Origin of the sequence: Enterobacter asburiae, assembly GCF_008080435.1 — a bacterium.
Classification (GTDB): Bacteria; Pseudomonadota; Gammaproteobacteria; order Enterobacterales; family Enterobacteriaceae; genus Enterobacter; species Enterobacter asburiae_C.
On record NZ_VRKN01000005.1, the window covers coordinates 171,592 to 402,277 of the forward strand.

At 56.0% G+C, this 230,686-nt stretch carries 218 protein-coding genes, 3 tRNA genes, 1 other RNA gene, 3 pseudogenes and 1 riboswitch (1 of these 226 cut by a window edge); of the genes and pseudogenes, 132 read left to right on the top strand and 93 right to left on the bottom strand.

The genetic code is table 11. From position 1 onward, the window contains the following. Positions 1 to 264: 264 nt before the first annotated feature. Positions 265 to 1,677, top strand: a complete 1,413-nt coding sequence (gene uxaC, locus FU672_RS11870) for a glucuronate isomerase (RefSeq protein WP_148243377.1) — start codon at positions 265 to 267, stop codon at positions 1,675 to 1,677. A 17-nt stretch (positions 1,678 to 1,694) separates the two neighbouring features. Further along, on the top strand, positions 1,695 to 3,182 hold the full coding sequence (locus FU672_RS11875) for a UxaA family hydrolase (protein ID WP_148243378.1): 1,488 nt from the start codon (positions 1,695 to 1,697) through the stop codon (positions 3,180 to 3,182). A 92-nt stretch (positions 3,183 to 3,274) separates the two neighbouring features. Here the strand turns inward: FU672_RS11875 and sstT are convergent, their stop codons facing one another. The 4 genes from sstT to FU672_RS11895 form a co-directional block, all read right to left on the bottom strand. Further along, positions 3,275 to 4,516: a serine/threonine transporter SstT gene (gene sstT, locus FU672_RS11880; RefSeq protein ID WP_148243379.1), complete on the bottom strand. Its 1,242-nt coding sequence runs from the start codon at positions 4,514 to 4,516 to the stop codon at positions 3,275 to 3,277. 237 nt (positions 4,517 to 4,753) lie between these two features. Beyond that, the gene (locus FU672_RS11885) at positions 4,754 to 5,722 is read right to left on the bottom strand and encodes a TerC family protein (RefSeq protein WP_148243380.1); all 969 of its coding nucleotides are present in this window, start codon (positions 5,720 to 5,722) and stop codon (positions 4,754 to 4,756) included. Positions 5,723 to 5,973: 251 nt separating this feature from the next. After that, entirely contained in the window at positions 5,974 to 6,972 is a 999-nt protein-coding gene (locus FU672_RS11890; RefSeq protein WP_148243381.1) for a Gfo/Idh/MocA family protein, read from the bottom strand. A gap of 70 nt (positions 6,973 to 7,042) precedes the next feature. Further along, positions 7,043 to 7,546, bottom strand: a complete 504-nt coding sequence (locus tag FU672_RS11895) for a YgjP-like metallopeptidase domain-containing protein (RefSeq protein ID WP_148243382.1) — start codon at positions 7,544 to 7,546, stop codon at positions 7,043 to 7,045. 83 nt (positions 7,547 to 7,629) lie between these two features. Here FU672_RS11895 and rlmG point away from each other — a divergent pair, with 83 nt between their 5' ends. Beyond that, complete coding sequence (gene rlmG / locus FU672_RS11900) at positions 7,630 to 8,766, top strand: 23S rRNA (guanine(1835)-N(2))-methyltransferase RlmG (protein ID WP_148243383.1); 1,137 nt, start codon at positions 7,630 to 7,632, stop codon at positions 8,764 to 8,766. A gap of 138 nt (positions 8,767 to 8,904) precedes the next feature. On the opposite strand, the gene FU672_RS11905 is transcribed toward rlmG, so the two are convergent. From FU672_RS11905 to lsrR, 3 genes are all read right to left on the bottom strand, one after another. Then, positions 8,905 to 10,926 (bottom strand): NADPH-dependent 2,4-dienoyl-CoA reductase, encoded by a 2,022-nt coding sequence (locus tag FU672_RS11905; protein ID WP_148243384.1) that lies wholly within the window; start codon positions 10,924 to 10,926, stop codon positions 8,905 to 8,907. 207 nt (positions 10,927 to 11,133) lie between these two features. Further along, positions 11,134 to 12,732, bottom strand: coding sequence for an autoinducer-2 kinase (lsrK, locus tag FU672_RS11910; protein ID WP_148243385.1), 1,599 nt, complete (start codon positions 12,730 to 12,732; stop codon positions 11,134 to 11,136). Between the two features lie 33 nt (positions 12,733 to 12,765). Then, positions 12,766 to 13,737 carry a transcriptional regulator LsrR gene (gene lsrR / locus FU672_RS11915; RefSeq protein WP_023295481.1) on the bottom strand — a complete coding sequence of 324 codons (972 nt, stop codon included), beginning with the start codon at positions 13,735 to 13,737 and terminating at the stop codon, positions 12,766 to 12,768. 215 nt (positions 13,738 to 13,952) lie between these two features. On the opposite strand from lsrR, the gene lsrA reads away from it, so the two are divergent. From lsrA to lsrG, 6 genes are read left to right on the top strand one after another with little or no spacing between them, the layout of a single operon-like run. Continuing rightward, positions 13,953 to 15,440: an autoinducer 2 ABC transporter ATP-binding protein LsrA gene (gene lsrA, locus FU672_RS11920; RefSeq protein ID WP_148243550.1), complete on the top strand. Its 1,488-nt coding sequence runs from the start codon at positions 13,953 to 13,955 to the stop codon at positions 15,438 to 15,440. After that, positions 15,437 to 16,468: an autoinducer 2 ABC transporter permease LsrC gene (gene lsrC, locus FU672_RS11925; protein WP_148243386.1), complete on the top strand. Its 1,032-nt coding sequence runs from the start codon at positions 15,437 to 15,439 to the stop codon at positions 16,466 to 16,468. Before lsrA ends, lsrC begins: the two co-directional genes overlap by 4 nt. Continuing rightward, on the top strand, positions 16,469 to 17,446 hold the full coding sequence (gene lsrD, locus FU672_RS11930; RefSeq protein ID WP_148243387.1) for an autoinducer 2 ABC transporter permease LsrD: 978 nt from the start codon (positions 16,469 to 16,471) through the stop codon (positions 17,444 to 17,446). A 1-nt stretch (position 17,447) separates the two neighbouring features. Further along, positions 17,448 to 18,449 (top strand): autoinducer 2 ABC transporter substrate-binding protein LsrB, encoded by a 1,002-nt coding sequence (gene lsrB, locus FU672_RS11935; protein ID WP_148243388.1) that lies wholly within the window; start codon positions 17,448 to 17,450, stop codon positions 18,447 to 18,449. 11 nt (positions 18,450 to 18,460) lie between these two features. Next, positions 18,461 to 19,348 carry a 3-hydroxy-5-phosphonooxypentane-2,4-dione thiolase gene (lsrF, locus tag FU672_RS11940; protein ID WP_148243389.1) on the top strand — a complete coding sequence of 296 codons (888 nt, stop codon included), beginning with the start codon at positions 18,461 to 18,463 and terminating at the stop codon, positions 19,346 to 19,348. After that, positions 19,345 to 19,638 carry a (4S)-4-hydroxy-5-phosphonooxypentane-2,3-dione isomerase gene (gene lsrG / locus FU672_RS11945; protein ID WP_148243390.1) on the top strand — a complete coding sequence of 98 codons (294 nt, stop codon included), beginning with the start codon at positions 19,345 to 19,347 and terminating at the stop codon, positions 19,636 to 19,638. The genes lsrF and lsrG overlap by 4 nt, the downstream gene beginning before the upstream one ends. Positions 19,639 to 19,733: 95 nt before the next feature. Here lsrG and FU672_RS11950 read toward each other — a convergent pair whose 3' ends face one another. Beyond that, the gene (locus FU672_RS11950) at positions 19,734 to 20,423 is read right to left on the bottom strand and encodes a B3/B4 domain-containing protein (protein ID WP_148243391.1); all 690 of its coding nucleotides are present in this window, start codon (positions 20,421 to 20,423) and stop codon (positions 19,734 to 19,736) included. A gap of 42 nt (positions 20,424 to 20,465) precedes the next feature. Here FU672_RS11950 and FU672_RS11955 point away from each other — a divergent pair, with 42 nt between their 5' ends. Further along, complete coding sequence (locus FU672_RS11955) at positions 20,466 to 21,068, top strand: helix-turn-helix domain-containing protein (protein ID WP_148243392.1); 603 nt, start codon at positions 20,466 to 20,468, stop codon at positions 21,066 to 21,068. Between the two features lie 94 nt (positions 21,069 to 21,162). On the opposite strand, the gene ygjG is transcribed toward FU672_RS11955, so the two are convergent. Beyond that, positions 21,163 to 22,542, bottom strand: a complete 1,380-nt coding sequence (gene ygjG / locus FU672_RS11960; RefSeq protein WP_187360802.1) for a putrescine aminotransferase — start codon at positions 22,540 to 22,542, stop codon at positions 21,163 to 21,165. Positions 22,543 to 22,977: 435 nt separating this feature from the next. On the opposite strand from ygjG, the gene FU672_RS11965 reads away from it, so the two are divergent. Both FU672_RS11965 and FU672_RS11970 read left to right on the top strand, forming a co-directional pair. Beyond that, entirely contained in the window at positions 22,978 to 24,498 is a 1,521-nt protein-coding gene (locus tag FU672_RS11965; protein WP_148243394.1) for a methyl-accepting chemotaxis protein, read from the top strand. Between the two features lie 337 nt (positions 24,499 to 24,835). After that, positions 24,836 to 26,395: a methyl-accepting chemotaxis protein gene (locus FU672_RS11970; protein WP_148243395.1), complete on the top strand. Its 1,560-nt coding sequence runs from the start codon at positions 24,836 to 24,838 to the stop codon at positions 26,393 to 26,395. On the opposite strand, the gene FU672_RS11975 is transcribed toward FU672_RS11970, so the two are convergent. Then, the gene (locus tag FU672_RS11975) at positions 26,392 to 26,886 is read right to left on the bottom strand and encodes a PadR family transcriptional regulator (protein WP_148243396.1); all 495 of its coding nucleotides are present in this window, start codon (positions 26,884 to 26,886) and stop codon (positions 26,392 to 26,394) included. The two genes, FU672_RS11970 and FU672_RS11975, sit on opposite strands and share 4 nt — an antisense overlap. Before the next feature lie 147 nt (positions 26,887 to 27,033). Between FU672_RS11975 and FU672_RS11980 the strand changes: the two genes are divergently transcribed. Further along, the gene (locus FU672_RS11980) at positions 27,034 to 27,798 is read left to right on the top strand and encodes a siderophore-interacting protein (RefSeq protein WP_148243397.1); all 765 of its coding nucleotides are present in this window, start codon (positions 27,034 to 27,036) and stop codon (positions 27,796 to 27,798) included. On the opposite strand, the gene FU672_RS11985 is transcribed toward FU672_RS11980, so the two are convergent. Together FU672_RS11985 and FU672_RS11990 are read right to left on the bottom strand one after the other, a co-directional pair. After that, complete coding sequence (locus FU672_RS11985; protein ID WP_148243398.1) at positions 27,799 to 28,968, bottom strand: coiled-coil domain-containing protein; 1,170 nt, start codon at positions 28,966 to 28,968, stop codon at positions 27,799 to 27,801. Between the two features lie 282 nt (positions 28,969 to 29,250). Continuing rightward, positions 29,251 to 29,826 (bottom strand): phage repressor protein CI, encoded by a 576-nt coding sequence (locus FU672_RS11990; RefSeq protein WP_148243399.1) that lies wholly within the window; start codon positions 29,824 to 29,826, stop codon positions 29,251 to 29,253. A gap of 227 nt (positions 29,827 to 30,053) precedes the next feature. Here FU672_RS11990 and FU672_RS11995 point away from each other — a divergent pair, with 227 nt between their 5' ends. The 25 genes from FU672_RS11995 (at position 30,054) to FU672_RS12115 (ending at position 47,097) form a co-directional block, all read left to right on the top strand. After that, positions 30,054 to 30,392, top strand: a complete 339-nt coding sequence (locus tag FU672_RS11995) for a DUF5347 domain-containing protein (RefSeq protein ID WP_148243400.1) — start codon at positions 30,054 to 30,056, stop codon at positions 30,390 to 30,392. 68 nt (positions 30,393 to 30,460) lie between these two features. After that, positions 30,461 to 30,688: a DUF2732 family protein gene (locus tag FU672_RS12000; protein ID WP_023309252.1), complete on the top strand. Its 228-nt coding sequence runs from the start codon at positions 30,461 to 30,463 to the stop codon at positions 30,686 to 30,688. Then, positions 30,688 to 30,909, top strand: a complete 222-nt coding sequence (locus FU672_RS12005) for a TraR/DksA family transcriptional regulator (RefSeq protein ID WP_148243401.1) — start codon at positions 30,688 to 30,690, stop codon at positions 30,907 to 30,909. Before FU672_RS12000 ends, FU672_RS12005 begins: the two co-directional genes overlap by 1 nt. Before the next feature lies 1 nt (position 30,910). After that, positions 30,911 to 33,100, top strand: coding sequence for a replication endonuclease (locus FU672_RS12010; protein WP_148243402.1), 2,190 nt, complete (start codon positions 30,911 to 30,913; stop codon positions 33,098 to 33,100). A gap of 109 nt (positions 33,101 to 33,209) precedes the next feature. After that, a complete protein-coding gene (locus tag FU672_RS12015) occupies positions 33,210 to 33,650 on the top strand; it encodes a DinI-like family protein (protein ID WP_063144865.1) in 441 nt (146 codons plus the stop codon). A 179-nt stretch (positions 33,651 to 33,829) separates the two neighbouring features. Next, positions 33,830 to 34,033 (top strand): tail protein X, encoded by a 204-nt coding sequence (locus FU672_RS12020; RefSeq protein ID WP_023309248.1) that lies wholly within the window; start codon positions 33,830 to 33,832, stop codon positions 34,031 to 34,033. Further along, positions 34,024 to 34,245, top strand: a complete 222-nt coding sequence (locus tag FU672_RS12025; protein ID WP_023309247.1) for a phage holin family protein — start codon at positions 34,024 to 34,026, stop codon at positions 34,243 to 34,245. Before FU672_RS12020 ends, FU672_RS12025 begins: the two co-directional genes overlap by 10 nt. After that, entirely contained in the window at positions 34,229 to 34,738 is a 510-nt protein-coding gene (locus FU672_RS12030) for a lysozyme (RefSeq protein WP_148243403.1), read from the top strand. Before FU672_RS12025 ends, FU672_RS12030 begins: the two co-directional genes overlap by 17 nt. Beyond that, positions 34,735 to 35,160 (top strand): Rz-like lysis system protein LysB, encoded by a 426-nt coding sequence (lysB, locus tag FU672_RS25110; RefSeq protein WP_148243404.1) that lies wholly within the window; start codon positions 34,735 to 34,737, stop codon positions 35,158 to 35,160. Before FU672_RS12030 ends, lysB begins: the two co-directional genes overlap by 4 nt. Beyond that, the gene (lysC, locus tag FU672_RS24985; protein ID WP_229226321.1) at positions 35,048 to 35,293 is read left to right on the top strand and encodes an Rz1-like lysis system protein LysC; all 246 of its coding nucleotides are present in this window, start codon (positions 35,048 to 35,050) and stop codon (positions 35,291 to 35,293) included. The genes lysB and lysC overlap by 113 nt, the downstream gene beginning before the upstream one ends. Continuing rightward, positions 35,256 to 35,723, top strand: a complete 468-nt coding sequence (locus FU672_RS12045) for a phage tail protein (protein WP_148243405.1) — start codon at positions 35,256 to 35,258, stop codon at positions 35,721 to 35,723. The genes lysC and FU672_RS12045 overlap by 38 nt, the downstream gene beginning before the upstream one ends. A 112-nt stretch (positions 35,724 to 35,835) precedes the next feature. Further along, positions 35,836 to 36,477 carry a phage baseplate assembly protein V gene (locus FU672_RS12050; protein ID WP_032645069.1) on the top strand — a complete coding sequence of 214 codons (642 nt, stop codon included), beginning with the start codon at positions 35,836 to 35,838 and terminating at the stop codon, positions 36,475 to 36,477. After that, positions 36,474 to 36,824: a GPW/gp25 family protein gene (locus FU672_RS12055; protein WP_148243406.1), complete on the top strand. Its 351-nt coding sequence runs from the start codon at positions 36,474 to 36,476 to the stop codon at positions 36,822 to 36,824. The genes FU672_RS12050 and FU672_RS12055 overlap by 4 nt, the downstream gene beginning before the upstream one ends. Positions 36,825 to 36,829: 5 nt before the next feature. Further along, positions 36,830 to 37,738 (top strand): baseplate assembly protein, encoded by a 909-nt coding sequence (locus FU672_RS12060; protein WP_148243407.1) that lies wholly within the window; start codon positions 36,830 to 36,832, stop codon positions 37,736 to 37,738. Further along, a complete protein-coding gene (locus FU672_RS12065; RefSeq protein WP_063144858.1) occupies positions 37,731 to 38,261 on the top strand; it encodes a phage tail protein I in 531 nt (176 codons plus the stop codon). The genes FU672_RS12060 and FU672_RS12065 overlap by 8 nt, the downstream gene beginning before the upstream one ends. An 11-nt stretch (positions 38,262 to 38,272) precedes the next feature. Further along, positions 38,273 to 40,054 carry a phage tail protein gene (locus FU672_RS12070; RefSeq protein WP_148243408.1) on the top strand — a complete coding sequence of 594 codons (1,782 nt, stop codon included), beginning with the start codon at positions 38,273 to 38,275 and terminating at the stop codon, positions 40,052 to 40,054. Further along, positions 40,051 to 40,572 (top strand): tail fiber assembly protein, encoded by a 522-nt coding sequence (locus FU672_RS12075; RefSeq protein ID WP_187360803.1) that lies wholly within the window; start codon positions 40,051 to 40,053, stop codon positions 40,570 to 40,572. The genes FU672_RS12070 and FU672_RS12075 overlap by 4 nt, the downstream gene beginning before the upstream one ends. 123 nt (positions 40,573 to 40,695) lie before the next feature. Beyond that, positions 40,696 to 41,883: a phage tail sheath protein gene (locus FU672_RS12080; RefSeq protein WP_148243410.1), complete on the top strand. Its 1,188-nt coding sequence runs from the start codon at positions 40,696 to 40,698 to the stop codon at positions 41,881 to 41,883. A gap of 11 nt (positions 41,884 to 41,894) precedes the next feature. Then, the gene (locus FU672_RS12085) at positions 41,895 to 42,413 is read left to right on the top strand and encodes a phage major tail tube protein (RefSeq protein WP_023309235.1); all 519 of its coding nucleotides are present in this window, start codon (positions 41,895 to 41,897) and stop codon (positions 42,411 to 42,413) included. Positions 42,414 to 42,469: 56 nt separating this feature from the next. Then, on the top strand, positions 42,470 to 42,778 hold the full coding sequence (locus FU672_RS12090; RefSeq protein ID WP_148243411.1) for a phage tail assembly protein: 309 nt from the start codon (positions 42,470 to 42,472) through the stop codon (positions 42,776 to 42,778). A gap of 32 nt (positions 42,779 to 42,810) precedes the next feature. Next, the gene (locus FU672_RS12095; RefSeq protein ID WP_023616176.1) at positions 42,811 to 42,930 is read left to right on the top strand and encodes a GpE family phage tail protein; all 120 of its coding nucleotides are present in this window, start codon (positions 42,811 to 42,813) and stop codon (positions 42,928 to 42,930) included. Beyond that, positions 42,923 to 45,202, top strand: coding sequence for a phage tail tape measure protein (locus tag FU672_RS12100; protein ID WP_148243412.1), 2,280 nt, complete (start codon positions 42,923 to 42,925; stop codon positions 45,200 to 45,202). The genes FU672_RS12095 and FU672_RS12100 overlap by 8 nt, the downstream gene beginning before the upstream one ends. Positions 45,203 to 45,213: 11 nt before the next feature. Continuing rightward, positions 45,214 to 45,678, top strand: a complete 465-nt coding sequence (locus tag FU672_RS12105) for a phage tail protein (protein ID WP_047344533.1) — start codon at positions 45,214 to 45,216, stop codon at positions 45,676 to 45,678. Then, positions 45,675 to 46,829, top strand: a complete 1,155-nt coding sequence (locus tag FU672_RS12110) for a phage late control D family protein (RefSeq protein WP_148243413.1) — start codon at positions 45,675 to 45,677, stop codon at positions 46,827 to 46,829. Before FU672_RS12105 ends, FU672_RS12110 begins: the two co-directional genes overlap by 4 nt. A gap of 67 nt (positions 46,830 to 46,896) precedes the next feature. Continuing rightward, entirely contained in the window at positions 46,897 to 47,097 is a 201-nt protein-coding gene (locus tag FU672_RS12115; RefSeq protein ID WP_029741756.1) for an ogr/Delta-like zinc finger family protein, read from the top strand. Between the two features lie 82 nt (positions 47,098 to 47,179). Here FU672_RS12115 and FU672_RS12120 read toward each other — a convergent pair. Further along, positions 47,180 to 47,255, bottom strand: a tRNA-Ile gene (locus tag FU672_RS12120). A 125-nt stretch (positions 47,256 to 47,380) separates the two neighbouring features. Here FU672_RS12120 and mug point away from each other — a divergent pair. Continuing rightward, positions 47,381 to 47,887 (top strand): G/U mismatch-specific DNA glycosylase, encoded by a 507-nt coding sequence (gene mug / locus FU672_RS12125; RefSeq protein ID WP_029741755.1) that lies wholly within the window; start codon positions 47,381 to 47,383, stop codon positions 47,885 to 47,887. 102 nt (positions 47,888 to 47,989) lie between these two features. On the opposite strand, the gene rpoD is transcribed toward mug, so the two are convergent. The 3 genes from rpoD to rpsU form a co-directional block, all read right to left on the bottom strand. After that, on the bottom strand, positions 47,990 to 49,837 hold the full coding sequence (gene rpoD, locus FU672_RS12130; protein WP_148243414.1) for an RNA polymerase sigma factor RpoD: 1,848 nt from the start codon (positions 49,835 to 49,837) through the stop codon (positions 47,990 to 47,992). 153 nt (positions 49,838 to 49,990) lie between these two features. Continuing rightward, positions 49,991 to 51,736, bottom strand: a complete 1,746-nt coding sequence (gene dnaG / locus FU672_RS12135; protein WP_023333458.1) for a DNA primase — start codon at positions 51,734 to 51,736, stop codon at positions 49,991 to 49,993. A gap of 115 nt (positions 51,737 to 51,851) precedes the next feature. Beyond that, positions 51,852 to 52,067, bottom strand: a complete 216-nt coding sequence (gene rpsU / locus FU672_RS12140) for a 30S ribosomal protein S21 (protein ID WP_001144069.1) — start codon at positions 52,065 to 52,067, stop codon at positions 51,852 to 51,854. A gap of 236 nt (positions 52,068 to 52,303) precedes the next feature. On the opposite strand from rpsU, the gene tsaD reads away from it, so the two are divergent. Then, positions 52,304 to 53,317 (top strand): tRNA (adenosine(37)-N6)-threonylcarbamoyltransferase complex transferase subunit TsaD, encoded by a 1,014-nt coding sequence (tsaD, locus tag FU672_RS12145; RefSeq protein ID WP_010435734.1) that lies wholly within the window; start codon positions 52,304 to 52,306, stop codon positions 53,315 to 53,317. Positions 53,318 to 53,404: 87 nt separating this feature from the next. Here the strand turns inward: tsaD and ureG are convergent, their stop codons facing one another. The 9 genes from ureG to plsY form a co-directional block, all read right to left on the bottom strand. Beyond that, entirely contained in the window at positions 53,405 to 54,022 is a 618-nt protein-coding gene (gene ureG / locus FU672_RS12150; RefSeq protein WP_148243415.1) for an urease accessory protein UreG, read from the bottom strand. Between the two features lie 9 nt (positions 54,023 to 54,031). After that, positions 54,032 to 54,706 carry an urease accessory protein UreF gene (locus FU672_RS12155; RefSeq protein ID WP_148243416.1) on the bottom strand — a complete coding sequence of 225 codons (675 nt, stop codon included), beginning with the start codon at positions 54,704 to 54,706 and terminating at the stop codon, positions 54,032 to 54,034. After that, entirely contained in the window at positions 54,706 to 55,245 is a 540-nt protein-coding gene (locus FU672_RS12160; protein WP_148243417.1) for a HupE/UreJ family protein, read from the bottom strand. Before FU672_RS12160 ends, FU672_RS12155 begins: the two co-directional genes overlap by 1 nt. Before the next feature lie 9 nt (positions 55,246 to 55,254). Continuing rightward, positions 55,255 to 55,719 (bottom strand): urease accessory protein UreE, encoded by a 465-nt coding sequence (gene ureE / locus FU672_RS12165; protein WP_148243551.1) that lies wholly within the window; start codon positions 55,717 to 55,719, stop codon positions 55,255 to 55,257. Between the two features lie 9 nt (positions 55,720 to 55,728). Next, positions 55,729 to 57,432, bottom strand: coding sequence for an urease subunit alpha (ureC, locus tag FU672_RS12170; RefSeq protein ID WP_148243418.1), 1,704 nt, complete (start codon positions 57,430 to 57,432; stop codon positions 55,729 to 55,731). Then, the gene (locus FU672_RS12175) at positions 57,425 to 57,739 is read right to left on the bottom strand and encodes an urease subunit beta (protein WP_148243419.1); all 315 of its coding nucleotides are present in this window, start codon (positions 57,737 to 57,739) and stop codon (positions 57,425 to 57,427) included. Before FU672_RS12175 ends, ureC begins: the two co-directional genes overlap by 8 nt. 10 nt (positions 57,740 to 57,749) lie before the next feature. After that, positions 57,750 to 58,052 carry an urease subunit gamma gene (locus tag FU672_RS12180; protein WP_003862556.1) on the bottom strand — a complete coding sequence of 101 codons (303 nt, stop codon included), beginning with the start codon at positions 58,050 to 58,052 and terminating at the stop codon, positions 57,750 to 57,752. Positions 58,053 to 58,062: 10 nt separating this feature from the next. Further along, a complete protein-coding gene (locus tag FU672_RS12185; RefSeq protein WP_148243420.1) occupies positions 58,063 to 58,890 on the bottom strand; it encodes an urease accessory protein UreD in 828 nt (275 codons plus the stop codon). Between the two features lie 152 nt (positions 58,891 to 59,042). Further along, on the bottom strand, positions 59,043 to 59,663 hold the full coding sequence (gene plsY, locus FU672_RS12190) for a glycerol-3-phosphate 1-O-acyltransferase PlsY (protein WP_148243421.1): 621 nt from the start codon (positions 59,661 to 59,663) through the stop codon (positions 59,043 to 59,045). Between the two features lie 107 nt (positions 59,664 to 59,770). Here plsY and folB point away from each other — a divergent pair, with 107 nt between their 5' ends. Together folB and bacA are read left to right on the top strand one after the other, a co-directional pair. Further along, a complete protein-coding gene (gene folB / locus FU672_RS12195; RefSeq protein WP_023333447.1) occupies positions 59,771 to 60,139 on the top strand; it encodes a bifunctional dihydroneopterin aldolase/7,8-dihydroneopterin epimerase in 369 nt (122 codons plus the stop codon). 105 nt (positions 60,140 to 60,244) lie between these two features. Beyond that, complete coding sequence (gene bacA, locus FU672_RS12200; RefSeq protein WP_148243422.1) at positions 60,245 to 61,066, top strand: undecaprenyl-diphosphate phosphatase; 822 nt, start codon at positions 60,245 to 60,247, stop codon at positions 61,064 to 61,066. A gap of 10 nt (positions 61,067 to 61,076) precedes the next feature. Here bacA and FU672_RS12205 read toward each other — a convergent pair whose 3' ends face one another. Together FU672_RS12205 and FU672_RS12210 are read right to left on the bottom strand one after the other, a co-directional pair. Beyond that, the gene (locus FU672_RS12205) at positions 61,077 to 62,318 is read right to left on the bottom strand and encodes a multifunctional CCA addition/repair protein (protein ID WP_148243423.1); all 1,242 of its coding nucleotides are present in this window, start codon (positions 62,316 to 62,318) and stop codon (positions 61,077 to 61,079) included. Between the two features lie 60 nt (positions 62,319 to 62,378). Continuing rightward, complete coding sequence (locus FU672_RS12210; protein WP_024906484.1) at positions 62,379 to 62,999, bottom strand: TIGR04211 family SH3 domain-containing protein; 621 nt, start codon at positions 62,997 to 62,999, stop codon at positions 62,379 to 62,381. 229 nt (positions 63,000 to 63,228) lie between these two features. Here FU672_RS12210 and FU672_RS12215 point away from each other — a divergent pair, with 229 nt between their 5' ends. Genes FU672_RS12215 through hldE form a run of 3 tightly spaced genes read left to right on the top strand, consistent with a single transcriptional unit; the run spans position 63,229 to position 68,878 of the window. Next, entirely contained in the window at positions 63,229 to 64,530 is a 1,302-nt protein-coding gene (locus FU672_RS12215; RefSeq protein ID WP_148243424.1) for a CYTH domain-containing protein, read from the top strand. Between the two features lie 21 nt (positions 64,531 to 64,551). After that, positions 64,552 to 67,407, top strand: coding sequence for a bifunctional [glutamate--ammonia ligase]-adenylyl-L-tyrosine phosphorylase/[glutamate--ammonia-ligase] adenylyltransferase (glnE, locus tag FU672_RS12220; RefSeq protein ID WP_148243425.1), 2,856 nt, complete (start codon positions 64,552 to 64,554; stop codon positions 67,405 to 67,407). A gap of 40 nt (positions 67,408 to 67,447) precedes the next feature. After that, complete coding sequence (hldE, locus tag FU672_RS12225; RefSeq protein ID WP_148243426.1) at positions 67,448 to 68,878, top strand: bifunctional D-glycero-beta-D-manno-heptose-7-phosphate kinase/D-glycero-beta-D-manno-heptose 1-phosphate adenylyltransferase HldE; 1,431 nt, start codon at positions 67,448 to 67,450, stop codon at positions 68,876 to 68,878. 77 nt (positions 68,879 to 68,955) lie between these two features. Here the strand turns inward: hldE and ubiK are convergent, their stop codons facing one another. Beyond that, complete coding sequence (gene ubiK, locus FU672_RS12230; RefSeq protein WP_020689465.1) at positions 68,956 to 69,252, bottom strand: ubiquinone biosynthesis accessory factor UbiK; 297 nt, start codon at positions 69,250 to 69,252, stop codon at positions 68,956 to 68,958. Positions 69,253 to 69,372: 120 nt separating this feature from the next. After that, a riboswitch (FMN riboswitch) is annotated at positions 69,373 to 69,523 on the top strand. Positions 69,524 to 69,629: 106 nt separating this feature from the next. On the opposite strand from ubiK, the gene ribB reads away from it, so the two are divergent. Beyond that, on the top strand, positions 69,630 to 70,283 hold the full coding sequence (gene ribB / locus FU672_RS12235; protein ID WP_023309208.1) for a 3,4-dihydroxy-2-butanone-4-phosphate synthase: 654 nt from the start codon (positions 69,630 to 69,632) through the stop codon (positions 70,281 to 70,283). 47 nt (positions 70,284 to 70,330) lie between these two features. Here ribB and FU672_RS12240 read toward each other — a convergent pair whose 3' ends face one another. From FU672_RS12240 to zupT, 5 genes and pseudogenes are all read right to left on the bottom strand, one after another. Beyond that, positions 70,331 to 71,374: a fimbrial protein gene (locus FU672_RS12240; protein WP_187360804.1), complete on the bottom strand. Its 1,044-nt coding sequence runs from the start codon at positions 71,372 to 71,374 to the stop codon at positions 70,331 to 70,333. Continuing rightward, positions 71,374 to 72,119: pseudogene (locus FU672_RS12245) on the bottom strand (fimbrial biogenesis chaperone). Before FU672_RS12245 ends, FU672_RS12240 begins: the two are co-directional and overlap by 1 nt. Positions 72,120 to 72,125: 6 nt before the next feature. Continuing rightward, positions 72,126 to 74,651 carry a fimbria/pilus outer membrane usher protein gene (locus FU672_RS12250; protein ID WP_148243428.1) on the bottom strand — a complete coding sequence of 842 codons (2,526 nt, stop codon included), beginning with the start codon at positions 74,649 to 74,651 and terminating at the stop codon, positions 72,126 to 72,128. Between the two features lie 82 nt (positions 74,652 to 74,733). Next, positions 74,734 to 75,288, bottom strand: a complete 555-nt coding sequence (locus FU672_RS12255; protein WP_148243429.1) for a fimbrial-like protein — start codon at positions 75,286 to 75,288, stop codon at positions 74,734 to 74,736. A gap of 475 nt (positions 75,289 to 75,763) precedes the next feature. Then, positions 75,764 to 76,537 carry a zinc transporter ZupT gene (gene zupT, locus FU672_RS12260; protein ID WP_148243430.1) on the bottom strand — a complete coding sequence of 258 codons (774 nt, stop codon included), beginning with the start codon at positions 76,535 to 76,537 and terminating at the stop codon, positions 75,764 to 75,766. A gap of 196 nt (positions 76,538 to 76,733) precedes the next feature. Between zupT and ygiD the strand changes: the two genes are divergently transcribed. After that, on the top strand, positions 76,734 to 77,522 hold the full coding sequence (gene ygiD / locus FU672_RS12265; RefSeq protein ID WP_148243431.1) for a 4,5-DOPA-extradiol-dioxygenase: 789 nt from the start codon (positions 76,734 to 76,736) through the stop codon (positions 77,520 to 77,522). Positions 77,523 to 77,604: 82 nt separating this feature from the next. On the opposite strand, the gene FU672_RS12270 is transcribed toward ygiD, so the two are convergent. The 3 genes from FU672_RS12270 to tolC all read right to left on the bottom strand — a co-directional run bounded on the left by FU672_RS12270 (position 77,605) and on the right by tolC (position 81,070). After that, complete coding sequence (locus tag FU672_RS12270) at positions 77,605 to 78,765, bottom strand: glutathionylspermidine synthase family protein (protein ID WP_148243432.1); 1,161 nt, start codon at positions 78,763 to 78,765, stop codon at positions 77,605 to 77,607. Between the two features lie 2 nt (positions 78,766 to 78,767). Further along, on the bottom strand, positions 78,768 to 79,436 hold the full coding sequence (locus tag FU672_RS12275) for a DUF1190 family protein (RefSeq protein ID WP_023309204.1): 669 nt from the start codon (positions 79,434 to 79,436) through the stop codon (positions 78,768 to 78,770). A 155-nt stretch (positions 79,437 to 79,591) separates the two neighbouring features. After that, positions 79,592 to 81,070, bottom strand: a complete 1,479-nt coding sequence (tolC, locus tag FU672_RS12280; protein WP_148243433.1) for an outer membrane channel protein TolC — start codon at positions 81,068 to 81,070, stop codon at positions 79,592 to 79,594. A 204-nt stretch (positions 81,071 to 81,274) separates the two neighbouring features. Between tolC and nudF the strand changes: the two genes are divergently transcribed. The 5 genes from nudF to parE are packed head-to-tail and all read left to right on the top strand — an operon-like array spanning position 81,275 to position 85,683. Further along, on the top strand, positions 81,275 to 81,907 hold the full coding sequence (nudF, locus tag FU672_RS12285) for an ADP-ribose diphosphatase (protein ID WP_148243434.1): 633 nt from the start codon (positions 81,275 to 81,277) through the stop codon (positions 81,905 to 81,907). Continuing rightward, complete coding sequence (locus tag FU672_RS12290; RefSeq protein ID WP_003862516.1) at positions 81,904 to 82,326, top strand: DUF1249 family protein; 423 nt, start codon at positions 81,904 to 81,906, stop codon at positions 82,324 to 82,326. Before nudF ends, FU672_RS12290 begins: the two co-directional genes overlap by 4 nt. 27 nt (positions 82,327 to 82,353) lie before the next feature. After that, the gene (gene cpdA, locus FU672_RS12295; protein ID WP_148243435.1) at positions 82,354 to 83,181 is read left to right on the top strand and encodes a 3',5'-cyclic-AMP phosphodiesterase; all 828 of its coding nucleotides are present in this window, start codon (positions 82,354 to 82,356) and stop codon (positions 83,179 to 83,181) included. After that, on the top strand, positions 83,181 to 83,762 hold the full coding sequence (gene yqiA, locus FU672_RS12300) for an esterase YqiA (RefSeq protein ID WP_148243436.1): 582 nt from the start codon (positions 83,181 to 83,183) through the stop codon (positions 83,760 to 83,762). Before cpdA ends, yqiA begins: the two co-directional genes overlap by 1 nt. A gap of 28 nt (positions 83,763 to 83,790) precedes the next feature. Continuing rightward, a complete protein-coding gene (gene parE / locus FU672_RS12305) occupies positions 83,791 to 85,683 on the top strand; it encodes a DNA topoisomerase IV subunit B (protein WP_148243437.1) in 1,893 nt (630 codons plus the stop codon). An 85-nt stretch (positions 85,684 to 85,768) separates the two neighbouring features. Here parE and FU672_RS12310 read toward each other — a convergent pair whose 3' ends face one another. Continuing rightward, entirely contained in the window at positions 85,769 to 87,910 is a 2,142-nt protein-coding gene (locus FU672_RS12310; protein ID WP_148243438.1) for a TonB-dependent siderophore receptor, read from the bottom strand. Positions 87,911 to 88,294: 384 nt separating this feature from the next. On the opposite strand from FU672_RS12310, the gene FU672_RS12315 reads away from it, so the two are divergent. From FU672_RS12315 to FU672_RS12335, 5 genes are read left to right on the top strand one after another with little or no spacing between them, the layout of a single operon-like run. After that, on the top strand, positions 88,295 to 89,107 hold the full coding sequence (locus FU672_RS12315) for an ABC transporter ATP-binding protein (RefSeq protein ID WP_148243439.1): 813 nt from the start codon (positions 88,295 to 88,297) through the stop codon (positions 89,105 to 89,107). After that, positions 89,104 to 90,087, top strand: a complete 984-nt coding sequence (locus tag FU672_RS12320; protein WP_148243440.1) for a FecCD family ABC transporter permease — start codon at positions 89,104 to 89,106, stop codon at positions 90,085 to 90,087. The genes FU672_RS12315 and FU672_RS12320 overlap by 4 nt, the downstream gene beginning before the upstream one ends. Continuing rightward, positions 90,084 to 91,124, top strand: coding sequence for a FecCD family ABC transporter permease (locus FU672_RS12325; protein ID WP_148243441.1), 1,041 nt, complete (start codon positions 90,084 to 90,086; stop codon positions 91,122 to 91,124). The genes FU672_RS12320 and FU672_RS12325 overlap by 4 nt, the downstream gene beginning before the upstream one ends. A 9-nt stretch (positions 91,125 to 91,133) precedes the next feature. After that, a complete protein-coding gene (locus FU672_RS12330) occupies positions 91,134 to 92,084 on the top strand; it encodes an iron-siderophore ABC transporter substrate-binding protein (RefSeq protein ID WP_148243552.1) in 951 nt (316 codons plus the stop codon). Further along, positions 92,081 to 92,968, top strand: coding sequence for a MurR/RpiR family transcriptional regulator (locus FU672_RS12335; protein ID WP_148243442.1), 888 nt, complete (start codon positions 92,081 to 92,083; stop codon positions 92,966 to 92,968). The genes FU672_RS12330 and FU672_RS12335 overlap by 4 nt, the downstream gene beginning before the upstream one ends. Positions 92,969 to 93,060: 92 nt before the next feature. Here FU672_RS12335 and FU672_RS12340 read toward each other — a convergent pair whose 3' ends face one another. The 4 genes from FU672_RS12340 to qseB all read right to left on the bottom strand — a co-directional run bounded on the left by FU672_RS12340 (position 93,061) and on the right by qseB (position 96,099). Further along, a complete protein-coding gene (locus tag FU672_RS12340) occupies positions 93,061 to 93,375 on the bottom strand; it encodes a putative quinol monooxygenase (RefSeq protein ID WP_032640570.1) in 315 nt (104 codons plus the stop codon). 31 nt (positions 93,376 to 93,406) lie between these two features. After that, a complete protein-coding gene (locus tag FU672_RS12345; RefSeq protein WP_148243443.1) occupies positions 93,407 to 93,988 on the bottom strand; it encodes an NAD(P)H-dependent oxidoreductase in 582 nt (193 codons plus the stop codon). Between the two features lie 105 nt (positions 93,989 to 94,093). Further along, positions 94,094 to 95,443, bottom strand: coding sequence for a quorum sensing histidine kinase QseC (qseC, locus tag FU672_RS12350; RefSeq protein ID WP_148243444.1), 1,350 nt, complete (start codon positions 95,441 to 95,443; stop codon positions 94,094 to 94,096). After that, on the bottom strand, positions 95,440 to 96,099 hold the full coding sequence (gene qseB / locus FU672_RS12355) for a quorum sensing response regulator transcription factor QseB (protein ID WP_148243445.1): 660 nt from the start codon (positions 96,097 to 96,099) through the stop codon (positions 95,440 to 95,442). Before qseB ends, qseC begins: the two co-directional genes overlap by 4 nt. Before the next feature lie 138 nt (positions 96,100 to 96,237). Here qseB and FU672_RS12360 point away from each other — a divergent pair, with 138 nt between their 5' ends. From FU672_RS12360 to ftsP, 4 genes are all read left to right on the top strand, one after another. Then, on the top strand, positions 96,238 to 96,645 hold the full coding sequence (locus FU672_RS12360) for a YgiW/YdeI family stress tolerance OB fold protein (protein WP_148243446.1): 408 nt from the start codon (positions 96,238 to 96,240) through the stop codon (positions 96,643 to 96,645). 118 nt (positions 96,646 to 96,763) lie between these two features. Then, positions 96,764 to 99,022 (top strand): DNA topoisomerase IV subunit A, encoded by a 2,259-nt coding sequence (gene parC / locus FU672_RS12365; protein ID WP_148243447.1) that lies wholly within the window; start codon positions 96,764 to 96,766, stop codon positions 99,020 to 99,022. Between the two features lie 163 nt (positions 99,023 to 99,185). After that, positions 99,186 to 99,923: a 1-acylglycerol-3-phosphate O-acyltransferase gene (plsC, locus tag FU672_RS12370; RefSeq protein ID WP_148243448.1), complete on the top strand. Its 738-nt coding sequence runs from the start codon at positions 99,186 to 99,188 to the stop codon at positions 99,921 to 99,923. A gap of 58 nt (positions 99,924 to 99,981) precedes the next feature. Further along, positions 99,982 to 101,394: a cell division protein FtsP gene (gene ftsP / locus FU672_RS12375; protein WP_032650246.1), complete on the top strand. Its 1,413-nt coding sequence runs from the start codon at positions 99,982 to 99,984 to the stop codon at positions 101,392 to 101,394. Positions 101,395 to 101,424: 30 nt separating this feature from the next. Here ftsP and FU672_RS12380 read toward each other — a convergent pair whose 3' ends face one another. Then, positions 101,425 to 102,900, bottom strand: a complete 1,476-nt coding sequence (locus tag FU672_RS12380; protein WP_148243449.1) for a TrkH family potassium uptake protein — start codon at positions 102,898 to 102,900, stop codon at positions 101,425 to 101,427. A gap of 201 nt (positions 102,901 to 103,101) precedes the next feature. Here FU672_RS12380 and FU672_RS12385 point away from each other — a divergent pair, with 201 nt between their 5' ends. Continuing rightward, on the top strand, positions 103,102 to 105,273 hold the full coding sequence (locus FU672_RS12385; protein ID WP_045356051.1) for a YgiQ family radical SAM protein: 2,172 nt from the start codon (positions 103,102 to 103,104) through the stop codon (positions 105,271 to 105,273). Between the two features lie 83 nt (positions 105,274 to 105,356). On the opposite strand, the gene dkgA is transcribed toward FU672_RS12385, so the two are convergent. Then, complete coding sequence (dkgA, locus tag FU672_RS12390) at positions 105,357 to 106,184, bottom strand: 2,5-didehydrogluconate reductase DkgA (RefSeq protein WP_148243450.1); 828 nt, start codon at positions 106,182 to 106,184, stop codon at positions 105,357 to 105,359. Between the two features lie 105 nt (positions 106,185 to 106,289). Then, the gene (gene yqhD / locus FU672_RS12395) at positions 106,290 to 107,453 is read right to left on the bottom strand and encodes an alcohol dehydrogenase (protein ID WP_148243451.1); all 1,164 of its coding nucleotides are present in this window, start codon (positions 107,451 to 107,453) and stop codon (positions 106,290 to 106,292) included. Between the two features lie 195 nt (positions 107,454 to 107,648). Here yqhD and FU672_RS12400 point away from each other — a divergent pair, with 195 nt between their 5' ends. Beyond that, positions 107,649 to 108,548 carry an AraC family transcriptional regulator gene (locus FU672_RS12400; protein ID WP_148243452.1) on the top strand — a complete coding sequence of 300 codons (900 nt, stop codon included), beginning with the start codon at positions 107,649 to 107,651 and terminating at the stop codon, positions 108,546 to 108,548. Positions 108,549 to 108,597: 49 nt separating this feature from the next. Here FU672_RS12400 and FU672_RS12405 read toward each other — a convergent pair whose 3' ends face one another. Together FU672_RS12405 and metC are read right to left on the bottom strand one after the other, a co-directional pair. Further along, complete coding sequence (locus tag FU672_RS12405) at positions 108,598 to 109,257, bottom strand: DedA family protein (protein WP_148243453.1); 660 nt, start codon at positions 109,255 to 109,257, stop codon at positions 108,598 to 108,600. A 143-nt stretch (positions 109,258 to 109,400) separates the two neighbouring features. Continuing rightward, positions 109,401 to 110,588: a cystathionine beta-lyase gene (gene metC / locus FU672_RS12410; protein ID WP_148243454.1), complete on the bottom strand. Its 1,188-nt coding sequence runs from the start codon at positions 110,586 to 110,588 to the stop codon at positions 109,401 to 109,403. A gap of 251 nt (positions 110,589 to 110,839) precedes the next feature. Here metC and exbB point away from each other — a divergent pair, with 251 nt between their 5' ends. Together exbB and exbD are read left to right on the top strand one after the other, a co-directional pair. Further along, the gene (gene exbB, locus FU672_RS12415) at positions 110,840 to 111,571 is read left to right on the top strand and encodes a tol-pal system-associated acyl-CoA thioesterase (protein ID WP_148243455.1); all 732 of its coding nucleotides are present in this window, start codon (positions 110,840 to 110,842) and stop codon (positions 111,569 to 111,571) included. A 4-nt stretch (positions 111,572 to 111,575) separates the two neighbouring features. After that, a complete protein-coding gene (gene exbD, locus FU672_RS12420; RefSeq protein ID WP_023309173.1) occupies positions 111,576 to 112,001 on the top strand; it encodes a TonB system transport protein ExbD in 426 nt (141 codons plus the stop codon). Positions 112,002 to 112,043: 42 nt separating this feature from the next. Here exbD and FU672_RS12425 read toward each other — a convergent pair whose 3' ends face one another. Both FU672_RS12425 and FU672_RS12430 read right to left on the bottom strand, forming a co-directional pair. Further along, positions 112,044 to 112,493 (bottom strand): hypothetical protein, encoded by a 450-nt coding sequence (locus tag FU672_RS12425; protein ID WP_032659963.1) that lies wholly within the window; start codon positions 112,491 to 112,493, stop codon positions 112,044 to 112,046. A 1-nt stretch (position 112,494) separates the two neighbouring features. After that, positions 112,495 to 112,899: a hypothetical protein gene (locus FU672_RS12430; protein ID WP_148243456.1), complete on the bottom strand. Its 405-nt coding sequence runs from the start codon at positions 112,897 to 112,899 to the stop codon at positions 112,495 to 112,497. A gap of 103 nt (positions 112,900 to 113,002) precedes the next feature. Here FU672_RS12430 and FU672_RS12435 point away from each other — a divergent pair, with 103 nt between their 5' ends. Both FU672_RS12435 and FU672_RS12440 read left to right on the top strand, forming a co-directional pair. Beyond that, on the top strand, positions 113,003 to 113,506 hold the full coding sequence (locus FU672_RS12435) for an ESA_00282 family adhesion-associated protein (RefSeq protein WP_023309170.1): 504 nt from the start codon (positions 113,003 to 113,005) through the stop codon (positions 113,504 to 113,506). Positions 113,507 to 113,587: 81 nt separating this feature from the next. Beyond that, positions 113,588 to 114,076: a TIGR00645 family protein gene (locus FU672_RS12440; RefSeq protein ID WP_148243457.1), complete on the top strand. Its 489-nt coding sequence runs from the start codon at positions 113,588 to 113,590 to the stop codon at positions 114,074 to 114,076. Between the two features lie 62 nt (positions 114,077 to 114,138). Here FU672_RS12440 and FU672_RS12445 read toward each other — a convergent pair whose 3' ends face one another. Further along, positions 114,139 to 115,179 carry an aldo/keto reductase gene (locus FU672_RS12445; RefSeq protein WP_148243458.1) on the bottom strand — a complete coding sequence of 347 codons (1,041 nt, stop codon included), beginning with the start codon at positions 115,177 to 115,179 and terminating at the stop codon, positions 114,139 to 114,141. A gap of 230 nt (positions 115,180 to 115,409) precedes the next feature. Between FU672_RS12445 and FU672_RS12450 the strand changes: the two genes are divergently transcribed. The 3 genes from FU672_RS12450 to FU672_RS12460 all read left to right on the top strand — a co-directional run bounded on the left by FU672_RS12450 (position 115,410) and on the right by FU672_RS12460 (position 117,994). Continuing rightward, on the top strand, positions 115,410 to 116,957 hold the full coding sequence (locus FU672_RS12450; RefSeq protein ID WP_148243459.1) for a methyl-accepting chemotaxis protein: 1,548 nt from the start codon (positions 115,410 to 115,412) through the stop codon (positions 116,955 to 116,957). 128 nt (positions 116,958 to 117,085) lie between these two features. After that, on the top strand, positions 117,086 to 117,340 hold the full coding sequence (locus FU672_RS12455; protein WP_148243460.1) for a hypothetical protein: 255 nt from the start codon (positions 117,086 to 117,088) through the stop codon (positions 117,338 to 117,340). A 375-nt stretch (positions 117,341 to 117,715) separates the two neighbouring features. Continuing rightward, positions 117,716 to 117,994: a hypothetical protein gene (locus FU672_RS12460; protein WP_133550511.1), complete on the top strand. Its 279-nt coding sequence runs from the start codon at positions 117,716 to 117,718 to the stop codon at positions 117,992 to 117,994. A 10-nt stretch (positions 117,995 to 118,004) separates the two neighbouring features. Here FU672_RS12460 and FU672_RS12465 read toward each other — a convergent pair whose 3' ends face one another. Continuing rightward, positions 118,005 to 118,595: a TetR/AcrR family transcriptional regulator gene (locus tag FU672_RS12465; RefSeq protein WP_148243461.1), complete on the bottom strand. Its 591-nt coding sequence runs from the start codon at positions 118,593 to 118,595 to the stop codon at positions 118,005 to 118,007. A gap of 141 nt (positions 118,596 to 118,736) precedes the next feature. On the opposite strand from FU672_RS12465, the gene FU672_RS12470 reads away from it, so the two are divergent. From FU672_RS12470 to FU672_RS12480, 3 genes are read left to right on the top strand one after another with little or no spacing between them, the layout of a single operon-like run. Continuing rightward, a complete protein-coding gene (locus tag FU672_RS12470) occupies positions 118,737 to 119,792 on the top strand; it encodes a sugar phosphate isomerase/epimerase family protein (protein ID WP_148243462.1) in 1,056 nt (351 codons plus the stop codon). 24 nt (positions 119,793 to 119,816) lie between these two features. After that, the gene (locus tag FU672_RS12475; RefSeq protein WP_148243463.1) at positions 119,817 to 120,713 is read left to right on the top strand and encodes an alpha/beta fold hydrolase; all 897 of its coding nucleotides are present in this window, start codon (positions 119,817 to 119,819) and stop codon (positions 120,711 to 120,713) included. After that, on the top strand, positions 120,703 to 121,605 hold the full coding sequence (locus tag FU672_RS12480; protein WP_148243464.1) for an alpha/beta hydrolase: 903 nt from the start codon (positions 120,703 to 120,705) through the stop codon (positions 121,603 to 121,605). The genes FU672_RS12475 and FU672_RS12480 overlap by 11 nt, the downstream gene beginning before the upstream one ends. A gap of 56 nt (positions 121,606 to 121,661) precedes the next feature. On the opposite strand, the gene FU672_RS12485 is transcribed toward FU672_RS12480, so the two are convergent. Continuing rightward, complete coding sequence (locus FU672_RS12485) at positions 121,662 to 121,994, bottom strand: glycine zipper domain-containing protein (protein WP_008499797.1); 333 nt, start codon at positions 121,992 to 121,994, stop codon at positions 121,662 to 121,664. Between the two features lie 160 nt (positions 121,995 to 122,154). Next, positions 122,155 to 123,021, bottom strand: coding sequence for a glutathione-dependent disulfide-bond oxidoreductase (yghU, locus tag FU672_RS12490; protein ID WP_148243465.1), 867 nt, complete (start codon positions 123,019 to 123,021; stop codon positions 122,155 to 122,157). A 182-nt stretch (positions 123,022 to 123,203) separates the two neighbouring features. Here yghU and gss point away from each other — a divergent pair, with 182 nt between their 5' ends. Beyond that, positions 123,204 to 125,069, top strand: a complete 1,866-nt coding sequence (gene gss / locus FU672_RS12495; protein ID WP_148243466.1) for a bifunctional glutathionylspermidine amidase/synthase — start codon at positions 123,204 to 123,206, stop codon at positions 125,067 to 125,069. 470 nt (positions 125,070 to 125,539) lie between these two features. Here gss and pgaD read toward each other — a convergent pair whose 3' ends face one another. Genes pgaD through pgaA form a run of 4 tightly spaced genes read right to left on the bottom strand, consistent with a single transcriptional unit; the run spans position 125,540 to position 131,679 of the window. Further along, a complete protein-coding gene (gene pgaD / locus FU672_RS12505) occupies positions 125,540 to 125,974 on the bottom strand; it encodes a poly-beta-1,6-N-acetyl-D-glucosamine biosynthesis protein PgaD (protein WP_148243467.1) in 435 nt (144 codons plus the stop codon). Next, positions 125,971 to 127,302, bottom strand: coding sequence for a poly-beta-1,6-N-acetyl-D-glucosamine synthase (pgaC, locus tag FU672_RS12510; RefSeq protein WP_148243468.1), 1,332 nt, complete (start codon positions 127,300 to 127,302; stop codon positions 125,971 to 125,973). The genes pgaD and pgaC overlap by 4 nt, the downstream gene beginning before the upstream one ends. Next, a complete protein-coding gene (gene pgaB / locus FU672_RS12515) occupies positions 127,295 to 129,232 on the bottom strand; it encodes a poly-beta-1,6-N-acetyl-D-glucosamine N-deacetylase PgaB (RefSeq protein WP_148243469.1) in 1,938 nt (645 codons plus the stop codon). The genes pgaC and pgaB overlap by 8 nt, the downstream gene beginning before the upstream one ends. 8 nt (positions 129,233 to 129,240) lie before the next feature. Further along, entirely contained in the window at positions 129,241 to 131,679 is a 2,439-nt protein-coding gene (gene pgaA / locus FU672_RS12520) for a poly-beta-1,6 N-acetyl-D-glucosamine export porin PgaA (protein ID WP_148243470.1), read from the bottom strand. A gap of 672 nt (positions 131,680 to 132,351) precedes the next feature. Here pgaA and FU672_RS12525 point away from each other — a divergent pair. Continuing rightward, positions 132,352 to 132,879, top strand: coding sequence for a helix-turn-helix domain-containing protein (locus FU672_RS12525; protein WP_148243553.1), 528 nt, complete (start codon positions 132,352 to 132,354; stop codon positions 132,877 to 132,879). A gap of 69 nt (positions 132,880 to 132,948) precedes the next feature. Here FU672_RS12525 and FU672_RS12530 read toward each other — a convergent pair whose 3' ends face one another. From FU672_RS12530 to tssF, 7 genes are read right to left on the bottom strand one after another with little or no spacing between them, the layout of a single operon-like run. Next, a complete protein-coding gene (locus FU672_RS12530) occupies positions 132,949 to 133,437 on the bottom strand; it encodes a DcrB-related protein (protein ID WP_148243471.1) in 489 nt (162 codons plus the stop codon). Positions 133,438 to 133,462: 25 nt separating this feature from the next. After that, positions 133,463 to 135,244: an OmpA family protein gene (locus FU672_RS12535; protein ID WP_148243472.1), complete on the bottom strand. Its 1,782-nt coding sequence runs from the start codon at positions 135,242 to 135,244 to the stop codon at positions 133,463 to 133,465. Continuing rightward, a complete protein-coding gene (locus tag FU672_RS12540; RefSeq protein WP_148243473.1) occupies positions 135,238 to 136,584 on the bottom strand; it encodes a GlcNAc-transferase family protein in 1,347 nt (448 codons plus the stop codon). The genes FU672_RS12535 and FU672_RS12540 overlap by 7 nt, the downstream gene beginning before the upstream one ends. 25 nt (positions 136,585 to 136,609) lie before the next feature. Continuing rightward, positions 136,610 to 137,596, bottom strand: a complete 987-nt coding sequence (locus tag FU672_RS12545) for a fimbrial protein (RefSeq protein WP_148243474.1) — start codon at positions 137,594 to 137,596, stop codon at positions 136,610 to 136,612. Between the two features lie 3 nt (positions 137,597 to 137,599). Next, positions 137,600 to 138,670, bottom strand: coding sequence for a type VI secretion system protein TssA (locus FU672_RS12550; protein WP_148243475.1), 1,071 nt, complete (start codon positions 138,668 to 138,670; stop codon positions 137,600 to 137,602). A 35-nt stretch (positions 138,671 to 138,705) separates the two neighbouring features. Beyond that, positions 138,706 to 139,698 carry a type VI secretion system baseplate subunit TssG gene (gene tssG, locus FU672_RS12555; protein ID WP_148243476.1) on the bottom strand — a complete coding sequence of 331 codons (993 nt, stop codon included), beginning with the start codon at positions 139,696 to 139,698 and terminating at the stop codon, positions 138,706 to 138,708. Beyond that, positions 139,695 to 141,575, bottom strand: coding sequence for a type VI secretion system baseplate subunit TssF (gene tssF, locus FU672_RS12560; RefSeq protein ID WP_148243477.1), 1,881 nt, complete (start codon positions 141,573 to 141,575; stop codon positions 139,695 to 139,697). Before tssF ends, tssG begins: the two co-directional genes overlap by 4 nt. A gap of 302 nt (positions 141,576 to 141,877) precedes the next feature. On the opposite strand from tssF, the gene tssH reads away from it, so the two are divergent. From tssH to FU672_RS12675, 22 genes are all read left to right on the top strand, one after another. Further along, positions 141,878 to 144,556, top strand: coding sequence for a type VI secretion system ATPase TssH (gene tssH, locus FU672_RS12565; RefSeq protein ID WP_187360805.1), 2,679 nt, complete (start codon positions 141,878 to 141,880; stop codon positions 144,554 to 144,556). A 96-nt stretch (positions 144,557 to 144,652) separates the two neighbouring features. Next, entirely contained in the window at positions 144,653 to 145,195 is a 543-nt protein-coding gene (locus FU672_RS12570) for a fimbrial protein (RefSeq protein WP_148243479.1), read from the top strand. A gap of 89 nt (positions 145,196 to 145,284) precedes the next feature. After that, positions 145,285 to 146,046, top strand: coding sequence for a fimbrial biogenesis chaperone (locus FU672_RS12575; RefSeq protein ID WP_148243480.1), 762 nt, complete (start codon positions 145,285 to 145,287; stop codon positions 146,044 to 146,046). A gap of 36 nt (positions 146,047 to 146,082) precedes the next feature. Then, complete coding sequence (locus FU672_RS12580) at positions 146,083 to 148,680, top strand: fimbria/pilus outer membrane usher protein (protein ID WP_148243481.1); 2,598 nt, start codon at positions 146,083 to 146,085, stop codon at positions 148,678 to 148,680. Continuing rightward, positions 148,671 to 149,219, top strand: coding sequence for a fimbrial protein (locus FU672_RS12585; RefSeq protein ID WP_148243482.1), 549 nt, complete (start codon positions 148,671 to 148,673; stop codon positions 149,217 to 149,219). The genes FU672_RS12580 and FU672_RS12585 overlap by 10 nt, the downstream gene beginning before the upstream one ends. Positions 149,220 to 149,309: 90 nt before the next feature. Next, positions 149,310 to 149,828, top strand: coding sequence for a type VI secretion system contractile sheath small subunit (tssB, locus tag FU672_RS12590; protein ID WP_121424641.1), 519 nt, complete (start codon positions 149,310 to 149,312; stop codon positions 149,826 to 149,828). A gap of 21 nt (positions 149,829 to 149,849) precedes the next feature. After that, a complete protein-coding gene (tssC, locus tag FU672_RS12595) occupies positions 149,850 to 151,349 on the top strand; it encodes a type VI secretion system contractile sheath large subunit (RefSeq protein ID WP_148243483.1) in 1,500 nt (499 codons plus the stop codon). 159 nt (positions 151,350 to 151,508) lie between these two features. Next, entirely contained in the window at positions 151,509 to 151,994 is a 486-nt protein-coding gene (locus FU672_RS12600; RefSeq protein WP_148243484.1) for an Hcp family type VI secretion system effector, read from the top strand. Positions 151,995 to 152,084: 90 nt separating this feature from the next. Beyond that, entirely contained in the window at positions 152,085 to 152,612 is a 528-nt protein-coding gene (gene tssJ, locus FU672_RS12605) for a type VI secretion system lipoprotein TssJ (protein WP_148243485.1), read from the top strand. 3 nt (positions 152,613 to 152,615) lie between these two features. Further along, on the top strand, positions 152,616 to 153,962 hold the full coding sequence (gene tssK / locus FU672_RS12610; protein WP_148243486.1) for a type VI secretion system baseplate subunit TssK: 1,347 nt from the start codon (positions 152,616 to 152,618) through the stop codon (positions 153,960 to 153,962). Continuing rightward, complete coding sequence (gene tssL / locus FU672_RS12615) at positions 153,962 to 155,317, top strand: type VI secretion system protein TssL, long form (RefSeq protein ID WP_148243487.1); 1,356 nt, start codon at positions 153,962 to 153,964, stop codon at positions 155,315 to 155,317. Before tssK ends, tssL begins: the two co-directional genes overlap by 1 nt. An 11-nt stretch (positions 155,318 to 155,328) precedes the next feature. Continuing rightward, positions 155,329 to 159,156, top strand: a complete 3,828-nt coding sequence (gene tssM, locus FU672_RS12620) for a type VI secretion system membrane subunit TssM (RefSeq protein WP_262349012.1) — start codon at positions 155,329 to 155,331, stop codon at positions 159,154 to 159,156. A gap of 14 nt (positions 159,157 to 159,170) precedes the next feature. Beyond that, positions 159,171 to 159,824: a T6SS protein Cts1T gene (locus FU672_RS12625; protein WP_148243488.1), complete on the top strand. Its 654-nt coding sequence runs from the start codon at positions 159,171 to 159,173 to the stop codon at positions 159,822 to 159,824. A gap of 37 nt (positions 159,825 to 159,861) precedes the next feature. Beyond that, the gene (locus FU672_RS12630; protein ID WP_262349017.1) at positions 159,862 to 162,180 is read left to right on the top strand and encodes a type VI secretion system Vgr family protein; all 2,319 of its coding nucleotides are present in this window, start codon (positions 159,862 to 159,864) and stop codon (positions 162,178 to 162,180) included. Positions 162,181 to 162,240: 60 nt separating this feature from the next. Further along, a complete protein-coding gene (locus FU672_RS12635; protein ID WP_121424632.1) occupies positions 162,241 to 162,504 on the top strand; it encodes a PAAR domain-containing protein in 264 nt (87 codons plus the stop codon). A gap of 43 nt (positions 162,505 to 162,547) precedes the next feature. Continuing rightward, a complete protein-coding gene (locus FU672_RS12640) occupies positions 162,548 to 163,351 on the top strand; it encodes a TagK domain-containing protein (RefSeq protein WP_262349013.1) in 804 nt (267 codons plus the stop codon). Between the two features lie 17 nt (positions 163,352 to 163,368). After that, complete coding sequence (locus FU672_RS12645; RefSeq protein ID WP_148243491.1) at positions 163,369 to 164,166, top strand: type VI secretion system accessory protein TagJ; 798 nt, start codon at positions 163,369 to 163,371, stop codon at positions 164,164 to 164,166. After that, a complete protein-coding gene (gene tssE / locus FU672_RS12650; protein WP_148243492.1) occupies positions 164,153 to 164,656 on the top strand; it encodes a type VI secretion system baseplate subunit TssE in 504 nt (167 codons plus the stop codon). The genes FU672_RS12645 and tssE overlap by 14 nt, the downstream gene beginning before the upstream one ends. 270 nt (positions 164,657 to 164,926) lie before the next feature. Beyond that, positions 164,927 to 165,544: a helix-turn-helix domain-containing protein gene (locus FU672_RS12655; protein WP_148243493.1), complete on the top strand. Its 618-nt coding sequence runs from the start codon at positions 164,927 to 164,929 to the stop codon at positions 165,542 to 165,544. Positions 165,545 to 165,568: 24 nt separating this feature from the next. Beyond that, positions 165,569 to 168,484 (top strand): autotransporter outer membrane beta-barrel domain-containing protein, encoded by a 2,916-nt coding sequence (locus FU672_RS12660; protein WP_148243494.1) that lies wholly within the window; start codon positions 165,569 to 165,571, stop codon positions 168,482 to 168,484. Between the two features lie 494 nt (positions 168,485 to 168,978). Further along, the gene (locus tag FU672_RS12670; RefSeq protein WP_148243496.1) at positions 168,979 to 169,833 is read left to right on the top strand and encodes a Fic family protein; all 855 of its coding nucleotides are present in this window, start codon (positions 168,979 to 168,981) and stop codon (positions 169,831 to 169,833) included. Positions 169,834 to 169,899: 66 nt separating this feature from the next. Next, positions 169,900 to 169,998, top strand: a complete 99-nt coding sequence (locus tag FU672_RS12675) for a helix-turn-helix domain-containing protein (RefSeq protein WP_148243555.1) — start codon at positions 169,900 to 169,902, stop codon at positions 169,996 to 169,998. A 94-nt stretch (positions 169,999 to 170,092) separates the two neighbouring features. Here the strand turns inward: FU672_RS12675 and FU672_RS12680 are convergent. Further along, positions 170,093 to 170,181 (bottom strand) — tRNA-Ser (locus tag FU672_RS12680). Next, positions 170,133 to 170,572 (bottom strand): annotated as a pseudogene (locus FU672_RS25565) (2-thiouracil desulfurase family protein); the annotation flags it as partial. The pseudogene FU672_RS25565 and the gene FU672_RS12680, both read right to left, overlap by 49 nt. Positions 170,573 to 170,799: 227 nt before the next feature. Between FU672_RS25565 and FU672_RS12690 the strand changes: the two are divergent. Continuing rightward, a complete protein-coding gene (locus FU672_RS12690; RefSeq protein ID WP_262349015.1) occupies positions 170,800 to 171,222 on the top strand; it encodes a DUF4349 domain-containing protein in 423 nt (140 codons plus the stop codon). A gap of 140 nt (positions 171,223 to 171,362) precedes the next feature. On the opposite strand, the gene FU672_RS12695 is transcribed toward FU672_RS12690, so the two are convergent. Continuing rightward, positions 171,363 to 171,438, bottom strand: a tRNA-Phe gene (locus FU672_RS12695). A 95-nt stretch (positions 171,439 to 171,533) separates the two neighbouring features. After that, positions 171,534 to 172,250, bottom strand: coding sequence for a DUF554 domain-containing protein (locus FU672_RS12700; RefSeq protein WP_094935400.1), 717 nt, complete (start codon positions 172,248 to 172,250; stop codon positions 171,534 to 171,536). Between the two features lie 181 nt (positions 172,251 to 172,431). On the opposite strand from FU672_RS12700, the gene FU672_RS12705 reads away from it, so the two are divergent. Beyond that, positions 172,432 to 174,567 (top strand): ornithine decarboxylase, encoded by a 2,136-nt coding sequence (locus FU672_RS12705; protein WP_148243497.1) that lies wholly within the window; start codon positions 172,432 to 172,434, stop codon positions 174,565 to 174,567. Between the two features lie 99 nt (positions 174,568 to 174,666). On the opposite strand, the gene FU672_RS12710 is transcribed toward FU672_RS12705, so the two are convergent. Together FU672_RS12710 and FU672_RS12715 are read right to left on the bottom strand one after the other, a co-directional pair. Next, positions 174,667 to 175,359: a response regulator gene (locus FU672_RS12710; RefSeq protein ID WP_148243498.1), complete on the bottom strand. Its 693-nt coding sequence runs from the start codon at positions 175,357 to 175,359 to the stop codon at positions 174,667 to 174,669. Further along, complete coding sequence (locus tag FU672_RS12715; RefSeq protein ID WP_187360806.1) at positions 175,349 to 176,974, bottom strand: ATP-binding protein; 1,626 nt, start codon at positions 176,972 to 176,974, stop codon at positions 175,349 to 175,351. The genes FU672_RS12710 and FU672_RS12715 overlap by 11 nt, the downstream gene beginning before the upstream one ends. 345 nt (positions 176,975 to 177,319) lie before the next feature. Here FU672_RS12715 and FU672_RS12720 point away from each other — a divergent pair, with 345 nt between their 5' ends. The 8 genes from FU672_RS12720 to citG are packed head-to-tail and all read left to right on the top strand — an operon-like array spanning position 177,320 to position 184,631. Next, positions 177,320 to 178,681, top strand: coding sequence for a 2-hydroxycarboxylate transporter family protein (locus tag FU672_RS12720; RefSeq protein WP_148243499.1), 1,362 nt, complete (start codon positions 177,320 to 177,322; stop codon positions 178,679 to 178,681). A gap of 17 nt (positions 178,682 to 178,698) precedes the next feature. After that, entirely contained in the window at positions 178,699 to 179,562 is an 864-nt protein-coding gene (locus FU672_RS12725) for a fumarylacetoacetate hydrolase family protein (protein WP_148243500.1), read from the top strand. A gap of 13 nt (positions 179,563 to 179,575) precedes the next feature. Continuing rightward, positions 179,576 to 180,598 carry a [citrate (pro-3S)-lyase] ligase gene (gene citC, locus FU672_RS12730; RefSeq protein ID WP_148243501.1) on the top strand — a complete coding sequence of 341 codons (1,023 nt, stop codon included), beginning with the start codon at positions 179,576 to 179,578 and terminating at the stop codon, positions 180,596 to 180,598. Between the two features lie 16 nt (positions 180,599 to 180,614). Next, entirely contained in the window at positions 180,615 to 180,908 is a 294-nt protein-coding gene (gene citD / locus FU672_RS12735; RefSeq protein ID WP_148243502.1) for a citrate lyase acyl carrier protein, read from the top strand. After that, positions 180,905 to 181,780: a citrate (pro-3S)-lyase subunit beta gene (gene citE / locus FU672_RS12740; RefSeq protein ID WP_148243503.1), complete on the top strand. Its 876-nt coding sequence runs from the start codon at positions 180,905 to 180,907 to the stop codon at positions 181,778 to 181,780. The genes citD and citE overlap by 4 nt, the downstream gene beginning before the upstream one ends. 10 nt (positions 181,781 to 181,790) lie before the next feature. Then, positions 181,791 to 183,308: a citrate lyase subunit alpha gene (gene citF / locus FU672_RS12745; protein WP_148243558.1), complete on the top strand. Its 1,518-nt coding sequence runs from the start codon at positions 181,791 to 181,793 to the stop codon at positions 183,306 to 183,308. A gap of 2 nt (positions 183,309 to 183,310) precedes the next feature. Then, complete coding sequence (gene citX / locus FU672_RS12750) at positions 183,311 to 183,850, top strand: citrate lyase holo-[acyl-carrier protein] synthase (protein ID WP_148243504.1); 540 nt, start codon at positions 183,311 to 183,313, stop codon at positions 183,848 to 183,850. Then, the gene (gene citG, locus FU672_RS12755; protein WP_148243505.1) at positions 183,828 to 184,631 is read left to right on the top strand and encodes a triphosphoribosyl-dephospho-CoA synthase CitG; all 804 of its coding nucleotides are present in this window, start codon (positions 183,828 to 183,830) and stop codon (positions 184,629 to 184,631) included. Before citX ends, citG begins: the two co-directional genes overlap by 23 nt. 78 nt (positions 184,632 to 184,709) lie before the next feature. Here citG and FU672_RS12760 read toward each other — a convergent pair whose 3' ends face one another. The 4 genes from FU672_RS12760 to mutY form a co-directional block, all read right to left on the bottom strand. Then, positions 184,710 to 185,966: a nucleoside permease gene (locus FU672_RS12760; protein WP_148243506.1), complete on the bottom strand. Its 1,257-nt coding sequence runs from the start codon at positions 185,964 to 185,966 to the stop codon at positions 184,710 to 184,712. A 271-nt stretch (positions 185,967 to 186,237) separates the two neighbouring features. Next, positions 186,238 to 187,314, bottom strand: a complete 1,077-nt coding sequence (gene mltC / locus FU672_RS12765) for a membrane-bound lytic murein transglycosylase MltC (protein WP_148243559.1) — start codon at positions 187,312 to 187,314, stop codon at positions 186,238 to 186,240. A 124-nt stretch (positions 187,315 to 187,438) separates the two neighbouring features. Further along, positions 187,439 to 187,711 (bottom strand): oxidative damage protection protein, encoded by a 273-nt coding sequence (locus tag FU672_RS12770; RefSeq protein ID WP_023309138.1) that lies wholly within the window; start codon positions 187,709 to 187,711, stop codon positions 187,439 to 187,441. A gap of 25 nt (positions 187,712 to 187,736) precedes the next feature. Beyond that, complete coding sequence (mutY, locus tag FU672_RS12775) at positions 187,737 to 188,795, bottom strand: A/G-specific adenine glycosylase (RefSeq protein WP_148243507.1); 1,059 nt, start codon at positions 188,793 to 188,795, stop codon at positions 187,737 to 187,739. Positions 188,796 to 188,933: 138 nt separating this feature from the next. On the opposite strand from mutY, the gene trmB reads away from it, so the two are divergent. The 3 genes from trmB to FU672_RS12790 are packed head-to-tail and all read left to right on the top strand — an operon-like array spanning position 188,934 to position 190,752. Continuing rightward, positions 188,934 to 189,653 (top strand): tRNA (guanosine(46)-N7)-methyltransferase TrmB, encoded by a 720-nt coding sequence (gene trmB / locus FU672_RS12780; protein WP_148243508.1) that lies wholly within the window; start codon positions 188,934 to 188,936, stop codon positions 189,651 to 189,653. Next, the gene (locus FU672_RS12785; protein WP_014885198.1) at positions 189,653 to 189,979 is read left to right on the top strand and encodes a YggL family protein; all 327 of its coding nucleotides are present in this window, start codon (positions 189,653 to 189,655) and stop codon (positions 189,977 to 189,979) included. Before trmB ends, FU672_RS12785 begins: the two co-directional genes overlap by 1 nt. 56 nt (positions 189,980 to 190,035) lie before the next feature. Next, positions 190,036 to 190,752: a YggN family protein gene (locus FU672_RS12790; protein WP_148243509.1), complete on the top strand. Its 717-nt coding sequence runs from the start codon at positions 190,036 to 190,038 to the stop codon at positions 190,750 to 190,752. Between the two features lie 67 nt (positions 190,753 to 190,819). Here FU672_RS12790 and FU672_RS12795 read toward each other — a convergent pair whose 3' ends face one another. The 6 genes from FU672_RS12795 to FU672_RS12820 form a co-directional block, all read right to left on the bottom strand. After that, complete coding sequence (locus FU672_RS12795) at positions 190,820 to 191,182, bottom strand: endonuclease domain-containing protein (RefSeq protein ID WP_148243510.1); 363 nt, start codon at positions 191,180 to 191,182, stop codon at positions 190,820 to 190,822. A 63-nt stretch (positions 191,183 to 191,245) separates the two neighbouring features. Beyond that, positions 191,246 to 192,388, bottom strand: coding sequence for a radical SAM family heme chaperone HemW (gene hemW, locus FU672_RS12800; protein WP_148243511.1), 1,143 nt, complete (start codon positions 192,386 to 192,388; stop codon positions 191,246 to 191,248). Then, the gene (locus FU672_RS12805) at positions 192,381 to 192,974 is read right to left on the bottom strand and encodes an XTP/dITP diphosphatase (RefSeq protein ID WP_148243512.1); all 594 of its coding nucleotides are present in this window, start codon (positions 192,972 to 192,974) and stop codon (positions 192,381 to 192,383) included. The genes hemW and FU672_RS12805 overlap by 8 nt, the downstream gene beginning before the upstream one ends. Before the next feature lie 3 nt (positions 192,975 to 192,977). Further along, a complete protein-coding gene (gene yggU / locus FU672_RS12810) occupies positions 192,978 to 193,274 on the bottom strand; it encodes a DUF167 family protein YggU (RefSeq protein ID WP_148243513.1) in 297 nt (98 codons plus the stop codon). Next, positions 193,271 to 193,837, bottom strand: a complete 567-nt coding sequence (locus FU672_RS12815) for a YggT family protein (RefSeq protein WP_148243514.1) — start codon at positions 193,835 to 193,837, stop codon at positions 193,271 to 193,273. Before FU672_RS12815 ends, yggU begins: the two co-directional genes overlap by 4 nt. Before the next feature lie 21 nt (positions 193,838 to 193,858). Next, entirely contained in the window at positions 193,859 to 194,560 is a 702-nt protein-coding gene (locus tag FU672_RS12820; protein WP_148243515.1) for a YggS family pyridoxal phosphate-dependent enzyme, read from the bottom strand. Between the two features lie 17 nt (positions 194,561 to 194,577). Between FU672_RS12820 and FU672_RS12825 the strand changes: the two genes are divergently transcribed. After that, on the top strand, positions 194,578 to 195,558 hold the full coding sequence (locus tag FU672_RS12825) for a type IV pilus twitching motility protein PilT (protein ID WP_148243516.1): 981 nt from the start codon (positions 194,578 to 194,580) through the stop codon (positions 195,556 to 195,558). A gap of 10 nt (positions 195,559 to 195,568) precedes the next feature. On the opposite strand, the gene ruvX is transcribed toward FU672_RS12825, so the two are convergent. The 8 genes and pseudogenes from ruvX to metK form a co-directional block, all read right to left on the bottom strand. Next, positions 195,569 to 195,985 carry a Holliday junction resolvase RuvX gene (gene ruvX, locus FU672_RS12830; protein ID WP_148243517.1) on the bottom strand — a complete coding sequence of 139 codons (417 nt, stop codon included), beginning with the start codon at positions 195,983 to 195,985 and terminating at the stop codon, positions 195,569 to 195,571. Continuing rightward, complete coding sequence (locus tag FU672_RS12835) at positions 195,985 to 196,545, bottom strand: YqgE/AlgH family protein (protein WP_008499752.1); 561 nt, start codon at positions 196,543 to 196,545, stop codon at positions 195,985 to 195,987. The genes ruvX and FU672_RS12835 overlap by 1 nt, the downstream gene beginning before the upstream one ends. Positions 196,546 to 196,632: 87 nt before the next feature. Then, positions 196,633 to 197,580, bottom strand: a complete 948-nt coding sequence (gene gshB, locus FU672_RS12840) for a glutathione synthase (protein WP_148243518.1) — start codon at positions 197,578 to 197,580, stop codon at positions 196,633 to 196,635. A 19-nt stretch (positions 197,581 to 197,599) separates the two neighbouring features. Beyond that, positions 197,600 to 198,331 (bottom strand): 16S rRNA (uracil(1498)-N(3))-methyltransferase, encoded by a 732-nt coding sequence (gene rsmE / locus FU672_RS12845; RefSeq protein ID WP_024906558.1) that lies wholly within the window; start codon positions 198,329 to 198,331, stop codon positions 197,600 to 197,602. Positions 198,332 to 198,382: 51 nt separating this feature from the next. Next, positions 198,383 to 199,090: a deoxyribonuclease I gene (gene endA, locus FU672_RS12850; RefSeq protein WP_023333343.1), complete on the bottom strand. Its 708-nt coding sequence runs from the start codon at positions 199,088 to 199,090 to the stop codon at positions 198,383 to 198,385. A gap of 94 nt (positions 199,091 to 199,184) precedes the next feature. Beyond that, positions 199,185 to 199,682: a SprT family zinc-dependent metalloprotease gene (locus FU672_RS12855; protein ID WP_148243519.1), complete on the bottom strand. Its 498-nt coding sequence runs from the start codon at positions 199,680 to 199,682 to the stop codon at positions 199,185 to 199,187. Between the two features lie 58 nt (positions 199,683 to 199,740). Beyond that, a pseudogene (gene galP / locus FU672_RS12860) lies at positions 199,741 to 201,137 on the bottom strand (galactose/proton symporter). Between the two features lie 349 nt (positions 201,138 to 201,486). Then, positions 201,487 to 202,641 carry a methionine adenosyltransferase gene (metK, locus tag FU672_RS12865; RefSeq protein ID WP_148243521.1) on the bottom strand — a complete coding sequence of 385 codons (1,155 nt, stop codon included), beginning with the start codon at positions 202,639 to 202,641 and terminating at the stop codon, positions 201,487 to 201,489. 138 nt (positions 202,642 to 202,779) lie between these two features. Here metK and FU672_RS24865 point away from each other — a divergent pair, with 138 nt between their 5' ends. The 5 genes from FU672_RS24865 (at position 202,780) to speB (ending at position 206,550) form a co-directional block, all read left to right on the top strand. Beyond that, the gene (locus tag FU672_RS24865; protein ID WP_187360807.1) at positions 202,780 to 202,950 is read left to right on the top strand and encodes a hypothetical protein; all 171 of its coding nucleotides are present in this window, start codon (positions 202,780 to 202,782) and stop codon (positions 202,948 to 202,950) included. Positions 202,951 to 203,066: 116 nt separating this feature from the next. Next, complete coding sequence (yqgG, locus tag FU672_RS25570; RefSeq protein ID WP_418250466.1) at positions 203,067 to 203,210, top strand: small protein YqgG; 144 nt, start codon at positions 203,067 to 203,069, stop codon at positions 203,208 to 203,210. Between the two features lie 94 nt (positions 203,211 to 203,304). Beyond that, complete coding sequence (gene yqgB, locus FU672_RS12870) at positions 203,305 to 203,436, top strand: acid stress response protein YqgB (protein WP_127312443.1); 132 nt, start codon at positions 203,305 to 203,307, stop codon at positions 203,434 to 203,436. A gap of 8 nt (positions 203,437 to 203,444) precedes the next feature. After that, a complete protein-coding gene (gene speA / locus FU672_RS12875) occupies positions 203,445 to 205,421 on the top strand; it encodes a biosynthetic arginine decarboxylase (protein ID WP_029739220.1) in 1,977 nt (658 codons plus the stop codon). 208 nt (positions 205,422 to 205,629) lie between these two features. Further along, complete coding sequence (gene speB / locus FU672_RS12880) at positions 205,630 to 206,550, top strand: agmatinase (RefSeq protein ID WP_008499737.1); 921 nt, start codon at positions 205,630 to 205,632, stop codon at positions 206,548 to 206,550. Positions 206,551 to 206,601: 51 nt separating this feature from the next. On the opposite strand, the gene FU672_RS12885 is transcribed toward speB, so the two are convergent. Both FU672_RS12885 and loiP read right to left on the bottom strand, forming a co-directional pair. Continuing rightward, the gene (locus FU672_RS12885) at positions 206,602 to 207,870 is read right to left on the bottom strand and encodes an OprD family outer membrane porin (RefSeq protein WP_148243522.1); all 1,269 of its coding nucleotides are present in this window, start codon (positions 207,868 to 207,870) and stop codon (positions 206,602 to 206,604) included. Positions 207,871 to 208,079: 209 nt separating this feature from the next. Continuing rightward, a complete protein-coding gene (gene loiP / locus FU672_RS12890) occupies positions 208,080 to 208,838 on the bottom strand; it encodes a metalloprotease LoiP (protein ID WP_021242066.1) in 759 nt (252 codons plus the stop codon). Between the two features lie 272 nt (positions 208,839 to 209,110). Here loiP and tkt point away from each other — a divergent pair, with 272 nt between their 5' ends. From tkt to FU672_RS12930, 7 genes are all read left to right on the top strand, one after another. Beyond that, a complete protein-coding gene (tkt, locus tag FU672_RS12900) occupies positions 209,111 to 211,102 on the top strand; it encodes a transketolase (RefSeq protein WP_148243523.1) in 1,992 nt (663 codons plus the stop codon). Between the two features lie 328 nt (positions 211,103 to 211,430). Continuing rightward, positions 211,431 to 212,450 (top strand): erythrose-4-phosphate dehydrogenase, encoded by a 1,020-nt coding sequence (epd, locus tag FU672_RS12905; protein WP_023333324.1) that lies wholly within the window; start codon positions 211,431 to 211,433, stop codon positions 212,448 to 212,450. Positions 212,451 to 212,499: 49 nt separating this feature from the next. Further along, positions 212,500 to 213,663 (top strand): phosphoglycerate kinase, encoded by a 1,164-nt coding sequence (pgk, locus tag FU672_RS12910; protein WP_148243524.1) that lies wholly within the window; start codon positions 212,500 to 212,502, stop codon positions 213,661 to 213,663. A 92-nt stretch (positions 213,664 to 213,755) separates the two neighbouring features. Continuing rightward, positions 213,756 to 214,835: a class II fructose-bisphosphate aldolase gene (fbaA, locus tag FU672_RS12915; protein WP_029739216.1), complete on the top strand. Its 1,080-nt coding sequence runs from the start codon at positions 213,756 to 213,758 to the stop codon at positions 214,833 to 214,835. Positions 214,836 to 215,021: 186 nt separating this feature from the next. After that, positions 215,022 to 215,876: a small-conductance mechanosensitive channel MscS gene (locus tag FU672_RS12920; RefSeq protein ID WP_148243525.1), complete on the top strand. Its 855-nt coding sequence runs from the start codon at positions 215,022 to 215,024 to the stop codon at positions 215,874 to 215,876. A 145-nt stretch (positions 215,877 to 216,021) separates the two neighbouring features. Beyond that, on the top strand, positions 216,022 to 216,657 hold the full coding sequence (gene argO, locus FU672_RS12925; protein WP_148243526.1) for an arginine exporter ArgO: 636 nt from the start codon (positions 216,022 to 216,024) through the stop codon (positions 216,655 to 216,657). A gap of 91 nt (positions 216,658 to 216,748) precedes the next feature. Then, positions 216,749 to 217,480 (top strand): oxidative stress defense protein, encoded by a 732-nt coding sequence (locus FU672_RS12930; RefSeq protein ID WP_023618222.1) that lies wholly within the window; start codon positions 216,749 to 216,751, stop codon positions 217,478 to 217,480. Between the two features lie 42 nt (positions 217,481 to 217,522). Here the strand turns inward: FU672_RS12930 and argP are convergent, their stop codons facing one another. Beyond that, entirely contained in the window at positions 217,523 to 218,416 is an 894-nt protein-coding gene (gene argP / locus FU672_RS12935) for a DNA-binding transcriptional regulator ArgP (RefSeq protein ID WP_008499727.1), read from the bottom strand. Between the two features lie 127 nt (positions 218,417 to 218,543). Here argP and rpiA point away from each other — a divergent pair, with 127 nt between their 5' ends. Beyond that, the gene (rpiA, locus tag FU672_RS12940) at positions 218,544 to 219,203 is read left to right on the top strand and encodes a ribose-5-phosphate isomerase RpiA (RefSeq protein ID WP_003860091.1); all 660 of its coding nucleotides are present in this window, start codon (positions 218,544 to 218,546) and stop codon (positions 219,201 to 219,203) included. A gap of 266 nt (positions 219,204 to 219,469) precedes the next feature. Beyond that, positions 219,470 to 220,702, top strand: coding sequence for a phosphoglycerate dehydrogenase (gene serA, locus FU672_RS12945; RefSeq protein WP_024906569.1), 1,233 nt, complete (start codon positions 219,470 to 219,472; stop codon positions 220,700 to 220,702). Between the two features lie 102 nt (positions 220,703 to 220,804). On the opposite strand, the gene FU672_RS12950 is transcribed toward serA, so the two are convergent. The 3 genes from FU672_RS12950 to zapA all read right to left on the bottom strand — a co-directional run bounded on the left by FU672_RS12950 (position 220,805) and on the right by zapA (position 221,980). Then, positions 220,805 to 221,401, bottom strand: a complete 597-nt coding sequence (locus tag FU672_RS12950; RefSeq protein WP_148243527.1) for a 5-formyltetrahydrofolate cyclo-ligase — start codon at positions 221,399 to 221,401, stop codon at positions 220,805 to 220,807. Positions 221,402 to 221,425: 24 nt separating this feature from the next. Then, a non-coding RNA gene (gene ssrS / locus FU672_RS12955) (6S RNA) lies at positions 221,426 to 221,609 on the bottom strand. A 41-nt stretch (positions 221,610 to 221,650) separates the two neighbouring features. After that, complete coding sequence (gene zapA, locus FU672_RS12960) at positions 221,651 to 221,980, bottom strand: cell division protein ZapA (RefSeq protein WP_006811891.1); 330 nt, start codon at positions 221,978 to 221,980, stop codon at positions 221,651 to 221,653. A 168-nt stretch (positions 221,981 to 222,148) separates the two neighbouring features. Between zapA and FU672_RS12965 the strand changes: the two genes are divergently transcribed. The 7 genes from FU672_RS12965 to gcvP all read left to right on the top strand — a co-directional run. Further along, positions 222,149 to 222,727 (top strand): YecA/YgfB family protein, encoded by a 579-nt coding sequence (locus tag FU672_RS12965; protein WP_029739212.1) that lies wholly within the window; start codon positions 222,149 to 222,151, stop codon positions 222,725 to 222,727. A 31-nt stretch (positions 222,728 to 222,758) separates the two neighbouring features. Beyond that, positions 222,759 to 224,072: a Xaa-Pro aminopeptidase gene (pepP, locus tag FU672_RS12970; protein ID WP_148243560.1), complete on the top strand. Its 1,314-nt coding sequence runs from the start codon at positions 222,759 to 222,761 to the stop codon at positions 224,070 to 224,072. Beyond that, positions 224,069 to 225,247, top strand: coding sequence for a 2-octaprenyl-6-methoxyphenyl hydroxylase (ubiH, locus tag FU672_RS12975; RefSeq protein WP_148243528.1), 1,179 nt, complete (start codon positions 224,069 to 224,071; stop codon positions 225,245 to 225,247). The genes pepP and ubiH overlap by 4 nt, the downstream gene beginning before the upstream one ends. 12 nt (positions 225,248 to 225,259) lie before the next feature. Next, on the top strand, positions 225,260 to 226,462 hold the full coding sequence (gene ubiI, locus FU672_RS12980) for an FAD-dependent 2-octaprenylphenol hydroxylase (protein ID WP_148243529.1): 1,203 nt from the start codon (positions 225,260 to 225,262) through the stop codon (positions 226,460 to 226,462). A gap of 397 nt (positions 226,463 to 226,859) precedes the next feature. Beyond that, positions 226,860 to 227,954 carry a glycine cleavage system aminomethyltransferase GcvT gene (gene gcvT / locus FU672_RS12985; protein WP_148243530.1) on the top strand — a complete coding sequence of 365 codons (1,095 nt, stop codon included), beginning with the start codon at positions 226,860 to 226,862 and terminating at the stop codon, positions 227,952 to 227,954. Positions 227,955 to 227,977: 23 nt separating this feature from the next. Continuing rightward, on the top strand, positions 227,978 to 228,367 hold the full coding sequence (gene gcvH / locus FU672_RS12990; RefSeq protein ID WP_008499718.1) for a glycine cleavage system protein GcvH: 390 nt from the start codon (positions 227,978 to 227,980) through the stop codon (positions 228,365 to 228,367). Positions 228,368 to 228,494: 127 nt separating this feature from the next. Beyond that, on the top strand, positions 228,495 to 230,686 hold the 5' portion of the coding sequence (gene gcvP, locus FU672_RS12995; protein WP_148243531.1) for an aminomethyl-transferring glycine dehydrogenase. Its footprint extends 682 nt past the window's final position; only the first 2,192 of its 2,874 coding nucleotides appear in the window; its start codon is at positions 228,495 to 228,497; its stop codon lies off the right edge, out of view.

Genomic DNA, 230,686 nt, shown 5'->3' on the forward strand with positions numbered 1-230,686 from the left:
CGGCGAAAAGATAACTTGTCATACAACTTTAAAAGGTGAGTGACATCACAAATGTATGATTCTTTGTGGGGGCATTAATCGTTGTGGGCAAAGCCAGTAATAGCGGGGATTGCAGAAGGGTTTACTCCATTGAGGGTAATTTATTTGTTGACGTTTATTGATCTTACTCACGAAAAAAGCTTCGGTTGGTGGAAATTGGTGTGATAACTTTGCAGCATATGAACATACGCTTTCTGACGCTCCCGTGTAATGAGGAAGACGATAATGACGCCGTTTATGACCGAAGATTTTCTGTTAGATACCGAATTTGCTCGCCGCCTGTACCACGACTACGCAAAAGACCAGCCGATTTTCGACTACCACTGCCATTTGCCGCCGCAGCAGGTTGCCGAAAATTACCGTTTCAAAAACCTGTATGACATCTGGCTGAAGGGTGACCACTACAAATGGCGTGCCATGCGCACCAATGGCGTCGCTGAGCGCCTGTGCACCGGCGATGCGACCGACCGCGAGAAGTTTGACGCGTGGGCGGCGACCGTTCCGCACACCATCGGCAACCCGCTGTACCACTGGACGCATCTTGAGCTCCGCCGTCCGTTTGGCATCACCGGCAAACTGCTCTCCCCAACGACCGCCGATGAAATCTGGGATCGTTGCAATGCACTGCTGGCGCAGGATAACTTCTCCGCGCGCGGCATCATGAAGCAGATGAACGTGAAGATGGTGGGCACTACCGACGATCCGATTGACTCCCTGGAACATCATGCCGTTGTCGCCAAAGACACCTCTTTTGATATCAAAGTGTTACCAAGCTGGCGCCCGGACAAAGCCTTCAACATTGAACAGGCCACCTTCGCCGACTACATGGCGAAGCTGGCGGAAGTGTCGGATACCGATATCCGTCGTTTCGCTGACCTGCAAACCGCGCTGACCAAACGTCTGGATCACTTCGCGGCGCACGGCTGTAAAGTGTCTGACCACGCGCTGGACGTGGTGCTGTTTGCGGAATCAAACGAAGCCGAGCTGGACAGCATACTGGCGCGTCGTCTCTCCGGCGAAGGCTTAAGCGAGCACGAAGTGGCGCAGTTCAAAACGGCGGTGCTGGTGTTCCTCGGTGCGGAATACGCGCGTCGCGGCTGGGTACAGCAGTACCATATTGGCGCGCTGCGCAATAACAACCAGCGGCAGTTCAAACTGATCGGTGCGGATGTGGGCTTCGACTCCATCAACGACCGTCCGCTGGCGGAAGAGCTGTCCAGACTGCTGAGCAAACAGAACGAACAGAACCTGCTGCCAAAAACCATCCTGTACTGTCTGAACCCGCGCGACAACGAAGTGCTGGGTACCATGGTCGGCAACTTCCAGGGTGAAGGGATGCCGGGCAAGATGCAGTTCGGTTCCGGCTGGTGGTTTAACGATCAGAAAGACGGCATGGAGCGTCAAATGACGCAGCTGGCGCAGCTTGGCCTGCTGAGCCGCTTTGTCGGCATGCTGACCGATAGCCGCAGCTTCCTGTCCTATACCCGGCATGAATATTTCCGCCGCATTTTGTGCCAGATGATTGGCCGTTGGGTACACGCAGGCGAAGCGCCAGCGGATATCCAGCTGCTGGGCGAAATGGTGAAAAACATCTGCTTTAACAATGCGCGTGATTACTTCGCCATTGAACTGAACTAAGGCCGTTTGAGGTTGATATGCAATACATCAAAATCCATTCGCTGGATAACGTGGCCGTCGCGCTGGCTGATTTGACCGAAGGGACGAAAGTCACTTTCGACGGCCAGTCGGTTACGTTGCGCCAGGCTATTGGGCGTGGACACAAATTTGCCCTGATCCCCATTGCGAAAGGGGAGAACGTGGTGAAGTACGGTTTGCCCATCGGCCATGCGCTGGCGGATATTGCGCCGGGTGAATACATTCACTCACACAATACCCGCACCAATCTGAGCGATCTGGACGAGTACAACTATCAACCTGATTTACCTGCGGAAGCGATGCAGGCGGCGGATCGTGAGGTGCAAATCTACCGTCGCGCCAACGGCGAGGTGGGGATCCGCAACGAGCTGTGGATCCTGCCGACCGTCGGCTGCGTCAACGGAATTGCGCGCCAGATCCAGACGCGCTTCCTGAAAGAGACCAACGATGCCGAAGGCACTGACGGGGTGCATCTGTTCAGCCACACCTACGGCTGTTCCCAACTGGGTGACGACCACATTAACACCCGCACCATGCTGCAAAACATGGTGCGTCACCCGAACGCGGGCGCGGTGCTGGTGATTGGCCTGGGCTGTGAGAATAATCAGGTGGACGCCTTCCGCGACACGCTGGGGGAGTTCGATCCTGAGCGCGTGCACTTCATGGTGTGCCAACATCAGGACGACGAAGTGGAAGCGGGCATTGAACAGCTTCATCAGTTGTACGAGGTGATGCGCCATGATCGGCGCGAGCCGGGCAAGCTGAGCGAGCTGAAGTTTGGTCTGGAGTGCGGCGGGTCTGATGGCCTTTCCGGCATTACCGCCAACCCGATGCTGGGCCGCTTCTCGGATTACGTGATTGCCAACGGCGGCACGACGGTGCTGACCGAAGTGCCGGAGATGTTCGGCGCAGAGCGTATTCTGATGAGCCACTGCCGCGACGAAGAGACGTTTGAAAAAACCGTCACCATGGTGAACGACTTCAAACAGTACTTCATTGCCCACAATCAGCCGATTTATGAGAACCCGTCGCCGGGTAACAAAGCGGGCGGGATCACCACGCTGGAAGAGAAATCCCTCGGCTGCACTCAGAAAGCGGGGGCGAGCCAGGTGGTTGACGTGCTGCGCTACGGCGAGCGGCTGAAAACGCACGGTCTGAATCTGCTGAGCGCTCCGGGTAATGATGCGGTCGCCACCAGCGCGCTGGCGGGTGCTGGCTGCCATATGGTGCTATTCAGTACCGGTCGCGGTACGCCGTACGGCGGTTTTGTGCCGACGGTGAAAATCGCCACCAACAGCGAGCTGGCGGCAAAGAAAAAGCACTGGATCGACTTTGATGCGGGCCAGCTGATTCACGGCAAAGCCATGCTGCAGCTGCTGACGGAGTTCGTGGACACTATCGTGGAATTTGCTAACGGTAAGCAGACCTGTAACGAGAAGAACGACTTCCGCGAGCTGGCGATCTTTAAGAGTGGTGTGACGCTTTAATCGGTGCGGCCTGATGCCCTCACCCTGGCCCTCTCCCACGGGGAGAGGGGACAAACACTAAAAACGGCAACCTCAGGGTTGCCGTTTTGCTGTTAACCTCGCAATGCGTTCTTCGCTAAACGCGCGTCTTCCGCCTGACAGGCCGCTGCGGTAAACAGCACGTCGGTAGAGGAGTTCAGTGCAGTTTCGCAAGAGTCCTGCAGCACGCCGATGATAAAGCCGACGGCCACAACCTGCATCGCAATCTCGTTCGGGATGCCGAACATATTACACGCCAGCGGGATCAGCAGCAGCGAACCGCCTGCCACGCCGGATGCGCCACAGGCACACAGCGACGCCACCACGCTCAACAGCAGCGCGGTTGGCAGATCCACCGGAATGCCCAGCGTATGCACCGCCGCCAGGGTCAGCACGGTGATGGTGATCGCTGCACCCGCCATGTTCACGGTTGCACCCAGCGGAATCGACACGGAATAGGTATCGCGATCCAGGTTCAGCTTCTCCGCCAGCGCCATGTTCACCGGAATGTTTGCCGCAGAGCTGCGGGTGAAGAAGGCGTACACGCCGCTCTCACGCAGGCAGGTCAGCACCAGCGGATACGGGTTGCGGCGGATCTGCCAGAACACCAGCAGCGGGTTGATCACCAGCGCCACCAGCAGCATACAGCCGACCAGGACGACCAGCAGCTGTGCGTAGCCCCACAGCGCGTCGAAACCGGTGGTTGCCAGCGTCGAAGAAACCAGACCAAAAATACCGATTGGCGCAAAGCGAATTACCAGTTTCACCATAAAGGTCACGGCGTTCGACACATCGTTGACCAGGTGTTTCGTGGTGTCGTTACTGTGACGCAGCGCGAAGCCCAGACCAATCGCCCAGACCAGGATGCCAATGTAGTTCGCGTTCATCAGCGCTGTGATGGGGTTAGAGACCATGCTCATCAGCAGGCCGCGAAGCACTTCGACAATGCCGGATGGCGGTGTGATGTCACCGGCCGCGCTGGTCAGATGCAGCGTGGACGGGAACAGGAAGCTAAACACTACAGCCGTTAAGGCAGCAGAGAAGGTTCCCAGCAGATAAAGGAACAGAATAGGGCGAATGTTGGTTTTTTGTCCGTGCTGATGGTTGGCAATCGATGCCATGACCAGCATCAGAACCAGTACCGGTGCGACGGCCTTCAGTGCGCCAACGAAAAGGGTACCGAGCAGCCCCGTGGCCTCCGCAGCAGGCTTTGACACCATCGCCAGCAGAATACCCAGTACCAACCCGACCAGAATTTGTTTAACGAGGCTGCCCTGCGCCAGGCGCGCGAACAGACCACTTGATTGTGTGCTCATACGTTTTTCCTGAGTGAAATTGCGTTCCATCCTGATGTGCTCTTAGTCACATTTATGTCCGGATGTAAGTATTTGTTTGCCTGGTTGAGTATCAGGGAAAGCAGCGAAAGGCGGAAGCGTAAAATGCTGGATTTTACGTGCCACATCATATTTTTTAACTGTTGCGTTACAAAAGTGTGTTCACCCTCTCCCTGTGGGAGAGGGCCGGGGTGAGGGCGTCAGCCCGCACTGAACGTTTTACTCCGCCTGCTGCTTCTTATCGTGCTGACGGTTAACCCAGGTGTTGATAAGCAGCGTGACGATCAGAATGCCAAACACCACGCCGAGCGAGATAGCGATTGGGATGTGGTAGAAATCGACGATCAGCATCTTGATACCGATAAACACCAGGATCACCGACAGACCGTACTTAAGCATCGAGAAGCGCTCTGCCGCGCCTGCCAGCAGGAAGTACATCGCACGCAGGCCGAGAATGGCGAACAGGTTTGAGGTCAGAACGATGAACGGGTCGGTGGTCACCGCGAAGATCGCCGGGATACTGTCTACCGCGAAAATCACGTCGCTTAGCTCAACCAGAATCAGCACCAGCAGCAGCGGTGTGGCAAACAGCAGGCCGTTCTTGCGCACGAAGAAGTGCTCGTTCTCAATCTTGTCCGTCATACGCAGATGCCCACGGATCCACTTCACCAGCGGGCGATCGCCAATCGCGGAGCCGTCCTCTTTCGCCAGCGCCATTTTGACCCCGGTGAATAGCAGGAACGCGCCGAAGACGTACAGCAGCCATTCGAACTGGGTAATCAGCCAACTGCCGGCGAAGATCATAATGGTACGCAGAACAATGGCACCCAGCACGCCGTACACCAGCACGCGGCGCTGCAGGGCAGCAGGCACGGCAAAGTAGCTGAACAGCATCAGCCAGACGAAGACGTTATCGACCGCCAGGGCTTTTTCAATCAGATAACCGGTGAGGAAGGCGAGCGCCTGAGGATCGGCCACCGCGCGGCCTTCGGTCGAGGCCAGATACCACCAGAAGGCGGCACAGAACAGCAGGGAGAGGGTGACCCACACCAGAGACCAGGCCGCAGCCTGTTTGATGCTCATACCGTGTGCGCCGCGACGCCCCTGCAAAAAGAGGTCGATCGCCAGCATGATGAGCACGACTACCGCGAATCCGCCCCACAACATTGGAGTGCCGACAGAATGCATACTATTTTCCTTACACATAAAAAACAAAAACGGCCATGGTCAGAAGACGATAGCCGTTAGCTTTTTATGCATAGACCTCGCCTTCCGGCAAGGTCTCACTTACAACCACGAGGGTTGCCCGGCGACCGGATGCGGTATTGCACGCATCGTAATGACGATCCACCGACGAAGAAGTTACTCCCCTTTGCAGGTAACAAAATATGTCAGACCATTGGTTTCGTCAATGGTCTGCGCCGTTTCATTACACAGCTTTACGCGATCGCTTCCGCGCCCACGCCGTCTGCCGGGAACACCACGCCGGTCTGGCGGCGGATCTCCGTTTGCAGCTTCGCCGTCGTGCGGCTCACTGCGAGGCCGGGGTGATTCACTTCGTTGTCTTCCACCAGACGGGCGAAGACCTCTGCCTCATAGAGCATAGTGTTAATATGCTGAGGCTGCGTCAGCTCCTGCGCTTTGCCGCCGCGCGGTACAAAGCTCACTTTCTGACACTCGGAGATCTTCTCAATAACCAGCGAGCCCGCTTCGCCCTGAATTTCGCTCGGTAGCACAGAATCGCTCACCTTGGAGTGCTGCAGTGTGACGCTGAAATCACCGTAATCCAGCACCGCTAAACCGTGTGCATCCACGCCGCTCTCCAGCAGGCTGGCTTGCGCACTGACGCTGTGCGGTTCGCCCCACAGGGCCACGGCAGAAGCCAGGCAATAGAAACCGATATCCATAATCGAGCCGTTCGAGAAGGCCGGGTTAAAGGTGTTTGGGTTCTCGCCGTCCAGATAGCGCTGATAGCGCGACGAGTACTGGCAGTAGTTGATAAAGGCTTTACGCACTTTGCCAATTTTCGGCAGGGACTGCTGCAGCAGCAGGAAATTCGGCAGACTGGCGGTTTTAAACGCTTCGAACAGCACCACCTGATTTTCGCGGGCAAGCGCAATGGCCGCTTCCACTTCCTGGATATTTGACGCCAGCGGCTTCTCGCAAATCACATGCTTTTTATGGCTGAGGAACAGCTTCGTTTGCGGGAAGTGCAGGGAGTTCGGGCTGGCGATATACACCGCGTCAATGGCGTCGCTTTGCGCCATGTCATCAAGCGAAGTGAAGAGATGCTCAACGAGGTAGTCGTTAGCAAAACTCTGCGCCTGCTCAAGGCTGCGGGAATAGACTGCGGTAAGTTTAAGTTTGCCGGTTTCGTGGGCGGCGTCGACGAACTGGCGCGTGATCCAGTTCGTACCAATGACTGCGAAACGTATCATAAACGTTTACGTACTCCGTAGCGGGGAACCTTTAGCCACTGTAGCACGTCATCATGACAATTCGCGTGCGCTACTGCGCATTACCATTTAACGATAAATGCGTAAGCCATAGCCGGGTGTCAAACTCCAGCTGGTGGTACTGCGGCTCCATGTGGCAGCACAGGGAGTAGAACGCTTTGTCGTGCTCTTTCTCTTTCAGGTGTGCCAGCTCGTGGACCACGATCATCCGCAGAAAGGCTTCCGGTGCGTTACGGAAAACCGTCGCGACGCGGATTTCGGCCTTCGCTTTCAGCTTGCCGCCCTGCACGCGGGAGATGGCGGTGTGCAGGCCGAGCGCGTTTTTCAGCACGTGGATCTTATTGTCGTACATCACCTTGTTGATCGGCGGTGCACTCTTCAGATACCGGCTTTTCAGATCCTGCGTATACTGCCAGAGGGCCTTATCGGTCGCGAAATCGTGCGTACCGGGATAGCGTTTTTCCAGCACTGCGCCGAGCTTCTGCTCGGCAATCAGGCTGCGAACCTGAGAAAGTAAATGCTCCGGGTAGCCCTGGAGATAAGTAAGTTGGTTCATCAACGCCCCAAATCGACAATAAAACGGGTATACTCACGCACCCTTTTCAGGGATACGCCAAATTTTACCATTCAGGAGGGCCGATGAGCCACTTAGACAACGGTTTCCGTTCACTCAACCTTAAACGTTTCCCGGAAACGGACGACGTTAACCCGCTCATGGCGTGGGAAGCGGCGGATGAATATCTGCTGCAGCAGTTGGATGAGACTGAAATCAGCGGCCCGGTTTTGATCCTGAATGACGCCTTTGGCGCGCTGGGCTGCGCCCTGGCTGAACACACGCCTTACAGCATCGGCGATTCCTACCTGAGCGAACTGGCGACGCGTGAAAACCTGCGCCACAACGACATCGAAGAGTCCAGCGTGAAATTCCTCGACAGCACCGCGGACTACCCGCAGGCGCCGGGCGTGGTGCTGATCAAAGTGCCAAAAACCATGGCGCTGCTGGAGCAACAGCTGCGCGCGCTGCGTAAGGTCGTGACGCCAGAAACCCGCATCATCGCGGGTGCCAAAGCGCGCGATATCCACACTTCGACGCTGGAGCTGTTCGAGAAAGTCCTCGGCCCGACCACCACGACGCTGGCCTGGAAAAAAGCGCGCCTGATCAACTGTACGTTTAGCGCACCGGAGCTGGCAGATGCGCCAGAGACCCTGAGCTGGAAGCTGGAAGGGACTGACTGGACCATCCACAACCATGCGAACGTTTTCTCCCGTACCGGTCTGGATATCGGGGCGCGTTTCTTTATTGAAAATCTGCCGGAAAACCTGGAAGGGGAAATCGTCGATCTGGGCTGCGGTAACGGCGTGATTGGCCTGACGCTGCTGGCGAAGAACCCGGACGCCAGCGTGGTGTTCAGCGACGAGTCACCAATGGCGGTGGCCTCCAGCCGTCTGAACGTGGAAACCAACATGCCGGAAGCGCTGGATCGCTGCGAGTTTATGATCAACAACGCGCTGTCGGGCGTAGAGCCTTTCCGCTTCAACGCCGTGTTCTGCAACCCGCCGTTCCACCAGAAGCACGCCCTGACGGATAACGTCGCGTGGGAAATGTTCCACCACGCGCGCCGCTGCCTGAAAATCAACGGCGAGCTGTACATCGTGGCGAACCGCCACCTGGACTACTTCCACAAGTTGAAGAAGATTTTCGGCAACTGCGTCACCATTGCGACGAACAACAAGTTTGTGGTGCTGAAGGCGGTGAAGCTGGGACGTCGTCGGTAAGATTGTTTTGCCTGGCGGCGCTTCGCTTGCACAGGCCTACGTAGTGTGCGGTCTGATGCCCGGTGGCGCTGCGCTTACCGGGCCTACAATGGCCTCGAACCCGTAGGCCGGGCAAGCGAAGCGCCGCCCGGCAATGCCCTAGATCGCCAGAGCTAACTTTGTCCCCTGTGCAATCGCCCGCCGAGCGTCCAGCTCCATCGCCACATCGCACCCGCCAATCAAATGCACCGTTTTACCGGCTTCGCGCAGTGGATCCGCCAGATCGCGCTTCGGCTCCTGCCCGGCACATAAAATGACATGATCCACGCGCAGCAGCTGCGGCTCGCCGCCGATCGTGACGTGCAAACCTTCGTCGTCGATCTTCTGGTAGCTGACTGCCGGGATCATCTTCACCCCACGCGCGAGCAGGGTGGCGCGGTGGATCCAGCCCGTGGTTTTCCCCAGTCCTTCGCCCGGCTTGCTGGCTTTACGCTGCAGCATCACGATCTGGCGCGAGCTTTTCGGCAGCTGCGGCCCTTCCGGACGTAGCCCGCCGGACTGATTCAGGCTGGTGTCGATACCCCATTCCACGCAAAACTCGGCAATGTTCTGGCTGGTGGCCTCGCCCGGTTGGCTCAAATACATGGCGGTATCAAAACCGATCCCGCCGCAGCCGATAATCGCCACCTTCTCGCCAACCGGTACTTTGTCGCGCAGCACGTCGAGATAGCTCAACACCTTCGGATGATCGATGCCCTCGATCGCAGGCGTGCGCGGGGCGATCCCGCTCGCCAGGATCACCTCATCGAAACCGATCAGATCCGCCGCGCTGACAAACTGGTTAAGCCGCAGCTCTACGCCTGTAAGCTCGATCATCCGTCGGTAGTAGCGCAGCGTTTCATAGAACTCCTCTTTGCCGGGGATCTGTTTGGCGATATTGAACTGCCCGCCAATCTCCGCCAGCGCATCAAACAGGGTTACGCTGTGCCCGCGCGAGGCGGCATTGACTGCAAACGACAGGCCCGCAGGCCCTGCACCGACAACCGCCAGGCGTTTTTTTGTTGTCGCCGGAATCACGGGCATTTTGGTTTCGTGGCAGGCGCGCGGGTTGACGAGGCAGGAGGTGACCTTGCCGACGAAGATCTGATCCAGACAGGCCTGGTTACAGCCGATGCAGGTGTTGATCTCGTCCGCACGGCCGCTTTGCGCTTTGGACAGCAGTTCGGCATCCGCCAGGAACGGACGCGCCATCGACACCATATCGGCGTCGCCGCGTGAAATCACATCGTCCGCTACCTGCGGATCGTTAATGCGGTTGGTGGTCACCAGCGGAACAGACACTTTGCCCTTCAGCTTGCGCGTTACCCAGCTGAACGCTGCGCGCGGCACCGGCGTGGCGATAGTCGGGATGCGCGCCTCGTGCCAGCCGATGCCGGTGTTGATAATGGTGGCACCTGCGGCTTCAATCGCCTGCGCCAGCTGCACGGTTTCGTCGAACGTCCCGCCGCCTTCTACCAAATCGAGCATCGACAGGCGGAAGACGATAATAAAGTCTGCGCCCGCACGTTCGCGCACCGCGCGCACCACCTCCACGGCAAAGCGCATCCGGCGGGCATAGTCGCCGCCCCATTCGTCGTCGCGCTGGTTAGTGCGCGCGGCAAGGAATTCGTTAATCAGATAGCCTTCGGAGCCCATTATCTCGACACCGTCATAGCCCGCCTCATGCGCTAGCGCGGCGCAGCGGGCGAAGTCGTCAATCAGCCCCAGGATCTCATCGTGGCTCAGGGCATGCGGCTTGAAGCGGTTAATCGGTGCCTGAAGGGCCGACGGCGCGACCAGGTTCGGCTGGTAGCTGTAGCGTCCGGTGTGCAGGATTTGCAGGGCGATTTTGCCGCCCTCGCGGTGGACCGCATCGGTCACAATGCGGTGGTGCGGCAGCTGTGACGCATCGTTCAGGACCGCGCCGCCCTCCATACCCACGCCGGAAGGGGCAGGGGCCACGCCGCCGGTGACTATAAGCGCCACCCCGTGGCGGGCGCGCTCGGCATAGAAGGCCGCCAGACGCTCGGCCCCGTCCGGATGCTCCTCCAGCCCGGTGTGCATCGAGCCCATCAACACGCGGTTTTTGAGTGTGGTGAACCCCAGATCGAGGGGGGCGAATAACGACGGGTAGCGGCTCATAGTCTCTTCCAGTGTAAAATTATTGTTATGTGGTCGGATGAGTTACTAATTTAGCCAGCGACAGCGGAAAGGTAAAAGCGGGATCGAATGATTGTGATAGATCTCAAAGAACTTCGCCCCTCACCCTAACCCTCTCCCCAAAGGGGAGAGGGGACTAGCTGGTGCGGCCTTAAAGAATTGGCTCGATATGGTTTTTTCCCTCTCCCCTTAGGGGAGAGGGGCAGGGTGAGGGGTGTGGGTTTTTACTAACCCCGGTGCCTGCCACATGGACGTCGTCAGCCCGCTGTCCACTAGCCCGAGCTGGTCGGCGTACACCGCCTGCCATTTCTGCATCATGCCGTCGTACAGTTCGCGGTGCTGCGGGTTCGGTGTGAACTCGCGGCTCCATTTCACCAGCCGCTCGCCCGTCGAGGCCATATCCGCAAACAGCCCCGCGCCAGCACCTGCCGCAATCGCGCAGCCGAGCGCCGTCGCCTCTTTCACCTCCGGCACGCGCACCGGCAGGCCGGTGACGTCGCTTAAGATCTGGCTCCACAGGGCACCTTTGGCACCGCCGCCCGCAAACACCAGGCTCTCAAACGTCACGCCGGAGAAGCGCGAAATCTGCGCCAGGTTGCAGGCCGAGACGATTGCCGCGTTCTCCTCCAGGGCGCGGAACAGCGTCGCTTTGTTGCATTTTTCCGGGTCGATGGAGAGGTTAATAAACGACGGTGCGGCGTGGTACCACTGTTTAAAATGCATCGCATCAGAGAAGATCGGCATCACCCCGTGGGAGCCCGCCGGCACGCGGCTCGCCATCTCTTCCAGCAGGGAATAGGTATCCATCCCCATCCGCTCGGCAATCAGTTTTTCCTCCGCGCAGAAGGCGTCACGGAACCAGCGCATGGTCAGCCCGGTAAAGAAGCTGATCGACTCCGCCTGCGCCATGCCGGGAATAACGTGCGGGTTCACGCGGATGTTCATGTCGGGGTCGGTGCGCACCTGCGGCAGGTTTACCACCTGCTGCCAGAAGGTGCCGCCCAGCACCGCCGTTTGTCCGGCGCGGACCACGCCCAGCCCCAGACAGCCCAGCTGCACGTCGCCGCCGCCCATCACCACCGGCGTGCCTTCGCGCAGCCCGCTCTGCTGTGCGGCCTCTTTGGTGATAGCGCCCAGCACGGTGCCGGTCTCTTTCACCGGGGAGAGGATATCGGCGCGCAGCCCGGCCATGTCGAGCAGCCCCGGACGCCAGTCGCGGGAGAAGAGATCCAGCATGCCGGTGGTGCCCGCGTTAGACGGGTCGACCGCCAGCTCGCCGGAGAGTTTCGCCGCCAGCCAGTCGCTGATCATGGTGATGGTCGCGGCCTTGCGGTAAATATCCGGGCGATGGTGTGCCAGCCACAAGAGGCGCGGCATGGCGCTCAGCGCCAGCGTCTGCCCGGAAACCTCATACACTTCCGATTCAAAACGGTTGTCGTGGATCTCTTTGAGTTCGGCCACCTCGCGGCTGGCGCGGGCGTCGACGTTGGCGCAGGCCCAGATGGCCTCGCCGTTGCGGTCATACAGCACGATCCCTTCACGCATGGAACAGCAGGCGACGGACTGTATGTCCGCCGGGCTCAGGTGCGCACGCTCCAGCGCCTGATGAATGCACCGGCAGGCCAGCTGCCAGTTGGTCTCGAGGTCGAACTCCATCGACCCCGGCACGTTCTCCACGCTCAGGTGCTTCCACTCGGCCTGGCCGACGGCAATCTGGTTGCCCTGTAAATCGAAAATGACGGCGCGAACGCTGCCTGTCCCTGCATCTAACGCTAAAAGGTAACTCATGAGTTTGCCTCGTTGTTAGCGCAGGGCAGGCTCTTATCCGGCCAGAGCCAGCACCGCGCGGGCTGTCGTTTCTTCCGTCACCAGGCCATTGATACGACGACCCTTCAGTGCGGCATAAATCGCATCGGCTTTCTCTTCCCCTCCGGCCACGCCAACGATGGTGGGCAGCTGCGCCAGTTCATCGAGCGTGACGCCTAGTAATTCTTTGTGGATCTCCAGCTCCTCGACGCACTCCCCTTCGGCATTAAGGAAATAGCCGAGAATGTCGCCGACCGCCCCTTTGCGGGCGTACATCAGCTGCTCGCCTTCGCTGATATAGCCAGAGCGGAGTATCGTCGCGTCACGGCGCTGGTTCACCGACCCAATGCCGACCACCGCCACGTCGGCAGCGGTGGCGGCGAGGATCACGTCCCGCACGCTGGTTTCGCGTTTTAAGATCCCGGCAACTTCTGCGGATGAAACGCGAAGCGGGGCGGGGATCATGCTCACGCTGCAGGCCGCATCCAGCTGGCCGATACCGGTCATATACGGCCCCACGCCGCCGGAGAGCGTCACCAGGCGGATCTGCTGCGAGCTGATAAAGCCGCTTAAGTGCTGCAGGCTGCTCATGGTGGTTTCACCAAACCCCACCGCCAGCAGCTGGCCGGGCTCCAGCACGCCCATCAGCGACTGCGCCGCACCAATGCCAAGCCGCACGTTCATCGGCGGCGTATTCAGGGCGGGCATTACGCGAACCAGCTTCAGGCCAAAGCGCTGCTGTAGCTCGGTTTCCAGCGCCAGGCAGCCCTCGTAGCGGGAGTTGATCTGCACGCGGATCACCCCGGACTGACGGCCCTTCTCCAGCAGGCGAGAAATCTTCAAACGCGGCAGCCCGAGCCGCTCGCCGATATCGTTTTGGGTCAGCCCGTCGTGGTAATAGCACCAGGCCACCCGGGCCACCAGCTCCTCTTCCGCCAGTGCCAGCCCGGCAAACCGTCCTTCTTCCGCAGTGCGTTTATCGCTCATAGTTGAACTCTTATAAAAATTTAGATCATATGTTCGTGATGGCGCGAAGGGAAAGTGTGAGCCACGCGACAAAACGGATCTTTTAGATCGTTTCTGGTTTATCTGAATCTCAATCGATAAAACTGTGATCCCTGCACGGTTGTAAATATAGTTCACCGTCTACGCTTTTGAACATTATTAAATCTAAAAATCATTTGTTCAATAGCGGAGCGATGATGATCTCACTTCTCGACGCGCGGAATATCAGCAAGCAGTTCTCAGGCGTGCCGGTCTTAAAAGGCATAGATTTCACGCTGCTTGCGGGCCAGGTGCACGCCCTGATGGGCGGAAACGGCGCGGGAAAATCGACGCTGATGAAGATCATCGCCGGGGTCGAAACGCCGGACAGCGGTGAACTTTCTGTCGAGGGGCAGTCATATGCGCGGCTCACGCCCGTGCAGGCACATAAGCTCGGCATTTACCTGGTGCCGCAGGAGCCGCTGCTGTTCCCCAACCTGACGGTGCGGGAAAACATCCTGTTCCGCCTGTCGCGCGAGCGCGATCGGGAAAAGCGGCTGGCGGAGAAGCTCCTGCAGCTGCAGTGCCAGCTTAACCTCGACGCCACCGCCAGCACCCTGGAGGTGGCGGATCAGCAGATGGTCGAGATCCTGCGCGGGCTGATGCGCAACGCCAGGATCCTGATCCTAGACGAACCTACGGCCTCCCTCACGCCCGGTGAAACCGAACGTCTGTTTCGTCAGATCCGCGCTCTGCAGGCGCTCGGCGTCGGGATTGTGTTTATCTCGCATAAGCTGCCCGAAATCCGAATGCTTTCGAGCCACGTCTCGGTGATGCGCGACGGCGCGGTGGTGCTGAGCGGCGAAACCGCGCAGTTTGACGATAACGCCCTGATCGCCGCCATGACGCCGGTGAGCCGGGAGAAATCCCTCAGCGATACGCAAAAGCTGTGGCTGGCGCTGCCGGGCAACCGCCGCACTCAGGCGCAGGATTTCCCGGTGCTGCGGGTGGACGATCTCACCGGGGAGGGGTTTATCGATCTGAGTCTTGAGATCTACGCCGGGGAGATCGTCGGCCTGGCCGGGCTGGTGGGATCCGGGCGCACCGAGTTTGCGGAAACGCTCTATGGCCTGCGCCCGGTACGCGGGGGTCGCGTCTGGCTGGAAAATCAGGAGATCACCGACGATCCGGTAAGTTCACGTCTGGAAAAAGGGCTGGTCTACCTGCCGGAAGACAGGCAGGTTTCCGGTTTGTTCCTCGACGCGCCGATCCGCTGGAACACCGTGGCGCTGAACGAGCCGTCTCTCTGGCAGCAGCGCAAGCGGGAGTCTGCGGTGGTGGAACGCTATCACCGGGCGCTGGGGATCAAGCTCAATCATGCGGATCAAACCGTGCGCACGCTCTCCGGCGGCAACCAGCAGAAGGTGCTGCTCGCACGCTGCCTGGAGGCCAACCCTTTATTGCTGATCGTCGATGAACCGACGCGCGGCGTAGATGTGTCGGCGCGCGCCGATATCTACCAGCTGATAAAAAGCGTGGCGGCGCAGAACGTGGCGGTGCTGATGATCTCAAGCGATCTCGATGAGTTCCCCGGCCTGGCAGACCGCGTGCTGGTTATGCATCAGGGCGTGCTCAGCGGCGAGCTGCCGCGCCACGCCGTCAGCCTCGACAAGATGATGGCGTTGGCGTTTGGAGGGCAATCATGAAGACCTTACTCAAAAATCGCGAGCTGAGCGCCTTTCTGGCGATCCTCGCGCTGTTCGCCGTGCTGGTGGCGCTGAATCCGTCCTACCTGAGTTTACAGACGCTGGGGATGATTTTCGCCAGCTCGCAGATCCTGATCCTGCTGGCCATCGGTGCCGCGCTGGTGATGCTGACCCGCAATATCGACGTGTCCGTCGGCTCCACGGTCGGGCTGTCCGCCATCGCCGTCGGCGTGGCGCTCAACAGCGGCTTCAGCCTGCCCGTTGCCATTCTCTTCGCGCTGTCGACAGGCGCGCTGGCGGGGGCATTCAACGGGTTTCTGGTGGTGGGGCTGCGCATCCCGGCGATTGTCGCCACCCTCGGCACGCTGGGGCTGTATCGCGGGGCGATGCTGCTCTGGACCGGCGGGAAGTGGATTGAAGGGCTGCCTCCGGGGCTGAAATCCCTTTCTGAGCCTGCCGCCGTCGGCATTTCGCCGCTCGGCATGCTGGTATTGATCGTCGCGGCCACAGGGGCGTGGACGCTGTCGCGCACCGCTTTCGGGCGTGATTTTTATGCCGTTGGCGATAACCTCGCCGCCGCGCGCCAGCTGGGCGTGGCGGTGAACCGCACCCGGATGATTGCCTTTACCCTGAATGGCATGCTGGCGGCCTGCGCCGGGATTGTCTTTGCCGCGCAGATTGGCTTTGTGCCCAACCAGACCGGCAGCGGGCTGGAGATGAAGGCCATCGCCGCCTGCGTGCTCGGGGGAATTTCGCTTTTGGGCGGCACGGGCACGCTGATCGGCGCGTTTCTCGGCGCCTTTTTCCTGACCCAAATCGACACCGTGCTGGTGCTGTTCAGGCTTCCGGCCTGGTGGAACGACTTTATCGCCGGGCTGGTGCTGCTGGGCGTGCTGGTGCTCGACGGGCGTCTGCGCCAGGCGCTGGCGCGCCATCAGCGGGCGCTGAAGTACGGGCGCTTCCAGCCGGGTAACAAAGGGGGAAAGCACGTCACCCCGTTTCCAAAACGCAAAAAAGAGGTGGCGTAAATGAGGCTTAACTGGGAAAGCGCGCTGCTGATTTTGCTGGTGCTGGAGATCCTGCTTTTTGGCGCCATCAACCCGCGCATGCTCGACATCAACATGCTGCTGTTCAGCACCAGCGATTTTATCTGCATCGGCATTGTGGCGCTGCCGCTGACGCTGGTGATCATCAGCGGCGGGATCGATATCTCCCTCGGTTCAACCATCGGCCTGTGCGCCATCGCGCTGGGCGTGATGATGCAGGCGGGGTGGCCGATGGCGGTCGCCGTTCCATTGACGCTGGTGCTCGGCCTGCTGTGCGGATTATTTAATGCCGCACTTATCCACTACACCGGCATCAGCCCTTTAGTGATCACCCTCGGTACGCTCTACCTCTACGGCGGCGGCGCGCTGCTGCTCTCCGGCATGGCAGGGGCGACGGGCTACGAGGGCATTGGCGGCTTCCCGGACAGCTTTACCGCCTTTGCTAACCTCACGGTTCTTGGCCTGCCGATCCCGCTGGTGCTGTTCGCAGTGATTACGTTTTTCTTCTGGCTGATTACCCACCGCGGGCGCTTTGGTCGTCATCTGTTTTTGATTGGGCAGAATCCGCGCGCGGCGCGCTATGCGGCGCTGTCGGTGAACGGCATGCCTTACGCGCTGTACGGTCTGGTGGGCGTGGCCTCGGCGATTGCCGCGCTGGTGATGGTCTCCTATTTCGGCTCCGCACGCTCGGATCTGGGGCGCGACTTACTGATGCCTGCGCTGACCGCGGCCGTACTCGGCGGGGCGAATATCTACGGCGGTTCAGGTTCGGTTATCGGTACGGCGCTGGCAGCGCTGCTGGTGGGGTATCTGCAACAAGGTTTACAGATGGTCGGCATCCCTAATCAGGTATCAAGCGCGCTGTCAGGGGCGCTGCTGGTTGTGGTGGTGATGGGACGTTCGCTGAGTTTGCACCGCGAATGGGTGCGCTCTCTCTTTAGAAAACTATCCGGAGCGTAAGATGAAAACAAAACTGATAGTCCTGGCGATGGCCCTCAGCTTCGCCTCGGCGCAGGCGGCAGACCGCATTGCCTTTATCCCGAAACTGGTGGGCGTAGGCTTCTTCACCAGCGGCGGCAACGGCGCGAAAGAGGCGGGGAAAGATCTTGGGGTGGACGTGACCTACGACGGCCCAACCGAGCCGAGCGTCTCCGGCCAGGTGCAGCTCATCAATAACTTCGTCAACCAGGGCTATAACGCCATCATCGTCTCCGCCGTGTCGCCGGACGGCCTCTGCCCGGCGCTCAAGCGCGCGATGCAGCGCGGCGTCAAAGTGCTGACCTGGGATTCCGACACCAAACCGGAGTGCCGCAGCATTTACATCAACCAGGGGACGCCAGAACAGCTTGGCGGCCTGCTGGTGGAGATGGCAGGCAAACAGGTCACCAAACCGAATGCCAAAGTGGCGTTCTTCTACTCCAGCCCTACCGTCACCGACCAGAACCAGTGGGTGAAAGAGGCGAAGGCCAAAATCGAGAAAGATCATCCTCAGTGGCAGGTCGTCACCACCCAGTTTGGCTATAACGACGCCACCAAATCCCTGCAAACCGCCGAAGGGATCTTAAAAGCGTATCCGGATCTGGATGCGATCATCGCCCCGGACGCCAACGCGCTGCCGGCGGCGGCGCAGGCGGCGGAAAACCTGAAGCGGGAAGGGGTGGCGATTGTCGGGTTCAGCACGCCGAACGTCATGCGCCCGTACGTTGAGCGCGGCACGGTGAAAGCCTTTGGCCTGTGGGACGTGGTGCAACAGGGCAAAATTGCGGTCAATGTCGCCGATCGTTTGCTTAAAAAAGGCGATCTTAACGTCGGCGACAGTGTGGACGTAAAAGACATCGGCGCGCTGAAGGTCGAGCCAAACAGCGTGCAGGGCTACCAGTATGAAGCGAAGGGCAACGGCATCGTGCTGCTGCCGGAGCGGGTGGTGTTCACCAAAGAGAACATCAACAAATACGATTTCTGACGGGGGAACCAATGGCTGATTTAGACGACATCAAAGACGGCAAGGATTTTGGCATCGGCACGCCGCAGCAGAATGTGCCTTACACCCTCAAGGGCTGCGGCTCGCTGGACTGGGGCATGCAGTCCCGGCTTTCGCGCATCTTCAACCCGCAGAGCAACCGCACGGTGATGCTGGCCTTTGACCACGGCTACTTTCAGGGGCCGACCACCGGCCTTGAACGTATCGATCTCTCCATCGCCCCGCTGTTTGGCGAAACCGACGTGCTGATGTGTACGCGCGGTATTTTGCGCAGCACTGTACCAGCAGCGACCAACAAACCGGTGGTGCTGCGCGCCTCCGGCGGTAACTCGATTCTGGGTGAGCTGTCCAACGAGTGCGTGGCGGTGGCGATGGAGGACGCCCTGCGCCTGAACGTCTGCGCGGTGGCGGCGCAGGTGTACATTGGCAGCGAGTTTGAGCACCAGTCGATCAACAACATTATCAAGCTGGTGGATGCGGGCGCGCGCTACGGCATGCCGACGCTGGCGGTGACGGGCGTGGGCAAAGAGATGGCGCGCGACGCACGCTATTTCTCGCTCGCCAGCCGCATCGCCGCCGAAATGGGGGCCCAGTTCGTCAAGACCTATTACGTGGACGAGGGCTTTGAAAAAGTGACCGCCAGCTGTCCGGTGCCGATTGTGATCGCTGGCGGCAAAAAGCTGCCGGAGCACGAGGCGCTGGAGATGTGCTGGCGGGCGATCGACCAGGGCGCATCCGGCGTGGACATGGGGCGCAATATCTTCCAGTCCAGCGCGCCGCTGGCGATGCTAAAAGCGGTGAAAAAAGTGGTTCACGAGAACTGGAACGCCCGTGATGCGTTCCAGTTCTGGCAGGAAGAGAAACAGGGAGAAGCAAAATGAACGTGACGCTGGTTGAAATCAACATTAAGCCCGAGCGGGTGGACGAGTTTCTGGAGGTGTTTCGCGCCAACCACGAGGGGGCAATCAAGGAGCCGGGAAACCTGCGTTTTGACGTATTGCAGGACCCGAGGGTGAAAACCCGCTTCTTTATCTACGAAGCCTATAAAGACGACGAGGCAGTGCTGGCGCATAAGCAAACCCCGCACTATCTGGCGTGCGTGGATAAGCTTGAGGAATTAATGTCAGAGCCGCGTAAGAAACGCAGTTTTGTGGGATTGTTGCCGGAATAGCGGATTTGCCCGGTGGCGCTGCGCTTACCGGGCCTACGGGTAGGGATGGTGCGGGTTTTGTAGGCCGGGCAAGCGCTAGCGCCACCCGGCGTTGTTCAGGCCAGCTCCAGCAGCTGCACACGAGCCGTTGCCCCCGGCATCAGCCGCTGCAGGTTGTTGACCAGCTCTTCTCCTGCCTCTTCCAGTGCCGCAAGCGGCATCGACGGCAGGCTTTCAAGAATAAACCACATAGATTGCGCCTGGCTGTCCAGACGGGTACGCACCCCCTGTCGCCAGTTCCAGCGGCGGCAGGTGACACCGAGGTCGTCGCGCCAGATAACCTCGCCAGCATCCGGGGATTCCACCACCGGCTGGCCCTCTTTCAGGGTATCGAAGGGTTCATCACCCACGGCTAATGTCAGGCGCGGCGCACCCGAATACGCCGCGAGATTTTCCCCACCCACCGGAATGGCGTAGCGAATGCTCACCGCGTTATAGATATCCACCACTGGATCCAGCGACGGCAGCGAACCGTCTTTCAGTACCCGCTTACGCAGGGCGGAGGCCGAGCAGGGCGTGCGTTTCGGTTTCGCGCCGAACGCTTTAAACACCTCATCCCAGTCTGAAAGGTGTGCATCAGCCCACGGCACATCATCATTCAACATCTGCTGGCAGGCCTGCGTCAGCGCGGCGGGCGCAACCTCCGGGTGGGTAATCGGCGCAGCTTCAATCAGAATGCTCAAGGCCCGAAAGTCGGGCGCGATCCCGGCAAGTCGCGAATCTATTGACGGCGTAACGAGAGACATAAATAATCCTGTATCGACTGTTTTATACCATGGTAGTGACTAATGACTGATAAAGTCAATATAATGACTGCGCAGGGTGCCGATGTTGCCCAGGTAAGCCTGGCCGTCGCGAACCGCATCCGCAACTGGCGGAAAGAGAAAAAGCTGTCGCTGGATGAGCTGTCCCGCCGTGCCAGCGTCAGCAAAGGCATGCTGGTGGAGATCGAAAAGGGCGCAGCCAACCCCAGCATTGCCATTCTTTGCAAACTGGCCGCTGCGCTCGGTATCTCAGTGGCGGATATCGTTAACGTCTCCAGCGAGCCGCTGGTGCATGTTATCGAAGAAGAGGCTATTCCGGTGCTGTGGCAGGGTGCACAGGGTGGACGCGCCAGACTGCTGGCAGGCACCGCGGGTCCGGATATGATTGAGTTATGGCAGTGGGAGATGCATCCGGGTGAATACTTTACTTCAACAGGGCATCCGCCGGGGACGTTTGAGCTGCTGCACGTGAACGAAGGCGTATTGACGCTGACGGTCGATGAGACGGTCACGCAGGTGAATGCTGGCGCGTCGGCGGTGGCCAAAACGGAAGCGGCGCACGGCTATGCGAACGAAGGCGATACCGTGCTTCACTTCACCATGACGGTGGCGGAGTTTCACCGGTAAAAAGCAGCCCGGTGGCGCTACGCTTACCGGGCCTACGGGGATGAGGTGGTATGGGTTTTGTAGGCCGGGTAAGCGTAGCGCCACCCGGCGTTGATTACGCTTCTTCCACACTCACCCGCAGCGCTGCCAGCGCCTTACGCGCCGCTTTCAGCACCTGCTCGCACTGCTCAATCGTCAGCGTCAGCGGTGGTTCAATGCGGATGGTTTTCGAGTTGTTGAGCGTTCCGGCCACCAGCACCCGCTGGCGGAACATCTCGCTCGCGAAGCTATAGCCGGTTTCGTTATCGACAAACTCAATCGCCATCAGCATTCCTTTGCCGCGCGCGTCCTGCACCAGGTCCGGATACTCTCGGCCTAACTGACGGAAGCCATCCAGCAGCATGTCGCCTTTCTGCTCAGCCTGCGCGGGCAGGTTTTGCTCCAGCAGAACGTTGATGGTCGCCAGCGCGGCCGCACAGGCCAGCGGGTTTCCGCCAAAGGTGGTGGTATGCAGGAACGGGTTGTCGAACAGCACCGAGAAGACCTCTTCGGTGGCCACCGTCGCGCCAATCGGCATCACGCCGCCGCCGAGCGCTTTCGCCAGACACAGAATGTCCGGCTGCACGTTCTCGTGCTCGCAGGCAAACATCTTGCCGGTGCGTCCCATCCCGGTCTGGACTTCGTCGAAGATCAGCAGCGCGCCAAACTCATCGCACAGCTGACGCACGGCAGGCAGATAGCCATGCGGAGGGAGGATCACGCCGCCTTCACCCTGAATCGGCTCCAGGATCACCGCTGCTACGTCATCACCGGTTTTACGGCATTCGCTTAACACGGTGCGCATGGCGTTGATGTCGCCAAACGGCACATGGCGGAAGCCCGGCAGCAGCGGCATAAACGGTTTGCGGAAGGTGGATTTGGCGGTAGCAGACAGTGCGCCCAGGGATTTCCCGTGGAACGCGCCGCTGGTGGCGATAAAGGTGAATTTCCCGCGCGGCGACTGGTACGCTTTGGCGAGTTTAATCGCCGCTTCGACCGATTCCGTGCCGCTGTTGCTAAAGAAGCTGTATTTCAGTTTGCCGGGCGTTAAGGCCGCCAGCGTTTTCGCGAGCATGGCGCGAAGCGGGTCGAGCAGTTCCTGGCTATGGAGAGGTTGTTTCGCAAGTTGATTCTGTACGGCGGAAACCACAACTGGATTACGGTGCCCCACGTTGAAAATTCCAAAACCTCCCAGGCAATCTATAAACTCCTGTCCCTGGGTGTCGACAAGCGTGTTCAGACTCCCCGCTTGCCACTCTACGGCTCCGTAATCCCCGCCAGCGGTAACAGATTTGCGATACTCCAGAAACCCTGGATTGACGTGCTCTTTAAAGTAATCGATGACCTCTCGGTTAAGTTGTTTCATCTCCTCATGATCAAGCGTTCGCTTCTCAATGAGATTCAGTGCGTGCGCGGTACAGGCAAGAGCCGAGGCGCTGGAAGGTAACCTGTTCAAAATGTGCTCCCGGGGATCGCGTATCACATGATACTGGATTAAGTATTGCAGGGATTACGCCACTTCAGATGACTTAACGAAAATCGGGATAAACGCCTGGTTAAAATTATGTTGCACAATATTTAATCATGCCGGAACAACCGAAACGGGATTTAGCGACACAGGACATAAAGGAGAAATGAGGGCGGAAAAGCGCAACTGCACTAAAGAAGTGCATTCACTGCAACTTAAGTGGGCATTAACTGGTCATGCTTTACAGGTAATTTCTTATCGAAAGTATTTGAAATCAATGAATTATAAAATCGTACAAAAAGTATGGTTTAAGTGAAATCTGCGATCTTCATCAAGTTTAACAACTAAAGATAAATTGTTTACCGCCGAAAAAACATTGAGCCACAAAATTAACATTCAAATAACCTGCAAGGGATGCCCACGATGTCCTCTCCAACCTATGTCACCCAGAAAGAATATCTTCTGGACGATGACACCACCTTAATGTCTACCACAGACGTCCACAGCTATATCACACACGCCAACGACACCTTTGTGCAGGTGAGCGGCTATCAGCTTGATGAGCTGACGGGCCAGCCGCACAATCTGGTACGCCACCCCGACATGCCAAAAGCCGCGTTTGCCGATATGTGGTACACGCTGCAGCAGGGCGAGCCGTGGAGCGGGATTGTCAAAAACCGGCGCAAAAACGGCGACCACTACTGGGTGCGTGCGAATGCGGTACCGATGGTGCGCCACGGGCAGGTCACGGGCTATATGTCCATTCGCACCAAAGCCACAGCGGAAGAGATTGCCACCGTGGAGCCGCTCTACCGGGCGCTGAACGACGGGAGCTGTAAGAAACGTGTGCACAAAGGGCTGGTGGTTGGAAAGGGCTGGCTGGGTAAACTGCCGGCAATGCCGCTGCGCTGGCGCGTGCGCAGCGTGATGGCAGTGCTTTTTGCCGTACTCGCCGCCACGCTGGTTGCGACATCCGCCGGGGGGACGCCGCTCGCCGCTGTCGCGCTAGTGATGCTGCTGGGGACACTGCTGTTTGAGCAACAGATTGTCCGCCCGGTAGAGAATGTGGCGCGACAGGCGCTGAAGGTCGCCACCGGTGAGCGCAACAGCGTGCAGCATCTGAACCGCAGCGACGAGCTGGGGCTGACGCTGCGCGCGGTAGGGCAACTGGGCCTGATGTGCCGCTGGTTAATCAATGACGTGTCGAGCCAGGTGGTGAGCGTCCGTGACGGCAGCGACAGGCTGGCGCAGGGAAATGAAGATCTGAACGATCGGACGCGTCAGACCGTGGCGAACGTGCAGCAGACCGTCGCAACAATGAACCAGATGGCTGCTTCCGTTCAGAGTAACTCTGAAACCGCCGCCGAGGTGGATAAACTCTCCGTGGCCGCGAGCAGCGCGGCGACGAAAGGGGGCAACGCAATGCAGACCGTCGTCAAAACCATGGATGATATAGCCGACAGCACACAGCGAATTGGCTCGATTACCTCCCTGATTAACGATATCGCTTTCCAGACCAATATTCTGGCGCTGAACGCGGCAGTTGAAGCGGCAAGAGCAGGCGAGCAGGGGAAAGGTTTTGCCGTGGTCGCCGGCGAAGTTCGTCATCTCGCCAGCCGCAGCGCCAGTGCCGCCAATGATATTCGTAAACTCATTGATGCCAGCGCCAGCAAGGTACAGTCCGGCTCTGAGCAGGTGCACGCCGCTGGCCGTACGATGGATGATATTGTCGAGCAGGTGAAAAACGTGACGCAGCTTATCGCCCAGATCAGCCACTCGACCTCCGAACAGGCAACCGGACTGTCAGAGTTGACCCGCGCGGTAGCCGAACTCGACAGCATCACGCAGAAAAACGCCGACCTGGTCGAGGAGAGCGCGCACATTTCTGCCATGGTGAAACACCGCGCCGGACGTCTTAAGGATGCGGTGACAGTGCTCCATTGAGCCAGTAATGTTCCGGAAAAACCGTTTATTCCGTAAGGCATAAGCGGTTTTTTTATTTTCTGGTTGTAACTATTAATGTATTTTATTGTTAAGTTAATATTAAATAACTAAAGAAAGCGCCTCGGTTATTTATCCCTGCCTAAGTCAGTTATCCAGAACGCTATTTTGAAAAATACCCCTCTTGTGGTCTGGTAACGATCAATGGGGCAATATTAATAGCCTCTACCTATCCATCATGATGGTTATGAAATAAAAAAACGATCTAACTCATAAAGTTAGCGAATTCGTTACCGATAACAGCGATCGTCTGAGAAATAATCACATCGATGGAGAAAATATGTTCTTACATGACGTAAAGATCGGCACGAAATTATTTCTGGCGTTTGGATTCTTTATTGTCCTGATGGCGATCAGCGCGAGCCTGTCTCTGCTGAGTCTGAACCGGGCGAATAACGGGATGCAATCCATTATTACCAGTGATTATCCGACCACGGTAAAAGCGAACCAGTTAATCGATAACTTCCAGGAATTTATTAGCACTCAACAGCTGATGCTGCTGGACGAGCAGGGCACCTACACGGGGCAATCTCAGCAGCGCCTGAAAGAGATCAGCGAGCACATCACGGTGATCCTGGGCGAGCTGAATAACGCGTTGCAGGATCAAAAGTCTCAGCAGGTGCTGGCGGATATCCGCAGCGTGCGCCAGCAGTATCTGGACTCGCGCTACCGCATTTTGCAGGCGGTGCAGAACAACAATCGTGCGGGTGCCATTCAGGAGATGATGACCACCACCCTCGCCGTGCAGCAGGCTTATAAAGCGAAGGTGAAGGAGCTGATTACCATTCAAAACAGCGAGATGCAGAGTGCAGGCGCGCTGGTGGAAGGGGATTTCAGGTCTAACCGCCTGCTGCTGATCCTGATCACGCTCTTTAGCGTCGCGGCAGGCAGCCTGATTGGCTGGTATATCGTGCGCGCTATCACTCGTCCGCTCGGTGAGGCGGTGCATTTTGCAAAAGCCATTTCAGAGGGTGATCTGACGGGCAGCATCACGCCGCACGGCAAAGACGAAACGGGTCTTCTGCTGCATGCGCTGATGGAGATGAAGACGCGACTGCTGGACATTGTGCAGCAGGTGCAAACCGGCTCGGAGAATATCTCCAGCGCAGCCGCGCAGATTGTCGCCGGGAACCAGGATCTGGCCGCGCGCACGGAAGAGCAGGCAAGTTCTGTAGAACAGACTGCCGCCTCGATGGAGCAGATCACCGCGACGGTGAAAAATACCGCCTCGCATACCGGGGAAGCAACCAACCTCTCGGCGGATGCTGCCACGGTGGTCAAAAACAACGGTGAGATGATGAAGCAGGTGACCAGCAAAATGCGCCTGATTAACGAAACATCGAACCGGATGTCCGACATTATCGACCTGATCGACGCCATTGCGTTTCAGACCAACATTCTGGCGCTGAACGCGGCGGTGGAAGCAGCGCGTGCCGGTGAGCACGGCCGTGGCTTCGCGGTGGTGGCCGGCGAGGTGCGCCAGCTTGCCCAGAAGAGCGCGTCGTCTGCCAGCGAAATCCGTGAGCTGATTGAGAGCTCCACCAGCCAGACCCAGGACGGGATGAACCTGGTCGAAAAAGCGAGTGGGCTGATCAACGGGATGGTCGGCAACGTAGAAGAGATGGACGTCATCCTGCGCGAAATTCGCCAGGCCAGCCACGAGCAGACGGAAGGTATCTCGCAGATTAACAGCGCGATTGGCCTGATTGACGCCACCACCCAGCAGAACTCCGCGCTGGTGGAGGAGTCTGTGGCTGCGGCGGCATCGCTTAACGAACAGGCGATGCACCTGAAAGAGCTGGTACGCGTCTTCCGCGTGAGCGAGCACGCTCCGGCTTAATCCAGTTGGGAGATCTCGAGCGCCGCGCGGTCAATGACGCCGATAATCTGCTTGAGCTGCGCGTCGCTGAGCTCTCCCTGATTCACCTTCAGGTCTAACACCGCTTTGAAGTTATCCAGCGCCCGCTTCATCTGCGGGTTTTTGCGCAGCTGAAAACCGACTGAACGTGCTTTGATACGCACCTGGATCTGTTCCAGCTGTTCCCTGTTTTCCTCCAGCCAGCATTGTCCTTCAGCGGTAATCGTAATCTTCTTACGACCGTTCTCTTCTTCCGTAATGGTGATAAAGGTCTGATCCTGAAGATAATCCAGGGTTGGGTAGATCACCCCTGGGCTCGGAGTGTAGTTCCCCTGCGTCAGATTCTCGATCTCTTTGATCAGCTCATAGCCGTGGCTCGCGTTGCGGGTCAGGATATCCAGAATCACCAGCCGCAGATCGCCGTGACCGAAAAAGCGCGGTCGGCGCCCGCCGCTGTCGTGTTCGTGTCGCATAACAGGCCCTTCAATTTGATATATCTAAACTATATCTAAGATATATTCAGATGCAATCTAAAAGATCTTGCATTTTTACTGACTAGTAATCATTATCATTTGAAAATTGATTTAGATATATCGTATTCACCAGAGAAGGGGCTACAAATGGCATCTACCCGTTACCCACAGCGTGTTCGTAATGACCTGCGCTTTCGCGAGCTGACCGTGCTCCGCGTTGAACGCACTAGCGCGGGTTTCCAGCGCATTGTTTTAGGCGGCGAGGCGCTGGAGGGCTTTAGCTCCCGCGGTTTCGACGACCATACAAAAGTCTTTTTCCCGGCCCCTGGGGCGGTGTTTGTGCCGCCGGTGGTCACCGATGAAGGCATCGACTGGGGCGATGGTGTACGTCCTCAGGCGCGCGACTATACGCCGCTGTATGACGAGGTAAATCATGAACTGGTACTCGATTTCTTCATTCATGACGGCGGCATTGCCAGCCGCTGGGCGGTCGAGGCGAAAGCGGGGGACAGGCTGACCATTGGCGGCCCGCGAGGTTCGCTGGTGGTGCCGGAGGATTACGCCTGGCAGCTGTACGTGTGTGATGAATCCGGCATGCCCGCGCTGCGCCGACGCTTAGAGGGCATTGCAAAACTGCCGGTTCGCCCGGAGGTTCATGCGGTAGTGACGGTTGGAGACGAATCTTATAAGGACTATCTGGCACACCTGAGCGGGTTCAACATCACCTGGGTTGTAGGCCACAACGCGCAGGCGGTGGCGGACCATCTGGCAACGTTGACCGTTCCGGCGGAGGATTACTTTATCTGGCTGACCGGGGAAGGGAAGGTGGTGAAAAGCCTGAGCCGCCAGTTTGAAACCGACGCGATTGATCAACAGCTGGTGCGTGCCAGCGCATACTGGCACGCTAAATAATCAGGCTGCGGAATCGAGCTGCGCTTCGTTCACCTGATGTTCGAGCGAGGCGCGGACCTCGTGCAGCGCTTTCTCCTGCTGAGCGAAGTAAGCTTCCATATTGTTCAGCGACGAGACCAGCAGCCAGGACTCCTCTTTCTCCAGTTCCGCCAGTTCGTTCACTAAAATGTCGATCTGCTCGCGGACCTGCGCCATTTTTTTGCGGATACGTTCCAGATCGTTCAGCCTGTCGCTTGCCATCAATGGCTCAAAGCCCTGCTGCAGGCGGGCCACCAGTGAGCGAATGGTTTTAACGTCACCACGCTGCTTCGCCTGGTTGAGCTGTACCATCATCGCGTTAGCTTCCTCTTTGAGATCGTCCGCCACCAGGTCCGGGTGGCAGAGCTTGCTCGCCTGCCGCCAGAGACGCTTGAGCTCGTTCTGATCCTCTTCCGAAAGATCCTTGCCCTTGCGTAGCCGTACTTCGGCATCGTGATGCTGCTCGCGATACTTCTCGTATTCTTCGTTGGCTTCGTCGCGTGCCTGACGCGCAGGCTCCTCTTCGCGTGTTAAGCCGCTCTCCAGCTCCAGCGCTTCGGCCAGCAGGTTGGCAATCAAATTGCTTTGCTGTTCCAGATGCTTACGTGCCTCAGCGGCCTGTACGGAGTCGGCAGGGAGATCGCGCCAGCGCTGGGTGAGCGTCGCCAGCACCTCTACCGCCTGCGCCATATAGCGCTGGCAGCGACGGTAATCTTCCTCGCGACGATGCGCCTCCGCCTGCTGACGACGCAGGTTGAGCTCTGCCAGCGTTTTACGCAGGCCGAGGATCTGCTGCATCAGCGGCCCGAGGCGTGAGAAATAGAGATCGTTGAACTCATCAAGCTGCTGCACCCGGGCGTTGCGGCGATCAATCAGATCGCGCAGACGCTCTTCCAGCGCCTTCAGCTCCAGCTTGCTGGCGGCCACCTGCGGATCGCGCCACGGGGTAACGGCGCGCTGGCCCTGCAGCCAGGCGGTGATGGCCCGGATGGCGGCGGTGTAGTTCTTCTCCTCAAGCGCCACGACGATTGCCTGTAGCTCATCGTCAAACGCTTCATTTTTCAGGCGTGTCAGCTGGCTCTGGATGATGTCGTCATCTTCCAGTTCAATGGCATTTTTAATGATTTCTAGCCGTTTGATCGGTGTGCTCATGATGCCTTTCGCTTTGGCGCTTAAGTATTTGAGTTAAGGTTAGTTGTTGTAAAAGCTACAGGAAATAATACACACGGATGATGATCGGCGCGATGGGGGATTTCTTTAGTGAGTTGATGTGTGGTGCTCTCATTATGGGGTAAACCCGATAGAGCGACATACCATACGTTCACTAGCCCTGTTAATGTGCGCCGATCCTCTTCTTCACCTGCCACAGGTTTTACCGTGGCCTATCTGAAAGCAAGTACCCCACCTTTGGTGGCGAATGTTTCCGACCAGCCCTCAGCTAACCTCGCTGTAAATCCCCACCACGCGACCCACCGTTTTTATCTCGTCGATACCGCATTCAAACGGAACTTTGCCGCCCGCCACATGGAGTTTTTTACCCGGCAGCAGCGTTAGGTCGCGGATGCTGGCGGTGCCTTCAATCTCAACCAGCCACAGGCCGTCGGTTAACGATGCGTCTTTTTCAATAAAGTGCAGCTTTCCCTCCGCCCGGACGGCGATGCCGCGCGCCAGCGGTTTGCTAAAGAAAGTAGCGTCAATACTCAAAATAGTATTTTCTTCCAGCCTTCCATCACTGAGTGTGAATGTGGAAACCGAAACGGGATCGCCCGGCGCGGGGTGACCTTCAAACTGCGCACCTTGTCCGGTCATCAGCCAGCGAAGGCTAGCGCCGGTGTCCAGCGCACACTGAACCGCAAAGTCGTAAGAGATGGTACCGCGCGCGTAGCGGTTCTGAAGCGAACTGGCGGCGATATTAAAGTGCCGGGCCAGCTGAATTTTCTGCGTGAAACCATATACCTGACAGATTCTATCGAGTAACTCTTCATTATTCACTTGAGAATCTAAAATCAAAATATATTCCTTTGGGTGTTTACTAATACCCAATTGGGCATTAGTATCATTACAAATTCGGGCAATCAGCGGCAGACGTTGGCAAACAGAGGCTAATGATTGCAGACCTTATCAAAATGGGAATCATGCAGCATGGCTTCTGAAATCGCAATCCTCAAACGGTGGAAAAAGCCGTGCTGTGCCCGTTTTCAGCACACTAGCGTGCGTGAATTTATGCGAGGGGAGATATGGCGATAGAAGCTGCCCGTGCAAGGGTTCCACTTAGCGTGGGAGCGCGTCTTAACGGGCTTAACCACGTCGCTGAACTGCGCGCCCGATACGGGAGCGATAGCGGAAAAGAGCTGACGCGGTTTATGGCTGAAATGCGCGACAAGCGCGATCCCTGTTTTGAGGAGAACAGCAGGGCGCTGGCCGCCATCTTTTTCCTGGCGAGATTGCCCGTCGCCCGTCATGAGTGCGATATCAGCGAGCTGACGACTGAAGAGAAAAGGGCGCTGATTAACGCCATGAACCATTTTCGTGCTGTCGTGAGTTTATTTCCTGAACGGCTGACCATGCCGATATAACCCAACCAAAAACCTAATGGCGTAAACCCGCCGGGCACCCTATTGCCTGAATTTATGGAGAATGCGTGATGCGAAACAGTGAAAACCGCCCTTATCCGATCGGAAGTGAAGAACTAAAACGTCTGCTGGCGGAAGCAAAAACAGAGGAACGATGCGCGCGAGCCCTCGCGGTCTCCCTGCGCCTGGAGGCGCTGGCGAGCCATATCTACAAAACCGGCATGAGCGGAGAAGACGTTGCCGAACTGTTGTGCCACGAGGCGGCCCGCTACGAGCGGGAATCACAGGAGCTGCACTGATGGCCGATTTTATCGATCTTGCGCAGGCACGCGAGCAGGAGGACAGAGAGCGGTACATTAATCGCGCCCGCAGACGATCCGCATCGCCTTCGTGTTTCCTCTGCGAGGACTGCGAGGCCCCGATACCGGAGGCGCGCCGAATGGCGGTGCCCGGCGTGGCCCTGTGCGTAACCTGCCAGGAGATCGCAGAGATGAAAAATAAACACGTCCGGGGAGGATAAGTTGGCGACGTCATTTGCTTATCCGTGGAATGCTCCCCGGTCGGCCATTGTCAGCCCTTATCTCACCCATGCCCAACAGCAGCGCCGCGAACGCCTTTTCGCGGCGCTGCAGCAGGCAAGAATTGCTCTCTCACAGCAGCCTGACTGTGTACGCTTCGAGGTCTGGCGCACGGTTGACGCCCTCGAACAGCATCGGGGCAGCCCGCAGGCCAACGCCTTTTTGATCCGATTCTGCAAAAGGATGTTACCCCGCCTGCGGCGGGTCTCTGAACGCTATGCCTGCACAGGCCTGCACGACGAGGTCTCCAGGGCTGTGTTTGACGGCCATTTCGACACTCAGCTTCTGCAATACCTCGCCTCGCGCATGGTCGGACTGGTTGCCCGCTATAACCGCCTTCCGGATATGTCACGCGCGGATATCGACCTGCTGGCCGCAGATATCGCCAGCTTTATTCGCGGCGAGCTGGCGAATATTAAGGATGCTGAGATGGGTGAATACCAGACGCTGTACGTCTGGTATCAACGCGCCGGGCTGATCGCCCGACAGTTCAACGTGTCACCTCCGCACTGGGAGCGGGTGTCGAAGACGTTTTTCGACAAAGATGACGTTGCTGCGGCGGTGATCCGCATGTTTTCCGAGGCGTGGTGGCGCGGGCGTCTGCGTCGGGTCGCGGCTACCTGGCGCGAGCATTTGCAGATTGCCCTCGGCAACGTCAGCAAACAGAGAACGGCGTATGCGAGCAAACGCTGTGTGACCGAGTGGCGCGAGCAAAAGCGCCGCACCCGCGAATTTCTCAAGGGCATGGAGCTGGAAGATGAAGAGGGCAACCGCATCAGCTTAATTGAAAAATTCGATAGTTCGGTGGCCAACCCGGCGATACGTCGCTGTGAACTGATGACCCGCATCCGCGGGTTTGAAAATATCTGTGAGGCGCTGGGCTATGTGGGCGAGTTCTATACCTTAACCGCGCCTGCGCAGCATCACGCGACGCTGAAATCAGGTTATCCCAACGCGAAGTGGAACGGGGCCAGTCCGGCGGATACGCAAGGCTACCTGACCCGGCTGTGGGCGCGTATCCGCGCAAAGCTCCACCGTAATGGGATTCGTATTTTCGGTATCCGCGTTGCGGAACCCCATCATGACGGTACACCCCACTGGCATATGCTGATGTTTATGCTGCCGGAAGATGTCGAATGCGTTCGCCAGATTATCGGGGACTACGCCCGGCAGGAGGATGCCGTTGAGCTGCAGAGCGAAAGCGCCAGACAGGCGCGCTTTCACGCGGACGCGATCGATCCGCAGAAAGGCAGTGCTACCGGCTATATTGCCAAATACATCTCAAAGAATATCGACGGCTATGCGCTCGATGGCGAGACCGATAACGAAAGCGGCGGGCTGCTGAAAGAGACGGCGTCCGTCGTGTCGGCCTGGGCAGGGCGCTGGCACATTCGCCAGTTTCAGTTTATCGGCGGCGCGCCGGTAACGGTCTACCGCGAGCTGCGACGTCTGGCGGATCCCGAAGCCGCGCGCGGTCTGAGCGTTGAGTTTGCCGCCGTCCATGAGGCTGCCGACGCCGGGGACTGGGCGGGTTACGTCACTGCGCAGGGCGGGCCGTTTGTGCGTCGCGATGATTTACAGGTGCGCACCCTGTATGAGCTGCGCGCCGGGTTTAACCAGTACGGCGAGGAAACGGTCCGCATCCGCGGCGTGTACGATTCTGCCGTTGGCGCGGGCAGCCCAATTTTAACCCGACTCACGCAGTGGAAAATTGTGCCGAAGCGGGCCGCGGATCTTCAGGACGCGCCTGTATCCTCTCGGAGTTCTGTCAATAACTGTACGCAGACCGATCTTTCTCAACCCCTCAGCCGACGTGCGAGACGGGCGTTAACCGAACGCATCAAATTCATCCGCCCTGGCGCGTCGTCGCCCATCGTCTTCGCGAGCGACCCGCAGAACGGGGTTCCGGAGAAGGTGATCGATGAGATACGGCTCGTCACCGGGATAGCCATCAGTCGGGGAGAAGCCCTGCATCTTATGGCGGGAGGCATCAGCCGTTTTAACGATAAATGGTGCAGAGGCGCAGCCGACGGATCGCTATTTCCGGCACCCTGCTCTTACCAGCAAAAGGCGCGGAAAATCCTTGAACGTATTGGGTATTTAACGGATCTCTTCGCTCAGAGAGCCCGCTAATCTCCATCCATATCATGTACATACCGTGAAGGGTTCTGATTTTTCGCTTCACTCTTTTTATGAATACGTGCTACTGTATGTTTATACAGTATCTCGTGGTGGAGGTTGTGTGGACAGAGAGTTGAACGAGCAGGTCATGATTGAACGAGTCGAGCTGATTGCGCGACTGACGACAGAAGGAACGTGTCAGGAAAGAGATCGTGAGATTGCCCTGAATTTGATAGCTGAGATTGCGCGGGGAAATTTAATCAAGAACAACGCATTTACCGTTGTTTTCTCAGCATCGCCTGTTCCGGAACGAATCAAAAAAGAGGGCAACGTTCGGGTGAACATTACGCTCGATAAAGATCAGCAGATTGGCCATGCCGTCGTTGAGGCCTTTCAGTGCGAACTGACCCGCAGAATACGATCCCTGTTTCCGTCATCGCGGGTGAACGTGAAAATAGGATCGGTGACGGGGGTCGAGCTCCAGGGGCTAGAAAAAGAGGCCGATCGCGAAATGCTGGACGCTATTCTCCGGGAAGTCTGGGAAGACGAGAGCTGGCGCTAGCCCCGGCGTCATCACCCGTACCAACACCCTCATTCAAATTTTGCGCTTCCGTTGAACCACGCTTCGCTGCTCGCGGACGATCTGTTGTGCCCGCGATTGTCCATCTGTCAGCGATAGCGAAAAGCCTGCTGGCCCGGGAAACTCTACGGTACCTGGAAACCGGATGTTGGGAGCGTCTGATGAAAATCTATGCAATGCAGGGGGACACGCTTGATGCCGTTTGCGCCCGCTTTTATGGGCGCACGGCTGGCGTCGTTGAAGCCGTTCTGAAGGCCAATCCTGGCCTCGCCGAGTTAGGCGTTATCTTGCCTCACGGCACGCCGGTAGAGATGCCGGAGGTGAATAGCGCCCCCACAAAAGAATCCGTAAACCTATGGGACTGAGCCTGGAGAAAATCACCACGGTTATCGCCTACTGGCTGGCCGTGGCGCTGGCCTGGTTCGGGGCGATGTCTCCTGAAAAAGTCGCGCTGTATGTGGGGAGTCTTTGCGCCATTTTTACCGCGCTGACGAATTATTGGTTTAAGCGAAAAACCTGGCGCTATCTCCAGTCTCTGGGCCTCGATAAGAAGAGCATTCGTGAACTCAATCATTAAGCGTTGCAGCGTCGTCGGCGTGCTGGCCCTGGCGGTGCTGATGCCTGACTTTCGATTACTGAAAACGTCCCCTGAGGGGTTGGCGTTGATTGCCGATCTCGAAGGATGTCGCCTCTCGCCCTACCGGTGTAGCGCTGGCGTATGGACCTCAGGCATTGGCCACACGGCAAACGTTGTGCCGACGCGGGACATTACCGAGCGTGAGTCTGCGGTAAACCTGGTCGCTGATGTGCTCAATGTTGAGCGGCGTCTGGCAGCGTGTGCGCCGGTGGAGATGCCTCCCCGGGTCTATGACGCGCTGGTGAGTTTTACGTTTAATGTCGGCACAGGCGCCGCCTGCCGTTCAACTCTGGTGTCCTTTATCAAACGTAAACAGTGGTCGCAGGCATGCGGGCAGCTTACCCGCTGGGTGTACGTCAACGGCGTCAAAAATGCCGGGCTGGAAAATCGTCGCGTCCGCGAGAAGGCCTGGTGCATGAAGGGGCTGCCATGAGAACCCTCATGCTGGCGCTGGCCGGACTGCTGGCCATCACGCTGTGGCTTCGCCATGACAACCTGAACCTGTCCCGTTCCTTAGCCACGGCCAACCGGGTCGCCAGCGAGCAAAAAACGGCCCTCGCCACGCTTAACCATCAGTTGTCTCTGTCGCAGCGGATGGCCAGAGCAAATGAAAACGCCCAGGTCAGGCTCCGTGAGGAACTTGTTACTGCGGGCGAGGAGAGGGCAAGACGGGAAGCGACTATCGGGAGATTACTCAATGAAAATGAAGCGTTACGCCGCTGGTATACCGCTCAGCTGCCTGATGCTGTCCGCAGGTTGCACACCCGCACCGCCTGCGCCTCCGCAGCCCATTGTTTACAACGCCTGCCCCAAGGTGAGCCGCTGTCCGATGCCGGGAAGCGAACCCGCCACTAACGGCGATCTCAGCGCGGATATTCGCAGGCTGGAATACGCCCTTATCGCCTGCGCGCTGCAGGTTGAAACCATCAAAGACTGTCAGGATAAACTCGATGCACAAACTCAAGAGCCTGCGTCAGGCATTAATTGACGCGATCCCCCAACTCAATGCCAACCCGGAGCGCCTGCAGATGTCGGTCGGAGGCGGCAATATTGACGCCCGACTGGCCTCCTCGCTCTCCTTTGAAAAGCGGTATGCGCTGAACGCGAAGGTCAGCGGTTTCACCGGCGACAGCGAGGGATTGTTCGTCCCGGTACTGGCCTGGCTTCGGGAAAACCAGCCGGATATTTTTACCCTCGATGAAGGACGCAAAAACGGTTACACCTTCGCGATCGTCTTAAACGATGACGATACGATGGATATCACCATCAGTGTGCAATTAACCGAGCGCATTCTTGTTTCCCAGGAGCAGGGCGCTCTGCACGCGACGTATTCCCCCGAGCCGCCGCTGCCGGAGCCCGTCACGCGTCCGAAAGCGCTGTACGTCAACGGCGAGCTGGTCAGCCAGTGGGAGGACTAAGTTCCCCGCGCTGAAGGCCGCCTGCCACCTGCTGTCTGGACCGCTTGTTGTATCATCCCGCAGAAAACCCCGTCTCGTTGCTGCCGTTCTTCCTGAACGGCATTCTCTTCTCATGAATACATTAACTTCCATGAACGGTATCGCTCGCGCGATCCGCAATCTGATTCGTATCGGTGTTGTGACCGATGTTGACCTCAACAGAGGGCTTTGTCGTGTCCAGACCGGCGGGATGAAAACCACCTGGCTGAACTGGCTAACCTGTCGTGCGGGACGTTCGCGCGTGTGGTGGGCCCCTTCCGAGGGAGAGCAGGTGCTGCTGCTGGCCATTGGCGGTGAGCTTGATACCGCCTTTGTGCTGCCCGGTATTTTCTCTGACGACCATCCGGCACCGTCCGGGTCACCTGATGCCTTCCACGTCTCGTTCCCTGACGGCGCGGTGATCGAGTACGAACCCGGGCGCGGGGCGCTGACGGTTGCTGGCATTAAAACGGCCGATATTACCGCCTCTGAATCGCTGACCGCCACCGTGCCGGAGGTGCGGGTGACGTCAACCTCCCGCATCACGCTGGATACGCCTGAAGTGGTGTGTACCAACAGGTTAATTACCGCCTCTCTTGAAGTGCAGAAGGGCGGCGTGATGGCCGGAAACATTGAGCACTCCGGCGGTAAATTCACCTCCAACGGGGTGCAGGTGGACAACCACGCGCACGGCAGTGTGCAAAGCGGCGGAAGCTGGACTAAGGGGACACAATGACGGTGCGTTACAGGGGGATGAACAGGCAGACCGGGCTTAGCATTTCAGAGGCTGAACACATCCGGCAAAGCGTGCGCGACATTCTGGTTACGCCGATCGGATCGCGGGTCATGCGGCGGGATTACGGCTCGCTGCTGGCGGCGATGATCGACAGGCCGCAGAGTCCGGCGCTGCGCCTGCAAATCATGGCCGCATGCTATTCCGCCATCCAGCAATGGGAGCCGCGGATAAGCCTGACGTCCATCACTTTCGAACGTTCGGAGAATGACGGGACGTTGTATGTCGATATCACCGGCACGCGCCCGACCTCCGGACAATCCTTTTCTATCACCATTTCACTGAGTTAAACGCTATGGCTATTGTTGATCTGAGCCAGCTCGCCGCGCCTGATGTCGTGGAGGAGGTGGATTATGAAACGCTGTTGGCAGAACGAAAGGCCACCTTTGTCTCCCTCTACCCGGAAGAGGAGCGAGAAGCGATTGCACGGACGCTGACGCTGGAATCTGAGCCGATTGTGAAGCTGCTGCAGGAGAACGCTTACCGGGAAGTTATCTGGCGCCAGCGGGTTAATGAGGCTGCGCGTGCGGTTATGTTGGCCTATGCAGCAGGCCGCGATCTGGACCAGATTGGGGCAAACGCTAACCTTCAGCGTCTGGTCATTACCCCTGCCGATGACACCACGTTCCCGCCCACGCCGGCTGTGATGGAGTCCGATACCGATTTTCGTCTGCGGATCCAGCAAGCGCCGGAAGGGCTGAGCGTGGCCGGTTCAACAGGGGCGTATCAGTTCCATGGCCGCAGCGCAGATGGTCGGGTCGCGGACATTTCTGTAATTAGCCCACAGCCGGCGAACGTCACGGTCTCCGTGCTCTCCCGGGAGACTAACGGTGTGGCGTCTGAGGAACTGCTCGCCGTTGTTCGCAATGCGCTGAACGATGAGGACGTCAGGCCCGTCGCCGACCGCGTCACCGTCCAGTCGGCCAAAATAGTTGACTACAGCATTGAAGCATCGCTTTTCCTTTTTCCCGGTCCCGAAAGTGAGCCGGTACTCAACGCGGCAAGGGCCCGGTTACAGGCCTATATCACGGCCCAGCATCGGCTTGGACGCGATATCCGCAAGTCTGCCATTTATGCCGCCCTTCACGTTGAAGGAGTGCAGCGAGTGGAGCTGACCGCACCCCCGGCTGATATCGTGCTTGATGAAACTCAGGCCTCATGGTGCAGCCACTACAGCGTAATCGTGGGGGGGAACGATGAGTAATACCCGTCTTCTACCGGTTGGCTCGTCGCCGCTTGAAGTGGCGGCGGCGCGCGCCTGTGCGGACATCGAAAATACGCCCGTTCCGCTGCGCCATCTCTGGAGTGCGGACACCTGCCCGGCGAATCTGCTGCCCTGGCTGGCGTGGGCGTTTTCGGTTGACCGCTGGGATGAAAACTGGCCGGAGGCCACCAAACGGGATGTGATCCGCGCGGCGTGGTTTATTCATGCCCACAAGGGAACGATTGGCGCCGTGCGTCGCGTGGTGGAGCCGCTCGGCTATCTGATTAACGTCACCGAGTGGTGGCAAACCAACGATCCGCCCGGCACCTTCCGCCTTGATATCGGCGTGTTGGACACGGGCATCACCGAGGAAATGTATTACGAAATGGAGAGGCTTATTGCTGATGCAAAGCCTGCCAGCCGCCACCTTATTGGCCTGAATATCATCCAGGACATTCCGGGTTATCTCTATACCGGCGCCCTGAGCTATGACGGCGACATCATCACGGTTTATCCCGGATAAGTGAGAGCACAATGACAGTGAAATATAAAACGGTTATCACCAAAGCCGGTGCCGAAAAACTGGCTGCAGCGACCGTCCCGAACGGGAAGAAAGTCAATTTTACGGCGATGGCGGTCGGCGACGGTGGCGGTGCGTTGCCGACGCCCGACGCCGGACAGACGAAGCTGGTTAATGAAGTCTGGCGCCACGCGCTGAATAAAATCAGCCAGGACAATAAAAAGCGTAACTATGTGATTGCCGAACTTCTCATTCCTTCAGAAACCGGTGGTTTCTGGATGCGAGAAATGGGTCTCTATGATGACACGGGGACACTGATCGCTGTCGGGAACATGGCGGAAAGTTATAAGCCGTTGTTGGATGAGGGATCTGGGCGCGCGCAGACTGTGAGAATGGTGATCATGGTCAGTGATATTGCCTCTGTCGAACTCTCGATAGATACGTCTACGGTAATGGCGACCCAGGAGTACGTTGATGAGAAGCTCGAAGAGCATGAGCAGTCTCGTCGCCATCCTGATGCCACGCTAACGGCTAAAGGGTTTACTCAGCTTAGTAGTGCGACTGACAGCTCCTCTGAAGCGCTGGCTGCGACGCCGAAAGCGGTTAAGGCCGCCTATGACCTTGCCAGTGGGAAGTATACGGCTCAGGATGCGACCACAGGACAAAAGGGGATTGTCCAGCTCAGTAGCGTAACTGATAGTCAATCCGAGTCTCTTGCGGCGACCCCCCGGGCTGTCAAAACAGTCGGCGATGACCTCATTAAACTCAGGAATAGCCTGGGTACCGCCGCGACGAAAAACGCACAGGAGGCGCCTGACGATATTACTCCTGGTCGGTTGCTGGTTAACGGCAGTGCAGTGGCTATCAGATCTGTATCTGCAAGAGCCGGTACGGGGCTTTCAAACGCCGATGCCCTGCCGCTCAACTCGGTGAGTTTTTGTTATTCGAATGCAACCAATTCGCCAGGTTATGAGGCGACGATTCTCGATGTTGGTGGGCTTGGCGGCTATCGTGTGCAATATGCAGCATCTTATAGCGATGGTGGTAAACAGCTTAAATTCCGAGCGCTTAATGGTGATAACAGTGTATGGGGCGGTTGGACAAAGGTCATCACGAATCATGGCGGAAGTGTTGCGTATTTGTCCGATGCTACTTACTACCAGACGAACCCCACTGGTTGGTACGGAGCAGGTGCTTTTGCCGATCAGTATCAAAACAACGCAGCACCTTTTTTGGTGCCAAAAGGATATCAGTCGCCTAACGGTAATTCTATTTATCTACCGATTATCAAAGGCTTTTCGGAAACGGCAGGCCATGGTTACGGAACAGCGATTAGTTTTGGGGTTTACCGCACGGGTACTAACGCGTTTGGATCTGCAATTATTAATTTAACTGGCGATGCCAGAAACAGTGTTAATTACCAATTTGATATTAGCGGTAATTTTAATGCTCCTGGACAGGTCGGTAGTGGAGGTAATATTGTTGCAGGGCAGGGCCTATATGAATCTGGCGGCCTGGTACGGGTTTACTCATCAAACAACCCGCCCCCTCAGCAGGATTTAAGCCCTTATGCACGACAGGACTGGACGCTGCAATACTTTGTCCGGGATGTTGCCATGGGTGCGGAGGGGGCATTTACGATTGTAAAAAATGCCTGGCAGCGTGTGCCTCCAGGATGTGTTATGACAGGCTATAACTTTGAAGGTGATAACCCCGGTGGCGATACGATTTTCTACCGCCCAATTCAGAAGTACATGTCTAATATCGGATGGATTACTGTAGGTCATACAGCATGATTACACTTAAAAATTTCGTTCAGTATGAACCAGAATATAAAGATTTCTTGTTTAATGCTATATTTATTCAGTCAGATGAGGGGCTTGACTGGTATTACCATATGTCACGCTTTCAGGCCGATACCCTGAAAATTTGCTACGACAAAAATAATATTATTCGCTCTTTCAGTAATCAGGTTGATCGCCTTTTTCCTCTGGGTATGTCAGTTTCAGAAATTGATTCAACAGACGTGCCTGAAGGGCTGAATATAAACGGCGAGTGGGTGTGGAATGGCACTAAAATTATTCCACGCCAGTTGACCCAGGAGGAATTAATTCAACAGGCGGAAACCAGAAGAAGTGAATTGCTTGCCGAAGCCTCGGATGTTATTGCCCCCCTCCAGGATGCCTCCGATCTCGGTATCGCAACAGACGAGGAAGCTGCCATGCTGTTACTCTGGAAGCGCTATCGGGTGATGCTAAACAGGCTAGATCTCAGCACGTCACCAGAGATTGAATGGCCCGAAAGTCCTGCCTGACCCCAAACCCTCCATCCGGAGGGTTTTCGTTTGTTGTGTAATCCTTTCCCCAACCCCAATGCGTCGCATCAATCACGTACTCCACAGACAATAGCCTCACCACTAAACGAAGGAGTTAACCGGATGGGCGACTATCACCACGGCGTGGAAGTTATCGAAATCAACGATGGCACCCGCACCATTTCCACCGTCTCGACGGCAATTATCGGCATGGTCTGTACGGCCAGCGATGCTGACGACAAGACATTTCCTTTAAACGAGCCAGTGCTCATTACCAACGTGCAAAACGCGGTTGCGAAAGCCGGTAAGGCGGGGACATTGTCCGCTTCTCTGCAGGCGATCGCCGACCAGTGCAAACCGGTTGTCGTGGTTGTTCGCGTGGCCGAAGGCACCGCTGAAACCCCGGAAGAGGCGCGCAAGCAGACCGTTTCCAACATCATCGGTACCACCGATGAAAACGGTAAATATACCGGCCTGAAGGCGCTTCTCACGGCGAAAACGGTGACCGGCGTTAAGCCGCGTATTCTCGGCGTTCCGGGGCTGGATTCTCAGGAAGTGGCGACCGCACTGGCCGCAATGTGCCAGAGCCTGCGCGCGTTCGGCTATGTCAGCGCGTGGGGATGTAAAACCATTTCTGAGGCGATTAACTATCGCAAAAACTTCAGCCAGCGCGAGCTGATGGTTATTCATCCTGATTTTCTGGCATGGGATACCACCACGAACGCAACGACGACAGCCTGGGCTACCGCCCGTGCGCTTGGCCTGCGCGCCAAAATCGATCAGACAATCGGCTGGCATAAAACCCTGTCAAACGTTGGCGTCAACGGCGTTACCGGCGTAAGCGCCTCTGTTTCCTGGGATCTGCAGGAACAGGCTACCGATGCGAACCTGCTCAACCAGGCTGGCGTCACCACGCTGATTCGCAACGACGGCTTCAAATTCTGGGGTAACCGTACCTGTTCAGACGATCCGTTATTCGTCTTTGAAAACTACACCCGTACCGCACAGGTGCTGGCCGATACCATGGCGGAAGCGCACGCGTGGGCGATGGATAAACCCATCACGCCAACGCTTATCCGCGACATCGTTTCCGGTATTAACGCTAAGTTCCGCGAGCTGAAAACCAACGGCTATATCGTCGACGGCTCCTGCTGGTATGACCCTGACTCGAACGATGCAACCACCCTGAAAGCGGGGAAACTGTATATCGATTACGACTACACCCCTGTCCCGCCGCTGGAAAATCTGACCCTGCGCCAGCGCATCACCGATACCTATCTGGCAGACCTGTCAGATTCGGTTAACAGCTAAGGAGCTGAAGCATGGCGTTACCACGCAAACTTAAATACCTGAATATGTTCAACGATGGCCTGAGCTATATGGGCGTTGTTGAGTCTGTGACTCTACCGAAGCTTACCCGCAAACTGGAGAAGTATCGCGGCGGCGGTATGCCGGGCTCGGTCTCTGTCGACCTCGGCCTGGACGATGATGCCCTGGCGCTGGAGTGGACCGTTGGCGGTCTGCCGGACGCCGCGCTGTGGGCGCAGTATGCCTCTCCGGGCGCGGACAGCGTGCCGCTGCGCTTTACCGGCTCTTATCAGCGCGATGATACCGGCGAAATCTCCGCCGTCGAAATCGTCATGCGCGGCCGTCATAAAGAGTTTGATGGCGGTGAAAACAAGCAGGGCGAGAGCGGCACCACCAAGATGTCTACCGAGTGCGCTTACTACCAGCTGACCATTGATGGCAAAGAGATCATCGAAATCGACATCATCAACATGGTGCTCAAAGTCGATGGCGTCGATCGCCTGGCAGAACACCGTAAGGCCATTGGCCTGTAACCTTATAACCGGCCGGGATTACCGGCCGGTGAGTTAACTTTCTGAAGAGTAACGAAATGGAAAATATTAACGAGACCGCCATGACCGAAAGTGAAAACCCACATATCGTCACGCTTGATAGCCCCGTTCAGCGCGGGGAGCAAAAAATTGAAAAGGTGACGGTTTCTAAACCCAATGCGGGGACCCTGCGTGGTGTATCGCTGGCGTCGCTGGCGCAATCTGACGTCGATGCGCTGATTAAGGTGCTGCCGCGAATGACCTCGCCAGCGCTGACCGAGCATGAGGTTGCGCGCCTGGATGCCTGCGATCTTCTCTCTTTTGCAGGTAAGGTGATCGGTTTTTTGTCACCGGCTTCGGCTCGCTGAAATTTCCCGAAAATCTGTCGGTCGACGATCTGATGGCGGATATCGCGGTGATCTTTCACTGGCCGCCGTCAGAACTGTACTCCCTTAGCGTGACCGAACTCCTCTTATGGCGCGAAAAAGCGCTGCAGCGAAGCGGAAACCACCATGAGTAATAATGTCAGTCTTCAGGAGCTGCTTAAGGCCGTCGACCGGGCAACCCGACCGCTTAATGCTCTCCATAACGCCAGCATCACTCTCGCGAGCGATATCCGCGATGCGCAGACGGCGCTGGGGGCACTCGATCAGCAGGCGGGGCGTATTGACGGCTTCAGGAAAGCAAATGCCCAGCTCGCCATGACGGAGCAGTCGCTTGTTCAGGCGAAACAGCAGGCAGCGGCGATGGCGGTGCAGTTTAAAAACACGCAAAACCCCACCCAGGCACAGGTTGATGCGCTGTCTGCAGCCCGAAAATCGGCAGCCGACCTTAAGCTTGAGTACAACAGCTTACGCTACTCGGTACAGCGTCAGCGTACTGAACTCGCTCAGGCGGGAGTCAACACGCGCACGCTTTCATCGGATGAGCGTCGTTTACGAACTCACATCAGCGAAAAAACGCAGCATCTTAACCGACAGCGGGATGCGCTGGCCCGCGTCAATCAGCAGCAGGAGCGGCTGAGTACCGTTCAGAATCGCTACGAGTCAGGCAAACGCGTTACCGCGCGGGTGAGTCAGCTTGCGAATGCGGGCGTGGGCATGGCAAAAGCGGGCTTTGACCAGACGTCCCGGTTTATGGCGCCTGGCATCAGCTTTGAAAAGCAGATGTCGGCCATTCAGGCAAACCTTGGCCTGGCGAAGGGGGATTCCCGGCTTGAGGCGATTCGCCAGCAGGCGCGGGAGGTCAGTGCCAGGACCGGAGTACCTGCAGATACGGTCCTCCGGGCACAAACCGAACTGACTCGTTCAGGCTATGACGCCGATGGGCTGCTTGCGGCCACCGCGCCAACGGTCAACCTCAGCCTGGCGGGGAATGTCGACGCGGCTAAAGCGGCCGATATTCTCAGCAGCACGCAGGCTGCGTATAACCTGGCCGATACGGATTCGGAACGCATCGCTGATGTGCTTACGCGCGGTTTTACCTCTTCGAATACCAGCCTCGCTGAGATGGTGGCGGCCGTCACCTCCGCTGCACCCGCTGCGGATGCATCTGGTATGGGGCTTGAAGAGACCACCGCGCTGCTGGGCGTTCTGGCGGAAAAAGGGATGAAAGGCGCCGCCGCCGGGGACGCGCTCAGCGCGATGTTGCGCCATGTTCAGACTCCGGATGCCATAAAAGCCTCGGGGGCGCTGGCTTCCGCTGCGGGTGATGGATCGCTTGATGAAAAACGCCAGCAGTTGCAGGGGGCAAAGGGCAGTACCGCGCTTGCGGCTTCCGTGCAGACCGATAATCTTGACGGCGATATCAACCGATTCCAGGCCGCGTGGAACGGGTTGAAGATTGATGTATTTGATAAAGCGGATGGCGCTCTGCGCAACCTGATAACAACCGCAACCGGCTGGCTTGGCACGGCCTCCCTATGGGTGAATGCCAATCCTGAGCTGACGCAGACCCTCGCCAGCATCGTTGTCGGCGCGCAGGCGTTTGCTGGCGTACTGGGTGGCGTAGGCACGGTTATCGGCCCGGTTCTGACGGGCGTCAATATGGTTATTACCGCGGCCGGGATGTTGGGAACGGTATTCAGCGTGGTGGGCGGCGCCATCATGACGGTGCTGGGTGCCCTTAGCTGGCCGGTGATTGCCCTTGGTGCAGCGATTGCTGCCGGTGCGTTACTGATTTTTAAATACTGGGAGCCCATCAGCGCCTTCTTTGGTGGGGTGATGGAAGGGCTTTCGACGGCTTTCGCACCGCTGGGTGCGCTGTTCTCACCGGTGATGGCGGTGTTTGACTCTATCTCGGAGAAGCTGGGCGATATCTGGCAATGGTTCACCGACTTGATTACGCCTATCAAGGCGACGCAGGAAACGCTCGATGGCTGTAAAAACGCTGGCGTGATTTTTGGTCAGGCGCTGGGCGATGCGTTAATGGCACCGCTTGATCTCTTTAACAGCCTGAGCGGCAAGGCCAGCTGGCTGCTGGAGAAGCTCGGTATTATCAAAAACGAGTCGGGCGATCTCGACGCCGCTGCGGCAAAAGCAGAAGCGGCATCCTCACCGGCGGGCAGCGCTTATATTCCGGGCGCGGGGATCTCTGGCGGCGGCCTGGGGTATCAGCCGACCATCGCTACTGGAGGACGCTCTTACGTCGATCAGAGTAAAAGCGAATATAACATCACGCTGCAGGGGGGCACGGCCTCCGGAACGGATCTGACGCGTCAAATCCGGGAGACGATAGATAATATTGAACAGGATAAAGCGAGACGGCAGCAATCCAGCTTTATGTATAGTTAAGGAGAGAGAAAATGTTAATGGTGCTGGGTCTGTTTGTCTTTGAACGACGAACCTTACCGTATCAGTCAATGATATTCACAAAAGACTACCGCTGGGCATCCAGCGCTCGCATCGGGAAACCCAAAGCCTGGCAGTACCTTGGCGAAGGTGAGACATCCTTTAGCCTCTCCGGCTTACTTTACCCGGAACTCACGGGAGGGCGGCTTTCCCTCAAGGCGGTTGAGCTGATGGCAAATGAGGGGCGGGCATGGCCGTTGATAGACGGTACCGGCATCATTCACGGCATGTTTATCATTGAGAAAGTCACGCACACGCATTCGGATTTTTACAGTGACGGTACCGCTCGAAAAATTAATTTTACTCTGGAGCTTAAACGCGTGGATGAATCGCTGATGACGACGTTTGGCGACCTGCGAACGCAGGCCTCAGAGCTGGTGGAAAGCGCACGGAATAGCATTGGAGGGCTGGTGGGATGATCACCGAAATGAATATCCGGGCGGGTGGAAAAATCGCCCCTGATTTTATGCTTAAGCTTGACGATCGTGATATCACGCAAAATTTCGGCCATCGTCTTATCAGCCTGACCATGACCGACAAACGGGGGCTGGAAGCCGATCAGCTGGATATTCAACTGGATGATTCCGACGGGCTGCTGGACTTGCCTGCCCGGGGGGCAAGGCTGTCCTTATGGCTGGGATGGGAGGGAACCCCGCTCGAGGAGAAAGGGGACTTTACGATTGATGCGATTCAATTCCAGGGCGCGCCGGACACGCTGATCATCCGGGGATTCAGCGCAGATTTTCGTGGAAAGCTAAACGTGCGGCGCGAACAGTCGTGGCATGACACGACGATTGGCGCGATAGTCGATACCATCGCTCAGCGTAACCAGTTGACCGCCAGCGTCGCGTCGGGGCTTGCATCCATCGCCATCTCTCATATTGACCAGTCTCAGGAGACAGACGCGGCGTTCCTCTCCCGCCTTGCTGAACGTAATGGAGCATTTGTTTCAATCAAAGCCGGGAAGATTATCTTTATGAAAGCGGGCCAGGCCGTGACGGCCAGCGGCACTCCGCTTTCCTTAATGATGATTGAACGTGGGGATGGAGATAAGCACCTTTTTTCCATAGCTGACCGTGAAAATTATTCCGGCGTAACGGCCAAATGGCTGCAAACGCGTGACCCCAAACAACAAAATCCTCAATTGAGTATTAATCGTCAGTCCGGAGGGCAGCAGACAGAAGCACTGCAGCACCCGGATGCCGCCGCACCGGTAGCGGGAGCAGCAGGCAAGGAGCAGAAACCGCAAGAGAGGCTGGTGGGATCGGCGGAGAACGTATTTGAGCTCACCACGGTTTATGCCTCTGAAGAGCAGGCGCTCAGGGCCGCAGAGGCGAAGTGGCGCGCGCTTCAGCGGGGAACCGTGAAGTTCTCCATCCAGCTTGCGCTGGGACGCGCCGATCTGTTCCCCGAAACGCCGGTGCTGGTAAACGGTTTTAAACGCGTCATCGACGAGCAGGCGTGGATCATCAGCGAGGTGGTGCATACCCTCAACGATAGCGGATTTACCACGCAGCTTAAGCTTGAGCTGAACGTCAGCAACGGAAAATTTACTGTTGATAGTGAGTAATGTAGTTGCTATTGGTTTTGTTTTGGGTATTATTGATTCACAAAATGTGAATCAAGTGGAGGGGTACATGTTTCATTGTCCTAAGTGCAAGCACTCTGCGCATGCGCGTACCAGTCGCTATCTAAGTGAAAATACCAAAGAGCGCTATCACCAGTGCACCAATGTGGACTGCAGCTGTACGTTCGTGACGATGGAGTCCGTGGAGCGCCTGATTGCGACCCCCGGAGCCTCTGAGCGTGTCCGAACGGCTTCGCTGAACCACGGTTAGCGGTTGCGTCACCGGCTCAAAAAAACCAATAAAAAAGCCACTCAATAGAGTGGCTTAATCATATGATTCTAAAACTAAAATTTGGTGGCCCCTGCTGGACTTGAACCAGCGACCAAGCGATTATGAGTCGCCTGCTCTAACCACTGAGCTAAGGGGCCGTGGCGGTGAATTATAAAGTAACTCCCCGCAGCAATCCAGCCATTCACACCTGCCTGCTGTTTTTATAAACAATGCATAATCAATCCTTTATACTTCCCTGACGATGTATCGAGCGGGAGTAAAGATGATCAACGATATTCTGGCCCCTGGCCTGCGGGTGGTGTTCTGCGGAATCAACCCGGGTAAGTCCTCGGCGCACACCGGTTTTCACTTTGCCCATCCGGGAAATCGCTTCTGGAAGGTGATCTACCAGGCCGGGTTTACCGACAGGTTACTCAAGCCCGAAGAGGAGCAGCATCTGCTGGACACGCGCTGCGGAATTACCATGCTGGTCGAGCGGCCTACGGTACAGGCGAGTGAGGTCAACCTGCATGAACTGCGCAGCGGCGGGCGGGAGCTGATCAAGAAGATAGAGGATTATCAGCCGGCCGCGCTGGCGATCCTCGGCAAGCAGGCCTACGAGCAGGCGTTTAGCCAGCGCGGAACGCAGTGGGGCAAGCAGAGCATCATGATTGGCGTGACGCAGGTGTGGGTGCTGCCGAACCCGAGCGGGCTCAACAGAGCAACGCTGGATAAGCTGGTAGAGGCGTATCGGGAGCTGGATGAGGCGCTGATGGTGCGGGGGCTTTAGGGGCCTCTGCGGGCTGAGCCCTCACCCTGGCTCTCTCCCACAGGGAGAGGGAATAAACAAAAAAAAAGCTCCCGATTGGGAGCTTTTTGCTGTTTACCTGGGTTAGTCGTCCAGGAAGCTACGCAGCACTTCAGAGCGGCTTGGATGACGCAGCTTACGCAGCGCCTTCGCTTCGATCTGACGGATACGTTCGCGGGTAACGTCGAACTGTTTACCCACTTCTTCCAGCGTGTGGTCGGTGTTCATATCAATACCGAAACGCATACGCAGTACTTTTGCTTCACGGGCGGTCAGGCCGGCCAGAACGTCGTGCGTCGCAGCACGCAGGCTCTCGGTGGTCGCAGAGTCCAGCGGCAGCTCGAGGGTGGTATCCTCGATGAAATCACCCAGATGCGAATCTTCATCATCACCGATTGGTGTTTCCATGGAGATTGGCTCTTTGGCGATCTTCAGCACTTTACGGATCTTGTCTTCCGGCATCAGCATGCGCTCGGCCAGCTCTTCCGGCGTCGGCTCGCGACCCATCTCCTGCAGCATCTGGCGGGAAATACGGTTGAGCTTATTGATAGTCTCAATCATATGCACCGGAATACGGATGGTGCGCGCCTGGTCTGCGATAGAGCGGGTGATAGCCTGACGGATCCACCAGGTTGCGTAGGTGGAGAACTTGTAACCACGACGGTATTCAAACTTATCTACCGCTTTCATCAGACCGATGTTGCCTTCCTGAATCAGATCCAGGAACTGCAGACCACGGTTGGTGTATTTCTTGGCGATAGAGATAACCAGACGTAAGTTCGCTTCAACCATCTCTTTCTTCGCACGGCGGGCTTTCGCTTCACCGATGGACATACGACGGTTGATGTCTTTAACCTGCTCGATGGTCAGGCCGGTCTCTTCTTCAATCTGATGCAGCTTCTGCAGACCACGATAGACATCGTCCTTCACGTCATGCAGTTTTTCAGACCACGGCTTGTTCATCGCGATAGCCGCGTTGAACCAGGCTTCACTGGTTTCGTTGCCGGTGAAGAGGGTGATGAAGTTCTTCTTCGGCATTTTGCACTGCTCAACGCACAGCTTCATGATGATGCGTTCCTGGGTGCGTACGCGATCCATCATCACGCGCATGCTGTTCACCAGGTAGTCGAACTGTTTTGGCACCAGGCGGAACTGTTTGAACACGTCAGACAGTTTCAGGATCTCTTCCTGTGCGGCGGCATGGCTGCGGCCTTTCGCTTTGATGGTGTCACGCGTCACTTCGTACTGGGTACGCAGCTCGGCAAACTTCTCACGCGCCAGCTCCGGGTCGATGCTGTTGTCATCGTCCGCGGTGTCGTCGTCGCTCTCTTCCTCATCTTCGTCTTCGTCATCATCCATCTCTTCCTGAGACAGTTCAGAACCGACGTGAGTGGCGGTAGGTGCCATATCTTCTTCAGCGTTCGGGTCGACAAAACCGGTGATCAGGTCAGACAGGCGCGCTTCTTCCGCTTCAACGCGATCGTACTGCTCCAGCAGATAGGTGATCGCTTCCGGGTACTCGGCCACAGAGCACTGAACCTGGTTGATCCCGTCTTCGATGCGTTTTGCGATGTCAATTTCGCCTTCGCGGGTCAACAGTTCAACAGTACCCATTTCGCGCATGTACATGCGGACCGGGTCAGTGGTACGCCCGATTTCAGATTCCACGCTGGACAGTACCTGTGCAGCAGCTTCTTCGGCATCTTCGTCAGTGTTGTTGGAGGTTTCAGCCAGCAACAGATCATCGGCATCCGGTGCTTCTTCCATCACCTGAATGCCCATGTCATTGATCATTTGGATGATATCTTCGATTTGATCTGAATCGACGATATCTTCCGGCAGATGGTCATTGACCTCGGCATAGGTCAGATAGCCTTGCTCCTTACCACGTTGGACAAGAAGTTTCAGCTGTGACTGCGGGTTTTGCTCCATAAGACGGTATCCACACTTAATTCGTTTGATTGGTGTCGGCGATGGGGCTGCCAACCTTTAAAGCGAGGGCGTACTTATATTTTTGCCGCTGCCTCTCAGTGCGGCTGCCGGGGGCTTCCCGATCGATATTCGGCACTTAAGCCGTTAAATTTTTTATTTCTTCGCCAGTTCCTGGTTAATCATCCAGAGCTCCCGGCGCTCTTCGCTGCTTAAACCGTGTGTGCGCTCGCGAGCAATCAACTCTTCCTGGCGCAGCTCAAGCATCGAATCAAACATATGGTTGAGTGAGTCGGTGAACGTTTTTTCTGCAATGTCCTTATCTGCTATATCGTCCCACATCGACAGTTTTTCAAGGGTAGCAGCCTCTTTTGTGCCGCGATAATGTTCTAAAAGTTGTCCGGTGGTCAGACCTGGCTGCGACAAACACGTGTTGACCAGTTCTGAAAATAAGCCAAGTCCGGGCAATTTTTCGTGGTTTAAACCCGCCAGCGACGGCACCTGCGGTGCGAGCTCGGGGTTTTGTACCAGTAACCCTATCAGTATACGCATGGTTGTGCGTTTTAGCTGAGGCGCAGGGCGAACCGCGCCGTTTTCAGCCTGTTTAGGCATTAAACGTTCAAGCTGGCTGTCATCCAGAATGCCGAGCTTGTTGCCTAATTCCTGACGCAAATAGATGCGCAGCGTTTCGCCGGGCACCTGGCTGATTAACGGCAGCGCCAGCGTACTGAGCTGCGCGCGCCCGTCAGGAGTACTCAAATCGACCTGCGGCATCAGGCTGTTAAACAAAAACGTGGAGAGCGGCTGTGCCTGCTCCATCCGCGCTTCAAACGCCGCTTTGCCCTCTTTACGCACCAGCGTATCCGGGTCTTCACCGTCGGGCAGAAACATAAAGCGTAGCTGACGCCCGTCGGTCATGTAGGGGAGCGCGGTTTCCAGCGCCCGCCAGGCAGCGTCGCGTCCTGCACGGTCACCGTCGTAACAACAAATCACGTTGTTGGTGACGCGGAACAGCAACTGAATATGATCCGCCGTGGTGGACGTTCCTAACGACGCAACCGCATAGTTGATGTCGTACTGTGCCAGCGCGACAACGTCCATATAGCCTTCGACGACCAGAAGGCGCGGAGGTTCCGCATTATTCTGCTGCGCCTCATAAAGACCGTACAGCTGACGGCCCTTATGGAAAATATCGGTTTCCGGGGAGTTGAGGTATTTCGGCAGGGCATCACCCAGCACGCGACCACCAAAACCAATGACCCGGCCACGCTTGTCGCGGATCGGGAACATCACCCGTTCGCGGAAGCGGTCGTAGCTTCGTCCCTGGTCGTTGGTGACCAGCATGCCTGCATCGATGAGAGACTTACGATCTTCGCTATTGCCGCCAAAACGCTTTAACACGTTGTCCCAGCCGGGCGGGGCGTAACCAATAGCGAAACGCGCAATGACATCGTCGCTCAGTCCGCGCTTGTTCAGATACTGACGCGCAGGCTCAGCCGCAGAGTGCTTAAGAGACTGTTGGTAAAACGAATTCAGGCCATCCATCAGTTGATACAGCGTTTGCCGTTGATGGCGCTCGATCTGACTTGGCCCACTGCCTGCTTCATACGGCACTTCAAGGTTATGCATCGCCGCCAGCTCTTCGACGGTTTCAACGAACTCGAGCTTGTCGTAGTTCATTAAAAAATCAACGGCATTACCGTGAGCACCACAGCCGAAGCAATGGTAAAACTGCTTTTCACCGTTTACGGTGAAGGAGGGGGTTTTTTCGTTATGGAACGGACAGCACGCATGGTAATTCTTGCCCTGCTTTTTCAGCTTTACCCGCGCGTCGATGAGATCGACGATGTCGGTTCTGGCAAGCAGGTCATTGATGAAAACGCGTGGGATTCTTCCGGCCATATGCCCCGTTATTTTTAGTGACTCATAAACGAAAACAAGCCGCGCATTCCTTCCGGAAGCACGGCCTTACGACTATTACTCTGTCTGTCAATTGAGGGCTGAGGCCCTCAACCAATTAGTACAGACGAGTACGGCGTGCGTTTTCGCGAGCCAGTTTCTTCGCGTGACGTTTCACAGCGGAAGCTTTAGCGCGCTTACGTTCGGTCGTTGGTTTTTCATAAAACTCACGACGACGAACTTCAGCCAGAACACCTGCTTTCTCGCATGAACGTTTGAAGCGACGCAGTGCCACGTCGAACGGCTCGTTTTCACGTACTTTAATTACCGGCATGTAACTCTCACCTTTGATAAATTCGGTTTGCCGCTGGCATCAACGCCAGCTTATTTCAAAATGGTGCGGAATTTTACTGCAAATGCTGCTGCTTTGTAAAGCACCGATGCGATTTTGAAAGGGACTTTAATAAGGGTGAGGAGTATACACGAGCCTTCTTCCTGGGGCGAACAAAGTTTTACATCAACCCGCCCAGGCTCTACACTGCGCGGTATTGAAACGAGGTAAAACAAGTCATGCGTGTACTGGGTATTGAAACATCCTGCGATGAAACCGGCATCGCCATTTACGACGACGAAAAAGGGCTTCTGGCCAACCAGCTGTATAGTCAGGTGAAATTGCACGCTGACTACGGCGGCGTCGTACCTGAACTGGCCTCTCGTGACCACGTGCGTAAAACGGTTCCCCTGATTCAGGCGGCGCTGAAAGAAGCCGGATTAACGGCAAAAGAGATTGATGCAGTGGCGTACACCGCAGGCCCGGGCCTGGTTGGCGCGCTGCTGGTTGGCGCGACGGTTGGCCGTTCGCTGGCGTTCGCGTGGGATGTACCAGCGATCCCGGTTCACCATATGGAAGGGCATCTTCTGGCGCCGATGCTGGAAGAGAATCCGCCTGAGTTCCCGTTTGTGGCGCTGCTGGTCTCCGGCGGTCATACGCAGCTGATTAGCGTAACGGGCATTGGCAAATATGAGCTGCTGGGCGAGTCGATCGACGACGCCGCCGGTGAAGCCTTCGACAAAACCGCCAAGCTGCTGGGGCTGGATTACCCCGGCGGCCCGATGCTCTCGAAAATGGCGTCGCAGGGAACGGAAGGGCGCTTTGTCTTCCCGCGCCCGATGACCGATCGTCCGGGGCTGGACTTCAGCTTCTCCGGGCTGAAAACCTTCGCGGCGAACACTATCCGCAATAACGACAACGACGAGCAGACCCGTGCCGATATCGCCCGCGCGTTCGAAGATGCGGTGGTGGATACGCTGATGATCAAGTGTAAGCGCGCGCTGGATCAGACCGGCTTTAAGCGTCTGGTGATGGCGGGCGGCGTCAGCGCTAACCGCACGCTACGCGCGAAGCTTGCCGAGATGATGCAAAAGCGTCGCGGGGAAGTGTTCTATGCGCGTCCGGAATTCTGTACCGATAACGGCGCGATGATCGCTTACGCGGGTATGGTGCGGCTGAATGCGGGTGCGACGTCCGACCTGAGCGTGTCCGTGCGTCCGCGCTGGCCGCTGGCGGAACTGCCGGAGGCGTGAGTTTTTTTGCCCGGTGGCGCTGCGCTTACCGGGCCTACAAAACCGTAGGCCGGGTCAGGCGAAGCCGTCACCCGGCAATAAACCGCACTACACCCGCAACATCCCTTTCTCTTCCAGAAACGCAATAATCGTCGCTAAACCGTCACCCGCCTTCAGGTTGGTAAATGTCCACGGACGATCGCCGCGCATGCGGTTAGTATCGCGTTCCATCACCTCCAGCGACGCACCAACGTACGGCGCGAGATCGGTTTTGTTGATCACCAGAAAATCGGATTTGGTGATCCCCGGTCCGCCTTTGCGCGGGATTTTTTCCCCTTCGGCCACGTCGATGACGTAAATGGTCAGATCCGCGAGTTCCGGGCTGAACGTCGCGCTCAGATTGTCACCGCCGCTTTCAACGAAGATCAGATCCAGATTGCCGAACTTCTCGCTTAACGCTTCCACCGCCGCCAGGTTCATTGAGGCGTCTTCGCGGATGGCGGTATGCGGGCAGCCGCCGGTCTCTACGCCCACGATGCGCTCCGGCTCCAGCGCGCCTGCCTCGGTCAGGATGCGCTGATCCTCTTTGGTGTAGATATCATTCGTCACCACCGCCAGGTGATACGCGTCGCGCATTGCTTTGCAGAGCGCTTCCAGCAGCGCGGTTTTGCCCGACCCTACCGGGCCGCCCACGCCCACGCGCAGGGGATGTTTGTAATCAGCCATGTTGACTCCTCAGGAACGGAATAGTCGTGAATATTGGGTTTCGTGGCGCGCGGAGGCGATGGCGGACAGCGGCGTTGCTGCCCCCAGCGCGTCGTCGCGACGTAAAAATGCCTGTTCAAAACCAGCGGCGTAGTGATCGCTCAGTTCGATAATCAGCTGCTGAGCTGCCTGCTGTCCGAAGGGTACCAGCTTGACGCCCGCCATCACCGCACTCTCCATCCAGCTGTAGCCGAGGCTCAGCGCCAGCTCGCGCGCGCCAATGCCCCAGCGCACGCCGAGCCACGCCATGCCGCAGAGCTGGCTTTGCATAAACAGCGGCAGCCATTCGGGCGGACAGTCAGGTTCCCAGCTCTTAATCAGTCGCGTAAAGGCCGCCCCACGGTTGCGCTCCTCTTCACGCAGCTCGCGTGTTTCCCGACAGGCGAGCAGCCAGGACGTCCAGCGTTTGGCCGTCGCCAGATCGCTCTGCGTACAGGCCTGATACAGACGAATAAACAGCGGCAGGTCGACGCAGAAAAAGCTCTGCTCCATCTGCTGGATTTGCCAGCGTTTGAACGCGTCGGCGTTGGTGACCCAGCCTGCTTCAACGGCCCACTCCAGCCCCTGCGACCAGGTAAACGACCCGACCGGCAGGCTGCTGCTGGAGAGCTGCATCAGGCGCAGCCACTGGCGGGAGTGCTCCATTAGCTCATCAGCGCCAGCAGGGCGGAGACAATCAGACCGCCGCCGAAGGTTTTACGCAGGCCATCGTGACGGCGCAGCAGCAGCCCCGCGGCGAAACTGGCGCACAGCACCGTGGCGCTGGCGAACATAAAGCCGCTGGTGAACAGCCAGAAGCTGTGGCCCGACATCTCCACGCCATGCGCCCAGCCGTGGAACATCGCCAGGGCAGGCACCGCCAGCAGCAGACGGTTTTCAGTTTTAAACATCATCACGCCACAGACCGCCAGCGAGGCGATAATCAGCATCTCCATGCCGCTGAAACCGCCGAGCAGGCTGCCCGCAATGGCACCGACAAGCATCATTCCGAGGGTGGCAAACGGCAGCAGGAGTTTGCGACCGCTCAGCGCCGAGAGCACGCCTGCGCCCGCCAGCATCAGCAGGTGATCGAGCCCGGTCAGCGGGTGGAAAAAACCGGCCTGAAAGCTGTCGGCGCCGTGGCCGGGATGCGCGAGCGCGGGAACGGAAAAAGCCAGCAGTACAAGGGGGAGTAACTTGCGCATGATGAATCCTTAATGTGAATGTGCGTGAGCGTGGCTATGGCTGTGGGCATCGCTGGTGTAAGCGCCCGCTTCCGGCTCAAACGGCAGGCTGGCGAACGTCACCTCAAGCCCGAACTGGCGCAGCATGTCGTCGAGAACGTGGTCGTGGTGATAGCGCAGTTCGCCTGGCATGATCTGCAGCGGCACGTGACGGTTGCCCAGGTGGTAGCAGGCGCGAGCGAGCAGGAACGGATCGGCGCAATGCACCACGGAAACCGACTCTGGGGCGGCGATGACCTCGATGACCTCGCTACCGTCGTCGGTGGTCAGCAGGTCGCCACCGCGCAGCAGCAGGCCGCGCGGCAGCATCAGCCCGGCTTCGCGGCCGTCGTTCAGCGCTACACGGGCGCGGCTTTTCACCCGCACGTCAATCGGCAGCGTGACGCTGGCGGTAATCGGATGCGCGTGGTCCAGGCGTTGGGTTAAATAGATCATCATCACTCCTCAAAACAGGAAATAGCGTTGCGCCATCGGCAGAACGTCAGCCGGTTCGCTGGTTATCAGTTCACCGTCGACGCGCACCTCGTAGGTTTGCGAATCAACGGTGATATTCGGCTGCAGGCCGTTGTGGATCATGTCCGCCTTTTTCACCGTCCGGCAGCCTTTCACCACCGCGGTAGCGCTTTGCAGGTTGAGCTGCTGCGGGATGCCGTTCGCACTGGCGGCCTGCGAGATAAACGTCAGGCGCGTCGCGTGGCGTGCGGCACCCAGCGCGCCAAACATCGGGCGGTAATGCACCGGCTGCGGCGTAGGGATAGAGGCGTTGATATCGCCCATTGGCGCACAGGCGATCATCCCGCCTTTGACGATGGTGGCGGGTTTGACGCCAAAGAACGCCGGGGACCAGACCACCAGATCCGCCAGCTTGCCCGCCTCAATTGAACCCACTTCATGGGCGATGCCGTGGGTGAGCGCCGGGTTAATGGTGTATTTGGCGACATAACGCTTCACGCGGAAGTTGTCGTTATCACCCGTCTCTTCCGCCAGCGCGCCGCGCTGGACCTTCATGCGGTGCGCCACCTGCCAGGTGCGGATAATCACTTCCCCGACGCGACCCATGGCCTGTGAGTCTGACGACGTGAGCGAGAACGCGCCGATGTCGTGCAGCACGTCTTCGGCGGCGATGGTTTCCCGCCGAATGCGTGATTCGGCAAACGCCACGTCCTCGGCGATATCCGGGTCGAGGTGGTGACAAACCATCAGCATGTCGAGATGCTCGTCGATGGTATTGACCGTGTAGGGCAGCGTCGGGTTGGTGGAGGAGGGCAGAATATTCGGGTGCGCGCAGGCGGTGATGATATCCGGCGCATGGCCGCCGCCCGCGCCTTCGGTGTGGAAGGTATGGATAGTGCGCCCTGCGATGGCCGCCAGCGTGTCTTCGACAAATCCGGATTCGTTCAGCGTGTCGCTGTGCAGCGCCACCTGAATATCCATCTCGTCAGCGACTTCCAGCGAGCAGTTAATCGCCGCAGGCGTCGCGCCCCAGTCTTCGTGAATTTTCAGCCCGATAGCACCCGCGGCAATCTGCTCGCGCAGGGCATCCGGGTTGGAGCCGTTACCTTTGCCGAGCAGGCCGATATTCACCGGCAGCGTATCGGCAGCCTGCAGCATGCGGGCGATATACCACGGCCCCGGTGTGCAGGTGGTGGCGTTGGTGCCCGCCGCCGGTCCCGTGCCGCCGCCGATCATGGTGGTGACGCCGGAGACCAGCGCCTCTTCCGCCTGCTGCGGGCAGATCCAGTGGATGTGGGTGTCGATCCCGCCAGCGGTGACGATCTTCCCCTCGGCGGCAATCACTTCCGTTGCCGCGCCAATGGGGATCGTCACACCGGGCTGAATGTCCGGGTTCCCGGCTTTGCCGACGGCAAAGATCCGTCCGTTCTTGACGCCGATATCGGCTTTCACGATCCCCCAGTGATCGACGATCAGCGCATTGGTGAGAACCAGATCCACGCAGCCGTCAGCGGTCATCTGCCCCTGACCCATGCCGTCGCGGATCACCTTCCCGCCGCCGAATTTGACCTCTTCGCCGTAGATCGTGAGATCGTCTTCCATTTCGATCCACAGCTCGCTGTCGGCCAGCCGTACTTTATCGCCGGTGGTGGGGCCGAACATATCGGCATACGCCCGGCGTGAAATGTCAGCCATGTTTCACCTCGCCCATTACCTCGCCGCGAAAACCGACAATGCGCTGCGCACCCGTGACCTGAACCAACGTCACTTCCCGCTTCTGGCCGGGCTCAAAGCGCACGGCGGTACCCGCCGGGATGTTCAGTCGGTAGCCTTTGGTGGCTTCCCGATCAAACTTCAGCGCCGGGTTGACCTCGTAAAAGTGGTAGTGCGATCCGACCTGGATCGGCCTGTCGCCGTGGTTTTCGACAACCACGCTTTGGGTTTCACGCCCGAGGTTGAGGGCAATGTTTCCGGGCTGGATCTGATATTCACCTGGGATCATCACGCGCTCCTTAGACGATCGGGTTGTGGACGGTGACGAGCTTGGAACCGTCCGGGAAGGTGGCTTCCACCTGAATATCCGGGATCATCTCCGGCACGCCTTCCATCACCTGGTCGCGCGTCAGGACGTGGCGACCCGCTTCCATCAATGAGGCAACGGTTTCGCCATCGCGCGCGCCTTCCATAATAAAGGCGCTGATCAGCGCGACCGATTCCGGATAATTGAGCTTTACCCCGCGCGCAAGGCGGCGTTCGGCAACCAGCGCGGCGGTGAACAGCAACAGCTTGTCTTTTTCTCTGGGGGTCAGTTCCATAACGTTTCTCTTATGTCTGCCAGATACGCGGCGAGCAGGCGGTTTTAAGGGTTAAAAGCGGGCGAAGCGTCTGCCAGATGTCGCGCATCGCCCGCTGGCAAATCAGGTTGTCGTGGGAGAGAAAACGTACCGACAGCAGATCGTCAGTGAGCGTTGCGCCCGCAAAGCGTTCCAGCGGTGCGAGCAGTTCGCGCACCGTGTCGAGATGTTCTTCCCGGGCCGGATAGAACAGCAGCGTGCCGAGCCACGGATATCCGGCAACGGGCGTGAGATCGCCGTCGCTAATATGCTGACGCTCAATCAGGCGCGGTTCGTCTTCAACCCAGATTTCAAGGCGGCTCTCCAGCGTGCCGTGGCTGAAGGTCTCACCGATCACCGGGCGCCCCAGGCAGTACAGCTCCCACGCCAGCAACGTGCTGGAGGCCTTCAGGTGGAAGACGGAACGCAGCGCGGCGTTCGCGCCGGGAAAAATGATGCTGTCCTGCGGCAGCCACTCCAGCGTGGAATTTTCATCGAGGTAAAAATGCTGGCTCAGACGAGCCTGCGGACCGCTGCTGCGATAGAACTTGCTGGCGCCGGGCATGGTGATAAGCGCGTGGCTTTTGGCGTCCAGCCGAACGGTAATGTCCAGCGTATCGCCGCCAACAATCCCGCCGGGCGGGTGCAGCAGGTAAAGGTGGCAGGTTTCCCCTTCGGGGTAAAACGGACGTTGAACGGTGAGCGGCCCGACGTGGTGGGCGGAGTGCAGGAGGGTTTTCTCAGGGGTGTGACAAAACTGCAGGGCAAGCGACGCCTGCCAGCCTTTATACGTATTATCAGTGACCTGAGCTGCTAACATGCTGCATCCATTTCCACACCATCGGGATACGTTTCAGTATGCCCTGGCGGAAATGAAGCCTGTCATATGAGTCGCTTATGGATAAAAAAACGGCTCATGTGAGCCGGTTTGTGAGACTAGCGAAAGTCCTTCGCATCTACATCAAGGTATAACTAACCCTTCGGCGCGTCTTTTTTCTTCCTCTTGAGCTTCGTCCAGATTTTGGTCTCCTGACGACGCCACAGGCGCTGGATATTGTCGTGATGACGCAGCAGGATAAGACAGGAGAGCATCGACACCGGGAAGGTGAACTGGGGCTTGAACCACCAGACGTAGAACGGGGCGATCAGCGCGCTGACGATGGCTCCCAGCGACGAATAGCCGCTCAGAAGAATAGTCAGTAGCCAGGTCCCGGCCATGACGCCGGTTAAGTCCCAGCCGATGGGCGCAATGGCACCAAAGGCGGTAGCCACACCTTTGCCGCCTTTAAAGCTGAAGAATACGGGCCAGATGTGGCCGACGCAGGCAGCAATAGCAATGAGCCCCAGCCAGAACGGCGTGACGCCCAGCGCATAGGCGCCCCAGACGGGTAGCATCCCTTTCAGAACATCAAAAATCAAAACCGCTACGGCTGCTCCCTTGCCACCAATTCGTAGTACGTTGGTCGCCCCCGGATTCCCGGAACCATTTTCACGCGGGTCAGGTAACCCGGCAATGCGGCAGACCAGAATGGCGCTGGAGATTGAGCCGCAAAGATAGGCGAGGAGGATCATTCCAGGCGCGATTGCACTCATAACGCTGTTCCGTTTTGAAAATGTATCTGTATTCTCAGCATCTGTGGATAATACGCATAATTCGCCGGAAGTGGTATCCGGTTTAGCCAAAAAGCAGGCAGGTCGTGATGGATATAGTATTTATAGAGCAACTTTCGGTAATCACCACAATTGGTGTTTACGACTGGGAACAGACCATCGAGCAGAAACTGGTGTTCGATATCGAAATGGGCTGGGATAACCGCAAATCGGCAAAAAGCGATGACGTGAACGACTGTCTGAGCTATGCCGACATCAGTGAAACGGTCATCGCCCACGTTGAAGGGCAGCGTTTTGCGTTGGTCGAACGGGTGGCTGAAGAAGTCGCAGAATTGCTGCTGAAAAAATTCAACTCACCATGGGTGCGCATCAAGCTGAGCAAACCGGGAGCGGTGGCGCGTGCCGCCAATGTTGGCGTCATTATCGAGCGTGGCACAAATCTGAAAGGCAAGAATTAACGTCATAATTGCTAAACCAATTTAGGTTATACCGGTCTCAAGACTGTATCTTATCGGTTGTCCGTATGGGACACCGTTTTTTTATATCTTTTTAGGGGTTTATAGATGAGCGATATGCACTCGCTGCTGGTGGCGGCAATACTGGGTGTGGTCGAAGGATTGACGGAGTTTTTGCCGGTTTCCAGTACTGGCCATATGATTATCGTTGGCCATCTGCTGGGCTTTGAAGGGGATACCGCAAAAACGTTTGAAGTAGTTATCCAACTGGGGTCTATTCTGGCGGTGGTCGTGATGTTCTGGCGTCGCCTGTTTGGCCTGATCGGCATCCATTTTGGCCGTCCGCCTCAGCACGAGGGGGCCGGTAAAGGTCGTCTGTCACTGATCCATATTCTGCTCGGGATGATCCCCGCGGTGGTGCTGGGCCTGGTTTTCCACGACGCCATCAAATCTCTGTTTAATCCGATTAACGTGATGTACGCGCTGGTGGTGGGCGGTTTCCTGCTGATCGCCGCGGAAGTGCTGAAGCCAAAAACGCCGCGCGCGGAAGGTGTGGACGATATGACGTATCGTCAGGCGTTTATCATTGGTTGCTTCCAGTGTCTGGCGCTGTGGCCGGGCTTCTCGCGTTCAGGCGCAACGATTTCTGGCGGGATGCTGATGGGCGTAAGCCGTTACGCCGCGTCAGAGTTCTCGTTCCTGCTGGCGGTGCCGATGATGATGGGTGCCACGGTACTCGACGTCTATAAGAGCTATCACTTCCTGACGGCTGGCGATATTCCGATGTTCGCCGTCGGCTTCATCACCGCCTTTATCGTGGCGCTGATTGCCATTAAAACCTTCCTGCAGTTGATTAAGCGTATCTCGTTTATTCCGTTCGCGATCTATCGCTTTATCGTGGCGGCTGCGGTGTACGTGGTCTTCTTCTGACCGATTGCCCTCAGTCTTTCGGCTGAGGGCAATGCTTTTCCTTCCAGTCCGACACCGCCTGAATCCGCCGTTTCGTGAGTTCTTCCCGAATCTCTGGTCCTTTGAATCCCGCTTCGACAACGTCCTTCGTGGGCACCGCTTTCGCGACGTCCCAGGCTTTACGCAGTAAACGCCCCTGCGGGTAATCGCATGCTTCAAACCCGGTACGACCGCGCACGTCAGCTTCGCTGGTGAGCGCGATTTGCTCCACGCGCTGAGGTTTGCGCCAGGCGTCGATGTTATCGAAAAGCTTAACGATGGTGGCCGGTTTCAGGATGGGGAAGGTGTGGATCAGATCGTGGAACTCGGCCACCAGTTTCGCCAGATCGCGGATCTCGTTCGGCACGCGCAGACGCTGGCACAGTTCCTCGACCAGCTTCACCCCTGCCGGGCCGTGCCCGTGGTGGCGAGGCCAGAATTCTTTTGGCGTTAAGCCTTTGCCGAGATCGTGGCACAGGGTGGAAAAGCGCACGTCCACGTCAGGGCTCAGCATGGCCGCCATGCTGAGCGTCATCAGCGTGTGTACGCCGGTATCAATTTCCGGGTGCCATTTTGCCGGGGCAGGTACACCAAACAGCGCGTCTATTTCCGGGAACAGCACTTTCAGCGCGCCGCAGTCGCGCAGGACCTGGAAAAAGACCTGCGGGTTGCGCGTGGTGAGGGCATTTTCCGTCTCTTTCCAGACGCGCTCTGGCGTCAGGTGTTCAAGCTCGCCCGCCTCGGTCATGGCGGTCATCAGCGCCATTGTCTCGTCGGCAATACGGAAACTGAGATGGGCGTAACGCGCGGCAAAGCGCGCCACGCGCAGCACACGAAGCGGATCTTCAGAAAACGCCGGGGAAACGTGACGTAAAAGACGGTTGCGCAGATCGTCCTGACCGCCATAAGCGTCAACGATCTGCCCGTGTTCGTCCTGCGCCAGCGCGTTGATGGTGAGATCGCGGCGCAGGAGATCTTGCTCCAGCGTGACGTCCGGCGCGGCATAGCAGGTGAAGCCCGTATAGCCCGAACCCGATTTCCGCTCGGTACGCGCCAGGGCATACTCTTCGCGGCTTTTCGGGTGCAGGAACACGGGAAAATCGCGGCCTACCTGCTGGTAGCCCGCGTTGAGCATCTCTTCAGGGGTGGCGCCAACCACCACCCAGTCTTTATCTTTGACCGGCAGACCTAACAACGCATCACGTACCGCACCACCGACCAGATAACTCTTCACGCCCAACTCTCCCGTTTTCTCTTTTCCAGAATGATACGTAAGTCTGGCAGAGAAGACGAATTAGTTCATCCAGCGGTCTTTACGCTTACGGCTTGGGATCAGATGTGGCAGAACCAGACCCAGTACCAGACCCACGCCCAGCACGCCGCCGCCATACATAAACCACTGCATGATAATGGTGCGCTGCTTGTCGTCGAGCTGCAGATTGGCGGCATTCACTTTCTTCTGCGCGACAATCAGCTCGTTTTTCAGTTTCTGGTTCTCTTCTTTCAGACCGTTAATCACACCGTCGCTTTGCGCCACTTTCTGCTGCATTTCAGCGGTGCGCTGGTTCCAGGTGCCGTCGATGTTGTTCAGCTTGTCGGTCAGGGTCTTCACCTGGTTTTCCAGATCCGGCACGCGCGTGCGCAGGCTAGGCACGGTGCTTAGCTCTTTCAGCGGGATCCAGGACGTACGACCGGTACTGTCGCGCACCTGGCCGTAGTTGGTATCCGCGTTAGTCTGTAACAGGGTGACTTCCTCGCCGGCATTCACCGTACCCACGAGGCGATAATTATCTCCGGGGCCACTGCGTACCCAGGTGTTCAGTTCGTCAGAAACGTAACGCTTCTCTTCAGCGTGCACTGCGGTTGCGGCGCTAAAAGCGAGTAAAGTAAGTCCAATCAGGCGTAATTTAAGCATTATTAGTCGTTATTTTCATAAATAGTGGAACGATAGTAGTGGCAACAGTGTCTCTACGCAAAGCATTCGTCAGCAATCAGAATCATCTGTGTCACGACTCTACAGATTTACGCCCGACAAATTGCTCATTGCATGGCAATTTGGCGCAAAATACTATGTACTGACAAACAAATGGCGAGGAAGTTCGCCCTCATTGACGCGTCTGTGACGCACGCAAAAGTACAAGGCTATGGCACAAGAAATCGAATTAAAGTTTATCGTCGAAAAAGACAGCGTTGACGCACTCCGCCAGCATCTGCATACGCTTTCCGGCGAACACCATGCACCGGTACAACTGCTTAATATCTATTACGAAACACCTGACAACTGGCTGCGCCGCCACGATATGGGGCTGCGCATCCGCGGTGCGAGCGGTTGCTATGAGATGACGATGAAAATTGCCGGCCGCGTGGTCGGCGGTTTACATCAGCGCCCGGAATACAATATCGACATCAGCAAGCCAGAACTTGAGCTGGAACGTTTCCCGGCGGAAGTCTGGCCGGAAGGCGAGCTGCCTTCCACGCTGGCAGAACAGGTACAGCCGCTGTTCAGCACCGATTTCTGGCGCGAGAAATGGCTGGTGACGGAAGGCAAAAGCCGCATCGAAATCGCCCTCGATTTGGGGGAAGTGAAGGCGGGTGAGTTCCAGGAACCGATTTGCGAACTGGAGCTTGAACTGCTGGAAGGAGACGCGAATGACGTGTTGAAGCTGGCACGCAGGCTGGTGAACCAGTCCGGATTACGTCAGGGAAGCCTGAGTAAAGCCGCACGGGGTTACCATCTGGCCGCCGGCAATGCGCCGCGCGTGCTGAAAGAGACGACCATCCTGCACGTTGCGCCGAAAGCCAGCATTGAACAGGGTCTGGAAGCCGCGCTGGAGCTGGCGCTTTCTCAGTGGCAGTACCACGAAGAGCTGTGGGTGCGAAATGTGAAAAACGCGAAATCCCACGTGCTGGCGGCCATTGCCCTGGTGCGCCATACCCTGGCGCTCTTCGGCGGTATTGTTCCTCGCAAAGCGAGCGCTCACTTACGTGACCTGCTGACGCAAACCGAAACGCTGATGCTCTCCGACGTATCGGCGCAAACGGCGATCTACAGCCCGCAAACCGCTGCGGCAAAACTGGCGCTGACCGAGTTTCTGGTGACGCGCGGCTGGCGCGCCTTCCTGGATGCGAAAGCAGAGACCAAAATCGCGGAGAACTTTAAGCGTTTCGCGGATATTCACCTTTCCCGTCATGCTGCTGAGCTGAAGACTACCTTTGCGTATCCCCTGGGTGACCAGTATGGCGATCAGCTTCCCCGTCTTTCGCGCAATATCGACAGCATGTTGCTGCTGTCTGGTGCCTATGATGGCGTCAAAGCGCAGGCCTGGCTGGAGAACTGGCAGGGGCTGAAGCATGCCATTGAAACCCGTCAGCATATTGAGATTGAGCATTTCCGTAACGAGGCCATTTCGCAGGAGCCGTTCTGGCTGCACAGCGGAAAACGTTAACTCTGGCAAGGAACCCCTATAATGCCGCTTTCTTCAGCCTTACAGCAGCAGTGGCAGACCGTTTGCGAACGTCTGCCTGAGTCATTACCGGCGTCATCGTTAAGCGAGCAGGCAAAGAGCGTGCTCGCCTTCAGTGATTTTGTGCAGGAAAGTATCACCGCCAACCCGGACTGGCTGGCGGAGCTTGAGAACGCACCGCCGCAGGCGGACGAGTGGCGACGCTATGCTGGCTGGCTGCAAACCGCACTCGAAGACGTTGCGGATGAAGCCACGCTGATGCGCGTCCTGCGCCAGTTCCGCCGTCGGGTGATGGTGCGTATTGCCTGGGCTCAGGCGCTGGAGCGGGTGAGCGAAGAGAGCACGCTGCAGCAGTTAAGCGAGCTGGCGCAGACGCTGATTGTCGCCGCGCGCGACTGGCTCTACGCCGCCTGCTGTAAAGAGTGGGGCACGCCGTGCAGTGAGGAAGGGGTTCCTCAGCCGCTATTGATTCTGGGGATGGGCAAGCTGGGCGGCTGCGAGCTGAACTTCTCCTCCGATATCGACCTGATTTTTGCCTGGCCCGAGAACGGATCCACGCGCGGCGGCCGTCGCGAGCTGGACAACGCCCAGTTCTTTACCCGGCTCGGTCAGCGTTTGATTAAGGCGCTGGATCAACCCACGCAAGACGGTTTTGTTTACCGTGTGGACATGCGCCTGCGTCCGTTTGGCGACAGCGGACCGCTGGTGCTGAGCTTTGCCGCACTGGAAGATTATTACCAGGAGCAGGGGCGCGACTGGGAGCGTTACGCGATGGTCAAAGCGCGGATCATGGGCGACAGCGACGACGCTTACGCCAACGAGCTGCGTGCCATGCTGCGCCCGTTCGTGTTCCGTCGCTATATCGACTTCAGCGTGATCCAGTCACTGCGTAATATGAAAGGGATGATTGCCCGCGAAGTCCGCCGTCGTGGTCTGAAGGACAACATCAAGCTCGGCGCGGGCGGTATTCGCGAAATCGAATTTATCGTTCAGGTCTTCCAGCTTATTCGCGGCGGCCGTGAGCCCTCGCTGCAGTCCCGCTCGCTGTTGCCGACGCTGAGCGCCATTGATCAGCTGCACCTGTTGCCGGATGGCGACGCGCAAACCCTGCGCGAGGCCTATCTGTTCCTGCGCCGTCTGGAAAACCTGCTGCAAAGCATCAACGACGAACAGACCCAGACCCTGCCGGGCGATGACCTTAACCGGGCGCGTCTGGCCTGGGGCATGCGCGTGGACGACTGGTCAACGTTGACCGAACGGCTGGATGCCCATATGGCAGGCGTTCGCCGCATCTTTAACGACCTGATTGGTGATGACGAAAGTGAATCGCAGGACGATGCGCTTTCCGAGCACTGGCGCGAGCTGTGGCAGGACGCGCTTCAGGAAGACGATACCACGCCGGTGCTGACGCACTTAACCGACGACGCGCGCCATCGCGTGGTGGCGCTGATCGCTGATTTCCGTCTTGAGCTGAACAAACGCGCCATCGGCCCGCGCGGTCGTCAGGTACTCGATCACCTGATGCCGCACCTGCTGAGCGAGGTCTGCTCGCGGGCGGATGCGCCGGTACCGCTGTCGCGGATGATGCCGCTGCTGAGCGGGATTATCACGCGTACCACCTACCTTGAACTCCTGAGCGAGTTCCCTGGCGCGCTGAAACACCTGATTACGCTCTGCGCCGCGTCGCCGATGGTGGCCAACAAGCTGGCGCGCTACCCGCTGCTGCTGGACGAGCTGCTCGACCCGAACACGCTGTATCAGCCGACGGCGACGGATGCCTACCGGGACGAGCTGCGTCAGTATTTGCTGCGCGTGCCGGAAGAAGATGAAGAGCAGCAGCTTGAAGCGCTGCGTCAGTTTAAGCAGGCGCAGATGCTGCGCGTGGCGGCGGCGGATATCGCCGGAACGCTGCCGGTGATGAAAGTGAGCGATCACTTAACCTGGCTGGCTGAAGCGATCATCGATGCGGTGGTGCATCAGGCGTGGGTGCAGATGGTGGCGCGCTACGGCCAGCCGAAACACCTGGCCGATCGTGAAGGACGCGGCTTCGCGGTCGTGGGGTACGGCAAGCTCGGTGGCTGGGAGCTGGGCTATAGCTCCGATCTGGATTTAATCTTCCTGCACGATTGCCCGGTTGACGTGATGACCGACGGCGAGCGTGAGATTGACGGGCGTCAGTTCTATCTGCGCCTGGCGCAGCGCATCATGCACCTGTTCAGTACCCGCACCTCGTCGGGCATTTTGTATGAAGTGGATGCGCGCCTGCGTCCGTCCGGCGCGGCGGGCATGCTGGTGACCTCAACGGACTCCTTCGCCGATTACCAGAAGAATGAAGCCTGGACGTGGGAGCATCAGGCGCTGGTGCGCGCTCGCGTGGTGTATGGCGATCCGCAGCTCAAAACGCAGTTTGACGTCATCCGGAAGGAGGTTATGACCACCGTGCGCGACGGCAGTACGCTGCAGACCGAAGTGCGTGAAATGCGTGAAAAGATGCGCGCACATCTGGGGAATAAACATCGCGATCGCTTTGATATTAAAGCCGACGAGGGCGGGATCACCGATATTGAGTTTATTACCCAGTATCTGGTGCTGCTCCACGCCCACGATAAGCCGAAGCTGACGCGCTGGTCCGATAACGTGCGCATTCTGGAACTGCTGGCGCAAAACGACATTATGGACGAGCAGGAGGCGCAGGCCTTAACCCGCGCCTATACCACGCTGCGCGATGCGCTTCATCATCTGGCGTTGCAGGAAGAGCCGGGCCACGTGGCGCTGGACTGTTTTGCCGCAGAGCGCGCGCAGGTGACGGCAAGCTGGCAGAAATGGCTGGTGGAACCGTGCGTAACAAAACAAGTGTGATATTATCGCGCGCAAATTGTGAATCTTTCTGGAGTCAGGAATGAAAGTAACACTGCCAGAGTTTGAACGTGCTGGAGTTATGGTTGTCGGTGATGTGATGCTGGATCGCTACTGGTATGGGCCGACCAGCCGCATCTCTCCGGAAGCGCCGGTACCGGTGGTTAAGGTCGACACCATTGAAGAGCGTCCTGGCGGCGCGGCAAACGTGGCGATGAACATTGCCTCTCTGGGCGCGCACTCGCGTCTGGTAGGCCTGACCGGCATCGACGACGCAGCGCGTGCGCTGAGCAAGTCGCTGGCGGACGTGAACGTGAAGTGCGATTTCGTTTCTGTTCCGACCCACCCAACGATTACGAAACTGCGCGTGCTGTCGCGCAACCAGCAGCTGATCCGCCTCGACTTTGAAGAAGGGTTCGAAGGCGTTGATCCTGAGCCGCTGCACGAGCGTATCAACCAGGCGCTGGGCAATATCGGCGCGCTGGTGCTGTCCGACTATGCGAAAGGCGCGCTGGCGAGCGTGCAAACGATGATTCAGCTGGCGCGTAAAGCCAACGTACCGGTGCTGATCGACCCGAAAGGCACCGACTTTGAGCGCTATCGCGGCGCGACGCTGCTGACGCCAAACCTTTCTGAGTTTGAAGCGGTGGCGGGCAAGTGCAAAACCGAGGAAGAACTGGTTGAGCGCGGTATGAAGATCATTGCTGACTTTGAGCTGTCCGCGCTGCTGGTGACCCGCTCCGAGCAGGGGATGACGCTGCTGCAGCCGGGAAAACCGCCGCTGCATATGCCAACCCAGGCGCAGGAAGTGTACGACGTGACCGGTGCCGGTGATACGGTGATCGGCGTGCTGGCGGCGACGCTGGCGGCGGGGAATTCCCTTGAAGAAGCGTGCTACTTCGCTAACGCCGCGGCGGGTGTGGTCGTCGGTAAGCTCGGTACGTCAACCGTTTCGCCAATCGAGCTGGAAAACGCGGTGCGCGGCCGTGCGGATACCGGTTTTGGCGTTATGACCGAAGACGAGCTTAAAGTGGCCGTCGCCGCCGCGCGCAAGCGTGGTGAAAAAGTGGTGATGACCAACGGTGTGTTTGACATCCTGCACGCGGGCCACGTTTCGTATCTGGCGAATGCACGCAAGCTGGGCGATCGCCTGATTGTGGCGGTAAACAGCGATGCGTCGACGAAGCGCCTGAAGGGTGAAACGCGTCCGGTTAACCCGCTGGAACAGCGCATGATTGTGCTTGGCGCGCTGGAAGCGGTGGACTGGGTGGTGTCGTTTGAAGAAGATACCCCGCAGCGCCTGATTGCCGGCATTCTGCCGGACCTGCTGGTAAAAGGCGGGGATTATAAACCGGAGCAAATCGCGGGTAGCGAAGAGGTCTGGGCCAACGGCGGCGAGGTGATGGTGCTCAATTTTGAGGACGGGTGCTCAACCACCAACATCATCAAGAAAATCCAGAAAGACAGTCAGTAAAAAACGGGCCAGTTGGCCCGTTCGTTTTTCACCCTCTCCCTGTGGGAGAGGGCTGGGGTGAGGGCATCAGGCCGCACTTACTCCTGGTCGTCCACCGGTGGAATAGCCGGTGCCGGCTTCACCTCTTCCGGCGTATTACGGTTTTCCAGCTCGGTCAGACGCTGTTCCAGCAGCGCCAGCTTCTCGCGGGTGCGCAGCAGAACCTGGGTCTGCACGTCAAACTCTTCGCGGCTGACTAAATCAAGGCGAACCAACTGCGCCTGCAGCGTCTGGCGGATTTTCTTTTCTACGTCATCACCAAATTCACGAATGCCTTTTGGCATGGATTCATGAACCTGACGCGCAATTTGCTCAATTTTCTTTGGGTCAATCATTGTCGTTTCCCTTGATGAAAAGGTGTTAGTGCCTATTGTAGCGCGTCATGCCGTGGGTTAAACAAAATTGTTTGAAGCTTATGCATTGCCCAGGATAATCAATAGCGTTATAGTTATCTCGCTTATTCTCAGGGCGGGGCGAAATTCCCCACCGGCGGTAAATCAGCGTCATGCTGAAAGCCCGCGAGCGCTTTGGGTGAAAACTCAAAGGTCAGCAGATCCGGTGTAATTCCGGGGCCGACGGTTAGAGTCCGGATGGGAGAGAGTAACGATCCAGTCGGGCTTGGGCCCGCTCACGTTATCTTTTTGCCGCTTATACGGCGCTCCTAAGACTGCCCTGATTCTGGTAACCATAATGTTAATGAGGTTTTTTTACCATGAATCAGACGCTACTTTCCTCTTTTGGCACTTCAACTCAACGTGTTGAACATGCACTGGATGCACTGCGCGAAGGCCGCGGTGTGATGGTGCTTGACGATGAAAACCGTGAAAACGAAGGCGACATGATTTTCGCCGCCGAGAACATGACCGTTGAACAGATGGCGCTGACCATCCGTCACGGCAGCGGCATCGTATGCCTGTGTATTAATGAAGACCGCCGTAAGCAGCTCGACCTGCCGATGATGGTCGAAAACAACACCAGCGCCTTTGGTACCGGCTTTACCGTGACTATTGAAGCGGCGCACGGTGTGACCACCGGTGTGTCTGCGGCTGACCGTCTGACCACCGTGCGTGCAGCCATTGCTGATGGTGCGAAGCCATCCGATCTGCATCGTCCTGGCCACGTCTTCCCACTGCGTGCGCAGGCGGGCGGCGTGTTGACCCGCGGCGGCCACACCGAAGCGACCATCGACCTGGTGACGCTGGCAGGCTTCAAACCTGCGGGCGTACTGTGTGAACTGACTAACGATGACGGCACCATGGCGCGCGCGCCGGAGTGCATCACCTTTGCCCGTCTGCACAATATGCCGGTGGTAACGATTGAAGATTTGGTGGAATATCGCCAGGCGCACGAGCGCAAAGCCAGCTGAAAACGCTGATGTGAAAAAGCCGGGGAAACCCGGCTTTTTATTTTTAATCACTGATAGTTTATCTTCAGCACCACATCTTTACTGAATGGGCCAACGTCAATTTCCCGGTTGGGATTTTTGGTTAGCCTGGCCATGTAATTATGGGTGACCGTCGAGGCTCCCCCGTTCGGGTAATACGTTGCAAAGGGGTAATAGGTGTTCATTAATAGATCTTCCCCTAACGTTTCGTCGCGGATCTGCATGAGTAAACCGTTTCCCATATCGACATGGCTGGTGTCATACAGATCGTCAGTGTTAAAACTCATGGTGACATCAAACTGCTGTGAGCATGCTGCCGTGGCATCGCGTATTGTCGACACGCTAAAGGGCGCTTTCTGTGTTCTTACGTCGATATTATTGACTTGGCCAAAATCAACCGTCTGGTTTTCCGGGAATATTTGTATGTCCACGCTGCAGTCCAGGAAATGAACGTGGTCGAGACCGTCGATATTGTAACGCAGGTTTTTTGCATTTTTTACAAGGTTGGCTCCACCCTCACCATCAAATTGCAGGACGTTGATGCTGCCGAAATCATAAACGGTGTCAGGATCGGTGGGGAAAGCTTTGAGTTTGACATATAAACGAAAACGGGAAGGGAACGTGATGTCTTTCTGTAATGTTGAACCATTACAGACCGGATCATGCCAGATGCCATCGTAGTATTGTTCGAATTTATCCAGACAGGCGCCGGTATCAATCCCTTCATCGATCATCTCATGGTCCGCGCCATTATAGGTTACGCCGAAGGTAAAATAGGGATTATTTAACACGTCAGCGTTATTCACGGCCGAGAGTTTTATCCAGGCAAAAATATCTTCTGTTTGATTAGTTTTGGTCCAGCCCGCCGCATTATCACAATAAACCGTAATGTTGACGTCAGAGCTTTCCCATATTTTACTTCCAATTACCGCATTTGACGGAACCGTAAAGCTGGGTAAGTTGGCGGTGTAAGATAATGCCCCACCTTTAGTATTTTGATAACAGTCTACCGCCCAGGAGGAAAATGAGCATAACAGCAACAATAAGCATGATAACGAAACAATATTTTTCATTATGACCCCTTCTTCACTGATTCGCTATGGCACACCGGCTGTACCGAGGTACAGCTGATTCTGAAGTTGTTTAAACCACCGTAATCGCCGATGTAGCCAATCTGGAACTTCTCCGGGAGGTTTTTTATCTCTGACTGGGTTTGAGAAAAGGGATCAACCATAAATCCTTTTGCGCCCTGCAATAACGTTTTTCCGTCAATGCCAATGTAACCAATGGTGATGTGATACGGGGTACCATTTTTTATCATCACGCCCGTCGCAGTGCGAGAAACCTCCACCTTATCCATTGGAATGGCCTGGCCCTCTTTTAGCACAATAGCTTTAGGACGCCAGAACACCTTGAGGCGGCTTTGCATGGCAATTTGCATGATATTTTTTTGCGTTGAGCGCGGCGGGATCTCCCGCATGTTGTAATAAAAAGTGATTCTCTGTCCGCCGGCAGCTGGGCAAGGCTTTGCTGGCCCATCAGGCGAATTTGGCTTTGTTCCTCTGCATCGAGACGGATTAAAGGGGGAAGTGGCGTCATATATTCGCGCGTTTTACGGCCCTCTTTATCTTCGATCCAGGACTGTGCCAGATAAGGCGTCGTTTTACTTTGGTTCGTCAATTTTATCGACACGCTCTTATCCGTTTCGTTAAAGATAATACGCGTCCTGTCCGGGGACACTGTTGCATGGGCTACCGAGCACGCGCCGAGAAGAGCGACAATCCCTTTTAATAACAATGTTGGTTTCATTTTATTCATCCTGAATTAATGTGCTGTTTCACATGGCAAAATAATGGATTTACCGTCGGCATTACTTTGGTTTGGCGGTGATATCTCACAGCTATTTTTGTCCCAGGTCAGACGTAGCTTGCTGTTTTCCTGAAGACCGCTGAGATAGACATACCCGTCTTCAGCCACTAAACCCACGTTTCTTCCGCTGGCGATATCAATGACATTGACGCCTAAAGGAGGAGAGCGGCCATCAGCCAGTCGGATAACGGCCAGGATCTGATACCCTTTCGTTGCATTAAGCCTGGCGTAACCAATGGCCCCTTCCGTAAGAGTGGTATTCACGACGGAATTATTAATGTCGACGCCATCGGGCAATTTATTACTTTCTACGCGCACCGTAGACGTTGTGTAGTCGCTCACCGAATTGGTGACGGCAATTCCCATGGCATTCGTTACCGTCCTGTTATCGCTAAGGGGAACGCCCGCGATGCCCTCGGCATCCACCATCATGCGTGAGTTATTACCGCTGCTGTAATCGTGCAGCGCCATACCGTAGCGTGTGGCCGTGAATGACCCGTTCCAGCCAGCAGTAACGGAGTTATAGGCATTAGGCTGAACGCTACCGTTAATGTTCAGGCGGCCATAAGGCGAGTAGTGCTGATAGTTCCCGCGTACTGCAGGCTCAGCCTTGCGGAAGTCGCTTTCATCACCCGATGCAGAAATATTCCAGGTGTTGTTTCGGTCAGAGGAGTCATAGTAAGACAACGTTTGTGACATGCTATCACTGCCGTTTTTCTGCATGCTGTAGGAGAGGTTGCGGCTTTGTTCCAGTGGAACGGTGAACGAGAGATAGTATTGCGTTTCGTCTTGATCATCCCACTGGGTTTTACCTACCGATAATGAGGCCGAAATGCCTCTGAAATTCCCAATATCAATGTTTCGACTCAGTGAAAAGGTGTAATTGGTGCTGGCACTGTCGTCCCAGTAGGTATTGCGTGTCAGGTTGATATACGCATTCAGCGACAGTGAATCAAGATACTGGTTGAAGGAGAGGACATAGCTCTCTTTCTCGTTACTGGTTGAGTCATCCCCGCTGCGGGCCGTCAGATATTCACTCATGGTGACGTATTCTTTATCTGAGAAACGATACCCCGCGAACGTTAACTGGCTCCCTGTTGATTCAAAACGCTTGGCATAGTTAACACGGTAGCTATAGCCGCTCTGCTTTTCATTTTTGTCTTCATTGTGCAGCGTTGCATCTGCGCGCGTCACGTCAAAGGAAAGCGAACCAAAACTGTTCATGTTAAAGCCCAGACCGGTCGTGGCCGCCTGATAATCATCGGCAGTGAGTAAGGCCCCGCCATACAGGGAGGTATTCCCCGTCCAGCCGAATGAGAACTCACCCGTCCAGAACAGGGGGTTGTTCACATCCGTGTGACCCACAGACGTGGGTTTCCCGGTGGATGTTTTGTAACGTAATTGCCCTTTACGCGTGAGAAAAGGAATCGATGAGGCGCCTACCTGAAAGGTACTTTTACGCCCGTCTTCTTCTTCCACCGTCACATCCAGTTGACCCTGGAAGGTGTCGCCAATATCCGTAATATTGAAAGGCCCTGGCGCGACGGTGGTTTGATAGACCATGCGTCCGTTTTGGGTGACGGTCACTTTTGCGTTGGTTTGCGCAATGCCGGTTATTTGCGGCGCATAACCCTGTAAATCCGGCGGCAACATATTGTCGTCACTTTCCAGAGACGCCCCGGTAAAGTGAAACGTATCAAAAATATCGGAATTCAGATCGTACTGCCCTACGATGAGTTTTGATGAGAGTGAGGGGATCGGCCTGAAAAGATAAGTGCGGTCCAGGCTGCTGTTGCTCCCCATAGACTTACCGTCTTCGTAAGCGTGATCGTACTGATAATCTGAACGTAAACGCCATGCGCCGAGGTTAAAACCCAGTGTGCCGTAAGAGCTGAGATCCTGGCTTTTTTCGCCGCTGTCAGGATCGTACTGGCTGGCGTAGACGTTGTAATCGAAAATGAAACCGGCGACCCCGTTGTCCCAGAATTCGGGAGGTGTCCAGTTTTTTGCCTGGTATTTCATCCACGCCTGCGGGGCGGTAATGGAGACCACCATCTCAGCTCTGTCGAGGTGAATCACCAGTTCAGGTTTGTCGGAGAGCGCAAGACACCCCTGCTTATTAATAGTATGCAGTTGCTGGATAAACTCGTCGGCGAAACCAAACGTCGTTAAGTCCTCTTTCGTCAGGCAAACTTCAGAGCCGCTTTCGTTATCCGCTTTGATCCATTCAAAAGACCAGCTGTCAGGTAATTTTTTTTTATTGATTTCGACGCGCGCGATATATTGTCCTACGGGAATGAAACCCTTCTTCTCAAACTGGGTGAGGTCGATATTGGTTTTATCTTCTGCATCGATCATATCGGTGTTAAATTGAACCGCATGGACCGGGGAGATGACCATCGCGGTGAGCAGAACCGGGTGCAGCGTTTTTTTAATGAAAAGGGATAATTTATTGAAATGAGATCTTTGAATGTTACGCATACAATCCCTTTTTTTAATAAAAATTCAAAAGCCGATGATTCCCTCATCGGCTTGAATCATTCAATTATCACTATCTAATTGATTACTCGTAGCTCAGTACGTAGTTAACATCCGTGGTGACGTTACCGGCGGTTGCTGTCATGGTTGGGGATTCCATGCGTGCTTTGAAATTCAGCACCTGATAAGAATTATCCGCCACCAGATCAACCGGTTGTTTAACACCCATGACCACGTTTTCGCGGCCTTCAGTCAGCAGACGGACACCCACGTTCGTGGCGCCGCCGTAGTTACCTTCCGCGGTGTTTTTCAGCAGGTTAGTGGTTGCATCTGCGTTGGCAGAAGTGAACGTCACGTTGGCTTTTGTGATGGTGTTCGTTCCATCTGTCAGGGTGCAATCCTGCAGGTGAATCTGCACATCAACCGGCAGTGAGTTTTTACCACCATTCAGTGCGGAGTCAGCCACTTCACCGAGATTGACGGTCTGGTTTTCATCGCCCGGTGCGATAGAGCATGGCGCGGTGATAACAATGCCTTCAAACGCAATTTTACCGTGGCCAGCGTCTGCAGCAGAGGCGTTGAACGCGGCGCCAGACATCAGAGCGGTAGTGACAACAGCTAACAGTGTTTTATTCAACATGGAATATAATCCTTTACGATATTAAAAATTTGCTTGCCAGAATCATCACGCAGACTGATAAGTCGCGCGATATGAGAAGATCACTCTTCGTCAATATGTATTGCGGAAAGAACGTTATCATGCAGAACAAACAAAGTTCCTTTTAGTTATACTAAACGGAGTGTTTATTAAAATTGTTGTTATTTATTCAGGTGATGAATTAGGGTGGGGTGATGAAATAATGAACGCGTGAAGTAAGTATTTTCTGAAAGTTGTTTGCTGGAATGTTTTTTCGCTGTTTGCCGTTTAAGGAAGGGTGTTATTATTTTTCTTCAGGAGCAAGTGACGGTAAATATAATTTTACTTATATGTAAGTATATTTTACGCAGTAACAATTAAAATAATCAGTGTTGCATATTATTCGCTTCTCAATAGGCATGATCCTTGACATAAAAACTTACACCTTTGAAGCATCGCCCCAAAGGTGTATATCCTGTCAGCCTATTCCCGCCGTCTGGAGTAACACCAGACTCAACCCCATTACCGACATCCCGCACAGCACGCCGTAGCTTGGGTTATTGTTCGGGTCGATCTCTTTCGCCAGGGGCATGAGTTCATCTACCGATAGCGCAACCATAATTCCGGCAACTGCAGCCATAATCGCGGCCATGACGACAGGGGAAACCAGGCTGCCGAGAATCAACCACGCCAGCACGCCACCGAGGATTTCAGCCATCCCTGAAATGCCTGCCCAGAATATGGCGGTACGTTTTGAGCCCGTTGCCGCGTACACGGGTCCGGCGACGGCCAGTCCTTCTGGAATATTGTGCAAAGCCACTGCCAGAGCGATACCCAACCCCATCTCAAGATTGCTGCTGGCCGTTACATAGGTCGCTACACCCTCAGGGAAGTTATGCAGGCTAATCCCGAGCGTCAGCAAAATCGCGGTACGTTTAATATTGCGCGGCATGGGAGCCACGTTTTTCTGCATCAGATCCTGCGGATGGGCGTGAGGCAGCAGGCGGTCAAGCGCAAAGTAGCCCAGCAGGCCGAAGATGAACATGCCATAACCCAGCATCGGCGACATGCCCTCGGTACCCAGTGCGGCGGGGAGCATCTCCATTAATGAGATGAGCAGCATAATCCCGGCGGCAAAGCCCAGTGAGAAGGCCAGCACGCGGTTAGACGGCTTTTGGCCAAGCACGCCGAGGATCGCACCGATAAAGGTCGCGGCGCCCGCCAGTATGGTCAGGATCAAGGGGACTGACATGCATTGCTCCTTATGATAATGATTCTCATTAATATAAATGATTCATTTCTGGCAAAGGGAGGGGGGAATCCCGGCTTTACACATTCCTTACATTCAAATTTCCTGATGATGATCTTCACGCTTATCTGCGTTCATCTTTGCCAGATTACGCGTAATGTAGCACCATTAAATTGACACCTTCTGTAAGGATATCACCATGACTTCTTCCCGTATGCCAGCCCTGTTTTTAGGCCACGGTAGCCCTATGAACGTTCTGGAAGACAACGTCTATACACGTTCCTGGCGTCATCTGGGTGAGACGTTGCCGCGTCCGAAAGCGATCGTGGTGGTGTCTGCGCACTGGTTTACCCGTGGGACGGGCGTGACCGCCATGGAAGCGCCAAAAACCATTCATGATTTTGGCGGCTTCCCGCAGGCGCTGTACGACATGCATTATCCGGCCCCCGGTTCGCCTGAACTGGCACAAAAGCTGGTAGATTTGCTGGCACCTGTACCGGTTGCGCTGGATAAAGAAGCCTGGGGTTTTGACCATGGCTCCTGGGGCGTGCTGATCAAAATGTATCCTGATGCGGATATCCCGATGGTGCAGTTGAGCATCGACAGCACCAAACCGGCCGCCTGGCATCTGGAGATGGGCCGTAAGCTGGCAACCCTGCGTGATGAAGGCATCATGCTGGTGGCGAGTGGCAACGTGGTGCACAACCTGCGTACGGCGCGCTGGCACGGTGAGAACACGCCATATCCGTGGGCGACCTCTTTTAACGACTATGTCAAAGCGAACCTGACCTGGCAAGGCCCGGTTGAGGAGCATCCATTAGTGAACTATCTGGATCACGAAGGCGGTTCGCTCTCTAATCCAACGCCGGAACACTTCCTGCCGCTGCTGTACGTTCTTGGCGCGTGGGATGGTCAGGAGCCGGTTACGATCCCGGTCGACGGTATTGAGATGGGTAGTCTGAGTATGCTGTCGGTGCAGATTGGGTAAAAACATGCCGGGTGGCGGCTTCGCCTTACCCGGCCTACATGTCGAGCGTAGGCCCGGTAAGCGTAGCGCCACCGGGCAAATCTTATTCGACAAAAATATGCGGATAGAACCGTGACAGATCCTGGGTGATCAGCGCGCGATCTTCGCGAATACCAATCCCGGCAGGCCGATCGTTGATGAGCCAGCTGCCAATCAGCGTATAGCTGTCGCCAAATTTCGGCAGTTGATAGAATTCCTGGACGATCATCCCTTCTTCGCCGTACGGCCCTTCAACCGCTTCCAGCGTCTTACCGTTTTCGATAATCGAGACGTTTGCGCCTTCGCGGGAGAAGATCGGCTTAACGACGTATTTCTCCATTTGCGGATGATCATCTTCCGCAAAATACGCGGGCAGCAGGTTCGGATGGTTCGGGAACATCTCCCAGAGCATCGGCAGTAGGGCTTTGTTAGAGATAATGCTCTTCCATGCCGGTTCCAGCCAGCGCACGCCAGCATCTTCCAGCTTGGTGGAGAACATCTCGCGCAGCATATATTCCCACGGGTAGAGCTTGAACAGGTTGCTGATCACCTGGTCCTGCATATCCGTAAACTGACCTTTTTCACCCAGACCGATATCCTCGATGTAGAGGAACTCGGTCGCCACTTCCGCTTCGGCGGCGCAGTCCTGCAGATACTGAACCGTGCCCCGGTCTTCTTCTGTGTCACGGCAGCAGGCGAGATGCAGCAGGTTGAAGCCATGCTGTTCGCGCAGCTCGGCAAAACGCTCAATCAGCTTTTCCTGCAGGCTGTTGAACTGGTCGCTGCCTTCCGGCAGGTTTCCGGCATTGACCTGGTCTTCCAGCCAAATCCACTGGAAGAACGCTGCTTCATACAGAGAGGTTGGTGTATCGGCGTTGTTTTCCAGAAGCTTCGGTTCACCTTTGCCATCCCATGCCAGATCCAGGCGAGAGTAAAGCGAGGGTTGATGCGTTTTCCACGACTGACGCACAAAGCCCCAGGTGTGCTTCGGAATGCGGAACCTGGCCATCAACTCGTCGCTGTCGATGACCTTTTCCACAACCTTAAGGCACATCTGGTGCAGCTCGGCCGTCACCTCTTCCAGTTTTTCAACCTCGGCCAGTGTGAGCGTGTAATAGGCGTCTTCACACCAGTACGGCTCGCCGTACATGGTGTGGAAGTTAAAACCATACTCGGTGGCTTTCTCGCGCCAGTCCGGGCGCTCGGTGATACTGACTCGTTCCATGATCAGCCGCCCATTGAGCGAGTAGAGGAGGTGCCTGTCGCACTGCGCTGCATGCTGGTCTGCTTCGCCACCGATTCACCAAACCCGCCGCGGGTGATGGTGCTGGTCGTTGCGGGCTTCGGCGCCATCGCCGTTTTCGGTACGGTCACGGTGCGGCCTGGGGTCGCTGCGCCGTAACCTTTGCCGCTGGCATCGGTATATTGACCGTAGGCCGGGCTGGCCGGGTTTTTCGAGCTAAACAGCGGTTGCTGCTGGTAGCCCGCACCGCCGCCCATCAGACGGCCCATCATATAGCCTGCCATTAATGGCATCCAAAAACTGCCGCTGGACTGCGCCTGCGCCTGATTTTCAGGTGCGGTGCCTGCCTGAGCCGGTGCCTGCTGGCACTGACCTTCACCAAACTCCGCCACGCAGTCTTCGCGTGAGGCATATTTCGGTGCAGTACGTTCCGCTTCTTTCAGCGCGCTCGTGTAGGCAGTCTTACATTCTGCCGCTTTGCCGGTTGCGGCAGAGCAGTCGTCCGCGTTTTGATACAGCGAAACCGTTTCGTCGTTTTTCTCACAGCCTGCCAGCATAAAGACAGCCGTGACCGCCAGTGCAACAGGGGTGAGGTGACGCGCGTTCCAGCTCTTGCGGAACGAAGCGTGATTTATAGATTTTGTCCGTTTCATCTTTGTCTTCCAGGACCCAGGGGGAATAACGCTCAGGATAGAGGATGAGTGGTTGAAAATGAAGCGAAGAGGGGCGGAATCAAGGGGATCTTTACGTTGGCTTACGTTTGAATGTGATAGGAGTTCCCTCTCCCGGAGGAGAGGGAAGGTAATACTTAATGGCGGAACGGATTGTTACCGGTGCTGGCAGGCGCGCTGGTACGTGCTGCCGCTGGCTGTGCAGCAGGGGTGTTGCTGTTAGCGTTGAAGTTATCAACCGCGGCAACCTGCTGTGGGTTCTCCGGCGCGACGTTGTCTGGAGACGTCGAAACGGGTTTGCCCAGCGTGCTGTTCAGCATCTGCAGATCCTGCTCGTTAAGCGTACCCAGAGCCTGCTTGATATTCAGCTGGTTAATCAGGTACTGGTAACGCGCGCTGGAAAGCTGCTGTTTCGCGTTGTACAGCGTGGTAGTCGCGTCCAGAACGTCAACGATGGTACGAGTACCGACGGAGTAGCCCGCTTCGTTCGCATCCAGAGAGCTCTGGGCAGAGACAACGGCCTGTTTATACGCGTTGATGCTGCTGATCGAGGCGTTCACGTTGTTGAAGGAGGAACGCACGGTCTGCACCACGTTGCGGTGGGCGCTTTCCAGCTGCTCGCTCGCGCCAACAAAGTTGTACTGCGCCTGTTTCACCTGGGAGTTAACCTGACCGCCCTGGTACAGCGGCAGGGAGAAGCTCAGACCCACTTTGTTCTGACCCAGGTTGCTGTCGTCATACTGAGACGTATTGGTTTTAGACCCACTGTAGGTGGTATCCGATACGCCAGTAGAAGCACTCAGGCTCAGGGTTGGCAGGTGGCCATCCTGCGCCTGGCGGATCTGCTCACGCGCCAGGTCCTGGCTCAGACGTGCCTGCAGCAATGCCAGGTTGCGGTTTTCTGCTTCTTTCAGCAGGGCGTTAACGGCCTGCGGTTTGTCGGTTTTGAAGCTGTCCACGTTCAGCGACGCCAGCTCAGGGTAGTAATTCCCGGTGACCTGACGCAGGGATTCCAGTGCGTTATCCAGGTTGTTACGCGCGGTGACTTCGTTAGCCAGCACGGTGTCGTACTGTGAACGGGCGTTCTGCACGTCAGTGATCGCGACCAGACCCACGTTGAAACGCTGGGTGGTTTGATCTAACTGACGGTAAACTGCCTGTTTCTGCGCTTCGGTATAGGAGAGTGCGTCAATCGCGCTCAACACGTTGAAGTAAGCCGTGGCAGTGTTCAGGATCAGCGTCTGCTGGTCGGTCTGATAGGTCACATCCTGGATACCCGCGCTCTTTTCCTGCAGGGTCAGGGCGCGCCATTTGGACATATCAAACAGCGTCTGTGTCAATTGCAGTGAGGCGCTGGTAGCATTGGAGTTAACGCCGTTAGCGTCGCGGAAACCGTTGCTGTAGGTGTAATCTGCACCTAAACCTAACTGTGGCAGCAAGGGGCTACGCGCTTCGTTAATCTTTTCAAACGCAGCATCACGATCGGCCGCTGATTTACGTAAATCAGGGTTGCCCAGACGTGCCTGCTGGTAGACCTGTAACAGGTTTTCCGCCTGGCTCATTGCACTGAAGCCCGTCAGGCTCAGGCCGATAAGGATGGGGAGCAATTTCTTCATTTGCATTCCTTGTTGTGAAGCAGTATTAGCGCTGATCTAATTAAAAAATAATTGCCGATTCTAACAGAATCTTCCATACCAAAAGGTTGGCGTTACGTGCCATCTGGCGGTAATTTGCACCAATCTATCATATAGCCTTACAAACGGCAGCCAAACAGCCTTGAAATTCACAATTTCATCACCATTGCTACCAGGACTCGACTTATGCAAAAACCAGAAAAGTTGCCCGTGACATTCGCCAAAAACGATGTAGAAATTATTGCACGAGAAACGCTTTATAGCGGTTTTTTTTCAATGGATCTTTACCGTTTCAGGCATCGCCTGTTTAACGGGGAAATGAGCGGCGAAATCAGACGCGAAATTTTTGAGCGCGGGCATGCGGCAGTCTTGCTACCCTTTGACCCAGTGCGTGACGAAGTTGTGCTGGTGGAGCAGATCCGCATCGCCGCTTATGACGTCAGTGAAAGCCCGTGGTTGCTGGAGATGGTAGCCGGGATGATCGAAGAGGGTGAGTCGGTTGAAGACGTCGCCCGGCGCGAGGCGCTGGAAGAGGCGGGGCTGGTGGTGGGCCGCACAAAACCGGTGCTGAGCTATCTGGCAAGCCCGGGGGGCACCAGCGAGCGCTTGTCCATTATGGTGGGCGAAGTGGACGCCACGACGGCGGAAGGGATCCACGGTCTGGCAGATGAAAACGAAGATATTCGGGTTCATGTGGTGAGTCGGGAGCAGGCTTATCAGTGGGTAGAAGAGGGTTTAATCGACAACGCAGCGTCTGTCATCGCCCTGCAATGGCTGCAACTGCATTATCAGACATTACGAAACGAGTGGAAAAAATGAAGCGCTATACACCTGACTTCCCAGAAATGATGCGCCTGTGCGAAACCAATTTCGCACAATTGCGCCGTCTGCTGCCGCGAAACGACGCACCGGGCGAAACGGTAAGCTATCAGGTGAGCAACGCGCAGTATCGGTTAACGATAACAGAATCAACGCGCTACACTACGCTGGTGGAGATTGAGCAAACGGCACCCAGCATTAGCTACTGGAGCCTGCCGTCGATGACGGTGCGCCTCTATCACGACGCGATGGTCGCTGAAGTGTGTTCAAGCCAGCAGATCTTTCGCTTCAAGGCGCGGTATGATTACCCGAATAAAAAGTTGCATCAACGCGACGAAAAGCATCAAATTAACCAGTTTTTAGCCGACTGGCTAAGATATTGTTTAGCACATGGAGCAATGGCGATTCCGGTTTGTTAGCGTCATAAACCTACCTAAGGACACCATTTGGAAAGCCTGTTGAACCTGACTGTTGCTGGTGGGGCGCCAGTCAGGATATTACAAATCACCGATACCCACCTTTTTGCCGAAAAGCATGAAACGCTACTGGGGGTCAACACCTGGGAGAGTTATCAGGCGGTACTTAGCGCCATTCACGCTGAACATCGCGCATGCGATCTGATTGTCGCAACGGGCGATCTGGCGCAGGATCAGTCCTCCGCGGCCTACCAGCATTTTGCTGAAGGCATCGCGAGCTTTAGCGTGCCTTGCGTCTGGCTGCCAGGAAACCATGACTTCCAGCCTGCCATGTACAGTTCTCTTCAGGATGCGGGGATTTCTCCGGCGAAATGTGTTTTTGCGGGCGAACAGTGGCAGATCCTGCTGCTGGACAGCCAGGTATTTGGTGTCCCGCACGGTGAGTTAAGCGAGTTTCAACTCGACTGGCTTGAGACCAAACTGACTGCTGAACCTGAACGCCACACGCTGCTGTTGCTTCATCATCATCCTCTGCCGGCGGGCTGCAGCTGGCTCGATCAGCACAGCCTGCGTAACTCCGCGGCGCTGGATCGCGTGCTGGCGAAGTTCCCGCGGGTGAAAAATCTGCTGTGTGGACATATTCACCAGGAACAGGATCTCGACTGGAACGGACGCCGCATGCTGGCGACGCCGTCGACCTGCGTTCAGTTTAAGCCACACTGTGCCAACTTTACGCTGGATACCATCGCGCCAGGCTGGCGCTGGCTGGAACTGCATGCCGACGGCACGCTGACCACGGAAGTCTGCCGTTTGACCGGCGCGCAATTCCGCCCGGACACCGCTTCAGAAGGCTATTGATGTCTACGCTCCTTTATCTGCACGGATTCAACAGCTCGCCGCGCTCCGCAAAAGCGACACAGTTTCGCCAGTGGCTGCGCGAGCATCACCCCGACGTTGAGATGATTATCCCGCAGCTGCCGCCGTACCCGGCAGAGGCCGCGGAGATGCTGGAATCTATTGTGCTTGCGCACGGCGGCGAAACCTTCGGTGTGGTCGGTTCATCGCTGGGCGGGTATTACGCCACCTGGCTCTCACAATGCTTCATGCTGCCCGCCGTTGTGGTTAATCCGGCGGTTCGGCCATTTGAGCTGCTGAGGGACTTTCTTGGTGAAAACGAGAACCCCTACACCGGCCAGCAATATGTGCTAGAGTCACGCCATATTTACGATCTCAAAGTTATGCAGGTCGACCCGCTTGAGGCGCCGGATCTCATCTGGCTGCTGCAACAGACGGGTGATGAAGTGCTGGATTACCGCCAGGCAGTGGCGTATTACGCTTCCTGCCGCCAGACTATAGAAGAGGGCGGAAACCATGCTTTCACGGGCTTTGAGAATCATTTCACCCAGATTGTCGATTTTCTTGGACTGCACAGCCACTGACAATCAATGCGAATTGCTAGTTTAAATCATGACGCAAACCTATAACGCTGATGCCATTGAGGTCCTCACCGGGCTTGAGCCGGTTCGCCGCCGCCCGGGGATGTACACCGATACGACGCGCCCAAACCATCTGGGCCAGGAAGTTATTGATAACAGTGTGGACGAAGCGCTGGCGGGGCATGCCAAACGCGTTGACGTTATCCTGCATGCCGATCAGTCGCTGGAAGTCATCGACGACGGGCGCGGCATGCCGGTGGATATCCACCCGGAAGAGGGCGTGCCTGCCGTTGAGCTGATCCTCTGTCGTCTGCACGCGGGCGGTAAGTTCTCCAACAAGAACTACCAGTTCTCCGGTGGTCTGCACGGCGTGGGCATTTCCGTGGTAAACGCCCTGTCCAAACGCGTGGAAGTGAACGTCCGTCGCGACGGTCAGGTCTATAACATCGCGTTTGAAAATGGCGATAAGGTGCAGGATCTGCAGGTTGTCGGCACGTGCGGCAAACGCAACACCGGCACCAGCGTCCACTTCTGGCCTGACGAAAGCTTCTTCGACAGCCCGCGCTTTTCCGTTTCTCGCCTGACGCACCTGCTGAAAGCCAAAGCGGTGCTGTGCCCGGGCGTGGAAATCACGTTTACAGACCACGTTAACAACACCGAGCAGAGCTGGCGCTATGAGGATGGTCTGAACGACTATCTGTGCGAAGCGGTAAACGGCCTGCCGACGCTGCCGGAAAAACCGTTCGTCGGTAATTTCACCGGCGACACCGAAGCGGTGGACTGGGCGCTGCTGTGGCTGCCGGAAGGCGGCGAGCTGCTGACCGAAAGCTACGTCAACCTGATCCCAACCATGCTCGGCGGTACCCACGTCAACGGCCTGCGTCAGGGGCTGCTGGACGCGATGCGTGAGTTCTGCGAATACCGCAATATTCTGCCGCGCGGCGTGAAGCTCTCGGCGGAAGATATCTGGGATCGCTGCGCCTACGTTCTCTCCGTGAAGATGCAGGATCCGCAGTTTGCCGGGCAGACCAAAGAGCGCCTGTCTTCACGTCAGTGCGCAGCGTTCGTCTCCGGCGTGGTGAAAGATGCGTTTACCCTGTGGCTGAACCAGAACGTTCAGGCGGCAGAAATGCTGGCTGAAATGGCGATTTCCAGCGCCCAGCGTCGTCTGCGCGCCGCGAAGAAAGTGGTGCGTAAAAAGCTGACCAGCGGCCCTGCGCTGCCGGGCAAACTGGCAGACTGTACCGCGCAGGATCTCAACCGTACCGAGCTGTTCCTCGTGGAAGGGGACTCGGCGGGTGGATCGGCCAAGCAGGCGCGCGATCGTGAATATCAGGCGATCATGCCGCTCAAGGGTAAGATCCTGAATACCTGGGAGGTCTCTTCTGATGAAGTGCTGGCCTCGCAGGAAGTCCACGATATCTCGGTAGCGATCGGCATCGATCCGGACAGCGACGATCTGAGCCAGCTGCGCTACGGCAAGGTCTGTATCCTCGCGGATGCGGACTCCGATGGTCTGCACATCGCCACGCTGCTGTGCGCGCTGTTTGTGAAGCACTTCAAAACGCTGGTGAAAAACGGCCACGTCCATGTGGCGCTGCCGCCGCTGTACCGTATCGACCTCGGTAAAGAGGTTTACTACGCGCTGACGGAAGAAGAGAAAGCGGGTGTGCTGGAGCAGCTGAAGCGTAAGAAGGGCAAGCCGAACGTGCAGCGCTTTAAAGGGCTGGGCGAGATGAACCCGATGCAGTTGCGGGAAACGACGCTCGATCCGAACACCCGCCGTCTGGTGCAGCTGACAATCAGCGACGAAGACGAACAGCAAACCAACGCCATGATGGATATGCTCCTTGCCAAGAAACGTTCGGAAGACCGACGTAACTGGCTGCAGGAGAAAGGCGATATGGCGGATATTGAGGCCTGATGTCCCCTCACCCTAACCCTCTCCCACAGGGAGAGGGAATGGATCGTAGGCCCGGTAAGCGTTAGCGCCACCGGGCTTTTTTACGTCAAAACTCCATCTTCACCGTAAACTGCACTTCGCGCGGATCGCCAATCTGGTTCCCCAGGTTGTTGGTCGCAATGGACGATGTGTAGTAGGTCTTATCAAACAGGTTCTTCACGTTCACCTGCAGCGTCACCGGATACTGTAGCTTCATCTTATACGCCGCAAACGCATCCGCCACGAAATAGCCCGGCAGATAATAATCCGCACCGTTGGTTGCGGAACGACGGCTTACGCCGTGCCCGCCGCCGCCCAGCGTCAGGGTATTCCCGGCAAACGCATTGTGAATATCGTAGGTCAGGAACAGGGAGCCGGTATGGCGCGGCACGTTCGGCAGAGGTTTGCCCGCATAGTCCGGGTCTTCCAGCACCTTCGCGTCGGTATAGCCGTAGCTGGCGATAATGTTGGTGTTCTCGGTCAACGATCCGGCAAGATCCACTTCCACGCCCTGAGAGCGCACGCGGCCCGCGGTCTTGGCGACGGTTTCATCACCAATGCTTTCGGTGTACAGCACGTTGCGCTTGTGGATATCAAACAGCGCAATATTAGCGGTAATACCGTCGAACAGGTCAAATTTAGCGCCGATTTCATATGCGTTCGACGTTTCCGGCGGCAGGTCGCCGATGTAGCTCGCAATGGACGACTGCGGCATAAACGTCTGGGAATAGTTGGCAAACAGCGAGACCGCCGGGGTGAGCTTATATACAAGACCCAGCTTCGGCGTCCACTGGTCGTCGCGGCTGTCGGTGTTCACATTAAACGGACGGCCTTTCCCCGCGTACTGGGTGTAATACTGATAGCGCAGCCCGGCGACGGCGATCCATTTATCGCTCAGGTACAGCGCGTCCTGGGCGTAGGCGGAGTAGCTCTCCTGCTTGATGGTCTGATCGCTGTCGGATGCCGAGACGGTGGTGCATTTGCCGAGGTTGCCGTAGCTCGGGTTGTAAATATTGAAATCCTTAACGTTCTTACAGCGGATCATATCCGTACGCAGCAGATCGTAATTCTCATACGACACGCCGGTGAGGATCTCATTGTAAAAGCCCGCGATGTCCACGTTCCCCTGCAGATCCGCTCGCGTCGTGTGCATACGCTGGGTCGAGCCCTGGGTCGCATCCACGCGGCGGGTCAGGTTGCCGGTTTTTGAATCGTAGGCCATCACGCGGGCCTGGTTATCGCTGTATTTATCCTGGCTGTAGCTATAGTCGAACTTCGCGGTCCACTGGCTGTTGAGGCGATACTCCGCGTTGAGCTGAGCGAGATCGGACTGGCCGTCGGTCACGTTAAACGGCTCATCGAAGCGGGTTTTGCGATCGACGTCGACGGCTTTCTTGGTGTTGAGATCGAAGATCGTTCCGCGATCGAACGGCGTTTTATAGTCGCGATGCGAATAGAGCACGGTCACGGTGGCATCATCGCCAAACCAGGTGAGCGACGGGGCGATAAAGGTGCTGCGTTCGTTGCCAAAATTACGCCAGTAATCCTCGTCCTGATATTCGCCCGTCAGGCGATACGCCAGGCGCGTGCCGTCAATCGGGCCGGTAACATCGACCTGTCCGGTGCCGCCGCCAAAGCTGGATGAGGTGGCAGAAATTGAACCGCCGAAGGTCTTCTCCGGGCGTTTGGTGACGACGTTAATCAGTCCGCCCGGATCGAGAATGCCATAGAGTGTCGAGGCCGGGCCTTTCAGCACCTCCACGCGCTCGGTTGCGGCATTAAAGCTGCGCGGCAGTACGGTGCGCAGGCCGTTGGTCATGATCGAACCGTCGCGGTTCGCGCCAAACCCGCGGCGCACGAAGGCATCCTGCGTGCCGCCCAGAGTGTTGGTCTGCACCACGTTGCTGACGTTATAGAGTGCTTCATCCAGCGTGGTGGCGTGCTGATCCTCAAGCACTTTATCGCTGACGGTATTGACCACCTGCGGGATATCCAGCATCGGCATGTTGGTTAACGTCGCGGTGGAGGTATTCAACGGCTGATAGCCATTCGTGGCCTCCGCCGTCGTATTTGGATCGGCGGTGACGGTAAGCGTTTCGCCGTCTTTAGCCGCGTTGGTATCAGCTGCCTGCACCAGCGGCGCCATAAACAGCAGTGAAAAGAGCGCGCGCCCTTTTATCCCAGAGAGTGAAGGTGTGAACGTAGCCATTACATCTGTTATCCCGAAATATCCCGCGAATGACGTTTCGCGGAAAAATGTGTGAGTCATTGCCCTTTACGGTCTGTCCTTTAGCCACAGTGGGCATTGGACATGTAATTGAGAATCATTCAATCATGAGAGAATGTAGTAGTAAATGGAAAAAAGAAAAAATCGACTACAGCATTTAACCGTGCGTATAAGCGCAGCGGGATAATAATTAACTTGTTGAAATTGCTGTTTTTGTAAACCTTGTTGTGTTCGTTTTTCCTCAGGCTTACCCCTGGTTTCTTCAGGGTGTTTCTTCTCTTGACTACTACATGGCGCAGCGTCAAACTCTCAAAAGAGAATGAGTTTTATTTTTATTTGTTGGTTTTTCATTACGTTGGCGTTCACGTGGCTCACAACACAAAACAACCGGGACTGGTTCTTGAGAACCTCTCTGCGGGCTATCAGAAAAAAATCATCGTTGATGATATCTCCCTTACCATCCCTCAGCAGAAAATGACGGTGCTGGTAGGGGCGAACGGCTGTGGAAAATCCACGCTGTTGAGCACAATCGCGCGGCTGCTGCAGCCGCTTGGGGGCGCGGCAGTTCTCGACGGCAAGGCGATCCACGAGCAGCCGACCAAAGCGGTCGCCCGTCAGCTTGGCATTCTCCCGCAGTCTCCGCTGCTGCCGGAAGGGTTAACCGTTTTTGAACTGGTCTCGCGCGGGCGTTTTCCCTGGCAAAATTTTATGCGTCAGTGGAGCGACGAGGACGAGCTGGCGGTGGAAGAGGCCCTGCGCCTGACCGGCACGGCAGAGTTTGCCCATATGCCGGTGGAAAGTTTATCCGGCGGCCAGCGTCAGCGCTGCTGGATCGCCATGGCGCTGGCGCAGCAAACGCCGTATATCCTGCTTGACGAGCCCACGACGTTTCTCGATCTCCGCTATCAGGTGGAGATCCTGGAACTGCTGCACACCCTGACCCGCCAGCACGGGCGTACCGTCGTGGTGGTGCTGCACGACCTCAACTTTGCGGTGAACTACGGCGATTCGCTGGTCTTTTTACGCCAGGGAAAAGTTGAAGGCGTATTGCACGAAGGCGATACCTGCACGCCGGAGCTGATCAAAGCGGTGTTTGATGTGGACGTGCATATGTCCATTAACCCGTTGACCGGCAAGCCGTTCTTCATGCCGTTTCGCCAGGGCACTGTTCAGCCATGATGCGCTCCTCTCTGGCCTTCCCGATCTTCGCACTGCTGCTGGCACTGGGCGCGATTATGCATCTGGGCATCGGCGCACGCTTTATCGCTCCGCAGACGGTGGTGGACGCATTCTTCCATTTCGACCCGCGTAATTTCGACCATAGCGTCATTATCAAATTACGACTGCTGCGTCTCTGCGCCGCGATGGTGACGGGCGCCGCCCTCGGCGTGGCGGGCGTACTGCTGCAGTCCGTGATCCGCAACCCGCTCGGCGAACCGCATATTCTGGGGCTCAACGCTGGCGCGGCCCTGGCAGTGGTGATCACCAGCGCGCTTGGGCTGTCGCTGCCGTTTGGTCGCCCGCTCGTTGCCGCCGCCGGTGCCGCCGCGCTGTTTTTGCTGGTGCTGATGTTCTCCTCGTCCGGTCGCACCGGACTTACGCCGATGAAAATCACGCTGTGCGGCGTGGCGATGTCGGCATTTGCCTCATCGATTACCGCCGCGGTGTTAATCCTTGATGAACAGACGCTGCTCGCCATGCGCACCTGGCTGGCAGGAGACCTGGCCGGGGTCAACGTGCAGACGCTCCAGAGCGCCCTGTGGGCTGCAGCAGCCGGTTTTGTTCTCGCCATCGTGCTGTCGCCCTCGCTCAACATGCTGGCGCTGGGAGACCGGATGGCACAGGGGCTCGGCGTGTCGCTGCTGAAAACCCGCCTGCTCGCCCTGCTGGCCATCGCGCTGCTCTGCGGTGCAGCCGTCTCTATCGCCGGGCCGATTGGCTTTATCGGTCTGGTCGTGCCGCAGCTCATTCGTCGTCTGGTGTCGGTCGATTTACGCGTGATGGTGCCACTGTCTGCCCTGTGCGGCGCGCTGGTGTTGCTGCTGGCGGATATCGCCGCCCGCACGCTGTTTACGCCCTGGGAGCTGGCAACCGGCATTATGACGGCCCTGGTGGGGGCACCCGTGTTCATCTTTATGGCGTCGAGGATGTTCAAATGAACCGGGCCGGACTCCGCGCGATCCGTATTGGCCGTTTATCGGCGCTGGTTCGCCCGAGGGCGCTGGCGTGCCTGACGCTTTTAGCGCTGGTGGCGTTAAGCCTGCTGGGCTTTGGCCTGACGCACGGTTCTCTGCCCATTCCCACCTCCACCATCGGGCGCGCGCTGTTTTCTCCTGAGGGTCTGACGGCGGAGACGCGCTACATCGTGATGGATATCCGCCTGTCGCGCCTGCTGATGGCGGTGCTGTGCGGCGCGATGCTCGGCATGGCGGGGGCGGCAATGCAGTCCATCACCCGCAATGGTCTGGCTGACCCGGGGCTTATCGGCGTGAAGGAGGGCTGTAGCGCGGCGGTACTGCTGCTGATTTTTCAGTTCCCGGCACTGGGGCTGGCCTGGCGTCCGCTGGTCGGCATGGCCGGTGGGCTGCTTACCGCGCTGCTGGTAATAGCCCTGGCGCGCGATATCTCGCGCCCGCGATTCATCCTGATCGGCATTGGCGTGTCATGGGCCTTTGCCGCGGCAATGGGCGTCTTTATCACCACCGCCGACGTGCGTGACGTGCAGACGGCGATGCTGTGGCTGGCGGGAAGCCTGCATGCGGCAAACTGGACGCTGGTAGGGTTGGCCGCGCTCTGGGCTGCCCCCGCGTTTGCGCTGTTGCTGTTTACCGCGCGGGCAGCGGACGTGGCGTTGCTCGGCAGTCAGGCCGCAACGGGCCTTGGCGTGCGCACCACCCGTCTGGCGCTGCTGCGGGTTCTCGCCCCGGTGGTGCTGACGGCGGCCTGCGTCTCCTGCGTGGGCAGTATTGGTTTCGTGGGGCTGATTGCCCCGCATATGGCGCGCCTGATGCTGCGCGGTGGGCAAACCGCGCTCCTGACGGGAAGCGCCGTGCTGGGTGCGCTGCTGGTGCTGCTGGCGGATAACGTCGGACGTCTGGCATTCCTCCCGCTGCAGTTGCCGGCGGGAATTGTGATTTCATTGATTGGCGGACCGTTTTTCCTGCTGCTGCTCTGGCAGCGTCGGGACAGATTTTAGGGGAGTATGATGCGCGTAGTGTTTTCGATGCTGTTGCTGGTGGGGTTCGCGGTGAGTGCGGCGGAGCCGACGCAGACGTTTACTGACGATCTGAACCGAAAAGTGGTGGTGCCGGTTCATCCGAAACGGATTGTCTCCTTACACGATCTGGATATTACTATTCCGCTGATTGAGCTTGGCGTGCCGCCGGTGGCGAGCCATGGCCGCACGCGGCCGGACGGCAGCCACTTTCTGCGCTCAAGCGGCATGTTGACCGGCGTCGACTTCGACAATTCCGACATTAAATTTATCGGTACGGCCGATATCGACATTGAAGCTATCGCCGCCGCAAAGCCTGACCTGATCATTACCGAGCCAACCCGCAACACCCCGGTGGAACAGCTGGCGAAAATTGCCCCGACGGTGAGTATCGATCATCTCGACGGCGGCGCGCCGGAGATCTACCGCAAGCTGGCTCAGCTGACAGGAACGCAGGCACGGCTCAAGGTTCTGGAGCGCCGCTATCAGGAGCAAATCAAGGCGCTGAAGGCGACTATTGATACCCGCAAGGTGACCGTGTCCGTGATTCAGGCGAATCAGGGAAAGATTAACGCCATGCACAGTTACCACTCGCTGGGCCGCGTGCTGCGCGACGCGGGATTCAAATTCCCACCGCTGATTGAGAGCATCCCGGACGGAGGGCGCATCGACGTCAGCGCCGAGCGCCTGCCGGAGCTGGATGCCGATTTCGTCTTCGCCACCTGGCGCGGGGATACGGGCGGTAAACCGCAGGACGAGCTGGCGGCGATGGATGCGGTCATGCCGGGCTGGTGTCAGTTCCTGAATGCCTGCCGAACCGGGCACTACGTGCTGATCTCGCGTGAAGAGGCCATCTCGAATTCGTTCGCCTCGTTAGGGCTGATGGCCGCGCAGGTGCAGTCGCAGATTGCCGGGCGTCCGTTGCCGGAGGCGTCACGGTGATCCGCAAAGAGAAAGGGTGCGTGGATGTCTATGGCGACCGCTTTCGCGCGCGCGCGCATCAGCTGACGCCGCGTCTGCTGCAGGTTGCACGCTATATCCATGACAACCGCGAAGCGGTGATGGAACAGACCGCAATGGAGATTGCTGCAGGGTTGAAAACCTCGGATGCCACGGTAGTCCGCGCCATTCAGGCGCTGGGTTTCGCCGGGCTGCGCGATCTCAAGCAAACGCTGGAGCAGTGGTTTGGTCCGGTGGTCACCTCCAGCGAAAAGATGTCCACCACGGTGAATACGCTCGCCAGCGACGTCAACGCGAGCATTGATTTCGTGCTGGAGGGGCATCAACACACCTGCGAGGTGTTATCCGAGCCCCACAACCGCTACGCGATGGCGCAGGCGGTCTCTCTGCTGGCGCAGGCGAGGCAGGTCGCCATATTTGGTATTGGCGCCTCCGGCATTCTGGCCGAGTACACCGCCAGGCTGTTCAGTCGTATGGGGTTACCCGCTACGCCGCTTAACCGTACCGGCATAGGGCTTGCCGAGCAGCTGATTGCGCTTCAGCGCGGCGACGTGCTGGTGATGATGGCGCAGAAATCCGCGCACCGGGAGGGGCAAACCACGCTGCGTGAAGCAAAACGTCTGGGCATTCCAACCATCCTGCTGACCAACGCCCTTGACTCACGTTTCAGCAAGGAGGCCGGCGTGGTGATCCACGTTCCGCGTGGCGGCGAAAAAGGCAAAATCCCGCTCCACGGCACGGTGCTGCTGTGTCTGGAGATGATCATTTTATCCGTGGCTTCCACCGAGCCGCAGCGCACCATCAAGTCGATGAAGCGCATCAACGAGTTACATCGTGGGTTAAAACCGGGGAAGAAAAGCAGCTAAAACAAAGCCCGGTGGCGCTAGCGCTTACCGGGCCTACGGTTCAGGTTTTGTAGGCCGGGTAAACGCAGTGCCACCCGGCAAATTCCACGAACTTAAACCCCTTGCTCCAGAATACGGATGTGGGTTTCCAGCACGTCACCCTTCACCGCGTCGCTCCACGCTTTCATGTGCGGGGTTTGCAGGTGCGCTTCAAGATGCGCGACGGTTTCCCACTGCTCAACCATGATGATCGAGTCTGGCGCGGTCGCCTGGAAGCTGGCGTCAGTAGCGGCATCCACCATCGGCGCGTAGCCGTGGCAGCCTTCTTCTTTCAGTACGGTCGGGATAATTTTCGCGAACTGATCCAGCACCGCCTGACGGTGATGTTGACCTGGACGAGTACGGATTTCTGCGATAACGGTAAGCATGTTTACTACTCCTTTAATTCCAGGCTACCAGTTAAGCAAAAATTTTCGCGAGATGCTTGCGATATTCTGCGATATAGCTCGGGACGTCAGGCATTTTAATCACGTCGTTGACGATAAACGTCGGCAGCGGATCCATTCCCAGGAACTGGTTAGCCTTGTGGAACGGCAGGTACGCGCCGTCAACGCCTACGCCTTCGAAGAACTGATCTTTCCCGGTGAAGGCTTCCAGCGGGGCGTTCCAGGTCAGGGAGAGCATATATTTTTTGCCCTGAATCAGACCGCCTGAACCGTATTTTTTGGAAGCGTCAGAGCGAGTGCGGCCATCGCTGGCATACAGTGAGCCGTGACCTTCGGTGAACACGTCGTCCATGTATTTTTTCACGGTCCACGGCGCGCCCATCCACCAGCCTGGCATCTGCCAGATCACCACGTCAGCCCACAGGAAGTTCTGCACTTCGGCTTTCACGTCGTAGTTGCTGTCTGCACGCACGACCTTAACATCATGCCCGGCGTCGCGCAGGAAACCGTCCGCGACCTCGGTCAGGGTGTCATTCAGCTGGCCTTTAGAGTGCGCAAATTCTTTTGCACCGTTGATAATCAGAATGTTGCTCATGAGTTGTCCTCGATGATGAGAGTATGGCGAGTATTCTACGCGCGAGGACGGTGCGGCAAAATGAGCAAAATGTGCAAAGTCTTTTGCGTTAAATGCAATAATCCCTTACCAGCTGACCTTCACTTCAAAACCGCCTTCAGGGGCATTGCTCAGCGAAACGCGCATCCCGTGCAGGGCGGCGATGCGTTTTACGATGGATAACCCAAGCCCGCTGCCCGTGGCATCCTGACCCGGCGGACGATAAAAGCGCTCGCCGATGCGCGCCAGCGCGTCCGGTGAAATGCCGGGACCGTTGTCGCGCACGGTAAAGCTACGCGCGTCCAGCGTCACGTCCACCACGCTGCCGCGCGGACTGTAGCGAATCGCGTTATCCAGCAGGTTGCGCACCAGCAGGCTCAGGAGCAGCTGCTGGCCCGTGCGGGTAACCTCTGGCGCAATGACGTTCAGACGCATATCAATGCCCGCCTGCTGCGCCGGGTGATAAATATCCATCACCGCAGACTGCAGCAAATCGGCCATCGCAATAGGCTCTACACCGTCCAGGTTATCCAGTGAATCCAGACGCGACAGCGTGAGGAGTTGATCCACCAGCCGGGAGGCGCGATCGATACCCGCATGAAGCTGCGACAGGGCTTTCGACTGCGCCTCGGGATCGTCCAGAGAGAGCTGCGCCACGTCGGTTTGTACTTTCAGGGCGGCCAGCGGGCTGCGCAGTTCGTGGGCGGCATCGGACGTAAAGCGGCGCTCGCGGCTCATCATCTCCTGAGTGCGGGTAAACAGGTGGTTCAGCGCGTCGAGCAGGGGGCGCACTTCAGTTGGAACACCCGACGTCGGCAGTTTATCGGTGGCATCCGGTGAGCGTGAAAGCAGCGTCTGCGCCAGCTTTTTCAGAGGCTTCAGTTCGCGACTTAACAGAACGATAAGCAGCAGCAACATGACGGGCAACGCCACCAGCCACGGTGTGAGCTGCGAGCTGACCACGTCCAGCGCCATATCCTGCCGATACTCCCACTCCTGTCCGACCACTACGCGATACTTCCCGTCGGGTGAGGTCAGCCATAAAAATCGCCACTCATCGTTGTCGCCCTGTAACTGCCCGTTATCGAACCCGTCGCGGCGATAGTGGTACGGAATATCGCGGCCGTTCTCACCGTCGTTGAGGAGCATTTTGCCGTCGACGGCGTAGATGGCGAAAGCCAGCGCGTCGTCATCGAGACGGCCATGCTTCACTTTTTTCGGGATCTCACGCATCCGTTCGGGGGCGCGGATCTCGTCCAGATCCATCGTCAGCAGACGTTTAGCAAACAGCATCTGCTGGGTATCGAACAGCTTGTCGAGCTTATGGGTCGTCTGCTGCCAGGCGACAAGACTGGCGGCAAACCAGGCAACCAGAGAGAGCAGCAGGAAGAGAAGCGTCAGGCGCAGCTTCAGGCTCAGGCGTTGCGTCAGTTTCATGCGTCACCCAGGGTGTAGCCGATGCCGTGCACGGTGCGGATAAACTCGCTGCCAAGCTTGCGGCGCAGATGATGGACGTGAACCTCGATGGCGTTGCTGGAGACGTCGTCGTCCCAGGTATAAAGTTTTTCCTCGATAAGCTTTCGCGGCAGCACCCGGCCCGCGTTACGCATTAACAGCTCAAGCAGCGCGAACTCTTTCGGCTTGAGCGTCAGCGGCTCACCGTCCAGCGTGGCGACGAGACGGCTCGGATCGAGCGTGACCTTCCCGTGACGCAGTTCGCTACGCGCCTGACCGTGGCTGCGACGGACCAGCGCTTCGAGGCGGGCGCCCACTTCAATCAGCGCGAACGGCTTACAGAGATAATCATCCGCGCCAAGACGCAGTCCTTCGACGCGCTGGTTAAGCGCATCCCGCGCCGTCAGAATTAATACCGGCTCGCTGCGCCCGCTTTCGCGCCACGCGCGCAGGATGTCCAGACCGTCAATTTCCGGCAGCGTCAGATCCAGCACCACGGCATCATAAGGTGCAGAAGAGAGCGCGGTCTGACCGGTTTTTCCGTCGGTAAACCAGTCCACGCTAAAGCCCATTTTGCTTAACCCCGCCTTGATACCGTCGCCGATTAACCTGTCGTCTTCTACCAGTAAAATGCGCATGTTCCCTCCTTGATGCCGTCAGTAAACCCTCTGCAAGCGCCTGCTGTACAGCAATAATAAATAAATTTTTCCCTTAAGAAGTTGTTAAGGATTACCCTGTTAAATGGACCGCGAAACCAGATTAAAGGGAGACTTAATATGAAAAAATTCGCTGCCATTGCCGCCATCATGATGATGACCACTGCCCCTGTTTTTGCTGCGCAGGGCGGATTTAACGGTCCGTCCGCCACGCAAACCCAGACCCAGACCCAGACGCAGACGGGCGGTTTTGTTGATAACGACGCTAACCTCACCACCGCGGTGAAGGTCAAAGAGATGAAAGACGACAGTTGGGTGAAGCTGCGCGGGAACATTACCCAGCGTCTGTCCGATGACCGCTACACCTTCCGCGATGAGACCGGCACGGTCAACGTGGAGATTGACCACAAGCGCTGGAACGGTGTGACCGTCACCCCGCAGGATAAAGTGGAAATCCAGGGCAAGGTCGATAAAGAGTGGAACGATTTTGAAATCGACGTGAAGCAGGTTATCAGGCTGAACAAATAACCCGAAAAGGGCCGCTTATGCGGCCCTTTTTCTTTGTGACTCAACTCGCCAGATAAGGTAGTATCTGCGGCAATATTGCCTGAAACCCTTCGGTTTCTGAGTTGAGGAATCACACGTAATGAGCGATATGGCAGAGCGCCTCGCGCTACATGAATTCACGGAAAACGCCTACCTGAACTACTCCATGTACGTCATCATGGACAGGGCGTTGCCGTTTATCGGGGATGGCCTGAAGCCCGTTCAGCGCCGCATCGTGTATGCGATGTCCGAACTGGGGCTGAATGCCACCGCCAAGTTCAAGAAATCCGCCCGTACCGTCGGTGACGTACTGGGTAAATACCATCCGCACGGCGACAGCGCCTGCTATGAAGCGATGGTATTGATGGCACAGCCGTTCTCTTACCGCTATCCGCTGGTGGATGGTCAGGGGAACTGGGGGGCGCCGGACGATCCGAAATCCTTCGCGGCGATGCGTTATACCGAATCCCGTCTCTCTAAATATGCCGAAGTGCTGCTGGGTGAGCTGGGTCAGGGAACGGTTGACTGGGTGCCAAACTTCGACGGTACGATGCAGGAGCCGAAGATGCTGCCTGCGCGTCTGCCGAACATCCTGCTGAACGGCACCACCGGTATCGCGGTCGGTATGGCGACGGACATTCCGCCGCACAACCTGCGTGAAGTGGCGAAAGCCGCCATCACCCTGATCGAGCAGCCGAAAACCTCGCTGGACGAGCTGCTGGATATCGTGCAGGGACCGGACTACCCGACTGAAGCCGAAATCATCACCTCGCGCGCGGAAATCCGCAAAATCTACCAGAACGGTCGCGGTTCCGTGCGTATGCGTGCGGTGTGGAATAAAGAGGACGGCGCCGTGGTGATCACCGCGCTGCCGCATCAGGTTTCCGGTGCCAAAGTGCTGGAACAGATCGCCTCCCAGATGCGCAATAAAAAGCTGCCGATGGTGGACGACCTGCGCGACGAATCCGACCACGAGAACCCGACCCGTCTGGTGATCGTGCCGCGTTCTAACCGCGTGGACATGGAGCAGGTGATGAACCACCTGTTTGCCACCACCGATCTGGAAAAAAGCTACCGTATCAACCTGAACATGATTGGCCTCGACGGACGCCCGGCGGTGAAAAACCTGCTGGAGATCCTCACCGAATGGCTGACGTTCCGCCGCGATACGGTGCGTCGTCGTCTCAATCATCGTCTGGAAAAAGTGCTTAAGCGCCTGCATATCCTCGAAGGTTTGCTGGTGGCGTTCCTCAATATCGACGAAGTGATTGAGATCATTCGTACCGAGGACGAGCCGAAGCCCGCGCTGATGTCGCGCTTTGGCATCAGCGAAACCCAGGCCGAAGCCATCCTCGAACTGAAACTGCGCCATCTCGCCAAACTGGAAGAGATGAAGATCCGCGGCGAGCAGAACGAGCTGGAAAAAGAGCGCGATCAGCTGCAGGCGATCCTCGCGTCCGAGCGCAAGATGAACACCCTGCTGAAGAAAGAGCTGCAGGCCGATGCAGATGCTTTTGGCGACGACCGTCGTTCTCCGCTGCACGAGCGCGAAGAAGCGAAGGCGATGAACGAGCACGACATGCAGCCGTCCGAGCCGGTGACCATTGTTCTGTCGCAGAGCGGCTGGGTGCGTAGCGCCAAAGGCCACGATATCGATGCGCCGGGTCTGAGCTACAAAGCGGGTGACAGCTTTAAAGCGGCAGTGAAAGGTAAGAGCAACCAGCCGGTGGCGTTTATCGATTCCACCGGTCGCAGCTACGCCATCGACCCGATCACGCTGCCTTCCGCGCGCGGGCAGGGCGAACCGCTGACCGGCAAGCTGACGCTGCCGCCGGGTGCGACGGTCGACCATATGCTGATGGAAGCCGATGAGCAGAAACTGCTGCTGGCGTCCGATGCGGGCTACGGCTTCATCTGTACCTTTAATGACCTGGTCTCCCGTAACCGTGCCGGTAAGGCGCTGATTAGCCTGCCGGACAACGCCCACGTAATGGCGCCGCTGGTGATTGAGAACGAAAGCGACATGCTGCTGGCGATCACTACCGCCGGCCGTATGCTGATGTTCCCGGTCAGCGATCTGCCGGAGCTGTCAAAAGGCAAGGGCAACAAGATCATCAACATCCCGTCGGCGGAAGCCGCGAAAGGCGAAGATGGCCTGGCGCACCTCTTCCTCCTGCCGCCGCAGAGCACGCTGACCATTCACGTCGGCAAGCGTAAGATCAAGCTTCGTCCGGAAGAGCTGCAGAAAGTGGTGGGTGAGCGCGGTCGCCGCGGCTCGCTGATGCGCGGCCTGCAGCGCATCGACCGCGTGGAGATTGACTCTCCTGCACGCAGCTCCGCGGGTGACAGCGAAGAGTAATGTCGTGATATCCCCCTCTGCCCGGAGGGGGAGTTTCAATAAAATTTCCCGTAAAATCGTTGTTAATTCGTGCGTTGCGATTAACAATACGCGCTCGTAATAAAGTCCTTACCTGGCCACAGGTGAAGTATAATTGTCAGCTGTTGGGGCTTCAGAGGTCGCTATGTTATATATTGTTCGTCTTATTCTTACCGTTATCTACTGCATTCTGGTCTGTATTTTCGGCTGCATCTATTGCCTGTTCAGTCCGCGAAATCCTAAGCATGTTGCCACCTTCGGCCATATGTTTGGTCGCCTTGCGCCGCTGTTTGGTCTGAAGGTTGAAAAACGTCTGCCTGGAGGGGCGGAGAATTTCGGTAACGCCATCTATATCGCTAACCATCAAAACAATTACGATATGGTGACCGCCGCAAATATCGTTTTGCCACCGACCGTGACGGTGGGGAAAAAAAGCCTGCTGTGGATCCCGTTTTTTGGCCTGCTGTACTGGCTTACCGGTAACCTGCTGATCGACCGCAACAACCGTGCAAAAGCGCACAGCACCATTGCGGAAGTGGTGAATCATTTTAAAAAGCGCAGAATCTCAATCTGGATGTTCCCGGAAGGGACGCGCAGCCGCGGCCGTGGCCTGCTGCCGTTTAAAACCGGTGCGTTTCATGCCGCAATTGCGGCTGGTGTTCCAATTATTCCTGTGTGTGTTTCCAATACTTCGAATAAGATTAATCTTAACCGCCTGAATAACGGGCTGGTGATTGTCGAAATGCTGCCACCCGTCGATACCAGCAAATACGGTAAAGACCAGGTGCGCGAGCTGGCAGCGCACTGCCGTGAGCTGATGGCTCAGCATATTGCGTTGCTCGACAAAGAAGTCGCAGAGAGAGAAGCCGCCGGTAAGATTTAATCCGGCGTTGAAGGGAAAACGAATTCCCGCGTTGTTAGTCGTTTCAGATGGAGCTTATATGTCACTCAGTCGGCGTCAGTTTATTCAGGCTTCCGGGATCGCCCTTTGTGCGGGTGCGATGCCGCTGACAGCCAGCGCCGCCGGGCAGCAACAGCCGCTGCCTATTCCGCCATTAATTGAATCCCGTCGCGGTCAGCCGCTTTTCCTGACGCTGCAGCGCAGCCACTGGTCCTTCACCCAGGGTACGCGTGCACCTGTCTGGGGCATTAACGGACGTTACCTTGGGCCGACCATACGCGTGTGGAATGGCGATGACGTAAAGCTCATCTACAGTAACCGTACCCCTGAAAATGTCGCCATGACCATCAGCGGTTTACAGGTGCCTGGCCCGTTGATTGGCGGCGCGGCGCGAATGATGTCACCCAGCGCCGACTGGGCGCCCGTTCTGCCGATTCGCCAGAGCGCAGCAACCCTGTGGTATCACGCCAACACGCCTAACCGTACGGCGCAGCAGGTCTATAACGGCCTCGCCGGAATGTGGCTGGTGGAAGATGAGGTCAGCAAATCCCTGCCGATCCCGAACCACTACGGCGTGGATGACTTCCCGATTATCATCCAGGACAAACGTCTGGATAATTTCGGTACGCCGGAATACAGCGAGCCGGGCAGCGGGGGCTTCGTCGGCGATACGCTGCTGGTCAACGGCGCCCAAAGCCCCTACGTTGAAGTCTCGCGTGGTTGGGTGCGCCTGCGTCTGCTCAATGCGTCTAACTCGCGCCGCTATCAGCTGAAAATGAGTGATGGCCGTCCGCTGCACGTGATCTCCGGCGACCAGGGCTTTTTACCGGCGCCGGTTTCCGTTAAACAGCTGGCGCTCTCGCCGGGTGAACGTCGCGAAGTTCTCATTGATATGACCAATGGCGATGAAGTGTCTGTCACCTGCGGCGAAGCGGCCAGCATTGTTGATCGTATTCGCGGGTTCTTTGAGCCGTCGAGCATACTCGTCTCGACCCTGGTGCTGACCCTTCGTCCAACCGGTCTGCTGCCGCTGGTGACCGATAGCCTGCCAATGCGTCTGCTGCCGCAGGAGATCATGAGCGGCTCGCCGGTGCGCAGCCGTGATATCAGCCTGGGAGACGATCCGGGTATCAACGGCGCGCTGTGGGACGTCAACCGCATCGACATTACCGCGCAGCAGGGCACCTGGGAGCGCTGGACGGTCCGTTCAGATATGCCGCAGTCGTTCCATATTGAAGGGGTGTCATTCCTGATCCGCAACGTCAACGGCGCGATGCCGTTCCCGGAAGACAGGGGCTGGAAAGATACCGTCTGGGTGGACGGCCAGGTTGAACTGCTTGTCTACTATGGTCAGCCTTCGTGGCCGCACTTCCCGTTCCTGTTCCACAGCCAGACGCTGGAGATGATGGACAGGGGATCCGTGGGCCAGATGCTGATCAATCCGGCACCGTAATCCTGACATTCCCGGTTCGCCGGGAATGTTTTATGCCCGCCAGAAAAAGCGCGAGAACAGAATCAGCACCGGGTAAATTTCCAGACGCCCTAAGATCATCGCCGCACACATCAGCAATTTGGCCCCCTCTGTTAACGTACCAAACGTTGACGCCGTCTCGCCAAACCCCAGCCCCATGTTGTTGATGCAGGCGGCAACCGTTGCGAATGACGTAAACAGGTCGTAGCCCATCAGATTGAGCGACCAGACAAAAAAGCCTGTGATCATCACGTAGAGAAAAAAGAAGCTCCATACCGAGCGCAGGACGCGTTCATTCACCACGCTTTTGCCCACCTTAATGCTCAGCAGCGCTCTCGGATGCGCCAACTGGTTCATCTCCTGAATACTCTGCTTGAACATAATGAGAAAACGCAGCGCTTTGATCCCGCCGCAGGTCGAACCTACGCAACCGCCAAAAAAGCTGGCGCTCAACAGCAGGAAGATGGTGTGTGCGGGCCATTGGGCATAGTCGGCTGTCGAAAGGCCGTTATCGGTCATCATCGAACTGGCAAGGAAGAAGGCGTGCACCAGGCTATCCGTGGCGTTGTACATCCCGGCATGCCAGACCTGCCAGGCGGTGATGACAATAATCACCGCGGCTGCGCTCAGAAAGAATTTAACCTCCGGGCTGCGGCGAATCGGTTTCAGGGTGCGTCTGACAATGGCGACGTACCAGAGGGTGAAGTTGAACGCGGAGAGCAGTGAAAACGCCCCGGCGACCAGCTCAATCGCGTGGCTGTCATAAAACCCAATGCTCTCGCTGCGGGTGGAGAATCCGCCCAACGACACGGTCGAAAGTCCGTGACAAAGGGCGTCAAAAAAGGACATTCCCGCCAGCCAGTAGGCCAGGGTGCAGACCACACCCAGCGCGAAGTAGGTCACCCACAGCGTGCGCGCGGTATCGGCAAGGCGGGGAGTCAGACGCTCCTCCTTGAACGGCCCCGGCATCTCTGACTGATAGAGCTTCATGCCACCGATGCCCAGCAGCGGCAGGACCGCGACGGCCAGCACGATGACGCCTAACCCGCCAATGAAATTCAGCTGAGCGCGGTAATAGAGGTACGACTTAGGCAGGGCGCTGACGTCCCCGATCACCGTTGCCCCGGTGGTGGTGATCCCGGAAACCCCTTCAAAGAGCGCGTCAGCAAAGGAGAGCTGTAGCCCGTCATCCATCCATAGCGGCATGGCGCTAATCAATGAAAACAGCAGCCAGAACAGCACGATAATCACAAAACCGTCGCGAGTACGCAGCTGTATGCCAGCGTGACGGGTTGCCCGCCAGGTTAACCCTCCGAGAGTAAAAAAGGTTAAAAAGGTGGTCAGGAAGGCAAAGTAGGTCCGCTCTTTATTCAGCAGGGCGATAACCATCGGCGGCAACATGGAAAGGCTATACAGCAAAACCAGAAAACCGCAGAGGTGAAGGACAACCCGCAGCTGGGATACATGTAACGAATCGTTGGGCTTCACAACAGAGCTCCGCGCAAAAACACATTCCAGGAAATAAATCACCGGAAAATATAGTGAATATTATGATCCAAAATTATCAGGGCGCTGTATTTTAACGACATCCACGAATATCTGCCTGCTTCCTGCATCCTTTTCTTCAAATCAGGCGGACGAACAGCGTATAATCCCGCTCCTTTTGTCTATTTTTTCTTCGGAAGCATTATGAGCGCAATTTCCCTGATCCAGCCGGATCGTGACCTCTTCTCCTGGCCCCAGTACTGGGCGGCCTGCTTTGGACCGGCGCCGTTTCTGCCGATGTCCCGTGAAGAGATGGACCAACTGGGCTGGGACAGCTGCGACATCATTCTGGTCACGGGCGATGCCTACGTTGACCATCCGAGCTTCGGTATGGCCATCTGTGGCCGTATGCTTGAAGCGCAAGGCTTCCGCGTGGGGATCATCTCTCAGCCTGACTGGAACAGCAAAGACGACTTTATGCGTCTGGGTAAGCCCAACCTGTTCTTCGGCGTGACTGCCGGCAACATGGACTCGATGATCAACCGCTATACCGCCGACCGTAAGCTGCGTCATGACGACGCCTACACGCCGGATAACGTGGCGGGTAAACGCCCTGACCGCGCGACCCTGGTGTATACCCAGCGCTGCAAAGAAGCCTGGAAAGACGTGCCGGTGATCCTGGGCGGCATCGAGGCGAGCCTGCGCCGTACCGCGCACTACGACTACTGGTCAGACACCGTTCGCCGCTCGGTGCTGGTGGATTCCAAAGCCGACATGCTGATTTACGGTAATGGCGAACGTCCGCTGGTGGAAGTGGCGCACCGTCTGTCGCAGGGTGAACCGGTGAGCAGTATCCGCGACGTGCGCAATACCGCCATCATGGTGAAAGAGGCGCTGCCGGGCTGGAGCGGGGTGGATTCCCGCATCATTGATATGCCGGGCAAAATCGACCCTATCCCGCACCCGTACGGTGAAGATCTGCCGTGTGCCGATAACAAGCCGGTTGAGCCGAAAAAAGCGGAAGCGAAGGCTATCGTTGTGCAGCCGCCGCGCCCGAAACCGTGGGAAAAGACCTATGTGCTGCTGCCGTCCTACGAGAAGGTGAAAGCCGACAAGGTGCTCTACGCGCACGCGTCGCGTATTCTGCACCATGAAACCAACCCGGGCTGCGCCCGCGCGTTGATGCAGAAGCATGGCGAGCGTTTTATCTGGATCAACCCACCGGCGATCCCGCTCTCCACCGAAGAGATGGACAGCGTCTTCGCGCTGCCGTACAAGCGTGTGCCGCACCCGGCGTACGGCAACGCCCGTATCCCGGCGTATGAGATGATCCGCTTCTCGATCAACATCATGCGCGGCTGCTTCGGCGGGTGCTCGTTCTGCTCCATTACCGAGCACGAAGGCCGTATTATCCAGAGCCGCTCTGAGGATTCGATCATCAATGAGATCGAAGCTATTCGCGACTCGGTACCGGGCTTTACCGGCGTGATCTCCGACCTCGGCGGTCCAACCGCGAACATGTACATGCTGCGCTGCAAGTCGCCGCGGGCGGAGCAAACCTGTCGTCGTCTCTCCTGCGTCTATCCGAGCATTTGCGAGCATATGGACACCAACCACGAGCCGACGATCAACCTCTATCGCCGCGCGCGTGATCTGAAGGGCATCAAGAAGATCCTGATCGCTTCCGGGGTACGTTACGACATCGCCGTGGAAGATCCGCGCTACATCAAAGAGCTGGCGACGCACCACGTCGGCGGTTATCTGAAGATTGCGCCGGAGCACACCGAGGAAGGCCCGCTGTCGAAAATGATGAAGCCGGGCATGGGCAGCTACGATCGCTTTAAAGAGCTGTTCGACACCTATTCGAAGCAGGCGGGCAAAGAGCAGTATCTGATCCCGTACTTCATCTCCGCCCACCCGGGCACGCGCGATGAGGATATGGTGAACCTGGCGCTGTGGCTGAAGCAGCGTCGCTTCCGTCTGGATCAGGTGCAGAACTTCTATCCGTCACCGCTTGCCAACTCGACGACCATGTATTACACCGGCAAGAATCCGCTGAGTAAGATTGGCTACAAGAGTGAAGAGGTGGTGGTGCCGAAAGGGGATAAGCAGCGTCGTCTGCACAAGGCGCTGCTGCGTTACCACGATCCGAAAAACTGGCCGCTGATCCGTCAGGCGCTGGAAGAGATGGGTAAAAAACACCTGATCGGCTCGCGCCGCGACTGCCTGGTACCGGCCCCGACGCTGGATGAGATGCGCGAAGCGCGTCGCCAGAATCGCAATACGCGTCCGGCGCTGACCAAGCACACGCCGATTGTGCATCAGCGTTCGAACGGTAATTCGAGTGTGAAGAAGCCCGTGAAGCGCAAAGCGTAAATAAAAACCCCGGCAAGCCGGGGTTTTTTATGTAGACACGTAGGCCGGGTAAGGCGAAGCCGCCACCCGGCTTTTTTACGCGATTAACCGCCAAACTGATCCGGATCCGGGCCTAAACGTTTACCCTTATCCAGCTTCGCAATCTCACCCATCTCATCTTTATCCAGTCGGAAATCCCAGACGTCGAAGTTCTCGGCGATGCGCGATGGCGTGACCGATTTCGGAATGACCACCAGGCCGTTGTCCAGATGCCAGCGAATGACGATCTGCGCCGGGGTTTTACCGTATTTATCCGCCAGCTCACGGATAATCTTTTGATCAAACACGCCTTCGCCGCCCTGAGCCAGCGGACTCCAGGACTCGGTCTGGATTTTATGCGTGGCGTTCCATGAATGTAACTGGCGCTGCTGCATTAGCGGGTGCAGCTCGATCTGGTTAATCACTGGCGCAACGCCCGTCTCGTCAATCAGCCGCTGCAGGTGATGAACCTGGAAGTTACAGACGCCGATGCTTTTCACCAGCCCCTCTTTTTGCAGCGCAATCATCCCTTTCCAGGCATCAACGTAGTGATCGATAGCCGGAACCGGCCAGTGCATCAGCCAGAGATCGACGAAATCGAGCTGGAGTTTTTCCAGACTCTCCTGCAGGGCTTCGCGGGGGCGTTTTTGATCGTCGTTCCAGAGTTTAGTGGTGATGAATAACTCATCGCGGGGGACGCCGGCGCTGGCAAGTGCCTTACCCACGCCGTCCTCGTTTTTGTATGCGGCAGCGGTATCAATGGACCGATAGCCGACTTCCAGGGCTTTATGAATGGCGGAGACGACCTCGTCGTTACCGGCTTTCCATACACCTAGCCCCAACTGGGGCATCACGTTGCCGTCCTGCAGCTTGATTACGGTTTGGTTTGCCATTTTTCCTCCTTCAGGTACGCATCGCCGGAGGGTTCCTCCGACGATGGGGTGTGCATTAAGTCTGGACGAAATGTCAAAAAACGAAAGTCGGGAGGGCAAAAACGCTTAGCGTGCCGCTTCGTAGATACGACGGCTTACGTCCAGCGTAATGTCGCCGTGCTCGCCCAGGTGGGTCATACCGTGTTCTTCGAGTTTCGCCAGCAGGGCAGGGATGGAGCTGCCATCCAGACCGTAGCCAGACAGACGGGTTGGCACGCCCAGACCTTCAAAGAAGCTGCGCGTCGCTTCGATGGCGGCATCAATACGCGCATCGTCAGAACCCTCGGTGATGTTCCACACGCGCTCGGCGTACTGCAGCAGTTTGGCACGTTTGGTATCCCGTTTTTCGTTCCACAGCGCAGGCAGCACAACGGCCAGCGTCTGAGCGTGGTCCAGCCCGTGCATTGCTGTCAGCTCGTGGCCCAGCATGTGGGTTGCCCAGTCCTGCGGCACGCCAGCCCCGATCAGGCCGTTCAGCGCCTGCGTTGCGGCCCACATTACGTTGGCGCGAACGTCATAGTTTTCCGGCTCTTTCAGCGCTTTAGGACCTTCTTCGACGAGCGTCAGCAGAATGCCTTCCGCGAAGCGATCCTGAATTTTGGCATTCACCGGATACGTTACATACTGCTCAACGGTATGAACAAAGGCATCGACCACGCCGTTCGCCACCTGACGCGCAGGCAGGGTGTAGGTGTAAACCGGATCCAGGATCGCGAACACCGGCTGAACGTGTTCGTTCATGAAGGCCTGTTTGTCGCCGGTCGTTTTACGGGAGATCACCGCGCCCTTGTTGGATTCAGAACCGGTCGCTGGCAGCGTCAGCACGGAGCCCATCGGGATTGCGCTTTTAATGTCGCTGCCGCGGGTTTCCAGGATGTGCCACGGATCGGTGCCGTCAGCGTAGTGCGCTGCTGCCGCGATGAATTTGGTGCCGTCCAGCACGGAGCCGCCGCCGACGGCCAGCAGGAAGGTGATGTTTTCTTCGCGGGCGATTTTCACCGCGTTCATCAGCGTTTCGTAAGACGGGTTTGGCTCGATGCCGCTGAACTCACGCACGTCCAGACCGTCCAGGGCGCTGTAAACCTGATCCAGCACGCCGGTTTTTTTCACGCTGCCGCCACCGTAGGTGATCAGTACGCGGGCGTCAGCTGGGATCTGCGCGCGCAGATCGGCGATAGCGTCTTTACCAAACAGAATGCGGGTTGGGGTGTGAAGATTAAAGTTGTTCATTGCTCGTTCCCTTTAGTGGGTGAAAAACCGTGGTGGCGCAGAGGGCTACCTGATGCTGCACATTGTGGCTGTCCGGGGCTATGCTCTCAATGCACATTCCTGCCGATGTCTTGCCCATTTCTACAGAGCGCTGGAGAAAGCGCGGAAAACGACGCACACTGTCAACGTCGGAAACCGTACCCGGAGTAACGTAATATGAACCGTGAAGCGATCTGTCATCAGCTCACTACGCAGATTAAAAGACTGATAGATAACGAAAAAGATGTTGGCGAACTGCTGCCGGATATTCGCCTGCTTTATGGCACGAAGCCCGGGACGCGCACGCCGGTGATGTACCAGCCGGGCATCGTTTTTCTCTTCTCGGGCCATAAAATTGGCTATATCAACGAGCGCGTGTTCCGCTACGACACCAATGAATATCTGCTTCTGACAGTACCTTTACCCTTCGAATGTGAAACCTTCGCGACAGAGGCCGTTCCGCTGGCCGGTATTCGCGTCAACGTCGATATTCTTCAGCTGCAGGAGCTGCTGATGGAGATAGGTGAAGACGAGTTCTTTCAGCCGTCAATGGCATCCAGCGGGATTAACTCGGCGACGCTGTCGGAAGAGATCCTCTGCGCTATTGAGCGTCTGCTGGACGTGATGGAAAGGCCGCTGGACGCGCGTATTCTGGGCAAGCAGATCGTCCGCGAAATCCTCTACCATGTGCTGCTGGGTCCGGGGGGCGGTGCGTTACTGGCCCTGGTGAGCCGACAAACCCACTTCAGCCTGATAAGCCGCGTGCTCAAGCGTATCGAAAGCCAGTACACGGAAAACCTCAGCGTCGACCAGCTGGCGGCGGAAGCGAACATGAGCATCTCGGCGTTTCACCACAATTTTAAATCGGTGACCAGCACCTCGCCGCTGCAATACCTTAAAACCTACCGGCTGCATAAGGCGCGGATGCTGATGATTCATGACGGCATGAAGGCCAGTGCGGCGGCGATGCGGGTGGGTTACGAAAGTGCGTCGCAGTTCAGTCGGGAGTTTAAGCGCTATTTCGGCGTCACGCCGGGAGAAGATGCATCGCGCATCCGAACCATGCAGGGAGCCTGACGGGAAACGTAGGCCGGGTAAGGCGTAGCCGCCACCCGGCAATTTTTTATCACGCGCTGCAGTACTTCTTCTTAATCACCACCGCGATGGTCCCCACCAGACCCGCTACCAGCAGGAACATCGGCAGCACCATCAGGAAGGTCATCACCTGATCTTCGTGGTGTTTCACAAAGGGGATCATATTCAGCGCGTAGCCGAGCGTGGTGACTACGCCCACCCACAGCAGGGCGCTTAGCCAGTTAAAGAACTGGAAGCGGCGGTTTGACAGACCGGAAATGCCCGCCATCGTAGGCAGAAGCGTGCGAACAAACGCCAGGAAACGCCCCGCCAGCAGCGCCAGCAGGCCGTGTCGGTCAAACATGCAGGTCGCACGTTGATGATATTTATGCGGTAACTGCGCCAGCCAGCCTTTTACGACGCGGGTATTCCACAGCCATCGGCCCTGCAGATAGCTCAACCAGCAGCCCAGACTGGCTGCGGAGGTGAGGATAACCATCGTTGATGTGAAGTCCATGACGCCTTTGCCGATTAACGCCCCGGCAAGTAAAAGCAGGCTGTCACCGGGTAAAAACGAGGCTGGCAGTAATCCATTTTCCAGAAACAGAGTTGCGAACATCACGAGGTAAACGATACCGACGACGTGAGGATCCGCCAGCGCGGCAAAGTCGTGATGCCAGAGCGCCGCGATAATATCTTGAATAACAGCCATGGACTTTCCTGTGGAACAGCAGATATAGCGCTATTGTACTCCCTTATTCACCCGTCGGGTTTGATCCCGGACGCAACTCATGCAGACTTTTCTGCTTGCGGTGTCCACAAAAGCGTCCAGGGAGTACATTTTCAGCCAGCACTCTACACGATACGCTCGAACCCTGCTGCTAAATCGGTAATCAGATCGTCAACATTTTCTAAACCGATATGCAGTCGAATCAGGGTTCCGCTGAAGTCCACTTCACCGCCGGGGCGCAGAGCCGCGATCTGCTCCGGCTGATTAGGCAGGATCAGAGATTCAAAACCGCCCCAGGAGTAGGCCATGCTGAAGAGGCTAAAATTATCCAGATAGCTCGCCAGCTCGTCGTTATTCAGCCGTTTTTTCAGCACGAACGAGAACAAACCGCTGCTGCCTGTAAAGTCACGCTGCCAGAATTCGTGGCCTTTACTACCGGGTAACGCGGGGTGATTCACGCGCTCAACCTGCGGATGTTGCGCCAGCCATTCGGCCACCTTCAGGCTGCTTTCATGGTGCTGACGCAGGCGAACGCCCAGCGTGCGGATACCGCGGCTGGTCATGTAGGCCGTGTCTGCATCTACCATCTGGCCCATCAGGTAGGCATTTTCACGCAGCTGATCCCAGCAGCGCACGTTGGAGACCGCAGTACCAATCATGCCGTCTGAGTGGCCTATCAGGTATTTCGTCGCCGCCTGAATCGAGATATCAATGTCGAACTCCAGCGCTTTAAACAGCACGCCTGCCGCCCAGGTGTTGTCGATCATAATGATCGCCTCTGGCGCTTTGCTGCGCACGGCTTTCACGATAGCCGGCACGTCGTGAACTTCCATGGTGAGCGATCCCGGAGATTCCAGGAACACAATCCGCGTGTTTGGCTGAATAAGTTCGGCAATGCCTTCACCAATCAGCGGGTCGAACCAGCCGGTCGTTACGCCGAGCTTGCTGAGGATTTTGGTACAGAAGTCCTGGCTGGGTTCATAGGCAGTGTTGGTCATCAGGATATGGTCGCCCTGTTCCACAAACGCCAGAATAGTGTTGGCGACAGCCGCCGCCCCGCACGGGAACAGCGCGCAGCCCACGCCGCCTTCCAGCTCGCACATCGCCTCCTGCAGAGAAAAATGGGTTAGCGTGCCGCGACGGCCATAAAACAGCCCGCCTTTCGCGCGGTTACGCGTGGCGATTTTTTTCTCCTCAACGGTATCAAACACCAGCGAGGAGGCTCGTTGAATCACGCTGTTGACCGATCCCTGAGTATATTTCTTACTGCGTCCTGCCTGTACCAGCGTGGTATCAAGATGCTTCTTTGTCATGTTCGCTAACCCTGTTTTTATACGTCTGGACGTCCAGACTACCACGATTGGAAAAAACTGCACCCGGAGGCTTATCGAATAAGCAGAAAATATTAGCAAAAAACCGCATAAGAAATTTTTACTGCGTAAGCGCAAGGAAAGTGAGCGAAAATTACGGCACCATGCAAATACTAATGAGAACTACTATCAATTCGACGACGTTTTGATATTATTACGCTCAGATTTTGTGATTTGCGTCCTGGAGATACAGAGTGGGTAATAATTTGATGCAGGCGGATCTCTCCGTTTGGGGCATGTATCAGCATGCTGACATCGTGGTTAAGATTGTGATGATCGGCCTGATTCTGGCGTCCGTTGTCACCTGGGCTATCTTCTTCAGCAAAAGCGCCGAGCTGCTTTCGCAGAAGCGTCGCCTTAAGCGGGAACAGCAGCAGCTGGCTGAAGCCCGCTCTCTGGATCAGGCTTCAGACATGACCTCATCCTTCCACGCGAAAAGCCTGACCACCCTGTTAGTGAATGAAGCACAGAACGAGCTGGAACTCTCCGCTGGCAGTGAAGATAACGAAGGCATCAAAGAGCGTACCGGTTTTCGCCTGGAGCGTCGCGTTGCGGCCGTTGGCCGGCATATGGGACGCGGCAATGGTTATCTGGCGACTATCGGCGCGATCTCACCGTTCATCGGTCTTTTCGGTACGGTCTGGGGCATCATGAACAGCTTTATCGGTATCGCGCAGACCCAAACCACCAACCTGGCGGTCGTGGCGCCGGGTATCGCAGAAGCGCTGCTGGCGACGGCAATCGGTCTGGTTGCCGCCATCCCGGCGGTGGTTATCTACAATATCTTCGCGCGTATGATTGGCAGCTACAAAGCCACACTGGGTGACGTTGCCGCGCAGGTTCTGCTGCTGCAAAGTCGCGATCTTGATCTGAATGCCAGCTCGGTTAAGCCGGTGCATGCGGCGTCTAAACTGCGCGCAGGTTAATAGTATGGCGATGCGTCTAAACGAAAATCTGGACGATAACGGCGAAATGCATGAAATCAACGTGACGCCGTTTATCGACGTTATGCTGGTTCTGCTAATTATCTTCATGGTGGCAGCGCCGCTGGCGACGGTGGATGTGAAGGTGAATTTACCTGCCTCTTCCAGCCAGCCACAGCCGCGCCCGGAAAAGCCTATCTACCTGTCGGTGAAGGCGGATAAATCCATGTTCCTTGGGAACGACCCGGTGACGGCCGACTCGGTCATCCCGGCGCTGGAGCAGCTTACTGGCGGTAAGAAAGACACCACGGTCTTCTTCCGTGCGGATAAAACCGTTGATTATGAAACCATGATGAAGGTAATGGACACGCTGCATCAGGCGGGTTACCTGAAGATTGGGCTGGTCGGCGAAGAGAAAGCGGCCTCGAAATGATAAAGAAGCTGGCGAAAGCCGGCTTTTTTTATGCCTGTCGGTTTATGCGTTTTTGTTATCCGTCGGTGCGGTGGAGGGGGTTGCCAGCGCGTCCTCATCAAGCGCCACGCAGGTGACGTTTGAGGTGCGGTACTCACCGTCTGACAGCTTGCGCGTCAGACGCAGGGTGGCGATTTCTCTGGCAAGCAGGTACTGATAATTGGCCTCGAGACGTCCGAGCAGCTTCTCTTTCAGTTCTGGCCGCTGTTCAATGATGGCGTTCATCACGGCACCGTAAATTTCTTCTTTGACCTGTAGCGGATAAATTTCACGGCGATTCTGCCATTTAAGACGAACCAGCGTCGCCGGGATCGATACCAGGTCTTGTGTAATACGCGTCATCTCGTCATTTTTTGTGTTTCTCAGTGCGTCGAGATTTTGCTTTAAGATAAATTCATCACTTTTTTTATCATCTAAAGTCAAATAAACGTCGTTATTTTTAACTTCTTTCACGTTAATCTTCCCCCAGGGTATAAAAAATTGGGTTGTTTTTTTCGCGCGTAATTAAATTAAGCCAAATTTCATTGCCCGCTTCATTAATTTCTTCAGTTTTCTCTGCCATTATTTGACTTAGTTTCTGGGCATCTATTTCACCCTCGGCCTGCAGGTCATTCAGCAGGTGGACAAAGGCTTCAATTTTTATGGCGCGAAATAAGCGGTCTTTTATATGGCGATCGTGCTCTTCCAGCAACATATTTCGGGATTTGCCAGTTCGGGAAACACCAATTAATATATCGGGCTCGAAATCAGAGAGCTTTCTTTTCCCCTGAGTGAAACTGGCCTCTTTTTCTGCTTCCATCGGTTGCTGTTCCACAGGCGTAATGTGGTACTTAGCCGGGACGAGATAGTCGGGCAGCATTTTTAATTTCCTTTAATTTCAACAGGGTGGGGTTGGTAAAGGCGTGAGATCCGTTGACAATATCATGAGGCAAATTTAAAATCAAAAAAAATGGAGCCTACCCATGAACAGCATCTTTTTTACGGTCATCACATTACTATTACTGACCGCTGGTGTTCTTTTATTGATGCAGGAGTTCAATAAAACGAAAGTGTCGAAAGACACCAGTGAACCCCCGCAACCTGAGCTGATGACAAAAGAGGAAGGTGAAGACCATTTCTCTGTATTGATGAACTCCGTTACGCCTGTCTGGTACTGGCGGGTGAACCATGAATATATCGACTTTTTACACGCGACAATTAAACGCATGAAAATGTCGGAAATTAATGACACGCCCGGACTGTTTGAGGCACAGCGTCGCTGTAGCGACCTGAATTCAGCAGTGTATAAATATTATGACAATATCAAAAAGCGTTGTCTTAACGGCGAGAAGGTATCTTATTCCGATCTGGACGTATTAAATTTGCGGCAGTGTTTTCGTGAGTTCAGCCTGGAAGCCTATCCTGAGCTGGTGGCGCTTGTCTGGCCGGAGTACGCGCGTCCGGAGGTTAACCCGGACAACGTCTGAGTGAGGTACTGTTGAGTTATTGCAAACAGTCAGCGCCGTTGAGATATACTGGGCGCTGGTTTCTTTTGCAAACAGGACTTTATGGAACGCTTTTTTGAAAATGCCATGTACGCCTCTCGCTGGATACTGGCCCCCGTCTATTTTGGCCTTTCGCTGGCACTTGTCGCGCTGACGATTAAGTTCTTTCAGGAAATCTGGCATGTTCTGCCGAACATTTTTTCCATTGCCGAAGCAGATTTGATTCTGGTTCTGCTGTCGCTGGTGGATATGACCCTGGTGGGCGGACTGCTGGTGATGGTGATGTTCTCCGGCTACGAGAATTTTGTCTCCCAGCTTGATATCGACGAGCGTAAAGAGAAGCTCAGCTGGCTGGGCAAAATGGATGCTTCGTCACTGAAGAATAAAGTGGCCGCGTCGATTGTGGCGATCTCCTCTATCCACCTGTTACGCGTGTTTATGGACGCGAAGAACGTGCCGGATAACAAACTGATGTGGTACGTCATCATCCACCTGACGTTTGTGCTGTCTGCGTTTGCGATGGGGTATCTGGATAAGATCAGTAAGAAGTAATTCCCCTCACTTAAGCTCCCTCTCCCTGTGGGAGAGGGCCGGGGTGAGGGCAACAAACCGCACTATTTATCCGACGATGCCTGCCACAGATTCAACTCCCCATCCGCAACATGCTGGTCAATCCGCTTGAGTTCGTCCTCGGTAAAACGCAGATTTTCCAGCGCCTGAACATTCTCTTCCAGCTGTTCCGGGCGGCTTGCGCCAATCAGCACGGACGTCACGCGCGCATCTTTCAGCAGCCAGCTTAGCGCCATCTGCGCCATGCTCTGACCACGGGCATGTGCCATCTCATTCAGTAAACGCAGACTGCTCAGGTTGGCGTCGGTCAGCATCTTCTGCGTCAGGCCGCGCGCTTTATTCCCTTCGCGCTGCATGCGTGAACCTTCAGGAATACCGTTCAGGTATTTTCCGGTCAGCAGACCCTGCGCCAGCGGGGTAAAGGCAATACACCCCGTACCGTTTGCTTCCAGCGCATCCAGCAAACCGGTCTTATCGACCCAGCGGTTAAGCAGGTTATAGGACGGCTGGTGGATCAGCAGCGGGATCTTCCACTCGTGCAGCAGCTCGGCCATTTTTTTTGTGCGCTCGGTTGAGTAGGAGGAAATGCCCACATACAGCGCTTTTCCGCTCTGCACAGCGTGGGCCAGCGCAGAGGCCGTCTCTTCCATCGGTGTGTTTTCATCCACGCGGTGGGAGTAGAAAATATCCACGTATTCGACACCCAGACGCTTCAGGCTCTGGTCGAGGCTGGCGAGCAGATATTTGCGTGAACCGCCTGAACCGTACGGTCCTGGCCACATGTCGTAACCCGCCTTGGTGGAGATAATCAGCTCGTCGCGATACGCGGCAAAATCCTCACGCAGCAGACGACCAAAATTCTCTTCCGCGCTACCCGCCGGAGGTCCGTAGTTATTGGCGAGATCGAAATGGGTGATGCCGAGGTCGAAGGCTTTTCGCAGCAGCACGCGCTGGGCATCAAGAGGCTGGACGTGGCCGAAGCTATGCCACAGTCCCAGTGACAGCGCGGGCAGGCGCAGGCCACTTTTCCCGCAATAACGGTATTGCATATTCTCATAGCGGCCGGGGTAAGGGTGCCAGGACATGATGTCTCCTTTCTTATCGATGAATTTTCGAAACAACGTTTTCATTCTGAACTTATCACATCACAAATTACATCACTAAGCGCAGGCATAATGGTTAACGACAGCTGTGTGACCAGTGAAGCCACACTAATTAAAAATGATCACAAAACGTTATAATTTCCCTCTTTCCTGCCGATAACGAGAGTAGTACTCGCCTCTGGGCGAACTCACCCTCACGGCAAGGAAGACTTATGAATATGCTCCGTAATTTCACGATCCGCTTCGTTATGCTGACGATTCTCGGGATCTTTTGTTTAATGTGGGCGGGTGTTGGTTTGTACAGCACCTGGTCCCTTTCTCGCGTGACTGATGGCAATGAAGTCGATCGCCAGTTGGTTAAACAGATGACGGTACTCAGCCAGGGCAACGATCAGTATTTCCGCTTTGTGACCCGTCTCTCCCGCGCAATGGAAGTCAAAGCCGCAGGCGGCACGCCGGATTTGGCTTCTGCCCAACAGGCGCTGGATAACATGGGCAAGAAACTGGCCGAGATGAAAGCGATCTCCCCTGGCCCAATGGATGAGCAGATCTCTTCCCGGGTGATCGGCACCTGGCAGGCGCTGCTCGAACAGGGCGTAACGCCGCAAATGCAGCAGGCGAAACAGGAGGCTCTGGAGGGGTATCGCCAGCAGGCCAACAACGTCACGCCACCGCTGAGCCGCGCGTTCGGTGCGGCCGCTGAGGAGTTCAACAATGCCGCCGCGAAGTCGCTCGACAGCACCCGCGTAGTGGTGGACGGCCTGACAAGCATGACCCGCACGGTGATCATCGTCGCCACGATTATTGGCCTGCTGATCCTGCTCTTCACCGACCGCTACCTGGTGGCGATGCTGGTCAAACCGCTGGATCGCATTCGCCAGCAGTTCCGCCAGATTGCCCAGGGTGATCTCAGCCAGCCTATTGAGCCGTTTGGCCGCAACTGCGTGGGACAGCTGGTGCCGCTGCTGAGCGCCATGCAGGACAGCCTGCGCGAAGCGGTCAGCACGATTCGCTCCGGCAGTGAGAATATCTGGCGCGGCGCGACGGAAATCTCTAGCGGTAACAACGATCTCTCTTCCCGTACCGAAGAGCAGGCGGCCGCGCTGGAAGAGACGGCAGCCAGCATGGAACAGCTGACCGCCACGGTGAAACTGAACGCGGAAAGCGCGCGTCAGGCAAGCCAGCTGGCAGATGTGGCCTCAACCACCGCCAGCCGCGGCGGCTCGCTGGTGGAAGAGGTGGTGACCACCATGAGCGGAATCTCGGAAAGTTCGAAGAAAATTGCTGAAATCACTAACGTTATCAACAGCATTGCCTTCCAGACCAATATTCTGGCACTCAATGCGGCGGTTGAAGCGGCGCGCGCGGGCGAACAGGGGCGTGGTTTCGCGGTAGTGGCAGGTGAAGTCCGCAACCTGGCAAGCCGCAGCGCCAACGCGGCTAAAGAGATTGAGGGGCTGATTACCGACTCCGTGTCCCGCGTAGAGCAGGGGGCGAAGCTGGTGGGCGACACCGGCACCACCATGGATGCGATTTTGCGTGACGTGACGGAAGTGACGACCATTATGAAGCAAATCGCTTCCGCCTCTGAGGAGCAAAGCAAGGGCATTTCGCAGGTCGGGATTGCCATTACCCAGATGGACGGCGTTACCCAGCAAAACGCCTCACTGGTTGAAGAGGTTTCCGCGGCGGCGGCGGCGCTGGAGCGTCAGACCGAAGATCTTCAGCGATCGGTGCAAAAGTTCCGCCTGACGGCATAACGCAACGTTGCAAGGCCGCCTGGTGCGGCCTTGCATTATTAACGCCTTCCCCATTCAGCGCGCTTTGAAACTGCTATTCTTTTGCTAACCCCCCTGACGTTCTGGGCTCTCTTCTACGAGGTGTTGCTATGAACAGATCGTTATCTGTCATCCCTGCTCTCTCTTTCATTTTTCTGATGCTGTTATCAGTTTCTGCCAGTGCGACCCAACAAGCGCAGGAACGGCGTGTGGCGCGTGATGTCAGGCAGGAAACCCGCGACGCGTCGCGGCAGGTGAAGCAGACCTGCGTGGCGAACAATAACCAGAGTAATCACGACTGCCGTCAGGACAAGCGTCAGATGAAACAGACCGGAAGACAAAAAGCGCGGGACATTAAGTATTAATCAGATTTGCGAGACGGCTTCCGGGAATGCCCCTCGTCGCCTCGCGCTAATCGCAGTATCTTCTTGCCGCGCCCTGCCCCAGGAGATGGCGCATGTGATAGAGGATTTGCTGTGTGAGCTGGTGGGATATTACGCCGATACGCTGAAAGCGCCGCGCTGGATAAATACGCCGGAAGGTCATATCGCGATTAATTAAGATTGTCTTCTGTTGCCGGGTGGCGGCTGCGCCTTACCCGGCCTACGTTATTATTTTCATGTGTTAATGTAACAATATATTTGGCATTTTCTGCACCGTAAAGGCGATGGGAATTAATATAGCCTTAAGCTCCTCCCGACATAATTAATTTTCTTATTTTATCGGAAATAATACAGTCTATGAAAAAGCTCTATATTGTATTGGCCGCCATGGCAGGCTTGGCTATGGTCAATTCAGCAATGGCGCAAAGCGTCACCGTGGATGTCCCAAGCGGTTATAAAGTGGTGATTGTCCCGTCATCCACCACGGTTCCGCAGGCGGTAACCGTCGCACCAGCACCGTCACAAACTGTCTATGCCGCGCCAGCGCCTGCTCCGGTTTATCACCCGCGTGCGCGCCATGTGGCGAGCGTGGCGGAAGGGATGGTGATTGAACATCAGTATGACGATCATCATTGATGCATCGCACTCAGCAATGCGGCAGCAGGCTAAGCGCTTGCTTAACCGCCGCCTGCAAACGTGATTCCGAAACACCGTCCCGGGCCTGCACCGACAAACCATGTAAAAAGACGGCAAAATAGTCTCCCAGACTCTGGGCATCGGTTGTATCCGGCAGTTCACCGTTATGCACTGCCTGATGGAGACGGTCGATGATCTGCTGTGTACGCTGCAGGCGATGCTGTGCCAGCCAGGTTTTGAGCGTTTCATTTTCCGCACTGACGCTGGCTGCAGAGGCCACCACCATACATCCTTGCGGCAAATCCGGATGGCAGTACAGGTGAACCGCATCCATTAACAGCGTCTGGAGGGTTTCCCGCACATTGCCCCCTGCGGAGAAGGCCCGATCTGCAAAACCGCCTTCCTGTTTTTCGTAATCGGCGATAGCTTCCCGAAAGAGCAGCTCTTTTGAACCGAACGCCTTGTAAATCCGTGCCGATGCAATCCCCAGCTCTGCCACCAGATCCGACATTGAGGTTCCTTCATAACCCTGTCGCCAGAACAGGTTGCGCGCTTTGATAAGCGCCTGGTCACGATCGAACTGGCGCGGTCTGCCTGCCATTTTGTTGCTCCGGTTGGTCCTGAATTCAGTGAAACAGGATCGCTTAAATCATCTGGATTACCAACGAATTTATAATTTTCGCTTGCGGTTATCCGGCTTTACTCCTATTGTTTGTCAATCGACAAACAATAGGAGTATACGATGAAAACCCTCAAAGGTCCCTCTCTCCATCTGGCTCAGTTCAGCGATGATGCGGCCCCATTCAATAATTTGCCTGCGATAGCCCGGTGGGCGGCGGAAACGGGGTTTAGCGCTCTGCAAATCCCGGTATGGGATCGCCGTCTCTTCGACGTGGCGACGGCGGCAGAAAGCCAGACCTACTGCGACGATCTGACCGGTATGCTGGCGGAGCATGGCCTGGTGGTGAGTGAACTGACCAGCCACATCTTCGGCCAGTTGATGGCGGTACATCCTGCTTACGACAGCTTATGCGACAGCTTTGCGCCGCCGGAAGTACACGGCAACCCACAAGCCCGCAGCGAATGGGCACGGCAACAGCTGCTGATGGCGGTCAAGGCCTCCGCCCGGCTTGGACTCAGCGATCTGGGTACCTTCTCTGGCTCGCTGGCGTGGCCCTATTTGTTCCCGTTCCCGCAGCGCCCGGAAGGGTTAATTGAAACCGCCTTTGACGAGCTGGCCAGACGCTGGATGCCGGTGCTCAACGCCTGTGACGAGGAGGGCATTAACCTCTGCTATGAGATCCATCCGAGTGAAGATCTGCATGATGGGGTGACGTTTGAAATGTTTTATCAGCGGGTGAAAGAGCATCCCCGCTGCCGGATACTTTTCGACCCCAGCCACATGGTGCTACAGCAGCTTAACTACCTGGAGTTTATTGATATTTATAAGGACATGATCAACATGTTCCACGTCAAAGACGCTGAATTTAATCCGACCGGTCGTCAGGGTATTTATGGTGGCTATCAGTCATGGGTTGATCGTGCAGGACGTTTTCGCTCATTGGGTGACGGCCAGGTTGATTTCAGGGCTATTTTCTCGAAGCTGACCCAATACGATTATGCCGGCTGGGCAACCCTGGAGTGGGAGTGCTGTCTGAAAAACCCGCTGGATGGTGCCAGAGAAGGGGCAGCGTTCATCCGCGACCACATTATTCACATCACCGATAAAGTCTTCGATGATTTCGCCGGTGCGCCAGTTAACCCTCAGCAAATAAACGCATTACTCGGCATTCGCTAAGCCACGACATTACAGGGAGTCCCCATGGAACAACAATACGGTGAGATCGCGCATGCGGATCTCAGGGCAGAACACGTCTACACGAAAGTAAACGGACAGCGCATTCATTGCGTCGTGGCGGGAAAAGGTCAACCGGTATTACTGATACCGGGCTGGCCGCAGACCTGGTATACCTGGCGCTATGTCCTTCAGGCGCTGGCGGCGGCGGGTTTTCAGGCGATAGCGGTCGATCCACCCGGCATCGGGGATTCCGATAAACCGCGCGACGGCTATGACACGGGATGCGTGGGCGCCATCCTGCATACAATGATGGCGCAAATGGGCCATTCACATTACCGCATAGTGGGCCACGATATTGGCATGTGGGTTGGTTACGCCATGGCAAGCGATTTTCCGCATTCGGTTGAGCGTCTTGTGCTGACAGAAGCGGTTATCCCAGGCCTGGCTCCGCCGCCGCCGATTTTCGTCGCACCGGAAGAGAACATTTTTCTTTGGCACTTCATGTTTAATCAACTGGCGGATTTACCCGAAACCCTGACCAGCGGGCGTGAATCACAGTATCTCAGCTTTATTTTCGACCGCTGGGCACATCGCCGCGAGCGGGTGGCTGCAAAGGTATATATCGACGCCTATTCGACACCGGGAGGACTGCGTGCAGGCTTTGACTATTATCGTGCGATCCCGGAAACCATCCGGCAAAACCAGCTCCGCGCGCAAACGCCTTTAACCATGCCAGTGCTGACGGTGGGGGCTGAATATGCGACGCGTGATGCACCGCTGACAACCCTGCAGGGTAATGCCCTGGATCTGCGGGGCGAGACGGTGGCCGGCTGCGGGCATTTTATTACCGAAGAGTGTCATGAGGCTTTTATCGGGCTCATTCTACCGTTCCTTTCAGAGGATGCGCACCATGCCGCTTGATGTGCATATTGCCGACTGGCTGACCGCGTCTTCCGGCGCGCTGCCGCCCACGTCGTTAGCCGAAATGCGCGCGGCCACCGAAGTAAATTTGTGCCAGCTGCAGGGCAAGGTCGAAACAGATGATGACGTCCAGGAGTATGTCGTTATAGCTGATGATGGTCACGGGATTACGCTTCGCGCTTATACCCCGGCCGGCTTACGTTCTGAGACCAAACGGCCAGCCATGCTGTTTGCCCACGGTGGCGGATGGTGTCTGGGGTCGCTGGCGCTGTACGATCGGCCCTGTCGGGCTCTGGCTAACTCTACCGGGCGGGTGATACTGTCAGTGGATTACCGGCTGGCTCCGGAATACCCCTTCCCGCGGCCGTTAGAGGACGTCTATCAGGCGCTGGTCTGGGTCTGTGAACGGGCTGAATACCTGGGAATTGATCTTCAGCGCCTCGCCGTGGGCGGAGATAGCGCGGGTGGGAACCTTGCCGCTGCAACCGCGCTCCTGGCACGGGATCGCGGTGGTCCTTCCATTGAACATCAGCTGCTGTTGTATCCGGCGTTAAGTCGCGATATGGCAACGGAGAGCTATCGGGAATTTGCTGAGGGCTATTATTTAACGCGAGATGCGATGGTGTTTTGCTGGGAAAACTATCTGGGCGAACGTCGGCACCCTTACGCCGAACCGCTGCATGCGGCTTCGCTGAGCGGTTTGCCGCCAGCAACTATCCTGAGCTGCGAATATGATCCCCTGCGCGATGAAGCGGAACAGTATGCGCTGCGGCTTCAGGCGGCGGGTGTGTCAGTACGCTGTGAACGGTTGCCGGGAATGGTGCATGCCTGCATTCATATGTCAGGCGTCACGTCAGCCGCACGCCAGCTTTTCGACCTGGCTCGTCTGTAATTCAGAACCTAAGTAACCCAACGCATGAGTTGGGTTACGTATTTCTGCAAAGACGATCAGTGGGTCGCTTCGCCAATCAGCGCACCCGTGCCCGCACCAACGGCTGCACCTTTCAGCACGCTCTTGCCGGTTACCGCCGCAGCGCCCGCGCCCACGGCAGCACCTACCGCGCCACCTTTACGCGCGGCTTTACCTTTGTCGCCGTTTTTGAACATGGCACCCGTGCCTGCGCCCACGACGGCGCCGCCAACGGTCGATTTCAGATCTTTGCCTGTGGCCGCGCCAATGGCAGCGCCTGCTACCGCGCCAGCGGCGGTTTTGTCGATGGCCATTCCCGAGGTGGAAAAAATGAGGGCGCTGATAACCAGCGTTGTTTTAATAAGTTTCATAACAGATCCTTTGTGACTGCTGTCGGTTGAGACGTCATTTCTCACTTTCTGACGCGAGAAAAACGTCCAGATAGTGCCAGCAATACCGACTCAACCTTTAAGCTAATCATGCCCTGGATAAGGATCTCTGCTGCCGGGCGGCGAACCGCCCGGTCAGTCGTCACGCCTGACGTTTGTCTTCGGTATTTGTCTCGAAGTCGCTCGCCGCGTGGCGTTCGTGGAGCTGCTCGTTCAGCTCGCCGCTGGTGCGGTTAACGATACGTCCGCGCTTAACGGCATGGCGATTCGCCACGTCTTTGGCCCAGCGCTGAACGTGGGTGTACTTCTCTGCATCCAGGAACTCAGCGGCGTTATAAACGCTACCCAGCGCCACGCAGCCGAACCATGGCCAGATGGCGATATCCGCGATGGTGTACTCTTCACCCGCCACGTAGCGACCCCGCGCCAGCTGTTTATCCAGCACGTCGAACAGGCGTTTGGCTTCCATGGTGAAGCGGTCAATCGCGTACTCGATTTTCACCGGTGCATAGTTGTAGAAGTGGCCAAAACCGCCGCCGAGGAACGGCGCCGCGCCCTGCAGCCAGAACAGCCAGTTCAGCGTCTCGGTGCGTCCCGCCGGATCCTTCGGCAGGAAGTGACCGAATTTCTCTGCCAGATAGAGCAGGATATTGCCGGATTCAAATACACGCGTTGGCGGGTTTGTGGAGTGGTCACGCAGCGCCGGTATTTTCGAGTTCGGGTTCACCTCAACAAACCCGCTGGAGAACTGATCGCCTTCGCCGATGCGAATCAACCATGCGTCATACTCCGCGCCCGTCACGCCCAGCGCCAGCAGCTCTTCGAGCATGATCGTCACTTTCTGGCCGTTCGGTGTGCCGAGAGAATAGAGCTGCAGCGGGTGAGAGCCTACGGGCAGTTCTTTCTCATGCGTTGCGCCGGAGATCGGACGGTTAATATTGGCGAACGCGCCGCCGCCGTTCTTTTTCCATTCCCACACTTTTGGTGGCTGATACGTGTTGTCTGACATGTTGGCCTGCCTTTTGAGTGATGTGTTGAGGGAGTTTAGCAGGAGATGAATCGACCGTTTAACGATGTGAGCGCAATGGTCAGGGCAGGTGTATGATAAATCCACCTCTGTCAGGTTAATTACAACGTGCAGACGACGACAACCCAAAAAAAATTGCCGCCTGCCTGTTTTAGGTTGGATACATGCGTAAAGGAAAGTTAAGCAGTGATGCGCCATTCGGGACATTGTTAGGCTATGCGCCCGGTGGCGTGGCGATTTACTCTTCAAATTACGGCAGTCTGGACCCGCGCAACTACCCGGAAGACGCGGATTTCCGCAGCTATATCGGCAACGAATACATGGGCCACAAGTGGCAGTGTGTTGAGTTTGCCCGCCGTTTCCTGTTTCTCAACTATGGCTTCGTGTTTACCGACGTCGGCATGGCGTGGGAAATCTTCTCCCTGCGCTTTTTGCGTCAGGTGGTGAACGATAACATTCTGCCCCTTCAGGCTTTTGCCAATGGCTCAAAACGCGCGCCGCGCGCCGGAGCGCTGCTGATCTGGCAAAAGGGCGGCGAGTTTCATGAGACCGGCCACGTGGCGGTGATCACCCAGCTTCTGGACGACAAGGTGCGTATTGCGGAGCAGAACGTGGTTCACTCCCCGCTGCCGCTTGGGCAGCAGTGGACGCGCGAGCTGCGTCTGAGCGTGGAGAACGGATGTTATACAATCCATGACACCTTCAACGACACGGAGATTCTCGGCTGGATGATCCAGACCGACGACACGGAACACTGCATTCCACAGCCGGAAATCGACGGCGAACTGCTGAAAATCAGCGGCGCGCGGCTGAAAAACACGCGTCAGTTCGACGGAAAATGGCTTAACGAAAATGACGCGCTGCAGCAGGCGTATATCCGCGCGAACGGCCATGTGATCAACAAAGATCCCTGCCAGTACTTCACCATTACCGAAAGCGCCGAGCAGGAGCTGATCAAGGCCACCAACGAACTGCACCTGATGTACCTGCACGCGACGGATAAGGTGCTGAAAGACGACAGCCTGCTGGCGCTTTTCGACATCCCGAAAATCCTCTGGCCGCGCCTGCGCCTCTCCTGGCAGTGGCGTCGCCACCATATGATCACCGGTCGTATGGATTTCTGCATGGATGAGCGCGGCATCAAGGTCTACGAGTACAACGCCGACTCCGCGTCCTGCCATACCGAGGGCGGGCTCATTCTCGAAGAGTGGGTGAAAAACGGCTATCGTGGCAACGGGCATAACCCGGCGGAAGGGCTGCTGGAAGAGCTGACCGGCGCATGGAAGCACAGCCACGCGCGGCCGTTCGTCCACATCATGCAGGACAACGATGTCGAAGAGGACTATCACGCGCTCTTCATTCAGCGTTCGCTGATGCAGGCCGGGTTCGAGACCAAAATCCTGCACGGGCTGGAGGCGCTCAGCTGGGATGCCGCCGGACAGCTGATTGATGACGAAGGTCGCCACGTCAACTGCGTGTGGAAAACCTGGGCGTGGGAAACGGCGATAGAGCAGATCCGCGAGGTTAGCGAAACCGAATACGCCGCCGTGCCGATCCGCACCGGACATCCCGAAGGTGAGGTGCGCCTGATTGACGTCCTGCTGCGCCCGGAGGTGCTGGTCTTCGAACCGCTGTGGACCGTTATTCCCGGCAACAAGGCGATTCTCCCGGTACTGTGGCAACTGTTCCCGAATCACCGTTACCTTCTCGACACCGATTTTGAGGTTAACGATCTGCTGAAACAGACCGGCTATGCCGTCAAGCCGATTGCCGGACGCTGCGGCAGCAATATCGATCTCATCAGCCCCCATGACGAACTGCTGGATAAATCCAGTGGCAAGTTTGTTGACCGTAAAAACATCTACCAGCAGCTGTGGTGCCTGCCGAAGGTCGACGGCAAGTACATACAGGTCTGCACCTTCACCGTGGGCGGGAACTACGGCGGAACCTGTCTGCGCGGTGATGACTCGCTGGTGGTGAAGAAAGAGAGCGATATCGAGCCGCTGATTGTGGTGAAGGACTCGCTATAAAAATACCCCCGCAGGGTTGAGGGTTCCCTACAAAATAATGCCTGCACAGACGACCCCCTCTCCCTTGAGGGAGAGGGCTGGGGTGAGGGGGAACATACGGCTCTGGTGGTCATTCCGTTCACTTTATGTTCCTTGCTACTCTTTAACGACATGGCCTGTGAACGTGCCAGGGTGGCTCAGTCGCCACCACCCTGGCGACCCGGGCTCCCGGCGGTAAATCGCCGCTTCGCGGTGCCCTCGGCTTATTCCTTCCGGCTTATCGGGGACGGGCGGAGGTAACGTCCCTGTAAAGCCCGCCCTCTCGGCGCATCCATGCGCCTCGCCCCGGCCTGCAGGAAACGCCTCAGCGATTTACAGCCGGACCAGGGCATCGCTGAAAGCCTTTAGTCGTTCTGAAACAAGGTTATTGCTTCTGCTTAAAAAATACTGTGGATCCCTCAGCCCGCAGGGCATCCTGCGGGGGCTTTTCCTTACCGTTCTTCCTCTTCCAGCTGTTCGCTGATCTTCAGATCGATGATGCGGCCAATCTGATCGTGATACACCGTCAGCAGGTTGTACTGGCTCATCTCGGAGATGATCTGCGGCGAGACATTAAAGCTGCGGGCCAGCTCCTCCTGGTGAAAATAGCCCGGCTGGCGCCGTCTCACGTGCGTGCGGCGGCGGTTGTACTGATACCACAAAATCAGCAGCCAGCCGTTGAGCGCGGCGAACAGTAAATAGATCAACACCGTATTAAAAGACGCAATAATCACGCCCCACCGGTAGTCGCTCTCATCGGTTAGCTGCATCCAGAGCCTGGCATACAGGAAAAACAGAAATCCTCCCCACGCCACCATCGTTAACGCGGCATCGAAAAGACGTGGCAACAGCCGATGCTCAGTCAAAATTAAGGTATTTTCGTTCATTGAATGCTTCCTTTTCCCCGGTCCGGACTGATCCAGCGCGCGCGGGCACGCTGACGTTTAAGCATGACTTTTGGAAATGCGACGAGGGTAGTGAACAGGCCAATCATCCAGTACACCATCGGGAACCAGATCACCCAGAAAAGCGAGCTGGCCACTTTTCGTTCATAGCGCCGTTCGATGTACAAACTGACCAGGAACTGCAGCAGACACATCACACCCAGCAGCAGCCCGGTAAACTCCGGTGGAAAAAGGCTCTCCACGGTCAGCCTGGCAGGAACAGGCGCGACATGGCTGAGGATGAACAGCAGCACCGTCATCGCGTACGCGAAGGCCCACAGCGTTGACAGCGCGTACTCCATAAACAAGGGCCACATGCGGTGATGCTCCCAGCGCACAATCTTGCGAAGGTTGACCAGAAACACCTCCGCGCCCCCCTGGGCCCAGCGCAGACGCTGTTTCCACAGGCCCTTCAGCGTCTCCGGCATCAGGATCCAGCACAGCGCCCGCGGCTCGAAAAAGATATCCCAGTGGCGCAGCTGGAGCTTCCAGCTGATGTCGATGTCTTCGGTGATCATGTCCGGGCTCCAGTACCCGACATCCGCCAGCGCCTGTCGGCGAAACGCGGCAATGACGCCGGAGACGGTAAAGACCCGGCCATAGATCCGCTGCGTCCGCTTGATGAGCCCAATGATGGATGAGAACTCACCCACCTGAATGCGACCAATCAGCGTGGAGCGCGTGCGAATACGCGGGTTCCCGGTGACCGCGCCGACGTGGGGGTACTGAATCAGCGGTGCCACCAGATAAGCGGCCGTATCGCGATCGAGCAGGGCGTCGCCGTCAATGCAGACCAGCAGATCGCCCCGGGCCGCCGCTGCCCCGGCTTTGAGCGCCAGCGCTTTCCCCTGATTTTCCGCAAGGTTAATCACCCGCAGGCGCGGCTGTTCCTGCGCCAGCGCCTGCAAAACCTCCGCGGTGTTGTCAGAAGAGCCGTCGTTGATGGCGATAACTTCTATATTTTCATACCGCTGATCCAGCGCGGCGCTGATGGTCTCCCGGGCATTCCTTCCCTCGTTGAAACAGGGGATAAGAATGGAGATGAGCGGCTCACCCGCGAGCGTTGGGGCGGGCGTGTCTTTATCCCACGACCAGTGGCGTTCAAGCTGAAACCAGAAATAGAGGCCGCCGGTTATCCAGAGCACCGACATGAACAGCGGCCAGAAGAACACAAAATCCAGAATCAGTTCGCCGGTAAAGAGGGCGGCCACACCTAATGGCAACCCGAATACCAGACATAAAATAGAGAATGCGATAATGCGATCAGTCATTGTCAGGGTACCAGTACGAAGAAAATTCAGGCCTGATGCGTGAGATATCAGGTTGGTTGTTGATGAAGTCGTCGGGGTAGTAACCGTAGTTTTTGACGCCGTTCAGCTGGAGCACGCGCATCCACTGCACAAGCTGGCTATCGGAAACGGCGCGCTGCGGTTTCTGGTCCCAGTCCCTGGCCTGCAGCTCGAAAATGGTTTTATCGAGCGCGCCGGGGCGCGTGGCGACCGCTTTAACCAGACGCGTCAGCCAGGCATCGCTCTCGTCTACCGGAACGGACTCCATCAGCGGCATGGCCATCGGCACCGTCCAGTCATACTCCGCCAGAAAGTCGTCAAGATTCTGCGCAAACCACGCTTCGCTTTCAGGCTGCAGAATGGGTAGGGCAAACATATTGCGGGCGGTTTTTATCTGCGGGCCACGAATATGCTTCACCGCCAGGCCCAGGGCGTGGGTAAACCCCATAAGCAGTTGGCTCTTCTGGCGAGTCGTGTCCTGTCCGGCATCGTCCACGTCTGTCAACACCGCATCGTCATGGAACAGGATCCCATTGAAGCTGGCATAGCGGGCCAGATCTTCATAGATGTCCGTCACCTGCTGGCGCACCTGCGGGTCCCACGGGGAGAGCCGGATATAGGGCTCGGTGGCTTCGCGCAGCTGGCCGGTTTGAGGATCCCGGCGCTGCACGCGCGGCATGGAAGGATCGAGATCGAACGAGAGCACCGGCATCCACGCGAAGACTTTTACTCCCGCGCGGGTTTGCAGCTGCCAGGCGACAAAATTAAAGAGATCGGCCCGGACTGGCAGCCGGCGGTTGGGGAAATAGAGCGCCTTGATCCTGCCGTCGCCCTGCGGGTCGGCAAACGCCTGCAGGAAAACATGGCTGATTTTCATGTCGTAGACCCGCTGGATCAGCTTGTTGATGTTTTGGGTCTGCTGGGCCGGATCGGGATCGTAAACATAGTCGAGATCGACGTGCATGACGCGCACGGGTTCGCGCTCCTGAACCTGGCCGATCGTACTGGCAAACGCCTTGAGCGAGGGATTTCCGGCGATCAGCAGACGGGGGATGTTGCCCAGCTCCTGCACATTCCCCAGTCCGTCCTCAAGGGTAAAGGCCAACTGATAACCCTGCTGTCTGGCGATAGCGAGTGACGTCCCGTTGGCGGCGCCGTAAGGCCAGACCCAGGCGCGCGGCGCCTTTCCCGTCACCTGGGTGATTTTTTCCGTCACTTTGCGAACATCATCGCCGATCCGCTGGTTGAACTGTTGATCGGTTTCATAGCGGCCCGTCGCGCTATCATAAAAGCGATTGGCGATCGCCGGTTCCCGGCTGCCCTGCGGGTTGGCCGGAATACCGTAATGCGAAGCCCAGGTATGCGATCCGATCTCAATCAGCGGGGACTGGCTGAGCTCACGCACCATGTCCCACGTCGCGAAGCGATCGCGGGGCGTCATCAGGCCGCCAAAATTCACCTTTTGATTTGCTGGCGTATCGACCCAACTGCCCACCGGCGCCCACAGCGCAGGGACGTTCCAGGCCTGAAGCAGTGGCCAGACGCGGGTGTAGAAGCTCCTGTAGCCGTCATCAAAGCTGAGCAGAACGGCTTTCGGCGGCAGCGTTTTTTTCCCGTCATGCGCATCGAGAATGTCCTGCACGCTGATGGCGTGATAGCCGTTGTGCAGAAGCCAGCTTATCTGCTCGTTTAACGCGCTGGTGCGAACAGAGAGGTAGCGTTGATCGGCAGCATCATCTTCTACGTCGTGGTAAGCCAGGACCAGAAACTGGTTCTTCGGCCAGGGTTTACTCGCCTCCAGCTGTGGCCGCTCTTTGGGCGCAATGAACGAGATCGCCTGCGCGCAGACATTCGCGCTGAGGCAGAGCCAGCCGATGAGTATCAGGCTCACGGAAAAACGTGTGTTCAGCATATTCATCCTTAAAAGCGTAAAGTCGCGTCAAACGTGACGGAGAGATTGCTCTCGCGTTTGCCGTCGTAAGGGCGTTTATCCCAGTTCAGCATCACGCCGGTATCAATAACGTTGTTCCACTGGACGCGTTGTCCGTAACCCAGCAGGGCGATGGCGCCAGCGGACTGATTTTTCTGCCAGTAGCTGCCGCCTCCCGCCACGAACTGCTGGCTCCAGAGAGTGTCGTAATGGCGGACCATCTCATGGTCAACGGCCAGGGCAGCCGTCACGGACAGATCCCGCGCCGGGTTGTAATAGAGCGTGTCCCGCAGGCTGTTTTTACTGGCGGCGATCCCCGGTTCGAGATCCAGCGTCAGGGACGGGGTCTGCCAGAGACGTTCCTTGCCCGTGAGGGTGTATTCCTGGCGACGGTTATGATCGGAGAAGCGGCTGAGGGCGGCGCTGAACTGGTACTCACGCCGCTCGTTTTGATACCAGCGCACCCCGCCTTCACCCCGGTTTGCACTCACCCCGTTGCGTAACGCCCGAAGGGGCGTGGTGCGCGACAGGCGTTCAAGGCTGCCGTTGACCTGCCAGTTATCGGTCACAAAGTACGTTGTTGCGAGGCGAGCACCCGGCTTGTTTGCCCCGTGATAGCGGTTGCTGGAGATCTCGGCTTCGAGCTGGAGGTCGCGTGGCCGCCATTCGACGCCGCCCAAAAGGTGACGGCTGGTGCCTTTGCCTTCATCGAAATTACTCTGCGCATAGCGGGTGCCCGCAAACAGCCGCCAGTTATCCGCTACAGGTGGGCCATAGAGCGTGGCGTCCCAGCTCAGGTCGTGTGTCCCGCTGACGGGGCTATCGGAGTGCAAGCCTTTGCTTGCGTTGAGGCGCAGTTCGGACATGTGATGGACCGTTCGGAGCCTGTCGAGACGCCTGGCGCTGCGATCGGCGGGTGCGCGAGCCAGCACGTCGTCGGCCAGTAAATCCATCTGTCGCCACTCCTGCAGATCCATCGCGACGTAAGCCTGCTGTTGCTCTAGCTCTGCATTGGACGGCTCCAGAGCCTCCGCCATTTTCAGTTTTTGCTCGGCCGCGCGCGGCAGGCCCCGCGCCTGAAGCAGGGTGGCGTAGTCAATCTGTAATCCCTGATTGCCCGACGCCGTTGTCGCCAGATGGTGCGCCAGCTTTTCGGCTTCCGGCAGGGCATTCGTCGCCAGCAAATAGTTAAAACGGAGCGACTGCCCGGTAAGCCACCGATCGTTCGGCTGAGGGGTAGGGGAACCGAAATCGTAACGGGTCCAGGGGACGTTGCGGGTCTGGCGCTCTACATACTGGCGGGCGGACTGATACTGTCCCGTATCCAGCCAGGCGTAAAAAAGCGCGTGCTCCTCGTCCTGCGGGTCGGAAGCGTATTGCGGATAGCGTTGCAGAAGCGAGAAGGCGGCGGCAGCGTTTTTCTCCTGCAGATACGCGGAGATCACCCAGCCGATGGCCCAGCCCGGCACCGGATGCTGCGCTGTCGTCAGCGCCTGATATTCACGGATGACCCGCGTGTAATCGCCATGCGCATACAGCGCACCAAGCCTGTCGATACGCGCCAGGACAACGTCTTCCGTCGCCTGCGGCTCGTTTTGCCAGCGAGCAAGCAGGGTGTCGTAACGATTCAGCGCGGTTTGCGCAAGCTGCAGGCGCTCCTTTTCTGTTCTGCCAGGCACATCGGCGAGGCGAACCCGTTCGGCGGCAGCATTACGCTCAAGACGACGACGCTCAGCGGGGGACAGCGTCACGCTTTGTGAAAGCTGGAGCGCGGGGGTATTCACCCGGTTATCCGTTAGCGCGTCGATCAGCTCGCTGAGGAGCGCTTTATTCTCAGGTGCGACATTCAGCGCGCGCGTGTCAGCCAGAAGCCGATCCCAGCTTTTTCCCTGGCGTAACCAGACATACGAGAGTGTCTGAAGATGCGCCTGAGAGGGATTTTCCGCCACCAACTGTCGGGCTTCCTGCAGGGCAAGCGTGTCCATGCGGGCATCGGCCAGGGTTTTGATATAGCCGATACGATAATCATCGTTATCCGGCGCAAGGCTACGTGCCTCTTTCCAGAGCGTCAGGGCCGGCTGCCACGCTTTTTGATTTCGCCTGGATTGCGCGACAGCAGCAATGCCACGGGCGGGCAGCGGCATATAAATGCCATAACGCTGCCAGACCTGAATAACCTCGCCATCATGACCCGCCCAGGCTGCCACCTGTAACCAGTCCGCAACTTGTTCAGATGTCAGGGCATGCTGCTGCTGATAACGCTGAAGATAATCGAGAAACGGCGTGTAATTACCGTTACGCGCCTGTTGAATCTGTTGCTCATAAACAGATTCAGTAGCCTGAGCCAGAACAGGAAAGAGGAATAACAGGAACAATAATGTTGGGGTGCGATAAAAGAATAACGTATTGAAGCGAAGTGATCTTTCCATATCTATTTGCCATTTGTTTATCATGAATCCATTGCATAACACGGCCGCCTTTAAACTCAGCGTTAAAGGCCATAAATGAGAACATTAAATCTGAATGCAGTGATGTTACGGGGTACTTACCTGAAGGTAATTATGGATCCTTATCTCAGTGGACTGGGTGAAAGCTAATGTACACCTGATATGTTGCCGGATAAATATGTTGAAAAGCGGGTGTGTCGTTTTGAGATAATTCTGGATTGAGTGGTTTTTGGCGTTTTTATTGAATTGACCGTTTATTTGTAAGTTATTGAAATTATTTTGATTTATTTTTATTGTGACAGTTTTGTATATATTTTAAATGCAGTTTGTCTGTGTCAATTAAAGTACTTTCTGGTGCATGTTTGGGAAGTTTCATGACAAAAATTCTTAATGTTTAGAGAAGTGACTTTTCTGCGATTGTTTTTTATTTATAATTAATGGCAGCCATTGAATGATAGTCTACAGGAAGTCTTACTCATCAATGTCTGTATTGAGGGATGTCCAAAGCCAGAATACATTTATCATTTATATAACAGCGCTATAAAACGAAGGCGGCCTTCTTTCCGAAGGATCGTTCTTGCTTTAATCTAAAAGGGATGGTTAGTGGCAACTTCAATAGTGTTAGTGACTCAGGATCGCTACCTTGTCAGGGGGATGCGGATATTTTTTCCGGATATTATCCTGCTCGACTCGATTGACAGAAACATATTTGATAACGGTGCAGATGAATATTCTGTATTGATTGATAGTCGTTCTCCGCTCCGTTTATATGATTACCTGATACGCCATCCGGCCAGAACGAAAAAAACAATCTGCTGCGTTATGCTTGATATGCGACACCGCGAGGAGAATCTGCTCAGTATGAAGTTATTTATGAACACATCGCTCACTGCGCCGGATATGGCCTCGCTGTTTAATCTGGTTCTCAATATGAAGGGCAGGCGCCTGACCACGAAGTGGCTACTTAATTTACGGCTTAGCACGCACGAAGCGATCATGCTGCGGTTGCTGAGGGCAGGGATGCCGATGGAAGCCATTGCCGATGAGCTGAATACGTCGGTGAAAAGCCTCTATCGCAAACGCACGGCGCTCTCGGAACGCCTGGGGGCGGAGAACTTCAACGAGGCGTGTTTGTTTATCTTTAAAAACAAACTGCTGGATGTAGGTGGGAACGATCCCTAGCCTCTGGAGATACCAAAATAAAAAACATTCTTTCTGCGCCCCGGGCGGGGCACAGAGAGGTTTTGCAGATCACTCAACGCTCAGTGCGGTTTCCGTTGGAATAAAGCTGTTGATAATACGGACGTAATGTTTACGCTGCGCTTCGGTAAAATCGTTATAAGACGCCAGCGTAAACACCAGCAGTTTGCGCGACTCGGGATTGTGCTTCGGGTGATGGGGCAGCGTGACAATGGAAGAGACCTGCCGGACCCAGGCGCCATCCTCCAGAAATTTATTGGCGGTTTGCAGCACCTGCAGTTTGGCTGGACCAATTTCATGGCGCAGGTTTTTTCCTTCCACCTCAAATCCTGGCACATAAAGCTTCATTTTCTCCCACTGCTTCTCACAGAAATCGTCCACCGTTTGATCTTTTTCCAGCGTGGTGCGGTTTATCAGTATGTTGTACTGATTATTGTCCTCATCCATATAGCGCAGAATATTAATGGACTGATCTTCCTGAGGCGTGAGCGTCATGAAGGTGCCTTCATTCACAGGATAAGTCATGGGGGTTTTGTTCATGTAAGTCCTTTTCATCCTTAATGGTTTATCGGGATAAGGGAATGATCTCAACGCGGCGGTTTTGCGCCCGTCCTTCTTTGGTGTCGTTATTGGCGACCGGCCGGGTGTCACCCGCGCCTTCGGTAATAAACTGTCCGGCAGGGAGTCCCGTATACGCCACCAGCCAGTCTTTAATGACCTGCGCGCGCTCGGCAGAGAGCGCCATGTTTGTCGCGGCAGAGCCGGTACTGTCGGAATGGCCAATTATGAGGAATATCTTTTCTGGTGAGCGGCGAATTACCGGCACGATAGTGAGCAGGGTTTTTTCGCTGTCGGGCATGAGATTGCTGCTACCGTTCGCAAAAAGCGGCACGGTATCCGCCAGAGGGAAGATCGACGCGTTGTCGTCTGCGGCAACATTTTCCCGTAACGGAGAAAATTGTCTTATCTGCTCGCGTATTTCGCCGATGTTATGCCGGGCATAGTAGTAAACGCCGCCAGCCAGACAGGCTAACAGTAACAGCAGCACGATAATGGCGGGCAGTGGAGATCGACGCCGCGGCGCTGGCTTAACGAGAGGCGCAGGCGCTGGCCATGTGGCCTCGGGTTCCGGTCGCGGCGGTAATGGCAACGGAGGTAAGGGCGGCATGGCAATCGTGGCGGAAAGCGCAGGCAGGATACCGTATCTTTCTCCCAGCCACTGCGACCAGGCGCCGTGACGAGTAAACCCCTGACCATAGTCAGCAAGGATGACGCCAGCGAGATCGAGCGGGGTGTTTTTAAACAAGGTTTGCATGACGTTCATCAACCGGCTTTCGGCAAGCCAGGCGATAAAGGTACTGCCGAGCGCGTATCGCTGAATGGCATGAAGATTCTGGCCGTCATCGCGGGCATTAAGCTTGTCCACCAGGTTGTGGAAACACGACTCCAGCGTCAACTGACCATGCGGCGTCAGAGAGCAGGTCCAGATCGCCCGGTCGGGATCGTGCGAATGGCGTTGCTGGCTCAGACGGGTATAAAAAGCCGGTATGCAGGGCAACCGCCTGTTAAGCCGTATGGAGGTGAAGGCGTACTGCCAGGACATCAGCTGTTCTGTCAGCAGAGCGCTGTTTTCCATACCATCGACGAGCACAGGAAACAGGGCCACTGTCGCCATGGGCGGGTGCATCTCTTCCGCATGCGCGAGCCGGCTGGCGAGCGTAGTCGAATGTTCGGCTACCATCCAGACGATGTGTCCGTTATCGCTGGTTGACAAATTGGCATGGTGAAACCATTTTCGGGCGAAGGGTCCGGTAATCAACACCATCAGCCGGGGAGAGGTGGCTGGTGTATCTTCGTCGCCTTTTTCCGGTTCAGGGTCCGCTTCCGCGCGCATCAGCCAGGTACGGGGTGCGCAGGTAGCGCGCAGCGACGTCAGCGCGTCGGTTTGCCCTTCGACCTGTTCCAGCAGCGTAAGCAGCTTTCTGGCATAGCGGAAAATCAGCTTACTGTCGGAACGAAGCAGAGCGGCAAGCCGTGATGTAATATCGTCATCCGCCTGGCTTTGGGTGTGGCCATAAAAGTAATGCATTAACGAGTAACGCTCCCAGGAGAGCGCATTATCTTTCTGATTTATCATCAGGCGCTTGTCGAAATAACCGCATAATAGCTGGCACAGCGCTTCGCTCTCTTCGGCGGCCTGGTTCTCTTCCTGCAAGGCTTTATTAAACTGCTCGATGAGCGAAATAAGTCTGAGCTGAAAATCCGCCGCTGAAGGAATGATGCCGTCGAAGGATATCAGGGTATCAATGCCGATCAGTCGGCAGAAAAAATGTTCACTTTTCACCATGTTTTCTCCGTAACGGTGCCCCAGCCAGAGGTTATTGACCACGGACATATCCGCACGACAGCAGGCTGCGCGGCGTTGGCGGTTTTAAATTCGAGCGAGAGTGTGAGGTTGTCATCCGGGGATGCGATATGCAGCGCTTGCAGTTCCCGGGCATTGAGCGTGCGTTTATAGAGCAGCATGTTTTGCGGGTTATAAACGCCAAGGTGCAGGTTCTCCGCGTCTCCATCGTCAGCGCACCAGACGGCGGGCTCCAGCGTGAGATTTTTTTTGTACCAGACGTACTGGCGGGCAAGCCATTGCGCGTGGTCATCGGGCGGCGTCGGGAAAAAATTGATCTTCTCCGCGCTCATTACCTCCGGCAGTACGGTGCCCTTTTGCAGGCAAATTCCGGTCTGATACTCAAACGATCGCAGAGGACGTGCAGATCCCGTGGTGTAAGGCGCCAGACTTGCGGCGTCCTCTGTTTCCAGCCCCAGTATGGTTCGGACGCGTTTTTTCGAGATGTTGTCTCTTTCCCACCAGGCTTTATCCACCGCGCCTTGCGCTTTGGCCTCGTTTGAGTGATCTCCCCAGACTTTGCTGTGCTCTTTACGCTGATAGAAATGCCAGAGCAGTGGTTTGTGCGGATGATAAATGTCATAACCGTAGGTGAATGCGCGTACCGCCATGGCTATCTCTTCGCCGGCGAAAAAAATCTGCGGATCGTTAGGCACAGTGCTGACGAAATCGCCGTGCGTAAAGATAAAACCGCCCGCGAGATAGCTTCCCCGCACCGGCTCGGTTGCCGTAAAAGGCGTGGAGGTCAGCATGGGAATACCCTGCGGATTAAATTCGCGAAATATCAGGCGGCTGACATAGTGCTTTTTACTGGCCTCTTCATCTTGGCCTGGGCAATAAGGCGGGGGATAGGAGGAGAGTATGGGCCGCGCGCTTTTCTGCTGTAACTGGCGCAGCATGGCGATCATTTCGTCATCCCAGCAGGGAATAAAACGGCAGTGGGAATCGATTTGCAGGAAATAGGCTTCCTGTTCAAACAGCGTTTCCGCCATGCTGCGTGCCCAGCATGCGCCCTGGCTGGCGTAATAATGAACGCTAATAATATCAATCCTGGCCTGGCGGTAGCGAAAGGCAACGACTTCATGCCCCGCAACGATGCGGCTACCTTCCGGGATCATGCCGCTTTGTTCAAACAGCGACAGGTTTTCGTCGTCCTGCCAGCAAACAGCGAGATGCAGATTCTCCGGATGAGCGGCATGGTGCAGCATATTCTGTAGCGTTGGGATGAGTTCCGGGTCGCGATAGCTGGCGATGCTGATAAAAATTGTCGCTGGGGTATCCATTTTTCCCAATCCATTTAAAAGCTGATTACGGAATATCAAAAACGACTTCCGCTTTGGCGTTAAAGGTCCCACCAGCGGGGGCGGTTTTACCGCTGGCGAACAGCGTGGCGTTCCAGGCGAATTCGGCGGGACCCTGGCTGGTAATACTGGTTTTTTGTTCTGATGTGCTGCCGTCCAGCTTCATCGCCTTGCCTGCGCCATCAGTGATTTTTATGCCCAGCCGATCCAGATTGCCGCCCGCATCTTTTACGCGGATATATGAACCATCTGAGGAGGGGGTATCGGTGAGCATCGAGGCGGTAGTGGAATAAGTGCCGTAGTCGCTTTTGCAGGTAATGTTGAAATCCAGCTTGCGGCTCACGCCGCTACTAAGCAATGACGGGGTCACTTCGTTAAAATCAATCGTTTTGGCGCTGTCGACATCGCAGGTGGGGGTGCTAATGATTTTGATATCGCCAATCGCGAGTTTCATAACATACGAGGCCGGATCGGCCGTCATCAGGTAGTTATAGGCAATATCTCCGGCGGGCAGAACGGTATCGCCGTTCGGATCGCTCAGGCGCAAATTGCTCGCCGTTTTAAAAAACTGGATGCGGTAAAAAGAGGCGGCCACATAATCAAATGTGGCTTCTTGATTCCCCCCCGAAATGGTCAACTGACTGGTGGAGGGAAAGTTGCCGAATGCAGTGCCATTACTCCACAGCAGCTTAATGCCAATGCCCGGTATATTGGTCGGATAGATGCGGGTTGACGAGTCCTGTCCCGTCAGGTTGATCACTCGCTTCCCGTACTCGGTGCCGGCAACGCAGTGGTCATAGCCAATATTCTGGCCTGCCTGATTGCTGTCGAACTGGGCGATTGGGGTTGAGGTGTCTATGGGGGCATTCGCGTTGATACGAATAACTTGCGAAGAAATGGAAACCGGAGTCGGCGCGCCGCGCGCCAGCGTACAAACAGCGGAAGCGGCGGGTGTCAAAGCAAGGGCACAAAGTGTAATGGCGATCCTTAACATGTTTTATTCCTTCTCGTGATTCAGCATGGCGACTATCTCAGGGGGATACATTTTTAAGAGGTCGGCAAAGCTTTTGCCGATGCTCTCTTCCGCATACTTCAGCACCTGAACAAGCGGGCTGCTGGGTTCGGTCATTGCAAACCAGCTGCGGATTTCCTGTAAGCGGTGCAGCGCATCGGCGCGGCTTTCGATACTGCGGCGCGCTTCCGCTACGGCAGGTGGCGCAATGGGGGGAAGATCCGCCACTGCGGGGACCCCACCGACGGGACGCTCCGCGATCTCCTGAACCTGCGGCGTTTCGTCCTCCGCGATGGACGGCGAAACGAGCGGGGCAGGCGCCAGGCCGCTGAAATCGTTAGCGAAAGAGACCAGCAGGTTACCGAGTAAGGCAAATTCAGGCGCATCGTGCCCGAGCGTGTCGGCAAGCATGCTTTTTATCTCCAGCATGAAGCCGTACGCCTGGGTAAGCGGGAAGAGGCTGTCACGGGCGTTAAGTTGCCATTCATGAATAATGGCGGCCATGGCTGTATCCGACAGCGCGCCCTCTTCCCGCGGAACCTGATGCGCTTTTTCAAACTCTTTGATGGTGATTTGCAACCCGGAGGCTTTCGGCAGCGGTTGATTGCGCAGGTCGGCAAGCAGGCCGTTAGCGTCCTCCAGCTCGGCGAAGGCGTTGGCGCGCAGCATCGGGGTGAACTCCCCCTCATCAAGCAGCTGCGGATGCAGGTCGTCCGGCCAGGCGCACAGTAAGGCATGAAGCGCTTCCAGCCCTTCCGCCAGGGCGACGAGTCCGACTTTACGTAGCCGACAACGCATCAGGATGATAATCAGCCGGACGTCTTTGCTTTTCTGCAGCAGGGTCTGACATTCGCGTTCGGTTTCGGCCCAGTTAATGGGCTCCGCCGCTTCAACAAAGTTGCCGTATTCCACGCCCAGTTTTGGCTGGAGCCGGGACTGCAACATGATGAACGCGGGGTCGTAATCGAGCGTCTCGCCGCAGGCGTCGCTGCCCGCGATGGGCGACATCAGGGGCTGGTAATAATCGGAACAGGTCAAATGGTATGTTTGATTCATCGCACGTATCTTTTTGCTGTGGGTATAAGCGTTAACTAGCGGTGATACATTTCCGGCTCGAAGCTCATGCCGAAAACCGGGTCATCACAAGAATTACGCTCCAGCCAGCTTGCGTAACCAAGCTGGTGGGAGCCATCAAGCCGGGCCTGCGGCACCTGATCGGCTGCCAGTACCAGTTGCACATCCCAGGCATATTCAAAACCGATAAAGCTGCGCACCAGTTCACGCAGCACCGACATATCGCTTCCCCACGGGCTGAACAGCATGTACTGGGGAAGGGTCAGCGGCCCCATGAGCAGCTTGAATTTATGTTGTCTGTCCAGCACGGTGTTGCCGAGGATCGCGCCGTCTCCCAGTAGCCCGGCGCAATGGCTGTCGCCGAGCGCGGTTTGATCGTTGCGCTCCAGGTAGATCCATTGCAGTTCAAACTCTTCCATGCGAACCGGAACGCCAAAGTAGTAATGCATCGCCCCCAGCAAGCCGTCCGGGTTACGAGCTTCGCGAATAAGGTGGGCGGAAGAGGCCAGCCGGGCGTGGATAGGTAACGGATCGGCAGAGAGCTCAGCCGGATCGAGGCCGATCAGGCTGCCGACGTAAAACGAAAACCGCTCGTCGTCTTGCCTGTCCAGCGAGGCGGTATCCTGCGATAAAAACCACGCGCGATAAAACAGGCTAAGCGCGCGGTGGTGAAAGATATCGACAAAATCAATCAGCGTAGGGTCGTGCTGCTCATAGCGGGAGTAAGCCAGTTCGGAAAGATGGAGCGGCATGGCGCCTTGTGCCCCCCAGATACCCAAACCAAAAAGCTGCAGCTTGATTTTGTCATCCTGCTGACTAATGGCGGCGATTTCACGTGGTGCAAAGGCCATGCTGGCCACTTGTCCTAGCCGAAAACGCTCCTGTGAGGGCAGCAGGGCTTTGCCGGGGGGCGCTAACTCAGGCGTGCGGGCGGCAATTGCGCGCATCGTGCTGATAAAACCCGCTTCCCAGGGCTTGCTGTCATCAAACCAGGCGTCGACGGATTTCATAATGCGCCTCGTCTGCCGGGACGCGCTTTCCAGCGCGCGATTAAGCCGCGCTGCATGGAGTGCAGTTCGGTTTCGGTAAAGATATTGATTGCCGCGTGCCGCGCCAGGTAGTTTTCCATCACCAGGCCAAAGAGGTACGGACTAATGCCGGAGAAACCCTCTTCATCGACGGTTAAACTGCAGCACACGCCGCGTCCGTAAACCAATAACCCCTCCTCTGACAGGCGACGCACCACGGGCTCGGTTTTACACCCGACCAGACTGTTAATTTGCGTCAGGGTTTCCGTATCGGCGGAGTTGGTGAACAGGCGCAGCATATTACGCAGCGATTCGCCGCCCCGGGCGTGTTCCATCTCGCAGAGAGGAAGATAGTTAAAGCTAAGCTGACGGATAAGCCGCCACGCTGCCTCACCGATGGCGAACGGCGAACGCGGGGCGCTTGGCGAGCTGACGAAGCGGGCGCCGTGAACCGGAACGGAGTCCGACATGGTCAGCTCAAGGTTGCCGGTACTGGTCAGCAAGCGGGGCAGGTCGCGGTTGGTTACCATGGCGTCAACCAGCAGGTAGCGAATATGTTCGCTATAGGGCGCTTCCTGTTGATCGACCAGCGAAATAAAAATCTCCGTGCCGCTGTAGGGCGTGCGGGTGTCATATTTACGGTGGCTCGCCTCTTTCACCCTGACTTTTCGTCTGATAGAGAAATAACGGCCAAAATTACCGGTGTCGCTGTGTCGGGTTTGGTAGAGCGGATTAAAGGTTAGCTCTTCGCTGGTTTCCGCCTGTAAGCCGAAGACTTTATCGACGGAAAAAACTTCATAGTCCATAGGACGGCTGCGATCCGGCACAATGTGGAAATTATTCAGCGCACGGTTAACTTCAATTCGGTCCACGCGTTTGGGAAAGAGGTTAATCACCGCGGTGCAGTGCAGTAAAAAGCGCGAGGCGTCCAGATGCGGCACCAGATCCTGCGGCAATGTGTTGAGCAGTATAATAATTTCTACTTCATTGGTATTATTCCCTTCCAGCGCGGCGGCCAGCTGGGCGATCGAGAAAAAATAAAATCGCTCGCGACAGGCGATATATTCCTGAATCAGTGTGTGCCCGTGGAACATATTCCATTGCAAGGGCAGCAGGCTCTGATCTGGCGCCAGACCTTCAAATTTTAACGCGTCTTTGACGATAACGTGATGCTGATTTTTTTCACCGTCTCCGCTACGTACCACCACCGCGACATGCCTGCTGTGAAGCAATTCAAAGGTATGTGATACCACGCGTTCATCACCCTGAATATAAATGGGTAACTCATCCAGCCCGTTCAAATCTGAAAATACTAAATCCCCCTGTAAACGCAGCTTGATGCGCAGCGCGCCTTTTAACTGCTGGTGGTTGAGGCGATGGATTTCCAGGTTAGGAATATCAGGAGGAACAGAGGTTAACCGTACCTCTGCAATATCCAGCGGCCACAGCGTGACGTCCTGGTTATTTCTGAATTCGCAACGCGTCATTTCTTCAGGCAATAACCGACTGTAAAAAGTGCTTTTTTTGGGGATGACGTAGCCTTGCGTTAAATCGCCTTCTTTTAGATTTGGCTGTAGCTGAACGACCCCCATCGACGGCATCGGCGAATTGTAGTTTGGGTAGATGATATCCAGTAATCGTTGGGTGAATTTAGGAAATTCTGCATCGAGTTTTATCTGCGTTCGCGCAGATAAAAAGCAGAATGCCTCAATCAGACGCTCCACGTAAGGATCGGCAGTTTCTATCCCCTGCATCCCCAGTCGTCCGGCGATTTTCGGGTGCCGCTCAGCAAACTCCCGCGCCATTTCTCTGACAAACGTCAGTTCCTGGTTATAGTAATCTAGAAAGTTGTGTTCCACATTGCATCCCGTCAATTTCGCGACTTTCTTTAATATCGCCCGGATTCTAGAATTAAATGCGTTCTTCACGATCACACTTTTTATCGTCTTTGGCGAAATTAGGAATCCCGTTTGAGCGATTTTCTTAAATCCTGCCTGCTATTCAGATTAAAGGTTTTTCTTATTGCTAAGTATGTTTAGTATTAATCCGAAGTAGCCAGTTGTGTCTCTGTGAATACTTCCAGCGCAGGCAGGAAAAATCTGTTCCACTACAGGAGTAGTGGCCGAAAACGACGTCAAATTAAAATGGGATGAGTTTTGTTGTGGCGATTACCAGAAAAAACCTATTCGGAAAACTTAATGTAAGCCTGTTTAAAAGCGTGGAGAGTGCCACTACGCTGTGTAAATTACGCGGTAATCCTTACGTTGAATTGATTCACTGGTTAAATCAGATTTATCAGCAGCAGGATAGCGATATCCGCCAAATTGTTCGGCATTTTGAACTTGATGCGGAAATTCTCGAACGTGATTTTGCTCAGGCATTAACGCGCCTGCCTGCGGGTGCCAGTTCTATTTCAGATTTTTCATATCATATTGAACTGGCTATCGAACGGGCATGGATATTTTCCAGCCTGGAGTGTGAGAACACGCGTATTCGTAGCGGCCATTTGCTGATGGCGCTGCTGACCACCATGGAATTACGCCGCGCACTTTTCGGCATTTCGTCGGTATTCGAAAAAATTCCGCTGGAACAGTTAAGCAAAGATCTTGGCTACATTATTCGCGACTCTGCGGAAGAGAGCGAAGCGGGCGGTGCGATGGTTTCCGCCGAAGCGGGCGTACCGGGCGAAGCCAGCAACGCGATGGGCAGCACGCAGAGCGGCGGACTGGCGCAATATTCGACCGATCTGACCGCGCTGGCGCGGGAGGGCAAAATTGATCCGGTGCTGGGGCGGGATAAAGAGATCAACACCATGATCGATATTCTGTTGCGTCGTCGACAGAATAACCCGCTGCTCACCGGGGAAGCGGGGGTAGGGAAAACGGCAGTTGTGGAAGGTCTGGCGCTCGCGTTAGCTGCCGGAGAAGTACCGCCCGCGCTGCAAAACGTTCGCCTGCTGACGCTGGATGTCACCGCACTTTCAGCCGGGGCCAGCATGAAGGGCGAATTTGAAGCGCGTTTAAAAGCGGTGCTGGAAGACGCCGCCAAATCAGTCGAACCGGTCATTTTGTTCATTGATGAGGTGCATACGCTGGTTGGCGCGGGCGGCAATGCCGGTACCGGGGACGCCGCTAACCTGATGAAACCGATGCTGGCCCGCGGGCAGCTGCGCACCATCGGCGCGACAACCTGGAGCGAGTTTAAGCGTCACATCGAAAAAGATCCGGCGCTGACGCGACGCTTCCAGGTGCTGCAGGTAGAGGAACCGTCGGAGGATCTGGCTATCGCCATGCTGCGCGGCCTGCTGCCGGTACTGGAAAAACACCACGGCGTCTGGGTAATGGATGAGGCGATTCGCGCCGCCGTGCGTTTATCTCATCGCTATATTCCGGCCCGGCAGTTGCCCGATAAAGCGATCAGCCTGCTGGATACGGCATGCGCCAGGGTCGCCGTTGCGCAGCATGCGCCGCCGACTGAGCTACAGCTGCTGAAATTCCGTCAGCAGTCGGCTCAGGCTGAACTGTCCATGCTGGAAAAAGCCATTGGTTTTGGCAAAGAGGACGACAAACGGCTTCAGCCGATTCAGCGCGCTATCGACGACCATGCAGAAGAAGCGACGGTGCTGGAGCGGCGCTGGGCGCAGGAGTGTGAACTGGTGGCGACGATTATCGATACCCGTCAGCAGCTGCTCGCCGCCACGGTGGAAGATCCGCAAATGCCGGAAGCGGAAAAAATCAGTTTCCTGCAGTCTCGTTTGAATGAACTGGAAGCGACGCTGAGCGAGATCCGCGGTGAAAAGGCGCTGGTGCAGACGGAAGTGAACGCCAGCATAGTGGCGGCGATTGTGGCGGACTGGACGGGCATCCCGGTGGGGCAGGTGCTGAAAGACGACGTCAGCGCCGTCATGGAGCTGCCGCAACGTCTGGCGGAAAAAGTCATTGGCCAGACGTATGCGTTAACCTGCCTGAGCCAGAGTATTCAGACCGCGCGCGCCGGGCTTGCCGATCCGCAAAAACCCTTTGGCGTGTTCATGCTGGTTGGCCCTTCCGGGGTCGGGAAAACCGAAACCGCGCTGGCGATTGCCGACCAGCTTTATGGCGGCAATCAGAATCTGATCACCATTAATATGAGTGAATATCAGGAAGCGCATACGGTTTCTTCCCTGAAAGGGTCGCCGCCGGGTTACGTAGGATATGGCGAAGGCGGCGTATTAACCGAAGCGGTACGTCGCAAACCTTATAGCGTCATTTTGCTGGATGAAGTCGAAAAAGCGCACTCCGATGTACATGAACTGTTTTTCCAGGTATTTGATAAAGGGTCGATGGAAGACGGTGAAGGTCGCCAGATTGATTTTCGCAATACCGTTATTTTGCTGACCAGCAACGCCGGTAGCGACATTATTAGCAGCACCTGCGCCGATCCGCAAACCATGCCTGATGAAGAAGGCTTGCTGAAATTACTACAGCCCGCGTTGCTGAAAGTATTCCCGGCTGCGTTTTTAGGCCGCGTCACCGTTATACCTTACTTACCGCTGGCGACGGATTCACTGCAGCATATTGTCAGAATTCACTTGAACCGCATCGCTGAGCGTGCGAAAGCGCAGTATGACATGGCGCTTACCTTTAGCGATGAACTGGTTCAGCACGTTGTTGAACACTGTCCGGTAGCGGAAACCGGTGCCCGGATGCTGATCCGTTTTATTGAGAAAAATATTTTACCAAAGATTGGCAGTGCACTTTTAAACCAGGTCGACAAAGCGGCAAAAAATAAAACAATAGCCATGCAGTGCATTTTATCTGAAGAAAAGGAAATTGATATTGTGATGCAAGTGGAGGGCTAGATAAACATTTAATCTACAGGAAGTATGTAATAACCAAAAAGCGATCTTAGGGTCGAGAAGTTTTAATTTGAATAACGCTAATATAGGGAATTTGTTATGTCTACTTTCAAAATGACATTATGCGCGCTGGCGATGGCGACAGTATCAACTTCTGCGCTGGCCGCCACGCAGGGTACCGTAACGTTTAACGGTGAACTGATTACCAGCACCTGCGAAATTGCCACTGATTCTATTGATCGCCAGGTACAGCTGCCGACGGTTGCGATTCAGACTCTGGCCAATTCAGGTGACACTGCGGGCTCGAAAGGTTTTGATCTGAACGTTGAAAAGTGTCCTACCGGTATTACTCAGGTCGCGGCGCACTTTGAAGCTATCGGCAGCTCTGGCGTTGATAGCGCAACTGGCAACCTGACTAACCAGTTCAGTCCGCCGGATGCGAATACCCCTGCGGCGGCGAACGTACAGGTTCGTCTGTATAACTCTAACGAGCAGCAGCTGAAACTGGGTGAAACCGGCGCACCTGCTGCCGTGACCAGCGGTAAAGCGACCATGCGTTACTACGGCGGTTACTACGCGACGGGTGCGACCACTGTAGGTAAGGTTTACGCGCAGGCGGCTTATACCATCGCGTATCCGTAAGTCTTTCCGTCAGGATTGAATCCGGGGCGAGAAATCGCCCCTGTTAAGCCATTTTATCACATAGACCGTTTTACCCGCGGGGCAGTACTATGAAATATCAACGAGCACTATTATTAAATACTTTTCTCTTTTTCGCGCTGGCAACGGCAGCCCACGTTGCTTTTGCCGGGATGACCATATCCGGTACGCGGGTGATTTTTCCCGGTTCTGAAAAAGAGCAGACGGTGAGAACCAATAATAAAAATGACACACCGACACTGGTTCAGGTCTGGGTTGATGATGGCAATAAAAATACTGACCTTAATAATATTAAGGTGCCATTTACCGCTACGCCGCCCGTTTATCGTGTAGAGCCTGGTAAAGGACAGAGTGTACGTCTTATTTATAATGGTATGCCATTGCCGCAGGATCGGGAGTCGGTGTTCTGGTTTAATATGCTGGAAATTCCTCCGATGAATGAAAAAGTCAATGACACCGATCGTCTGGAACTGGCATTCAGAACCCGTATTAAAATATTTTATCGCCCGACCGCGTTAAAGGGTAGCAGTGCCAATGAATTTGAAAAACTGCGTTGGGAAATCATTAGCCCGACCCGAGGTATTAAAGTGAATAATCCAACGCCTTATTATTTTTCATTTGATTCGGCGATCGCCTATTCAGGAAACACACAATATCCTCTGGTGGCGGATATGATCCCACCGTTTGGCAGTAAAGAATTTGCACTGGCGAGTAAAAATAAAGTGCCAGCAACGATCGGTAGCGTTGAGGTCCGCCTGATTAATGACTACGGCGGCGTTGTTAAATATCAGTTGACTCATTCAACGGGTAACACCCTGTCAATAAAGAAATAATAAGACGCTGAACCGCCTGGCGGGGGAGACAAGGACGTGAATCCGAAAGAGATAAAAAAACATGCATGTCGCGCAATCCGTGAATCGAAAATCGCGGCGGCGATACGCCATATCCTTATCGCTTCTTTTGGCGCCAGCGTTTCCGTGTTGGCACATGCCAGCACCAGCGATCTGGCAACCAGCGCTAAAAATGACGTTGTGAAATTTAACAGCTCGTTCATTCACGGCATTAGCGTTGATGTCTCTCGTTTTTACGAGGGCAACCCGGCGCCGGCGGGGGAGTATGCAGTGCAGGTCGCCGTCAATGGTCTGAGCCGGGGGCAGCGTAAGGTGCTGTTTAAACCCGTTAAAGGCAATGTTAGCGCCCAGCCCTGCTTCACGTATGACGAACTGACTCGTCTGGGAATTAAGGTGACGGCAAAACCTGAGACGTCAGAAAGCGGGCAATGCGCCATGGTGGATGAGTGGGTGGAAGGTGCGAGCGCGAATTATTTGCCCGGCGATTTTTATCTCAATCTGGTTATTCCGCAGGCTTTTATGGTGCAGTTCCCGCGTGGTTATACCGATCCTGTCTCGTGGGATCCGGGGGTGCTGGCAGGGGTGCTGGACTATAACGCCAACGCCTATGCTCAGCAGAACGTCAATCAGTCCGGCGGGGGAAACGATCGATCCGTCAGCGGCAACCTGGGATTGATGATGGGGCTGAACGTGTATGACTGGCGATTTCGCAAGCGGCTGAATACCAACTGGAGCAGTACGGACTCAACGCATACCCACTCCCTCATGACGTATCTGCAGCGCGACGTTCCGGTGCTCAGAAGTCAGCTGACGCTGGGCGATAGCTCGACCAGCGGCGATCTGTTCGACAGCATGACGGTGAGGGGGATCCAGCTACAGTCTGACGACCGTATGCTGCCGGAAGGCTTACGTTACTACACGCCGATGGTACGCGGTATCGCTGAAACTAACGCCAAAGTACAGGTGACGCAGCGGGGGCAGACGCTATACGAGACAACCGTGCCGCCGGGACCGTTTGAACTGAGCGACATTGGTGCAATGGGATATGGCGGTGATTTGCAGGTGACGGTGACGGAGGCAGATGGTCGCCAGCGGACGCAGGTGGTGCCCTTTTCCGCGCCACCGATGTTGCTGCACGCCGGCGTAAGCCGCTTTGGCGTGACGGTCGGTAAGTTGCAGGACGATGCGCTCGCCGAAGAACCCGGCGTTGCCCAAGGCTTTTACCAGTATGGCATTGGCAATATGTACACCCTGTACGGCGGCGGCCAGCTGGCCGATCACTACGCTGCGATAGGAGTGGGAAACGCGTTTAATACCCCGTTGGGGGGCGTATCGCTGGATGCGACCCGCGCGCGCAGTGAACTCGGCGGCGGCAAGGTCTCCTCCGGCAACAGTTTTAATATTGGGTTTAGTAAGTTCCTGGATACCACGTCGACAGACGTCACGCTGGCGGCTTACCGATACTCATCAACGGGGTTTTACAGCCTCCGCGATGCGGCGCTTGATCGCTATGGCGCCAGAAATAATGATTATATGGTGGACTACCGTACCCGGCAGCGCTTTACCGTGAGCATCGGTCAGCCGTTATGGAACGGCAGCAGGATAAATTTTTCCGGTAATTTTTATAACTACTGGGACGATCGCCCGTCGACCAGCCAGTACATGGTCTCGTATAACAAATCCGAGCGCTATTTCTCCTGGTCGGTGTCGGCTTCCCGGTCGTATAACAGCGACGGCCGGAACGTGAATAACGTGATGTTGTCCGTCAGCGTGCCGCTGGGAAGCAGCATCACAGAAAAACCATTGTTCAGTACGGTCTACTCCACCGCCATGCATGACAATAACGGCGGCAGCGGATTCCAGATGAATGCCATCGGCAGCCAGGGCGTACAGAATGAACTGAGTTACGGCGTGGGCACCTCGCTTAATAAAGCGCAGGATACGTCAACGCAGGCGGCGTTTAATGGCAACGTAAATTACAACGCGCCGGTAGGACAGCTGGGCGCGACCGCGTCGGTGGGGAATAAGACGCGTCAGCTCTCGCTGTCGGCAAATGGCAGCGTGGTGGCGCACAGCGGCGGCGTTACGCTGGGGCCGCGACTGGGTGATGCACCGTTTGCATTGATTGACGCGCCGGGTGCGGAAGGGGCGAGGATGCTGAACGGCTATGGTTCACGCATCGATTCCCGCGGCTTTGCGATTGTGCCGTCGCTCACGCCCTATCGTGAAAACACCATTGCGGTGAATACCGTGGGGCTGCCTGATAACGTGGATGTGCTGGAAAGTGAAAGCACGGTTATTCCGCGAATGGGCGCTGCGGTGAAAGTAAATATCAAAACACAGGTAGGGGCGCCTGCGGTATTAATTGTCCGGGATCGGAAAGGACAGCCTTTACCTATCGGCGCGGATATTTTTGACCAGCTGGATAATAGCCTGGGTATTATTGGTCAGGGGGGTATGGCGTTTATTCGCGGCTGGCAGGCTGAGAACAGCAATTTATATGTGAAAAACGCATCTGGCGATCGTCTGTGCACGATTTATTCCAATAGTGATATCGCTAAAAAAATAAGTAAGTCGGCCGGTTCAATTACGCAGGTGGAGGTGGTATGTCATTAATCAAAAAAGCACTCTTCCTGGCTCTGCTGGGAATCCCAACAGCCTGCGTCTATGCAGTTAATTACTCAATGGACGTATATTTTACCGGGACCTATACCGACGAAACCTGTGTCGTAGAGATTAATAATGGCAGCAATAATGAAGTCGTCACATTGCCTAAAATTTCAGTTACTTCGCTGCAGGCCAATGGCAGCGAAGCGGGCAGCGTACCTTTTAATATCACCTTGAAAGAGTGTCCGGCCAACAGGACCGTAGCGGTGTTTTTCAATAGCAGCATCTCCGGCACGGATACCGCGACGGGAAACCTTATTAACGATACAGGACCTGATATGAGCGAAAATGTTCAGATCCGATTACGTAAAGAAGACAGTTCGCAGGTCATTATTGATGATGCGACTTCAGGGCAGGACTACATTATTTCTGCCACGGCAGACCCATTAAGTCATCGATTTTTAGCGAGCTATTATGCGAAGGGTGACTCAGCAGCTACTGCCGGCAAAGTCCAGACGGTAGCGGGAGTCGAGCTTGTTTATAAATAACAGGGAGTGGAATCAGCGAATTATCTGAACGTTAACTATCAGACCAGTCATGATTTATACATAAACGGTGATTAAAGAGTATATATCCATATGAGCAAGAGTAACTCACAAAAATTTATCGCACGTAACCGTGCGCCGCGCGTACAAATTGAGTACGACGTAGAAATCTATGGCAGTGAAAAGAAAATTGAACTGCCGTTCGTGATGGGGGTGCTGGCGGATTTATCCGGTAAACCGCTGGAGCCGCTGCCGCCTGTGGCAGACCGCAAATTCCTGAGTATCGATATCGATAACTTTGACGAGCGTATGAAAGCCATGCGTCCGCGTATGGCGTTCGCGGTGCCAAACACCTTAACGGGTGAAGGGCAGCTGATGGTCGATATGACTTTTGAAAGCATGGACGATTTTTCTCCGGATGCGATCGCCCGCAAAGTTGACTCGTTATCTCAGCTACTCGAAGCCCGTACGCAGCTCGCCAATCTGCAGACCTATATGGACGGTAAAGCAGGCGCGGAAAGCCTGGTGATGAAGGTGCTGAATGACAAGTCACTGTTGAACACCCTGGCATCGGCGCCAAAACCTAAACAGGCTGATGAAGCCGCGTCCTGAATGTGAATCAGAGAGATAAAAATGGCAACTCAAGCACAAAACCATAAGCAGGCCGCGCCGCAGGCCGCAACGCAAAATGATTTTAATGCGTTACTGACCCGTGAATTTAAGCCGAAATCCGAGCAGGCGAAATCGGCGGTCGAAATGGCGGTGAAAACCCTGGCGGAACAGGCGCTCTCTACCTCGATCACCATGGCTGACGATGCTTACAAAAACATCGCGGCGATTATCGCGGAGATTGACCTTAAGCTGTCAGAGCAAATTAACCTGATTCTTCATCATGAAGAGTTTCAACGTCTGGAAAGCGCCTGGCGCGGCCTGCACTACCTGGTGAACAACACCGAAACCGATGAGAAGCTGAAGCTGCGTTTCATGGACATTTCCAAAGATGACCTGCGTCGCAACATGAAGCGCTACAAAGGGATCGCATGGGATCAAAGCCCGCTGTTTAAGCAGATCTACGAAGAAGAGTACGGTCAGCTTGGCGGCGAACCATATGGCTGCCTGGTGGCGGATTACCATTTCGACCACAGCGCGCCGGATGTGGATCTGCTCTCCTCCATCGGTAAGGTGGCGGCGTCCGCCCATATGCCGTTTATTACCGGCGCGTCGCCATCCGTTATGCAGATGGAATCCTGGCAGGAGCTGGCTAACCCGCGTGATCTGACGAAAATCTTTACCCAGAACCTGGAATATGCCGCATGGAACTCCCTGCGTCAGTCTGAGGATTCTCGTTATATCGGTCTGGCGATGCCACGCTTCCTTGCTCGTTTGCCTTACGGTATCAACACTAACCCGGTGGATAACTTCAATTTTGAAGAAGATACCGACGGTGCGAATCACAGCAAATACGTCTGGGCTAACGCCGCGTATGCGATGGCGGTCAACATCAACCGTTCATTCAAGCACTACGGCTGGTGCACCATGATTCGCGGCGTAGAGAGCGGCGGCGTGGTGGAAGATCTGCCGTGTCATACCTTCCCGACCGATGATGGCGGCGTGGATATGAAATGCCCGACGGAAATCGCGATTTCCGACCGTCGCGAGGCGGAGCTGGCGAAGAATGGTTTTATTCCACTGGTTCACCGTAAAAATACCGATTACGCGGCATTTATTGGCGCGCAGTCATTGCAGAAACCGGCGGAATATTACGATCCTGACGCAACGGCCAACGCCAATCTTTCCGCGCGTCTTCCGTATCTGTTCGCCTGTTCACGTTTTGCACATTACCTGAAGTGCATCGTGCGCGACAAAATCGGTTCGTTCAAAGAGCGTGAAGATATGCAGCGCTGGCTGAACAACTGGGTCATGAACTATGTCGATGGCGATCCGGCTAACTCATCGCAGGAAACCAAAGCGCGTCGTCCGCTGGCGGCGGCGGAAGTGGTGGTGGAAGACGTGGAAGGCAATCCGGGTTATTACCAGGCGAAATTCTTCCTGCGTCCGCATTTCCAACTGGAAGGTCTGACCGTTTCTTTGCGCATGGTCGCTAAATTACCGTCGCTGAAAGACGTGGCGTAATTCAGTCAATGAATTAATAAGAATAATAGTCTCATTATTCTTGAAAATGCGGTTGCGCAGGGGTTTCTGCGCACTGTGAAAGGCAAAAGATATTTTGTCTTCATTTCGTTCGTTACTGTTTGAGTAACGTTGTTAATAAGAGCTAATTAAGGAAATCGTATGGCTCAGGATATGTTTATTAAAATTGATGGCATCGAAGGCGAATCTCTTGATGCTACCCATAAAAATGAAATCGAAGTGCTGTCCTGGCATTGGGCCAGCGCGCAGAGTTCAAATATGCACAGCGGTTCCGGCGGCGGCGCAGGTAAAGCAACGGTTGAGGATTTTTGCTTTGAGCATTATGTCGATAAGGCCAGTACTAATTTGCTGAGCTACTGCCTGTCCGGTAAGCATATTAAAGACATTCAGTTTGTGATTCGTAAGGCTGGCGGCGATCCGCTGGAATATCTAACCATTAAGTTCTCCGATGTCATTATTACCCGCGTTGAAACAGCGGGTTCCCACGAAGACGAAACGCGTCCGCGTGAACGTGTGACGTTCGCCTTCACTAAACTGACTCAGGATTACGTCATGCAGAACGCCGAAGGCGCGAAGTCTGGTGTAATTTCCACAAGTTATGACGTAAAAGCTAACCTGCGCAGCTAATTAACGCCAGGTTCGCTGACAGAGTTTTGCCGCTGCGGCGGCAAAACTCTTCTCATAATGACGCCGTTTGGATGAATTGAGTGGAAACGTATGCTTAGCGGAAAAGAAATAAAAAACATACTCAAAGGAACGACAGTTTTTTTACTGTCACTCTTTTTAGTCGCCTGTAGTGGAAGCAGCAGTCCGGCGACCGATGGCGATGAAATAAAAATAAATCTGCTGGCGGCAAGCGATGTTAACCCAAATGAAATGGGCGACCCGGCGCCACTCAATATATTTATTTATAACGTCAAGGATCTGGATGTTTTAACCAATGCGGATTTTTATGAAATTGTTGATGGGACCAGCAAGCCTGTACAGGCGGCAGCTTCAAAAGTCTATGAAGCGATTTTACAACCCGGAGAGCCGCGTACCATTCTGATTAAACCAGACGGTACTACACGCAGCCTTGCTTTCATTGGTGCCTATCGCAGCCTTAATGATTCTCTCTGGCTGGTGAGTTGGGATCTGCCAGAAAAGAAAACATCGTGGTGGCGGCCGAGTTTCTTTAGCGATGATTCGCTTGAGTTGAATGTGCATTTCCAGAAAACAGCAATAACAATTAAAGAAATGGATTAAACCGTGAGAACGAATAAAGTCGTCTGGAGTGAAGGGCTGTTTCTTCGTCCGCAGCTTTTTCAACAGCAAGAACGCTATTTTGAATACTACGCACATAAAAGAGCATCGACCCTGAGCCCCTTCTTTTGGGGATTCTCGCAGTATGAAATCGACCGCGAGGCGCTGTCGTATGGCAAGCTGGTGCTGCGTACCGCGCGCGGCGTATTGCCGGACGGCACACCTTTTGATGTGCCCGATCACGCTGATTTACCCGAACCGCTAACGATTTTGCCTGAACACCTGGGCAAGACGATTTTTCTGGCGGTACCGTTACGCCTTGATAATAGCGATGAGACCATCTTCAGCCAGCATGACGCCAGCTCGCTGGCGCGTTTTCGCGCGCAAGAGGCGGAACTGTGCGATACCAACGCGATTCGCCAGGGGCCGAAGCCGGTTCAACTGGCCAAACTGCGGCTCAGGCTGATGTCGCAAACGGAAATGACCGAATCGTGGATTGGTCTGCCGCTGACCCGCGTCAAGGCGATTCAGCCCGATGGTAGCGTGCTGTTGCATCTGGAAGATTATATTCCGCCCGTCACCGGCTATGCGGCGAACCCCCTGCTGAGCGAATGGCTGACCCATCTTAATGGTCTGGTCAAAATGCGCGCCGGCATGCTGGCGCACCGCCTGTCGGCGTCAGACGGCAAGGCCAGCGCCAGCTCCGAGGTGGTGGATTATCTGCTGTTGCAGATTTTCAATAAATACGAGCCGATTCTCGATCACCTGCGCCATATCCCGGAACTACCGCCTATCGTGCTTTACGAAGAGCTGGCGAAGCTGGCCGGCGAACTGTCGACCTTTGTGCGCACCAAAACGCGTCGTCCCAAGAGCGCGCCGGGCTATGACCACGCCAACCTCTATCCTTCCATTCGTCCCCTGGTCGACGATGTGCATGACCTGCTGAACCAGATCCTGGTGCGGGCCGGACAGCTTATTGACCTGCAGGCTAAAGGCAACGGTGTCTGGGCGGCCTCGATGCTGCCGAACGAGTTACGTTCGTTCTCAAACCTGGTGCTGGCGGTTCATGCGCAGCTGCCGATGGACGTGTTGCAGCAGCAGTTCCAGGCGCAAGCCAAAATCAGTGCGCCGCAACAGCTCCATGAACTGGTTCGCTCGCACCTGCCGGGCCTGGTGCTGCAGGGGCTGCCGGTACCGCCGCGTCAGATCCCGTACAGCACGGGCTACGTCTATTTTGAGCTGCTCAAAAATGGGCCATTCTGGGACAAGATTTCAACCACTGGCGCGCTGGCGCTGCATATCGCGGGTGAGTTCCCTGGCCTGAAGATGGAACTTTGGGGAATCAGGAACTGATGAAAGACGATATTAACCCGCAAGTCTCCGCGGAACCGGCGGAGTTCGAGGACAGCTCGCCGCAGGCGCTGGGTAAGTTCCTTCTGGATGAACAAGGGGACTGGATACAGGAGCCGGAAGCGACGTCGAAAGGTGAAACCGGGCCGGTTGGCGAGCATGCGCCGCGTGGCGAACACGCGCTGAAAAGCGAAAGTGTGCAGCAGCGGATCTTACGCGTGAAGGCGGCGGAAAATCCTCTACTGGAGGCTGCGCAACCGCTACTGCGCTCGCTTGGCGATATGCCGGAGCAGATTAAGGATATCACCCATGTAGAGATCCTCAAAAACACCCTGAAGAGCCAGATCACGCTGTTCGGCGTCGTCTGCGACGAGGTGAATATTCCGTGGAAAAAGATGGCGATCGTGCGTTATTGCCTCTGCACCGCGCTTGATGAGGCGGCGCATACCACGGCATGGGGGCTTGAGGCGGGGTGGTCGCAGAGCAACCTGCTGAACCACTTTGAAGGGGATAACGACGGTGGGAATAAATTCTTCCTGCTGGTTGGCCGTCTCTCCATGAATCCCACCGAATTCGCGGATGTGCTGGAGGTATTGCTGCGCATTCTGGGGCTTGGGTTTGAAGGGCGCTACAGCATTATTGAAGATGGCGATCGCCAGCTCAGCAAAATCCGCCAGCGTCTGTTGACCCTGATCCAAAGCACGCGAAACACCACTCCGCCCGCGCTGTCGCCGCATGGTCTGCAGCCGCACGGACCTGCGGTGCGCGAGAAGATAGTGATCCCCGTACGGCTAAGCGCGTTGTGCGCAGGTGTACTGGTGGTGTCGGCGTTTCTCTGGTGCAAATTCTGGCTACTGTCGCGCAGCGACGGCATCACCAATGGCATCTATGCCATGCAAAACCTCAGCGTGCCCGTGGCGCAACCTGCCATGCGTCTGAAGCTGGCAGTACTGCTGCGTAACGAAATCAGGCAGCAGCTTCTGAGCGTGGATGAGAGCCAGAAGCAGAGCAAAGTGGTGCTGAAAGGGGATGCGTTGTTCCTGTCCGGCTCTGTCCGCGTTCAGCCGGAGATGGTGAACGTCATTGAACGTATCGCCAGCGAAGTCCGACGCGTGAATGGCGACGTGGTGATTGTCGGCCATACGGACGCCACCCCGATCAGTCGGCCAGACTTGCCCAATAACGTTGTGCTCTCGGAAAAACGAGCGGCGGAAGTGGCGCAATATTTTATTTCGGCTGGGCTGCCTGAGAGCAAAGTGAAAGTCCGTGGCGTGGGGAGTAGTCAACCCGTGGCGTCTGATGCGACGGCTCAGGGAAGGGCGAAGAATCGCCGTGTCGAGTTTTTTGTCACGTATTAACGAGGACGACAATGTCTTATTTAAATAGAGTCTTCACCACGCGGTTTATGAAGACGCTGCTGATTGTGTGTGGTGTTGCGTTATTGATCGCCGCCATCTGGTTCCTGGGACCGTTCTTTGGATTTGGTGAATCTCGTCCTCTGCAGAGCATTGAGTCGCGCATTATTTTTATTCTGCTGGCGGCGTTTTGCCTGGTCTGTCTCTGGCTGGGCTGGCCCGCGTTTATTGCGCTGACCGCGACGTTGTGCGTCATTGTCTGGGTATTCGGCCCCTTCCTGTTGGTGGGGGAAAGCTGGCCTGTTGCGCCGGTGAGCGTCAGGCTGGCGATCATTGTCGTTATTTTGCTGGTCGCGTTGTTATACGGCTTGTGGTTATTACTGCTGGCGCTGAAAGACAACCCTGAGCTGCTCAATAAATTTGCCCGCAATAAGGGGCCGGTCGCGGACGATAACAGCTCGGAAGTGATGGCGGTCATTAGCAATGCGGTCAACTACGTGAATACAAGCCGCGGCACGCTGTCGTTTTTCCAGCGCGTGATCCTGGCACGTAAGCCGCTGGATGTGCTGCCCTGGTATATGATGATCGGGACCGCTGGCGCCGGCAAAACGTCGGCGATCCTGGCATCCGGCCAGAATTTCCCGCTGCCGGAGCAACTGAATCAGGTCGGGAAGCCTGCCTCACCCACCCGCAACTGCGAATGCTGGTTCGCCAATGACGCAATCTATCTTGACACATCCGGGAAATACATCAGCGAGCCGGAAACCTACCTCAGCGAGTGGCGCGCGATCCTGAAAGCGCTGAAAAAACACCGTCCGGTCAAGGCGATTAATGGCGTGGTATTGTCCTTTTCCGCCGCCGACGTGATGTGCCGTAATAAAGCCGAACTGTTTGAGCTGGCGGCCAGCCTGCGGGCAAAAATTGAGGATGTGCGGCAGACGCTCGGCGTGCGTTTTCCGGTGTATGTGCTGGTGACGAAACTCGATCAGTTACCGGGCTTTACCGAGTATTTCAGGATCCTGACCGATCAGGAACGCGAGCAGGTTTGGGGCGTGACGTTCCCTTATGGTGATGTCAAAACCGTTTCCGTCTCGGGGTTGCGTGACCAGATCGTCGAGGAGTTCTCCCTGCTTGAAGAGCGTCTGGAGCGCGAGATGATCGTGCGTCAGCAGGAGGAGTACGACCATCGGGATCGCAAAAAGATGTACGCGTTGCCGCAAGACTTTCACCTGCTTTCCGGCATGGTGGCGGAAGTGGTACATAACATCTTTTTTGCCTCCCGCTACGATGAAACGCAAAGCTATACCCAGCTGCGCGGTATCTATTTTAGCAGCAGCCATCAGCCGATTGATTTTAACCTACTGAATAACCAGAGCGTGATTCGTCACTGGTCAAACTACGTCGAGCATAAGTCGCCGGAAGGGATGGCGTCGCTGAGCGCGAAGTCAGACGACCAGGATTTTCTGGTTAACGATGTCTCTTACGGGCGGCAGTATTTTCTTAAACAGCCCTTTAGCGACGTGATCGTTAAGGACCTGCATTTGGCGCGCTATAACCTGGCTAACCAGTCAAAGTACCGCCTTCAACGCTTCCTTGGCCACACGCTGTGCATTGTGATCGCCTTTATTTTGTTAAACGGTTTCTATAACAGCTATCACAACAACAGCGGTTATCTGGAGGCCATCGAGACGAAAGTTGCCGTGCTGCGCGGCGAAGTGAACCGCTTCAACCAGGCGGCGAACGACACCATGCTGCCGCGCCTGTTGGCGCTCTCACACTCGCTGCCGGACTACGGCACGCTGGATGTGTTGAACCCAATATTGTCGTGGCGTTATGGGCTGTATACCGGCACGGATGTGGCGACAGCGTCGGATTCGCTCTATCAGTATTTCCTGCAGCGGCTGCTGTTGCCGCAGATCCAGCAGCAGGTGGTGGTGTCGTTACAGGACGCGATTGAGAGCGGTGACGCGACGCGCATCTACAGCCTGTTAAAGCTCTATCTGCAGGTCACCGGTCAGGGCAAGTTCGACCAGCAAGAGATGATCGTCAGCATTACCCAACTGTGGGAGCACACCGGCAAGCTTCAGCCTTATGAAGAACGGCAGATTTTTGTCTCGCATCTGACCCAGCTTTTTGCGGTGCCTGAGTGGCGGCGTTTTGGTCAGGATGTGGATGAAGGCCTGGTGAAATACGCGCGGGCGGTGCTGGAACGCGAAGACTTAGCCAGCCGCCTTTATGGGCGAATCAAAGCCTCCCTGGCGCAGGACGCGCCGGCGGATTTAACCCTCGGTGAAATGGCAAAATCCCAGGGGGGGGATCTGTTTACTTTGAGCGATGAGTATAGCGGGGGCGCCATTCCAGGCCTTTTTACCCGGGCCGGGTATTACGAGGCGTTTAAAAAAAAAATGGGTCCGGAGCTGATGCTGTTAACGCGTGAGGATGCCTGGGTGCTGGGAAAAGCGAAGCCGGACGCCGCGCCGCCAAAGATGGCCGTCGGCAGCGATGGCACGCTGGTTAACCCGGTGCAGCAGCAGATTCTCGCCCTTTATCTGGATGAATATACCCGGTGCTGGCAGGACTTTCTGAGCAATATTCGTATTAAAGAGAACGTGCTCACGCAGGATTACGGCAGTGCAGGCGTCGCGGCAAATATCTATATGCTGCGAACGCTCAGCGCCTCCAGTTCGCCACTGGTGAATCTCATTCAGCGCATCGTGAAGGAGACGACACTGGCGAAAAGCGATGAAAAATCGCTACTTGATAACGTTAGCACTAAAGGCCGAATTCTGAATGCGGCGGAGAAGGTGAGTCTCGCTTATGCCAGCATGGAAAAGAAGTTGCTCAGAGAGCGGGTTGATAGCCAGTTTGCCCCGCTGCGGGAATTTGCCACCGGTAGCCAGGAACTGACGCAGGAAGGAAGCCCAGCCATGAACGGCGCGGAGCTTGGCAAGCTGATGGGGGCGTTAAGCGAACAGTACACGCTGTTTGTGATTTACGACGATGCGCTGAAAAACGGTAACTCGCCGTCGCTGCCGAATACCGCCCTGAAAATTAGCGCCGAATCGCAAACCTGGCCCGATCCGCTGAGCCACCTGGTGGGACCGCTGCTGGATAGCGTTTACCATCACGCCAGCCAGGAGGCTATCGCCAGAAGCAATGCAGGGATTGAAGAGAGCATCGGGCAGGTTTGTCGCGCCACGCTGAAGGGGCGTTACCCGTTTGCCGAGACTTCACGTGAAGTCAAACGCGCTGACTTTGAGCGCTTTTTCGCGGTGGGCGGCCTGGTCGACGAATATTACAAAAAATACCTCGCGGATAAAGTCGATACCTCTTCGCAACCGTGGCGTTATAAAGGCGACGTCGAGACGGATGATGCGAATATGTTGGCATTTTTTGAGCAGGTGGCGGAAATTCGCGAAGCCTTTTTCCAGGGAGAAAATGGCCGAAAATTATCGCTCGCGTTTGATATTTCGGTTCAGCATCTGGACCCGGCGATTACGCAGCTCAATATGAATTTTGACGGTCAGCAGGTGAATTATGCGCACGGGCCGGTTTCATCGGCGTCGATCGTCTGGCCGACGTCGCGTGCCGTATCAAAAACGACAATGAACGTGACCCCAAGGGTCGCAACGGGGAATTCGTCGCTGACGTTTAGCGGTCCATGGTCGCTTTTACGCTGGCTGGACAGCGCTCGCGATATTTCCTCAACGGATACTGATGAACTGATTTTGCGTTATTCGCTGGACTCCAGACGTGCGGACCTTGAGGTCGTGGGGCTAACCTTCAAAGATCAACTGGTCGTGGATATGTTGAAAGATTTCCGTTGTCCTGGCGAATATTAAAATCCGAGGGAAAGATGTCTCTACGACTGTATTTACTTGGTGGTGAGTCGCGTGCGAGTCCGTTTTGCAGAAAGAGAAAAAAACAGCGCCAGAAGGAGGCTTTTATTTCTCAAGAAATTCTGTCAAACATGGCGACGGCAATGACAGACGAATATTTGTCTACGGCATATCCGTGGTGTTTTGTCATATCGTCCAGCACTGCACAGGATAAATATCATTATGTCGGGGCGTGTAAGATTCTTTGTGATGAACAAGGGGGGAAATCGCTTATTGGAATGTACAGCCCGGTTTCATACCAGTGGTTGAATAAGAACATGCAGGCTGAATTTCCGCTGACATTCTGGATGAGTAGAATTTTAAATATGATACAGGAAAATGATTTTTCTGCCCGCAACACACCATTGCTACGGCAATGGCGCACGGCGCTGCAGCGTGCTTATTCTCCATTTTGGGAGTCTTTTGCGCTGACGCCTGCATGGCGTTTTAAAACTCGTTCGCAGGCCTTACTCAGGGAGGGATCACAGGAAGACTATTACATCCGAAATAGCGATGGTGTTGACGTTATGCCATGGAAAAACTGGCCTGACTGCCTATTAAACGAGTCAGGGATATGGTTATGGCGGGAAAGTCGACATAGAAAAATATTGGATTCACAACGTATCAGGTGATTATATGTCACGTACTATTACATTAAGCAGTCCGGCGATGCCGTTGTTGCTGGGTGATACCGCTCTGGTCATCTCCAGGCTGGATGGTGAAGAGGCGCTGTCGTCCCTGTACTCCTATGTGATTACGGCTAAAACCCCAGCTAACCCTTTGATTCCCTGGCAGGTCGCATCGAATGTCGATTTGAAAGCGTTAATCGGCAAAGAAATGACCGTCACCATTGAACTGGATGGCAACGGGCTGGGGGATATTTTTGCAATTGGTAAAGATACCCGGGAAATTTCAGGAATTGTGCAACGTGCGCGTTATATCGGACGCGATGGTAATCAGGCGCTCTATGAAATTGTGATTCGCCCATGGCTGCATCTGGCAGAACTCACCTCTGATTTCAAAATATTCCAGCAAAAAACCGTGGTGGATATTATTGATGAGGTGTTAGGCGATTACAATTTCCCGTTAGAAAAACGGCTATCGGGAAGCTACCCGCTGCTGGATTTCCAGGTTCAGTATGGTGAGACCGACTTTGATTTTATTGAACGGTTAATGGAAGAGTGGGGTATTTATTGGTTCTTTGAACATGCCGAACAGCATCACAAACTGATTTTAGTGGATAACGTCGGGGCGCATAAACGTTTCCCGAGTGAAGCCTATCACGTGATTCAGTACGCTGCCGATCGTCCGAAGATGGACCAGGAATATATCAACCAGTTCCATTTTCAGGAGACCATTACTTCCGGGAAATGGGTCACCAACGATTATGATTTTACGAAATCACGCGCCGATATTATGGCGCTCGACAGCAAGCCGCGTAAAACCAGTTTTAATGAGATGGAGATCTTCCACTGGCCTGGTGATTACGAGCAGCCCAATATCGGCGAGCAGCTGGCGCGGGTGCGAATGGAAGAGCGCGGGGCGCTGGGGTCACGCTGCGAAGGTTCCGGCGAACTGCGCGGTATTGCCTGTGGGTGTGATTTTGAACTGGTGAATTATCCCGTCGAGAAAGCGAACCGCGAATACATGATTTTGCGAAGCCATCTGGTGGTGGAAGAGATTAATCAGGTGACTGGCGTGGACGAGTTCCGTTATCACTGCGATTTTACCGTTCAGCCAACCACCAAGATTTATCGCCACCCGATGACGGTGCCCAAGCCAAAAACCAGCGGACCGCAAACGGCTATTATTGTTGGTCCTGATGGCGAAGAGATCTGGACCGACGAATACGGCCGCGTAAAGGTGCGTTTTTTGTGGGATCGCTATGGTAAGAACAAAGAGTCCGACTCCTGCTGGCTACGGGTGAGCCAGGCCTGGGCCGGAAACAACTTTGGCGGCATCTATATTCCCCGTATCGGCCATGAAGTGATTGTCGACTTTATTAACGGCGATCCGGACAGACCGCTGATTATCGGCAGCCTGTACAACAACGTCACAATGCCGCCGTGGGATCTGCCAGTGAACGCTACGCAGAGCGGGCTGGTTAGCCGCACCGTTGGCGGTGGGCGAAGTAACTTTAACGGCATTCGCTTTGAAGATAAGCCTGGGCTTGAGCAGTACTGGGAACAGGCCGAGCGCAATATGACCCGTTTAACCAAGCAAAACGAGGAGCAGACGATCGGCATGAATTCCGACGTGAATGTCGGCCTGTCGCGAAACCTGTTCGTTGGCGCGAACTATATGTCGGATGTGATCGGTAACAGTAGCGCCATGATCGGAGGCGCGCTGGCCATTCAGGTGGGAGGAGGCCAGACCGATACCGTTGCGCTTGCGAAGGGAATTAACGTCGGCGGCGCATTTATGACGAACGTAGGTGGCTACCACTCTTTATCTGTTGGCGGCGCTCAACAGGTCAATGTGGGGGGGTATCACTCTCTGGCTGTCGGCGGCGCGAGCACCACCGTTGCGGGAGGCGCGATGACGCTCTCGGCAGGCGGTGAGCTGGTGCTTTCGGCGAAGAAGATCAAAATCGTGGGATCCGATCAGGTCATTATCCAGGGCGGCACAGTCGAACTTAACCCTGGCGATTGCTGCGATAAATGCGGCGGTGGTGGTGGCGGCGGCGGCGGCGGTGGAATGATTGGCCTGCGTGGCCTGCCTGTGATTTCAACGCTGTTTGGCGTTGAGATTCCGTTACCGCCGCTCCCGACGCCAACGGAGCCCCCGACGGATACGCCAACGGAGTCTCCGACAGAAACGCCAACGGAAACCCCGACGGAGACGCCAACGGAGTCCCCGACGGAAACCCCGACGGAGACGCCGACGGAGACGCCAACGGAGACGCCGACGGAGACGCCAACGGAGACGCCAACGGAAACCCCGACGGAAACTCCAACGCAGACAGGCAGCGAAACGCCTGAGCCTTAATGTGCATCTGACGGCGAAGACCTGTCGTCGTCACCCACTATTTTTAAGGGAGAGTGAAATATGCAAAACGCAGCACGTGTCGGAGATGCCACCGCTCACGGTGGTGCCTTATGTTCCGGGTCGGGAAATGTCTACGTTAATGGCATTCCAGCCGCGATGGTGGGCGTCAGTATCGCACCATGCGCGCTGTTGCATGGCGCAGCGCCCGTGGCCGTAGGCTCAGGAACGGTCTTTATCAACGGGGTACCGGCCGCAAGGCTGGGCGATGTAACCGGGTGCGGTGCGGCTGTCGTAACGGGCTCTGGCGATGTCTATATCGGTTAACGCAATGAAGTTGCGTTTTGAATGGCCCGTATCGCGCCAGCCCGTGACGCTGCAGGAAGGTATTACGGCGGATCGGGCCATTGTGCTAGAGGTAAGCCGCGGGGTCTTTGGACCCCACAGCCAGGTGCCCGAGGGGCAAGATGCGGTGGCTTTTTACTGGCATTTAACCCGTCCGGTCATGCGGAACTTTTGCGTCAACGCCATCTGTTTGCTGGACGGCGTAGAGCTCCGCTATGGCGAGAGCCAGCCCCTGCGCATCGGGAGCCATCTTCAGATCGGCCACTTTAAGCTGGAGATGTCCACTGAGGAGGCCGACGCGCTAACGCATCAGGGATTTTCGCCGTTTATCGGCGCGGAGAATACCTGGCAGGCGGCGGATAAAATCCCTGAAGTTGAGGAGATTTTGCCGAACGGGGGCAGTTATATAAATGACTTACATTATTTTAATAATGTCATCGCGCAAAGGAACAGCAATGATGTATTGAAAATGCTTGAAATCGAGTACAAACGATTCCTTATCTGGCAAGAGCAAGGACGCCAGTACTACGATAACGTCAGCAATGAAGCGGCTTATCTTATCAAAACCGATAATCAGTTTGACCGCGTAAACGAAAGTCTAAAAGAAAAGACTTTAACGGAATGTATCGTCGACAGATCTTTTCTGATGGAAAAGGTCTGGCCTGATTTTGAAAACAGCGGTATCCCGGACGATATTTTTGTCGAAGAAGAAAAAATCGATTTACTCAAATCCCTTTCACCAGAGCATATCGTGGCGAAAGGCACATATCAGGTTCCGGAGCTGGTGTTCCGTGATTTCCACAAGATTGGCCTGGATTCACACTATTAATAACAGGAGTTACTACTATGCAGGACATTACAACATTAACCGAAACATTAAAAACCGCTTCTCTTAATGATTTGCTGGCGCAGGTTCTTTCCCAGGTGAAGGCGTCTCCGCAAGATCTCAAAGCCCGGGAAGTGCTGTTTAAATTGTATTGCGTTGACGGCGCATGGAACAGCGCGTTACTGCAACTGCAGACTTTATCGCTGCTCGACGAGGAAATGAAAAAACAGTGTGAGCTCTATAAAAACCTCGTCTTTAGTGAAATGCAGCGCACGCAGGTTTTATCCGGTGAGCGTCTGGCCGCAACGTTGCAGGGCGATATGCCGTTGTGGATGGAGAAACTACATGAGGCGAACGGACAATATTGCCAGGGCAATATGAAGTTATCGGATATGACGCGATCTGAAGCATTTGAACTTGCGCCGGAAAGCCATGGCAAAAGTGATACTTTGGGCGAATTTTCCTGGATTGCAGACAGCGATGGCCGTCTTGGGCCGGTATGTGAATTTATTTGTGCCGGAGGATATCGTTGGCTACCTTTCTCTGAAGTTCAACAATTACGCGTTTCAAAACCGAAAGATCTCCTCGACCTTCTCTGGACACAGGCATCCGTTAACGTTGCGGGGGAAGAATATTTTGGCTTCATTCCGGCACGCTACCCGATTATGACGGATGATGAACAAGACTATAAACTGGGGTCAAAGACAGAGTGGTCCTCGCTATCCGATCTGCTCATACTCGGCCATGGCCGTAAGGTACTCATTACCGACAGCTGTGAACATTCGATCATGGAGGTGGGTGAGATTGTCTTCGAATAAGTCGTTAACCAGAGGAGGTCGCTATCTACCTACTCTTCTGGAGCGGTTACAGGATGACGAACCTAATAGCCCTCACGATCGCGTCCGGCCTGTCGACGCTAAAACGATACGCCAGTTGGTTCAGAAAGATATTGCTGATTTAATTAATCATACCAACATCGAGGACACGATTAATGAGCAACGCTATAAAGCAGTAACGGAATCAGTGCTTAATTATGGTATTCCGGCGTTGATCGGCAGCCCTGAAAATCGCAATAACTGGCAGGTTATCGAGCGGGCAATCCGTAAGGCTATCATCCGCTTCGAACCACGTATTATCCCTGAAACATTGCTGGTGCGTTCATTGCAGGAAAGGGAGCATATGGCGAGGCATGCCGTTATTGCGTTTGAGATTCGAGGGCTGATTGACTGGCAGCCCCACCCTGTAGATTTATGTATGAATGGTCGTTACGACGTGGAGTCTGAAAAGGTCGATCTGAAGCTTCTTTAATAAATCTTAACCTGTCTTAAATAAAGAAATTCAACGTGCAAATTAAGATCTTACCTTGAAGTTTTTCTTGGCGAATTATCCTAAAACAATTGATGATCCTTACCAGGAGAGAGGTTTTTTAATAGTATCAAGGTGAGCTTTTTCTTAATTTGTGGGGTTCTGTAGAGAACCGTTTCCGCATAGCGAATACAGTTTTTTCGCTGAATGTTTATCTCGCTGTTTTTGGGGGTAATTTTCCTTGTAAGGGAATGCAATACATAGGTGTGGAATATGTTGAATATACTGTTGAGGGATTCTAATTATTATCGTGGGTTAGGGGTGAAATCCTTAATTTTGAGTCAATTAGCAAGCGCACGTCTAAAAGAGGCGCGTTTTGCATTATCAACAGACGAAATGAGTAGGGAAGACGCTAACATCATCTTCTATGATGATTTCGTAACGATTAATGTTTTGAATAAAAAGAAAATTCGTAATAATAGCGATCGCTGGCATAAAGAAAACAGGGCACCAGAAAAGCTAACGCTGCATGTTCCTTTTTTGGCCCGTAATCAAACGCTCAACGATGTATCGATGAAGATCGGTAAAATACTGGCAATCGCTACTGCGGACTATCACGTTCATCTCAATAAAGAAGATGCCTACTGGAGCTTCGGATTAAAGAAATACGCCCAGCTTTCGGATGCGGAAAACGATGTCATGCTCTTAATTGGCAGGGGTTACAACAGCGGCGATATTTCACGAATGTTGAATCGCTCGCCAAAGACAATCAGCACCCATTATCGTAACGCCAGTCGTAAGATGGGCGCCTCAAATCAGGCTGAGTTTTATCGTTACGCCTCGTTCGTCGCCCGCTGTGGATGTAATGAAAGAAACACGCTGTGTTTATAAATGGAATAGTTATAAGGCAATACTATGGATAATTATCACACCAGTCAGGGTGAGTGGCATCGTTTACTCTGCGCGTTACCGATCTATCTCCTTGTAAGTCATTATGCTTCCGCCGCAAATAGTAACACTATTGTTGTTGATGGAGGGAAACTCCATTTCGATAATTTGACGCTTGTAAATGACACAAGCGGTGCCTTTATTATTCAGGCTAAAAACGGCGCGGAATTTAACGGCAGCCAGCTGTTTCTTACCAGTAGCGGGGCGCGCGGCGGCGGAGCGTGGATTGATGGTGGCGTTTTCACGGGTGACAATCTGGAAATTAACGTCAGCGGTAACGCCGGCAGCGGCATTTATCTTGCGAATAATAGCTCAGCCGTGCTTTCCGATATTACCATCGCTGCTCAGAATAACGCTAAGGGGCTGGTGCTGGACGGTACCTGGTCCACCACGCAAGGTTCTGCGATGGCGCAGGTCAGCGATAGCACCATCGCCACCGAAAGTGCCGACGCCATCAGCGTCATGGCGGGTGAGGTAACGCTGACCAATACGGTTGCCACAACAACCGGCGACAGCAGTTATGCAGTGAATGCCAACCAGGCGGCAAAAATAAATATTGAAGGGGGCCGTTACGCGACGCAGGGTAAATACAGCGATGCCGTGTGGGTCACCGCCACTGACTCCTCCGTCAATATAAACAATGCCACCCTTTCAACCGCAGGCGATCGCGCCATCGCGCTGAACGCGCAGCGTGGCACGGCAACGATGACTCACAGTACCCTCGAAACCGCGGGACTCAATTCTTATGCGCTGTATAGCGGAAATCAGCAGCTCACGGGCGATATGCTAACCATAACCACCCACGGCACCGGCGGGGCTGGCCTGTTCGCCGCAACCGGCGGGAAGGGGACGCTGACCAACAGCGATATCACCACGCACGGCGAACTCGCGCCGGGGCTATTGGTCTATCCCGGTTCGGTTATTACCGCCGATAATGTGCGCGTTACGACCACGGGCAAACAAGGCTTTGGGCTGTGGAGCCGTGCAGGGGAGTTGGATATCAGCAACAGTACGATCGTGACGTCTGGCGACGCGGCAACCGGGCTGTATGTGAATGGTTACTCCACCACGCTCAGCAATCGCGTATCGCTGAATAATGTGACCTTGCAAAGCGGGCAGGCGCAGGCGATCGATGTCGATACCACGATGCTGGCGCTAACGGTAAATGACTCTACGCTCAGCGGCGGCAATGGCCAGCTGATGAACGTGAGTCATTATGAGTATGCGGGTGATCCCGCCAATAACCTCTACAGCACTGTGACCTTAACGGCCGCCAACAGCCGGTTAAATGGCGATATTACCTCCACTGACGTCGCTAACAGCGTGGCGATTGATCTGACGTCGGCCTCGACGCTGAATGGCGCAGTCAATAACGCGACGTCGCTGGCGCTGGATAGTACCAGCCGCTGGAATATGAGTGGCAGTTCGGTTGTCGGCCAGTTGACCAATAATGGCACTATCGCCTTTTCCGCGCCCAACGCGGCGGACACCCTGACGGTGACCGGCGATTATGCCGGTAATGGTGGGATGCTGATGTTTAACAGCGTGCTGGGAGATGACAGCTCGCCGAGCAATAAAGTGATCGTCGGCGGCGACGTGCTGGCGGGCACGACGTACGTCGCCATCAATAACCTCGGCGGGCACGGCGCGCAAACGGTTGAAGGTATTGAAATTGTCGATGTCGGCGGAACCTCTTACGGCAATTTCGTGCAATCGGGCCGTATTGTGGCGGGCGCTTATGACTACTCCCTGATGCAAAAGGGCGAAAACTGGTATCTGACCAGCCAGGCGACGCCGGTTGTACCGGATCCAACGCCGGAGCCAGTGCCAGAACCAGTGCCAGAACCCGATCCTGGCACGAAACCTGAACCGATGCCGGATCCGCAAAGAAAAGCGCCGGTGATTCGTCCCGAAGCGGGCAGTTACACCGCGAATATCGGCGCGGCCAATACCCTGTTTACGATGAGCCTGCACGACCGACTGGGTGAACCTGGGTTTGTAGATGCCTTATCGGCACAGCCCGAAGTGACCAGCCTGTGGCTGCGTCAGGTCGGCGGCCACAACGGCTGGCATGACGGTAGCGGCCAGCTGACAACCCAGAGTAATCGCTATGTGGCACAGCTGGGCGGAGACGTGGCGCGCTGGAGTCGTGATGGTGTCGATCGCTGGCATCTCGGCGTTATGGCGGGCTACGGTAACAACCACAGTTCGACGCGCAGCCTGGCGAGCGGCTACCGCGCCAGCGGTTCCGTGGAGGGATACAGCATAGGTGGATACGCGACCTGGTATGCCAATGCCCCAGCGTCGCAGGGTGCCTGGCTGGATAGCTGGTTACTGTACAACTGGTTTACTAACAGCGTCCAGGGCAAAGGGTTAGCGAGCGAATCGTATAAATCTCGGGGATTCACCGCATCGCTGGAGGCGGGATACACGCAGAAACTCGCTGAGTTCATGGGGAGCAAGGGGACGCTGAATGAATGGTTTATCCAGCCTCAGGCGCAGGTGATATGGATGGGGGTGAAAGCCGATGATTTCCATGAGGCAAACGGCACCCGTATTCATAGCGAAGGCGAGGGGAATATCCGCACCAGGCTGGGTATTCGCACCTTCCTCAAAGGCCACCATGCCATGGATAACGGTAAGGAGCGCGTGTTCCAGCCTTACGTTGAACTTAACTGGATCCATAACACCCGTGATTTTGGTACACAGATGGATGATGTGAGCGTCTACCAGGCGGGTGCGAGAGATCTGGGTGAAATCAAAACGGGCATCGAAGGGCAGATTAACCCACGGCTGAACACCTGGGGAAATATCGGTGTCCAGATGGGAGATAAAGGTTATTACGATGCTGCGGCCATGCTCGGCCTGAAATACCACTTTTAACGCTGGCTAAGCCCTCGCCCCGGCAAGCGATGCTGCGGGCAGGGCGCGGCCGTTTTCGGCAGGCCTGGAATGCAAAACGGACCTCCGTGGAGGTCCGTTAATATGAATTTTGGTGCCGGACTCGGAATCATATCCACGATTAATACGCTGTTTGTTATTGGTTTTGTAGGGATTTCTCACAAACAGCGCCCCCACTAAGGCCCCCATAAAAATCGCTTTGGTTTTGTGTGGAATTAGATCCACATATAACGGTCTGAGGTCCACATATAGTGGGTGGAACTCCACACATAGCGGTGCTAAAAAATCCATGTTGCATTACTCAGGCAAGCCCCATCCCCTTCGCATTGAACATCGTTCAAACTTACATTTGATATGTTGGAACAACGATTTTTGAGATAATAAAAAATGGCGAAATTTCTAATCTATAGATTCTATTAGTATTTTTTCTATATTTTTGAGATGTTGCCATACACCAGTTGAGATAACTAAACATCATGGCTCAATTTAATCACTTTGAACTCTCACTTCTGAATCCCAGCTTTGATTCCCCTTTGGTCGACGCGCTGACGGAGCTGGAGCTACTTCGGCATCTGCGGCTGGAAACCAATGTTCACCCTATCCTGTTTGCGCAGCTGAAGACTGTTTTCCACATGCTGGAGAGTCTTGGCTCTGCAAGGATTGAGGGAAACCACACCACGCTTGCAGACTATGTTGAAAGCAAGGTTGAAGGAACGCAGAGTTCGACGGATCAGCTCAAAGAAATCAACAATATTGAAGCCGCGATGGAGTTTATCGACGAATACTTGAGCAATGGCGATGACATAACGGAATATTTTATCCGCGAGTTGCATAGTCTGGCGGTCGCCGGGCTGCAACAGGAAGGCGACAGAACGCCCGGTGCATATCGTGAACGCTATTACGCCATGCTTTCGTTAGCTGATAAGGGAACAGAGCAGGGGCTGGAAGAATGGTGCTTATATGTGCTTTCGGGGATCTCGTCTGAGCTGAAGAAAGTTGATCAACTGACAAGCCATGCTTTTCTGAGTGAAAAAATCCTGTATCCGGCTATCGATTTTTCGTCGGAGAGAGGACTGATAAATCCGCTGGAATCGAAGGTTCTGAAACGTGCCGTTGAGCTGGGGACGATAAAAGCGGGCGATCTACGCGCTGTTTTGCCGGATCTGAAACCGACGCAGGTGACTTATCAGCTTGGTAAGCTGATTGAGCGAGGGTTACTTCAGCCAGTAGAAGAGGGGGCCCGTTCCTATACGGCGAAATTTTCTAATTCGTATCTGATACGTGGGGTGATTAAGGTTCTACGGGAGGAAGGGTTTATTCCTGATTTATAAGCTTAGAGGTGGTTAATTTTACGGTAGAAAATGATGATGGCATCATCATATATTCTTGTTAGATGAATTAGGAATATTTCTGCCGTTTCTCGCAACTCAGGGCTGGCAAACGCGCTTACCCGTCGCTGGCCCAAAGGTGAAAGGCTGATCGCTGAAGCGCTATAAGCACCGCGTTGTCTAAGAACAAAAAGGGGAAGCATTGAAGAACTGGACTAGCCCAAAAGCAAAAACCCGCCTTTTGGGCGGGTTCTTTAAATAGTGGTGCCCGGACTCGGAATCGAACCAAGGACACGGGGATTTTCAATCCCCTGCTGGCGCAATAGCGCCGGCGCGACCCCTTCGCCAGGCACCTTCACCCCGCTAGATGCCCCGTCATATACATTCTGGCTCCCGCAGGTTGGGCTACCGTCGGTCATAATCGCAAACCGACAGCCCTGACTCTGCGCAGTTTTCAACGCCAGCCACGCCGCCAGCACATACGGCTGCGTTACATCGCGCCCATCGCTTTCTACCACCTGCGCGTGCCCGTTCAGAACGTCGATTCCCTGACCGCTAACCCTCTCTGCGGATAAGGGGGGGTAGATAGCCCTGCCGCCAGTTCCGGGCAGTGGGTGACCAGACGGCCTTCTTTGCGTCAGTGTTGCAGCAGATCTGAGGAACAGGATTTATCGGTACCGTTGTAGCGGACAAGGTGCCCTGACAGGCAGGCGCTAAGCAGGATTATTTCTTTGACGGGCATGGGAGATACCTTTGATAAGGTGCGTGGTAACGCGCTTATCTCGATACCGGCGGATATAAGGTGGCAGAAAATGAGCGGGTGGCGGTTGGATTTTGGGGGAGAGGAAACGCGTATTATAATGAAAAACGAATAGTATCTTCTGCGCTTTAACCCCGTTTATGAACTGCCAGAGGCTAAGCCATGTGTTTTTATCCTGAGCGGGTGATACCAGAAGGAGGCTCCTGGAAGTGATTGAAAAATTTAAAAGGACGTTAGAAATGAATAAATATCTGTCTGGTCTGTGTGTTGTTTCTTTTTTTTATTTTTCTTCAATAGGTTACGCGCACTCTGCGGGTCCAAATAAAGTTCAGGTTAGTATCGAACCCCACATCTCTAGTAGAGGATATATCCCGGTAATTTCTAATGCAGATGAAATCGAGTCTTCTGATTTCAGGGCGTCGGATCTACAGGCGATGCAGGATAGCCTGAGGAAGATGAAGTCCGACAACAGCAAAGTCGATGAGCTAACTCAGAAGGTTTTACAGCTTGAGAGAAAGAATTCTGAGCAGGAGAGTAAGATCGAGCGATTGCAAAGAAGCCTTGATGACATGAAGCGGAGCAACGACAACCTTTCAAATCAGGTCAGCAATTTATCCGGCAAAATTAAGTGATAAAAAAGAGCCACCGCCTGTATTAACTTACCGGGCTATTAGCGTAAGCGTGCCTGCATTAAAGCCACGCTTATCAGCGCCCAGAAATCGGCCGTAGCCATATAGCAAAAACCCAGCCATAGGCTGGGTTTTCTAAATAGTGGTGCCCGGACTCGGAATCGAACCAAGGACACGGGGATTTTCAATCCCCTGCTCTACCGACTGAGCTATCCGGGCAACGGGGCGCATTAAACCCGATCTGCCCCCCGTCGTCAACGAAAAATGTTGTTTTCGTTACAGACTGCGCAATCTCTCACCATTTCGCCGCATCCTTAAGCGAAAAAGTGCGTCCAGAGCGCGGAGAGCGGCATGGCGAGCAGCAATGCGGGCAGCATGTTCACCACGGCAAACATCTTAATCCCACAGATGCGCAACCCGGTAGCCAGCAGCAGCAGGCCGCCGACGGCGGTGAAGTCTGCCATCATCGCCGGCGTGGTCAGCGGGAGAATCAACGTGGCGCAGGTGGCGAGCGCGAGCTGAATAAGCAGCATCGGGACGCAAATCGCCGCGACGGCGACGCCAAGAGTGGTGGCGAAAATAGTGGCGGTGAAGAAATCAAGAAACGCTTTCGCAATCAATATGCTTGGGTCGCCCGTCATCCCTTCCTGCATCGAACCGAAAATCCCGGTGCCGCTGGCGCAAAACAGAATGATGATGGCGACATAGTTTTGAATAAACGACTCGTGCGTGCCGTGTTTCGCCTTGCCGCCCGGTCGGGCAATCAGGTTTTTGGCTTTGCTCACCGCGCTGTTAATGCCTTTTTCCAGATAGCAAAATTCGCCAATCAGCGCGCCGAGCAGGGTGGCCAGCACCATCACCGGCAGGTTGGCGCATTTGATCACTAAAAGAATACCGATCCCTAACGATGCCAGGCCGAATATCGAGGGCATGGAGGTGCGAATACGCTCCGGCAACCGCTGGCTCAGTACGGCGCCGAGTACGCCGCCCAGCAATACGGCGCCTGCGTTAATAAATGGCCCGATAACCAAAGTTAACTCCTGTTATTTAATCATTGATATTGCATTATTATGGCACGTCAGGGCTGCGCGGGCCTTAGCTTTGGGTGGTTTCGTGCATACTGATTCCTTCTTGCACCTCAAAATAAAAGGTGACATTATTGCGCGAATTTTCTCCTCCCTGTCTCACCGCTCGGTGAGGGTAACTGCGCCTATGAAAACCATGAAAATTGCCGTCAGCCGCGAGCTGGTCTCCACCGTGTCTACGCACCGCGAAAAGGTGACGCTGGACAGCACTGATTTTACCGATGTGGCGGCCGTCGTCATCACAGCAGCTGAAAGTCGCAGCGGCATTCTTGCACTGCTGAAACGCACGGGCTTTCATTTACCGGTGTTTATTTTCTCGCAGGAGCCAACGGACGTACCTGATGGCGCCACCGCGGTCATCTCGGGTAAAGCCCAGGAGTTTCTGGAACTGGAGAGTGCAGCCAACCGTTATGAAGAGAACCTGCTGCCGCCCTTTTTCGACACCCTGAGCCAGTATGTGGAGATGGGTAACAGCACTTTCGCCTGTCCGGGCCACCAGCACGGGGCATTTTTCAAAAAACACCCGGCAGGGCGACAGTTCTATGATTTCTTCGGTGAGAACGTGTTTCGCGCCGACATGTGCAATGCCGACGTGAAGCTGGGCGATCTGCTGATCCACGAAGGGTCCGCCAAGCACGCGCAAAAGTTCGCGGCAAAAGTGTTCAACGCGGATAAAACCTACTTCGTGCTGAACGGCACGTCAGCGGCCAACAAGGTGGTGACCAACGCGCTGCTGACCCGCGGCGACCTGGTGCTGTTCGACCGCAATAACCATAAATCTAACCACCACGGGGCGCTGATCCAGGCGGGCGCTACGCCGGTTTATCTTGAGGCCGCGCGTAACCCGTTTGGCTTTATTGGCGGGATTGACGATCACTGCTTTGACGATGCGTATCTGCGGGAACTGATCCGCGAGGCGGCACCGGAGAAGGCCGACGAGGCGCGTCCGTTCCGTCTGGCGATCATTCAGCTTGGTACCTACGATGGGACGATCTACAACGCCCGTCAGGTGATCGACAAGATCGGCCATCTCTGCGACTACATCCTCTTTGATTCCGCCTGGGTGGGCTACGAGCAGTTTATTCCGATGATGGCGGAAACGTCCCCGCTGTTGCTGGAGCTGAACGAAAACGATCCGGGGATTTTTGTGACCCAGTCGGTGCACAAACAGCAGGCCGGGTTCTCACAAACGTCGCAGATCCATAAAAAGGATAACCACATTCGCGGTCAGGCGCGTTTCTGCCCGCACAAGCGGCTGAACAATGCTTTTATGCTGCATGCCTCCACCAGCCCGTTTTATCCGCTGTTTGCCGCGCTGGATGTGAATGCCAAGATCCACGAAGGTGAAAGCGGACGCAGGCTGTGGGCGGAGTGCGTCGAGCTGGGGATTGAAGCGCGTAAGGCGATCATTGCCAACTGTCATATGATCAAACCGTTTATCCCACCGGTGGTGGCGGGGCGGCCGTGGCAGGATCATCCGACGCACGCTATCGCCAGCGAGCTGCGCTTCTTCAGCTTTGAGCCGGGGGCCAAATGGCACGGGTTTGAGGGCTATGCCCGCGAGCAGTACTTTGTCGACCCGTGCAAGCTCCTGCTGACCACGCCGGGTATCGATGCCGAAACCGGGGAATACACGGAATTCGGGATCCCGGCGACGATTCTGGCGCACTACCTGCGCGAAAACGGCATCGTGCCGGAGAAATGCGACCTTAACTCGATCCTGTTCCTGCTGACGCCTGCCGAAAGCAGCGAGAAGCTGGCGCAGCTGGTGGCGATGCTGGGGCAGTTTGAACAGCATATTGAAGATGACACGCCGCTGGCGGACGTGCTGCCGACGATCTTCCAGAAATACCCGGTGCGCTACCGGGATTACACCCTCCGCCAGCTGTGCCAGGAGATGCACGATCTCTACGTCAGCTTTGACGTGAAAGATCTGCAGAAGGCGATGTTCCGTAAGGAGAGCCTGCCTGAGGTGGTGATGAACCCGCAGGATGCAAACCGGGCCTATATTCGCGGAGAGGTGGAGCTGGTTCGCATACGGGATGCCGCAGGGCGCATTGCTGCTGAAGGGGCGCTGCCCTATCCGCCAGGCGTGCTGTGCGTGGTGCCGGGTGAAGTCTGGGGCGGGGCGGTACAGCGTTACTTCCTGGCGCTGGAGGAGGGCGTCAACCTGCTGCCGGGCTTCTCGCCGGAGCTGCAGGGGGTTTACAGCGAGAAGGATGCCGACGGGATTAAGCGGCTGTATGGGTATGTATTAAGGTAGACCCCCTCACCCTAACCCTCTCCCCAAAGGGGAGAGGGGATTGCACGGAGCCGTCTTTTCACCCTCGCCCCTTTGGGGAGAGGGCCGGGGTGAGGGGAGTTAAGCCGCACTACGCTTGTACATCCTCCTTGGATGCCCAATCTTGCCGTACAGCATCTCCACCGTCAGAAAACCCGCCTCTACGCAGTGCTCCAGATAGCGCCGGGTGGTGGTTTTGCTTAATCCCGTTTCGCTCACCACTTCATCCACGGTAAAGCAGTGCGTTGCCTTGTCGTTGAACAGCGTCTGCACTCGCGCCAGCGTATTTTCCTCAATGCCTTTGCTGCCGTTATCCTGACGGTAGTTTTTCGCCTGTAGCTGATACAGCGAATCCACGTTCTGCTGGTCGACAATCTTCCAGACCCGCTGCTGTTCGGCAAACTGCACAAACCGCTCCAGCGACTGGCTGAGCCGCTTCCAGGAGACGGGTTTGAGGATATAGTCGAAAGCGCCGTTGCGAATCGCCTGGCTGCAGGTGTCCATATCGCTGGCGGCGGTAATAAAAATCACCGAGCAGTTGGCGCGGGCCAGCATGGGGTTATTGATAAGCGAGATACCTTTGCCGTCCGGCAGATAGTTATCCAGCAGCATCAGCTGCGGCTGTTTGCTTTCAAGTTCTGCCTGGGCCGCAGCCAGCGACGAGGCAATGCCCACCAGCCTCAGACGCGGATGTTTGCCTATCAGCTCCGCGTGCAGTTGCGCCAGTTCGTTCTCGTCTTCAACAATCAGTACGTCGATAAGTTCATGTTGCATAGTCGGTGTCTTCCAGTTGCCGGGCGGTTCCCGTGGCCGGGATAAACAAGGAGAAAATGGCGCCGCGCGGGGTATTATCGGCAACTTCTATCGCGCCGCCAGCCTGTGTGACATAGCTTTCGATCAGATACAGGCCAATCCCATGATCGCCGCGCGTTTTGGTGGTAATACCGCGTTCAAAGATCCGGTCACGGATCGCCGGTGTAATGCCAACGCCCTGGTCGGCCACTTCAATAATCAGCTCCTGTTCGCTGAGTTTTATCAGCACTTCTACCGGCGCATGGGGAAGCGGCGATCGCTGAGTCGCTTCGATGGCGTTATCCAGCAGGTTGCCAATAATCGAAATCAGCTCTTGCTCTCCAAGGGGCAGGAACGGTCTGTCCAGCCGACAGGCCGGGTCGAAACTGAGCTCGACGCCTTTCTCCCGCGCGCGGGCGGCTTTCCCCAGCAGCAGACCGCACAGGGTCGGGGAGCAAAAGCGCGAAGAGATAAAGTCCAGTAGCTCCTGGGCATGTTCTGATTGCGCCTGAATGTAGCCAATGGCTTCCTCATAGCGGCCCATATGCAGCAGGCCGGAGAGGGTCGTCATCCTGTTTAACTGCTCATGACGCATAATACGCAGGTTATCGACATAGCGTTTTACCTGGCTGAGCTGGGCGCTCAGCGAGTCGATCTCGTTGCGATCGCGGAAGGTGATCACCCAGCCCTGCAGCGAGCCCTCAAGCATGATGTGCACCCGGCTGGCAATCACCGTGAGATCGTTAAAACGGCAAATCTCGTCATGGGTATCTTTCGCCAGCATCGTCTGCGTGTCGAAGAACGGGACCGGCTCGATCACCTGGCTTATCAGCTGTCCGCGAAGTTCACGGGCCGGCTGGCTCAGACCCAGCAGTTTGCGCGCCGCCTGGTTGATGACTTCAATCCGCCGCCGATCGTCAATGGCAATCACTCCTTCATAAATAGACTCCATCATCGCCTTCTGCTGGCGCACCAGCAGGCCGATCTCTCGCGGCTCAAGGGAGAAGATCTGCTTCTTGATGCTGCGGGTAAAGAACCAGGAGAAGATAAAGAGAGCGATCAGCAGCAGCACGGCGGCAATCAGGATATTGACCACTTTACTGACGGTAATGGTATCAAGGTAGCTGGTGAGATAGCCTACCGAAACAATGCCGACCACCTGTCCGGCCGCGTTGAAGATGGGCGCTTTACTGCGCAGCGAAATGCCCAACCCGCCTTTGCGAATGGTGGTGGTGCTTTTACCCTGCAAAACGGCTTCATTGTCTCCGCCAACCAGGGTCGTGCCCACTCTGTCGGCGAAGACGGAGTGAAAAAGATGCTGCCCCTTATTATCACCAATCACAATAAAGCTGGCGTCACTGTGCGCAGAAATTTTCTGCATAAAATCATGGATGGCGTTGATATTCTTTTGTTCAACTTCATTACGCAATGTCGGAATAAGCGCAATCTCTTCAGCCTGTATTTTGGCTCGCGTACTCATTTCCTGATAAAGCTGTTTCCCGACGTCGGCATAATAATATCCGCCCAGTAGCGCAAAAAGTACTGAGAAAAAGGCAACCAGCGAAATAAACAACTTGATCTGGAAAGAGACTTTCATAACTATCACGCGAGGTAGCAGCAAAGATCGCCAATATATCATCTTTTTTCGCGCGGACGCCCGTTTTGCCGAAAACTTGTGATCCCTTGCACAGCGGGCGCTGTAAAAGAGTTATCCTAAAGGCTAACGTGCTTCTGGCTGCACAAACAAATGTTATTTGTTTGTTCAATTCGGAAAAGAAACCATAAAAACCACGGCAATAAATAAGGTATAAATCACATTAAATAAAAGAAACCATTAAAACCATAGCTGCCATTAAAACTTCGCTTTTAATATGCCATCCCTCACATAAAGTAAGCCTTTGTGACTCTAAGCTGAACGCACAAAATAACCAAGGGGCTTATTATGAGCACAACTGACGATTCTTTCTCTGTTACCCACGACCCGATTGAAATTCAGCGGCCTTCGCTCAAAGAGCGCTGGTGGCATATTATGGATACCTGGAAAATCGGGATTATTCCTCTGCCGCTGTTCGTTCTGGCGGGTGTGTTGATTGCGATTGATTGCCTGGGCGGAAAACTGCCGAGTGACATCGTGGTGATGGTGGCAACGCTGGCGTTCTTCGGCTTTGCCTGCGGCGAGTTTGGTAAACGCCTGCCGATTGTCGGCAAGCTCGGCGCGGCGGCGATTTGCGCCACCTTTATCCCTTCCGCGCTGGTCTACTATGGCCTGCTGCCGGACGTGGTGGTCGAGTCCACCACCAAATTCTACAAATCCACCAACATTCTCTACCTCTATATCTGCTGCATTATCGTCGGCAGCATCATGAGCATGAACCGCACGGTGCTGATTCAGGGCTTCCTGCGCATCTTCTTCCCGATGCTGTGCGGTGAAATTGTCGGCATGATTGTCGGCATGGGCGTGGGTATGGCGCTGGGTCTTGAGCCATTCCAGATCTTCTTCTTTATCATTCTGCCGATTATGGCGGGCGGCGTCGGGGAAGGGGCAATCCCGCTTTCCATCGGCTATGCCACCCTGCTGCACATGGACCAGGGCGTGGCGCTCGGCCGCGTGCTGCCGATGGTGATGCTCGGCGGTCTGACGGCAATCATCATCTCCGGCTGTCTGAACCAGCTCGGTAAACGCTACCCGCACCTGACCGGTGAAGGTCAGCTGATGCCTAACCGCGCGAATGCCGATACCACCGTCTCTCAGCCAGCGTTCTCCGGCAAAGCGGACGTCACCACTATCGCCTCTGGCGCGCTGCTGGCGGTGCTGCTCTACATGCTGGGCATGCTCGGCCACAAGCTTATTGGCCTGCCTGCCCCGGTTGGCATGCTGTTTATGGCGGTGCTGGTGAAGCTCTGCAACGGCGCCTCTCCACGCCTGCTGGAAGGCTCTCAGGTAGTGTACAAATTCTTCCAGACTTCAGTGACCTACCCAATCCTCTTCGCCGTCGGCGTGGCCATCACCCCGTGGCATGAACTGGTGGCGGCGTTCACCATCAGCAACCTGCTGGTGATTGTCAGTACCGTTTCTGCACTGGTGGCGACCGGCTTCTTCGTCGGTAAAAAGATTGGTATGCACCCGATTGATGTCGCCATCGTCTCCTGCTGCCAGAGTGGACAGGGCGGTACCGGCGACGTGGCGATCCTGACCGCAGGCAACCGCATGAGCCTGATGCCGTTCGCCCAGATTGCTACCCGTATCGGTGGGGCGATTAACGTCTCTATCTCACTGCTGATTCTGGGCAACTTCCTCGTTTAAGTTTTCAGGAAAGAACAATGAAACTCGCAAGCTTTTTATACCAGGGAAAACGCAGCTACGGCATCGTCCAGGCCGACGGCGTGATTGATTTAGGTCGCCGTCTCGGCGACCGCTACAGCGACCTCAAGGCGCTGCTGCAGGGCAACGGGCTGGCGCTGGCCACCCGTTACCTGAACGACGCCGTGGACGTGCCGCTGAGCGCCATCACCTTCTTACCGGTGATTGTGCAGCCGGAAAAAATCCTCTGCGTGGGCATGAACTACGCCGACAAGCGCAAGGAGTTTGATCAGCACAACCCGGCCCCGACGCTGTTTGTGCGCTTCCCGGATTCACAGACCGGCCACAACGAACCGGTGCTGAAACCGCGCCACTCCAGCGAGTTCGACTACGAAGGCGAGCTGGCGGTGATCATCGGCAAAGGCGGGGAGAACATCAGCCGCGACGACGCGCTGCGCCACGTGGCAGGTTACAGCTGCTATATGGACGGCTCCGCCCGCGACTGGCAGCACACCTGGTTTACCGCCGGTAAAAACTGGCGTCAGACCGGGGCGTTTGGCCCGTGGATGGCGACGGCGGATGAGATCCCGGATCCGCACCAGCTGGCTATCCGCACCTGGCTGAACGGGCGCATGGTGCAGGAAGACAACACCAGCAGCATGATCCACAAGGTTGCGGAGCTGATCGAGTACATCAGCACCTTTACCCGCTTAAGCCCGGGCGACGTGATCATCACCGGATCCCCGGGCGGGGTGGGTAAAAAGCGTAACCCGCCGCTGTTTATGAAAGAGGGCGATCGCATTGAGGTGGAGATCGAGCATATCGGTCATCTGAGCAACGTGATCGTGGAAGCGCCAGCCGTCGGGCTTGCGGCAGCACATTAAGTAAGGCGACAGCATGCAATCGCAACCCATCGATTTTCGCCACACCCTCGTGGCGAAACACCCGGAACGCTTAAGCCAGATCCGTTACCTGCTGGCAGACAGCGGCCTTGGCCTGGACAACGACATCACGCTGTTTGTCGAAGCCTGGTCCGGTTCGCAGCTGGTGGGTTGCGCAGGGCTTGCTGCCAACGTCATCAAATGCGTGGCGGTCAACGAACAGCTTCGCGGCGAGAATCTCAGCGCGCGGCTGCTGGCAGAGGTGGAAAATGCGGCGCTGGAGCGCGGCCATTTTCACCTCTTCCTCTGCACCCGTCCGTGCAACCGGGAGCGCTTTGCCCGCAGCGGCTTCTGGCCGATTGCTCAGAGCGGGAACAACGCGGTGCTGATGGAGAACACCCCGCAGGGGATCGAACGCTACTGCCGTTCCCTGCGCGCGACGCGCAAGTGCGGGGAGAACATTGGCGCGATAGTGATGAACGCCAATCCGTTCACCCTCGGCCACCGCCATCTGGTGGAGCAGGCGGCGCAGCGGTGCGACGCCCTGCATCTGTTCGTGGTGCGTGAAGACGCCTCGTTCTTCCCGTTCAGCGCGCGCCTTGAGATGGTGCGCGCGGGCGTGGCGCATCTGCCGAACGTGGTGGTGCATGAAGGCTCGCAGTACATCATCTCCCGCGCCACCTTCCCGGCCTACTTCCTGAAGGAGACCGGCAAAGTGCAGCAGGCGTGGAGCGAGATTGATGTGCTGATTTTCCGGGACTTCATCGCCCCGGCGCTCGGCATTACGCACCGCTTCATCGGCTCGGAGCCGTTTTGCGATATCACCCGCCAGTACAACCAGACGCTGCACGACCTGCTGGCCTCGCATATCGAAGTGGTGGAAATGCCGCGCATCAAGGCCACCGGCAACGCCATATCAGCGTCGGAAGTGCGCCGCTTACTGAAGACACAGCAGTTTTCCCGGATCCGGGAGATTGTCCCGGACTCCACCTTCGCGCATCTCGAAACGCATTACCGTGCGAGTGCGGAAGTCGCTTAACTACCAGGAATTTATCATGAAAATTATAAGGGAGGCGCTGGCCGGAACGCAGGAGTCCAGCGACCTGATGGTGAAAATCGCTCCCGCTCACGGCGAGCTGGAGATAGTCATCCACAGTGAAGTGATTAAGCAGTTTGGCGAGCAAATTCGCCAGGTGGTCAACGACACATTGCGCGCCATGAACGTGCACCAGGGACTTATCATTATTGAAGACAAAGGGGCGCTGGACTGTGTGATCCGCGCCCGCCTGCAAAGCGCGCTGATGCGTGCCGCCGATGAACAGGCCATCAACTGGGGGGCGCTGAAATGAGCAAACTCCGCCGCAGTATGCTGTTCCTGCCGGGCGCCAACGCCGCCATGCTCTCAACCGCCTTTATCTACCGTCCCGACTCCATCATGTTTGACCTTGAGGACGCCGTAGCCCTGCGCGAGAAGGATACCGCGCGCATGCTGGTGTTCCACGCGCTTCAGCACCCGATGTATCAGGATATCGAAACCGTGGTGCGCATTAACCCGCTCAACACGCCGTTTGGCCTGCTGGATCTGGAAGCCGCCGTGCGGGCCGGCGTGGACGTGATCCGCCTGCCGAAAACCGACACCCCGGACGATATCCACGAGCTGGAAGGCCACCTCGAGCGCATTGAGCAAGAATGCGGTCGCGAGGTCGGCTCCACCCGCGTGATGGCGGCGATTGAATCAGCCATTGGCGTCATCAACGCCGTGGCGATTGCCCGCAGCTCACCGCGCCTCATCGGGATTGCGCTGGCCGCTTTTGACTACGTGATGGACATGCAGACCGAACGCGGCGACGGCACCGAGTTGTTCTACGCCCGCTGCGCCGTGCTGCACGCCGCCCGCGCGGCGGGCATCGACGCCTTCGACGTGGTGTGGTCAGACGTTAACGACGAGGCCGGGTTCCTGCGCGAGGTCGATCTGATCCGCAAGATGGGCTTCAACGGCAAATCGCTGATTAACCCACGCCAGATTGACCTGCTGCACAACGCCTACGCTCCAACGCAGGAAGAGGTGGATCACGCGAAGCGGGTGATTGAAGCGGCAGAAGAGGGCGAGCGTAACGGCCTGGGCGTGGTGTCGCTCAACGGCAAAATGGTGGATGCACCGATTATTAACCACGCGCAGGTGGTGCTGGAGCGCGCAGCGGCCTCCGGCGTGCGTCGGTAAGGATGAGATGATGAATCAGACAGAACTTCTTCACGTGAATTTTCCCCACCTGCGGGACTTAAAACCCTTTGATACCGCCCATAGTGCAACGCCGTGGCTGGCGGATAGCGATGCGAAGCACAACCGTAAACTCTGTGCCTCCATCGAAGAGGCGGTGATGCGCAGCGGCCTGCAGGACGGGATGACCATCTCCTTCCATCATGCGTTTCGCGAAGGCGACCGGGTGATCAACACCGTGGTGGCGCTGCTGGCGAAGATGGGCTTCAAAAACCTGACGCTGGCCTCCAGCTCGCTGATGACCTGCAACGATGCGCTGATCGAACATATTGAAAGCGGCGTCATCACCCGGATTTACACCTCGGGCATGCGCGGCAGGCTGGCGGATGCCATCTCCCACGGGCTGATGGACGAGCCGGTGCAAATTCACTCCCACGGCGGGCGCGTGAAGCTGCTCCAGGACGGCGAGCTGAATATTGACGTGGCGTTCCTTGGCGTGCCGTGCAGCGATGAGTTTGGCAACGCCAACGGCACGCACGGTAAATCGTGCTGCGGATCCCTGGGCTACGCCATGGTGGATGCGCAGTTTGCCCGCAAGGTGGTACTGCTCACTGAAGAACTGGTGCCGTTCCCCAACATGCCCGCCAGCCTGGTGCAGGACCAGGTGGACTACATTGTGCAGGTTGAGAGCGTGGGCGACCCGGCGAAAATCAGCGTCGGCGCGGCGCGCGTCACCAGCAACCCGCGCGAGCTGATGATTGCCCGCTATGCGGCGGACGTCATTGAACACTCCGGCTACTTCAAACCGGGCTTCTCGATGCAGACCGGCTCCGGCGCGGCGGCGACCGCCTGCACCCGCTTTATGGAAGAGAAGATGGAGCGCAGCGGCGTGAAGGCACGCTTTGCGCTCGGCGGCATCACCGGCAGCCTGGTGGATTTGCACGAGAAGGGGCTGATCGAAAAGCTGCTCGATACCCAGTGCTTTGACGGCCAGGCGGCGGCTTCGTTGGCGCGCAACCCGAACCACGTGGAGATCTCCACCAACGTTTACGCCAACCCCGGCAGCAAGGCGGCAAGCTGCGACCAGCTCGACGTGGTGATCCTCAGCGCCCTGGAAATCGACGTCGATTTTAACGTCAACGTGATCACCGGCTCCGACGGTGTGATGCGCGGCGCGTCCGGCGGGCACTGCGACGTGGCCGCCGCGGCGAACCTGACCATTGTGGTCGCGCCGCTGCTGCGCAGCCGTATTCCGACGGTCGTGAAGCGCGTCACCACGCGCCTCACGCCGGGCGAAAGCATCGACGTGCTGGTCACCGATCACGGCATTGCGGTCAATCCGGCGCGCCAGGAGATCCGCGAGCGGCTGCTGGAAGCCGGGCTTAAAGTTGTGGATATCAGCGCGCTTTACGAGCGGGCGATTTCCCTGACTGGCGTACCGAAACCGATTGAGTTTACCGACAAAATCGTCGGGGTGATCCGCTACCGCGACGGCAGCGTGATCGACACCGTACGACAGGTAAAGGAGTAGTTATGACAATAGCGACACCCGTGCGGGCGGGTGTCAGCCTGGACGAACTGCTGGCGGCGAAAGATCGCCGCGCAGCGCGCCAGGCTGACATGCTTGAGCACTATCAACAACCGGTGATTTCCCTCACGCTGGTCACGCCGGGGGAAATCAAAGACAGTCTGCGCTATCGCAACACCATGGGCGTGGCGCTGCAGATGTGCGACCAGCTGCTGTGGGAAAACCGCTGGCAGGTGCTGGACCGTCAGGTGCTGTGGCTCCCGACCGGGCCAGAAGCCTTGTGGTGCGTGGCCCATCCGGCAGCGGAGATTAAAGCGCACTGTGCGGACCTGGAGCAGACGCACCCGCTAGGCAGGCTGTGGGATCTGGATGTGATCTGCCCTCAATACGGCCACGTCGGGCGTCAGTCGCTGGGAGCGAATCTCAGGCGCTGCCTGATCTGCGACGAGCCCGCGCACGCCTGTTCCCGTTCGCGCCATCACCCCGCTGAGCAGGTGGTTTCCCGCGTGGAGAAGATGATCGATGACTGGTTTGCTCGCGACTAAACCGCGCCCGGCTGACGTGCCTGCGCTTGCCGAAGCGGCGCTATGGCAGGAGCTGGAGCTGACGCCCAAGCCGGGGCTGGTGGACAAGCTCAATAACGGTTCCCATCGCGATATGGACCACGCGCTGTTCGTCCGCAGCATTGCGGCGATTACGCCGTGGTTTTCGCGCTTTGCTGAACTCGGTAACGCGCATGCGGATAAGCCCGCTCATGAGCAGTTACGGATTATCCGCCCGATGGGGATGGCCTGCGAGCAGGCAATGTACGCCGCGACGAACGGAGTGAACACGCACAAGGGCGGGATTTTTGCCCTGGGTTTACTGTGCTTCGCCGCCGGACGTGTGAAAAATATCTGCGCAGACAGCCTCTGTTGTGAGGTGAGTAACATCTGCCGCGGGCTGGTGTCGCGGGAGCTGGCCGCACGCAGCGGACAGGCGACGGCGGGCGAGCGGCAGTTTCAGCAGTACGGCTTAACCGGCGCGCGCGGTGAGGCGGAAAGCGGCTTTGCGACGGCGCGCAGGGCGCTGGCGCAGTGGAACGGACGGTCACTTCACGGCCTGCTGTTACGCCTGATGGCAATCAATCAGGACAGTAATCTGGTGTCGCGCGGCGGCATGGAAGGGCTGCACTACGTTCAGGGCTACGCGCGGGAATTACTGGCGAACGGTTGGGATCGCGAGGCGTTGCTTGAGATGGATAACGCGTTAATTGAACGCAATCTGAGCCCCGGAGGCAGCGCGGATTTGCTGTCGGTGGGGTGGGTGCTCTCTGCAATAAAATAGCCGGGTGGCGCTAACGCTTACCCGGCCTACGGTCTGGTTTTGTAGGCCCGGTAAGCGCAGCGCCACCGGGCACAACAATCAATGCGCGATCGGCTGCGCACCGTTTGGCACGCGAACGTGCTTGTACTTGAACAGCGCGATGAACGCGAAGAACAGCACCAGCGAGTATGCCGCGAAGATCAACCACACCGGCTGCCAGTTGGTGATGCCGTTGGTGGTATACATCTCAACCACTTTACCGCTCACCACACCGCCCAGAATACAGCCGAAGCCGTTGGTCATCATCAGGAACATCCCCTGCGCGCTGGCGCGGATTTCCGGCTTAACTTCTTTTTCCACAAACACCGAACCAGAGATGTTGAAGAAGTCGAAGGCGCAGCCGTAAACAATCATCGACATCACCAGCAGTACGGTGCCGAACGCGCTTGGGTCGCCGTAGGCGAACAGGCCGAAGCGCAGCATCCACGCGGCGATACTGATCAGCATGACGTTTTTGATGCCGTAGCGGCTCAGGAAGAACGGAATGGTCAGGATGAACAGCGTCTCAGAGATCTGCGAGATGGACATCATCACCGACGCGTGCTCGACGATAAAGCTCCCGGCAAACAGCGGGTTGTTATCGAAACTGTGCAGGAAGGTGTTGCCGAACATGTTGGTGATCTGCAGTTCTGCGCCCAGCAGCATGGAGAAGATAAAGAAGATCGCCATGCGCTTGTTTTTGAACAGCGCGAACGCGTCCAGGCCGAGCATCGCGCTCCAGCTCTGGTTTTTCTGCTGATTAGAAACCGGGATGTGCGGCAGCGTCAGGGTGAAGATGGCGAGTACGACGGAAAGTACGGCACCGATATAGAGCTGCATATGGCTCAGTTCAAAGCCTGCAAAGCTCACGCCCCACATCGCCATGATAAAGCCGATGGTGCCCCAGATACGGATTGGCGGGAAGTCAGTCACGATATCCATTCCCGCAGACTTGATGCGGTGGTAGGAGATGGTGTTGATCAGGCCAAGCGTTGGCATATAGGCCAGCGAGTTAAGCAGGATCACCATGAACATCGCCCCTGGCGTGGTCACCTGGGCCGCCATAAACAGCGTCCCCGCGCCCACCAGATGGCAAAGCATGTACAGCCATTTCGCACTCAACCATTTATCCGCCACGATGCCCAGCAGCGTTGGCATGAAAACAGCCGCAATACCGAGCGAGCTGTATACGGCACCGATTGACGCGCCATCGAACTTGAGCGTCACAAACATATAGGAGCCGAGTGTAGTCAGCCAGCTACCCCACAGGCAGAACTGCAGAAACGACAATATTTTAAGCTGCAGCTTAAGGTTCATGTTACTTTCCTCACAAGTGAGCGGGAGATATGTTGTTTTGGGAACATTCAGGGTTGTTATTTGATGCAATTCTATCAGTTGGCAACGATATGTTTTGTTACCTCCCGCAAAAAAATGCAATCCACATTAATTTGCAGTTTGGATTGTGATGCAAATAACATTTTCGTATGGGTGGGATGAGATGGGTGCGGTCTGATGCCCTCACCCTAACCCTCTCCCACAGGGAGAGGGGAAGCAGAACACCTTCTCCTTGCAGGAGAAGGTGTGCCGATCACCGACGACGGTAGTTCTTCTGCGCCGTGTTCACCTTATACAGATAACGACGGGATTCCGCGGACGGGTGGCGGGTGGTCAGGGTTGAGTAGACATCCCCTGGTGCCATGCTGTTGATGATGTTCGCGGCCTGCACCTTATCGCTCGAGAACACGCGCAGCACGCTGCCCGCACCGCCGTTATAGGCGGTGATCACCGCATAGCGACGCGACGTTGGGTTATCAATTCCGCCCAGGTAGACATTGTTCAGCATCGCCAGATAGGCCGTGCCGGTATCAATGTTGCTCTGCGGATCGAACAGATAGCTGCGGCTCGGCGTGCCGGATTTCCCCTGCGCGCGGAAGACGTCTTTACCCGCACTGTGCTGCACAACCTGCATCAGCCCCAGGGCGTCAGAACGGCTTACCGCGTACGGGTTAAACGAGGATTCGGTCTGCATAATCGCCAGGATCAGCGACTCATCCACGCCGTACTTACGTGAGGCCTGACGCACCATCCCAATGTACTTATGCGCACGCTTGTCGAGGTGGTTCGGAACGAGGTTGATGGTGACGCTGTAGATAATCTTCAGGCCGTTAGAGCGGCTTTTCAGGCGCGTCTGCAGCAGGTAGTCGGCAAATTTCGTAGCGCGACCTTCCCAGCGGATCGGCTGACCGGTCTGATCGACGACCTGGCCGTACAGGAACGGCTCTTTCGAGATAGTGATATCGTCGGCATCGGAGTAGAGATCGATAGATCCCGGATCGTCACCCATCAGCAGGGTTTTGACGATCGCCTGACGGAGCCGTGCCGCAGGGTCGGTGCCTGCAATGGTCTCAATCGTGATCGTGCCCTCATCAAAGTTGATGTGGCTACGGGTCTGATAGGCGTCGGTGTACTTAACGTAGTCCTTAGGTCCGGCAATAAGAACTTCGTTAAATCCCCATATATTCTCGATGTTGTGGGCAAACTGCCCCATCAAAATGTCAAAACCGTTGGTGTCCTTGATCCAGGCTTCGTTGTAATCTTCGCCTTTTTTTGACGAACACGAGACAAGCAACGGCGCAACAAGGGCTAGCGCTAAAAGTTTTTTCATCATTCCGGGAGTGCGTGTTGTGTTTGCTTAGTCGTTGCTATTGCCCGGCGGCGCTACGCTTGCACGGGCCTACGGTTTTGTAGGCCGGGTAAGCGCAGCGCCACCCGGCAACAGCCGCTCAATATTATTTTTCCGGTGGCGTATAGCCTTCGATGTGCACGTCTTTACCTTCGAACAGGAAGCTCACCATCTCCTGCTCCAGCAGCTTGCGGTGTTCCGGGTTCATCATGCTGAGCTTTTTCTCGTTGATCAGCATGGTCTGCTTTTTCTGCCACTGCCCCCAGGCTTCTTTGGAGATTTCGTTATAGATGCGCTTACCCAGGTCGCCCGGATAAAGCTGGAAATCCTGGCCTTCAGCGTCGCGCTGCAGGAAAGTACAAAAAATCGTTCTGGCCATACTCATTCCTCTTTTTTAGCCGATGCTAAACCATTGCACCGGCACGTAATTGTTGTAACAGGCGCTCCACGGGAGCCGCCAGTCCGACTGATGGCGGTTGCGCTAAGTTATACCAGAGAGCGGTGCCTTCATCCATGCACGAGGCAAATGACGACACGGGAAGCCACATGGGGACAATATCCAGGTGGAAATGGCTGAAGGTATGGCGAAACGCGGTCAGCTGCGTCAGGTTATCGGCAGCAATCCCGCGCTGTTTAAGCCATTCACGCAGCAAATCTTCATTTTCAAACTGTGGGAAGCAGTATAGACCACCCCACAAACCGCTCGGTGGTCGCTGGGCGAGGAAGACCTCGTCGCCGTGCTGCATCAGTAGCATATAGCCGGTGCGCTCCGGCAGCGTCTGTTTGGGTTTCTTACCCGGATATTGCGCCCATGAATGGTTGGCATACGCCACGCAGAGATTATTCACCGGGCAGAGTTCGCATTTTGGTTTTGAGCGCGTGCAGACCATCGCGCCGAGATCCATCATCGCCTGGTTGAAACGCTCGACGCCCCTGGCCGGGGTGACCTCTTCACTTATTTCCCAAAGACGTTTTTCAACGTCCTTCTTCCCCGGCCAGCCGTCGACGGCATAGCAGCGTGCCAGCACGCGCTTCACGTTGCCGTCGAGGATCGGGAAATGCTTGCCTAAAGACAGGGAGAGAATAGCGCCTGCGGTTGAACGTCCGACGCCGGGTAAATCCGCTACCTCATCGAAGGTTTCCGGGAATTTCCCGTTGTGGCGCGTCGCAACCTGCTGTGCGGCCTTATGAAGGTTACGCGCGCGGGCGTAATAGCCAAGCCCGGTCCACAGGTGCAGGACCTCGTCCAGCGGCGCGTTGGCCAGGTCGGTCACCGTCGGAAAACGTGCCATAAAACGCTCGAAGTAAGGGATCACCGTGGCGACCTGCGTTTGTTGCAACATCACCTCGGAGAGCCATACTTTGTAAGGCGTTTTTTCAATTTGCCAGGGCAGGGTTTTACGCCCGTATTTGTCGTACCAGTCCAGCACCTGGGCTGAAAATTGAGAGGCTTGCATGGTCATCGATTCGCATAATCAGGGACGCAGATTGCAGCACAGCGTCAATCTGCTGTAAACCGGATCTTTCCCATGCTTGCATAGAAGCCTTAACTTTGGATAATGCCCGTTTCCCGAACATTCTCACAAGCAGACAACTCTTTTATGAAAAACGACGTCATTTCACCGGAATTTGATGAAAACGGTCGCCCGCTGCGCCGTATTCGCAGCTTTGTCCGCCGTCAGGGCCGCCTGACAAAAGGGCAGCAACATGCGCTGGACAACTACTGGCCGGTGATGGGCGTTGAGTTCAGCGAGCAGCCTCTGGACTTTACTGAACTGTTCGGCCGCGACGCGCCTGTGACGCTGGAGATTGGCTTTGGTATGGGCACCTCGCTGGTGACCATGGCGAAAGCGCGACCGGAGCAGAACTTCCTCGGTATCGAAGTCCACTCGCCGGGCGTGGGGGCATGCCTGGCAACGGCCCATGAAGAGGGCGTTGAGAACCTGCGCGTGATGTGTCACGACGCGGTGGAAGTGCTGCACAAAATGATTCCTGACAATTCTTTAACCATGGTTCAGCTCTTTTTCCCTGACCCGTGGCACAAAGCACGTCATAATAAACGCCGTATCGTTCAGGCACCGTTTGCCGAGCTGCTGAAAAGTAAGTTAAAACTGGGCGGCGTCTTCCACATGGCGACCGACTGGGAACCGTATGCGGAACATATGCTGGAAGTGATGTCGTCGCTGGATGGGTATAAAAACCAGTCTGCGAGCAACGACTATGTACCGCGTCCGGAATCGCGTCCGGTAACGAAATTTGAACAGCGTGGCCATCGTCTTGGCCACGGTGTATGGGACTTAATGTTCGAGAGGGTGAAATAATGGCAAAGAATCGTAGCCGTCGTCTGCGTAAAAAGATGCACATCGAAGAATTCCAGGAAGTGGGTTTCTCCGTTGCGTGGCGTTTCCCGGAAGGCACCAGTGTAGAACAGATCGATCAGGACGTGGATGCGTTCATCAATGACGTGATTGAGCCAAACAAGCTGGCCTTCGACGGTAGCGGCTATCTGGCATGGGAAGGTCTGATCTGCACCCAGGAAGTGGGTAAATGCACCGAAGAACATCAGGCGCTGGTACGTAAATGGCTTGAGGACCACAAGCTGGAAGATGTCCGCGTCAGCGAACTTTTCGACGTTTGGTGGGACTAATAAAGAAGTCAAGGGCCAGCATTAGCTGGCCCGTTTTGTCTGAGGGAGTGTTTAAGATGCGCAAAACGTTGCTGGCTGTTGCTTTGATGGCAACCGGATTCACCGCCCATGCGGATTATCAATGTAGCGTCACCCCGCGTGATGACGTGGTGTTAAGCCCGCAAACCGTGCAGGTCAAAGGCGAGAACGGTAATCTGGTGATCACGCCACAAGGGAATGTCACCTTTAACGGCAAGCAGTACAACCTGACTGCCGCACAGCGTGAGCAGGCGAAAGACTATCAGGCCGATTTGCGTACCGCGCTGCCATGGATTAATGAAGGCGCGCTGACCCGCGTTGAGAAAAGCCGCGTCGCGCTGGACAAGATCATCACCAAAGAGGTGGGGGAGAGCAGCAACATGCGCACCCGCCTGACGAAGCTCGATAAGCAGCTCAAAGAGCAGATGAACCGCATTATTGAGACGCGCTCCGACGGACTGACGTTCCACTACAAGGCGATTGATGAAGTGCGTGCTGACGGGCAGCAGCTGGTTAACCAGGCGATGGGCGGCATCCTGCAGGACAGCATCAACGAGATGGGTGCCAAAGCCGTGCTGAAAGGCGGCGGTAACCCGCTGCAGGGCGTGCTGGGCAGTCTGGGCGGCTTGCAGACCTCCATTCAGAACGAGTGGAAGAATCAGGAAGATGATTTCCAGCAGTTCGGCAAAGACGTGTGTAAACGCGTAGTGTCGCTGGAAGATAGCCGCAAGGCGCTGGTGGGGACGCTTAAGTAATTTACGTGACCCCTCACCCTAACCCTCTCCCCAAAGGGGCGAGGGAATAGTTTGCCCCCTCTCCCTTTCAGGGAGAGGGCCGGGGTGAGGGTTGCAGCATTTGCAATGTCTCAAGTATTTTTTCTAACACCGCTTCTTCGTTATTCCAGAGTTCATTGTTCCAGAATCGAATGACATACCAGCCTTTTTGATTTAGCCAGGTTGTCCTTTGGCAATCATATTCCAGATTTTCAGCATGCTGTCCGCCATCCAGTTCAATAGCCAGCCGCACCGCGCAGCAGGCGAAATCCAGTATGTAGTTTCCTACCGGATGCTGTCGGCGAAATTTATAATCAGCGAAACGGCGACTGCGCAGTAGATACCAAAGCCGTCTTTCTTCTTTTGTCAGCTCGCGTCTGAGCTGTTTTGCATAAGAACGAGTAATTTCCATCCCCGCACTCTGCCAGCCTTTCCCTCAGCCGGCAGAACGGGATGCGAAATCCTGAATCAGCCTTCAGGAATCTTCGGCGAGGAACAGCTCAAGAAGGGAGTTTAAGAACAGTTTGCCGTGCTCGGTTACCTGCCAGTATTCCTCGCTCTCGGTGAGATACCCCTGGGCCAGCGCCTCGTCAATCTGCGGGCGAATCACCGACTCCGACAGCCCGGTGTAACGCGCAAATTCCGCGCGCGGCGCGGCTTCCAGCAGACGGAAGCGGTTCATAAAGAACTCAAACGGCTTATCCGCCGCCTCAACGCCATGCTGACGCTCCAGGTAACGGCCTTCCATATACCCGCGCGGGTGGCGGGTTTTGGCGGTGCGCAGAATGCGCCCGTCCGGGAAGGTCACCTTGCCGTGTGCGCCGCAGCCAATCCCCAGATAGTCGCCAAAGCGCCAGTAGTTCAGGTTGTGCTGACACTGATAGCCTGGCTTCGCGTACGCGGACGTTTCATATTGCTGATAGCCTGCAGCGGTTAACAGCTGGTGGCCCTGCTCGAAGATATCCCACAGCGCGTCATCATCCGGCAGCACCGGCGGGCGGGAACCGAACAGCGTGTTTGGCTCGATGGTGAGCTGATACCACGACAGGTGCGGCGGGTTCAGTTCGATCGCCTGACGCAGGTCGTCCAGCGCCTCTTCCAGTGACTGATCCGGCAGGCCGTGCATCAAATCCAGGTTAAAGCTGCGAAGATTAAGCCCGGTCGCCAGGTTTGCCGCGCGCTTCGCCTCTTCCGGGCCGTGAATGCGCCCCAGACGTTTTAGCTTCGCTTCGCTAAAGCTCTGTACGCCGATGGAGATGCGGTTCACGCCCGCGCGCTGATAGTCGACAAAACGGTCGGCTTCCACGGTGCCGGGGTTGGCTTCCATCGTAATTTCAGCATCCGCCGCCAGGTTCAGGCGCGCACGCACGCCGTCCAGCAGCGTCTGCATCGCCGGGCCGGACAGCAGACTCGGCGTACCGCCACCAATGAAAATGGTCTTAACTTCACGTCCCTGTGCGTAAGCGACATCGGCGTCCAGGTCGGCCAGCAGATGCGCAACGTAGTCATCGTGCGGCACTTCGCCCTTCAGCGCGTGCGAGTTGAAATCGCAGTACGGGCATTTCTGCACGCACCACGGGATGTGAATATAAAGACTCAGAGGCGGCAAATTAGCCATTACGCAGTGCTTCCAGTAACAGTTTCAGCGCGCGTCCACGGTGGGAAATCGCGCTTTTCTCTTCGCGGGTCAGTTCCGCAGCGGTTTTGCCCTCAGACGGGACAAAGAAAATCGGGTCGTAGCCAAAGCCACCGTTGCCAGCCGCTTCACGGGTAATCACGCCCGGCCAGCTGCCGTGGCAGACGATCGGCGTAGGGTCTTCCGCGTGACGCATATAGACCAGCACGCAGTGGAACTGCGCGGTCCGCTGTTCGTCCGGTACGTCTTTCAGGGCGACAAGCAGCTTTTCCAGATTCTGCTGGTCGGTGGCGTCAACGCCGGAATAGCGCGCAGAGTAAATCCCCGGCGCACCGCCGAGAAAATCCACGGCCAGGCCGGAGTCGTCGGCAATCGCGGGCAGACCAGTTACCTGCGCGGCGTGGCGCGCTTTCAGGATCGCGTTTTCAATAAACGTCAGCCCCGTCTCTTCGGCGGACTCCACGCCAAGATCGGTCTGGGCAACCACATCCAGCCCAAAATCATTTAATAGCGAGGCCAGCTCGCGCACTTTACCGGCATTGCCGGTCGCGAGAACAACTTTCTGCATGGTTTAGTCCTGTTCTTTCAGAGCCGCGACTTCCGTCGGGATAGATTGCGGATTAAGGATTTTTACCTGTTTATGTCGCCCGAGTTCACCTTTTTCAATGATGACCTGGCTTTTGGCGACGCGAAACTGTTTTGCCAGATATTTGGTCAGATGCGCGTTCGCCTGGCCGTCAACCGGCGGGGCGGTGATGGCGACTTTTAACTCGTCGCCATGCAGCCCAACAATACTGTCACGGCTGGCTTTTGGCTGAATATACAACCGTAAAACCAGCCCGTCAGCGCAGGTGTTTACTGCACTCATAGCGCCATCCACAGCCCCGGCAGCAGCATATTGCCCGTGGACTGTAACAGCTCAGCGATCCCCATGTTGACCACATAGAGCAGCAGAACCAGGATCATCGGGGAAAAATCGATGCCGCCCATAGACGGAAGCAGGTTACGGATCGGACGCAGCAGCGGTTCGGCCAGCTGAATCAAGGCATACTCCACCGGGCTACGCCCCTGGCTCACCCAGCTCATGATCGCCATCACCAGCAGCACCCAGAAGATCAGCAACCCGACGGTTTTGATCAGAATCAGGACGGCGGCAATCCAGATAATCGGCTGGAAGGTAATGACCATAAACAGCACGATCGCTTTGATAACGCTCAGAATAAACGCCACCAGCAGAGACGAACTGTCGATAGGACCCATGGCCGGGATAATGCGGCGCAGCGGTCCGACAATAGGTTGCGTGATTTTCACGACAAACTGGGAGAACGGATTGTAAAAGTCACAGCGGGCCCACTGCATCCAGACGCGCAGCAAAAGCGCCATCGTATACAGCTCAAGCACAGTTGAGAGCAGGAAAGTCAACGTCTTCATGGCGTTCCTCAGGTTTCCTTATTATTTTGAGTAGTCGCGCGCACCGAAAATTGCCGTGCCGATGCGCACCATAGTGCTGCCTGCCGCGATGGCGGCTTCCATATCATCCGACATGCCCAGAGAAAGCGTGTCTACCGTGTTATAGCGCGCTTTAAGCGCCTCAAATGCTACAGCCATTTGCTGTGCCACGGCAAACTGCCTTTCATAACTTGACTCAGGTGCCGGAATTGCCATCAGCCCGCGCAGGGTTAAGCGCGGCAGTGCGGCCACCTCGGCGGCCAGCGCGTCCAGCTCGCTCAGCGTGATGCCGGACTTGCTGTTTTCGTCGCTGATGTTGACCTGAATAAGCACGTTGAGTGCAGGCATTTCTGCCGGACGCTGGTCATTCAGACGGGTAGCAATACGCAGACGGTCGATGGTATGGCACCAGTCGAAGTGCTCTGCCACCAGACGGCTTTTGTTCGACTGCAGCGGGCCAATAAAGTGCCATTGCAGATCCGTCTTCCCCTGTTCCTGGAAGTAGCGAATTTTATCCACGCCTTCCTGCACGTAGTTTTCACCAAACGCCCGCTGGCCTGCATCAATCGCTTCTGCGATGGCGCTCGCAGGCTTGGTTTTGCTGACTGCAAGCAGCGTAATTTCTTCTGAAGCCCGGCCGCAACGCGTTGCAGCGGCTGAGATTTTGTTCCGGACCTGTGCCAGGTTATGCGCAATGTCGTTCATTTTCCGAGGAGTAGTCTATGGATGTGGAAGAAATGGTGGCCCTTAGTGTAAAGCATAACGTCTCCGATCTACACCTGTGCAGTGATTCGCCACCGCGCTGGCGCAGATTAGGCCGGCTTGAGCCTGCTCCCTTTCCACCTCCCGACGTTGGGGCATTATTAAAAGCGTGGCTCAACGATGAGCAGCAGGGAGCATGGTGGGCAAGCGGGCAGGTGGATTTTGCCGCGACGGTGACGGGAGGCCAGCGTCTGCGCGGCAGTGCCTTTAAGCAGATGAGCGGTATCTCTGTGACGTTGCGGCTGTTGCCGCGTACCTGCCCGCAACTCACTTCGCTGGGCGCGCCGCGGGCAATCCCGGAACTGTTATCCAATGACGCCGGGCTGATTCTGGTGACGGGGGCGACCGGCAGCGGCAAATCCACTACGCTGGCAGCGATGGTCGATTTTCTCAACCACCATGCTGACGGCCATATCCTCACGCTTGAAGATCCGGTGGAGTTTATCTACCAGAGTGAACGTTGCCTGATCCAGCAGCGGGAGATAGGTCAGCACAGCCCGTCATTTGCCGAAGCGCTGCGCAGTGCCTTACGCCAGGATCCGGACGTGATTCTGCTGGGAGAGTTGCGCGACAGCGAAACGATCCGCCTGGCGCTCACGGCGGCGGAAACCGGACATCTGGTGCTGGCGACGCTGCATACGCGCGGGGCATCGCAGGCGATTGAACGGCTGGTCGATACGTTCCCGGCACAGGAGAAAGATCCGGTGCGCAACCAGCTGGCCGGCAGCCTGCGGGCGGTGCTGGCGCAGAGGCTGCTTCCCGATCTACAGGGCGGACGCGTTGCGCTGTATGAACTGCTGGTGAACACCGCAGCGGCGGCGAATCTCATTCGTGAAGGGAAAACGTGGCAACTGCCCGGCATCATCCAAACCGGTCAGCAGGCAGGAATGCAGAACTTTGACCAAAGCCTGGCGGAGAGACGGGCGCAGGGGCGGCTGTAGGCCCCTGTGTTTAAAAGCCCTGTTCGAAATAGCTTTCGAGGATAATGACGGCAGAAGCGGAGTCCACGCTGCCTTTGTTGAGCGCCCGGAAGCCGCCGTGCTCAAACAGGCCCGCACGCGCTTCGACGGTGCTGAGACGCTCGTCGTGAAGCTTCACGGAGACGCCAAAGCGGCCATGGATTTTATTAGCGAACTTACGCGCCCGGGCGGTAAGCGGCTGTTCTGTACCGTCCATGTTCAGCGGCAGACCAACAATTACGTCATCCGGCTGCCACTCTTTGAGCAGACGCTCGATAAGAGTCCAGTCTGGCGTGCCGTCATTAGCCTTCAGGGCCGTGAGCGGACGCGCGGTACCGGTGATGCGCTGACCGACAGCAACGCCAATACTTTTGGTACCAAAATCGAAGGCCAGAAGTGTCCCGCTCATCAGGCGTGCCCCGCTACGCCGGGCATGGTCAGAATATCAATACCAATCAGTTTCGCTGCATCACGCCAGCGATCGGCGATGGGGGTTTTAAACAGGATATTCATGTCCGCAGGCGCGGTAAGCCAGGCGTTATCGAGGATCTCTTGCTCAAGCTGGCCTTTCTCCCACGACGAATAGCCCAGCGCCACCAGCACTTCGGAAGGCTGCTCAGCGGTGCCCAGCGTTTCGAGCACGTCACGCGAGGTGGTGATGACGGTGTTATCCGAGATTCGAATGCTGGAAGAGAATACCGGCGGCGTATGCAGGATAAAACCGCGATCTTCTGCAAGAGGTCCACCCAGCATCACGGGCTTATCAAGCCGGATTTCCGGCAGTCGCGCTTCAGCCGGGATTTTCAGCTTGTCCAGAATTCCTTCAACCTGAAGATTTTCCAGCGGTTTATTGATGATAATACCCATCGCGCCGTCTTCATTGTATTCACAAATATAAACTACAGCGCGGCGAAAAATCGGGTCCTGGAGAGCAGGCATGGCAATAAGAAAGTGATGCTGTAAATTCATTGTCAGAGGTACTGTTTCCTGGTTTAAAAAGCGACAGCGCCCAGTATGGGGACAAACACAGACGCTGTCACTAATAGTATTGTTAGGTTATTTCTGTAAACGTTTTTCGATAGCATCCATCAGCATGCCGGTGATCGAAATCGGGAATTCCGCTTCAATTTCACGAATGCAGGTCGGGCTGGTGACGTTCACTTCGGTAAGACGATCGCCGATGATATCCAGACCAACGAAGATCAGGCCTTTGGCCTTCAGCGTCGGGCCAACGCGGCGGGCAATTTCCCAGTCGCTTTCGGTCAGAGGGCGCGGCTCGCCGCGGCCACCGGCCGCCAGGTTACCGCGAGTTTCGCCACCCTGCGGGATACGGGCCAGGCAGTAAGGAACCGGTTCGCCATCCACGACCAGCACGCGCTTGTCGCCGTCTTTGATCGCTGGAATATAGTTCTGTGCCATGCAGTAACGCGTGCCCAGTTCGGTCAGCGTTTCGGCAATCACACCAATGTTCGGGTCGCTCTCTTTCACGCGGAAAATCGACGCGCCGCCCATGCCGTCCAGCGGCTTCATAATGATATCGCCGTGCTTCTGCCAGAATGCCTTCAACTGCGCTTTGCTGCGGGTCACCAGGGTTTCCGGCGTCAGGTCAGAGAACCAGGCGGTGTAGAGCTTCTCATTGCAGTCGCGCAGGCTCTGCGGTTTGTTGACGATCAGGGTACCTTTCTCTTCTGCACGCTCAAGGATGTAAGTGCTGTAGATGTACTCGGTGTCGAACGGCGGATCTTTACGCATCAGGATGACGTTGAGGTCGGCCAGGGCAATGTCCTGCTCGGTGCCAAATTCGTACCATTTGTCGTAGTTCTGCTCGACGTTAACGATGCGGGTGCGCGCCCGGGCTTCACCGTTGATCAGGTAAAGATCGTTCATCTCCATATAGTGGAGTTCATAGCCGCGACGCTGCGCTTCCAGCAGCATGGCGAAGCTGGAATCTTTCTTGATGTTAATGTTTGCGATGGGGTCCATCACGATGCCGAGCTTGATCATGTTCTTCTCCGTTAATGCTTCAACCCAGATCGCCAAACCGTACCTGTAGCGCGGTAATGGCCGTGAGTGCCGTTGTCTCAGTGCGCAGAACGCGAGGTCCCAACAGAATATCAGTAAACTGGTAACGTGCCGTCATCGCAATTTCATCCGCTGAAAGTCCACCTTCGGGGCCAATCAGCAGGCGTACGCGCTCAACGGGCAAGGGCAGCGTATTGATGCTGGCGCTGGCGCGCGGATGAAGATTGAGCTTAAGCCCGCTGTCCTCTTCAGCACACCACTCCTCCAGATCCATCGCCGGGCGGATCTCCGGAATACGGTTGCGACCGCTCTGTTCGCAAGCCGCAATGGCAATTTTCTGCCACTGCTGGATCTTTTTGTTCAGACGTTCCGCATCCAGTTTAACGCCACAGCGTTCAGAAAAAAGTGGCGTAATGAGGCTTACACCCAGTTCGATGGATTTCTGAATCGTGAACTCCATTTTCTCGCCGCGCGACATCACCTGGCCCAGATGGATGTGCAGCGGAGATTCCCGGTCATCCACTTCGCCACGCAGGACGTTAACGTGTACGCTTTTTTTATCAGACCGCGTGATTTCTGCGTCGAAAACCTGGTTCGAGCCGTCGAACAGCTGTATTGCCTGACCTGCGCCCATGCGCAGCACGCGGCCAACATGGTTGGCGGCGTCATCAGACAGGGCGATTTCGCGGCCTGCGGTAATCAGTTCAGGATGGTAAATGCGGGGAATGCGCATAGTCAGAAATTCCATGTGTCATGCGATATAAGCGAATTGCCGTAGTGTAGGTTAGCTCTTTTGCGCCTGGCAAGCCCGCTGGACGTAAGGGTTGTGATTCCCCTGGACTCTGGCGATACGTTCGTCGCGCTGGCATTCCCACTCCGTCACCGGGTATTGCTTGTCCCAGGCGTTGAACAGCTGCGTCTGCTGGCGGGAGAGGTTGAGGTCGTAACGGTCACGCATATAGAAATAGGTGCGGGCAATGCTGCCGCGTGCGCGGGCAGGGGGCTCGGCGACTTTCTCTTTAAAATCAACCTTCATACCGCACTGACCGTACTGGCCTTCGCCACCGTTCCACTGGCTGTACATGAAATTACCGCGGTCGCCGTTCACTTCACCTACGGCAGGCTGCAGGTTATGCATATCGCTTTCCATCTGGCGATAAACCGGATCTTTGGCGCAGTTTTTACGTCCGCCATCCTGCCAGCACTGGCGCTGGTGGCCAAACTGCCAGGCCGGAACGACATGTTCCCATTCAATACGGCTGGCGCGGTTTTCGTTTTTACGCACCTTATAGCCGCAGGATTCGAGGTCAACGACCCCTTTTTTACCCTGCCAGTTAATTTTACAGCCGCAGTAGAAATCGCCCGGCACATCGGCGTTCACCTTCACGCCTGCAGCCTTGGCCTGGGAAAAACTGTTGATACCGTCGGCCAGAGCATGGCCTGAGAGCGCCGTCGTCAGAAAGGCGACCGCGAGAGAAAAATTACGGGACATCTTACACTCCGTGTCAAAACGAGCCCGCAACGTAACGAATGTTGTTCCTGTATGCAATCAGTCAGATCAGGAAAGTTCCTGAAAGTTCAGATGATTATTCCGCAACCAGCGGCTCGCCGCATTTGACGCAGCGGTAAGTGGCCTCGCCGCGCACCACGCGATTATGGCGGCGAACGGTAAGCTGGTGCTGCTGACACTGGCAGCGGTAGGGGAAGGTATTGCGGCGCACCGATTCCAGCTCGAACTGATGGGTACGGCGTGCCGGAACGCCGAGCACCGCTTCCATCATCCACTTCCACTCTTTCCCATGGGGCGCGACGCGTCCAAAGTGTTTCCACACCAGCAGATGCGCCAGCTCGTGCGGTACCACTTCCTCGATAAACGCCTGCTGGTTTTCCATCATGAGCACCGGGTTAAGGCGGATCTCATAAGGCTCGAGCCAGGCGGTGCCGGCCGCGGTTCCGCGCTGCTGATAAACGATCTTAGGTTCAGGGTAATTGCGACCGAGCTTCAGGTTTGCCTGGGCGAGTTTTTCCCGCAGGCTGCGCATAACGGCTTGTTGAAGGGCGATGGGGAGACGGGATGCTTTCATAGGGGCAGAGCATAAAGCGCGAAGCGGGGAGGCGCAAGCGGCGCCTCCCGCAAGAAGATTAGTCGTGGGCGCCGATTTCGCGCAGAGGACGACCTTTCATCAGGTTACGTTCAATATGTTCCAGAGAAACGTGTTTAGTTTCTGGAACCAGCCAGATGGTCAGCACAATAAAGAAGATATTCAGACCAGCGTAGACCCAGAAGGTGTTCGCGTTGCCCAGGGTATTGAGCATGGTCAGGAACGTTGCGCCGACGATCATGTTGGCAATCCAGTTGGTTGCGGTAGAGCAGGTGATACCAAAATCACGCCCTTTCAGCGGCTGGATCTCAGAGCACAGCACCCAAATCAGCGGGCCGGCGCTCATCGCAAATCCGACGATAAACATCAGCAGCATGCCTACCGCAAAGTACTGGGCGGTTGGTGAGTGAATGCCCACATGCATCATGGTACCGAGGATACCCATACCGACCGCCATCACCAGGAAGCCGAGCGTCAGGGTTGGCTTACGTCCCCAGCGGTCCACCAGACCGATGGCGATAAAGGTCGCCAGCACGTTGGTCAGACCCACGATAACGGTCCCCCACATCTGCTCGGTGGTGTTGGTATAGCCCGCCAGCTCAAAGATTTTTGGCGCGTAATACATGATGACGTTCATCCCGGTGAACTGCTGCATCACCTGAAGCAGTACCCCGAGGAACACCGCACGGCGGAAGTTGCTGTTCTCTTTAAACAGCGCCCAGCCGGACTGTTTGACCTTCAGGCTTTCGCGGATCTCTTCCAGCTCGTTTTTCGCTTCCGCGCTGGTATCGCGCAGGCGCAACAGCACTCGTTCGGCATCGTGGAAGCGGCGCTTCGCGGCAAACCAGCGCGGGCTGTCCGGGAGGAAGAAGACGCCAATCAGCAGCAGAATGGCCGGGATGATGATCACGCCGAGCATCCAGCGCCATGCGCCGCTGTAGCTGAACGCGGTATCGGAAAGGTAAGCACCCAGAATACCGATGGTGATCATGAGCTGGTACATCGAAATCATACTGCCGCGGATTTTCTCCGGCGCGATTTCAGACAAGTACAGCGGTGCGGTATAGGACGCCACGCCCACGGCGAGGCCGAGCAGCACGCGGGAAACCAGCAGGACCTCAACGTTAGGCGCTGCGGCAGAGAAGAGTGAACCGGCAACGAACAGGATCGCGCCGATCATCAGGCTCTTTTTACGCCCGAGTTTGAAGGAGAGCCAGCCGCTGCCGACGGCCCCGACGGCGGCGCCGAACATCATGGAGCTAACGACCCACTCCTGGGTGTGAGCGCTAATCTGGAACTCGTCAGTGATGAAAGGTAATGCACCGGCAATCACGCCGATATCCAGGCCAAAAAGTAATCCTGCCAGGGCGGCGAGGAAACAGACGAAGAATGTCATCGCCTTGTTGGACGTACGCCCCTGTTTTTATTGTCAGGCATTATGCCCTCCAGTTGGGTTATCAGTTTTATTGATGTAAAGGGTAGGTGAGTGACCCGTAAAAATATGTGAGATTAATCACATTGGTGTAATCGGTTACACTAACGTGAAACCGTAAAAATAATTAAAGCTTTGAAAATATAGAGGTAAACGAGGTGATGTGCATCGCGTTTGTTTGAATTTCGGACTTAACTGAAATGAAATGTAACAGCAGAAGAAAGGCGATCAAGCAAAGAGAATATTCTGAAAGCGGGATATATTCGGCATGGTGTAAGCGGTTTCAAACATTGCCGCCACCCGACACAAAAAAAGGCCAGCACAAAGGCTGGCCTGTTTAACGCTGTCGGTCGATTACTTCAGACCGGCAGCTTCACGCAGCAGGGCGGCTTTGTCGGTTTTTTCCCATGGGAAATGTTCACGACCAAAGTGACCGTATGCAGCGGTTTCTTTGTAGATTGGGTGCAGCAGATCCAGCATCTGAATCAGGCCGTATGGACGCAGGTCGAAGAACTCGCGCACCAGCAGAGTCAGCTGTTCTGAAGGCACTTTCTCGGTACCAAAGGTTTCAACCATGATGGAGGTTGGCTCAGCCACGCCGATAGCGTAGGAAACCTGGATCTCACAACGGTCAGCCAGGCCGGCAGCAACGATGTTTTTCGCCACATAACGTGCAGCGTACGCAGCGGAACGGTCAACTTTAGACGGATCTTTACCGGAGAACGCACCGCCACCGTGACGCGCCATGCCGCCGTAGGTATCAACGATGATTTTACGACCGGTCAGACCGCAGTCACCCATTGGGCCGCCGATAACGAAGCGTCCGGTTGGGTTGATGAAGAATTTGGTCGCAGAGCTCAGCCATTCGGTCGGCAGAACCGGCTTGATGATCTCTTCCATCACTGCTTCCTGCAGGGATTTCTGATCGATATCTTCGGAATGCTGAGTGGACAGAACCACCGCATCAATACCAACGATTTTGCCGTCGTCGTACTGGAAGGTGACCTGGCTTTTCGCATCCGGGCGCAGCCACGGCAGGGTGCCGTTTTTACGCACTTCAGCCTGACGCTGCACCAGACGGTGCGCGTAGGTGACAGGTGCTGGCATCAGCACGTCGGTTTCGTTGGTTGCATAGCCGAACATCAGGCCCTGGTCGCCCGCGCCCTGTTCCAGCGGATCGGCACGGTCAACGCCCTGGTTGATGTCTGGAGACTGTTTGCCAATCGCGCTCAGTACCGCGCAGGAGTTGGCATCAAAGCCCATATCAGAATGCACATAGCCGATATCACGCACCGTGTTACGGGTGATCTCTTCAATATCAACCCATGCGCTGGTGGTGATCTCACCGCCAACCAGAACCATGCCGGTTTTGACATAGGTTTCACACGCTACGCGCGCTTTTGGATCCTGCGCCAGGATCGCATCCAGCACTGCATCGGAGATTTGGTCAGCAATTTTATCAGGATGTCCTTCTGATACGGACTCGGACGTAAACAGGTGTTTTGCCATGTTTTATTTCACCTAAGAGGAATTTGGTTAGCTCAAGCTGCTGTGTGGAATAGCCAAAGGAGATAATTCTACCAAGGCCTGCAGGTTTTTGACACTGGCAGTATGAGTGTTAATCAGTATAGATGGATTAACATCTGGATGGCTATTTTAGGTCACTTCTTCGCCCGATTTCCAGTTTTTTTTGATTCATCTCTCACTGCGTTGAAATTGCTGCTGGCAATAATTCCTGACGGCACCGGCAACACGCGCATTTATCTTTTGCTTTTTACCCCTGTTCTCGGTATAAAACGCGGCGCGCGGCTCATATAAAATAAGCGCTCGATGAACTCATCGTGTCGCCACTTCCAGCCGGGTTAAGCAGTGAACTTTTAGCTTTGGCTTGTGGTCCGTTTCAGCAGAGGCGGCCGTGGAGGTGATACGAGATAATGAACCATCGTTTTCCGCTCATTCAGCGCAGCCGTTCTGGCGCACATTTGATTCCCGCAACCCGCATTTCTAGTCTGCAAACCTGCCGATGTTATACCCATCTCGGCGCTTCTCAGGATTCCAGGGCCGGTCACGCTTTGTGAAAACTGAACAAGGGCGCTCTTGTTAATACAAGAGTTTTCTCGTGGTTTCGCCGAACCTTGTCATACAGAGTTCGGATACGTGTTTTACAATGATATGAATAAGAAACCGGTCGCACGGTCTGGTTTTCAGCATACTCTGCTGGGAAACGGAGCCGTTTATGGGTTGTTATCGCCGTATAACGCTGCGATAGTAGTCAACTGTTTTACACTTAATACAAAGAGTTGAGGTTCGCTATGTCTGACGACATGTCTTCTTTTTCGCCTTCGTCAGCGGGCGAACAGGGTGTACTACGTTCTATGCAGGAGGTTGCGATGAGCTCCGAGGAAGCCAGCAAGATGCTGCGCACTTACAATATTGCCTGGTGGGGCAATAACTACTACGACGTCAACGAACTGGGCCACATCAGCGTCTGCCCGGATCCGGACGTCCCTGAAGCGCGCGTGGACCTTGCTAAACTGGTGAAAGCCCGTGAAGCTCAGGGCCAGCGTTTGCCTGCACTGTTCTGCTTCCCGCAGATCCTGCAACATCGCCTGCGTTCTATAAACGCCGCCTTCAAGCGCGCGCGTGAGTCCTACGGCTATAAAGGCGACTATTTCTTGGTTTACCCGATCAAGGTGAACCAGCACCGCCGTGTGATTGAATCCCTGATCCACTCCGGCGAGCCGCTGGGTCTGGAAGCGGGCTCCAAAGCGGAGCTGATGGCGGTTCTGGCGCATGCGGGCATGACCCGTTCGGTGATCGTCTGTAATGGCTATAAAGACCGTGAATACATTCGTCTGGCGCTGATTGGCGAGAAGATGGGCCACAAGGTCTATCTGGTTATCGAAAAGATGACCGAAATCGCCATCGTACTGGAAGAGGCTGAGCGTCTGAACGTGGTGCCACGCCTTGGCGTGCGTGCGCGTCTGGCGTCACAAGGTTCCGGTAAATGGCAGTCCTCCGGCGGTGAAAAATCCAAGTTCGGCCTGGCGGCGAACCAGGTGCTGCAGCTGGTGGAAATCCTGCGCGAGCGCGGTCGTCTGGACAGTATTCAACTGCTGCACTTCCACCTCGGCTCGCAGATGGCCAATATTCGCGACATCGCCACCGGCGTGCGTGAATCCGCGCGGTTCTATGTGGAGCTGCACAAGCTTGGCGTGAATATTCAATGCTTCGACGTGGGCGGCGGCCTCGGCGTGGACTACGAAGGGACCCGCTCGCAGTCTGACTGCTCGGTGAACTACGGCCTGAACGAATACGCGAACAATATCATCTGGGCGATCGGCGATGCCTGTGAAGAGAACGGCCTGCCGCACCCGACGGTGATCACCGAATCCGGTCGCGCGGTGACCGCGCACCATACGGTGCTGGTCTCTAACATCATCGGCGTTGAGCGTAGCGAAATCACCGAAGCGACGCCTCCGGCAGACGATGCCCCGCGTTCCCTGCAAAGCATGTGGGAAACCTGGCAGGAGATGCACGAGCCGGGCACGCGTCGTTCCCTGCGCGAATGGCTGCACGACAGCCAGATGGACCTGCATGACATTCATGTCGGTTATTCTTCAGGCACCTTCAGCCTGCAGGAACGCGCGTGGGCGGAGCAGCTCTACCTGAACATGTGCCATGAAGTGCAGAAACAGCTCGACCCGAGCAACCGCGCGCACCGTCCGATTATCGACGAGCTGCAGGAGCGTATGGCGGATAAGATTTACGTCAACTTCTCGCTGTTCCAGTCGATGCCGGATGCCTGGGGTATCGACCAGCTGTTCCCGGTTCTGCCGCTGGAAGGGCTGAACCACGCTCCGGAACGCCGTGCGGTGCTGCTGGACATCACCTGTGATTCCGACGGCGCTATCGACCACTACGTTGATGGCGACGGTATCGCAACGACGATGCCAATGCCGGAATACGACCCGGAGAACCCGCCAATGCTGGGCTTCTTTATGGTCGGCGCGTATCAGGAGATCCTCGGCAACATGCACAACCTGTTCGGTGATACCGAAGCGGTGGACGTGTTCGTGTTCCCTGACGGCAACGTGGAAATCGAGTTGTCCGATGAAGGGGACACAGTGGCGGACATGCTGGAATACGTTCAGCTGGATCCGAAAAAACTGCTCACCCAGTTCCGCGACCAGGTGAAAAACACCGGTCTGGACGATGCATTGCAGCAGCAGTTCCTGGAAGAGTTTGAAGCGGGTCTTTACGGGTATACCTACCTGGAAGACGAGTAGGAAAACCTCCCTCTCCTGTGGGAGAGGGCTGGGGCGAGGGCAAAGACCGCACAATGCCCTATACTCACTTGAACCCGTATGCATTACCGGCGATAATTCGCCCCAATAAGCGATTTACGAATCAATCCCTTCCTCGTCGGGTTTAACGACGCGGAGGGGATTTTTTTTCATCTGTTTTTAATGTATCGACTTTAAAAGAGGTCAGGATATGAGCACTTTAGGTCATCAGTACGATAACTCTCTGGTATCTAACGCGTTTGGTTTTTTACGCCTTCCGATGAACTTCCAGCCGTACGACAGTGATGCTGACTGGGTGATCACCGGTGTGCCGTTCGATATGGCAACATCTGGCCGTGCGGGTGGTCGTCACGGACCGGCAGCGATTCGTCAGGTTTCCACTAACCTGGCCTGGGAGCATAACCGCTTCCCGTGGAACTTCGACATGCGCGAGCGCCTGAACGTGGTGGACTGCGGTGACCTGGTGTACGCCTTCGGCGACGCGCGTGAGATGAGCGAAAAGCTGCAGGCGCACGCCGAGAAGCTGCTGGCTGCCGGTAAGCGCATGCTCTCCTTCGGCGGCGACCACTTCGTGACCCTGCCGCTGCTGCGCGCCCATGCGAAGCACTTCGGTAAAATGGCGCTGGTGCACTTCGATGCACATACCGACACCTACGCGAACGGCTGTGAGTTTGACCATGGCACCATGTTCTTTACTGCGCCGAACGAAGGTCTGATCGATCCGAACCACTCCGTGCAGATCGGTATTCGCACTGAGTTCGACAAAGATAACGGTTTCACCGTGCTGGATGCGGGCCAGGTTAACGATCGCGGCGTCGATGACATCCTCGCTCAGGTGAAGCAGATCGTGGGTGATATGCCCGTGTACCTGACCTTCGACATCGACTGCCTGGATCCAGCATTTGCACCGGGCACCGGTACGCCGGTCATCGGCGGTTTGACCTCAGATCGTGCCATCAAGCTGGTGCGCGGTCTGAAGGATCTGAACATTGTCGGGATGGACGTGGTGGAAGTGGCGCCTGCCTATGACCAGTCCGAGATCACTGCGCTGGCCGCAGCGACCCTGGCACTGGAAATGCTCTATATTCAGGCAGCTAAAAAAGGTGAGTAAGCCTCGCCTGGCGTGAAAAAAACCTCTCTCTTGAGAGGTTTTTTATTGCCTTTAGAACACGTTAAACGGGTATTCCACGTAAGCGCGGATCTCGTCCCCGCCCACGTTGTACTCGCTGGCGTTGCTGGAAACGCGCAGGACGGAGTAGCGCAGTTTCAGCTTCAGATCCTTCGCCGGACCATCCTGCACCTGGTACTGGATCTGGTTAAACCACTCGTGCTCTTTGCCGTTGCTGGTTTCAGAGGTTTTGATGTTATCGCCGCGTACGTAGGCGGTGGTCCAGCTCAGGCCCGGTAAGCCAAGGCCGCCAAAGTCCAGACCGTAGGATGCCTGCCAGGAACGTTCATCTTCGCCGTTAAAATCAGACCAGTAGGAGTTCGCCAGCCAGATGGTGTTACCGCCGTCACCCACGCCGCCCTTGTCGCGATAGCCGCCGTAGTTGTAGCCGGTGCTGCCGCTGCTCTGCTGGTACGCCACTTTGAACGTGTGAATATCCCAGATGTAGCTCGCCGCCAGGCTCCAGATGGTGTTGCTGCGGCCCGTGTCGAGGCTGTCTGCGTAACCCTGGTCCAGACGGGAGTTATAGCCGTTGAAGTCGAGCACCAGCTGCTGCCCGGTGCTGAACGGCTGCCTGAAGTTCATGCCCAGGTACTGCTTGTTCATCACCTCTTCATTATGAGAGGCGTACAGCGCGCCGCTAAACTGGTCATTGAACCGGTAGCTTGCACCGCCGAAGGAGAGGCTCTTCAGTCCGCTGTTGTGGCGGTCATCGCTTTTACGCTGCTCGTCGGTGAAGTAACCGGCGTTAACTTCCAGACCGTCGATCTCTTTCGAGGTCAGCATGGTGCCGGTGTAGCTTTCAAACAGCAGGCGGGAGCTGTCGGCATTAATGATGGGCAGTTCAGGGCGTTGATTCCCGTAGCTCAGTACGGTGTTTGATATGCGCATTTTGGCGGTTGCGCCAAACTTTGCCAGATCGGATTTTGCCCGGCCATCATCTTCCTGTTTAAAGAAGTCGATACCGCCTGCACCGCTTTTGCCACGGCCGCCATCCAGCCGCACGCCATATTGAGCAATACCGTCCACACCAAAGCCCACCAGCCCTTCGGTATAGCCGGATGCAAACGTGGCGATGATCCCCTGACCCCATTCGGCTTTGTCCTGCTGGCCCTGATGGTAATCGCGGCTGATATACGCATTGCGTAAGAACAGATCCAGATGGCTGTCGTCAATAAAACCCTGGCTGTCGGATTGCTGGCTTGCAGTGGCAGGTAATGCGGCAAATAAACTTAAAGCAATTAATGATAATTCTTTTTTCACGGAGGGAACGTCTCTGTCTGGATATATTAATTTGAATAACTGCGGGGGTGATAATTACCGGAAAAAGTTACCTTTGCAATAATTATGTGACAAGGTATTTCAATGTGATAGAGCGTATTTGCGGGGTTTTCAGGGGTGTTATCGATACGTGCTGTTAAGTTAACAATTCATGCGAAATAAAAAGGAGGCAAAACTGCCTCCTGCTGAAATTATTTAATTCCGTCTGCGGCCATACGGTCGCGAATATGCTGTGCGCGTTCTTCTGAGGCTGGGTGATCGTCAAACATGGAGCTTTGGCGTCCCGCTTCCAGCTTGGCCAGTTTTTCAAAGCTGGTGGCTAAACCTGATGGATTAATGCCGCGTTTGCGCAACAGATCGTAGGAGTAGTCATCCGCCTCGGACTCCTGACGCTGGGAGAACTGAGAGTTAACCAGCTTTTCACCCACGTCGCCAAGCTGTGACTGCGACAGGCTGCCAACGATACCGCCCGCTGAGGCCGCCGCTGCGCGGATGGCATTGGTGCCCAGCGCAACCTGCATTCCTTTCTTCACGTGGCCCAGGGCAACGTGGCCCATTTCATGGCCGATAACCGCTTCCACTTCGTTGTCGGTCATCATGTCCATCAGACCGCTATAGACGCGGATACAGCCGTTCGCCATCGCGAAGGCGTTCACGTCTTTCGCCATGTACACCTTGTAGTTCACCGGCTGGCCGTTGATGTTGTCGCCCAGCGCGGAAGCAATCTTATTCAGACGCTGCGTGTAGGTACTGTTAGCCGGCGCAAGCGTGGCTTTTCCGTCCATATCTTTACAGGCCTGGTCGCTCAGCGCTTTCACCTGCGCATCGCTCAGGGAATAGGCCTGAAAGGCCTCTGCGCCTGACGTCATCAGACCGTTAGAATCCATATTCTGACAGCCGCTCAGCAGGAGCGTTGTACCCAGGGCCAGCACTATTGCACGCATTTTCATGAGGTTGCTTCCGTACTCGTTAATCTGAATAAAATCCGAAAAGTGCACCGTCAGCGAAGCCGGTGTCGGGCTAAGTATAAGGAATATCGACAGAGCCGGGCGAGTAGATTGCGCAACATGCGAGCATGATCCAGAGATTTCTTAACAAGCAAAAGAATGCTCCATGTACATGACTTGCGGCTTGGGTTACATTGTTGGCACTTTTTTCCGGCGTAGCCCAAAACGCGCTGTCGTCAAGGGCATGGCCTTTAACAGTCCGATCTGGAGTTAAAATGTCCTCACGTAAAGAGCTTGCTAATGCTATTCGTGCGCTGAGCATGGACGCAGTACAGAAAGCCAAATCCGGCCACCCAGGGGCCCCTATGGGTATGGCTGATATCGCCGAAGTCCTGTGGCGTGATTTCCTGAACCACAACCCGCAGAACCCGTCATGGGCTGATCGTGACCGCTTCGTGCTGTCTAACGGCCACGGCTCTATGCTGATCTATAGCCTGTTGCACCTCACCGGCTACGATCTGCCTATCGAAGAGCTGAAAAACTTCCGTCAGCTGCACTCTAAAACTCCAGGTCACCCGGAAGTGGGTTACACCGCTGGCGTAGAAACCACCACCGGCCCGCTGGGTCAGGGTATTGCTAACGCCGTGGGTATGGCGATTGCTGAGAAGACGCTGGCGGCGCAGTTTAACCGTCCTGGTCACGACATCGTAGACCACTTCACCTACGCGTTCATGGGCGACGGCTGCATGATGGAAGGCATTTCTCACGAAGTGTGCTCCCTGGCAGGTACCCTGAAGCTGGGCAAACTGGTTGCGTTCTATGACGACAACGGTATCTCCATCGACGGTCACGTTGAAGGTTGGTTCACTGACGACACCGCAGCACGCTTCGAAGCCTACGGCTGGCACGTTGTGCGTGGTGTTGATGGCCACGATGCTGACTCGATTAAACGTGCAGTGGAAGAAGCGCGCGCTGTGACGGACAAACCGTCCCTGCTGATGTGCAAAACCATCATTGGCTTCGGTTCGCCGAACAAAGCGGGTACTCACGACTCCCACGGTGCGCCACTGGGCGATGCGGAAATCGCACTGACCCGTGAAGCGTTGGGCTGGAAACACCCTGCATTCGAAATCCCATCTGAGATCTATGCTCAGTGGGATGCAAAAGAAGTGGGTCAGGCGAAAGAAGTTGCCTGGAACGAGAAGTTCGCTGCCTATGCGAAAGCGTTCCCGCAGGAAGCCGCTGAATTCACCCGTCGTATGAAAGGTGACATGCCGTCTGACTTCGACGCGAAAGCGAACGAGTTCATCGCTAAGCTGCAGGCGAACCCGTCTAAAATCGCGAGCCGTAAAGCGTCTCAGAATGCGATTGAAGCGTTCGGTCCTCTGCTGCCAGAGTTCCTCGGTGGCTCCGCAGACCTCGCGCCTTCTAACCTGACTATCTGGTCCGGTTCTAAAGCGATCAACGAAGACACTGCCGGTAACTACATCCATTACGGTGTACGTGAATTCGGTATGACTGCGATTGCCAACGGTATCTCCCTGCACGGTGGTTTCCTGCCGTACACCTCTACCTTCCTGATGTTCGTTGAATATGCACGTAACGCCGTGCGTATGGCCGCGCTGATGAAACAGCGTCAGGTGATGGTCTACACCCACGACTCCATCGGTCTGGGCGAAGATGGCCCAACTCACCAGCCGGTAGAGCAGGTGGCTTCCCTGCGCGTGACCCCGAACATGAGCACATGGCGTCCATGTGACCAGGTTGAATCCGCGGTGGCGTGGAAATACGGCGTTGAGCGTCAGGACGGTCCAACCGCGCTGATCCTCTCCCGTCAGAACCTGGCACAGCAGGAACGTACGCCAGAGCAGCTGGCGAACATCGCTCGCGGTGGTTACGTGCTGAAAGATAGCGCGGGCCAGCCAGAGCTGATCTTCATCGCCACCGGTTCTGAAGTTGAACTGGCTGTTGCAGCGTGGGAAAAACTGACTGCCGAAGGCGTGAAAGCACGCGTGGTCTCCATGCCGTCTACCGATGCGTTCGACAAACAGGATGCCGCTTACCGTGAGTCCGTTCTGCCTAAAGCGGTTTCCGCGCGTGTGGCAGTGGAAGCGGGTATCGCTGACTACTGGTTCAAATACGTGGGCCTGAACGGTGCCATCGTCGGCATGACCACCTTCGGTGAGTCTGCTCCGGCAGAGCTGCTGTTCGAAGAGTTCGGCTTCACCGTTGAGAACGTTGTCGCGAAAGCGAAAGAACTGCTGTAATCGCCGTTTTGCCCGGTGGCGCACTAGTGCTTACCGGGCCTACAAATGGCACGAAAGTAGGCCGGGTAAGCGCTAGCGCGCCACCCGGCTTTTTTGTAGGCATTATTCCACCTAAAATGTGACGCAAGTCATATAGCTCGCTTATTCATCTGGACAGACATTCCTTTTATTCCCCGATTCGCTTATTCTTGCTGAAGCGTTTCAGTCGATTAAATGTTCGACAATTGACCAATCAATCGCAGTTTGTGACAGCAAGGATTCCCCTTCGGGCGTAGCTGGATTACTCTTTCAGCCACCTCAAACTCAGGGATTGCTTTGCAGGAGATCTATGACCGTACGCGTAGCGATTAATGGCTTCGGTCGCATCGGACGTAATGTGGTTCGTGCTTTGTATGAATCCGGACGTCGGGCGGAAATAACCGTGGTGGCAATCAATGAACTGGCGGATGCTACGGGCATGGCGCATTTGTTGAAATATGACACCAGCCACGGACGCTTTGCCTGGGATGTGCGCCAGGAAAGAGATCAGCTTTTTGTGGGTGACGACGCTATTCGTGTGCTGCATGAGAACAGCATCTCCGGGCTACCTTGGCGTGAACTGGGTGTGGATGTGGTGCTTGACTGTACCGGTGTGTACGGCAACCGCGAACATGGCGAAGCGCATCTGGCTGCAGGCGCGAAAAAAGTCCTTTTTTCTCATCCCGGCAGTAACGACCTCGACGCGACCGTCGTGTTTGGCGTCAACCAGCATGAGCTGCAAGCCGAACACCGCATTGTTTCCAACGCCTCCTGTACCACTAACTGCATTATTCCGGTCATCAAACTGTTAGACGATGCGTATGGCATTGAATCCGGCACTGTGACCACGATTCACTCCGCCATGCACGATCAGCAGGTGATCGACGCCTATCATCCGGATTTACGACGCACTCGCGCGGCGAGCCAGTCAATCATTCCGGTGGATACGAAACTGGCGGCAGGGATCACCCGAATTTTTCCGCAGTTTAATGACCGCTTTGAAGCGATTGCCGTGCGTGTCCCGACGATTAACGTCACCGCAATCGACCTTAGCGTGACGGTGAAAAAACCGGTAAAAGCCTGTGAAGTCAACCTGTTGCTGCAAAAAGCGGCACAGGGGGCATTTCATGGTATAGTTGACTATACGGAATTACCGTTGGTCTCAGTAGATTTTAACCACGACCCGCACAGCGCCATCGTCGATGGCACGCAAACGAGAGTCAGTGGCGCACACCTTATCAAGACGCTGGTCTGGTGTGATAACGAATGGGGCTTTGCTAACCGAATGCTCGACACCACGTTAGCGATGGCCGCTCAAGGTTTCAGGTAAGACGCATTGTGCGTCTGCAAAACTTTAAGAATCAACGAGAGGATTCACCATGTCTGTAATTAAGATGACCGATCTGGATCTGGCTGGTAAACGCGTTTTCATCCGTGCCGATCTGAACGTACCGGTTAAAGATGGCAAAGTGACCAGCGACGCGCGTATCCGTGCATCTCTGCCAACCATCGAACTGGCTCTGAAGCAGGGCGCGAAAGTGATGGTCACCTCCCACCTGGGTCGTCCAACTGAAGGCGAGTACAACGAAGAGTTCTCTCTGCTGCCAGTGGTTAATTACCTGAAAGACAAACTGTCCAACCCGGTTCGCCTGGTGAAAGATTACCTGGACGGCGTTGAAGTGGCAGCCGGTGAACTGGTTGTTCTGGAAAACGTTCGCTTCAACAAAGGCGAAAAGAAAGACGACGAAACCCTGTCCAAAAAATACGCTGCGCTGTGCGACGTATTCGTGATGGATGCATTCGGTACGGCTCACCGTGCACAGGCGTCTACCCACGGTATCGGTAAATTCGCAGACGTAGCGTGTGCGGGTCCTCTGCTGGCTGACGAACTGGAAGCACTGGGTAAAGCACTGAAAGAACCTGCTCGTCCAATGGTGGCTATCGTTGGTGGTTCTAAAGTTTCTACCAAACTGACCGTTCTGGATTCCCTGTCTAAAATCGCTGACCAGCTGATCGTTGGCGGTGGTATCGCGAACACCTTCGTTGCCGCTCAGGGCCACAACGTGGGTAAATCCCTGTACGAAGCAGATCTGGTTGACGAAGCGAAACGCCTGCTGACAACCTGCGATATCCCAGTTCCAACTGACGTTCGCGTAGCGACCGAGTTCTCTGAAACCGCGACGGCAACCCTGAAATCTGTAAAAGACATCAAAGATGAAGAGCAGATTCTGGACCTGGGCGACGTTTCTGCACAGAAACTGGCTGAAATCCTCAAAAACGCAAAAACTATCCTGTGGAACGGTCCTGTTGGCGTGTTCGAATTCCCGAACTTCCGCAAAGGTACTGAAATCGTTGCTAACGCTATCGCAGACAGCGAAGCGTTCTCTATCGCAGGCGGTGGTGACACCCTGGCAGCAATCGACCTGTTCGGTATCGCTGACAAGATCTCCTACATCTCCACTGGTGGCGGCGCATTCCTCGAATTCGTGGAAGGCAAAGTACTGCCAGCAGTAGCAATGCTCGAAGAGCGCGCTAAGAAGTAAGCCATTCAAGGGCAGGGAAACCTGCCCAATTTTCAGCGCGCTTTTAAGAGCTCGCACCTTTTCTAACGGCCGAAGATACAGGACTAAGCAACATGTCTAAAATTTTTGATTTCGTAAAACCTGGCGTTATCACTGGTGATGACGTACAGAAAGTGTTCCAGGTAGCTAAAGAAAACAACTTCGCACTGCCAGCGGTTAACTGCGTGGGTACCGACTCCATCAACGCCGTACTGGAAACTGCTGCTAAAGTTAAAGCTCCAGTTATCGTTCAGTTCTCCAACGGCGGCGCTGCATTCATCGCAGGTAAAGGCGTGAAAACTGACATTCCTCAGGGTGCTGCAATCCTGGGTGCTATCTCTGGTGCGCACCATGTACACCAGATGGCTGAACACTACGGTGTTCCGGTTATCCTGCACACTGACCACTGCGCGAAGAAACTGCTGCCGTGGATCGACGGTCTGCTGGACGCGGGTGAAAAACACTTCGCGGCAACCGGTAAGCCACTGTTCTCTTCTCACATGATCGACCTGTCTGAAGAGTCACTGCACGAAAACATCGAAATCTGCTCTAAATACCTGGCGCGCATGGCCAAAATGGGCATGACCCTGGAAATCGAACTGGGTTGCACCGGTGGCGAAGAAGACGGCGTGGACAACAGCCACATGGACGCTTCTGCACTGTACACTCAGCCAGAAGACGTTGATTACGCTTACACCGAGCTGAGCAAAATCAGCCCACGCTTCACCATTGCAGCGTCCTTCGGTAACGTACACGGCGTTTACAAACCAGGTAACGTGGTTCTGACCCCGACCATCCTGCGTGATTCTCAGGAATACGTTTCTAAGAAACACAACCTGCCGCACAACAGCCTGAACTTCGTCTTCCACGGCGGTTCCGGTTCTTCTGCTCAGGAAATCAAAGACTCCGTAAGCTACGGCGTAGTGAAAATGAACATCGATACCGACACCCAGTGGGCAACATGGGACGGTATCCTGCAGTACTACAAAACCAACGAAGCTTACCTGCAGGGTCAGTTGGGCAACCCGAAAGGCGAAGACCAGCCGAACAAGAAATACTACGATCCACGCGTATGGCTGCGCGCTGCCCAGACTTCTATGATTACTCGTCTGGAGCAGGCATTCAAAGAACTGAACGCGGTAGACGTTCTGTAATTTGAGCTGCTAACAGTATCTGAAGGCCCGCAAATGCGGGCCTTTTTTTATGGTTTTTCAATATCCTGACAGACCGGTTTTTGTGATCTGTTTGGCAATACTTGCGCTTTTTGTTTACCCTTTACGGACCTGCCTGTCTCCATGGGGGATGGATTTTGTGTTTTGGTTTAACAAAAGGAAGAATAAATGGAACAACTCGATGTTGTAGACAGCATCAATAATGCCGGTAACTGGCTGGTGCGCAACCAGGCGCTGCTGCTGAGCTATGCCGTGAACATCGTCGCGGCGCTTGCCATCATCATCGTCGGGATGATCGTGGCGCGTATCGTATCGAACGCGGTTAACCGCGTAATGCTGGCCCGTCACATTGACGCCACGGTGGCTGACTTCCTCTCTGCGCTGGTGCGCTACGGCATTATCGCCTTTACGCTGATTGCGGCGCTGGGTCGTGTGGGTGTGCAGACCGCATCCGTTATCGCCGTTCTCGGTGCCGCCGGTCTGGCTATTGGTCTGGCGCTGCAGGGCTCGCTTTCAAACCTGGCGGCAGGCGTTCTGCTGGTCACCTTCCGTCCATTCCGCTCCGGTGAATACGTTGACCTTGGCGGTATTGCCGGAACCGTGCTGCAGGTACAGATTTTCTCCACGACCATGCGTACCGTCGATGGCCGTATCGTAGTGGTGCCGAACGGGAAAATCATCGCGGGCAACATCATTAACTTCTCCCGTGAACCGGTGCGTCGTAACGAACTGATTATCAGCGTGGCGTATGACTCCGACATCGATCAGGTGAAGTCACTGATTACCAACATCATTGCTTCAGACGATCGCATTCTGAAAGACAAAGAGCAGACGGTTCGCCTGAACGAACTGGGCGCTTCCTCGATTAACTTCGTGGTGCGTATCTGGAGCAAGAGCAGCGATCTGCAAAACGTGTACTGGGACGTGTTGGAACGCATTAAGCGTGACTTCGACGCCAACGGCATCAGCTTCCCGTACCCGCAGATGGACGTAAACGTCAAAAAAGTCAAAGAAGCAGAATAACTTCATCAGTAGGCCCGGTAAGCGCTAGCGCCACCGGGCTTTATTTTTATAAGCGCAGCTAATCCCCAATTAATATTATCAATTTCCTCTAATGTGATTCGCGCAGTATAGTCTGCTTCCAGAACAACACTGTGAGAATTGCGTCATGTTATCCTATTACTTTCAAGGCCTTGCCTTAGGTGCAGCCATGATCCTTCCCCTCGGCCCACAAAATGCGTTCGTGATGAACCAGGGTATCCGCCGCCAGTATCATCTGATGATTGCCCTGCTGTGCGCGGTAAGCGATTTACTGCTGATCTGTGCCGGGATTTTTGGCGGTAGCGCATTGCTGATGCAGTCTCCCTGGCTGCTGGCGCTGGTCACCTGGGGCGGCGTGGCGTTTCTGCTCTGGTATGGTTTCGGTGCCCTGAAAACGGCGATGAGCAGCAACCTCGAACTGGCGAGCGCGGACGTCATGAAGCAGGGCCGCTGGAAGATTATCGTCACCATGCTGGCGGTCACCTGGCTTAATCCGCATGTTTATCTGGACACCTTCGTGGTGCTGGGCAGCCTGGGCGGACAGCTGGACGTTGAGCCGAAACGCTGGTTTGCGCTTGGCACGGTCAGCGCCTCTTTCCTCTGGTTCTTCGGTCTCGCCATTCTGGCCGCATGGCTGGCACCTCGTCTGCGTACTGCCAAAGCCCAGCGCATCATCAACACTCTGGTGGGCCTGGTGATGTGGTTTATTGCTTTTCAGCTGGCAAAAGAGGGGATTCACCACGTTCAGGAATTGTTCAACTAATCCTTGTCTTATGGACAACTGAACAAGACCCGCTAAGCTTGCTGGCATGCGCCCTGTTAATGGGCACTCTTCGCAACATGGAGGAATAACAGTGAAGTTTAAGGTGATGGCCCTGGCGGCATTAGTAAGTTTTGGTGCGGTGTCGGTGCAGGCAAGTGAACTGCCGGATGGCCCGCACATCGTCACTTCAGGCACCGCAAGCGTGGACGCGGTACCCGATGTTGCAACGCTGGCAATTGAAGTCAATGTGGCTGCGAAAGATGCGGCATCTGCCAAGAAGCAGGCTGACGATCGTGTTGCGCAATATCTCTCTTTCCTCGAGCAGAACGGTGTAGGTAAAAAAGATATCAACTCCGCGAACCTGCGTACTCAACCTGATTACGACTACCAGAATGGTAAAAGCATCCTGAAAGGCTACCGTGCCGTGCGTACCGTCGAAGTGACCGTGCGTCAGCTGGATAAGCTTAACTCGCTGCTGGATGGCGCGCTGAAGGCGGGTCTGAACGAAATTCGTTCCGTGTCGCTGGGCGTTGCGCAACCGGAGAAATACAAAGACGAAGCGCGTAAAGCGGCGATTGATGATGCCATTCACCAGGCGGAACAGCTGGCTTCTGGCTTTAAGAGCAAGCTCGGCCCGGTTTACAGCGTGCGTTACCACGTCTCTAACTACCAGCCAAGCCCGATGGTACGGATGATGAAGGCTGATGCCGCCCCGGTATCCGCTCAGGAAACTTACGAGCAGCCAACTATTCAGTTCGACGATCAGGTGGATGTGGTCTTCCAGCTGGAACCTGTTGCAGCACAGCCGAAACCGGCTCAGTAATCTGTAGGCCGGGTAAGGCGAAGCCGCCGCCCGGCTTGTTTTTTAATCCTGTCTCAACACCTTATGCCCGTACGCCAGCAGCGCATCGGTGACGTTGCGCATCATGCGGCTTTCCGGCGCAAAACGGTGCCAGTAGAGCATCCGACGCTGATACAGCCCTGGCGTCAGATCAATCAGCTCACCGCTTTTCAACTCTTTCTCAATCTGCAGATGCGGGATCATGCAGCAGGTGGTGCCCTGACGCGCAAGCTGCACGAAGGCTTCCGACGAGTTCACGATATGGCACGGCACGCTGCCCGGCGGTAGATCGAAGTTTTGCTGCAGGAATGCCTGGTGCATATCGTCCAGATGGTCGAACGCCACGGCAGGGGCTTTCAGCAGCGCGGCGCGGGTGACGCCGTTCGGGAAGTAGCGCTCGGCAAACGCTTTTGAACCCACAAACAGATAGTCCAGTGCGCCCAACTGATCGACAAGGCAGCTTGGCAGCGCCTGAGGCTGGATACTGACCGCCCCAACCACTTCACCGCGACGCAGGCGTTCCTGGGTACGGGTTTCATCTTCCACCTGGAGATTCAGGCGGATAGGGGAGTCTGCTAATACCGGCGCCAGGGCCGGCAGCAGCCAGGTCGCCAGACTGTCGGCGTTGACCGCCAGAGAGAGCAGCAGCGGCGTAGAGCCCGTTTGTTCGTCACCCAGCCACTCGTCTTCCAGCAGTTCAACCTGACGCAGCAGGGCGAGGAGCTTTTGCCCTTGCTCGGTTGGACGTGGCGGCACGGTACGCACCAGCAGCGGCTGGCCGAACATGTTTTCAAGCTGTTTGATACGCTGTGATACGGCGGACTGCGTGATGCAAAGCTTTTGCGCCGCGCGCTCAAAACCTCGTTCACGAATAACTGCATCAAGTGCCTGTAGTGTTCTGTAGTCCGGACGTTTCATTGCTCTGGCTGGCTCCTTAATTTTGCTTATTCTGCACTATGACACAATTTTCCCTTTGTGGCAGACGAATTCCATTCGACGTGTTCTATAATGCGCCCTGAGTTTTCACACCACAGGCAAAACGATCATGACGCAGGATGAACTGAAAAAAGCAGTAGGATGGGCCGCTCTCCAGTACGTGCAGCCGGGTACCATTGTCGGTGTCGGTACGGGATCAACCGCGGCACACTTTATCGATGCGCTGGGCACGATGAAGGGGCAAATCGAGGGTGCGGTTTCCAGCTCTGATGCTTCCACGGAAAAGCTGAAAAGCCTCGGCATTACCGTTTTCGATCTCAACGAAGTGGATCGTCTGGGGATTTACGTTGATGGCGCGGATGAAATCAACGGCCACATGCAGATGATCAAAGGCGGCGGCGCGGCGCTGACGCGCGAAAAGATCATCGCCTCCGTTGCGGACAAGTTTATCTGCATCGCGGACGCCTCCAAGCAGGTCGACATTCTGGGTAATTTCCCACTGCCGGTCGAAGTGATCCCAATGGCGCGTAGCGCGGTTGCCCGTCAGCTGGTGAAGCTGGGCGGTCGTCCTGAATACCGTCAGGGCGTAGTCACCGACAACGGTAACGTGATCCTCGACGTTCACGGTCTGGAAATTCTCGACGCGATCGCGCTGGAAAATGCCATCAACGGCATTCCAGGCGTAGTGACCGTAGGGCTATTCGCCAACCGTGGCGCGGATGTGGCGCTGATCGGCACCGCTGACGGCGTGAAAACCATCGTAAAATGATCTGACGGGGGGAGTCCTCCCCCCGCTAAAAAAATTTTGAAAAGCTAAATTCGGTGACTTGTGTCACGTTTTTCCGCCTCATTTGCCGATCCTGCCGCGTTTGTAAATTTCCATAGCATTTTCCTCTGACATTTTGCTCTGTATGACTTCTCTTCAGAGTGCCGACGCAAACGTTCATATTGCTGCAATAGTTTTTTTTGATATGTTGGCTACAGCGGATTCATATCCAGCACAACATCAGTTCAGACAAAAACAGGGTCGGGTAAATGGCAAAGGTATCACTGGAGAAAGACAAGATTAAATTCCTGCTGGTCGAGGGCGTGCATCAAAAAGCAATCGATAGCCTTCGTGCGGCAGGTTACACCAACATCGAATTTCACAAAGGCGCGCTCGATACCGAGGAGCTGAAAGCGTCCATCCGTGATGCCCACTTCATTGGCCTGCGATCCCGTACTCACCTGACTGAAGACGTTATTGCCGCGGCGGAAAAGCTGGTGGCTATTGGCTGCTTCTGCATCGGTACCAACCAGGTTGACCTGAATGCTGCCGCCAGACGCGGTATCCCTGTCTTCAACGCCCCGTTCTCCAACACCCGTTCCGTGGCGGAGCTGGTGATTGGCGAACTGCTGCTGTTGCTGCGCGGCATTCCAGAAGCTAACGCCAAAGCGCACCGCGGTGTGTGGAACAAACTGGCGTCTGGCTCATATGAAGCGCGTGGTAAAAAACTGGGGATTATCGGCTACGGTCACATTGGTACGCAGCTCGGTATTCTGGCGGAATCCCTTGGTATGCATGTGTTTTTCTACGATATTGAAAGCAAGCTGCCGCTGGGTAACGCGACCCAGGTTCAACACCTTTCTGACCTGCTGAATATGAGCGACGTGGTGAGCCTGCACGTGCCGGAAAATGCATCCACCAAAAACATGATGGGCGCGGAAGAGCTGGCGCTGATGAAGCCGGGCTCACTGTTGATTAACGCCGCGCGCGGCACGGTTGTCGATATCCCGGCACTGGCGGATGCGTTGAAGCGTAAGCATCTGGCGGGAGCGGCCATCGACGTGTTCCCGACGGAACCCGCCACCAACAGCGATCCGTTTACCTCTCCGCTGTGCGAGTTCGATAACGTGATCCTGACGCCGCACATCGGTGGTTCTACCCAGGAAGCACAGGAGAACATCGGCCTGGAAGTGGCGGGTAAACTGAGCAAATATTCCGACAACGGTTCTACGCTCTCTGCCGTGAACTTCCCGGAAGTGTCTCTGCCGCTGCATGGTGGTCGTCGTCTGCTGCACATCCACGAAAACCGTCCGGGCGTGCTGACCGCGATCAACCAGATCTTTGCCGAGCAGGGCGTCAACATTGCCGCGCAGTATCTGCAGACGAACTCGCAGATGGGCTACGTGGTCATTGATATCGAAGCGGATGACGATGTTGCCGAGAAAGCGTTGCTGAGCATGAAGTCTATTGCGGGGACGATTCGCGCGCGTCTGCTGTACTGATGGTGCGGTTTGTGGTGTCGGGTGGCGCTTACGCTTACCCGACCTACAATGTTTGAGGATTGATGTAGGCCGGGTAAGGCGCAGCCGCCACCCGGCTTTATTCTACCAGACCCAGATTTTGCTGGGCGTCACTACCGCTGGCAACGGCACATCCCACTTCTCCACCGGCAACGCCTCCACGCCCTGACAATCATGCGCGTAACCCACCGGCTGCAACCCGTACTGCTGCCAGTTTTGCAGCGTCCGGTCGTAAAAACCGCCGCCCATCCCTAAACGCTGGCCCTGTTCATCAAACGCCACCAACGGCGTAATCAGCACATCCAGCTGTGACAGCGGGAGCACATCACGCACGTCGAGTTTCGGCTCGGTGATTTTCAGGCGATTCACCACCAGCTCGCTGTGCGGGTGGTAGTGCAGAAACAGCAAATTACCTTCGCTGAACGGGTGTAGCACCGGCAGATACACCTTCTTCCCGGCGCGCCAGAGTTGCTCTATCAGCGGTTGGGTATCCAGCTCTCCATCAAATGACAGAAACAGCGCAACGGTGTGCGCCATCACTACAGGGGGATACGCCATCATACGGGCGGCGGCCTGCTGGGCAAAATGTGCTTGCTGAACGGGGGTTAACGCACGGCGGCGCTGACGAATTAACTGACGGATGTCCTGGCGTGAAGCAGAAACTTCAGGGAATTGAGTCATGGTAGTCGGTAGAAGAAAAGAGAGGGAATCTCCGAGATGCCGCCGCAGGCTGTAACCCTTGAACCCTTGGTTCAAGGTGAATGTGTCGTCATAGTTTTAAGGCTTCTCGGACGGACCGAGCATGCTCACCAACCATGGAGCGCCACATTCTTGTGGTATGAAATATCGGCTCAGGGGACTGGCCCGCTTGCGAACATCTCAGAGAAATTTTGTCTTCACAGTTACTCTACCATAGTTAACTGAGAAGTGTTATTCAAACTTTGGTCCCGGTCTTTCGGGATTGCGACCTTGATCAAGCAATGCCTGTTCTATGGTCTGCTGGAGCATTTTAATGCGCTGCTCCATGCTTGCCGCGTAGTCGCGGGTCTTCGCTTTTTCCTGAGTCAGTTCATAGCTGATGTTCAACGCGGCGATGAAAACCAGCTGCTCAGTATTTGTGACTCTAGTGCGTTCTTTTAGATCTTGCAACCGCTGATTCAAATCGTCCGCTGCCTGATTCAAAGCATCCCTTTGTTCAGGCGGACAATTCACTCGCAGTGAACGGCCAAAAATCTGGAGATCGACGGGTTGTGCAGACATGCCACCTTCCTGCTGATTGACTGCGCTGCCTTCGCTTACTGCCCCGGGGGCTGCGAAGGGGCGACACTATAGCTACCCTGATGTGAAGATACAAGCCCTTTTCTGGTATCACCAGGGTCCAAAGTGGTAGCATATCATGAAACTTCCCCCCTTTGATGACGAATGCTCATGTCTATACAGAACGAAATGCCTGGTTACAAGGATTTAAACCAGTTACTGAACCAGCAGGGAGTCGGTTTAACCCCTGCCGAAATGCACGGTCTGATCAGTGGCATGCTGTGCGGCGGAAACAGCGACAGCTCATGGCAGCCGCTGATCCACGACCTCACGAATGAAGGGCTGGCGTTTGGTCACGAGCTGGCGGAAGCGCTGCGTAAAATGCACGCTGCAACCAGCGATTCGCTGGAAGACGATGGCTTCCTTTTTCAGCTTTATCTGCCTGAAGGCGACGACGTCAGCGTGTTCGATCGCGCCGATGCGCTGGCCGGCTGGGTAAACCACTATCTGCTGGGGCTGGGTGTGACGCAGCCTAAACTGGATAAGGTGACTGGCGAAGCGGGTGAAGCGATCGACGACCTGCGTAACATCGCCCAACTCGGCTACGACGAAGACGAAGACCAGGAAGAGCTGGAAATGTCTCTTGAAGAGATTATCGAGTACGTGCGCGTGGCGGCACTGCTGTGCCACGACAACTTCACGCGCTCACAGCCGACCGCGCCGGAAGTCCGCAAGCCAACCTTACATTAAGAAAAATAACGCACAGGAGGGTGTCATGGTTATCTCGAGTCAAGAGTATTCGCGCCGCCGTCAGGCGCTGCTGGCTACAATGCAGCCGGGCAGCGCCGCGCTGATTTTTGCTGCGCCCGAAGTTACGCGCAGCGCCGACAGCGAATACCCCTATCGCCAGAGCAGCGATTTCTGGTACTTCACCGGCTTTAACGAGCCGGAAGCGGTGCTGGTGCTGATTAAGAGCAATGACACTCACAACCACAGCGTGATTTTCAACCGCGTACGCGATCTGACGGCCGAAATCTGGTTTGGCCGCCGCTTAGGCCAGGAGGCCGCACCGGCGAAGCTGGGCGTTGACCGCGCGCTGGCGTTTAGCGAAATCAACCAGCAGCTCTACCAGCTGCTTAATGGCCTCGACGTGCTCTATCACGCGCAGGGCGAATATGCGTACGCCGATGAGATCGTTTTCACCGCGCTGGATAAGCTGCGCAAAGGCTCGCGCCAGAACCTGTCCGCACCGGCCACGCTGACGGACTGGCGTCCGGTGGTGCATGAGATGCGCCTGTTCAAGTCTGAAGAAGAGTTGAATTTGATGCGTCGTGCGGGCGAAATCAGCGCCCTGGCGCACACCCGCGCCATGGAAAAATGCCGTCCCGGGCTGTTCGAATACCAGCTGGAAGGCGAAATTCACCACGAATTTAACCGCCACGGCGCGCGTTATCCCTCCTATAACACCATCGTTGGCGGCGGGGAAAATGGCTGCATTCTGCACTACACCGAAAACGAAAGTGCGCTGCGCGACGGCGATCTGGTGCTGATTGACGCCGGTTGCGAATATCAGGGCTACGCGGGAGATATCACCCGTACCTTCCCGGTGAACGGTAAATTCTCACCGGCACAGCGCGCGATTTACGACATCGTTCTCGACTCGCTTGAGACGGCGCTCAGGCTGTATCGTCCCGGAACTTCCATGCAGGAAGTGACCGGCGAAGTGGTGCGCATCATGATTACCGGTCTGGTCAGGCTCGGGATCCTGAAAGGGGATGTCGACACCCTGATTGCTGAAAATGCGCATCGACCGTATTTCATGCACGGCCTGAGCCACTGGCTGGGGCTGGATGTCCATGACGTTGGCGCGTACGGCACCGACCGTTCGCGCGTGCTGGAGCCGGGCATGGTATTAACCGTGGAACCGGGTCTGTATATCGCGCCGGATGCCGACGTGCCTGAAGAGTACCGCGGGATTGGCATTCGTATTGAAGACGACATCGTTATTACCGAAACCGGTAACGAAAACCTGACCGCGAGCGTCGTGAAAAACGCTGACGATATCGAGGCGCTGATGGCAGCGGCACGCGTATGAGCGTGATTATTGTTGGCGGCGGGATGACCGGGGCCACGTTGGCATTGGCCATTTCGCATTTGACGAAGGGCCAGCTTCCGGTGCACCTGGTTGAGGCCGTCGCACCGCAGACGAAGAATCATCCCGGTTTTGATTCTCGCGCTATCGCCCTGGCGCAGGGGACCTGTCAGCAGCTGTCGCGCATTGGTATCTGGCAGGCCATTGCCGACTGTGCCACCGCCATTAATACCGTGCATGTGAGCGATCGCGGCCATGCCGGGTTTGTGACGCTGGATGCCCACGATTACCGTATTGACGCGCTGGGTCAGGTTGTTGAACTGCACGATATTGGCCTGCGCCTGTTCCGCCTGTTGCAGGACGCGCCAGGCGTCACGCTGCACTGTCCGGCACGCGTTGCCAGCTTCACCCGCAGTGAAGATGCAGTCAGCGTGACGCTGGAAAACGGTACCGTGCTTGACGGCCAGCTTCTGGTCGCCGCGGACGGTTCGCGCTCAACGCTCGGCACCCAGTGTGGCGTGGAGTGGCGTCAGCAGCCTTACGGGCAGGTTGCGGTGATTGCGAACGTCTCTACCGCTGCAGAACACAGCGGCCGGGCGTTTGAGCGTTTTACGCAGCACGGCCCGCTGGCGATGCTGCCGATGTCGGACGGGCGCTGTTCACTGGTCTGGTGTCACCCGCAGGATAAGGCTGAAGAGGTTAAAGCCTGGTCAGACGAACGTTTTTGTACCGAGCTGCAAAAAGCCTTTGGCTGGCGGCTGGGGCGTATTACCCATGCCGGCAAGCGGACGGTCTACCCGCTTTCGCTGACTACGGCGTCTCAGTCCATCTCCCATCGTCTGGCGCTTGTCGGTAATGCTGCGCAGACGCTGCACCCCATCGCAGGGCAAGGGTTCAACCTTGGCCTTCGGGATGTCATGAGCCTGGCGGAAACCCTTTCGCAGGCGTGGGGCGAACAAAAAGACTGTGGCGCATACCCGGTACTCAGCCATTACCAGAGGCGCCGCCAGGCGGATAAAGAGGCGACGATTGGCGTCACCGATGGCTTAGTCCATCTTTTTGCTAATCGCTGGGCACCGCTGGTTGCGGGTCGCAACCTCGGGCTGATGGCGATGGAATTATTCATTCCGGCACGTGACGTGCTGGCGCAGCGGACTCTTGGTTGGGTCGCGCGTTAAGGAGTTATCACCGTGCAAAATGTTGATGTCGCCATTGTTGGCGGCGGTATGGTCGGACTGGCGCTGGCCTGTGGTCTACAGGGCAGCGGCCTGCGCGTGGCGGTGCTGGAGCAAAAGCAGCCTCAGCCCGTTGCACCAGATGCCCCGCCGGAACTCCGCGTCTCGGCGATTAATGCGGCGAGCGAAAAGCTGCTGACGCATCTTGGCGTCTGGGCAGACATTGTGGCGCAGCGCGCCAGCTGCTATCACGGCATGGAAGTGTGGGATAAAGACAGCTTTGGTCATATTGCTTTTGATGATGAAAGCATGGGCTATAGCCATCTGGGTCATATCATCGAAAACGCGGTGATCCACCACGCGCTGTGGCAGAAAGCACAGCAGTGCAGCGATGTGACCCTGATTGCACCTGCGCAGATCCAGCAGGTGGCATGGGGTGAAAACGAGGCGTTTATCACCCTGCAAAGCGGCGACATGCTGACCGCGCGTCTGGTGGTTGGTGCTGACGGTGCGAACTCCTGGCTGCGGAATAAAGCCGATATCCCGCTGACCTTCTGGGATTACCGTCATCATGCTCTGGTGGCAACGATCCGTACCGAGGAGCCACACGGCGGCGTGGCGCGGCAGATTTTCCATAACGACGGCATTCTGGCGTTCCTGCCGTTGAGCGACCCGCACCTGTGCTCGATTGTCTGGTCCCTGGTGCCGGAAAAAGCCCAGTTGATGCAGGAGGCAACGCCGGACGCCTTTAACCAGGCGCTGTGCGTGGCGTTTGATAACCGCCTTGGCCTGTGCACCCTTGAAAGCGAGCGGCAGGTATTCCCGTTAACCGGCCGCTACGCGCGTCAGTTTGCGGCGCACCGTCTGGCGCTGGTGGGTGATGCGGCCCATACCATTCATCCGCTGGCCGGGCAGGGCGTCAACCTTGGCTTTATGGATGCGGCGGAGCTGGTTGAAGAACTGCGTCGCCTGCATCGTGAAGGCAAAGATATCGGTCAGCATCTCTACCTGCGTCGCTACGAGCGCAGCCGCAAGCACAGCGCGGCGATGATGCTGGCAGGTATGCAGGGCTTCCGCGAGCTGTTTGCCGGGGCGAATCCGGCGAAAAAACTGCTGCGCGACATTGGCCTCAAGCTTGCTGACACCCTTCCGGGTGTTAAACCTCAACTCCTCCGTCAGGCGATGGGTCTTAACGACCTGCCGGACTGGCTACGCTAATTTAGACCCCTGTCACATTTTATTTTCCCGGCCTCTGCGCCGGGGAAATTCCCTCGTTTGAAATAATCTAATTTCACGTCATTTTTCGCATTAGAAAATCTAATCTACGAGATTTTATGTTACGGAAATTCAGCCCGTTTTTCCGCACGAAATATCACCATGTGCTAAATCCTGTTAGATCATTGTTAATTTTGTGCGGGGTTAATCGCATTTTTCCAGTGAATAACTCTGTAGGCTTTTCAGCGATTTTTGGTCATAAGCTAATGTGATGACCCGTTTTACCTTATGGTTAACCGCCGGTTTCGGTGGTAAGTTCAGGTAAAAGAGAACGTTTGCGTCGGCATTCGGGAACGAGGCCGATACCGGGTTTCACGGTGAATTTTTCAACGAGGACAAGATGGCTCAACAGACTCCTTTGTACGAACAACACGTGTTATGCGGCGCCCGCATGGTGGACTTCCATGGCTGGATGATGCCGCTGCACTACGGCTCGCAGATTGATGAGCACCACGCGGTGCGCACCGATGCCGGTATGTTCGACGTGTCCCACATGACGATTGTCGATCTGCGCGGTAGCCGCACCCGGGAGTTTTTGCGTTATCTGCTGGCAAATGACGTCGCCAAACTGAAGACGCCGGGTAAAGCGCTCTATACCGGCATGCTGAATGCCTCGGGCGGCGTGATTGATGATCTTATCGTCTATTACTTCACTGAAGATTTCTTCCGCCTCGTTGTAAACTCCGCCACCCGCGAAAAAGACCTCTCCTGGATCACCCAACACGCCGAACCTTATGCCATCGACATCACCGTCCGTGACGATCTGTCGCTGATCGCCGTGCAGGGGCCGAACGCGCAGGCGAAAGCCGCGTCTCTGTTTAACGACGCGCAGCGCAAAGCAACCGAAGGCATGAAGCCGTTCTTCGGCGTGCAGGCGGGCGATCTGTTTATCGCCACCACCGGCTACACCGGTGAGGCGGGTTACGAAATTGCGATGCCGAACGAGAAGGCGGCTGATTTCTGGCGTGCGCTGGTGGAAGCGGGCGTGAAGCCTGCGGGTCTGGGCGCGCGCGATACACTGCGTCTGGAAGCGGGGATGAACCTCTACGGTCAGGAGATGGACGAAGGCGTCTCTCCGCTGGCCGCCAACATGGGCTGGACCATCGCGTGGGAACCTGCTGATCGCGACTTTATTGGCCGTGAAGCGCTGGAGATGCAGCGCGAGAAGGGCACTGAACAACTGGTGGGTCTGGTGATGACCGAGAAGGGCGTGCTGCGCGGTGAACTGCCGGTGCGTTTTACCGATGCTGACGGCAATCCTCGTGAAGGCGTGATCACCAGCGGGTCCTTCTCCCCGACGCTGGGCTACAGTATTGCACTGGCACGCGTGCCGGCGGGCATTGGCGAAACGGCGGTAGTGCAAATCCGCAACCGCGAAATGCCGGTCAACGTGACCAAACCGATTTTTGTTCGCGCCGGTAAGCCGGTCGCCTAATCATTTTTATCAGGAGAACTTCAATGAGCAATGTGCCAGCAGAACTGAAATACAGCAAAGAACACGAGTGGCTGCGCAAAGAGGCGGACGGCACTTACACCGTAGGGATCACCGAGCACGCGCAAGAGCTGCTGGGCGATATGGTGTTTGTTGATCTGCCTGACGTGGGCACGACCGTTAGCGCGGGCGACGACTGCGCCGTGGCGGAGTCCGTAAAAGCGGCATCTGACATCTATGCCCCTGTAAGCGGTGAAATTGTCGCCGTCAACGACGCGCTGAGCGATTCGCCGGAACTGGTGAACAGCGAGCCTTATGAAGGCGGCTGGATCTTCAAGATCAAAGCCAGCGACGAATCTCAGGTTGCCGCGCTGCTGGATGCGACCGCGTACGAAGCACTACTGGAAGACGAATAACGTTGTGCCGGATGGCGCTGCGCTTATCCGGCCTACAGATCTACGTAGGCCCGGTAAGCGTTAGCGCCACCGGGCAACAGCGTTACAGATAATTACGATTCACTGCACGTTTCAGGAACCATCGCTCATGACACAGACTTTAAGCCAGCTTGAAAACCGTGGCGCCTTCATTGAACGTCACATTGGGCCGGATGCTCAGCAACAGCAGGAGATGCTGAAGACAGTTGGCGCGGATTCATTAAACGCACTGATCGGCCAGATTGTGCCAAAAGACATCCAGCTTGCCACGCCGCCTCAGGTGGGGGAAGCCACCACGGAATTCTCCGCGCTGGCGGAGCTGAAGGCTATCGCAGGCCTGAACAAGCGCTATAAGTCTTACATTGGCATGGGCTACACCAACGTGCAGTTGCCGCCGGTTATCCTGCGTAACATGCTGGAAAACCCGGGCTGGTACACCGCTTACACCCCGTATCAGCCAGAAGTCTCCCAGGGCCGTCTGGAAGCGCTGCTGAACTTCCAGCAGGTGACGCTGGATCTGACCGGTATGGATATCGCCTCCGCTTCTCTGCTGGATGAAGCCACCGCCGCTGCCGAAGCAATGGCGATGGCGAAGCGCGTGAGCAAGCTGAAAAATGCCAACCGCTTCTTCGTGGCGGCGGACGTGCATCCCCAGACGCTGGACGTGGTGCGCACCCGTGCGGAAACCTTCGGCTTTGACGTGATCGTTGATGACGCTGACAAGGTGCTGGATCACCAGGACGTCTTCGGCGTGCTGCTGCAGCAGGTGGGCACCACCGGCGAAGTTCACGACTACGGTACGCTGATTGCCGAGCTGAAATCCCGCAAAGTGGTTGTCAGCGTTGCCGCCGATTTTATGGCGCTGGTGGTGCTGACGGCGCCGGGCAAACAGGGCGCCGATATTGTCTTCGGTTCAGCGCAACGCTTTGGCGTGCCAATGGGCTACGGCGGCCCGCACGCGGCGTTCTTCGGCGCGAAAGATGAATTCAAACGCTCCATGCCTGGCCGTATTATCGGCGTCTCAAAAGATGCTGCCGGTAACACCGCGCTGCGCATGGCGATGCAGACTCGCGAGCAGCATATCCGCCGCGAAAAAGCGAACTCCAACATCTGTACCTCGCAGGTGTTGCTGGCAAACATCGCCAGCCTGTACGCCGTGTTCCACGGCCCGGCTGGCCTGAAACGCATTGCCAGCCGCATTCACCGCCTGGCTGATATTCTGGCCTGCGGTCTGCAGCAGAAAGGCCTTAAGCTGCGCCACGCTCACTACTTCGACACCCTGTGTGTGGAAGTGGCGGACAAAGCGGCCGTGCTGGCGCGCGCGAATGCAGCAGAGATCAACCTGCGCAGCGACATCCACAACGCCGTCGGCATTACGCTGGATGAAAGCACCACCCGCGACGATATCCTGAACCTGTTCAGCGTGTTGCTGGGTGACGCGCACGGTCTGGACGTTGATGCGCTCGACAAAGAGGTCGCGCTCGACAGCCGCTCAATTCAGGAAAGCATGCTGCGTAATGATGCGATCCTGACGCACCCGGTCTTTAATCGCTATCACAGCGAAACGGAGATGATGCGTTATATGCACTCTCTGGAGCGCAAAGATCTGGCGCTGAACCAGGCGATGATCCCACTGGGCTCCTGCACCATGAAGCTCAACGCCGCGGCAGAGATGATCCCTATCACCTGGCCTGAATTCTCCGAGCTGCACCCGTTCTGCCCGCCAGAGCAGGCGGAAGGTTATCACATGATGATCAACCAGCTTTCCGACTGGCTGGTGAAACTGACCGGTTATGATGCGCTCTGCATGCAGCCGAACTCCGGCGCGCAGGGCGAATACGCGGGCCTGCTGGCGATCCGTCACTATCACGAAAGCCGCAACGAAGGTCACCGCGATATCTGTCTGATCCCAAGCTCTGCCCACGGTACCAACCCGGCCTCTGCCCAGATGGCGGGAATGGAAGTCGTGGTGGTGGCGTGCGATAAGAACGGCAACATCGATCTGGCCGACCTGCGGGCGAAAGCCGAGCAGGCGGGCGACAAGCTCTCCTGCATCATGGTGACCTACCCGTCCACTCACGGTGTGTACGAAGAGACCATTCGTGAAGTGTGCGAAGTGGTGCACCAGTTCGGCGGACAGGTTTACCTCGACGGCGCGAACATGAACGCGCAGGTGGGCATTACCTCTCCAGGCTTTATCGGCGCGGACGTGTCGCACCTGAACCTGCACAAAACCTTCTGCATCCCGCACGGCGGTGGCGGCCCGGGCATGGGTCCAATCGGCGTGAAAGCGCACCTGGC

Coding starts and splice junctions, on each gene's coding strand:
- FU672_RS12255 (WP_148243429.1), bottom strand. CDS start 75,288: ATGTTGAATAAAACACTGTTAGCTGTTGTCACTACCGCTCTGATGTCT.
- gcvT (WP_148243530.1), top strand. CDS start 226,860: ATGGCTCAACAGACTCCTTTGTACGAACAACACGTGTTATGCGGCGCC.
- tssM (WP_262349012.1), top strand. CDS start 155,329: ATGTCTTATTTAAATAGAGTCTTCACCACGCGGTTTATGAAGACGCTG.
- FU672_RS12325 (WP_148243441.1), top strand. CDS start 90,084: ATGAACCGGGCCGGACTCCGCGCGATCCGTATTGGCCGTTTATCGGCG.
- FU672_RS11965 (WP_148243394.1), top strand. CDS start 22,978: ATGTCCTCTCCAACCTATGTCACCCAGAAAGAATATCTTCTGGACGAT.
- epd (WP_023333324.1), top strand. CDS start 211,431: ATGACCGTACGCGTAGCGATTAATGGCTTCGGTCGCATCGGACGTAAT.
- sstT (WP_148243379.1), bottom strand. CDS start 4,516: ATGAGCACACAATCAAGTGGTCTGTTCGCGCGCCTGGCGCAGGGCAGC.
- plsY (WP_148243421.1), bottom strand. CDS start 59,663: ATGAGTGCAATCGCGCCTGGAATGATCCTCCTCGCCTATCTTTGCGGC.
- FU672_RS12290 (WP_003862516.1), top strand. CDS start 81,904: ATGAAGCGCTATACACCTGACTTCCCAGAAATGATGCGCCTGTGCGAA.
- FU672_RS12790 (WP_148243509.1), top strand. CDS start 190,036: ATGCGCAAAACGTTGCTGGCTGTTGCTTTGATGGCAACCGGATTCACC.
- lsrK (WP_148243385.1), bottom strand. CDS start 12,732: ATGAGTTACCTTTTAGCGTTAGATGCAGGGACAGGCAGCGTTCGCGCC.
- FU672_RS12835 (WP_008499752.1), bottom strand. CDS start 196,545: ATGAATTTACAGCATCACTTTCTTATTGCCATGCCTGCTCTCCAGGAC.
- FU672_RS12095 (WP_023616176.1), top strand. CDS start 42,811: ATGGCGGATATCGCGGTGATCTTTCACTGGCCGCCGTCAGAACTGTAC.
- FU672_RS12475 (WP_148243463.1), top strand. CDS start 119,817: ATGGAACAACAATACGGTGAGATCGCGCATGCGGATCTCAGGGCAGAA.
- FU672_RS12050 (WP_032645069.1), top strand. CDS start 35,836: ATGAATACATTAACTTCCATGAACGGTATCGCTCGCGCGATCCGCAAT.
- FU672_RS12180 (WP_003862556.1), bottom strand. CDS start 58,052: ATGGAACTGACCCCCAGAGAAAAAGACAAGCTGTTGCTGTTCACCGCC.
- gcvH (WP_008499718.1), top strand. CDS start 227,978: ATGAGCAATGTGCCAGCAGAACTGAAATACAGCAAAGAACACGAGTGG.
- FU672_RS12020 (WP_023309248.1), top strand. CDS start 33,830: ATGAAAATCTATGCAATGCAGGGGGACACGCTTGATGCCGTTTGCGCC.
- FU672_RS12000 (WP_023309252.1), top strand. CDS start 30,461: ATGCGAAACAGTGAAAACCGCCCTTATCCGATCGGAAGTGAAGAACTA.
- FU672_RS12045 (WP_148243405.1), top strand. CDS start 35,256: ATGCACAAACTCAAGAGCCTGCGTCAGGCATTAATTGACGCGATCCCC.
- FU672_RS12155 (WP_148243416.1), bottom strand. CDS start 54,706: ATGGAGCACTCCCGCCAGTGGCTGCGCCTGATGCAGCTCTCCAGCAGC.
- FU672_RS12645 (WP_148243491.1), top strand. CDS start 163,369: ATGCAGGACATTACAACATTAACCGAAACATTAAAAACCGCTTCTCTT.
- zupT (WP_148243430.1), bottom strand. CDS start 76,537: ATGTCAGTCCCCTTGATCCTGACCATACTGGCGGGCGCCGCGACCTTT.
- ubiK (WP_020689465.1), bottom strand. CDS start 69,252: ATGATTGACCCAAAGAAAATTGAGCAAATTGCGCGTCAGGTTCATGAA.
- FU672_RS12385 (WP_045356051.1), top strand. CDS start 103,102: ATGAGCGCAATTTCCCTGATCCAGCCGGATCGTGACCTCTTCTCCTGG.
- citD (WP_148243502.1), top strand. CDS start 180,615: ATGAAAATTATAAGGGAGGCGCTGGCCGGAACGCAGGAGTCCAGCGAC.
- dkgA (WP_148243450.1), bottom strand. CDS start 106,184: ATGGCAAACCAAACCGTAATCAAGCTGCAGGACGGCAACGTGATGCCC.
- FU672_RS12480 (WP_148243464.1), top strand. CDS start 120,703: ATGCCGCTTGATGTGCATATTGCCGACTGGCTGACCGCGTCTTCCGGC.
- FU672_RS12105 (WP_047344533.1), top strand. CDS start 45,214: ATGTTAATGGTGCTGGGTCTGTTTGTCTTTGAACGACGAACCTTACCG.
- yqgG (WP_418250466.1), top strand. CDS start 203,067: ATGAACCATCGTTTTCCGCTCATTCAGCGCAGCCGTTCTGGCGCACAT.
- FU672_RS12725 (WP_148243500.1), top strand. CDS start 178,699: ATGAAACTCGCAAGCTTTTTATACCAGGGAAAACGCAGCTACGGCATC.
- FU672_RS11905 (WP_148243384.1), bottom strand. CDS start 10,926: ATGAGCCGCTACCCGTCGTTATTCGCCCCCCTCGATCTGGGGTTCACC.
- FU672_RS12185 (WP_148243420.1), bottom strand. CDS start 58,890: ATGTTAGCAGCTCAGGTCACTGATAATACGTATAAAGGCTGGCAGGCG.
- endA (WP_023333343.1), bottom strand. CDS start 199,090: ATGTCCCGTAATTTTTCTCTCGCGGTCGCCTTTCTGACGACGGCGCTC.
- yqgB (WP_127312443.1), top strand. CDS start 203,305: ATGAATAAGAAACCGGTCGCACGGTCTGGTTTTCAGCATACTCTGCTG.
- loiP (WP_021242066.1), bottom strand. CDS start 208,838: ATGAAAATGCGTGCAATAGTGCTGGCCCTGGGTACAACGCTCCTGCTG.
- FU672_RS11975 (WP_148243396.1), bottom strand. CDS start 26,886: ATGCGACACGAACACGACAGCGGCGGGCGCCGACCGCGCTTTTTCGGT.
- FU672_RS12625 (WP_148243488.1), top strand. CDS start 159,171: ATGTCTCTACGACTGTATTTACTTGGTGGTGAGTCGCGTGCGAGTCCG.
- FU672_RS12720 (WP_148243499.1), top strand. CDS start 177,320: ATGAGCACAACTGACGATTCTTTCTCTGTTACCCACGACCCGATTGAA.
- lsrF (WP_148243389.1), top strand. CDS start 18,461: ATGGCTGATTTAGACGACATCAAAGACGGCAAGGATTTTGGCATCGGC.
- rlmG (WP_148243383.1), top strand. CDS start 7,630: ATGAGCCACTTAGACAACGGTTTCCGTTCACTCAACCTTAAACGTTTC.
- tssL (WP_148243487.1), top strand. CDS start 153,962: ATGAAAGACGATATTAACCCGCAAGTCTCCGCGGAACCGGCGGAGTTC.
- FU672_RS12025 (WP_023309247.1), top strand. CDS start 34,024: ATGGGACTGAGCCTGGAGAAAATCACCACGGTTATCGCCTACTGGCTG.
- ureG (WP_148243415.1), bottom strand. CDS start 54,022: ATGGCTGATTACAAACATCCCCTGCGCGTGGGCGTGGGCGGCCCGGTA.
- lsrC (WP_148243386.1), top strand. CDS start 15,437: ATGAAGACCTTACTCAAAAATCGCGAGCTGAGCGCCTTTCTGGCGATC.
- FU672_RS12435 (WP_023309170.1), top strand. CDS start 113,003: ATGAACAGCATCTTTTTTACGGTCATCACATTACTATTACTGACCGCT.
- hemW (WP_148243511.1), bottom strand. CDS start 192,388: ATGGCTAATTTGCCGCCTCTGAGTCTTTATATTCACATCCCGTGGTGC.
- exbD (WP_023309173.1), top strand. CDS start 111,576: ATGGCGATGCGTCTAAACGAAAATCTGGACGATAACGGCGAAATGCAT.
- FU672_RS12400 (WP_148243452.1), top strand. CDS start 107,649: ATGAACCGTGAAGCGATCTGTCATCAGCTCACTACGCAGATTAAAAGA.
- FU672_RS12920 (WP_148243525.1), top strand. CDS start 215,022: ATGGAACAACTCGATGTTGTAGACAGCATCAATAATGCCGGTAACTGG.
- FU672_RS12320 (WP_148243440.1), top strand. CDS start 89,104: ATGATGCGCTCCTCTCTGGCCTTCCCGATCTTCGCACTGCTGCTGGCA.
- speB (WP_008499737.1), top strand. CDS start 205,630: ATGAGCACTTTAGGTCATCAGTACGATAACTCTCTGGTATCTAACGCG.
- FU672_RS12805 (WP_148243512.1), bottom strand. CDS start 192,974: ATGCAGAAAGTTGTTCTCGCGACCGGCAATGCCGGTAAAGTGCGCGAG.
- FU672_RS12100 (WP_148243412.1), top strand. CDS start 42,923: ATGAGTAATAATGTCAGTCTTCAGGAGCTGCTTAAGGCCGTCGACCGG.
- FU672_RS12460 (WP_133550511.1), top strand. CDS start 117,716: ATGAAAAAGCTCTATATTGTATTGGCCGCCATGGCAGGCTTGGCTATG.
- argO (WP_148243526.1), top strand. CDS start 216,022: ATGTTATCCTATTACTTTCAAGGCCTTGCCTTAGGTGCAGCCATGATC.
- FU672_RS12085 (WP_023309235.1), top strand. CDS start 41,895: ATGGCGTTACCACGCAAACTTAAATACCTGAATATGTTCAACGATGGC.
- speA (WP_029739220.1), top strand. CDS start 203,445: ATGTCTGACGACATGTCTTCTTTTTCGCCTTCGTCAGCGGGCGAACAG.
- FU672_RS11950 (WP_148243391.1), bottom strand. CDS start 20,423: ATGTCTCTCGTTACGCCGTCAATAGATTCGCGACTTGCCGGGATCGCG.
- lysB (WP_148243404.1), top strand. CDS start 34,735: ATGAGAACCCTCATGCTGGCGCTGGCCGGACTGCTGGCCATCACGCTG.
- FU672_RS12360 (WP_148243446.1), top strand. CDS start 96,238: ATGAAAAAATTCGCTGCCATTGCCGCCATCATGATGATGACCACTGCC.
- lsrR (WP_023295481.1), bottom strand. CDS start 13,737: ATGAGCGATAAACGCACTGCGGAAGAAGGACGGTTTGCCGGGCTGGCA.
- FU672_RS11895 (WP_148243382.1), bottom strand. CDS start 7,546: ATGAACCAACTTACTTATCTCCAGGGCTACCCGGAGCATTTACTTTCT.
- FU672_RS12795 (WP_148243510.1), bottom strand. CDS start 191,182: ATGGAAATTACTCGTTCTTATGCAAAACAGCTCAGACGCGAGCTGACA.
- FU672_RS12270 (WP_148243432.1), bottom strand. CDS start 78,765: ATGGAACGAGTCAGTATCACCGAGCGCCCGGACTGGCGCGAGAAAGCC.
- FU672_RS12585 (WP_148243482.1), top strand. CDS start 148,671: ATGTCATTAATCAAAAAAGCACTCTTCCTGGCTCTGCTGGGAATCCCA.
- rpsU (WP_001144069.1), bottom strand. CDS start 52,067: ATGCCGGTAATTAAAGTACGTGAAAACGAGCCGTTCGACGTGGCACTG.
- mutY (WP_148243507.1), bottom strand. CDS start 188,795: ATGACCATGCAAGCCTCTCAATTTTCAGCCCAGGTGCTGGACTGGTAC.
- FU672_RS12950 (WP_148243527.1), bottom strand. CDS start 221,401: ATGACTCAATTCCCTGAAGTTTCTGCTTCACGCCAGGACATCCGTCAG.
- FU672_RS12825 (WP_148243516.1), top strand. CDS start 194,578: ATGGATGTGGAAGAAATGGTGGCCCTTAGTGTAAAGCATAACGTCTCC.
- FU672_RS12630 (WP_262349017.1), top strand. CDS start 159,862: ATGCCGTTGTTGCTGGGTGATACCGCTCTGGTCATCTCCAGGCTGGAT.
- tolC (WP_148243433.1), bottom strand. CDS start 81,070: ATGAAGAAATTGCTCCCCATCCTTATCGGCCTGAGCCTGACGGGCTTC.
- FU672_RS12705 (WP_148243497.1), top strand. CDS start 172,432: ATGAAAACCATGAAAATTGCCGTCAGCCGCGAGCTGGTCTCCACCGTG.
- pgk (WP_148243524.1), top strand. CDS start 212,500: ATGTCTGTAATTAAGATGACCGATCTGGATCTGGCTGGTAAACGCGTT.
- dnaG (WP_023333458.1), bottom strand. CDS start 51,736: ATGGCCGGAAGAATCCCACGCGTTTTCATCAATGACCTGCTTGCCAGA.
- citE (WP_148243503.1), top strand. CDS start 180,905: ATGAGCAAACTCCGCCGCAGTATGCTGTTCCTGCCGGGCGCCAACGCC.
- FU672_RS12175 (WP_148243419.1), bottom strand. CDS start 57,739: ATGATCCCAGGTGAATATCAGATCCAGCCCGGAAACATTGCCCTCAAC.
- FU672_RS12070 (WP_148243408.1), top strand. CDS start 38,273: ATGACAGTGAAATATAAAACGGTTATCACCAAAGCCGGTGCCGAAAAA.
- pgaB (WP_148243469.1), bottom strand. CDS start 129,232: ATGCTGAACACACGTTTTTCCGTGAGCCTGATACTCATCGGCTGGCTC.
- FU672_RS12250 (WP_148243428.1), bottom strand. CDS start 74,651: ATGCGTAACATTCAAAGATCTCATTTCAATAAATTATCCCTTTTCATT.
- ureC (WP_148243418.1), bottom strand. CDS start 57,432: ATGGCTGACATTTCACGCCGGGCGTATGCCGATATGTTCGGCCCCACC.
- citF (WP_148243558.1), top strand. CDS start 181,791: ATGAATCAGACAGAACTTCTTCACGTGAATTTTCCCCACCTGCGGGAC.
- FU672_RS12440 (WP_148243457.1), top strand. CDS start 113,588: ATGGAACGCTTTTTTGAAAATGCCATGTACGCCTCTCGCTGGATACTG.
- tsaD (WP_010435734.1), top strand. CDS start 52,304: ATGCGTGTACTGGGTATTGAAACATCCTGCGATGAAACCGGCATCGCC.
- bacA (WP_148243422.1), top strand. CDS start 60,245: ATGAGCGATATGCACTCGCTGCTGGTGGCGGCAATACTGGGTGTGGTC.
- ftsP (WP_032650246.1), top strand. CDS start 99,982: ATGTCACTCAGTCGGCGTCAGTTTATTCAGGCTTCCGGGATCGCCCTT.
- yghU (WP_148243465.1), bottom strand. CDS start 123,021: ATGTCAGACAACACGTATCAGCCACCAAAAGTGTGGGAATGGAAAAAG.
- metK (WP_148243521.1), bottom strand. CDS start 202,641: ATGGCAAAACACCTGTTTACGTCCGAGTCCGTATCAGAAGGACATCCT.
- parE (WP_148243437.1), top strand. CDS start 83,791: ATGACGCAAACCTATAACGCTGATGCCATTGAGGTCCTCACCGGGCTT.
- ygiD (WP_148243431.1), top strand. CDS start 76,734: ATGACTTCTTCCCGTATGCCAGCCCTGTTTTTAGGCCACGGTAGCCCT.
- argP (WP_008499727.1), bottom strand. CDS start 218,416: ATGAAACGTCCGGACTACAGAACACTACAGGCACTTGATGCAGTTATT.
- ribB (WP_023309208.1), top strand. CDS start 69,630: ATGAATCAGACGCTACTTTCCTCTTTTGGCACTTCAACTCAACGTGTT.
- tssJ (WP_148243485.1), top strand. CDS start 152,085: ATGCTTAGCGGAAAAGAAATAAAAAACATACTCAAAGGAACGACAGTT.
- FU672_RS12635 (WP_121424632.1), top strand. CDS start 162,241: ATGCAAAACGCAGCACGTGTCGGAGATGCCACCGCTCACGGTGGTGCC.
- yggU (WP_148243513.1), bottom strand. CDS start 193,274: ATGAGTGCAGTAAACACCTGCGCTGACGGGCTGGTTTTACGGTTGTAT.
- FU672_RS12215 (WP_148243424.1), top strand. CDS start 63,229: ATGGCACAAGAAATCGAATTAAAGTTTATCGTCGAAAAAGACAGCGTT.
- lsrG (WP_148243390.1), top strand. CDS start 19,345: ATGAACGTGACGCTGGTTGAAATCAACATTAAGCCCGAGCGGGTGGAC.
- tkt (WP_148243523.1), top strand. CDS start 209,111: ATGTCCTCACGTAAAGAGCTTGCTAATGCTATTCGTGCGCTGAGCATG.
- FU672_RS12855 (WP_148243519.1), bottom strand. CDS start 199,682: ATGAAAGCATCCCGTCTCCCCATCGCCCTTCAACAAGCCGTTATGCGC.
- pgaD (WP_148243467.1), bottom strand. CDS start 125,974: ATGAACGAAAATACCTTAATTTTGACTGAGCATCGGCTGTTGCCACGT.
- FU672_RS12450 (WP_148243459.1), top strand. CDS start 115,410: ATGAATATGCTCCGTAATTTCACGATCCGCTTCGTTATGCTGACGATT.
- FU672_RS12005 (WP_148243401.1), top strand. CDS start 30,688: ATGGCCGATTTTATCGATCTTGCGCAGGCACGCGAGCAGGAGGACAGA.
- qseB (WP_148243445.1), bottom strand. CDS start 96,099: ATGCGCATTTTACTGGTAGAAGACGACAGGTTAATCGGCGACGGTATC.
- FU672_RS11970 (WP_148243395.1), top strand. CDS start 24,836: ATGTTCTTACATGACGTAAAGATCGGCACGAAATTATTTCTGGCGTTT.
- hldE (WP_148243426.1), top strand. CDS start 67,448: ATGAAAGTAACACTGCCAGAGTTTGAACGTGCTGGAGTTATGGTTGTC.
- FU672_RS12160 (WP_148243417.1), bottom strand. CDS start 55,245: ATGCGCAAGTTACTCCCCCTTGTACTGCTGGCTTTTTCCGTTCCCGCG.
- citG (WP_148243505.1), top strand. CDS start 183,828: ATGACTGGTTTGCTCGCGACTAAACCGCGCCCGGCTGACGTGCCTGCG.
- ubiH (WP_148243528.1), top strand. CDS start 224,069: ATGAGCGTGATTATTGTTGGCGGCGGGATGACCGGGGCCACGTTGGCA.
- citC (WP_148243501.1), top strand. CDS start 179,576: ATGCAATCGCAACCCATCGATTTTCGCCACACCCTCGTGGCGAAACAC.
- mug (WP_029741755.1), top strand. CDS start 47,381: ATGATCAACGATATTCTGGCCCCTGGCCTGCGGGTGGTGTTCTGCGGA.
- FU672_RS12785 (WP_014885198.1), top strand. CDS start 189,653: ATGGCAAAGAATCGTAGCCGTCGTCTGCGTAAAAAGATGCACATCGAA.
- folB (WP_023333447.1), top strand. CDS start 59,771: ATGGATATAGTATTTATAGAGCAACTTTCGGTAATCACCACAATTGGT.
- FU672_RS12055 (WP_148243406.1), top strand. CDS start 36,474: ATGACGGTGCGTTACAGGGGGATGAACAGGCAGACCGGGCTTAGCATT.
- FU672_RS12210 (WP_024906484.1), bottom strand. CDS start 62,999: ATGCTTAAATTACGCCTGATTGGACTTACTTTACTCGCTTTTAGCGCC.
- plsC (WP_148243448.1), top strand. CDS start 99,186: ATGTTATATATTGTTCGTCTTATTCTTACCGTTATCTACTGCATTCTG.
- trmB (WP_148243508.1), top strand. CDS start 188,934: ATGAAAAACGACGTCATTTCACCGGAATTTGATGAAAACGGTCGCCCG.
- fbaA (WP_029739216.1), top strand. CDS start 213,756: ATGTCTAAAATTTTTGATTTCGTAAAACCTGGCGTTATCACTGGTGAT.
- FU672_RS11985 (WP_148243398.1), bottom strand. CDS start 28,968: ATGAGCACACCGATCAAACGGCTAGAAATCATTAAAAATGCCATTGAA.
- ruvX (WP_148243517.1), bottom strand. CDS start 195,985: ATGAGCGGGACACTTCTGGCCTTCGATTTTGGTACCAAAAGTATTGGC.
- lsrB (WP_148243388.1), top strand. CDS start 17,448: ATGAAAACAAAACTGATAGTCCTGGCGATGGCCCTCAGCTTCGCCTCG.
- zapA (WP_006811891.1), bottom strand. CDS start 221,980: ATGTCTGCACAACCCGTCGATCTCCAGATTTTTGGCCGTTCACTGCGA.
- FU672_RS11980 (WP_148243397.1), top strand. CDS start 27,034: ATGGCATCTACCCGTTACCCACAGCGTGTTCGTAATGACCTGCGCTTT.
- gss (WP_148243466.1), top strand. CDS start 123,204: ATGCGTAAAGGAAAGTTAAGCAGTGATGCGCCATTCGGGACATTGTTA.
- FU672_RS12240 (WP_187360804.1), bottom strand. CDS start 71,374: ATGAAAAATATTGTTTCGTTATCATGCTTATTGTTGCTGTTATGCTCA.
- FU672_RS12670 (WP_148243496.1), top strand. CDS start 168,979: ATGGCTCAATTTAATCACTTTGAACTCTCACTTCTGAATCCCAGCTTT.
- FU672_RS12485 (WP_008499797.1), bottom strand. CDS start 121,994: ATGAAACTTATTAAAACAACGCTGGTTATCAGCGCCCTCATTTTTTCC.
- rsmE (WP_024906558.1), bottom strand. CDS start 198,331: ATGCGCATTCCCCGCATTTACCATCCTGAACTGATTACCGCAGGCCGC.
- citX (WP_148243504.1), top strand. CDS start 183,311: ATGACAATAGCGACACCCGTGCGGGCGGGTGTCAGCCTGGACGAACTG.
- FU672_RS12820 (WP_148243515.1), bottom strand. CDS start 194,560: ATGAACGACATTGCGCATAACCTGGCACAGGTCCGGAACAAAATCTCA.
- qseC (WP_148243444.1), bottom strand. CDS start 95,443: ATGAAACTGACGCAACGCCTGAGCCTGAAGCTGCGCCTGACGCTTCTC.
- lysC (WP_229226321.1), top strand. CDS start 35,048: ATGCTGTCCGCAGGTTGCACACCCGCACCGCCTGCGCCTCCGCAGCCC.
- tssG (WP_148243476.1), bottom strand. CDS start 139,698: ATGAAATCCGTCGACGCCTGGTTTGATGACAGCAAGCCCTGGGAAGCG.
- FU672_RS12275 (WP_023309204.1), bottom strand. CDS start 79,436: ATGAAACGGACAAAATCTATAAATCACGCTTCGTTCCGCAAGAGCTGG.
- FU672_RS12550 (WP_148243475.1), bottom strand. CDS start 138,670: ATGAATCAAACATACCATTTGACCTGTTCCGATTATTACCAGCCCCTG.
- FU672_RS11875 (WP_148243378.1), top strand. CDS start 1,695: ATGCAATACATCAAAATCCATTCGCTGGATAACGTGGCCGTCGCGCTG.
- FU672_RS12090 (WP_148243411.1), top strand. CDS start 42,470: ATGGAAAATATTAACGAGACCGCCATGACCGAAAGTGAAAACCCACAT.
- FU672_RS12710 (WP_148243498.1), bottom strand. CDS start 175,359: ATGCAACATGAACTTATCGACGTACTGATTGTTGAAGACGAGAACGAA.
- mltC (WP_148243559.1), bottom strand. CDS start 187,314: ATGAAAAAACTTTTAGCGCTAGCCCTTGTTGCGCCGTTGCTTGTCTCG.
- FU672_RS12965 (WP_029739212.1), top strand. CDS start 222,149: ATGTCTATACAGAACGAAATGCCTGGTTACAAGGATTTAAACCAGTTA.
- FU672_RS12715 (WP_187360806.1), bottom strand. CDS start 176,974: ATGAAAGTCTCTTTCCAGATCAAGTTGTTTATTTCGCTGGTTGCCTTT.
- FU672_RS12345 (WP_148243443.1), bottom strand. CDS start 93,988: ATGAGCAACATTCTGATTATCAACGGTGCAAAAGAATTTGCGCACTCT.
- rpiA (WP_003860091.1), top strand. CDS start 218,544: ATGACGCAGGATGAACTGAAAAAAGCAGTAGGATGGGCCGCTCTCCAG.
- FU672_RS12530 (WP_148243471.1), bottom strand. CDS start 133,437: ATGAACAAAACCCCCATGACTTATCCTGTGAATGAAGGCACCTTCATG.
- gshB (WP_148243518.1), bottom strand. CDS start 197,580: ATGATCAAGCTCGGCATCGTGATGGACCCCATCGCAAACATTAACATC.
- FU672_RS12330 (WP_148243552.1), top strand. CDS start 91,134: ATGCGCGTAGTGTTTTCGATGCTGTTGCTGGTGGGGTTCGCGGTGAGT.
- FU672_RS12655 (WP_148243493.1), top strand. CDS start 164,927: ATGTTGAATATACTGTTGAGGGATTCTAATTATTATCGTGGGTTAGGG.
- FU672_RS12340 (WP_032640570.1), bottom strand. CDS start 93,375: ATGCTTACCGTTATCGCAGAAATCCGTACTCGTCCAGGTCAACATCAC.
- FU672_RS12770 (WP_023309138.1), bottom strand. CDS start 187,711: ATGGCCAGAACGATTTTTTGTACTTTCCTGCAGCGCGACGCTGAAGGC.
- FU672_RS12465 (WP_148243461.1), bottom strand. CDS start 118,595: ATGGCAGGCAGACCGCGCCAGTTCGATCGTGACCAGGCGCTTATCAAA.
- FU672_RS12815 (WP_148243514.1), bottom strand. CDS start 193,837: ATGAAGACGTTGACTTTCCTGCTCTCAACTGTGCTTGAGCTGTATACG.
- FU672_RS12545 (WP_148243474.1), bottom strand. CDS start 137,596: ATGTTAAGGATCGCCATTACACTTTGTGCCCTTGCTTTGACACCCGCC.
- FU672_RS12310 (WP_148243438.1), bottom strand. CDS start 87,910: ATGGCTACGTTCACACCTTCACTCTCTGGGATAAAAGGGCGCGCGCTC.
- serA (WP_024906569.1), top strand. CDS start 219,470: ATGGCAAAGGTATCACTGGAGAAAGACAAGATTAAATTCCTGCTGGTC.
- FU672_RS12570 (WP_148243479.1), top strand. CDS start 144,653: ATGTCTACTTTCAAAATGACATTATGCGCGCTGGCGATGGCGACAGTA.
- pgaC (WP_148243468.1), bottom strand. CDS start 127,302: ATGACTGATCGCATTATCGCATTCTCTATTTTATGTCTGGTATTCGGG.
- FU672_RS12575 (WP_148243480.1), top strand. CDS start 145,285: ATGAAATATCAACGAGCACTATTATTAAATACTTTTCTCTTTTTCGCG.
- ureE (WP_148243551.1), bottom strand. CDS start 55,719: ATGATCTATTTAACCCAACGCCTGGACCACGCGCATCCGATTACCGCC.
- FU672_RS12535 (WP_148243472.1), bottom strand. CDS start 135,244: ATGGTGAAAAGTGAACATTTTTTCTGCCGACTGATCGGCATTGATACC.
- FU672_RS12600 (WP_148243484.1), top strand. CDS start 151,509: ATGGCTCAGGATATGTTTATTAAAATTGATGGCATCGAAGGCGAATCT.
- metC (WP_148243454.1), bottom strand. CDS start 110,588: ATGACAAAGAAGCATCTTGATACCACGCTGGTACAGGCAGGACGCAGT.
- FU672_RS12455 (WP_148243460.1), top strand. CDS start 117,086: ATGAACAGATCGTTATCTGTCATCCCTGCTCTCTCTTTCATTTTTCTG.
- FU672_RS12525 (WP_148243553.1), top strand. CDS start 132,352: ATGCGGATATTTTTTCCGGATATTATCCTGCTCGACTCGATTGACAGA.
- lsrA (WP_148243550.1), top strand. CDS start 13,953: ATGATCTCACTTCTCGACGCGCGGAATATCAGCAAGCAGTTCTCAGGC.
- FU672_RS12065 (WP_063144858.1), top strand. CDS start 37,731: ATGAGTAATACCCGTCTTCTACCGGTTGGCTCGTCGCCGCTTGAAGTG.
- FU672_RS12405 (WP_148243453.1), bottom strand. CDS start 109,257: ATGGCTGTTATTCAAGATATTATCGCGGCGCTCTGGCATCACGACTTT.
- FU672_RS11885 (WP_148243380.1), bottom strand. CDS start 5,722: ATGCATTCTGTCGGCACTCCAATGTTGTGGGGCGGATTCGCGGTAGTC.
- tssB (WP_121424641.1), top strand. CDS start 149,310: ATGAGCAAGAGTAACTCACAAAAATTTATCGCACGTAACCGTGCGCCG.
- FU672_RS11995 (WP_148243400.1), top strand. CDS start 30,054: ATGGCGATAGAAGCTGCCCGTGCAAGGGTTCCACTTAGCGTGGGAGCG.
- FU672_RS12060 (WP_148243407.1), top strand. CDS start 36,830: ATGGCTATTGTTGATCTGAGCCAGCTCGCCGCGCCTGATGTCGTGGAG.
- rpoD (WP_148243414.1), bottom strand. CDS start 49,837: ATGGAGCAAAACCCGCAGTCACAGCTGAAACTTCTTGTCCAACGTGGT.
- FU672_RS11955 (WP_148243392.1), top strand. CDS start 20,466: ATGACTGATAAAGTCAATATAATGACTGCGCAGGGTGCCGATGTTGCC.
- glnE (WP_148243425.1), top strand. CDS start 64,552: ATGCCGCTTTCTTCAGCCTTACAGCAGCAGTGGCAGACCGTTTGCGAA.
- FU672_RS12445 (WP_148243458.1), bottom strand. CDS start 115,179: ATGTCCTGGCACCCTTACCCCGGCCGCTATGAGAATATGCAATACCGT.
- yqiA (WP_148243436.1), top strand. CDS start 83,181: ATGTCTACGCTCCTTTATCTGCACGGATTCAACAGCTCGCCGCGCTCC.
- lsrD (WP_148243387.1), top strand. CDS start 16,469: ATGAGGCTTAACTGGGAAAGCGCGCTGCTGATTTTGCTGGTGCTGGAG.
- FU672_RS24865 (WP_187360807.1), top strand. CDS start 202,780: ATGGCTATTTTAGGTCACTTCTTCGCCCGATTTCCAGTTTTTTTTGAT.
- FU672_RS12075 (WP_187360803.1), top strand. CDS start 40,051: ATGATTACACTTAAAAATTTCGTTCAGTATGAACCAGAATATAAAGAT.
- FU672_RS12660 (WP_148243494.1), top strand. CDS start 165,569: ATGGATAATTATCACACCAGTCAGGGTGAGTGGCATCGTTTACTCTGC.
- pgaA (WP_148243470.1), bottom strand. CDS start 131,679: ATGGAAAGATCACTTCGCTTCAATACGTTATTCTTTTATCGCACCCCA.
- FU672_RS12540 (WP_148243473.1), bottom strand. CDS start 136,584: ATGGATACCCCAGCGACAATTTTTATCAGCATCGCCAGCTATCGCGAC.
- FU672_RS12760 (WP_148243506.1), bottom strand. CDS start 185,966: ATGAACCTTAAGCTGCAGCTTAAAATATTGTCGTTTCTGCAGTTCTGC.
- parC (WP_148243447.1), top strand. CDS start 96,764: ATGAGCGATATGGCAGAGCGCCTCGCGCTACATGAATTCACGGAAAAC.
- tssC (WP_148243483.1), top strand. CDS start 149,850: ATGGCAACTCAAGCACAAAACCATAAGCAGGCCGCGCCGCAGGCCGCA.
- nudF (WP_148243434.1), top strand. CDS start 81,275: ATGCAAAAACCAGAAAAGTTGCCCGTGACATTCGCCAAAAACGATGTA.
- FU672_RS11890 (WP_148243381.1), bottom strand. CDS start 6,972: ATGATACGTTTCGCAGTCATTGGTACGAACTGGATCACGCGCCAGTTC.
- FU672_RS12080 (WP_148243410.1), top strand. CDS start 40,696: ATGGGCGACTATCACCACGGCGTGGAAGTTATCGAAATCAACGATGGC.
- uxaC (WP_148243377.1), top strand. CDS start 265: ATGACGCCGTTTATGACCGAAGATTTTCTGTTAGATACCGAATTTGCT.
- FU672_RS12110 (WP_148243413.1), top strand. CDS start 45,675: ATGATCACCGAAATGAATATCCGGGCGGGTGGAAAAATCGCCCCTGAT.
- FU672_RS12115 (WP_029741756.1), top strand. CDS start 46,897: ATGTTTCATTGTCCTAAGTGCAAGCACTCTGCGCATGCGCGTACCAGT.
- FU672_RS12470 (WP_148243462.1), top strand. CDS start 118,737: ATGAAAACCCTCAAAGGTCCCTCTCTCCATCTGGCTCAGTTCAGCGAT.
- yqhD (WP_148243451.1), bottom strand. CDS start 107,453: ATGAACAACTTTAATCTTCACACCCCAACCCGCATTCTGTTTGGTAAA.
- FU672_RS12430 (WP_148243456.1), bottom strand. CDS start 112,899: ATGCTGCCCGACTATCTCGTCCCGGCTAAGTACCACATTACGCCTGTG.